Origin of the sequence: Jiangella endophytica (assembly GCF_003427025.1) — a bacterium.
GTDB lineage: Bacteria > Actinomycetota > Actinomycetes > Jiangellales > Jiangellaceae > Jiangella > Jiangella endophytica.
Window position 1 is genome coordinate 286,619 of the sequence record NZ_QVAI01000004.1, and the last position, 229,667, is coordinate 516,285.

Annotated in this window: 194 protein-coding genes and 3 pseudogenes (2 of these 197 running past the window's edge); 88 read left to right on the forward strand and 109 right to left on the reverse strand. The window is 73.0% G+C overall.

Annotated features, from left to right (window positions below; genetic code table 11):
• The 3 genes from DZA62_RS10750 to DZA62_RS10755 all read right to left on the reverse strand — a co-directional run.
• Positions 1-113, reverse strand: partial view of a M14 family zinc carboxypeptidase gene (locus DZA62_RS10750; protein WP_116948874.1) — the 5' end (the start) only. The gene continues 2,581 nt to the left of window position 1, outside the view; only the first 113 of its 2,694 coding nucleotides appear in the window; it begins with the start codon at positions 111-113; its stop codon lies beyond the left edge, outside the window.
• 131 nt (positions 114-244) lie between these two features.
• Positions 245-313, reverse strand: a complete 69-nt coding sequence (locus DZA62_RS37545; RefSeq protein ID WP_408618607.1) for a putative leader peptide — start codon at positions 311-313, stop codon at positions 245-247.
• A gap of 117 nt (positions 314-430) precedes the next feature.
• Positions 431-766, reverse strand: coding sequence for a hypothetical protein (locus DZA62_RS10755; protein ID WP_116948875.1), 336 nt, complete (start codon positions 764-766; stop codon positions 431-433).
• A 129-nt stretch (positions 767-895) separates the two neighbouring features.
• Here DZA62_RS10755 and DZA62_RS10760 point away from each other — a divergent pair, with 129 nt between their 5' ends.
• The gene (locus DZA62_RS10760) at positions 896-1,321 is read left to right on the forward strand and encodes a DUF7144 family membrane protein (RefSeq protein WP_116948876.1); all 426 of its coding nucleotides are present in this window, start codon (positions 896-898) and stop codon (positions 1,319-1,321) included.
• A gap of 254 nt (positions 1,322-1,575) precedes the next feature.
• Here DZA62_RS10760 and DZA62_RS10765 read toward each other — a convergent pair whose 3' ends face one another.
• Genes DZA62_RS10765 through DZA62_RS10780 form a run of 4 tightly spaced genes read right to left on the reverse strand, consistent with a single transcriptional unit; the run spans position 1,576 to position 7,085 of the window.
• Positions 1,576-2,499 carry a formylglycine-generating enzyme family protein gene (locus tag DZA62_RS10765; RefSeq protein WP_116948877.1) on the reverse strand — a complete coding sequence of 308 codons (924 nt, stop codon included), beginning with the start codon at positions 2,497-2,499 and terminating at the stop codon, positions 1,576-1,578.
• On the reverse strand, positions 2,483-2,974 hold the full coding sequence (locus tag DZA62_RS10770) for a DUF1269 domain-containing protein (RefSeq protein WP_116948878.1): 492 nt from the start codon (positions 2,972-2,974) through the stop codon (positions 2,483-2,485). The genes DZA62_RS10765 and DZA62_RS10770 overlap by 17 nt, the downstream gene beginning before the upstream one ends.
• A 29-nt stretch (positions 2,975-3,003) precedes the next feature.
• Positions 3,004-5,325 (reverse strand): arylsulfatase, encoded by a 2,322-nt coding sequence (locus DZA62_RS10775; RefSeq protein ID WP_116948879.1) that lies wholly within the window; start codon positions 5,323-5,325, stop codon positions 3,004-3,006.
• Positions 5,326-5,360: 35 nt separating this feature from the next.
• Positions 5,361-7,085: a SulP family inorganic anion transporter gene (locus tag DZA62_RS10780; RefSeq protein ID WP_198663629.1), complete on the reverse strand. Its 1,725-nt coding sequence runs from the start codon at positions 7,083-7,085 to the stop codon at positions 5,361-5,363.
• Between the two features lie 109 nt (positions 7,086-7,194).
• On the opposite strand from DZA62_RS10780, the gene DZA62_RS10785 reads away from it, so the two are divergent.
• Together DZA62_RS10785 and DZA62_RS10790 are read left to right on the forward strand one after the other, a co-directional pair.
• Positions 7,195-7,872 (forward strand): GAP family protein, encoded by a 678-nt coding sequence (locus tag DZA62_RS10785; protein WP_116948881.1) that lies wholly within the window; start codon positions 7,195-7,197, stop codon positions 7,870-7,872.
• A complete protein-coding gene (locus DZA62_RS10790; RefSeq protein ID WP_116948882.1) occupies positions 7,869-9,455 on the forward strand; it encodes a SulP family inorganic anion transporter in 1,587 nt (528 codons plus the stop codon). The genes DZA62_RS10785 and DZA62_RS10790 overlap by 4 nt, the downstream gene beginning before the upstream one ends.
• On the opposite strand, the gene DZA62_RS10795 is transcribed toward DZA62_RS10790, so the two are convergent.
• The 4 genes from DZA62_RS10795 to DZA62_RS10810 all read right to left on the reverse strand — a co-directional run bounded on the left by DZA62_RS10795 (position 9,413) and on the right by DZA62_RS10810 (position 14,281).
• Complete coding sequence (locus DZA62_RS10795; RefSeq protein WP_116948883.1) at positions 9,413-10,942, reverse strand: hypothetical protein; 1,530 nt, start codon at positions 10,940-10,942, stop codon at positions 9,413-9,415. The genes DZA62_RS10790 and DZA62_RS10795 overlap by 43 nt on opposite strands.
• 12 nt (positions 10,943-10,954) lie before the next feature.
• Positions 10,955-11,164: a hypothetical protein gene (locus DZA62_RS10800; protein ID WP_116948884.1), complete on the reverse strand. Its 210-nt coding sequence runs from the start codon at positions 11,162-11,164 to the stop codon at positions 10,955-10,957.
• Positions 11,161-11,574, reverse strand: coding sequence for a DUF6325 family protein (locus DZA62_RS10805; protein WP_157987593.1), 414 nt, complete (start codon positions 11,572-11,574; stop codon positions 11,161-11,163). The genes DZA62_RS10800 and DZA62_RS10805 overlap by 4 nt, the downstream gene beginning before the upstream one ends.
• Before the next feature lie 106 nt (positions 11,575-11,680).
• Positions 11,681-14,281, reverse strand: a complete 2,601-nt coding sequence (locus DZA62_RS10810; RefSeq protein WP_198663630.1) for a LuxR C-terminal-related transcriptional regulator — start codon at positions 14,279-14,281, stop codon at positions 11,681-11,683.
• 236 nt (positions 14,282-14,517) lie between these two features.
• Here DZA62_RS10810 and DZA62_RS10815 point away from each other — a divergent pair, with 236 nt between their 5' ends.
• The 7 genes from DZA62_RS10815 (at position 14,518) to DZA62_RS10845 (ending at position 18,987) form a co-directional block, all read left to right on the forward strand.
• Complete coding sequence (locus tag DZA62_RS10815) at positions 14,518-14,718, forward strand: hypothetical protein (RefSeq protein ID WP_116948887.1); 201 nt, start codon at positions 14,518-14,520, stop codon at positions 14,716-14,718.
• Positions 14,719-14,737: 19 nt separating this feature from the next.
• On the forward strand, positions 14,738-15,238 hold the full coding sequence (locus tag DZA62_RS10820; RefSeq protein ID WP_198663632.1) for a DUF6069 family protein: 501 nt from the start codon (positions 14,738-14,740) through the stop codon (positions 15,236-15,238).
• Between the two features lie 64 nt (positions 15,239-15,302).
• Positions 15,303-15,740, forward strand: a complete 438-nt coding sequence (locus DZA62_RS10825; protein ID WP_198663633.1) for a DUF6325 family protein — start codon at positions 15,303-15,305, stop codon at positions 15,738-15,740.
• Positions 15,741-15,753: 13 nt separating this feature from the next.
• Positions 15,754-16,050: an SHOCT domain-containing protein gene (locus tag DZA62_RS10830; RefSeq protein WP_116948888.1), complete on the forward strand. Its 297-nt coding sequence runs from the start codon at positions 15,754-15,756 to the stop codon at positions 16,048-16,050.
• Complete coding sequence (locus tag DZA62_RS10835) at positions 16,047-17,882, forward strand: glycoside hydrolase family 15 protein (RefSeq protein WP_116948889.1); 1,836 nt, start codon at positions 16,047-16,049, stop codon at positions 17,880-17,882. Before DZA62_RS10830 ends, DZA62_RS10835 begins: the two co-directional genes overlap by 4 nt.
• A 5-nt stretch (positions 17,883-17,887) precedes the next feature.
• Positions 17,888-18,457, forward strand: coding sequence for a hypothetical protein (locus tag DZA62_RS10840; RefSeq protein ID WP_157987594.1), 570 nt, complete (start codon positions 17,888-17,890; stop codon positions 18,455-18,457).
• Positions 18,454-18,987: a DUF1269 domain-containing protein gene (locus DZA62_RS10845; RefSeq protein ID WP_116948891.1), complete on the forward strand. Its 534-nt coding sequence runs from the start codon at positions 18,454-18,456 to the stop codon at positions 18,985-18,987. Before DZA62_RS10840 ends, DZA62_RS10845 begins: the two co-directional genes overlap by 4 nt.
• On the opposite strand, the gene DZA62_RS10850 is transcribed toward DZA62_RS10845, so the two are convergent.
• A complete protein-coding gene (locus DZA62_RS10850; RefSeq protein ID WP_116948892.1) occupies positions 18,976-19,764 on the reverse strand; it encodes an adenylate cyclase in 789 nt (262 codons plus the stop codon). The genes DZA62_RS10845 and DZA62_RS10850 overlap by 12 nt on opposite strands.
• Positions 19,765-19,881: 117 nt before the next feature.
• Between DZA62_RS10850 and DZA62_RS10855 the strand changes: the two genes are divergently transcribed.
• Entirely contained in the window at positions 19,882-20,331 is a 450-nt protein-coding gene (locus DZA62_RS10855; protein WP_116948893.1) for an SgcJ/EcaC family oxidoreductase, read from the forward strand.
• A gap of 35 nt (positions 20,332-20,366) precedes the next feature.
• On the opposite strand, the gene DZA62_RS10860 is transcribed toward DZA62_RS10855, so the two are convergent.
• The 9 genes and pseudogenes from DZA62_RS10860 to DZA62_RS10900 all read right to left on the reverse strand — a co-directional run.
• Positions 20,367-24,446 carry a S8 family serine peptidase gene (locus DZA62_RS10860; protein ID WP_116948894.1) on the reverse strand — a complete coding sequence of 1,360 codons (4,080 nt, stop codon included), beginning with the start codon at positions 24,444-24,446 and terminating at the stop codon, positions 20,367-20,369.
• 16 nt (positions 24,447-24,462) lie between these two features.
• The gene (locus DZA62_RS10865) at positions 24,463-25,287 is read right to left on the reverse strand and encodes an Ig-like domain-containing protein (RefSeq protein ID WP_116948895.1); all 825 of its coding nucleotides are present in this window, start codon (positions 25,285-25,287) and stop codon (positions 24,463-24,465) included.
• Positions 25,284-25,676, reverse strand: a complete 393-nt coding sequence (locus DZA62_RS10870) for a hypothetical protein (RefSeq protein WP_116948896.1) — start codon at positions 25,674-25,676, stop codon at positions 25,284-25,286. The genes DZA62_RS10865 and DZA62_RS10870 overlap by 4 nt, the downstream gene beginning before the upstream one ends.
• Entirely contained in the window at positions 25,673-26,470 is a 798-nt protein-coding gene (locus DZA62_RS10875) for a hypothetical protein (RefSeq protein ID WP_116948897.1), read from the reverse strand. The genes DZA62_RS10870 and DZA62_RS10875 overlap by 4 nt, the downstream gene beginning before the upstream one ends.
• Positions 26,467-26,838, reverse strand: coding sequence for a hypothetical protein (locus DZA62_RS10880; protein WP_116948898.1), 372 nt, complete (start codon positions 26,836-26,838; stop codon positions 26,467-26,469). The genes DZA62_RS10875 and DZA62_RS10880 overlap by 4 nt, the downstream gene beginning before the upstream one ends.
• A gap of 142 nt (positions 26,839-26,980) precedes the next feature.
• Positions 26,981-27,670: a LuxR C-terminal-related transcriptional regulator gene (locus tag DZA62_RS10885; protein ID WP_116948899.1), complete on the reverse strand. Its 690-nt coding sequence runs from the start codon at positions 27,668-27,670 to the stop codon at positions 26,981-26,983.
• 96 nt (positions 27,671-27,766) lie between these two features.
• Positions 27,767-28,456, reverse strand: a complete 690-nt coding sequence (locus DZA62_RS10890; RefSeq protein WP_116949097.1) for a cation diffusion facilitator family transporter — start codon at positions 28,454-28,456, stop codon at positions 27,767-27,769.
• Complete coding sequence (locus DZA62_RS10895; RefSeq protein WP_116948900.1) at positions 28,453-28,785, reverse strand: ArsR/SmtB family transcription factor; 333 nt, start codon at positions 28,783-28,785, stop codon at positions 28,453-28,455. Before DZA62_RS10895 ends, DZA62_RS10890 begins: the two co-directional genes overlap by 4 nt.
• Before the next feature lie 205 nt (positions 28,786-28,990).
• Positions 28,991-30,310: pseudogene (locus tag DZA62_RS10900) on the reverse strand (FAD-dependent oxidoreductase); the annotation flags it as partial.
• A 90-nt stretch (positions 30,311-30,400) separates the two neighbouring features.
• On the opposite strand from DZA62_RS10900, the gene DZA62_RS10905 reads away from it, so the two are divergent.
• Positions 30,401-31,237, forward strand: a complete 837-nt coding sequence (locus DZA62_RS10905) for a helix-turn-helix domain-containing GNAT family N-acetyltransferase (protein ID WP_116948902.1) — start codon at positions 30,401-30,403, stop codon at positions 31,235-31,237.
• 10 nt (positions 31,238-31,247) lie between these two features.
• On the opposite strand, the gene lepB is transcribed toward DZA62_RS10905, so the two are convergent.
• The 7 genes from lepB to DZA62_RS10940 form a co-directional block, all read right to left on the reverse strand.
• Positions 31,248-31,781, reverse strand: coding sequence for a signal peptidase I (gene lepB, locus DZA62_RS10910; RefSeq protein ID WP_116948903.1), 534 nt, complete (start codon positions 31,779-31,781; stop codon positions 31,248-31,250).
• A complete protein-coding gene (locus DZA62_RS10915; protein WP_157987595.1) occupies positions 31,778-32,503 on the reverse strand; it encodes a DUF305 domain-containing protein in 726 nt (241 codons plus the stop codon). Before DZA62_RS10915 ends, lepB begins: the two co-directional genes overlap by 4 nt.
• A gap of 67 nt (positions 32,504-32,570) precedes the next feature.
• Positions 32,571-34,028 (reverse strand): copper amine oxidase, encoded by a 1,458-nt coding sequence (locus DZA62_RS10920; RefSeq protein ID WP_116948905.1) that lies wholly within the window; start codon positions 34,026-34,028, stop codon positions 32,571-32,573.
• 20 nt (positions 34,029-34,048) lie between these two features.
• A complete protein-coding gene (locus DZA62_RS10925; protein WP_116948906.1) occupies positions 34,049-34,876 on the reverse strand; it encodes a hypothetical protein in 828 nt (275 codons plus the stop codon).
• Between the two features lie 212 nt (positions 34,877-35,088).
• A complete protein-coding gene (locus DZA62_RS10930; protein ID WP_116948907.1) occupies positions 35,089-36,063 on the reverse strand; it encodes an aldo/keto reductase in 975 nt (324 codons plus the stop codon).
• Positions 36,064-36,113: 50 nt separating this feature from the next.
• On the reverse strand, positions 36,114-36,554 hold the full coding sequence (locus DZA62_RS10935; protein WP_116948908.1) for a hypothetical protein: 441 nt from the start codon (positions 36,552-36,554) through the stop codon (positions 36,114-36,116).
• A gap of 10 nt (positions 36,555-36,564) precedes the next feature.
• Positions 36,565-36,837 carry a hypothetical protein gene (locus DZA62_RS10940; RefSeq protein WP_157987596.1) on the reverse strand — a complete coding sequence of 91 codons (273 nt, stop codon included), beginning with the start codon at positions 36,835-36,837 and terminating at the stop codon, positions 36,565-36,567.
• 186 nt (positions 36,838-37,023) lie between these two features.
• Here DZA62_RS10940 and DZA62_RS10945 point away from each other — a divergent pair, with 186 nt between their 5' ends.
• On the forward strand, positions 37,024-37,992 hold the full coding sequence (locus DZA62_RS10945) for a GlxA family transcriptional regulator (protein ID WP_232827362.1): 969 nt from the start codon (positions 37,024-37,026) through the stop codon (positions 37,990-37,992).
• A gap of 116 nt (positions 37,993-38,108) precedes the next feature.
• Here DZA62_RS10945 and DZA62_RS10950 read toward each other — a convergent pair whose 3' ends face one another.
• Both DZA62_RS10950 and DZA62_RS10955 read right to left on the reverse strand, forming a co-directional pair.
• Positions 38,109-38,903 (reverse strand): MBL fold metallo-hydrolase, encoded by a 795-nt coding sequence (locus DZA62_RS10950; RefSeq protein ID WP_116948911.1) that lies wholly within the window; start codon positions 38,901-38,903, stop codon positions 38,109-38,111.
• Positions 38,900-39,694 carry an alpha/beta hydrolase gene (locus tag DZA62_RS10955; RefSeq protein WP_116948912.1) on the reverse strand — a complete coding sequence of 265 codons (795 nt, stop codon included), beginning with the start codon at positions 39,692-39,694 and terminating at the stop codon, positions 38,900-38,902. The genes DZA62_RS10950 and DZA62_RS10955 overlap by 4 nt, the downstream gene beginning before the upstream one ends.
• A 104-nt stretch (positions 39,695-39,798) precedes the next feature.
• Between DZA62_RS10955 and DZA62_RS10960 the strand changes: the two genes are divergently transcribed.
• Positions 39,799-40,749, forward strand: a complete 951-nt coding sequence (locus DZA62_RS10960) for a GlxA family transcriptional regulator (RefSeq protein ID WP_157987597.1) — start codon at positions 39,799-39,801, stop codon at positions 40,747-40,749.
• Positions 40,750-40,753: 4 nt separating this feature from the next.
• Here the strand turns inward: DZA62_RS10960 and DZA62_RS10965 are convergent, their stop codons facing one another.
• The gene (locus tag DZA62_RS10965) at positions 40,754-41,032 is read right to left on the reverse strand and encodes a hypothetical protein (protein WP_116948914.1); all 279 of its coding nucleotides are present in this window, start codon (positions 41,030-41,032) and stop codon (positions 40,754-40,756) included.
• A gap of 103 nt (positions 41,033-41,135) precedes the next feature.
• Between DZA62_RS10965 and DZA62_RS10970 the strand changes: the two genes are divergently transcribed.
• From DZA62_RS10970 to DZA62_RS10980, 3 genes are all read left to right on the forward strand, one after another.
• On the forward strand, positions 41,136-42,155 hold the full coding sequence (locus DZA62_RS10970) for a PIN domain-containing protein (RefSeq protein WP_116948915.1): 1,020 nt from the start codon (positions 41,136-41,138) through the stop codon (positions 42,153-42,155).
• Positions 42,156-42,365: 210 nt separating this feature from the next.
• On the forward strand, positions 42,366-43,181 hold the full coding sequence (locus tag DZA62_RS10975) for a mycofactocin-coupled SDR family oxidoreductase (protein ID WP_116948916.1): 816 nt from the start codon (positions 42,366-42,368) through the stop codon (positions 43,179-43,181).
• Between the two features lie 110 nt (positions 43,182-43,291).
• The gene (locus DZA62_RS10980) at positions 43,292-44,782 is read left to right on the forward strand and encodes an MFS transporter (RefSeq protein ID WP_116948917.1); all 1,491 of its coding nucleotides are present in this window, start codon (positions 43,292-43,294) and stop codon (positions 44,780-44,782) included.
• 64 nt (positions 44,783-44,846) lie between these two features.
• Here DZA62_RS10980 and DZA62_RS10985 read toward each other — a convergent pair.
• A pseudogene (locus tag DZA62_RS10985) lies at positions 44,847-45,020 on the reverse strand (RidA family protein); the annotation flags it as partial.
• Between the two features lie 89 nt (positions 45,021-45,109).
• On the opposite strand from DZA62_RS10985, the pseudogene DZA62_RS37550 reads away from it, so the two are divergent.
• A pseudogene (locus DZA62_RS37550) lies at positions 45,110-45,335 on the forward strand (hypothetical protein); the annotation flags it as partial.
• A gap of 102 nt (positions 45,336-45,437) precedes the next feature.
• Here DZA62_RS37550 and DZA62_RS10995 read toward each other — a convergent pair.
• Positions 45,438-47,102, reverse strand: a complete 1,665-nt coding sequence (locus tag DZA62_RS10995) for an N-acyl-D-amino-acid deacylase family protein (RefSeq protein WP_116948918.1) — start codon at positions 47,100-47,102, stop codon at positions 45,438-45,440.
• A complete protein-coding gene (locus tag DZA62_RS11000; RefSeq protein ID WP_116948919.1) occupies positions 47,099-48,274 on the reverse strand; it encodes a mandelate racemase/muconate lactonizing enzyme family protein in 1,176 nt (391 codons plus the stop codon). The genes DZA62_RS10995 and DZA62_RS11000 overlap by 4 nt, the downstream gene beginning before the upstream one ends.
• Before the next feature lie 127 nt (positions 48,275-48,401).
• Between DZA62_RS11000 and DZA62_RS11005 the strand changes: the two genes are divergently transcribed.
• Positions 48,402-49,175, forward strand: a complete 774-nt coding sequence (locus DZA62_RS11005) for a FadR/GntR family transcriptional regulator (protein WP_198663635.1) — start codon at positions 48,402-48,404, stop codon at positions 49,173-49,175.
• Complete coding sequence (locus DZA62_RS11010) at positions 49,156-51,564, forward strand: outer membrane protein assembly factor BamB family protein (RefSeq protein ID WP_116948921.1); 2,409 nt, start codon at positions 49,156-49,158, stop codon at positions 51,562-51,564. Before DZA62_RS11005 ends, DZA62_RS11010 begins: the two co-directional genes overlap by 20 nt.
• 19 nt (positions 51,565-51,583) lie before the next feature.
• Here the strand turns inward: DZA62_RS11010 and DZA62_RS11015 are convergent, their stop codons facing one another.
• The gene (locus tag DZA62_RS11015; protein WP_116948922.1) at positions 51,584-52,819 is read right to left on the reverse strand and encodes an epoxide hydrolase family protein; all 1,236 of its coding nucleotides are present in this window, start codon (positions 52,817-52,819) and stop codon (positions 51,584-51,586) included.
• A 245-nt stretch (positions 52,820-53,064) separates the two neighbouring features.
• Between DZA62_RS11015 and DZA62_RS11020 the strand changes: the two genes are divergently transcribed.
• On the forward strand, positions 53,065-54,624 hold the full coding sequence (locus tag DZA62_RS11020; protein ID WP_116948923.1) for a hypothetical protein: 1,560 nt from the start codon (positions 53,065-53,067) through the stop codon (positions 54,622-54,624).
• Positions 54,625-54,652: 28 nt separating this feature from the next.
• Positions 54,653-57,442: an FG-GAP-like repeat-containing protein gene (locus DZA62_RS11025; protein ID WP_157987598.1), complete on the forward strand. Its 2,790-nt coding sequence runs from the start codon at positions 54,653-54,655 to the stop codon at positions 57,440-57,442.
• A 110-nt stretch (positions 57,443-57,552) separates the two neighbouring features.
• Here DZA62_RS11025 and DZA62_RS11030 read toward each other — a convergent pair whose 3' ends face one another.
• From DZA62_RS11030 to DZA62_RS11070, 9 genes are read right to left on the reverse strand one after another with little or no spacing between them, the layout of a single operon-like run.
• Complete coding sequence (locus DZA62_RS11030; RefSeq protein ID WP_116948925.1) at positions 57,553-58,512, reverse strand: Gfo/Idh/MocA family protein; 960 nt, start codon at positions 58,510-58,512, stop codon at positions 57,553-57,555.
• On the reverse strand, positions 58,512-59,282 hold the full coding sequence (locus DZA62_RS11035; RefSeq protein WP_116948926.1) for an amidohydrolase family protein: 771 nt from the start codon (positions 59,280-59,282) through the stop codon (positions 58,512-58,514). The genes DZA62_RS11030 and DZA62_RS11035 overlap by 1 nt, the downstream gene beginning before the upstream one ends.
• Positions 59,279-60,013: an isochorismatase family cysteine hydrolase gene (locus tag DZA62_RS11040; protein WP_116948927.1), complete on the reverse strand. Its 735-nt coding sequence runs from the start codon at positions 60,011-60,013 to the stop codon at positions 59,279-59,281. Before DZA62_RS11040 ends, DZA62_RS11035 begins: the two co-directional genes overlap by 4 nt.
• Complete coding sequence (locus DZA62_RS11045) at positions 60,010-60,912, reverse strand: NAD(P)-dependent oxidoreductase (RefSeq protein WP_116948928.1); 903 nt, start codon at positions 60,910-60,912, stop codon at positions 60,010-60,012. Before DZA62_RS11045 ends, DZA62_RS11040 begins: the two co-directional genes overlap by 4 nt.
• Entirely contained in the window at positions 60,909-61,967 is a 1,059-nt protein-coding gene (locus DZA62_RS11050) for an oligopeptide/dipeptide ABC transporter ATP-binding protein (RefSeq protein WP_116948929.1), read from the reverse strand. The genes DZA62_RS11045 and DZA62_RS11050 overlap by 4 nt, the downstream gene beginning before the upstream one ends.
• Entirely contained in the window at positions 61,964-62,968 is a 1,005-nt protein-coding gene (locus tag DZA62_RS11055; RefSeq protein WP_116948930.1) for an ABC transporter ATP-binding protein, read from the reverse strand. The genes DZA62_RS11050 and DZA62_RS11055 overlap by 4 nt, the downstream gene beginning before the upstream one ends.
• Positions 62,965-63,822, reverse strand: coding sequence for an ABC transporter permease (locus tag DZA62_RS11060; RefSeq protein WP_116948931.1), 858 nt, complete (start codon positions 63,820-63,822; stop codon positions 62,965-62,967). The genes DZA62_RS11055 and DZA62_RS11060 overlap by 4 nt, the downstream gene beginning before the upstream one ends.
• Complete coding sequence (locus DZA62_RS11065; protein WP_116948932.1) at positions 63,819-64,763, reverse strand: ABC transporter permease; 945 nt, start codon at positions 64,761-64,763, stop codon at positions 63,819-63,821. The genes DZA62_RS11060 and DZA62_RS11065 overlap by 4 nt, the downstream gene beginning before the upstream one ends.
• A gap of 31 nt (positions 64,764-64,794) precedes the next feature.
• On the reverse strand, positions 64,795-66,411 hold the full coding sequence (locus DZA62_RS11070; protein WP_116948933.1) for an ABC transporter substrate-binding protein: 1,617 nt from the start codon (positions 66,409-66,411) through the stop codon (positions 64,795-64,797).
• A 113-nt stretch (positions 66,412-66,524) separates the two neighbouring features.
• On the opposite strand from DZA62_RS11070, the gene DZA62_RS11075 reads away from it, so the two are divergent.
• A complete protein-coding gene (locus tag DZA62_RS11075) occupies positions 66,525-67,466 on the forward strand; it encodes a dihydrodipicolinate synthase family protein (protein WP_116948934.1) in 942 nt (313 codons plus the stop codon).
• On the opposite strand, the gene DZA62_RS11080 is transcribed toward DZA62_RS11075, so the two are convergent.
• Positions 67,444-68,265 (reverse strand): AAC(3) family N-acetyltransferase, encoded by an 822-nt coding sequence (locus DZA62_RS11080; RefSeq protein ID WP_116948935.1) that lies wholly within the window; start codon positions 68,263-68,265, stop codon positions 67,444-67,446. The genes DZA62_RS11075 and DZA62_RS11080 overlap by 23 nt on opposite strands.
• Positions 68,266-68,303: 38 nt before the next feature.
• Here DZA62_RS11080 and DZA62_RS11085 point away from each other — a divergent pair, with 38 nt between their 5' ends.
• Genes DZA62_RS11085 through DZA62_RS11095 form a run of 3 tightly spaced genes read left to right on the forward strand, consistent with a single transcriptional unit; the run spans position 68,304 to position 72,666 of the window.
• Positions 68,304-69,878: a N,N-dimethylformamidase beta subunit family domain-containing protein gene (locus DZA62_RS11085; RefSeq protein WP_116948936.1), complete on the forward strand. Its 1,575-nt coding sequence runs from the start codon at positions 68,304-68,306 to the stop codon at positions 69,876-69,878.
• On the forward strand, positions 69,875-71,566 hold the full coding sequence (locus DZA62_RS11090) for a hypothetical protein (RefSeq protein ID WP_116948937.1): 1,692 nt from the start codon (positions 69,875-69,877) through the stop codon (positions 71,564-71,566). Before DZA62_RS11085 ends, DZA62_RS11090 begins: the two co-directional genes overlap by 4 nt.
• On the forward strand, positions 71,563-72,666 hold the full coding sequence (locus tag DZA62_RS11095; RefSeq protein WP_116948938.1) for a mandelate racemase/muconate lactonizing enzyme family protein: 1,104 nt from the start codon (positions 71,563-71,565) through the stop codon (positions 72,664-72,666). Before DZA62_RS11090 ends, DZA62_RS11095 begins: the two co-directional genes overlap by 4 nt.
• A 5-nt stretch (positions 72,667-72,671) precedes the next feature.
• On the opposite strand, the gene DZA62_RS11100 is transcribed toward DZA62_RS11095, so the two are convergent.
• Both DZA62_RS11100 and DZA62_RS11105 read right to left on the reverse strand, forming a co-directional pair.
• Entirely contained in the window at positions 72,672-73,985 is a 1,314-nt protein-coding gene (locus DZA62_RS11100; RefSeq protein WP_116948939.1) for a YncE family protein, read from the reverse strand.
• Between the two features lie 207 nt (positions 73,986-74,192).
• Entirely contained in the window at positions 74,193-75,521 is a 1,329-nt protein-coding gene (locus DZA62_RS11105) for an aspartate aminotransferase family protein (RefSeq protein ID WP_116948940.1), read from the reverse strand.
• Between the two features lie 189 nt (positions 75,522-75,710).
• Here DZA62_RS11105 and DZA62_RS11110 point away from each other — a divergent pair, with 189 nt between their 5' ends.
• From DZA62_RS11110 to DZA62_RS11155, 10 genes are all read left to right on the forward strand, one after another.
• Positions 75,711-76,739 carry a Gfo/Idh/MocA family protein gene (locus DZA62_RS11110; protein WP_116948941.1) on the forward strand — a complete coding sequence of 343 codons (1,029 nt, stop codon included), beginning with the start codon at positions 75,711-75,713 and terminating at the stop codon, positions 76,737-76,739.
• On the forward strand, positions 76,739-78,100 hold the full coding sequence (locus DZA62_RS11115; RefSeq protein ID WP_157987599.1) for an ABC transporter substrate-binding protein: 1,362 nt from the start codon (positions 76,739-76,741) through the stop codon (positions 78,098-78,100). Before DZA62_RS11110 ends, DZA62_RS11115 begins: the two co-directional genes overlap by 1 nt.
• A gap of 26 nt (positions 78,101-78,126) precedes the next feature.
• The gene (locus tag DZA62_RS11120) at positions 78,127-79,026 is read left to right on the forward strand and encodes a carbohydrate ABC transporter permease (RefSeq protein WP_157987600.1); all 900 of its coding nucleotides are present in this window, start codon (positions 78,127-78,129) and stop codon (positions 79,024-79,026) included.
• Positions 79,026-79,931, forward strand: a complete 906-nt coding sequence (locus tag DZA62_RS11125; RefSeq protein ID WP_116948944.1) for a carbohydrate ABC transporter permease — start codon at positions 79,026-79,028, stop codon at positions 79,929-79,931. The genes DZA62_RS11120 and DZA62_RS11125 overlap by 1 nt, the downstream gene beginning before the upstream one ends.
• Position 79,932: 1 nt before the next feature.
• Positions 79,933-82,092: a hypothetical protein gene (locus DZA62_RS11130; protein WP_116948945.1), complete on the forward strand. Its 2,160-nt coding sequence runs from the start codon at positions 79,933-79,935 to the stop codon at positions 82,090-82,092.
• Positions 82,089-83,684: an amidohydrolase family protein gene (locus DZA62_RS11135; RefSeq protein WP_116948946.1), complete on the forward strand. Its 1,596-nt coding sequence runs from the start codon at positions 82,089-82,091 to the stop codon at positions 83,682-83,684. Before DZA62_RS11130 ends, DZA62_RS11135 begins: the two co-directional genes overlap by 4 nt.
• On the forward strand, positions 83,684-84,556 hold the full coding sequence (locus DZA62_RS11140) for a fumarylacetoacetate hydrolase family protein (protein ID WP_198663636.1): 873 nt from the start codon (positions 83,684-83,686) through the stop codon (positions 84,554-84,556). The genes DZA62_RS11135 and DZA62_RS11140 overlap by 1 nt, the downstream gene beginning before the upstream one ends.
• Complete coding sequence (locus DZA62_RS11145) at positions 84,556-85,362, forward strand: carbon-nitrogen hydrolase family protein (protein WP_116948947.1); 807 nt, start codon at positions 84,556-84,558, stop codon at positions 85,360-85,362. The genes DZA62_RS11140 and DZA62_RS11145 overlap by 1 nt, the downstream gene beginning before the upstream one ends.
• Positions 85,363-85,435: 73 nt before the next feature.
• Positions 85,436-87,121 carry a polysaccharide deacetylase family protein gene (locus DZA62_RS11150; protein WP_116948948.1) on the forward strand — a complete coding sequence of 562 codons (1,686 nt, stop codon included), beginning with the start codon at positions 85,436-85,438 and terminating at the stop codon, positions 87,119-87,121.
• Positions 87,118-88,359 carry a DegT/DnrJ/EryC1/StrS family aminotransferase gene (locus tag DZA62_RS11155; RefSeq protein ID WP_116948949.1) on the forward strand — a complete coding sequence of 414 codons (1,242 nt, stop codon included), beginning with the start codon at positions 87,118-87,120 and terminating at the stop codon, positions 88,357-88,359. The genes DZA62_RS11150 and DZA62_RS11155 overlap by 4 nt, the downstream gene beginning before the upstream one ends.
• Before the next feature lie 115 nt (positions 88,360-88,474).
• Here the strand turns inward: DZA62_RS11155 and DZA62_RS11160 are convergent, their stop codons facing one another.
• The 4 genes from DZA62_RS11160 to DZA62_RS11175 form a co-directional block, all read right to left on the reverse strand.
• Positions 88,475-89,800 carry a hypothetical protein gene (locus DZA62_RS11160; protein WP_116948950.1) on the reverse strand — a complete coding sequence of 442 codons (1,326 nt, stop codon included), beginning with the start codon at positions 89,798-89,800 and terminating at the stop codon, positions 88,475-88,477.
• 14 nt (positions 89,801-89,814) lie between these two features.
• Positions 89,815-92,169: an Ig-like domain repeat protein gene (locus DZA62_RS11165; protein ID WP_116948951.1), complete on the reverse strand. Its 2,355-nt coding sequence runs from the start codon at positions 92,167-92,169 to the stop codon at positions 89,815-89,817.
• A 215-nt stretch (positions 92,170-92,384) separates the two neighbouring features.
• Positions 92,385-93,275 carry an amidohydrolase family protein gene (locus DZA62_RS11170; protein WP_116948952.1) on the reverse strand — a complete coding sequence of 297 codons (891 nt, stop codon included), beginning with the start codon at positions 93,273-93,275 and terminating at the stop codon, positions 92,385-92,387.
• Positions 93,275-94,465, reverse strand: a complete 1,191-nt coding sequence (locus DZA62_RS11175; RefSeq protein WP_116948953.1) for a helix-turn-helix transcriptional regulator — start codon at positions 94,463-94,465, stop codon at positions 93,275-93,277. The genes DZA62_RS11170 and DZA62_RS11175 overlap by 1 nt, the downstream gene beginning before the upstream one ends.
• Before the next feature lie 119 nt (positions 94,466-94,584).
• Between DZA62_RS11175 and DZA62_RS11180 the strand changes: the two genes are divergently transcribed.
• The 7 genes from DZA62_RS11180 (at position 94,585) to DZA62_RS11210 (ending at position 100,912) form a co-directional block, all read left to right on the forward strand.
• On the forward strand, positions 94,585-95,502 hold the full coding sequence (locus DZA62_RS11180; protein ID WP_116948954.1) for a dihydrodipicolinate synthase family protein: 918 nt from the start codon (positions 94,585-94,587) through the stop codon (positions 95,500-95,502).
• Entirely contained in the window at positions 95,499-96,242 is a 744-nt protein-coding gene (locus tag DZA62_RS11185) for an amidohydrolase family protein (RefSeq protein WP_157987601.1), read from the forward strand. The genes DZA62_RS11180 and DZA62_RS11185 overlap by 4 nt, the downstream gene beginning before the upstream one ends.
• On the forward strand, positions 96,239-96,991 hold the full coding sequence (locus tag DZA62_RS11190; protein ID WP_116948956.1) for an amidohydrolase family protein: 753 nt from the start codon (positions 96,239-96,241) through the stop codon (positions 96,989-96,991). The genes DZA62_RS11185 and DZA62_RS11190 overlap by 4 nt, the downstream gene beginning before the upstream one ends.
• Entirely contained in the window at positions 96,988-98,022 is a 1,035-nt protein-coding gene (locus tag DZA62_RS11195; RefSeq protein WP_116948957.1) for a Gfo/Idh/MocA family protein, read from the forward strand. Before DZA62_RS11190 ends, DZA62_RS11195 begins: the two co-directional genes overlap by 4 nt.
• The gene (locus DZA62_RS11200; RefSeq protein WP_198663637.1) at positions 98,016-98,705 is read left to right on the forward strand and encodes a GntR family transcriptional regulator; all 690 of its coding nucleotides are present in this window, start codon (positions 98,016-98,018) and stop codon (positions 98,703-98,705) included. The genes DZA62_RS11195 and DZA62_RS11200 overlap by 7 nt, the downstream gene beginning before the upstream one ends.
• The gene (locus tag DZA62_RS11205) at positions 98,702-99,451 is read left to right on the forward strand and encodes a creatininase family protein (RefSeq protein ID WP_116948958.1); all 750 of its coding nucleotides are present in this window, start codon (positions 98,702-98,704) and stop codon (positions 99,449-99,451) included. Before DZA62_RS11200 ends, DZA62_RS11205 begins: the two co-directional genes overlap by 4 nt.
• A 69-nt stretch (positions 99,452-99,520) precedes the next feature.
• Entirely contained in the window at positions 99,521-100,912 is a 1,392-nt protein-coding gene (locus DZA62_RS11210; protein ID WP_116948959.1) for a transglutaminase-like domain-containing protein, read from the forward strand.
• A gap of 549 nt (positions 100,913-101,461) precedes the next feature.
• Here DZA62_RS11210 and DZA62_RS11215 read toward each other — a convergent pair.
• Positions 101,462-103,051: a helix-turn-helix domain-containing protein gene (locus DZA62_RS11215; RefSeq protein WP_116948960.1), complete on the reverse strand. Its 1,590-nt coding sequence runs from the start codon at positions 103,049-103,051 to the stop codon at positions 101,462-101,464.
• Between the two features lie 255 nt (positions 103,052-103,306).
• On the opposite strand from DZA62_RS11215, the gene DZA62_RS11220 reads away from it, so the two are divergent.
• Together DZA62_RS11220 and DZA62_RS11225 are read left to right on the forward strand one after the other, a co-directional pair.
• Entirely contained in the window at positions 103,307-104,038 is a 732-nt protein-coding gene (locus tag DZA62_RS11220; protein ID WP_116948961.1) for a GAF and ANTAR domain-containing protein, read from the forward strand.
• 37 nt (positions 104,039-104,075) lie between these two features.
• A complete protein-coding gene (locus DZA62_RS11225; RefSeq protein WP_116948962.1) occupies positions 104,076-104,825 on the forward strand; it encodes a metallophosphoesterase in 750 nt (249 codons plus the stop codon).
• On the opposite strand, the gene DZA62_RS11230 is transcribed toward DZA62_RS11225, so the two are convergent.
• Both DZA62_RS11230 and DZA62_RS11235 read right to left on the reverse strand, forming a co-directional pair.
• Positions 104,826-105,755: a PPK2 family polyphosphate kinase gene (locus DZA62_RS11230; RefSeq protein WP_198663638.1), complete on the reverse strand. Its 930-nt coding sequence runs from the start codon at positions 105,753-105,755 to the stop codon at positions 104,826-104,828.
• A gap of 5 nt (positions 105,756-105,760) precedes the next feature.
• Positions 105,761-108,502: a cation-translocating P-type ATPase gene (locus DZA62_RS11235; protein WP_116949101.1), complete on the reverse strand. Its 2,742-nt coding sequence runs from the start codon at positions 108,500-108,502 to the stop codon at positions 105,761-105,763.
• Between the two features lie 191 nt (positions 108,503-108,693).
• Here DZA62_RS11235 and DZA62_RS11240 point away from each other — a divergent pair, with 191 nt between their 5' ends.
• A complete protein-coding gene (locus DZA62_RS11240; RefSeq protein WP_116948963.1) occupies positions 108,694-111,315 on the forward strand; it encodes a helix-turn-helix transcriptional regulator in 2,622 nt (873 codons plus the stop codon).
• 3 nt (positions 111,316-111,318) lie between these two features.
• On the opposite strand, the gene DZA62_RS11245 is transcribed toward DZA62_RS11240, so the two are convergent.
• Positions 111,319-111,522 carry an SHOCT domain-containing protein gene (locus DZA62_RS11245; RefSeq protein WP_116948964.1) on the reverse strand — a complete coding sequence of 68 codons (204 nt, stop codon included), beginning with the start codon at positions 111,520-111,522 and terminating at the stop codon, positions 111,319-111,321.
• Complete coding sequence (locus DZA62_RS11250; RefSeq protein WP_116948965.1) at positions 111,519-112,001, reverse strand: DUF6325 family protein; 483 nt, start codon at positions 111,999-112,001, stop codon at positions 111,519-111,521. The genes DZA62_RS11245 and DZA62_RS11250 overlap by 4 nt, the downstream gene beginning before the upstream one ends.
• Before the next feature lie 225 nt (positions 112,002-112,226).
• Here DZA62_RS11250 and argF point away from each other — a divergent pair, with 225 nt between their 5' ends.
• Genes argF through DZA62_RS11275 form a run of 6 tightly spaced genes read left to right on the forward strand, consistent with a single transcriptional unit; the run spans position 112,227 to position 118,697 of the window.
• The gene (gene argF, locus DZA62_RS11255; RefSeq protein WP_116948966.1) at positions 112,227-113,228 is read left to right on the forward strand and encodes an ornithine carbamoyltransferase; all 1,002 of its coding nucleotides are present in this window, start codon (positions 112,227-112,229) and stop codon (positions 113,226-113,228) included.
• Positions 113,229-113,240: 12 nt separating this feature from the next.
• Positions 113,241-114,185, forward strand: a complete 945-nt coding sequence (arcC, locus tag DZA62_RS11260; RefSeq protein ID WP_116948967.1) for a carbamate kinase — start codon at positions 113,241-113,243, stop codon at positions 114,183-114,185.
• Positions 114,182-115,447: an arginine deiminase gene (locus DZA62_RS11265; RefSeq protein ID WP_116948968.1), complete on the forward strand. Its 1,266-nt coding sequence runs from the start codon at positions 114,182-114,184 to the stop codon at positions 115,445-115,447. The genes arcC and DZA62_RS11265 overlap by 4 nt, the downstream gene beginning before the upstream one ends.
• Positions 115,448-115,456: 9 nt before the next feature.
• Positions 115,457-115,603: a hypothetical protein gene (locus DZA62_RS35660; protein ID WP_157987602.1), complete on the forward strand. Its 147-nt coding sequence runs from the start codon at positions 115,457-115,459 to the stop codon at positions 115,601-115,603.
• Between the two features lie 18 nt (positions 115,604-115,621).
• A complete protein-coding gene (locus DZA62_RS11270) occupies positions 115,622-117,166 on the forward strand; it encodes a Na+/H+ antiporter NhaC family protein (RefSeq protein WP_116948969.1) in 1,545 nt (514 codons plus the stop codon).
• Positions 117,156-118,697: a YfcC family protein gene (locus DZA62_RS11275; RefSeq protein ID WP_116948970.1), complete on the forward strand. Its 1,542-nt coding sequence runs from the start codon at positions 117,156-117,158 to the stop codon at positions 118,695-118,697. The genes DZA62_RS11270 and DZA62_RS11275 overlap by 11 nt, the downstream gene beginning before the upstream one ends.
• Here DZA62_RS11275 and DZA62_RS11280 read toward each other — a convergent pair.
• Positions 118,687-119,097: a DUF7144 family membrane protein gene (locus tag DZA62_RS11280; protein ID WP_116948971.1), complete on the reverse strand. Its 411-nt coding sequence runs from the start codon at positions 119,095-119,097 to the stop codon at positions 118,687-118,689. The genes DZA62_RS11275 and DZA62_RS11280 overlap by 11 nt on opposite strands.
• A 94-nt stretch (positions 119,098-119,191) precedes the next feature.
• On the opposite strand from DZA62_RS11280, the gene DZA62_RS11285 reads away from it, so the two are divergent.
• Positions 119,192-120,277 (forward strand): DNA glycosylase AlkZ-like family protein, encoded by a 1,086-nt coding sequence (locus DZA62_RS11285; protein ID WP_198663639.1) that lies wholly within the window; start codon positions 119,192-119,194, stop codon positions 120,275-120,277.
• A gap of 205 nt (positions 120,278-120,482) precedes the next feature.
• Here the strand turns inward: DZA62_RS11285 and DZA62_RS11290 are convergent, their stop codons facing one another.
• The gene (locus DZA62_RS11290) at positions 120,483-122,525 is read right to left on the reverse strand and encodes a glycoside hydrolase family protein (protein ID WP_116948973.1); all 2,043 of its coding nucleotides are present in this window, start codon (positions 122,523-122,525) and stop codon (positions 120,483-120,485) included.
• A 191-nt stretch (positions 122,526-122,716) separates the two neighbouring features.
• On the opposite strand from DZA62_RS11290, the gene DZA62_RS11295 reads away from it, so the two are divergent.
• Positions 122,717-124,969 carry a sialidase family protein gene (locus DZA62_RS11295; protein WP_116948974.1) on the forward strand — a complete coding sequence of 751 codons (2,253 nt, stop codon included), beginning with the start codon at positions 122,717-122,719 and terminating at the stop codon, positions 124,967-124,969.
• 13 nt (positions 124,970-124,982) lie between these two features.
• Here DZA62_RS11295 and DZA62_RS11300 read toward each other — a convergent pair whose 3' ends face one another.
• The 3 genes from DZA62_RS11300 to DZA62_RS11310 are packed head-to-tail and all read right to left on the reverse strand — an operon-like array spanning position 124,983 to position 129,238.
• Positions 124,983-125,723, reverse strand: coding sequence for an SOS response-associated peptidase (locus DZA62_RS11300; protein WP_116948975.1), 741 nt, complete (start codon positions 125,721-125,723; stop codon positions 124,983-124,985).
• 4 nt (positions 125,724-125,727) lie between these two features.
• Positions 125,728-128,139: a glycoside hydrolase family 3 C-terminal domain-containing protein gene (locus tag DZA62_RS11305; RefSeq protein ID WP_116948976.1), complete on the reverse strand. Its 2,412-nt coding sequence runs from the start codon at positions 128,137-128,139 to the stop codon at positions 125,728-125,730.
• A gap of 4 nt (positions 128,140-128,143) precedes the next feature.
• Entirely contained in the window at positions 128,144-129,238 is a 1,095-nt protein-coding gene (locus tag DZA62_RS11310; RefSeq protein ID WP_198663640.1) for a LacI family DNA-binding transcriptional regulator, read from the reverse strand.
• Positions 129,239-129,382: 144 nt separating this feature from the next.
• Between DZA62_RS11310 and DZA62_RS11315 the strand changes: the two genes are divergently transcribed.
• From DZA62_RS11315 to DZA62_RS11340, 6 genes are read left to right on the forward strand one after another with little or no spacing between them, the layout of a single operon-like run.
• Positions 129,383-131,017, forward strand: coding sequence for an FAD-dependent oxidoreductase (locus DZA62_RS11315; protein WP_116948978.1), 1,635 nt, complete (start codon positions 129,383-129,385; stop codon positions 131,015-131,017).
• Between the two features lie 29 nt (positions 131,018-131,046).
• Entirely contained in the window at positions 131,047-132,633 is a 1,587-nt protein-coding gene (locus DZA62_RS11320) for a right-handed parallel beta-helix repeat-containing protein (protein ID WP_116948979.1), read from the forward strand.
• Positions 132,634-132,656: 23 nt separating this feature from the next.
• Entirely contained in the window at positions 132,657-134,084 is a 1,428-nt protein-coding gene (gene ngcE, locus DZA62_RS11325; RefSeq protein WP_116948980.1) for an N-acetylglucosamine/diacetylchitobiose ABC transporter substrate-binding protein, read from the forward strand.
• Between the two features lie 4 nt (positions 134,085-134,088).
• Positions 134,089-135,006: a carbohydrate ABC transporter permease gene (locus DZA62_RS11330; RefSeq protein WP_116948981.1), complete on the forward strand. Its 918-nt coding sequence runs from the start codon at positions 134,089-134,091 to the stop codon at positions 135,004-135,006.
• Positions 135,007-135,014: 8 nt separating this feature from the next.
• Entirely contained in the window at positions 135,015-135,929 is a 915-nt protein-coding gene (locus DZA62_RS11335) for a carbohydrate ABC transporter permease (protein WP_116948982.1), read from the forward strand.
• A gap of 28 nt (positions 135,930-135,957) precedes the next feature.
• A complete protein-coding gene (locus DZA62_RS11340) occupies positions 135,958-137,484 on the forward strand; it encodes a right-handed parallel beta-helix repeat-containing protein (protein ID WP_116948983.1) in 1,527 nt (508 codons plus the stop codon).
• A 1,856-nt stretch (positions 137,485-139,340) separates the two neighbouring features.
• Here DZA62_RS11340 and secD read toward each other — a convergent pair.
• Genes secD through DZA62_RS11375 form a run of 6 tightly spaced genes read right to left on the reverse strand, consistent with a single transcriptional unit; the run spans position 139,341 to position 147,538 of the window.
• Positions 139,341-141,785, reverse strand: a complete 2,445-nt coding sequence (secD, locus tag DZA62_RS11350) for a protein translocase subunit SecD (protein WP_116948985.1) — start codon at positions 141,783-141,785, stop codon at positions 139,341-139,343.
• Between the two features lie 11 nt (positions 141,786-141,796).
• Positions 141,797-142,756 carry an ABC transporter permease gene (locus DZA62_RS11355; protein ID WP_116948986.1) on the reverse strand — a complete coding sequence of 320 codons (960 nt, stop codon included), beginning with the start codon at positions 142,754-142,756 and terminating at the stop codon, positions 141,797-141,799.
• A gap of 10 nt (positions 142,757-142,766) precedes the next feature.
• Positions 142,767-143,708, reverse strand: coding sequence for an ABC transporter permease (locus DZA62_RS11360; protein WP_116948987.1), 942 nt, complete (start codon positions 143,706-143,708; stop codon positions 142,767-142,769).
• Positions 143,705-144,748, reverse strand: a complete 1,044-nt coding sequence (locus DZA62_RS11365) for an ABC transporter ATP-binding protein (protein ID WP_116948988.1) — start codon at positions 144,746-144,748, stop codon at positions 143,705-143,707. The genes DZA62_RS11360 and DZA62_RS11365 overlap by 4 nt, the downstream gene beginning before the upstream one ends.
• A complete protein-coding gene (locus DZA62_RS11370; RefSeq protein ID WP_116948989.1) occupies positions 144,748-145,740 on the reverse strand; it encodes an ABC transporter ATP-binding protein in 993 nt (330 codons plus the stop codon). The genes DZA62_RS11365 and DZA62_RS11370 overlap by 1 nt, the downstream gene beginning before the upstream one ends.
• 1 nt (position 145,741) lies before the next feature.
• Positions 145,742-147,538 (reverse strand): ABC transporter substrate-binding protein, encoded by a 1,797-nt coding sequence (locus tag DZA62_RS11375; RefSeq protein WP_116948990.1) that lies wholly within the window; start codon positions 147,536-147,538, stop codon positions 145,742-145,744.
• A gap of 166 nt (positions 147,539-147,704) precedes the next feature.
• Between DZA62_RS11375 and DZA62_RS11380 the strand changes: the two genes are divergently transcribed.
• Together DZA62_RS11380 and DZA62_RS11385 are read left to right on the forward strand one after the other, a co-directional pair.
• Entirely contained in the window at positions 147,705-148,388 is a 684-nt protein-coding gene (locus DZA62_RS11380) for a response regulator transcription factor (protein WP_116948991.1), read from the forward strand.
• A complete protein-coding gene (locus DZA62_RS11385; RefSeq protein ID WP_116948992.1) occupies positions 148,388-149,782 on the forward strand; it encodes a HAMP domain-containing sensor histidine kinase in 1,395 nt (464 codons plus the stop codon). The genes DZA62_RS11380 and DZA62_RS11385 overlap by 1 nt, the downstream gene beginning before the upstream one ends.
• Here the strand turns inward: DZA62_RS11385 and DZA62_RS11390 are convergent, their stop codons facing one another.
• The 7 genes from DZA62_RS11390 to DZA62_RS11420 form a co-directional block, all read right to left on the reverse strand.
• Entirely contained in the window at positions 149,783-150,709 is a 927-nt protein-coding gene (locus DZA62_RS11390; protein ID WP_198663641.1) for a type IV toxin-antitoxin system AbiEi family antitoxin domain-containing protein, read from the reverse strand.
• Positions 150,710-150,819: 110 nt separating this feature from the next.
• On the reverse strand, positions 150,820-152,334 hold the full coding sequence (arfA, locus tag DZA62_RS11395; protein ID WP_116948993.1) for an arabinosylfuranosidase ArfA: 1,515 nt from the start codon (positions 152,332-152,334) through the stop codon (positions 150,820-150,822).
• The gene (locus DZA62_RS11400; RefSeq protein WP_116948994.1) at positions 152,335-153,597 is read right to left on the reverse strand and encodes a family 1 glycosylhydrolase; all 1,263 of its coding nucleotides are present in this window, start codon (positions 153,595-153,597) and stop codon (positions 152,335-152,337) included. It lies immediately after the preceding gene.
• Complete coding sequence (locus DZA62_RS11405) at positions 153,594-154,382, reverse strand: carbohydrate ABC transporter permease (RefSeq protein WP_116949103.1); 789 nt, start codon at positions 154,380-154,382, stop codon at positions 153,594-153,596. Before DZA62_RS11405 ends, DZA62_RS11400 begins: the two co-directional genes overlap by 4 nt.
• A 35-nt stretch (positions 154,383-154,417) precedes the next feature.
• Positions 154,418-155,371, reverse strand: coding sequence for a carbohydrate ABC transporter permease (locus tag DZA62_RS11410; protein ID WP_116948995.1), 954 nt, complete (start codon positions 155,369-155,371; stop codon positions 154,418-154,420).
• A 5-nt stretch (positions 155,372-155,376) separates the two neighbouring features.
• Positions 155,377-156,645, reverse strand: coding sequence for an ABC transporter substrate-binding protein (locus DZA62_RS11415; RefSeq protein ID WP_116948996.1), 1,269 nt, complete (start codon positions 156,643-156,645; stop codon positions 155,377-155,379).
• Between the two features lie 90 nt (positions 156,646-156,735).
• Positions 156,736-157,758 (reverse strand): LacI family DNA-binding transcriptional regulator, encoded by a 1,023-nt coding sequence (locus DZA62_RS11420; RefSeq protein WP_116948997.1) that lies wholly within the window; start codon positions 157,756-157,758, stop codon positions 156,736-156,738.
• Positions 157,759-157,890: 132 nt separating this feature from the next.
• Here DZA62_RS11420 and DZA62_RS11425 point away from each other — a divergent pair, with 132 nt between their 5' ends.
• Positions 157,891-159,993, forward strand: coding sequence for an RICIN domain-containing protein (locus DZA62_RS11425; protein WP_116948998.1), 2,103 nt, complete (start codon positions 157,891-157,893; stop codon positions 159,991-159,993).
• Between the two features lie 73 nt (positions 159,994-160,066).
• Here the strand turns inward: DZA62_RS11425 and mmsB are convergent, their stop codons facing one another.
• Genes mmsB through chvE form a run of 3 tightly spaced genes read right to left on the reverse strand, consistent with a single transcriptional unit; the run spans position 160,067 to position 164,005 of the window.
• On the reverse strand, positions 160,067-161,317 hold the full coding sequence (mmsB, locus tag DZA62_RS11430) for a multiple monosaccharide ABC transporter permease (RefSeq protein WP_116948999.1): 1,251 nt from the start codon (positions 161,315-161,317) through the stop codon (positions 160,067-160,069).
• The gene (gene mmsA, locus DZA62_RS11435) at positions 161,314-162,855 is read right to left on the reverse strand and encodes a multiple monosaccharide ABC transporter ATP-binding protein (RefSeq protein WP_116949000.1); all 1,542 of its coding nucleotides are present in this window, start codon (positions 162,853-162,855) and stop codon (positions 161,314-161,316) included. The genes mmsB and mmsA overlap by 4 nt, the downstream gene beginning before the upstream one ends.
• A 10-nt stretch (positions 162,856-162,865) precedes the next feature.
• Positions 162,866-164,005 (reverse strand): multiple monosaccharide ABC transporter substrate-binding protein, encoded by a 1,140-nt coding sequence (chvE, locus tag DZA62_RS11440; protein ID WP_116949001.1) that lies wholly within the window; start codon positions 164,003-164,005, stop codon positions 162,866-162,868.
• A gap of 197 nt (positions 164,006-164,202) precedes the next feature.
• On the opposite strand from chvE, the gene DZA62_RS11445 reads away from it, so the two are divergent.
• Together DZA62_RS11445 and DZA62_RS11450 are read left to right on the forward strand one after the other, a co-directional pair.
• Positions 164,203-165,423, forward strand: a complete 1,221-nt coding sequence (locus tag DZA62_RS11445; protein ID WP_116949002.1) for an MFS transporter — start codon at positions 164,203-164,205, stop codon at positions 165,421-165,423.
• 21 nt (positions 165,424-165,444) lie between these two features.
• Entirely contained in the window at positions 165,445-166,413 is a 969-nt protein-coding gene (locus DZA62_RS11450) for a TAXI family TRAP transporter solute-binding subunit (protein WP_116949003.1), read from the forward strand.
• Positions 166,414-166,583: 170 nt separating this feature from the next.
• Here the strand turns inward: DZA62_RS11450 and DZA62_RS11455 are convergent, their stop codons facing one another.
• Both DZA62_RS11455 and DZA62_RS11460 read right to left on the reverse strand, forming a co-directional pair.
• On the reverse strand, positions 166,584-168,002 hold the full coding sequence (locus DZA62_RS11455; RefSeq protein ID WP_116949004.1) for a sensor histidine kinase: 1,419 nt from the start codon (positions 168,000-168,002) through the stop codon (positions 166,584-166,586).
• A gap of 3 nt (positions 168,003-168,005) precedes the next feature.
• Positions 168,006-168,713 (reverse strand): response regulator transcription factor, encoded by a 708-nt coding sequence (locus DZA62_RS11460; protein WP_116949005.1) that lies wholly within the window; start codon positions 168,711-168,713, stop codon positions 168,006-168,008.
• 139 nt (positions 168,714-168,852) lie between these two features.
• Between DZA62_RS11460 and DZA62_RS11465 the strand changes: the two genes are divergently transcribed.
• From DZA62_RS11465 to DZA62_RS11480, 4 genes are all read left to right on the forward strand, one after another.
• Positions 168,853-169,866 carry a tripartite tricarboxylate transporter substrate-binding protein gene (locus DZA62_RS11465; protein ID WP_116949006.1) on the forward strand — a complete coding sequence of 338 codons (1,014 nt, stop codon included), beginning with the start codon at positions 168,853-168,855 and terminating at the stop codon, positions 169,864-169,866.
• A 73-nt stretch (positions 169,867-169,939) separates the two neighbouring features.
• Positions 169,940-170,401 carry a tripartite tricarboxylate transporter TctB family protein gene (locus DZA62_RS11470; RefSeq protein WP_116949007.1) on the forward strand — a complete coding sequence of 154 codons (462 nt, stop codon included), beginning with the start codon at positions 169,940-169,942 and terminating at the stop codon, positions 170,399-170,401.
• A gap of 9 nt (positions 170,402-170,410) precedes the next feature.
• Entirely contained in the window at positions 170,411-171,916 is a 1,506-nt protein-coding gene (locus tag DZA62_RS11475) for a tripartite tricarboxylate transporter permease (RefSeq protein ID WP_116949008.1), read from the forward strand.
• Positions 171,917-171,953: 37 nt separating this feature from the next.
• Positions 171,954-174,839: an AfsR/SARP family transcriptional regulator gene (locus DZA62_RS11480; protein WP_116949009.1), complete on the forward strand. Its 2,886-nt coding sequence runs from the start codon at positions 171,954-171,956 to the stop codon at positions 174,837-174,839.
• Between the two features lie 101 nt (positions 174,840-174,940).
• On the opposite strand, the gene DZA62_RS11485 is transcribed toward DZA62_RS11480, so the two are convergent.
• A complete protein-coding gene (locus DZA62_RS11485; RefSeq protein WP_116949010.1) occupies positions 174,941-178,912 on the reverse strand; it encodes a metallophosphoesterase in 3,972 nt (1,323 codons plus the stop codon).
• A gap of 152 nt (positions 178,913-179,064) precedes the next feature.
• On the opposite strand from DZA62_RS11485, the gene DZA62_RS11490 reads away from it, so the two are divergent.
• Positions 179,065-179,355 (forward strand): hypothetical protein, encoded by a 291-nt coding sequence (locus DZA62_RS11490; protein WP_116949011.1) that lies wholly within the window; start codon positions 179,065-179,067, stop codon positions 179,353-179,355.
• A 125-nt stretch (positions 179,356-179,480) separates the two neighbouring features.
• Positions 179,481-180,215 (forward strand): DUF2470 domain-containing protein, encoded by a 735-nt coding sequence (locus tag DZA62_RS11495; RefSeq protein ID WP_157987604.1) that lies wholly within the window; start codon positions 179,481-179,483, stop codon positions 180,213-180,215.
• Here the strand turns inward: DZA62_RS11495 and DZA62_RS11500 are convergent.
• Positions 180,208-181,890: an ABC transporter ATP-binding protein gene (locus DZA62_RS11500; protein WP_116949013.1), complete on the reverse strand. Its 1,683-nt coding sequence runs from the start codon at positions 181,888-181,890 to the stop codon at positions 180,208-180,210. The two genes, DZA62_RS11495 and DZA62_RS11500, sit on opposite strands and share 8 nt — an antisense overlap.
• Positions 181,883-183,616 (reverse strand): ABC transporter ATP-binding protein, encoded by a 1,734-nt coding sequence (locus DZA62_RS11505; protein ID WP_116949014.1) that lies wholly within the window; start codon positions 183,614-183,616, stop codon positions 181,883-181,885. The genes DZA62_RS11500 and DZA62_RS11505 overlap by 8 nt, the downstream gene beginning before the upstream one ends.
• 123 nt (positions 183,617-183,739) lie before the next feature.
• Here DZA62_RS11505 and DZA62_RS11510 point away from each other — a divergent pair, with 123 nt between their 5' ends.
• Positions 183,740-184,504 carry a helix-turn-helix transcriptional regulator gene (locus tag DZA62_RS11510; protein ID WP_157987605.1) on the forward strand — a complete coding sequence of 255 codons (765 nt, stop codon included), beginning with the start codon at positions 183,740-183,742 and terminating at the stop codon, positions 184,502-184,504.
• Here the strand turns inward: DZA62_RS11510 and DZA62_RS11515 are convergent.
• The 6 genes from DZA62_RS11515 to DZA62_RS11540 form a co-directional block, all read right to left on the reverse strand.
• A complete protein-coding gene (locus DZA62_RS11515; protein ID WP_116949016.1) occupies positions 184,480-184,689 on the reverse strand; it encodes a hypothetical protein in 210 nt (69 codons plus the stop codon). The two genes, DZA62_RS11510 and DZA62_RS11515, sit on opposite strands and share 25 nt — an antisense overlap.
• Positions 184,690-184,810: 121 nt before the next feature.
• Entirely contained in the window at positions 184,811-185,710 is a 900-nt protein-coding gene (locus DZA62_RS11520; RefSeq protein ID WP_198663643.1) for a siderophore-interacting protein, read from the reverse strand.
• Between the two features lie 42 nt (positions 185,711-185,752).
• Complete coding sequence (locus tag DZA62_RS11525) at positions 185,753-187,189, reverse strand: amidase (RefSeq protein ID WP_157987606.1); 1,437 nt, start codon at positions 187,187-187,189, stop codon at positions 185,753-185,755.
• Positions 187,186-188,223: a succinylglutamate desuccinylase/aspartoacylase family protein gene (locus DZA62_RS11530; protein WP_116949018.1), complete on the reverse strand. Its 1,038-nt coding sequence runs from the start codon at positions 188,221-188,223 to the stop codon at positions 187,186-187,188. The genes DZA62_RS11525 and DZA62_RS11530 overlap by 4 nt, the downstream gene beginning before the upstream one ends.
• Positions 188,220-189,728 (reverse strand): gluzincin family metallopeptidase, encoded by a 1,509-nt coding sequence (locus DZA62_RS11535; protein WP_157987607.1) that lies wholly within the window; start codon positions 189,726-189,728, stop codon positions 188,220-188,222. Before DZA62_RS11535 ends, DZA62_RS11530 begins: the two co-directional genes overlap by 4 nt.
• A gap of 29 nt (positions 189,729-189,757) precedes the next feature.
• A complete protein-coding gene (locus DZA62_RS11540; RefSeq protein ID WP_198663644.1) occupies positions 189,758-190,465 on the reverse strand; it encodes a GntR family transcriptional regulator in 708 nt (235 codons plus the stop codon).
• Positions 190,466-190,796: 331 nt separating this feature from the next.
• Between DZA62_RS11540 and DZA62_RS11545 the strand changes: the two genes are divergently transcribed.
• The 6 genes from DZA62_RS11545 to DZA62_RS11570 are packed head-to-tail and all read left to right on the forward strand — an operon-like array spanning position 190,797 to position 196,484.
• The gene (locus tag DZA62_RS11545) at positions 190,797-191,870 is read left to right on the forward strand and encodes an ABC transporter substrate-binding protein (protein ID WP_116949021.1); all 1,074 of its coding nucleotides are present in this window, start codon (positions 190,797-190,799) and stop codon (positions 191,868-191,870) included.
• Complete coding sequence (locus DZA62_RS11550) at positions 191,867-192,733, forward strand: ABC transporter permease (RefSeq protein ID WP_116949022.1); 867 nt, start codon at positions 191,867-191,869, stop codon at positions 192,731-192,733. Before DZA62_RS11545 ends, DZA62_RS11550 begins: the two co-directional genes overlap by 4 nt.
• A gap of 8 nt (positions 192,734-192,741) precedes the next feature.
• Positions 192,742-193,563, forward strand: a complete 822-nt coding sequence (locus tag DZA62_RS11555; RefSeq protein WP_116949023.1) for an ABC transporter permease — start codon at positions 192,742-192,744, stop codon at positions 193,561-193,563.
• On the forward strand, positions 193,560-194,648 hold the full coding sequence (locus DZA62_RS11560; RefSeq protein ID WP_116949024.1) for an ABC transporter ATP-binding protein: 1,089 nt from the start codon (positions 193,560-193,562) through the stop codon (positions 194,646-194,648). Before DZA62_RS11555 ends, DZA62_RS11560 begins: the two co-directional genes overlap by 4 nt.
• 16 nt (positions 194,649-194,664) lie before the next feature.
• Positions 194,665-195,432, forward strand: a complete 768-nt coding sequence (locus DZA62_RS11565) for an amidohydrolase family protein (protein WP_116949025.1) — start codon at positions 194,665-194,667, stop codon at positions 195,430-195,432.
• Positions 195,429-196,484, forward strand: a complete 1,056-nt coding sequence (locus DZA62_RS11570) for a succinylglutamate desuccinylase/aspartoacylase family protein (RefSeq protein WP_116949026.1) — start codon at positions 195,429-195,431, stop codon at positions 196,482-196,484. Before DZA62_RS11565 ends, DZA62_RS11570 begins: the two co-directional genes overlap by 4 nt.
• Here the strand turns inward: DZA62_RS11570 and DZA62_RS11575 are convergent.
• Together DZA62_RS11575 and DZA62_RS36315 are read right to left on the reverse strand one after the other, a co-directional pair.
• Positions 196,473-196,658, reverse strand: coding sequence for a hypothetical protein (locus DZA62_RS11575; protein ID WP_116949027.1), 186 nt, complete (start codon positions 196,656-196,658; stop codon positions 196,473-196,475). The two genes, DZA62_RS11570 and DZA62_RS11575, sit on opposite strands and share 12 nt — an antisense overlap.
• 542 nt (positions 196,659-197,200) lie before the next feature.
• Positions 197,201-197,674: a hypothetical protein gene (locus DZA62_RS36315; RefSeq protein ID WP_198663645.1), complete on the reverse strand. Its 474-nt coding sequence runs from the start codon at positions 197,672-197,674 to the stop codon at positions 197,201-197,203.
• Between the two features lie 62 nt (positions 197,675-197,736).
• Between DZA62_RS36315 and DZA62_RS11585 the strand changes: the two genes are divergently transcribed.
• A complete protein-coding gene (locus DZA62_RS11585; RefSeq protein ID WP_116949028.1) occupies positions 197,737-198,507 on the forward strand; it encodes a creatininase family protein in 771 nt (256 codons plus the stop codon).
• 57 nt (positions 198,508-198,564) lie between these two features.
• Here DZA62_RS11585 and DZA62_RS11590 read toward each other — a convergent pair whose 3' ends face one another.
• Together DZA62_RS11590 and DZA62_RS11595 are read right to left on the reverse strand one after the other, a co-directional pair.
• A complete protein-coding gene (locus DZA62_RS11590; RefSeq protein ID WP_116949029.1) occupies positions 198,565-199,197 on the reverse strand; it encodes a transcriptional regulator in 633 nt (210 codons plus the stop codon).
• The gene (locus tag DZA62_RS11595; RefSeq protein ID WP_116949031.1) at positions 199,194-199,616 is read right to left on the reverse strand and encodes a DNA-binding protein; all 423 of its coding nucleotides are present in this window, start codon (positions 199,614-199,616) and stop codon (positions 199,194-199,196) included. The genes DZA62_RS11590 and DZA62_RS11595 overlap by 4 nt, the downstream gene beginning before the upstream one ends.
• Positions 199,617-199,675: 59 nt before the next feature.
• On the opposite strand from DZA62_RS11595, the gene DZA62_RS11605 reads away from it, so the two are divergent.
• Both DZA62_RS11605 and DZA62_RS11610 read left to right on the forward strand, forming a co-directional pair.
• Positions 199,676-201,046 (forward strand): PEP/pyruvate-binding domain-containing protein, encoded by a 1,371-nt coding sequence (locus tag DZA62_RS11605; RefSeq protein ID WP_198663646.1) that lies wholly within the window; start codon positions 199,676-199,678, stop codon positions 201,044-201,046.
• Between the two features lie 2 nt (positions 201,047-201,048).
• Positions 201,049-201,645 (forward strand): histidine phosphatase family protein, encoded by a 597-nt coding sequence (locus DZA62_RS11610; protein WP_116949032.1) that lies wholly within the window; start codon positions 201,049-201,051, stop codon positions 201,643-201,645.
• A gap of 255 nt (positions 201,646-201,900) precedes the next feature.
• On the opposite strand, the gene DZA62_RS11615 is transcribed toward DZA62_RS11610, so the two are convergent.
• From DZA62_RS11615 to DZA62_RS11635, 5 genes are read right to left on the reverse strand one after another with little or no spacing between them, the layout of a single operon-like run.
• The gene (locus tag DZA62_RS11615; protein WP_116949033.1) at positions 201,901-202,833 is read right to left on the reverse strand and encodes an RNA polymerase sigma-70 factor; all 933 of its coding nucleotides are present in this window, start codon (positions 202,831-202,833) and stop codon (positions 201,901-201,903) included.
• Complete coding sequence (locus DZA62_RS11620; protein ID WP_116949034.1) at positions 202,830-203,765, reverse strand: NAD-dependent epimerase/dehydratase family protein; 936 nt, start codon at positions 203,763-203,765, stop codon at positions 202,830-202,832. Before DZA62_RS11620 ends, DZA62_RS11615 begins: the two co-directional genes overlap by 4 nt.
• Positions 203,766-203,786: 21 nt before the next feature.
• Complete coding sequence (gene lnt, locus DZA62_RS11625; RefSeq protein ID WP_198663647.1) at positions 203,787-205,280, reverse strand: apolipoprotein N-acyltransferase; 1,494 nt, start codon at positions 205,278-205,280, stop codon at positions 203,787-203,789.
• Positions 205,274-206,254, reverse strand: coding sequence for a M56 family metallopeptidase (locus tag DZA62_RS11630; RefSeq protein WP_116949035.1), 981 nt, complete (start codon positions 206,252-206,254; stop codon positions 205,274-205,276). The genes lnt and DZA62_RS11630 overlap by 7 nt, the downstream gene beginning before the upstream one ends.
• Positions 206,251-206,637, reverse strand: coding sequence for a BlaI/MecI/CopY family transcriptional regulator (locus DZA62_RS11635; RefSeq protein WP_198663648.1), 387 nt, complete (start codon positions 206,635-206,637; stop codon positions 206,251-206,253). Before DZA62_RS11635 ends, DZA62_RS11630 begins: the two co-directional genes overlap by 4 nt.
• A gap of 68 nt (positions 206,638-206,705) precedes the next feature.
• Here DZA62_RS11635 and DZA62_RS11640 point away from each other — a divergent pair, with 68 nt between their 5' ends.
• Entirely contained in the window at positions 206,706-207,377 is a 672-nt protein-coding gene (locus tag DZA62_RS11640; RefSeq protein WP_116949037.1) for a DsbA family protein, read from the forward strand.
• 25 nt (positions 207,378-207,402) lie between these two features.
• Here the strand turns inward: DZA62_RS11640 and DZA62_RS11645 are convergent, their stop codons facing one another.
• The 10 genes from DZA62_RS11645 to DZA62_RS11690 all read right to left on the reverse strand — a co-directional run bounded on the left by DZA62_RS11645 (position 207,403) and on the right by DZA62_RS11690 (position 217,921).
• Positions 207,403-207,996 carry a dihydrofolate reductase family protein gene (locus DZA62_RS11645; RefSeq protein ID WP_116949039.1) on the reverse strand — a complete coding sequence of 198 codons (594 nt, stop codon included), beginning with the start codon at positions 207,994-207,996 and terminating at the stop codon, positions 207,403-207,405.
• Positions 207,997-208,063: 67 nt separating this feature from the next.
• Positions 208,064-209,050 (reverse strand): sugar-binding transcriptional regulator, encoded by a 987-nt coding sequence (locus tag DZA62_RS11650; protein WP_198663649.1) that lies wholly within the window; start codon positions 209,048-209,050, stop codon positions 208,064-208,066.
• 45 nt (positions 209,051-209,095) lie between these two features.
• A complete protein-coding gene (locus DZA62_RS11655) occupies positions 209,096-210,055 on the reverse strand; it encodes a transketolase family protein (protein ID WP_408618609.1) in 960 nt (319 codons plus the stop codon).
• A complete protein-coding gene (locus DZA62_RS11660; RefSeq protein WP_116949041.1) occupies positions 210,055-210,951 on the reverse strand; it encodes a transketolase in 897 nt (298 codons plus the stop codon). Before DZA62_RS11660 ends, DZA62_RS11655 begins: the two co-directional genes overlap by 1 nt.
• Positions 210,948-211,940, reverse strand: a complete 993-nt coding sequence (locus tag DZA62_RS11665; protein WP_116949109.1) for a sugar phosphate isomerase/epimerase family protein — start codon at positions 211,938-211,940, stop codon at positions 210,948-210,950. The genes DZA62_RS11660 and DZA62_RS11665 overlap by 4 nt, the downstream gene beginning before the upstream one ends.
• A 115-nt stretch (positions 211,941-212,055) precedes the next feature.
• Positions 212,056-213,066: a D-ribose ABC transporter substrate-binding protein gene (locus DZA62_RS11670; RefSeq protein WP_116949110.1), complete on the reverse strand. Its 1,011-nt coding sequence runs from the start codon at positions 213,064-213,066 to the stop codon at positions 212,056-212,058.
• A gap of 7 nt (positions 213,067-213,073) precedes the next feature.
• Positions 213,074-214,228 carry an ABC transporter permease gene (locus DZA62_RS11675; protein ID WP_116949043.1) on the reverse strand — a complete coding sequence of 385 codons (1,155 nt, stop codon included), beginning with the start codon at positions 214,226-214,228 and terminating at the stop codon, positions 213,074-213,076.
• Positions 214,225-215,778: a sugar ABC transporter ATP-binding protein gene (locus tag DZA62_RS11680; protein ID WP_116949044.1), complete on the reverse strand. Its 1,554-nt coding sequence runs from the start codon at positions 215,776-215,778 to the stop codon at positions 214,225-214,227. The genes DZA62_RS11675 and DZA62_RS11680 overlap by 4 nt, the downstream gene beginning before the upstream one ends.
• Complete coding sequence (locus DZA62_RS11685; RefSeq protein WP_157987608.1) at positions 215,775-216,473, reverse strand: DUF2291 family protein; 699 nt, start codon at positions 216,471-216,473, stop codon at positions 215,775-215,777. Before DZA62_RS11685 ends, DZA62_RS11680 begins: the two co-directional genes overlap by 4 nt.
• Positions 216,470-217,921, reverse strand: coding sequence for an FGGY family carbohydrate kinase (locus DZA62_RS11690; RefSeq protein ID WP_116949047.1), 1,452 nt, complete (start codon positions 217,919-217,921; stop codon positions 216,470-216,472). The genes DZA62_RS11685 and DZA62_RS11690 overlap by 4 nt, the downstream gene beginning before the upstream one ends.
• A 226-nt stretch (positions 217,922-218,147) precedes the next feature.
• Between DZA62_RS11690 and DZA62_RS11695 the strand changes: the two genes are divergently transcribed.
• From DZA62_RS11695 to DZA62_RS11710, 4 genes are read left to right on the forward strand one after another with little or no spacing between them, the layout of a single operon-like run.
• Entirely contained in the window at positions 218,148-219,626 is a 1,479-nt protein-coding gene (locus tag DZA62_RS11695) for a DUF1593 domain-containing protein (protein ID WP_116949048.1), read from the forward strand.
• 20 nt (positions 219,627-219,646) lie between these two features.
• Positions 219,647-222,073 carry a nucleoside hydrolase-like domain-containing protein gene (locus tag DZA62_RS11700; protein ID WP_198663652.1) on the forward strand — a complete coding sequence of 809 codons (2,427 nt, stop codon included), beginning with the start codon at positions 219,647-219,649 and terminating at the stop codon, positions 222,071-222,073.
• A 40-nt stretch (positions 222,074-222,113) separates the two neighbouring features.
• A complete protein-coding gene (locus DZA62_RS11705) occupies positions 222,114-223,739 on the forward strand; it encodes a nucleoside hydrolase-like domain-containing protein (protein ID WP_116949050.1) in 1,626 nt (541 codons plus the stop codon).
• Positions 223,740-223,799: 60 nt separating this feature from the next.
• Positions 223,800-225,143 carry a PHB depolymerase family esterase gene (locus DZA62_RS11710; protein ID WP_157987609.1) on the forward strand — a complete coding sequence of 448 codons (1,344 nt, stop codon included), beginning with the start codon at positions 223,800-223,802 and terminating at the stop codon, positions 225,141-225,143.
• Here the strand turns inward: DZA62_RS11710 and DZA62_RS11715 are convergent.
• Positions 225,130-227,145 carry a hypothetical protein gene (locus tag DZA62_RS11715; RefSeq protein ID WP_116949052.1) on the reverse strand — a complete coding sequence of 672 codons (2,016 nt, stop codon included), beginning with the start codon at positions 227,143-227,145 and terminating at the stop codon, positions 225,130-225,132. The genes DZA62_RS11710 and DZA62_RS11715 overlap by 14 nt on opposite strands.
• 118 nt (positions 227,146-227,263) lie before the next feature.
• On the opposite strand from DZA62_RS11715, the gene DZA62_RS11720 reads away from it, so the two are divergent.
• Positions 227,264-228,295 (forward strand): LacI family DNA-binding transcriptional regulator, encoded by a 1,032-nt coding sequence (locus tag DZA62_RS11720; RefSeq protein WP_198663653.1) that lies wholly within the window; start codon positions 227,264-227,266, stop codon positions 228,293-228,295.
• Between the two features lie 802 nt (positions 228,296-229,097).
• On the opposite strand, the gene DZA62_RS37200 is transcribed toward DZA62_RS11720, so the two are convergent.
• Entirely contained in the window at positions 229,098-229,220 is a 123-nt protein-coding gene (locus DZA62_RS37200) for a hypothetical protein (protein WP_269813867.1), read from the reverse strand.
• Positions 229,221-229,353: 133 nt separating this feature from the next.
• Between DZA62_RS37200 and DZA62_RS11725 the strand changes: the two genes are divergently transcribed.
• A protein-coding gene (locus DZA62_RS11725; protein WP_116949056.1) for a polysaccharide pyruvyl transferase family protein crosses the window boundary here: on the forward strand, positions 229,354-229,667 show its start. 982 nt of this gene lie beyond the right edge of the window; the window shows 314 of its 1,296 coding nt (coding positions 1-314); it begins with the start codon at positions 229,354-229,356; its stop codon lies beyond the right edge, outside the window.

Consider the following 229,667-nt stretch of genomic DNA (forward strand, 5'->3'; position numbering starts at 1 on the left):
ACAGCGGTGACGGGCTCGGCGGTCGCGGGAGCGGCGGACACCGCGGCCACCGGCACCGCGAGCAGCACGGCCGCCACGACCGGCGTCAGGCGCCGGGAGAGCGATCTTGGCATGTGGGCATACCTCCGGTCGGGGAAACGGGGGTGGAGCCACCCACACGGGGACGTCGTCGCGCAGGGCCGGACGCCTGCGGAGGGACTGACGCGCCGCCGGTGGGCTGGAACGCCCGGCTGCGGAGCGCGCGTCAACAGGCGGCGCTGGCGATGCGCATGAGGTCGATGTGACCCCGCTTCGTCAGCAGCACGCTTCGCATGTCGGTGATCTTCGCCGACCCGTCCGTTCGGCGTCAACCGCCCCATGACGTCCGGTCAGGTCCGGTATTTCAGCATGTGGGCGGGCTGTTGATTTCCTATCGATATAGTAGGTATTGTCATGCGGTCCAGGCGGCGATCAGCGCGATCTGGACCGCCAGTACCGCGCCGATCACGAGCCATTGCCGGCCGATCGAGTGGCGCCTGGCGACCGTCGCGACCAGTAGGACGGCCCCGCCGACGCCTGCGACGACCCCGGTGACCGCCTGGCCGGCCGAGCCGGAGAGCAGTCCCGCCACCCCGACGAGGAGCGCGAGCGTGGCCGTGCCGATGATCATCGAATCGCGCAGATAGCCCTCGGCCAGCGCGGAGAGGATGGCCGCGACGTCGTTCCTCCGCCGCCGCGGAGGGATCCGGACGGGGTCGACCTCTTCCGCGGGCTCCTCTCCGGACATATCGATCACTCTAGTGGGCTGGTCGGACCCTTCCCGGCGGGATCACCCCTGGTGGGTGATGCTCGCCCACCGCCGCGCCGCGAGGGTGAGATGCCGGGGACCTCCCCGCGTCAGCTCGCAGGAGGAGTCATGAGCGATTTCCGCACCTCGCCGACCGAGACGCCCCGGTCCGAGCCATCCGGCTGGGCGACCGGCGGGGTCATCTTCGCCGCCACGATGATGGTCCTCATCGGCATCTTCCAGGCTCTCGAGGGCCTGGCGGCCATCATCGACGACAATTTCTTCGTCGTGCTGCCCAACTACACGTTCGACCTCGACACCACGGCCTGGGGCTGGGTGCACCTGATCCTCGGCATCGTCATCGCGCTCGCCGGGTTCTTTCTGTTCACCGGCAGCGCGGTGGCGGGCGGGGTGGCGATCGGGCTCGCCGGACTGAGCGCGATCGCCAACTTCTTCTTCATCCCGTACTACCCGTTCTGGTCGCTGCTGATCATCGCGATCGACATCTTCGTGATCTGGGCGATCGCGCGGTCCGGCGTCCTCAGCTCCAGCTAGCCGAGCACTCACGCATCCAGGGTGACGATCTCCTCGTCGCGCGGCACCGTCAGCACGGCGGCCGCCTCGAGCGGGGTCAGACCCTCCCAGCTGGTCAGTTCGATGACCTCGCGGTCGGCCGGGTCGAGGCGGCGCAGCGCCGCGCGGACCAGGTCGGCCTGCGGGTCGTCGTCGCGGCGGTCTCCCTCTCTACGCGGAACGTTGACGTAGAGAGATGTCCGGTGCGGGGCGCCGCGTCCCAGCCGTGGCGGGATTCACACGTCCGCGACGCAGCGGAAGCCGATGTTGCCGGCGGAGCTGTCGGGCGTGTTGGAGCTGCGCGCGTCGACGCGGTAGCGGAAGCAGTAGCTCTCGTGACAGAGGTAGGAGCCGCCGCGCATCGCCTTGGCGCCGGCCCGCGCGGTGCTGTGCTGGTCGAACCAGTTCGCGCACCACTCCCACACGTTGCCGGTCATGTTGTGCAGGCCGTAGCCGTTGGGTGGGTACGCGTCGGCGGGCGCGGTGCCGACATAGCCGTCGGCGGCGGTGTTCTCGGCCGGGAAGCTGCCCTGCCAGACGTTCATGCGGTGCTCGCCGCCGGGCTCGCGCTCGTTGCCCCACGGGTACCGGTTCTGCACGAGGCCGCCGCGGGCGGCGTACTCCCACTCCTCCTCGGTGGGCAGCCGTTTGCCCGCCCAGCGCGCGTACGCGCGGGCGTCGCGCCAGGTCACGTGGACGACCGGGTGATCCATGCGGTCGTCGAGCTTCGATGCCGGGCCCTCCGGGTGGCGCCAGTCGGCGCCGTACACCTCACGCCACCACGGCGCCGCTGCCACACCGCGGGTCGGCGGGTGGTCGTCGGGCAGCAACCCGGCGAAGACGAACGACGTGCCGAACCGCTCCGCCAGTGTCACCCAGCCGGTGTCCTCGATGAACTCCGCGAACGCCGTGTTCGTCACCGTGGTGACATCGATGCGGAACGGCTCGACCGTCACCTCACGCACCGGGCCCTCGCCGTCGGCCGGGTAGCCGTCGCCGGCGTCGGTGCCCATGAGGAACACGCCACCGGGCAGCGTCGCCATGGCGGCGCCGGCGGATGGCGCGGCCGCCGGCGGCGCCGTCACCGACGGCACCGCCAGCAGGTGATGCGTTTCGCGGCCGGCCGCGCAACATGGGGCCGGGTCACTCGGCGAAGGCATCGCGGAGTTTCTCCTCCTGCTCCGTCGTGAGGTTGGACTGGACCAGCTCCGGCTTGAGGCCGGACTCCTCGAACGCCTGCAGGACCTTGTCCTGGATGGCGCCGCTGGTGAGGACGAACAGTGCGGACGTCCCGGGAGTGACCTTATCGCGGGTCTGCCGGATGAAGTCGTCGTCGATCCCGACGTCGCTGAGCGACCCGCCGATCGCACCCGCGGCCGCGCCGACCGCCGCGCCCAGCAGCGGCACGAAGAACAGCAGGCCGAACAGCAGCCCCCAGAACGCGCCGCCGAGCGCGCCGATTCTGGTCATGCTGGACAGCTGCCGGGTCTTCGGCTTCTTCTTGTCCGCCGGCCACGACACCGTGGCGGCGTCGTGGACCTGGATCAGCTCCTGCTTCTGCAACGACTCCAGCAGCGTGACGGCGCGGTCGGCTGCGGTGGGGTCCTCGAACTTCCAGACGGTGAACGTGGCCATGGTGCGGGTCTCCTCACTCTGTTCCGGGTCTAGTCGCGGGCCAGGGCGGCCTGCAATCGCCGCTCGAGGTCCAGGTAGCGGTCGTCGGCCACGTTGACCTCGACCTTCACGATCCGGCCGCCGGCGAACGGGAACCGCGGCGGGTACTGCCGGGTGACCGCGTCGCCGCCGTCGTAGCCGACGCACAGGCCCTCGCCGCACAGCGAGAAGTGCCCGGTCTGGGTGCGCAGCGCGCCCTCGGCCACCTCGGCCTCGTCGACGTAGAGCCGCGCGGTGCCGTGCGACTCGCCGTGCTCGCCGGTCTTCTCCTTGCTGAACTCGACGCCGACGACGTGCCGGCCGCCGGGCAGCGGGCCGGACACCAGCTCCTGCTCCGGCGCGAGGCCGAGGAAGTTGTAGACGTAGTGCAGCCGGCCGTCCTTGACGAACAGCGCGTGGCCGCCGAAGCGGGACCCGTGCGCCAGGATCACGCCCTCGGCCGACGGCGACAGCTCCACCTCGGCGAGGATCTTGTACGAGACCCCGTGCGTGTTGGCCGCCGAGCGCTCCGGCACCTCGGCCGTCCCCGGATAGTAGGTGGACGTGCCGCCGGCCGGCTCCGGCGCCTGGAACTCGTACTTGATGTAGTCGAGCACGCCGAGGTCGTTCAGCGGCAGCACGTCGTACCGGCCGGCCTCCTCGAACCAGAGGTCGACCAGCTCGCGCACCTTCTCCGGGTGCCGCGCGGCGAGGTCGTGCGCCTCGGCACGGTCGACGTCGGTGTGGAACAGCTGCCACTGGTCGTCGGCGAAGTGCCCGATGTCCGACGGCACCGGCCCGTGCACCGCGACGACCTTCCAGCCGTCGTGCCACAGGCCCCGGGTGCCGAGCATCTCGTAGTACTGGGTGCGCCGGTTCGTCGGCGCGGTGGCGTCGTCGAAGCTGTAGCGCATCGACGCCCCCGGCAGCGGCGTCTGCTCGTAGCCGAGCACGGTGCCGGGCATCTCGACCCCGCAGCAGTCGAGGATCGTCGGGACGATGTCGACGGCGTGGTGGTACTGGGCGCGCACCTCGCCGCGGGCCTCGATGCCCTTCGGCCAGGAGATCACCAGCGGGTCGCAGACGCCACCCTGGTACGAGTAGCGCTTGAACATGCGGTACGGCGTCGAGAACGCCATCGCCCAGCCGGTCGGGTAGTGGTTGTAGGTGTCCGGGCTGCCGAGCCGGTCGATCATCGGCAGGTTGTCCTCGATGGCGTCCGGCCAGCCGTTGAAGAACTTGTTCTCGTTCACCGAGCCGTTCGGGCTGCCCTCCCCCGACGCGCCGTTGTCGGCGCAGTAGAAGACCAGCGTGTTCTCCAGCTGGCCGGACTCCTCCAGGTAGTCGATCAGCCGGCCGACCTCGTGGTCGGTGTACTCGGAGAAGGCGGCGTACACCTCGGCCATGCGCGAGAACAGCCGCTTCTCGTCGTTGCTGAGCGAGTCCCACGGGCGGACCGCGTCCTGCGGGCTGGTGGTGCCCTCCGGCATCGGGTTCATCGGGGTCAGGTCGGTGTCCGCCGGCAGGATCCCGCGCTCCTTCATCCGCGGCAGCACCCACTCGCGGTAGGCCTCGTAGCCGTCGTCGAACGCGCCGCGGTACTTGTCGATCCACTCCTGCGGCGCGTGGTGCGGTGCGTGGTTGGCGCCCGGACAGAAGAACAGGTACCAGGGCTTGTCCGGCGCGGTCTGCCTGCTGTCGCGGACGAACGAGATCGCCTTGTCCGTCAGGTCCTTGGACAGGTGGTAGCCGTCCTCGGGGAGGTACGGCTGCTCGGTGTAGTGGTCGTCCTCGGCGAGGTCCGGGTACCACTGGTTCGTCTCGCCGCCGATGAAGCCGTAGAACCGGTCGAAGCCGCGGCGGATCGGCCAGTTCCGCTTCGACGCGCCCATCGCGAACTCGTCGACCGGCACGTTGTGGTTCTTGCCGACCCAGAACGTATTCCAGCCGGCGTCGCCGAGCACCTGGGCCAGGTAGGCGTTCTCCATCGGGATGTGCGTGTGGTTGCCGGGGAAGCCGGTGGCGCTCTCCGCGATGGTGGCGAACGCGTTCTGGTGGTGGTTGCGGCCGGTGAGCAGGCAGGACCGGGTCGGCCCGCACAACGCCGTCGTGTGCCACTGGCTGTACGTGAGCCCGTTGGCGGCCAGCCGGTCCAGCGTCGGCATCGAGATGCGCCCGCCGTACGGCGACCACGCCGCCTGCCCGGTGTCGTCGTACAGGATGACCAGCACGTTCGGTGCCCCCTCGGGCGCCCGGCGGGCGAGGAACGGTTCCCAGTCGGGGACGGAGTCGCGGATGTCCAGGTTGATGACGCCGTTGAACCGGTCGGGCATGAGCTCCCCCTCGTCTGCGTTCCCCCGTCGTCGCCTCATCGTCGGGCGGCACCGTCGCCGGCGGCTTCACCTTCTCCGGGTGAGGTCGCCGCGACCGCCGCCTCCACCGTCGGGTAGAGCCGGTCCAGCACCGCCCCGGCGCCGGTCCGCCGCAGCACGTCGCGCACCTGGCCGACGTCGCCGACCGCGAGCAGGCGCACGCCGCGGGCGTCGAGTTCGGCGGCGACGTCGCGGAGCATCCCGGCCGCGGTGACGTCGACGGACGGCACGGTGGCGGCGTCGAGCACCAGCGCGCGGACCCCGTCGGCGGTGGCCAGCTCCAGCAGCCGGTCCTGTACCGCGTCGGCGTTGGCGAAGTAGAGCCCGCTCTCCACCCGCACCACGACGACGCCCGAAACCGGGGAACTCCCTGGATCCCGCTCGACGTCCACCCACTGCCCCGCTCCGCCCGCCACCCGGCCCAGCACGGCGACGTGCGGGTGCGCCGTACGTGCCAGCAGCAGCACCACCGACAGGACGACGCCGATGAGCAGGCCGGGCAGGGTGTCGAAGAACAGGACGCCCAGCAGCGCGCCGAGCGCGCAGATGAAGTCCGCTCGCGCGGCGCGGCCGTAGATCGTGGTGAGCGCCGCCGTGTTGACGTCGTACAGCCGCCGGAGCCCGCCGATGTCGACCAGCTCGATCACCGCCGCGATGACGACGGCGGCCAGCGCCGGCTCCGGCAGCGACGCGAACAGCGGCGTCAGCACCAGCAGGGTCAGCACCGTCAGCGCGGCGACGGTCCAGCCCGACACCTGCGACCGCGCACCGGCGCCGGCGTTGACGGCGGTCTTCGAGAGGCTGCCGTTGACCACCATGCCGTCGAGGAGGCCGGCGCCGAGGTTGGCCGCGCCGAGCCCGGCCAGCTCCCGGTCGGCGTCGATGCGGTAGCCGTCGCGGCGGGCGTAGGTCTTCGCGGCGCCGAGGCCCTCGGCGAAGCCGACCAGCATGACGCCGGCCGCGCCCGACAGCAGCAGCGGGATGTCCGAGGCCGCGGTCAGGTCCGGCACGCCCGGCGCCGGGAGGCCCGCGTCGATGTGCCCGACGACCTCGACACCGCGGTCCTCCAGGTCGAGCACGGCCGCCAGCATGATGCCGAGCGCCACCGCCACCAGCGACCCGGGTACCAGCGGCGCCGTCCGGCGCAGGACCAGCACCAGGGCGAGGCAGCCCAGGCCCACCAGCGCCGACCAGCCGGAGACGTCGCCCAAGGACGCCACCACCGCCCAGAGTTTCTGGAAGAAGTCGCCGTCGCCACCCTCGATGCCCAGCAGCTTCGGCAACTGCCCGACGATGATCACCAGGGCCATCCCCACGATGAAGCCCTTGAGCACCGGCTCGGAGATGAAGTTCGCGAGGAACCCGAGCCGCAGCAGTCCGGCCAGCACCGCCAGCGTGCCGACGGCGAGCGCCAGGCCCGCCGTGTAAGCGGGGAAGTCCCCGGAATCGTTCGACACGATGCCGCCGACCACCCCCGCCGACAACGCCGCCGTCGCCGACATCGGCCCGACCACCAGGTGCCGGGAGCTGCCGATCACCGGGTACAGCAGCAGCGCCGGGATCGCCGCGTACAACCCGACCACGGGCGAGACACCGGCGATCGACGCGTAGGCCAGCGACTCCGGGATCAGCACCGCCCACACCGTCAGTCCGGCCACCAGGTCGCGGCGCCACCACGACCGCCGGTAGCCCCGCAGCGACCCCAACACCCACGCCGGCATGCGCCCCATCGTCGGCTGACGGCGACGGTGGGGTCCTCACCCCGTTCGGGTGACGCCGCGATCATCCGGCCGCGACCACGATGAACCGACACGACAGGCGGAGGCCGGGATGGGCGAGGCGATCGGTGCGGTCCTGCCACTCGGTGTCGGCGTCGCGCTGAGTCCGCTGCCGATCGTCGCCGTGGTGCTGATGCTGGGCAGCCGGCGCGGACGGGTCAACGGGCCGGTGTTCCTGCTCGGCTGGATCCTCGGCCTGGCCGTCGTCGGCACCGCCGTCCTCCTCCTCGCGGCGGCCGCCGGCCCGGCCGACGACGGTGAGCCGTCCGCCTGGGTCGGCTGGCTGAAGCTGGCGCTCGGCGTCCTCGTCCTGCTGCTGGCCGTCCGCTCCTGGCGCAAGCGGCCCACCGGCGACGACGAGCCGGAGCTGCCCGGCTGGATGAGCGCGTTGGACACCTGGTCCGCGCGCCGGGCGCTGGGGCTGGGCGCCGCGCTGGCCGCCGTCAACCCGAAGAACCTCATGCTCACGGTCGCCGCGGGCGCGGCGATCGCGCAGACGGACATCGACGCCGCCGAGCAGGCGGTGGCGCTGGCGGTGTTCGTGCTGATCGGCGCGCTCGGCCCGGGGCTGCCGGTGGCCCTCACGTTCGCGCTCGGCGACCGCGCCACCACGATGCTGGCCGAGCTGAAGACCTGGCTGGCCCGGCACAACGCAGCCGTGCTCACCGTCGTGCTGCTGCTGATCGGCACGAAGCTGATCGGTGACGGCATCGCCGGGCTGTCCGGGTGAACCGCTCCGACGTCGTCGCGGGCGTCGTCGCCGGTGCGGTCGTTCTCCCGCAGGCCATGGGGTACGCGGGTGTCGCCGGGCTGCCGGTGCAGGTCGGCCTGTACACGTGCATCGTGCCGATGGCGGCGTACGCGCTGCTCGGCGGCGCCCGGCGGCTGAGCATGAGCACGACGTCGACGATCGTCGCGCTGGCCGGGCTCGCGCTGGCCGCCGCGGGCACGCCGGACGACCCGGACGCGGCGATGGCCGCGGTCAGCACGCTGACGCTGCTCACCGGGCTGGCGCTGCTGCTGTTCTGGCTGCTGCGGCTCGGCTGGGTGGTCGACGCGATCTCGGACACCGTCGTCAGCGGCCTGAAGGTGGGCGTCGGCCTGACGATCATCGTCGACCAGCTGCCGCACCTGCTCGGCATCGACGCCGGGCCGGACGGGTTCCTGCGCGGTATCGAGTACACGCTGACGCACCTCGCCGACGCGAACCGCGCCACCGTCGTCGTCGCGGTGCTGACGCTGGCCGGGCTGTGGGCGCTGCGCCGGTGGGCGCCGCGGGTGCCCGGCCCGCTGCTCGCCGTCGCCGGCGGGATCGCGGCGACGGCGTGGGCGGACCTGCCCGCGCGCGGCGTCGAACTGATCCCGCCGGTGCCGAGCGGGCTGCCGGCGCCGGCCGTCCCGCCGCTGGACGGCGCGTGGACGATGCTCCCGTACGCGCTGGCCATCGCCCTGATGGCGTTCATGGAGACGATCGCCGTCGGACGCAGCACGCGCGAGCCGCTGGACCCGCCGATCGCCACCGGCCGGGAGCTGCTGGCCAACGGGACGGCCGCGGTCGCCGGGGCGTTCGTCGCGACCGCTCCGCCGGCCGGCGGGTTCTCGCAGACCATGGTCAATGTCGCCGCCGGCGCCCGGACGCAGCTCAGTTCGCTCGTCACCGCCGGCGTCGCGGTGGCGGCGGCGCTGTTCCTCGCCCCGGTGCTCAGCGACCTGCCGGAGGCGACGCTGGCCGCGGTCGTCGTGGTCGCCGTGGCCGGCCTGCTGGACGTCCGCGAGCTGCGTCGCATCGGCCGCATCGACCGGGTCGAGCTGGTGGTCGCGCTGACGACCGGCGGCATCGCCGTGCTGACGAACCTGCTGGCCGGCGTCGTCGCCGGGGTGTTCCTCACCTACTACCTCGTGCTGCGCCGGCTGAACCACCCGGTGCTGGCCGAGCACCGTCCGGCCCCGGGCCTGCTGGTCGTCCGGATCGAGGGAGCGCTGTACACGATGAACGTCCGCGCCGTGCAGGCCGAACTGGTTCGGCGCGCGACGACGGAGGACCCGCCACCGCGTGTGCTGCTGCTCGACCTCGGCGCCACGCTGGACACGTCGGTCACGGTGATGGACGCGTTCGCGGCGGCCGAGCAGCAGCTGGCCCAGCACGACGTCGCCCTCTGGGTGGCCGACCTGCCCGAGGCGGCGCTGGTCAAGGCGCGCCGGACGGCGGCCTGGCCGGCCTGGCGCGACGGCGGCCGGGTGCACCCCACGGTGCGGGCCGCCGTCGACGCCTACGAGGGCCTGGTGACCGAGGGCCCGGACGGCGCCGCCTGACCCGTCGCCAGCTCGAGTGCCGCCAGCAGGACGCCCGCGATCAGCAGGATCCCCAGCACCACACCCGCGGTCGGGTAGTTCCAGAACACGAACACCAAGATCGCCAGGACCAGCACGGCGATCTGCACGGGCCGCTTGTGCGCGCGCAGCCAGCCGACCGCCGCCGAGTCGCGCCAGCCCCACTCGGAGCCGATGCTGCCCAGCCTCCCGACGCCCCGGCGCACCGCCACCGCCTGCGACGACGGCCCGGTCAGCCACGCGACCAGCGCCACGACCAGGCCCACGGCCAGGACCGCGCGCAGGGTCGTCCGCAACAGCGACACCACCTGGTCGAACAGCGCGCCCGCCGCGGCGTCGTCCACCTCCGCCGGCAGCGCGCCCAGGTAGATCGGCCGGGCGATGGTCAGCGCCGCGCCCAGCACGAGCATCGAGAGCGCCAGCCCGATCCCGGCCCCGATGAGCGCCCGCCGCCGGCCGCGGGCCACCAGCACCCCGGCCGCGATCAGTGCCAGCGCGACGACCGGCAGCCACGTGCCGACCCGGTCGATCAGCCGGAACCCGGCCTGCGCCTTCTCCACCTGGTCGGACTGGAACAACGTCAGGGTCATGTCCACCGTCGGGATCGACGACGCGCGCTGGAACCCGGCGTCGACCAGACGCTGCTTGGCGTCCTCGATGATCGGTGACAGCTGGATGCTGACGGTGTTGCCCTTGACCTGGACGGCGCCGTTCTCGTTCTCACCGGTCAGCGCGGCCACCAGGGACTGGTGCGCGGCGCGGTTGGCCTGTGTCCAGGCGTCGGCGAACCGGTCGCTGGCGATGACGGTGCCGACCTGGTCGTGCACCCAGCCCTCGACGGCGCCGTTGATCGGCCCGGCCAGGTCGGTGAGCGTCGTCGTCACCCGCGGCCTCGCGCCCTGCGCCGCCAGCAGGTCCGAGGCCTCGTTCACCACCGACGGCACGTCGATCTCCTCCATCAGCCGGGTGGTGATCCGGTTGGTGACGGCCCGTTCGATGTCGGGATTGCGGGCCAGCGGGCCGACGGTGTCGACGTAGCGGTCGGTGTTCGTGACGACGGAGTCCAGCCACACGGCGGCGGTCGCGGGGATCGCCAGCAGGCAGCCGAGCACGATCAGCACCGATGCGAGCACCGCGCGCCAGCGCCCGCCACCGGTGCCCGACTCGGCCGGCGAGGCGGGTCCCCCCGGCGCCTCGCCGGCCGGGCTCATGGTGGTGCCGGCTGCCCGCAGCCCGGCCACCTCGGCGCGCAGCCGATCCAGCTCGGCCCGTTCGTTGTCGCCGATCCCGCCGCTCTCGCCGCCATCGCCGTCCGGGGCGGTCCCGGCGGAACCGCCGGCCTGTGGCGTGTCTCGTCCGGTCGCCTCCGCGGTCTCGTCGAGATCGGCGTCGGGCGGGCGGGCGTCGGCCGGGCCGCCGGTGGCTGGGCGGCCGGTGTCGTCCGGCGGGGTGCGTGGCTCGTCGGCCATCGTCGCCGCCGGTCAGCCCGCGCCGCTCCGCACGGCGACCAGTCGCCGGCCGGCCGGTTCCTCGCGCGCCGGTTCCTCGCGCGCCGGCTGTGCCGCCGGAACGGCCGTCCTCCGGGCGGTGGCATGCGTCACCACGTTCCTGATCACCTGCGGAGTTCCGTCCAGGACCGCGGCGCTGGTCACCGTGGCCAGCAGTCCGGGCCGGTCGAACCGTCCGGTCATGAGCTCCCCCTCAACACCTCGTCGGCGGCCTCCGACGGGATCAAGACATGCAGTGCGACCTGGCCGCCGGCGTCGCGGATGGCTTCCGAGACTCGCCGCACCCAGGTGTTCTCGTACGCGATCAGCACCGCCGAGTGCCCCGGCGGCAAGGCGTCGGCCACGACGGCGATGTCCTCGTCGTTCACCAGTTCGCCCTCGGCGATCTCCACGCCGCCGAAGCCGAACGTGTCGGCGCCGTCGGCGAACTCGACGACCCGCAGGTCGCCGTTCGACTCGCGCGCCGCGAACACGATGTCCAGCAACGTGACGTCACCCATGTCGACGACGCCGCGCAGCGCCTCGACGGCGAGCGGGTCGATCCGCTCGCCCGGAAACGTCAGGATCAGCACTTCAACCGGACGGAATCTCATGGCAGCCCCCGTCTGCGCACGGACATAGTCCACCCCGCTCCCCCAGCCCCACCCACAGCCTGCCCAGTCGTGATCGTTCTCGCCTCACCCGAGCCGGGTGAGGCGACTACAACAGCCCCAGTTCCCTCGCGCGGTCGACCGCCTGGCGCCGGCTGCCGACGTCGAACTTGCGGTAGATCGCCTTGAGGTGTGTCTTGACGGTGTTGACGCTCAGCACGTGCGCGCCGGCGATCTCCTCGAGCGACAGCAGCGACGGCAGGTCGCGCAGCAGCTCCAGCTCGCGCGCCGTCAGCGCCTCGCCGGACACCGTCGCCGTACCGCCGTCACCGTCGTCGTCGCCGAGCAGCGCGACGACCGCGCGGACGAACTCCTCGTGCCGGCCGAACCTCCCTTCTCCGTGGATCAGCAGCGAGCGCACCCGGCCGGACGCGCCGACGAACTCCCGGTACATGCGCCGCGGCTGCGCGAGGTCCAGCGCGTGCAGCAGCGCGTCGTGCGCCCGTGCCGGCTCCTCCAGCTCGGCCGCGAAGTGCGCGGACAGCAGCCAGGCGGTGATGTCCATGCTGACCAGCTGACACGGCACGGTCCCGGCCAGCACGGGCTGCAGCGCCGCCCTGGCCGCGGCCTTCCGGCCGTCGTGCGCGTGCGCCAGCGCCCGCAGCACCAGCACGTCGCCGGACCCTCCCAGCAGCCGCTCGGCCCGGGCGAGCACCTCGACGACCGCCGGCCGGTCTCCCGCGGCGAGCGCCAGCCGCAGCTCGATGAGGCAGAAGAAGCTGGCGCTCACCGGCGGCAGGGCGGTGTCGTCGTAGGGCCACGCGCGCCGCAGCAGCCGGGCCGCCTCGTGCCGGTTCGGCGTCTCCACGGCGGCGAGGCAGGCGCGCAGCAGCCGCGCGGACAGTTCGACCTCCGGCTCGACGTCGGCGTCGATCGCTGCGGCCAGCGACAGGAACCGGCGGGTCTCCGCGTGATCCAGCCGCTCGAACGCCGCGCCGGCGGCCAGCAGGTACACCGGCGTCATCCGCCCCGTCGACGACCAGCCGCGCCGCCCCGCGAACTCGATCGCCCCGGTCGTCCGCCGGTTGACCGTGTCGGCGTCGCCCCTCGCCGCGGCGCCGACCGCGAGGTACGACAGACATTCCAGCGTCAGCGCGTCGCGGCCGTCGCGGCGGGCCATCCGCAGGGCGTCGCGCAGGTCCTCCTCGGCCGCCTCGTACTCGCCGAACCAGATCCGGAGGACTCCCCGGTTCACCGCCGCGAGCAGCAGCAGGTCCGGCTCGCCCTCGACCTGCTCCTCGCTCAGCGCGATCAGTGCCAGCAGCTCGGGCCCGCGGTCGCCGCGCAATCGCGCCTCGTTCATCAACGCGGTGGTGTGGAGCAGCCGCAGCCGGGCGGACGAGTGCCGCGACGGATCGCGCCCGACGAGGTCGATGTGCCGGCGAGCCACCGCCAGCGCGCCGTCGTGCAGCGCCGCGAGCGCCGCGACCAGTGCCGTCACGGGCTCGGTGACGAGGTCGTCGGGCAGCCGCCGCACCGTCGCCGACACCCGGGCGGCGTCGCCGGACAGCAGCAGCCGCAGCCCGTACCGGTCGACCAGTTCGGCGGTGCGCGGCCAGTCGGCGCCGGCGGCCGCGTGGTCCAGGGCGAGCCCGGGCAGCCCGTGGTCGGCGAACCACCGCGACGCCTCCACATGGTGGCGCCGCTGCGCCACGACGTCGCGCCGGTTGCCCTCGGCCAGCAGGAAGCTGCGCAGCAGCCCGTGCACGCGATACGACGTCGGCGCCCGGCCCACCCGCGCCACCAGCGCGTTGTCGCGGGCCAGCCGGGCCAGGACGGCGCCGGCGTCGGCGCGGCCGGACAGCCGGCTGGCGAGATCGGCCGTGAGCGTCTCGGCCACCGCCGTCGCCAGCAGCAGGTCCACCGTCTCGTCCGACAGGGCGTCCAGCACCTCCGCGACGAGGTAGTCGGCCAGCGGCCGCTCGTCGCCGGCGAATCCGGCGATGTACTTGGTGACGTCGTCCTGCGACGCCAGCGACAGCGCCGCGAGGCTCAGCCCGGCCGCCCAGCCCTCCGTCCGCTCCAGCAGCAGGGTGAGGTCGGGCTCGTCCAGCTCGAGGCTCCGGCGGCGCAGCAGCAGATCGGCCTCGTCGCGGTCGAACGCGAGGTCGGCCGCACGCACCTCGCTGGCCTGCCCGTCCAGCACCATGCGAGCCACCGGCAGGGGCGGGTCGAACCGGCTGCCCAACGCCAGGCGCAGGCCCGCGGGGCGGTACCGGATCAGCCCGGCGAGGCAGGCCAGCCCGCGCGGCGACGAGATCACGTGCACGTCGTCGAGCAGCACCCACAGGGGCGCGTGCAGCGCGTCGACCGCCTCCGCGAAGGCCGTCAGGAACCCCCGGTTCCCCGGGTCAGCCGGTGGCGTCAGCGCGGCCAGCCGCACCTCGGCGGCGGCGTCGATGCCGCGCACGGCCCGGCCGCAGGCCCGCAACAGCCCCGACCACAGCAGATACGGGTCGTCGTCGTGCTCGTCGAGCGCCAGCCAGGCGACCGGGACGCCGGCGGCGCGCAGCCGCTGCCACCACTGGGCCAGCAGCATCGTCTTTCCCGCGCCGGCCGGCGCGGAGACCAGCGCGAGCACGCGACCCTCCGCCTCCGCGGCGCCGAGGCCGCGGAGCAGTCGGGTGCGGGGCACCACGCTGGCCGGCATCCGAGGAACCCTCAGCTTCTGTTCCAGGATCCTCGCACGCCCCGCGTGTGGGGCAGCTACGACCACGATCATCACAGTAGCGGCGAAATGTCGGACTCGACCCGGCTTCGGGGCCTTCACCTCAGGTCATCGCGGCCGCCACACCGCACCCCTCACCCGGTGCGGGTGAGCCGTTCCGGCCCGCGACCGGGCGATGGTGGAGTGTGTCCCGCTTCGAAGCTTGGGGGCGCATCGACATGCGCTACGAGTTCCTCGTCACCGGCCGTGTCTCGGACACCGTCCGGGCGGCGTTCCCCGAGTTCGACGTCGCCGACGGACCGGCCGGCGGCACGTCCATCTTCGGGCCGGTGCGCGACCGGGCGGCGCTGCGGGGCATGCTCGCCCGGCTCGACGCGCTGGGGCTGACTCTCGTGGAGATGCGCAAGCTGCCCGACTGACGCCGAGGAGACCGCGCCGATGACCACCAACCCCGCCGCCCGGTCCGGACCACCTGTCGTCGACGCCGGACGGCTGTGGGCGGGCGGCGTCGCCACGGCCGTCATCGGAGCGCTCATCGCCGTCGTCGGGATCGTGCTGGTTCGCGGGGTGTTCGACATCCCCATCCTGGCGCCGGAGGGCGAGGGCACCTGGGGCGACGCGAGCACCGGCTGGTACGCGGCGGGAGCGGCGCTCGCGGCGCTGGTGTCGACCGGGCTGGTGCACGTGCTGCTGCTGACCACCCCGCAGCCGCTGCGGTTCTTCGCCTGGGTGGTCGGGCTGGCGACGGTGATCGGCGTGGTGGCGCCGTTCACGTCCAACGCCGGCGTCGACGCCCAGGTCGCGACCGCCGGGCTCAACCTGGTGCTCGGGATCGCGATCGGGACGCTGGTCTCGTCGGTGGCGCGCAGCGCGAGCCGGCCCGGCCCGCGCCGTCGTCCGGGGCCGCCCGCCGACGGGACCTGGCCGGCCGGGCCCTGATGCGCCGGCGCCTCACCCGCGACGGGTGAGGCGGCCGGACCCCCGGCGGCGAAGGCTGGGCCGCATGGACACCGTGGACGTGGGACCGGTCGACATCCTCCTGTTGCGTTTCCCGGGCAACCAGTTCAAGGGCGAGATCGTGCCGGCGATGCGCGACCTCGTCGTGAACGGACTGGTCCGGATCGTCGACCTGATGTTCGTGTATCGCGACGCCGACGGCACCGTCGGCTCGATCGAGCTGGCCGGGCTCGGGCCCGACCTGCAGCCCGCCTTCGCCGACCTCGACGGTCAGCTGGGCGGCGGTCTGCTCGACGCCGAGGACGTCGACGAGGTCGCGGAGGGTCTGCCTCCGGGCAACTCCGTCGCCGTTCTCGTCGTGGAGAACACCTGGGCGATCCCGTTCGTCAACGCCGTACGCGCCGCCGGTGGCGAGGTCGCCGACCAGGCGCGCATCCCGGCCGAGACGGCCGACCGCGCGCTGCGCGGTCTCGACATCGGCTGAGGGGGTGGCGGCGATGGGACTGCTGCGAGGAGTGGCCCGGACGGCGGTCGTGGCCGGTACGGCCACGGCGGTGTCGAACCGCGTGTCGCGCCGCCAGTCCGCGCGCTGGCAGCAACAGGAGTACGAGCAGCAGGCGCAATACGAGCAGCAGGCACAGGCCGCCTACGCCGCGCAGCCGCCGCCCGCGCCCGCCGCGCCGGCCGAGGACTCGCTGTCGGACCAGCTGGCCCGGCTGGCCGACCTCAAGGCGCAGGGCGTGCTCACCGAGGAGGAGTTCGCCGCGGCCAAGGCACGATTGCTGGGCGGATGACCGAGTACCCGCCCATCGAGGAGCACGGGCTGATCGGCGATCTGCAGACCGCCGCGCTGGTGGCGTCCGACGGCACCGTCGACTGGTTCTGCACACCGCGGTTCGACTCCCCGAGCGTGTTCGCGTCGCTGCTGGACGCCGAGCGCGGCGGGCGGTTCCGGATCGCGCCGGCCAGCACCGGCTGGGTGAGCAAGCAGCTCTATCTGCCCGGTACCGCGATCCTCATCACGCGCTTCCTCACCGAGGAGGGCGTCGGCGAGGTGATCGACTTCATGCCGGTGCTCGACGGCCCCGCCACGGACCGGCATCGGCTGGTCCGGCTCGTGCGGGTGGTCCGCGGCCGGCTGCGCTTCGCCGTCGACCTCGAGCCGCGGTTCGACTACGGCCGCGGCAGCCACACCACGCACGTCACCGAAGCGGGCGTGCTGTTCCGCGGCTCCGACGGCACCGAGCTTGCCCTGCACCTCGCGCGCCGGCCGGACGTCCGGTCCGCGGACCGGATCCGGATCGAGCAGGACGCCGACGGCGTGCACGCCGTCCTGACCGCGTCGGCCGGCGAGATCGGCGGTGTCGTCCTGGAGACCGCGCCGGACGGGCCGCCGCGCGAGCCGTCACGCGAGGAGATCCTCGCGCTGTTCGAGGGCACCCGCGAGTTCTGGCGGACCTGGGTCGGCCGGTCGACGTACCGCGGCCGCTGGCGCGAGCGCGTGGACCGGTCGGCGATCACCCTCAAGCTGCTGACCTACCGGCCGACCGGCGCCCTCGTCGCGGCGCCCACGGCCGGGCTGCCGGAGCAGACCGGCGGCGAGCGCAACTGGGACTACCGCTACACCTGGGTCCGGGACGGCTCGTTCTCGATCCACGCGCTGCTCGGCCTGGGCTACACCGAGGAGGCCGAGGCGTTCCTGCACTGGCTGCGCGACCGCGTCCGGCCACCCGGCGAGGACGGCGACCCGCCGCCGTTGCAGATCATGTACCGGGTCGACGGTTCGTCCGACCTGGTCGAGGAGGAGCTCGGTCATCTGAAGGGCTGGCGCGGCTCGCGACCGGTGCGCATCGGCAACGGCGCCGCCGGCCAACTGCAGCTGGACATCTTCGGCGAGGCGCTGGACTCGATCCACCGCGGCGACGAAAGCGGCCTGCCGCTCACCCATGACGGCTGGCAGCGGCTGACCGGCGTGCTGGACTGGCTGTGCGACCACTGGGACCTGCCCGACGACGGCATCTGGGAGACCCGCGGCGGCCGGCAGCACTTCACGTACGGGCGGGTGATGTCGTGGGTCGCGTTCGACCGCGCGCTGCGCATGGCCTCCAAGCACGCGCGGCCGGCCGACACGACCCGCTGGCGCGCCAATCGCGACGCGATCTACCAGCAGGTGATGGACCGCGCCTGGCACCCGGATCGGCAGGCGTTCGTGCAACACTACGACACGTCGGTGCTCGACGCCGCCAACCTCTACCTGCCCCTGGTGGGGTTCGTCGACGCCCGCGACCCGATGTGGCGCTCGACGCTGCGGGCGATGGACGACGAGCTGGTCTCCGACAGCCTGGTGTACCGGTACGACCCGGCCGCCTCGCCGGACGGCCTGCGCGGCGACGAGGGCACCTTCTCGATGTGCACGTTCTGGTACGTCGACGCGCTCGCGCAGTCCGGGCGGCTGAACGAGGCCGTCCTGACCTTCGAGAAGATGCTGACCTACGCCAACCACCTCGGCCTGTACGCCGAGGAGATCGGCCGCACCGGTGAGCAGCTGGGCAACTTCCCGCAGGCGTTCAGCCACCTGGCGCTGATCACGGCGGCGACGACGCTCGACCGGCGGCTGGAGGGGTGAGCGTCGTGCGGCCGCGTCTGACCGCCCTCGCCGCCGCGACGGTGCTGCTGGTCGCTTGCAGCGATGAGGCCTCGCCGGAGACGGACTGGGCCGACGGGGTCTGCTCGGCCTGGAACGAGCTGGCCGCCGACGTCCGCGGGTTGACCGAGGGCCTGAACGTCGACTCGCTGACGCCGGAGGCGCTGGACCAGCTGAGCAGCGAGATCTCCGACCGCGTCGACGCCGTCCAGGCCAGCGCGCAGAACCTCACCGAGGCCATCGCGGACACGCCGGAGGGCGCAGACCAGGCGATCGAGAACGCCCAGAAGGAGCTGGCCGACGAGGCCGACGACGTCAGGGCCGGGCTCGACGACACCGGACAGGCGATTCAAGGGCTGGCCGACGCGACCACCGCCGAGGACGTCACCAGCGCACTCTCCGACGCGCAGGCCGGGCTCACGCAGACCGGCCAGGCGCTCAGCACGCTCGGCGACACCGTCGCCGGCTACCTGTCGTCGGCCGACGACACACTCCGGCAGGCCTTCGACGACGCGCAGTCCTGCCAGCAGACCCGCACGGGAGGAACGTCATCATGAGCGACAGCGACATCCAGGTGTTCGTGGCCGCATTCGGCACCGAGGACGAGGCCGGCGAGGCCCTGAAGGACTTCCGCGCGATGCATCGCGAGGGCTCGATCGAGCTCATCGACGCCGCCGTCGTGGTCCGCCGCGCGGACGGCAAGGTGACCTTCCAGGAGACCGCGGACCCCAGCGGCAAGACGTGGGCCAAGCGCGGCGCCGTCGCCGGCGGCATCGTCGGGCTGATCTTCCCGCCCGGCCTGCTGGTGTCGGCGGCAGTGGGGGCGGCCGGTGGCGGCATCTGGGGCAAGGTCCGCGACAAGGGCTTCAAGGACGATGACCTGCGCGCCGTCGGCGACAGCCTCGAGCCCGGCACGTCCGCCATCATCGCCGTGGCCGAGGACCGGATGATCGAACGGCTGCAGGCCGGGCTCGAGGGCTACCGGAACATCGCCCGGCACGCCGTCAGCGCGGAGGCGGCGGCCGCCGTCATCGCCGCGGAACCGGCCGCCGAACCGGCCGCGGAGCAGCCGCCGTCAGACGCCTGACGACGCGTTGTCCCTGAGCTGCCCGGAGAAGTAGGTCAGCGCCGTCCGGGTCTTCGTCTGCTGCGCGCCACCGATGTCGATGCCGTGCTCGCCGAGGAAGGCCCGCGACTCCACGGCGACGTTGAGCGCCTCGCCGGGCAGGCACTTGGTCGACAGCTCGAGGATCCGGGTGCCGTCCGGGTAGAGCCACAGCTCGGCGACCATCCGGCGGCCGTACTCGCCGGGCGAGAACTTGAGCTTCATGATCGTGATCGGCCCGAGCGCGGTCAGGTCGTCCAGGTCGGCGCCCTCGGGCGCATGCGCGGCGAACAGGTCGCGCTGCTGCTTGGTGAACAGCTTGCGGATCGGCCGCCGCCCGGCCAGCACGTCGACGACGTGGGCGTTGTCGACCGGCGCCTTCAGCCGCCCCGACGCGACGAACGAGCCGCCCGGCATGGCGTCGACCTCGACCCCGAAGTCCGGCGACTTGCGCAGCCCCGGCGGCAGCTTCCCGGGCTCCACCGGCCGCAGCTTGACGACGGCATCGCCCGGCCGGCGCTGCACCCGTCGGGCCCGGACCACCACGCCGGCCTTGTCCATCTCGAGATCCGGCGTGTCGAAGAACACCACCTGCCGGATCTGCGCGTCCAGCGGATCCATCCCCAGCGCCGCCACGGCCGACCGTTGGTCACCGTCGGCCACACTCAGCTTCAGCTCGACGGTGTCGGCCTCCTTGAACAGCGTGAGCAGCTCCCCCAGCCGCCGGCTCGACATGATCGGCAGCGCCATCTCGCTCATACGGACCACCCCCGTCTGGATCGTCGCTCCCGCCGGCCGATCCAGCGCCACCCGATCCGGGTGATGCCGGTCCCACGAGCTTGACCTCAACCGCGGTTGAGGTAGCAGGCTGGCGGCATGAGCACAGACATCGAGGCCGCGGCCGCCGAGGCCGAGCTGGATGCCATCCGCCGTGTCGTCGACACCGTCGAGCACGCCCAGAACAACGAGCTGCCCGACGAGTTCCTGGCGCTGTTCCGGCCCGACGCCATCTGGACCACCGGCGGCGGGAAGCGCCTCTACGGGCTGGACGAGATCGACGCGTTCACCCGCCAGGTCCTCCCCGGCGGCATGCGGGGCATGTCGGTGCGCTTCGAGCTGGAGCACGTCCTGTTCATCCGCCCGGACGTCGCCGCCGTGAAACTGCGCCAGGTCTACACGACACCCGACGGCCTCGACGTCGGCTCGCCGCTGTGGGTCATGGCCAAGGAGGACGGCCGCTGGCTGCTGACCGCGTGCCAGAACATCGGCGTCCCCGACGACGAGGACGTCGCGCCCGGGCGGCCGGTGTTCGGCGCCGCCTCCTGATCGCTGCCGTCCGCCATCATGCCGGTCGAGCGGCGTCAGCGGGCGTTGCGTCCGACCGCCCGCTCGAGGACCGCGATGCCGTCGTCGCGGAGATGGCGGATGAACAGGCGGTAGGCGCCGCGGATGCCGTGGATGCGCATCCCGGCCGGCCCGTCGACGGGGTCGGGCACCTGGTCGGCGAAGGTACGCAGCTCGTCGGCCAGGCGCCGGCGGATCGTGCCGTCGACGGCCTGGTGCGCGACCGGGCCGAGCTGCCCCCACCGCCACTCCATGGGCGCCCGGCTGCCGTCGGACGTGCGCAGCGCCACCGCCGTCGTGCGGGCGGTGTCCTCGCGCGGGACGAAGCCGCGCGCCGCGAACACCGGCGAGCCGAGCGCCTGCCGCACCGCGCCGGAGCGCTGCGACAGCGACACCGCGTCGGAGCCGAGCCGCACGCCGGCGCCGCGGACCCGCTCAAGGTCGCGCAGCGAGGCGGTGACGGCGACGACGGCCATCCGGCGGGTGTCGATGCCGAACCGGTTGGCACCGAGGTGACCGTCGCCGACGGCGCGCCAGTGGTGCCCGCCCGGGACGGCCCGGCCATCGGCGTCGACATCGGTGACGACATCGAGCCCGCGGTTGTCCCAGTCGTGCAGGGCCAGGCTGAGGATGTCACCGAGGGTGATGTTCGCGATCGCCTCGCCGCCGAGCGTGCGGATCCGGTCCACCATGACGCCGCGGGTCACCCAGCCGAACCACCACGCCAGCTGCGGGAGCTGCTGCCGCTCGTCCAGGCGGTCGAACAGGAATCTCGCCAGGTACTGCAGGATCCGGTCGCCGCTGTCGGGGAAGCGCTGCCGGTACCAGTCACGGATCTCCGCGCGCGGCGTGCGGACATGGCCGGCGGAGAACGAGTCGGTCAGGAAGTGCAGCCCGAACGCCTCCTTCGTCATCGCCCGCTCCCACCGGGCGGCGTCGGAGAGCCGGCCCGCGTCCAGCGCGTCGACCAGCGCCTTCGCGTGCCAGCTGGCGTAGGCCTGCCAGGCGGTGCCGCCGGCGGAGAAGTGCGAGATGTTCTGCGACGCGAGCAGCAGGTACCGGTCGGTGACGGCCTTGATGATCGCCGCGTCGGTGGTCGGGACCGCGACGCCGGCCTGGCTCAGCGAGAGGCAGTGCCAGCGCGCGTACGCCAGCTCGACCCGGCCGCGCGCCGTCGCCGACAGCTCGCGCATCTCCTCGTACGTCCCGAAATAGTCACCGGCCAGCGCCGTCACCTCGCCGAACGTCAGCCGCTTCGGCGGCTCACCGTGGCTCAGGCTCGTCAGCTCCTTGCCGGCCGCACCGTCGGCGATGTCGCGGTGCTCCCGCCCGCTGAACTCGGCCAGGTCACTGCCGCCGGTCTCCGCGTCGGCCCACTCCCCGGCGACGGTGTCCGCCTCGCCTGGCGGCGCCTCGTAGCCGTCCGCCAGAAGGGACATGGCCGCCTCGTCGGCCGCCTCCTCGTCGGCGACGGCCTCGCCGGCGCCTGAGGGCGAGCACGACATGCGCCCCGGCGTCAGCGCGTAGAGGTCGGCGATCGCCGCATGCTCGGGCAGCAGCTTCTTCTCGACGAGGAAGCGCTGGTAGCGACGGTTCCGCTCGGCGGCGTTCTTCGTCGCCTTCGTGGTCCGGGCGACCTCGTCGCGCAGCATGGCGGCGGTGTCGCGCATGCCTCGGGCGATCGCGTCGTTCTCCTTGCCCGGCCGGGCGTCGACCCAGGCGGCGGAGGCACTGTAGGCGTCGATCTCGTACCGGACCATCGTCGCGTGGTCGGCCGGCGGTCTCCCTCCGGCGGCGGCGAACTGCCGGACGTGCACCGCCTCGTGGTAGAGGACGGCGTCCATGACCGCGGGCGAGGTGCCGGCGTCCGGCGCCACATAGACGGCCGTCGGCGAGTTCGTCCAGGCGGTGAAGTCGCTCTCCGCGACCAACTGCGACGGCGCACAGCCCGCCAGGTCGCGGAGCACGACCTTCGGCAGGTCCGGGCAGAGCTTCGGCCACCGAGCCCGGGCCGACAGCACGTGCTGCGGCACCGACTCCTCGTCCTCGGCGGGCTCCGCCGCGACCAGGTCGCCGTCGAGCAGTTCGGCGTCCTCGGGCGTCCGCGGGTGCAGCAGCAGCTGCCCCGGTCCGAGCCGCCGCGGCGCGGCGTAGTGGTGCGGCAGCGTCGTCACCGCGCCGGGATCGGACGATCCGAGCGGGACGTCGACGAGCAGGTCGCCGCGGTCCGCGCGGGTGGCGACCGGCTCGCCGGGGCGGGCCAGCACGTCGAAGTGCTCGTCGACCCAGGCCGCGAGCTCACCGCCGGGCCGGTACAGCAGCTCGCGGAAGGCCAGCGACGGGGTGACGGAACGGTCGGCAGCCATGACGGCCTCCTCTGGACGGACGCGGACGGAGGACAGGGCGGCGGCGAGCCGGGCGAGGTCGAGCTGCCCGGCCCCCGCACGGCCGCCGGGCGACGCACGCGGCACGACCGCGCCGAGCACCAGCCGGCGCAGCCGCGCGGCTCCGACCCGTCCCGCGGTCGCCTGCAGGCACAGCGCCACGGCACCCGTGACGTGCGGCGCGGCCATGCTGGTACCGGACTTGCGGATCCACTCGCCGGGACTGTCGTGCGCACCGGCCGGTGCGGAGCGGGCCGACAGCACAGCCGTCCCCGGCGCCAGCAGGTCCGGTTTGCCGCGGCCGTCGCGGGTCGGGCCCGCGCTGCTGAACGGCGCGAGCGGCGCGGCCGGGTCGTGGGCGTCGTAGGCACCGACGACCAGCGGCAGCCGGCCGGTCGCGATGGTGCCGACCGTGCCGGCCGGCTCGGCGTCGGCAGGGTCGAACCGCGCCTGGCACGGCGCGCAGCGGTCGTCGCGCTCGAGCCACGCGTGGAACCGCCCGTCGGTGACGTCGACGGCCCGCAGGGTCACCGCCCAGGTCCCGGCCGGCGCCGTGGGGTCGAGGAACGCGTCGACGTGGTGGTCGTGGTTGTTGGGATCGTGGGCCCGGTGGTACAGCCGCCCGGCGCTCACCCCGTCGACCAGGACGGCGGCCTGCTCGCCCAGCCGCACCCACGAGCCGGGGCGGCGGCCCGGCGGCGTCAGCCGGACGTCGAGCCGGTCGCCGCCGCCGTACCAGATCTCCAGCTCGTTCGGGGTCGGGTCGCCGCGCCGGGTCCGGAACGTCAGCGTCCGGGACGCTCCGGGCGCGACCGTGCCGGCGGCGTGCGTCCGGGCGCGGTAGTAGTTGCCGGCGCTCTGCACGACCAGCCGGCCCGGCCCGGCGGCGAGCAGCTCGTCGAGGGCCAGCTCCACCAGCGTGCGGCCGTCGTGCGGCCCGCCGTGCCGCCCGACGCTGAGATTCACCACCCAGGGCCGGCCGGCCGCGGCGCGGCGGATGAAGTCGACCGCCTCGAGCAGCCGCACGGAGTCGCCGAGGGTCGCCGTTCCCCCGGTCCCGCGGTCGGCCAGGTGCACGAACACCAGGGTCGCCGCCGGCGCCACACCGGCACTGCCCGCGGCGATGGCCGCGACGTGCGTCCCGTGCGAGCCGCCGCCGCGGTCCGCGTCGGCCGGGTGGTAGCCCAGCGCGCGGTACGGGTCGCCGCGACGCAGCGCCGCGTCGATGGCCGCGCGGTCGTGCACGCGCCCGTAGCCGTACGGCGCCGGCCTCGGCCCGGACTTCTCGCGCTGGTCCCAGAGGGCGAGCACGCGGGTGCGTCCGGCGGCGTCGCGGAAGGCCGGGTGATCGACGTCCAGGCCCCAGTCGACCACCCCGACGACGACCCCGGCGCCGGTCAGGCCGGCGCGGTCCAGGACCGGCGGCCGCCGGACGTCCGCCGGTCCTGGACCCGGCCGGTCGTCGGCCGGCACCGCGGCCGCCGGGTCCGGGCCGTACCGCCGCGAGGCCTTGAGGCTGCGCACGGCCGGGTGCCGGCGGACCGCCGGGACCAGGCCGGCGGCCAGCCGGCAGGTGGCGATCCGGCCGAACCGGGCGACCAGCCGCACGCCCGGAACGACGGCCCGGACGTCGCGCAGCCGGACGATCGCCTCGATCTCGCGCTCCGGTGCCGCCCGTTCCGCGCGCAGCAACTGCCACAGCGCCGGGTCCATCGAACGTCCTCGCCGATCACTTCACGATGACCGGGAACCGCTTCACCGCGACACCTTCGGCCGACACGCTGAGGATCGCCGTCCCGGCCTTCCCGGTGGTGACCATGCCGCGCTCGACCTTGGCGACCTGGTCATCGGTGCTCGTCCAGGTGACGGCCCGCTCGAGCACCTTCCCCTGCGGCGTGACGATCTGCGCGCTGAGCCGCTGGGTGGTGTTGGCCGCCAGCTCCGACGGCACGTTGGCGAGGATGGACGCCTTGCCGCGCCACTCGCCGACGGCGACGATGCCGAGCACCGCCGCGCCGCCGATGACCCGCGGGTCCGCGACGAACGACTCCAGCCCGCGGCCCCGGCGCTGCGGAGCCAGCAACAGCAGCGGCGCGAACCGCAGCGCCGCTCGCGCGTAGACGTTCTCCGGCTGGGCGAAGGACTCCATCAACTGGTTGACCGCGAGGCCGGCGACCGCGGCGTACTCGGAGCGGTTCATCCTCCTCCTCTGCAGGGCCAGCTCGCGGCGCAGGCTGTCGTGCGCCAGCTGCGTGTCCAGGCCGGCGCCGCGGACCGCGGGGGCCGGCCGGGCGGGGGCCGGCGCGGTCAGCGGGCGAGGGCGCACCGCCGAGGGACGGGCCCGCAGCTGCGCCTGCCGGCGCACGGCCGCCTGTCGGCGAGCGAGGGTGAGCTGCCGGGCCTGGTAGCGGCGCCGGCGCGCGTCACGCGACTCCTCGCTCTCGCCCTCGTCGCTCTCGCCCTCGTCCCACTCCAGGTCGCCCTCGGAGTCGTACAGCTCGCCCTCGTCGTACTCCGCGTCGGAGTCGAGGTCTTCCGGCCACATCGTGCTCACGATCGCACTCCTTCCTGTGCTGCTCGGCCGTCCGGGACGACCGAGGCGTGCGCGGCCCGCCGCCGCACGGCGGGCGCGACGTACTCGGCGTAGAGCTCGCGGTCGGGGTCGCTCCAGCCCGAGCCGCCACGGCCGGCGCAGACCGGGCAGCCGGGGTCCTGGCCCCAGCACACACAGGCGCCCAGCGCCGCGGCCAGCACGGCCGGCAACTCGTCCATCCCGTCGGCCGGCGCCGGTCCCGGCTGCACCACGGTCACCGGCTGCGAGCCGGCGGGTTCCGTGGCCAGCCGGTCGAGCAGCTGCTCCAGGACGCGGTCGGCGAACCCGCGCGGGTCCGGCAGCGCCTGGAACAACAGCGTCTCCAGTTGTTGCAACTCGTTGTGGCTCATGGCCAGCTCACCGCCTCGGTCAGTTCGGCGTTGTCGGCGTCCACCAGGGCCGTGTAGAGGGCCTCGTCGCCCCCGCTCCAGCCGGTGGCTTCCTCGGCGTCGCCGTTGCCGCCCAGGTACATCAGCTCGTCGGCGTCGGCGGCGGCGCGCCCGAACACCGAGCTCAGCAGGCTCATCAGCGCCGCCACCGGCACGCCGTCGACCGTGGTCCGGCCGTGCCTGCCCAGCGCCAGCGCGAGCAGCCCCTTGGCCACGGTGGGGTGCTGGGAGAGATAGGCGGCCTGGGCCGCGGCCGGCGACCCGCCTGCCGCGGCGGGTTCCGGCGGCGGAGGCGGCGTCTCCGGCGGCGCGGCCGGCGGTACTGATGGTGGTGGTGCCGCGGCTGGTGGTGCCGCGGCTGGTGGCGCCGCGGGCCGTGCCGTGGCGGACGGCGGCGCCGTCCGGGCTCGCGGCAGTGAGCGCGCGGCGACCGAGCCCAGCTGGGTGCCGACGGCGGTGCCCAGCGGTCCGCCGATCGCGGTGCCGGCCGCCCCGGCGGCCACCGGCAGCACCTTGCCGGCGATCTGCGCGAACGCCGGATCGGCCACCAGCCGCCCGGCGCCGCTGCCCAGCTGGCGCAGTGCCTTGCCGAACCCGAACGCCTCGGCCGGGCTCAGCTCGTCCAGCACGTCGGCGACGGCCAGCTCCAGATCCTCGGGAGCTGCGGCGGCGTAATCGTCCGACAGCACCTCGGCCAGCGCCTCGCCGAGCACGTCGGCGTCCACCCAGTCGAGGTCGTGTGCGTCGATGCTCATCGATTCCCCCAGGCGGTGTTGTCCTCGACGACGCTGCGGATCGCGGCCGCGATGGCGCCGGGCGACGCCGCGGTCATCGGCTCGAGGTCCGGCCGGAGCCGGTAGACCGCGCCGCGGCCGGCTTCGACGTCGACGCAGACGACGCCGAGGCGCGGGTACTCGTCGAGCAGCCGCTCGGCGACCGCCGGGATCGCGCCGCGGTGCATCGCGACCACCACGACGTCGGCGCGGCCCGCCTCGAGCATCAGCGCGACCTCGCCGGACGTGACCGCGACCAGGATGAGGTCCGGCTGGCCGGACAGGCCCTCCTCGACCAGCCGGTGCAGCTCCGCGGGCGCCTCGCCCAGCGCGATCCGGATCCGCCGCATGGCCTCGACGCTAGAGCCGCGGCGAGCCGTCCCGACAGGACCAGCCCGGGCCCGGATTCGGCCGTGGCGGGTACTGGTCCGAGGACCCGGACACGGTGCCGGTCCGGGTACCAGGACCCGGGCCCGGTCCCTCGGACCGGCCCTAGGACCGGGCGACCTCGCCCGGCCGCGACGCCGCCGCGACCAGCGTGGACAGCCCTGGGACGCGGGCGGACCGGAGCCTCGCGGCCGCCTCGCTGCGGTGCCGGACGCGCAGCTTCTCCAGCACGTTGTGCACGTGGTTCTTCACCGTCCGCACCTCGATGCCGAGCCGCCGCCCGATCTCCTTGTTGGTCAGGCCCTGCTCGATGAGCACCAGCACCTCACGCTCGCGGGAGGTCAGCCGGCCGTCGTCGGCGGGTTCACGGGCATGGGTGGCCTCGGCGAACACGTGCCGCACGAGAGCGCCGACGACGCTCGGCGGGCACACCGTCTCGCCACGCGCGACACCTTCGACGGTCGCCTCCAGGTCGTGCAGCGTGCCGGTGCGCAGCACGATGCCGGCGACGCCGGTCTGCGCGCAGGCGAGCGCGTCGTCGCCGTCGTCGGGGACGGCGATCGCGACGACCCGGGCGTCCGGCAGGGCGGTCCGGACCGCACGCAGCACCTGCAGCCCGTCCACCGACCCCAGGTGCACGAGGACCACGCTGGAGCGCGGATCGTGCGGCAGCAGCACCGTCGCGGCGACATCGGCGGCGGTGTGGACGTCGCCGGTCCACGCCTGGCCACGCAGCTGGGCGGCCAGCGCGTCGCGGGACAGCGTGGTGTCGTCGACCAGGATCACAGACGTCATCGCACCGCCCCCGTGCCGTCCACTCTGTCCCCGGCCGCGGGCGCCGTCAAGATCGGCCGGTCCATCATCGCGGGACCGCCGGTCGCGGGATGAGCCTCAGCAGCAGTCGCAGCCGGGGCCGCAGCCGTCGGCCTCCGGATCGCGCAGCAGCGTGCCCGCCGTCGTCGCGCAGGCGTCGCCGCGCCAGGCCTCGATCCCCTCGCGGACGGCGAACCCGGCGATGACCAGCGCCGCCAGCGGGTCGGCCCACCACCAGCCGAGGGCGGAGTTCAGCACCAGCCCGGCCAGCAGCACCGCCGAGAGATAGCTGCAGATCAGCGTCTGCTTGGAGTCGGCGACGACCGCGGACGAGCCCAGCTCGCGCCCGGTCCGCCGTTCCAGGAACGACAACCCCGGCATGACCGCCAGGCTCACCGCCGCCAGCACGATGCCGACGGTACTGTGCTCCGGTTCCTCGGCACCGGCCAGCGCCCGGACCGCCTCGAACCCGACGTACGCCGCCAGCGCGAAGAACGAGAACGCGACGATGCGCAGCGCCGTGCGCTCGCGTGTCTCGTGGTCGCGGCCCGCGAACTGCCAGGCGATGGCGGCGGCCGACACCACCTCGACGACGGAGTCCAGCCCGAACCCGATCAGCGCGGCCGACGATGCCGCGGCCCCGGCCGAGATCGCGACGACCGCCTCGACCACGTTGTAGCCGATGGTGGTCGCGACGATCAGCCGGACGCGGCGGCGCAGGACGTCGCGCCGGCGCGGATCGGTCAGCGGCGTGATGGGCAAGCTCATCGGCAGGAACACCCCTCGGGTCCGCAGCAGCCGGGATCGACCACCAGCACCAGCTCGAGCAGCTCGCCCAGCGCCCGGCCGAGATGCGCGTCGGCCAGCCGGTAGCGGGTCCGCCGGCCCTCCGGCTCGGCCTGCACCAGCCCGCAGCCGCGCAGGCAGCTGAGCTGGTTCGACATCACCTGCCGGGACACCGCCAGCTCGGCGGCCAGGTCGGACGGGAACGCCGGCGCCTCGCGCAACGCGAGCAGGATCCGCGCCCTCGTGCCATCGGACAGCGCGTACCCGAGGCGGGCCAGCGCGTCGGTGTGCGACGCCGTCACCGTGGTCATGCAACGGACAGTACAGCAAATGCTGTACTCACGGAACCCTGCCCCGGCGGTCGCCGACGCCCGCGGATCCGGCATCCGCCGGACGTCCGGGCTGCCTCCGATCGTGCGCGTCGACGGCGGCGCCGGCGCCCCGGCTGGCTGTTCCCGCGCTTCCCAGTCCCCCGACGGCTACCGGGCCTGCGGCCACGGCCTTCGGAGATCGGCGTCAGGCTTCGCGGCCGGCCGCCACCGTCTGCCCCAGCTGCAGCAGCTCCGGTTCCGCCTCGACCCCGCAGCACCCGCCGCCGCCGTCGTCGTAGCCGCCCGAGCCGCCGCAGACGCCGGACTCGGGCAGCACCAGCTCGACCCGCCCGGCCGCGGCGTGGTCGCCGGCGAACGCGGCCGCGATGCTGCGGACCTGCTCGTATCCGGTGAGTGCGAGGAAGGTCGGAGCGCGCCCGTAGCTCTTCATGCCGGCCAGGTAGACGCCGGGCTCCGGGTGGGTGAGCTCGCGGACGCCGTGGGGCGGGACGCTGCCGCACGAGTGAACGTTCGGGTCGATGAGTGGCGCCAGCCGGACCGGCGCCTGCAGGGTCGGGTCCAGCTCCAGGCGCAACTCGGACAGCCAGCCGAGGTCGGGCCGGAGGCCGGTCAGCGCGATGACGTGGTCGACGGCGCCGACCGTGCGGCCGTCCTCGGCGACCAGCGTCAGCCGGCCGTCCGGCTCGGCCTGGACGGCCGCCGTGCGGAACCCCGTCACCACCCGGACCCCGCCCGCCTCGACCGCGGCCCGCGCCCGCCGCCCGAGCCGCCCGCGAGCCGGCAGCTCATCGGCGTCTCCCCCGCCGAACGTGTCACCGATGCCACCGCGCCGCAGAATCCACGTCACCGTTGTGTCACTGTTCTGCCTGGTCAGGGACACGAGGGCGGTGAGGGCGGAATGTCCGCTCCCGGCGACGACGACGTGCCGTCCGGGAGCCCCGTCGGGGATGCGGTAGCCGATCCGGCCCGCCTCGGCGGCGGCCCGCTCGCCCAGCGCGGGCAGGCCGTCGCCGCCCAGCGGGTTGGGTCGCACCCAGGTGCCGGTCGCGTCGACGAGGCCTCGGGCGCGCACCCGCTGCTCCCGGCCGTCGGCGTGGCGGACATGGACGGTGAGCGGCTCGCGGTCGCGGCCGTCGTCGACCACGCGGTCCCGGCCGCGCCTGGCGGCGCCGACGACCTCGACGCCGGTGCGGACCCGGTCGCCCAGCGCCCGCGCCAAGGGCGCGAGATAGTCGCGGACCCACGCGGCGCCGGTGGGGTACACGTCGGACGGCGGCGGGGTCCAGCCGGTCGGCTCCAGCAGGCGCCGGGCCGCCGGTGCGATCAGCTCCGGCCAGGCGGAGAACAACCGGACGTGCCCCCACTCGGCGACCGCCGCGCCCGCCGTCGCCCCACGCTCGAACACCACGACCTCGAGGCCGCGTTCGGCGAGTTCCGCCGCGGCCGCCAGCCCCACCGGGCCGCCACCGGCCACCACCACGGGATCCGTCATGAGCCACTCACTTTCATCGAAGACCGTCGATGGAACGACCCTGACTCTATCGACACGCGTCGATCATCGCAACCATCGATCCATGTCGATAGACTGCCTGGCATGACGACTCTGGCCACCCCGGCGCCGCCGCTCGCCACCGACGCCGCCGCCGACTACGCCGAGTGCTTCGCCTCCCTCGCCGACCCCACCCGGGTCAGGCTGCTGCATGCCGTCGCCACCTCGAACGGCGGCCTCACAGTCGGGGAGCTCACCGAGCTCCTCGGCATCAGCCAGTCCACCTGCTCGCACCACGTGCGCAAGCTCGCGGCCACCCGGTTCGTCCACGTGTCCAAGGTCGGCACCAGCACCCGCGTCACCGTCAACGAGGCCTGCTGCACCGGGCTGCCCCACATGGCCGACGTCGTCATGGGCGTCGCCGGTGCGGTGCGGCCGTGCTGCCCCGACGACGTCCCGGCCGACGTCACCGTCCGGGCACTGGACGACGCCGACTGGCCGGCGGTGCGGCGCATCTACCGCGAGGGCATCGACACCGGCATCGCGACCTTCGAGACGTCGGTGCCGCCGAGCACCCGGCTGGCGGCGCGCTGGCTGCCGGGTCACCGCTGGGTCGCCGAGATCGACGGCGCGGTCGCCGGCTGGACCGCCGTCGCACCCGTCTCCGACCGCGACTGCTACCGCGGCGTCGGTGAGACCTCCGTGTACGTCGCCGCCGAACACCGCGGTCGCGGCGTGGGGAAGGCCCTGCTGCGCCGCCAGGTGACGTCGGCCGACGCCGACGGGCTGTGGATGCTGCAGACGTCGGTGTTCACCGAGAACCGCGCCAGCCTGTCGCTGCACCACCAGGCCGGCTACCGGACCGTGGGCGTCCGCGAGCGCATCGCCCAGCGCGACGGCGTCTGGCACGACACCGTGCTGCTGGAGCGCCGGGCCTCATGACCGCACCCGGCTAGTACGTCCGCACGCCGCCGTCGCCCCAGGCGAGCACGACGACGCCGACCACGAGGTCCAGGCCGACGGCGCCACCGTGCTCGCCGAGCGGGTCGGACCGCGAGTCCCTCGAGTCGGCGCGGTTGTCGCCCATCACCCAGAGGGCGCCGTCGGGCACGATCACGTCGAAGGCCAGCGTGCTGGCCGGGCCGCCGGACAGGTACGGCTCCGCCAGGGGCGCGCCGTTGACCAGCAGGGCGCCGTGCGAGCAGCAGCTCACCCGGTCACCGGGCATCCCGATCACCCGCTTGACGAGGTGGCCGCCGGCCGCGCCCGACCGCACCCAGCCGCCGGGGTCGCGGAACACGACGAGGTCGCCGCGCCCGGGCCGGTCCAGCCGGTTCGCCACCACCCGGTCGCCGGGCTCCAGCGCCGGCCGCATCGACGGGCTGTCCAGCGTGAACACGTGCGCCACCCGGCCGGGCAGCAGTGCGCCCACGGCCAGCGCCAACGCGAGCACGACGAGCAGCCGGACCCGGCGCGTCCGGGTCACGGTGTCACGGCGAGTTCGGCGAGCATCGACTCCATCGCGGCCACCTCGACCGGCTGGTCCTGGACGACGTGCTTGGCGACGGAGATCGCGTAGACGTTCGAGCCGGCGGCGATCTCGTCGTACGCCATCTCCACCGCGCCCTCGTGGTGCGGGATCATCAGCCGCAGGTAGAGCAGCTGCGCGGCCGGTCCGTCCGCCACCCGCAGCGCCTCGATCGAATCGGCCGGCAGCAGCCCGGGCATCGGCCCGCTGTGGTCGCAGCCGGGCGTGGCGGCATCGGCGGCGTGCCCGGCACCGTGCGCCGCGCCGGCCGGGGCGGCGCTCCCCCACGCGTCCAGCCAGCGGCGCATGGTCTCGACCTCGCGGGACTGCGCCGCGCGGACGAACTCGGCGAACCGGCGCCCACGCTCCTCCACCCCCGGCTTGGCCAGCAGCAGGTCGCTCATCGCCACCGCCTGCTCGTGGTGCGGGATCATCATCCGGACGAAGCAGACGTCCACGGCCGTGGGCACGTCGCCGACCGGCGGCGCCTCCGCCGGAGCTCCAGCCGCCGCACCGGGCGCCGACGCATGCTCGTCGTGTCCGTCACCCGCCGTCGCCACCCACACGCCGGGCACCACCAGAGCCGCCGCGACGCAGACGGCGGACAACCAGGCGCGAGCCCGGCGGCGAGGTCGCTCGCCCGGCTCGGCGAGCGCGGGTTCTTCCAGGTCCAGCGACATGCGCACCTCCCGGTGAGTCGTGCGGTGCGGGTCCCGGCCGTACGGGACCCGCACCGGCGACGGAGGATCAGCCCCAGCCGGTCGGCCGCCCGGTGGGCCGTGGCACCGGTGTCGGCCGCGGCCGGGTCGGCGTGGACGGGCTGGCCGTCGGTGTCGGCGTCGCCGACGGAGTGGCGGTCGGCGTCGGTGTGGGTGTGGGTGTGGCGGTCGGGGTGGGCGTCGGCGTCGGCGTCGGCGTGATGTTCGGGTTCGGCACGCCGCGCATGTCGCCGTTGACCCACTTCCGGCCCTCGGGGACGTTCGGGTTCTGCGCGGTGAAGTCGCGCGGATAGAGCGTGAAGCCCTGCCAGTGGATCGGCATCGGGCTCTGGTCCTCGTCCCGCACGATGTGATGGAAGCCCACGTTCACCCAGGCGACCGGCTTGCGCAGGCGCTCCCGGTCGGCGACGTACTGCGTGACGCTCGCGTTCGGCTTCGACGGCAGCAGGTTGTACGACGCGAAGATCTCGTCGGACTTGGGCTCGGTGAACGCGAGGTCGTAGTCGGTCTCCGGGTTCAGCGCGTAGGCCTGCGCCCGATCCATGATGATCTCGTAGGAGCGTGCGTGGCCGTCGGCGTTGAGGCTGTCCGGATTCACGACGCGGTAGGCCTCGCGGTTGTCCAGGATCAGCTTCTGTTCCCGGTTCACCGTGCTGATCTCCGTCTCGATGATCGGCGTGCGCCCGGTGTCGCCGGTCGTGCCGTACTCGCCGGTGAAGTCGGAGTCGAGCTTCTCGACCTGCTGCCGCGTGGCGCTGTCGATGTCGAACGCGACCCGCCAGAACGCGCTGTGGTAATGGTTGACCGCGAAGTCCTCCTGGCCCTCCGCGATCGGCCAGCCGAAGTTGACCGCGTCGACGTAGTCGTTCGGCGAGAGGTCCCCGGTGGCGCCCAGCCGGACGGTGATCTCGCCGTCGTCGTGGAAGCGGTACTCCGTCTGGTACTCGTACCAGCCGATCCGCGACACCGTGTGCAGCACCAGGTGGGTGCCCTGCGCGGCGTACAGCGCGTCGTTGCTGATGTTCGAGCGGTACGCCAGGCCGCCCTCCTGCTCGCTGACGCACAGCACGGGCGCCAGCGGGCGGGTCTCGGTGAGATAGGAGCTGCGGATCTCGCCGGCCGGGCAGTCGATCGCCGTCTGGTCCTGCATCCGGCGACCGCCCACCTGGTAGGTGGTGACGTCGTTGTACTCCGTCATCCCCGTGTCGTAGGGGACGTTGAGCTGGGCCAGCCCGATCGAGTCGAGGACCATGAGCGGCCGGCCCTCGTCGCGCGGGGTGAACGCGACCTTGTCGACCACGAGGCCGCGGTAGCTGTCGATGCGCCAGCACATCTCCCAGCCGGATCCGGACCGGAGGGTCTCCTTCACCAGCGACGGGCCGGAGCAGGACAGCTCCGTCACGGACGCCGCGGACGCCGTCGACGTGAACCCGGCGAGCGAGGACGCCGCGAGAGCGGCGGCGAGCACGAGCTTCGGTACACGCATCTTGAGTCGTCTCCCCTGGGTCACTTGACGGACGTCACGGTCTGCGCCGACAGGTTCACGACGAGCGGTGTCGTCGTGAGGTACCGGCCGTCCGGCGCCTGGGCCATCAGCTGGACGCAGCGCTGCACGCCGCACGTCTCCGCGCCGAGATCGGCCGCGCCGGCGGTGTACGCGTGCGCGGTGAAGGTCGTCTGCGCCGGCTCGGTGAGCTCCTGACCGGTCGCGGTGCGGAACTCGTCCTTGATCCCCTGGCTGAGCGGGTCCGCGAGCAGCAGCTGGAACGCGAGCAGCGTCTCCTGGTCGGTGGGCGCCGGCTGCACGCCCGCGCCCTGCGTCACCGACTCGACCGTGCCGGCGGCGACGTCGACGACGTAGTGCAGGAGCTGGTCGGCCGCGTAGTCGTAATAGAACAGCGTGTAGCGGCGGCCGCCGTCCGCGCTCAGGCTCGGGTCGGCGAGGTCGGCGGACAGGTACTGCGCGCCGTCGTCGCCGCCGACGCTGGCCGTGCCGGCGTAGGACGGATCCTGGCTGACCAGGTAGCGCACGTAGGCGACCTCGTCGACGGTCGGCGGGTCGTAGGCCGCCGCCGTCGTCGCGGGCGCCGGGACGGGGGCCGTCGCCGGCGCCTGCTCGGGCGCGTCCTCGCCGGTCGACTCCGCCGCGATGGTCGGCACGGGTGTCTCGGGGGCGGGCGAGCCGGGCTCGGCGTGCAGGACGGACGTCTGGGTGGCGACGGCCACGACGGCGGCCACGCCGGCCACCGCGGCGATGCCGGCGGCGGCCAGTCGCCGCGAGAGACGTCGTGGGAGTCCGGTGGTGCGGTGCGGTCGATTCTCGTTCAACGGCATCAGGTCACCTTCGGCTCACGCAGGGCAGGCTGCGCGCGCCCGCGACATCGGGGGGCGAGCGCGCAGCGGCGAGGGAGGCTGGTGCGCGAGGCCGGGTCGCGACCCCGAAGTCCTGATCCGGGCCGGGGGTTTGCCGGGTTCAGGGGATGGTGAGTAGAAGATCCCGGTTCGCGGTTTCCGCCGGGTTACGCCATCCCGCGAAGATCGTTACGTCAGGCGAAGCCGGTCGGCAGCCGCAGCGTGTACGGCTCCTCCAGAGTGGCCACCTCGTCGTCGGTGAGCTCGACGTCGAGCGCCGCCGCGGCGTCGGCCAGGTGGTGCGGCTTCGTGGAGCCGACGATCGGCGCGCTCACCACCGGGTTGCGCAGCACCCACGCCAGCGCCACCTGCGCCATCGGCAGCCCACGGGTCTCGGCGACACGCTGGACGGCGTCGGCGATGGGTTTGTCGGCCGCCTCGGTGTAGCGCCGCTGCATGAGGGTGTCGACGTCGCCGCGGGTGGTCCGCTCACCCCACGGCCGGGTCAGCCGGCCCTTGCCCAGCGGGCTCCAGGGCATGCTGCCGACCCCCTGGTCGGCGAGCAGGCCGTACAGCTCGCGCTCGTCCTCGCGCTGCATGAGGCTGTACTGGTTCTGCATGGACACGAACCTGGTCCAGCCGCCGAGGTCGGCGGTGTACTGGAGCTTCGCGAACTGCCAGGCCCACATCGACGACGCGCCGAGGTAGCGGACCTTGCCCGCCTTGACGACGTCGTGCAGCGCCTCCATGGTCTCCTCGGCCGGTGTGCCGGGGTCGAGGCGGTGGATCTGGTAGAGGTCGACGTAGTCGGTGCCGAGGCGGCGCAGCGACGCGTCGATCTGTTCCAGGATCGCCTTGCGCGACAGCCCGGAGCCGCCCGGGCCGTCGTGCATGGGGAAGTACACCTTGGTCGCCAGGACGACGTCCTCGCGCCGTGTGTAGCGCCGGATCGCCCGGCCGACGATCTCCTCCGACGAGCCGTAGCCGTACACGTTGGCGGTGTCCCAGAACGTGATGCCGAGGTCCAGGGCCTGCCGGAAGATCGGCTCGGCCGCGTCGTCGTCGAGGGCCCAGTCGTCGTAGCCGCGCGAGCGGTCGCCGAAGCTCATGCAGCCGAGCGCGATGCGGCTCACCTTGAGACCCGAACCGCCCAGCCGGGTGTACTCCATGGTCCGCTCCCTGTGGCTCGAGGATGTCGCCGGCTCCATCCTCTCCCACGTCAGCGGTGACGGTGGCGGTGGTGCGGCCGCGCGTACTCGTCGTAGCGCCAGAGCATGACGCCCAGCATCGCCGGGACCATGACGGCGTGCTGGACGCCGAGCCCGGCCATGGTGCCGAACACGCCGGCCGCGACCAGCGCCGCCGCGATGGCCGTCGGGACCATCATCGCCACCGCCATCTCGGCGTTGCGCATCGCCGGGTGCCGCCGCAGCGTCATCCAGAGCACCATCGGCACCGTCATGTTCACGCCCATGAGCAGCACCCGGAACCAGCCGGGCTGGTCGCCGAGGGCGCTGCCGGCGGCGGCGAACCCGAGCGCCGCGAGCCCGCTGAAGATGCCCATGCCGGCGAACATGACGACGACCATCTCGAGGAAGTGCAGCCAGAAGCGCCTGCTGCTGCGAGGTTCGGCGACGACGGCGACCGGCTGCGATTCCATGGCCGGCGGATCAGTCCCACCAGTAGTAGAAGAAGCCGTGCTGCCGGCTGTAATAGCAGGGGCCGGTGGACGGCGCGGTGGGGATGCCGGAGAGGCGCGTGACCCTCAGCACCGCGTCGCAGTTCGCCTTGCTGGAGTAGAAGCCCGAGTGCTCCCAGCCCATCGGCGCGACGGCGCCGGACGTCGCGGCCCCGTCCGGCGACGGCGGAACCGCCTGGGCGGCGGGCACCGCGGTGACCATGGCCGCCGCGGTCACGGCGGTGAGCACGAGCCTTCTGAGCATGGGTCCTCCCGGTGTGGTCGGTTCCCGGGTGAGGCTAGGGACCGGCTCATTCACGGCTGTTTCAGGACTGCTTCGCGAGGATCGCAGCCCAGCCGGTGCGGCCGCCAGAGCGCGCGACCGCGGATGGCCGGAATCCTGGGATACCCGTCTCGCCGGACCGGGGAAGGTTCTCCTAGGCTGAGGCGCGTGACGTCGCGGCACGTGGTGGTCGCCGGGTACGACGGTGCCGAACTCGTCGACATCGCCTCGGTGACGACCGCCTTCGATCTGGCCAACCGGCTCGGCGGCGCGCCGCCCTACGACGTCGTCCTCGCGACCGTCGACGGCACGGCCATCCGCTGCGAGACCGGGCTGACACTGCAGGCGCAGGCCACGCTGGCCTCGGTCGGCGCCCTCGACACGCTGGTCGTGTCCGGCGGGCGCGGCCACACCGCGGCGGCCGGCGACGCGGAGCTGATCCGGCACGTCCGCCGGCTGGCCGCCCGCGCCCGCCGGGTCGCGTCGGTCTGCACGGGCGCGACGGTCCTCGCGGCGGCCGGCCTCCTGGACGGGCGGCGCGCGACGACGCACTGGTGGTACGCCGACGAGCTCGCGACCGCCTACCCGTCGGTCCGGGTCGACGCCGCACCCGTCTTCGTCCGCGAGGGCAACGTGTCGACGTCCGGCGGCGTGACGGCGTCGCTGGACCTGACGCTGGCGTTCATCGAGGAGGACCACGGGCCGGAGCTGGCCCGCTGGGTGGCGATGGGGATGGTCACGTACCTGCAGCGGCCCGGCAACCAGGCGCAGATGAGCATCTTCACCACTGCCCCGCGGCCGGACCACGCGACGCTGCGCGCCGTCATCGACCACATCACGGCGCATCCTGGCGACGACCTCGGCACGGCGGCGCTGGCGCTGCGAGCCGGGGTGAGTCCCCGCCAGCTCAGCCGGCTGTTCCAGGAGCATCTCGGCGAGCCGCCGGCGGCCGCGGTGCGCCGCCTGCGCCTCGAACTCGCCGCTCGCCTCGTCGCGTCGACGGACCTGCCGCTGTCGCAGGTGGCCAAGCGGTGCGGGTTCAACTCCGCCGAGGCGCTCCGGCAGGCCTTCACCTCCCGCTACGACGTCAGCCCGCGGTCCTTCCGCCGCGCGCAGTCGCGTGCCGTGACCGCCTGACGGCTGGCTACGCCGCGGACCCGCGCGGACTGCACCTCACCCGCCTCAGGACCGCATGGGCCCCGGATCGCCGCTTCATGCGGCTCTCTCGCGGGTGAGGTGCGCCCGAACCACCGTCAGCCCAGGTCGATCTCGGTCGGCGTGCCGAGCGGAAGTCGCCGGACCCGCGCCCGCACGTCATCCGGGGCGGCCGCGAGCGCCGCGTCGAGGCCGGCCGGGCCGTCGGCGAAGTGGGACCAGCCCTCGTAGTGGACGGGGACGGCGGCCCGCGGCCCGGTCAGTCCGATGAGCGAGACCGCGTCGCGTCCCGTCATCGTGTAGCGCAGCGGCCCGGTGATGCCGAACCGCACGCCGCCGACATGGACCAGCGCCACGTCCACCGCCATCGACGACGCCATCGACCGCAGCGGCCGGTACAGCACGGTGTCGCCCGTGACCCACAGCGCCACCCGGGCGGCGTCGCCCACGCGCACCGCGAAGCCGATCACGTCGCCGACGACCGGGCGCGACAGCGGCGGGCCGTGCCGGGCCGGCGTCGCCGTCACGGAGAGGGCGGCCCGGTCCGCATTGCCCGCCAACACCGTCGACGTGCCGGCGGCGAGCCCTCGGACGTCGCCGGTGCCGGCCAGCCGGCGGGCTCCGGACACCGTCGTCACCACCGCGCCGGCCGACGCCAGCAGCGCGCGTCCCGACCGGTCGAGATTGTCGGCGTGGTGGTCGTGGGTGAGCAGCACGGCGTCGATCGGTGGCAGCTCCGCCACGGGCACCGCCGGTCCGGTCAGCTTCGCCGTCGACGAACGCCAGGCGAACGCGTACCGTCCTCCGGCCGGGTCGAAGGTCGGGTCGGTGAGCAGGCGCCAGCCGTCCAGCTCGACGAGGACGGTCGGGCCGCCGATGTGGGTGAGGATCAACGGGCGTGCTCCACGGCCCAGGCGAGGACGTCGTCGGCGATCTGCTCCCAGCCCTTCTGGGCGGGCAGCAGGTGCGCGTAGCCCTCGTACTCGCGGATCTCGGTCACGGTGTCGGACTTGTAGTGCTTGAGGTTCGACCGCTGGATGGCCGGCGGCATGATGTGGTCCTCGCTGCCCGAGACGAACAGCAGCGGCGCGCGCTCGTCGTTCTCGTAGTCGACCCAGGTCTCCTGCGGGCCGGGCTGGAAGTTGGCCAGCACGCTCCCCCACAGGATCCCCCCGTTGGCCGGGATGTGGTACCGCTCGTACAGCGCCTCCGACTCCTCCTCGGTGAAGGTGTTCGTGAATGCGTACCGCCACTGCTCCGCCGTCAGCCCGACGGCCTTGTGCCGGTTCGCAGGGCTCTTCAGCACCGGGAACGTCGACTTGACCTGCGAGAACGGCACCACCTTCACGCCCTCGGTCGGTGCGGAGTTCATTGCGACGCCGGCCGCACCGAAGCCGTGGTCGAGCAGGATCTGGGTGAACGCGCCGCCGGCGGAGTGCCCGATGATGATCGGCGGGCGGTCCAGCTGGCGCAGCATCCCCTCGATCTTCTCGATGATCGCGGGGACGGTGACGTCGACGATGATCTGCGGATTCTCGCGCAGGGCCTCGACCTCGACCTCGAAGCCCGGGTAACCGGGCGCGATGACCCGGTAGCCCTTCGCCTCGTAGTGGGTGATCCAGTGTTCCCAGCTCCGGGGCGTCACCCAGAAGCCGTGCACGAGCACGATGGTGTCCGGTTCCATGTGCCGATCATCGTGGGCCACCCGCTGGCCAGGCACTACGCTAGGCGCCAGAGTTCCCACGATTCCGGCCACGGGGGGTAGGAGTGGGCCGTCACCGTGTGGCGATGATCGTCCTCGGCGGGACGTTCGTCCTCGACCTTGCCGTGGCCGTGCAGGCGTTCGGCCGCCGGCCGTCGGTGTTCGCGAAGATCCGCGACGAGCCCGAGTCGCCGTACGAGATCGGCGTCTGTGGCCTGGCCCCCACCCCGACGTCGCTCGGGTTCACCATGAGCGACCTCAAACCGGTCGACTGGATCACCGGCGCCGACACCGTCGTGGTCCCCGGGCTGGAGGCGCCCTGGGCGCCGCAGGATCCGGTCGTGCTGGACGCCGTCGCCCGGGCCGCCGACGACGGCGCGCGCCTGGTCTCGCTGTGCGCGGGCGCGTTCGTGCTCGGGCAGGCCGGGGTTCTCGGCGGTCGCCGCGTGACGACGCACTGGGCGCTGGCCGACGAGTTCCGCGCCGCGTTCCCGGAGGCCGACCTGGTCGAGCACGCCCTGTACGTCGACGACGGCCAGATCCTCTCGTCGGGCGGCATGCTCGCCTCCGCCGACCTGTGTCTCTACGTCCTCGGCCAGGACCACGGCCAGTCGTACGCGAACGACGTCTCCCGGGTGCTCGTCAGCCCGCCCCACCGCACCGGCGGACAGGCCCAGTACGCCCGCCCGGTCCCGCGCCCGTCCGGGCCGCTCACCCCCGTGCTCGACTGGCTGGACGAGCACCTCGCCGAGCCGCTCAGCCTCAACGGCGTCGCGGCCCAGGCGCACATGAGCCCCCGGACCCTCGAGCGGCGCTTCCGCGAGGAGACCGGCGACAGCATGGCCGCCTGGATCGCCCGGCGGCGCGTCGAACGGGCCCGCGCACTGCTCGAGGACTCGCGGCTGACGGTGACGCAGATCGCCCACGCCGCCGGATTCGGGTCGACGGAGTCGATGCGCCGGCGCTTCCTCACCTACGCCGGCACCACGCCACGTGCCTACCGCGAGACCTTCCGAGGCGCGGCGCCGGCTCGCTAGGCCGTCACTTCCAGTAGTGGAAGAAGTAGCCCTGAGCCGAGTGGTAGCACGGCCCGGTGCCCGGCATGGTGTACGTGCCGGCCGCTCGCGTCAGCGCCAGCGAGAAGAAGCACGCATTCGCATTCGTGAGGAAGCCGGAGTGCCGCCATGCCATCGCGGTGATGGGTCCCGGCGACGGCGCGGGCTCGGCCTGCGTGGTGGCGGCGGCGGGTCCGCCGCCGGCGAGAGCGGCGGCACCCAGCGCCCCCGCCGCGAGCAGGCTTGTGGTGATCTTCCTGAGCATCGTTCCTCCTGTGTCCTCAGTCGCGGCCGACGCTACGGAGCGACACATTCACAACGTCTTCAGATCTGCTTCTCGGCGGCCCATGCGGGCGTAGCCTGCCGGTGTGGACGACGAAGATCGCATCGCCCTCTTCCTGGACTACGAGAACCTCGCCATCGGCGCCCGCGAGGACCTCGGCGGACTGGCCTTCGACGTGCGGCCCATCGCCGACGCCCTGGCCGAGCGCGGCCGGGTGGTCGTGCGCCGGGCGTACGCCGACTGGTCGTACTTCGACGAGGACCGCCGCATGCTCACCCGCTCGCACGTCGAGCTGATCGAGATGCCGCAGCGCATGGGCGCCTCCCGCAAGAACGCCGCCGACATCAAACTGTCCGTCGACGCCGTGGAGCTGGCGTTCGTGCGCGACTACGTGTCGACGTTCGTCGTGTGCACGGGCGACAGCGACTTCACGCCGCTGGTGTACAAGCTGCGCGAGCTGAACAAGCGGGTCATCGGCGTCGGCATCCGCGCCTCGACGTCGGCGCTGCTGCCGCCCGCGTGCGACGAGTTCCTCTACTACGACGACCTCGAGGGCATCGAGCCCGCGCCGTCCACCGCGACGGCCCAGCCCGAGCCCACGCCGCAGCGGCGCGACCGCGACCTCGACGACCTCGCCGTCGTCGTCGCGCAGAGCGTGGCCGGGCTGCAGCGCACCGGTGGCCCGGTGACGGCGTCCACGCTCAAGCGGACGCTGCTGCGCAAGGACCCGACGTTCAACGAGGCCGACCACGGGTTCCGCGCGTTCGGCGAACTGCTGCGCCATCTCGCCGAGCGGCACGTCGTCGAGCTGGCGGACGGGCCCACGAAGGGCGACCCGGAGGTGCTGCTGCCGGCGCTGGACGGCCAGCAGGAGGCGTTCGACCTGCTCCGCTCCGTCGTGCAGGACCTCACGGCGAAGCACGGCCGGGCCGCGCTGTCCGGACTCAAGGACCAGCTGCGCCGAATCCGGCCGGGCTTCAGCGAGCAGGCGCTCGGGTTCCGCAGCTTCCTGCAGTTCGTCCGCGCCGCCGCCACCACCGGCACCATCGAGCTGCACTGGGACGCCGACGCCGACGACTACCTGCTCACGGTGCCCGAGAGCTGAGCCCGCGTCATCCTCAGCTGACACTCGCGACCGTCAACCTGGCGAGAGCCTGCTCGAACTCCTCGGCCAGGCCCGCGGCGTGCGCGTCCGTGCGAGCGGCCGCCCGCGCTGCTCCGACTTCGGCTCCGGCTGCTCGCGTCGCCCCGACCGGACTACTATGGCACTGGGTGCCAAAAGGTGCCCGCCGCAGTGTCGGAAGGGGAACGGACGATGACTGGACGAGTCGAGGGCAAGGTCGCCTTCGTCACCGGGGCGGCCCGCGGTCAGGGCCGCGCGCACGCGGTGGCGCTGGCCAGGGAGGGCGCGGACATCATCGCCGTCGACCTCGCCGGTGACCTGCCGGGCGTGCCGTACGACTCCCCCACGCCGGCCGATCTCGACGAGACGGTCCGGCTGGTCGAGGCCGAGGACCGCCGGATCATCGCCGAGCGCGGCGACGTTCGCGACCACGACGCCCTGAAGGCGTTCGTCGACCGCGCCGCCGGCGACCTGGGCCGGCTGGACATCGTCGTCGCGAACGCCGGCATCTGCATCCCGCACGCCTGGGACCAGATCAGCGTCGACGAGTTCCGCGCGGTCATGGACACCAACGTGCTCGGCGTGTGGAACACCGTCATGGCCGGCGCACCGCACCTGATCGCGGCCGGCGGCGGCTCGATCATCCTGACCAGCTCGTACGCGGGCGCCAAGGTGCAGCCGTTCATGGTCCACTACACCGCCAGCAAGCACGCCGTCACGGGCATGACCAGGGCGTTCGCCGCCGAGCTGGGCCGGCACCACATCCGCGTCAACAGCATCCACCCGGGCGCGGTGAACACCCCGATGGGCTCCGGCGACATGCAGGCCGAACTGCAGAGGGCCGGCGAGACCAACCCGCCGCTCAACCAGATGGGCACACCGTTCCTGCCGAAGTGGGCGGCCGAGCCGGAGGAGATCGCCGCGGCCGTCGTGTTCCTCGCGTCGGACGAGTCCGCGTTCGTCACCGCGGAGCACCTGTCCATCGACGGAGGCGCAGCTCACTTCTGAGTCACGGGCATATATGGTTGCAGCAGACAACCAATCGGGTAGGCTGACTGAGCACGTCGCCGCCGCCGTGCCAGACACCGAAGTCAACCCCCGGTACGGCAGGAGCCCGCATGACAGACGCTGTCGCCATGGTCGTCGACGATCGCCCCGGGGCTCGCCGCACCGCGACCCCGGGGCTCACCCTGCTGGCGCTGGGTGCGGCGGGCCTGGTGGTGTCGCTCCAGCAGACGCTGGTGCTGCCGCTGCTCCCCCGCCTGCAGCAGGCGTTCGACACCTCCGTCACGGCGGTCTCCTGGGTGTTCACGGCGACGCTGCTGGCCGGCGCCGTCGCGACCCCGCTGCTCTCGCGGTTCGGCGACATGTACGGCAAGAAGCGCATGATCACGGTGACCATGGGCCTGCTGGTCGCCGGTTCCGTGGTGTGCGCGCTGTCCGACTCCCTCGGCATGCTGATCGCCGGACGGGCCCTGCAGGGCGCCGCCGCGGCCGTCATCCCCCTGGCCATCGGCATCATCCGCGACACCTTCCCGCGCGAGCGGGTCATGTCGGCCATCGGCATCGTCAGCGCGACGATGGGCGTCGGCGGCAGCGCGGGCATGCTGGTCACCGGCGTCATCGCCGACCACACCCGGAGCCATCACCCCGTGTTCTGGATCTCCGCGGGCATGGCCGGACTGGCGATGGTGATGGTGGTGCGGTTCACCGTCGAGGCGGGCGAGCGCCGCGGCGGCCGGCCCGACGTCGCGGGCGCGCTGCTGCTGGCCGGCTGGCTGGTCGGACTGCTGCTCGGCATCAGCCAGGGCAACTCATGGGGCTGGACCGACGACCGCACCCTCGCATTGTTCGCCGCCGCCGTCGTGCTGTGCGTCGCCTGGGTGCTGGTCGAGCGACGCGTGCGCGAGCCGCTGGTGCACCTGCGGCTGCTGGTCGGGCCGCGGTCGCTCTCGGCCAACCTGGCGTCGGTGCTGCTGGGCTTCGCGATGTTCGCCGCGTTCACGCTGGTGTCGAACCTCATCCAGACGCCGTCCGACGTCGCGGGGTACGGCCTCACCGGCTCGGTCCTCGACGTCGGCCTGTACATGCTGCCGAGCACCGTCACCATGCTGGTCTTCTCGGTGCTGGCCGGACGGTTCGAGGCCCGGCTCGGCGCGGCGTTCACCCTGGCCGTCGGCGCCACGTTCGCCGCGCTCAGCTACGTGTGGCTGGCGACCAACCACGACACCCCGCTCGACGTCATGATCTTCAGCGGGCTGCAGGGCGTCGGCTTCGGCATCGCCTACGCGGCGCTGGGCACGCTCGCCGTCGAGCACGTCCCGATGACCCAGAGCGGCATCGCCAGCGGCATCAACTCGCTGGTCCGCACGGCGGGCGGCAGCGTCGCCAGCGCGGCGACGGCGGCCATCCTGACCGGTCAGCTGATCGAGAACACGTCGATCCCGAAGGTCGACGGTTACGTCGTCTCGTTCGTCATCGCCAGCATCGCCGCCGCCCTGACCGCCGTCATCGCCTGCGTCCACGGCATGCGGCACCGCCGTCCGGTGCCGGTCGCGCTGCCGCTCCCCGAGCCGGAGCCGACACCCGCTGGTCCGCAGGCCGGCTGACCGGCCTCCCGCCTGCTCGTGCCGGCCGAACCGGCACGAGCAGGCGGAGACGGCGACCCCGGCATCACGCGACGGCGGTCGCCTCGAGCTCGACCAGCTGGCCGACGACCACCAGCCGGGTGACCCCGACCATCGTGGTGGCCGGTGCCACCCGCGCGGCGCCCGGCCGCGACGCCAGCACGCCGTGGTGCTCCAGGAGCAGATCCACGTCGGTGGCGTAGACGTTGAGCCGGACGACCTCCATTCGCTGCATCGCGAGTCCGTACGTCGCTCAGCCCTCCGGCAGATCACGACATCCTCGGTCAGGTATTCCGATAGCGTCCTCGCATGCGTGCCGGCCGGCTGGTCTCGCTGGTGCTGCTGCTGCGTCAGCGCGGCCGGCTGACCGCCGACACGCTGGCCCGCGAGCTGGAGGTCGGCCATGTTGAAGGTGGTCGACGCGCTGCCGGCGACCTATCGCGACACCGCGAGCGACGCCGCCCGGCGACTGCTCATCGACCCGGAGACCGACCTGCTCTCGCGCCGGGTGGGCGCCGACGAGCCACCCGCCACGCCCACGCCCACTCCCATGATCATCAATGATCCACCCCTCCATAGGTGGTTGGATCATTGATGATCATGGGGCGGTGGCGGCGGGGGCGGGGGGCGGGGGCGCCTAGTCGTCGGCGAGCGCCTCCGGAGCGGTGGGCACGAGCGGTGCCGACGGCGCACGGCCGTAGGCGGGCCCGCGCAGCGCCCGGCCCGGCCGCGCACCGGTCATCGCGCCGTCGCGCAGCACCGCGGTGCCGGAGACGAACACGTCGGTGACGCCCTCGGCCAGCTGCCGGGGGCGTTCGAAGTTGGCCGGCGCCAGGCTGCGGTCCAGCGAGAACAGCACGACGTCGGCCACCGCGCCGTCGCGCAGCACGCCGCGGTCGGACAGTCCGAGCCGCTGCGCCGGGAACGACGACATCTTGCGCACCGCCTCCGGCAGCGTGAGCAACCGCTCCTCGCGGACGAAGTCGGCCAGCACCCGGGTGAAGCAGCCGTATGCGCGCGGGCTCGGCGCCAGGCCGATGAAGACCGCGTCGCTGGCGATCATGCCCAGCGGGTGGCAGACGAACTTCCACAGCGTCATCGCGTGCGGGCTGGGCCGGGTGAACGTCGCGCCGGGATTGGCGGCGACGAGCCCGCAGACGACCCGGCCCAGCGAGACGTCCAGCGTGCTGACCACCTCGGACAGGTACCAGCCCTCGAACCGGTCGTACTCGGCACTGGTGAGGTAGCCCAGCCGCAGGTCGGAGAACGGCGCGCTGGCGACGTACTGGCGGGCGGCGCCGCTGGTCTCGACCTCGGCGGCGATGCGGTCGCGGGTGGCGGCGTCGGCCAGCCGCTCGCGCAGCCGCTCCGGCCCGCCCTCCTGCGCCCAGAGCGGCAGCAGCCGGCTCAGCCGCGTGCCGCCCCACTCGTAGGTGTAGGTGTCGAACGTGACGTCCAGCCCGGCGTCGCGCTCGTCCTGCAGCAGGTCCAGCATCCGCTGCGCGCCGCCGGTGTACGTCGCCCGGGCCGACCGGGAGAAGTGCGTGACCTGCAGCGGCGCACCGGACCGGCGGGCGATGTCGACCGCCTCGCGGAACGGGTCGAGATAGGTGTCGCCGAGGCCGTAGCGGACGTGGGTGTGGTACATCCCGCCGAGCTCCGCCGCCTCGGCCGCGAGCGCGATCAGCTCGTCCGTCGTCGCGTGCGCGCCCGGCGGGTAGTCCAGGCCGGTGGACAGTCCGAACGCTCCGTCGTACATCGCGTCGCGGACCTGGCCGCGCATCCGGTCCAGCGCGGCGGCGCCCGCGACGCCGGGCTCCCAGCCCAGCGCGTTGACCCGCAGCGCGGTGTTGCCGACCATCGTCGCGACGTTCACGGCGACCCGGCGGTCGTAGGCGTCCAGCTGATCGGCGATCGACCGCCAGTCCAGCGGTTCCGCGGGCAGTCCCGCGATGCCGGCGTTCTGCTCGGCGAAGGCGTTCAGGTCGGCCGGCCGGTCGAACGGCGCGTAGGACAGCCCGTCGACGCCGATGACCTCGGTGGTGACGCCCTGACGGACCTTCATCTCCAGGTCCGGGTCGCCGAGCAGGACGAGGTCGGAGTGGCTGTGCAGGTCGATGAAGCCGGGCGCGACGATCAGCCCGGTCGCGTCGATCCGCTCGAGCGCCGCCACGTCCGCCGTCGCACCGCGCAGCAGCGTCACCCGTCCGTCGCGGATGCCGACCGCGGCCGTGAAGGCCGGGTTGCCGGTGCCGTCGACGACAGTGCCGTGCTCGATCAGCACGTCGAACGGGGCGGTCATCGGGTGCCGCCGAGGTCCAGCGCGAACCGGGGCTCGGACCGCTCCAGCTCGTCGATCCGCAGCCGCGGCCCCAGCCCCGGCGACTCGTCGACCCGCCAGACGCCGTCGGCGACGCGTGGCGGATCCTCGACGTAGCGCTCCCAGTACGGCGCCTGTTCCGGCGTGATCATCGACTCGCTGAGCAGGAAGTTCGGCAGCGTCGCGGAGAGCTGCCAGGTGGCCGCGCTCTGCAGCGGCCCGAACGGGTTGTGGAACGCGACGGAGATGCCGTGCGCCTCGGCGAGGGTGGCGATCTTCTTGGCCGCCGTCAGCCCGCCGCAGATGCCGACGTCGGGCTGTGCGACCGCGACCGCGTGCTGCTCGATGAACGGAGCGCTGGAGAGATGGTTGCCCCAGCGCTCACCTGCCGCGATCGGCGTGCTGACGCGGCTGGACACCTCGCGCAGCCAGTCCGGCCGCTCGTACGGCACCGGCTCCTCGATGAACGTCAGGTCGTACGGCGCCAGCGCCTCGGCCAGCCGGATCGCGTTCGGCACGTTGAGCCGGCCGTGGCAGTCGACCATGAGGTGGACGTCCGGCCCGGCGGCCTCGCGGGCGGCGGCGAAGTACTCGGCGATGTGGCCGAAGATCCACGGCGGCAGCAGCTCGGTCTCCGTCTGCCGCGGCGGGACCAGCTGCACGCGGTCGTGCCGGACGCTGGTCACCTTCTCGTAGAACCCCGGCAGCGTGGTCTTGATCGCGGTGAACCCGGCCGCGACCCGCGCGCGCACCGTCTCGGCCAGCGCCTCCGGCGACTCGCCGGCCCGGGCGTGCGTGTAGACCCGCACCTCGTCGCGGAACGCCCCGCCGAGCAGCCGGTGCACGGGCACGCCGAGCATCCGTGCGTTCAGGTCCCACAACGCCATGTCGACGGCGCTGATGCCGATGGTCAGCAGCGTGCCGCCGAGGAACGCGTCGCGGTACATCCGCTCGCTGAGCTGCTCGATCCGGGTCGGATCCTGACCGCGCAGCTCGTCGCCGAGCTCCTCGAGCAACGCCACGATCGACCGCGTCCGCCGCCGCATGGCGACCTCGGCCTCCCCGACCGCGCCGTCGTCGGTCTCCACCTGGACGTACACGGCGTTGTAGAAGCCGAAATCCACCGGCCACGAGCGAATTCGATCGATCTTCATGGCACCTCCTTCCTAGAACCTAGGACTTAGGTGTTTACTTAGCAAGTGCTGAACTATGCTCGTGCCCGGCCAACCCCGGAAACGGCTGAAAGGATGTGACGCCACGGTGGCGCGATCAGGCACAGAGATGGACGAGCCCGCGACCACGACGAGCGACGAGGACCGCCTCACCCGGAGACTGTCCGACCACGGACGACGCGTCCCCCTGGGCGTCCAGGTGGCCGAGCGGATCCGGGCCGACATCTCCAAGGGCGGCCTGCAACCCGGCGACGAGCTGCCCTCCGAGGCGGAGTACGGCGAGCGGTTCGACGTCAGCCAGCGCGTGGTCCGCGACGCGTTGCGCACGCTGAACAACGAGGGCATCATCTCCACGCGGCAGGGCAAGCGGGCCGTCGTCGGCAGCCTGCGCCCCACCGCGATGGGCAACTACATCCGCTTCCTCGTCGACACCGACCCGTCGGCGATCGACGAGCTGATGGACTTCCGCGCGCTGCTCGAGGGCCATGCGGCCCGGCTGGCCGCCGAGCGGGCCACCGACGACGACATCGCGCAGATGCGCACGGCGCTGGCCCGGGTGCTCGAGACCGGCGACGACCTCGACGCGCGGGTCCCCGCCGACCTGCAGCTGCACGAGCTGATCTCGCGGTCCTGCGGCAACCGGCTGGTCGACAGCATGCTCGGCGTGCTCGCCGAGACGCTGGCCGAGGAACGCCGCCGCGGCGCCCAGATCACCCGGTCGAAGGGCGTCGGGCACGACGAGACCAACCAGCAGCACGTCGCCCTGATCGAGGCGATCGCCGCGCGCGACGGCGACGCAGCAGAGCGCTGTGCCGTCGGGATCGTCCACCGGGCGCTCGGCTACTGGTCCGCTGCCGCCCGCCATGACGGCCCGGCCCGGTAGCGACGGCGCCCTGACGCCACGCGTCGTCCGGCGCTGGGCGACCGGCGCCGACGTCCGCCAGGTCGCGGAGTTCACCGGCCCGGACGGCGCGCCGTGCGTGCTGGTGCTGGCCGGCGCGACCCTGCAGGCGTGGCGGTGGGACGGCACGCGGTTGTGGTCCGACGCCACGTCGGCGGCGACCCGCGTGCTGCACGTCCGTGGCGACACCGGGCTGGTGTTGTCCGGCGAGCGGCTGGTCCGCCGCCTGGACCTGCGCACGGGCGCCGAGACCTGGCGCGACGAGACGCCCGACGGCACCAACCTGTCCGGTCCGGGCTCGTCGAAACTCGCTCTCGTCGGCGGCCGCCGGCTCTGGTTCACCGCGCCTGCCTACGCGACCGCCGTCACCTGCCGTGAGCTGCTGCCCGGCGGCGCGGTCGAGACGCGGTGGGTGCACGACTTCGGCGGCCACTACGACGCCGGGTTCGGGCCCGTGCTGGTGGTGGCGGACGTGCTCGGTCTCGGCGCGCCGCAGCTGCTGCTGTCGACGCGGACCGGCTCGGGGTACGGCACCGGCGACGACGTCAGCAGCGAGCGGCTGGTGCTGGGGCGCGAGGACGGACGGCTGCTGCAGCTCGTGCTGTCGGTGCCGACCGGCGCGACGCTGGCGGAGACCGCGTACCGGCCGGACCCCGGCGACTACCCGTGCGCGCGGCCGTACGGCCTGCTGACGACGGCTCCCGCGCCGGGCGGACGCATCGTCGTCATGGTCAGCTGCCAGGTCGAGGAGTACTACGCCGTCACCCGCGTGCGCGACGGCGCGCTGTCGCGGGCCTGGGGGCGGTTCGTCGAGAAGGACTGGCCGCACGACGAGCAGGAACTGCGCCCGCAGGTGACCTCCGTCGTGGAACGCCCGGGCGAGAACCCGTGGCTGGTCACCGGCCATCACGACGGCACGACCTGGACGACGGTGATCGACGACGCGGTCACCGGCGCGCGGGTCGCGGCGTTGCCCGGGCACTACCTCTGGGGCGTGACGGGTGCGCTGGCGGTCGTCTCCCCCGCGACGTCGCGACCGCTGACCGGACGGGAGCCGACGCTGGCCGTGCGGCTGGCCGACCTCGGCGTCGTGGCGACGCACCCGGGCCACCCGGTCGTCTGCGGCGACGACGAGCTGCCGGCCGAGGTGTCGTTCCATGCCGAGCGGCGCTCGCTCGTGTCGCTGGGTGGCGGCCTGCTGACGCGGCTGCCGTCCGGCGAGGCGGCGTGGTGGGATCCGGCGAGCGGCGCCTCGGCGTCCCTGGGCGTCTCCGACGTCGCCGGCGCGTTCCCCGGCATCGACGGCGCTGTCGTCCTGGTGGGTGGCGACGGTGCGCTGCGCCGGGTGGGGGCCGATCACGCGGTCGCCGTCGGCGCCGTGCGGCCGGCCGGGCGCCGGGCCGCCGCGTTCGCCGTCGCTCATGGGGCCGAACCGGTCGTGCTGCTGGACGGCCCACGCGAGAGCCTGGCGATCCGGGCCGACGACACCGAGCTCCCGCTTCCCGGCCGCGCCGTGGCCGCCGCCCGCGAGCCGTCCGGCGCGGTCGTCGTCGCCTGCCTGGAGGACGACGGCGTCGTGTGCTGGCGGCTCCGCTACGACAGCGGCGGCGGCGACAGCGAGCGCGCCGGCCGGGTCGTCACCCGAGGCAAGCCGACGCACGCCGTGTTCCTCGACGAGGCCGGACTGCTGCTCGTGGCCGAGCGGACCGGCGTGCACACGGCCGCCGTCGGCGTCTACCGGCTCGACGGCACGCCCCTCTGGCAGGACCTCGCCCAGGGCCCGCATCCCAACCTCCCCGCCGTCGCGCGGACGCCGGCCGGTCGCTGGCTCGCCGCATACGACGACCACGGCCAGCTCACCGTCCGCGACGCGCACAGCGGTGAGGTGCTGGCGAAGGACGACTGGACCGCCGCCTACACGACGCCCGTGCGGATCGAGGAACCGCCCGGCTGGCTGCGGGTGGGCGGCATCCACGGCGTCGACGCGGTCGACGAGCAGGGGCGGGTGCGGTGGCGGCACGGCGCGCCGCTGTGGACGTACTTCCCCGGCGAGGCCGCGCTGGCCGGGTCCGTCGTCGGGTGCATGACCCGCGGCGGCCGCCTCGACGCCTTCGACGTGGCGGACGGACGGGTGGTGTGGCGCGTGGAGCTCGGCCCGGTCGCGGCGCGCCCGCCGCTGGTCGCCCTCGGCTCCGCGACGTTCGTGGCCGGCACCGCCGCCGGCTCCCTGATCGCCGTCGACGTCGCGTCCGGCGCGGCGGGCGAGCTGCTGGCCGGCCTGGGCGCCGCCGTCGAGACCCTGCTCGCCGACGGGTCGCGGCTGCTGGCCGGCACCGCGGACGGCGTCGTGCGCGAGGTCGCGCTGGGCTGACCCCGCCGGGCGACGTCGCTCAGGGCCTGCGGCCGCGAAAGGTGCGGCGCAGGTCGCTCACCCAGGCATCGGGGTTCTCCCAGGGGATGAAGTGGCCGCCGTGGTCGTGGGCGGTGACGTTGACGTGGTTGAACCAGCCGGACTGCGGGCCGGCCTCGAAGGCCCGGACGCGCTCGTCGGCGGTGTGGATGCCGGGCGGGTTCTCGTAGGTGACGAAGCTCAGGCCGGCCGGGGCCCGCACGACCGGGGTGCGGTCGTGGGCGGGGGTCCACGGGTAGCGGTTGGCGTTGGCGTAGTAGCGCATCGACGTCGCGACGGAGTTGTTCACCCAGTAGATCGTGGCGTGGGTGAGCAGGTCGTCCTTGGTGAAGACCGACTCGACGTCGCCGCCGTTGTCGCTCCAGGCGTTCCAGCGCTCCAGCAGCCAGGCGAGCAGCCCGGCGGGTGAGTCGCTCAGCCCGTGGGCCAGGGTGGCGCCGTCGAGCATGTGCACCGCGAGGTGCGACGCCCAGCGGTGGTCCAGTTCGATGATGCGGGCACGGACGTCGGCGGGCTGGTCGTCGGTCAGGGGCCGGTTCCGGGCGAAGTCCCAGGCGCGGTCGCCGGTGAAGAAGTCGAGCGGCAGCCCGGAGCCGATGTGGATGCCGTAGAGCTCGTCGGCGTACTTGTGGCCGAGCTGGCTGGAGATGATCGCGCCGATGTCGCAGCCGCCGGCGGCGTACTTCTCGTACCCCAGGGTCTCGGTCATCAGCGTGTGCCAGAGGTCGGCGACCTTCCAGAAGTTGACGTCCGGGAACCCGGTGAGCGGCCCGGGGAAACCGAAGCCGGGCAGGGACGGCACGATGACGTCGAACGCGTCGGCGGGGTCTCCGCCGGACGCGGCCGGGTCGGCGAGCGGGTCGATCACCTTCGACCAGTGCCAGAACGTCCACGGCCAGCCATGCGTGAGGATCAGCGGGATCGGGCGCGGGCCGCGGCCGGGCTTGCGCAGGAAATGCACCGGGACACCGGCGACGCTCACCTGGTAGTGCTCGTAGGCGTTGATGGCGGCCTCGGCCTTGCGCCAGTCGTAGGCGTCACGCCAGTAGGCGACCAGCTCACGGAGATAGCCGTCCGGGACGCCGTAGGACCAGTCCTCGTTCCCCTCGTCCAGCGGCGGCCGGGTCAGTGCGAGCCGGGCGCGCAGGTCGTCGAGGACCTGGTCGGGCACCTGGATCGGGGTGGGCGCAAGGGGGAAGACGTCCGGAGCGGTCATCGGGTGGTTCCTCACTGGGTCGGGACGCGGTGTCGTCGGCGCCGGCGCGGACACTCGACGGATCCGACGATAGGACGTGTCCACCTCCGCGCCGAGGCGGGGCGCGGACCCCGAGCCGTACGACCGATTCGGGACCGATGACCGCACGTCTCCCCTCCTGAACTGGGGATGGACGGGACAATTCACTGCATGATAGGACCTAGGTCATGTCACCAAGGTCCTAGGTCTGTGGTAAGGAGCCCGCCATGCCACGTCGTCACCTGTACCGGAACCTCATCTCCGCCTTGGCCACGACCGGCATCGTCGCCGCGAGCCTCACCGTCACCGCCGCCCCCGCTCAGGCCGTCGCTCCCGAGGACGGCACCGTCATCCAACTGGCCGACGGCAGCTACCTGCCGATCATGCCCGTCGCCGGGCATCCCGGCGTCGAGGCCGTCGGCTACCGCGTCAGCGGCGGCCAGCTGCGCGCGTACGACCAGGACGGCGTCCAGCTGTGGGCGCGATCCACCACCGGCACGCAGCTGTCCGGCGGCTACGACTTCGACGCCGACGGATGGCCGGACGTCGCCGTCACCATCTCGGCGACCACCGGCAGCACCTGCGGCGTCGACCCGCTCACGACCACCACGCTGCACTTCTACCAGGGCGCGACCGGCACCCAGCACACGCCGCTCAGCCCGATGACCGACCTGTGCTGGTCGTTCCCCGGCACGACGCCCTACCCGACGCACCAGTGGTCCGAGCTGGCACCGCTCTGGGGCGACGAGACCAGCACGCTGTTCACGTCGCCGTACTACGCGACGACATCCTGGTACCTCGGCTTCGCCGGTGGCTCGTTCACCACCGCCGGCGCGCTCTACTACCCGTCGACGTCGTCGTACGACGCGACGTACACCAACGCGCAGCCGAACACGTATCCCACCGGCACCGACTACATCCAGTACTCGCACGTCGCGAACGGGCTGATCACGTCGGTCGGCGGCCAGAACCGCGCCGTCTTCTGGACCAGCGGCCGCGTCGTGCAGTACGCGATCGGCGCGCTCGGCAGCGGCCAGCTGGTCGCCGACCGGCCGTACCTGACCGGCGGGCGCACCGACATCGCCGGGCGCAACTACGGGCTGGTCGGCGTCGACCCCGGCAACCCGAGCTCGGTCGTCCTGCTCGCCGGGACCAGCAACTACTCGCTGTACCAGGACGCGATCACCGGCACCCAGAGCTACGACCAGTGGGGCGGGATCGAGCGGCACGTCTCGGTCTACAACGCCGCCGCGAACACCGTCGACGACCGGTTCTTCAGTTACGCCCACGACGCGAGCGACGGGCACAGGTACCAGAACCGGGTCAGCTACCCGGCGCACCCGTTCGTGCAGCGCTCCGGCGCCTCGCGGCTGGCCTACAACGTGTTCCGCGACGGGCGCTGGCGGTTGCACGTCAGCCAGGCCGGTTCGACGACGTCGCTGTACGAGCTGGACGACGTCTTCCTGTGGGACATCGTGGACGTCGACGGCGACGGGACGAAGGAGTGGCTGATCAGCCCGACCCGGTTCGGCAGCGACCCGCTCGGGCCGGCGTACTACTTCCCGAAGTGGCAGACCGGCGCCTACCACTGGAACGAAGCGGCGCTGACGCTGACCAGCATCGCGACCTTCACCGACGCGATCCCCCACCTGCAGAAGACGTTCACCACCGCGAACACGACGAGCAGCGACGGCTCGCTGGCCCAGGCGCACGTCGTCGCCGACACCGGCGTACGCGAGCTGCTCGTGCGCACCAGCTCCGGAACCGTGGAGCGGCGCACGCTCTGACCCCATCCCGTGACGATCGGAGACCGACATGCCCCCTGTACGTCGCCGAACGTTCCTCGCCGGTGCCGCGGCCGCCGCGGGCGTGGCCGCGTTGCCCGGCCTCGCCACCGCGGTCACCGGCGCGGCCGGCACCACTCCCGGCCAGTGGCCGCTTCCCCGCGCCGACGCCCGCAACACCGGCCACCAGCCGCTCCCCGGCGGCCTGCGCCGGCAGCCGAAGGTCGTGGCCAGCGCCTACCTGGGCGGCTCGACACCCTGGGTGATGGCGGCCGACCTCGACGGTGACGCGTCGACGTCGCTGCTGTTCCTGACCGCCGGGTCGGTCGTCGCGACGGGTACGCGGCTGCAGCCGCGCTGGTCCGCGCCCGGCCTCTCCCCCGCGGACATCGCCGGCGTCTACGACCTGGCCGGCGACGGCGGCCGCCAGGTGGTCGTCATCGGCACGACGACGGTGGCGGCGCTCGACGCCGCGACCGGCGCCGTCCTGTGGTCGCACGACTTCGGCGCCGTCGTCGCGCTCGACTGGATGAGCATCGGCCCGCTCGCCGACGGTGTCGCCGGCCAGCAGATCGTCGTCTGGCCGTACCTCAGCCCCGTCGGCATCGCGATCGCCTTCGACCGGGGCGTCGCCGCCGGCTACGAGCTGTGGCGGACGTCGCCCGACTACGTGCAGCCCGCGTACGCGCCGGAGCTGGTCATCGGCGACGCCGACGGCGACGGCCACAACGAGCTGGTGATCGCCGGCTACGGGCAGATCCTCGCCTACGACGGCCGCACCGGCGCCCTCCGCGACACCGGGTCCGGCTGGCGTGGCCGCGTCGACTGGATCACCGGGCCGGACGTCGACGGCCGCAACTACGGCCAGGTGCAGCTGATCGAACTCGACGGCGACGGCCGGCTGGAACTGGTCGAGGTCTGCGACGGCGTCACACTGCACGTCGCCGCCGTCGACAGCGACGCCACCGGGCTGTCGCTGCTGTGGGACGAGTTCGTCGAGTTCCCCGAGAGCGGCAGGTCGCTGCGTACCACCGTCAACGGCGTCGGCGACCTTGACGGCGACGGCCGGGTCGAGATCGCGGTGTCGCTGTTCAACCACACCGGCGACGGGCGCTGGCACGTCGTCGTCATCGATGCGCTGCAGGGGTTCGACGGGCCGGTCAAGGCCGACCTCGTCGACCGCTACCTGTGGGGCGTGCAGGACCTCGACGCGGGCGGCGCGAGCCAGCTACTGGTCGGCGTCGCCACGGATCAGACGCCGCCGGCGGTCGCGGACCTCGAGCTGTACGCGCTCGACGGCGCCGGCGGGTGGACGCGGGCCTGGTCGATCCCGGACGCCCAGTACGTTCTCGACCCGCACACGCCGGTCCCGGCGACGCTGAGCCCGCACTCCCGGACCGGCCGGGCCGAGATCCTGCGCGCCGGGCCGCTGGCGTCGTTCGTCGTGCGGGCCGGCGGCGAGCTGCGCGGGTTCACCTTCGCCGCCGGCGCGGTCACGCAGACGTGGACGCGCGGCGACGACGGCGGCGTGCTGCACCGCGCCGGCGACCTCGACGGCAGCGGCTCGGCGACGGTGCTGTACCAGCGGCCCTCCGGCGAGCTGGTCGCCGAGGACGCCGCGGGCGCCGTCCTCGGCAGCACCCGGCTCGGCGCGCTCGTCTGCGACCCCGTCGTCGCGGACCTCGACGGGCGCGGCCGCAGCAGCGTCGTCGTCAGCGCGTTCGACCAGGTCCGGGTGCTGGACCTTCGTGGCAGGACGTTCAAGGAGCGCTGGCGGGTGCCCGGGCGCGGCGAGTACGTGTACCTCGGCGGGCTGCAGTCGGCGACCGCGGCCGACCTGGACGGCGACGGCCGGGCCGAGGTGGTGTTCGTCGACGCCGCCGGGCCGCGGTCGCGGCTGCGGGTGCTCGACGGCGCCGGGCGCGAGGTGTGGAGCCACGTCTTCGACGACCTGCCCGCGCCGACCTTCGCCGGGCCCAACGGCGTCTACCTGTGGACGTTCGGCGACTTCACCGGCGACGGCCGGCTGGACGTCTACGTCGGCGCGAACAAGGCCGGCTACAACACCGAGGTGTCGCGGATCCTCGACGGCCGCGACGGCGCGCTGCTGGCCAGCCGCGACAACGACGGTCCGGGGCACGCGGGCGGGCAGTTCGGCCCGTGGGTCGGCCCGCCGGCGGCAGCGGACACCGACGGCGACGGCGTCGACAACGCGTTCTTCCTGGCCGCCGACCTGCTCTACGACGTCAACGGGACGGACTTCGCCGACCCCGGGATCGTCCAGGGGCACGTCGGGCTCTACCACACGCCGATCCTGGTCGACGTCGACGGCGACGGCGCGCTGGAGGTCGTGCTGGCGGCCGGGTTCGACTATCTCGACGTCGTCACGTTCGCGCCGTCGCCGTCGGGCAGCACGCTCTGGCGGGTCGACACCGTGCCGGGCGCGCACCTGGGCCGCCAGCCCGGCATCGCCGACGTCGACGGCGACGGACGGCTCGAGCTGGGGGTGCTGCTGAACGACGGCACGTTCGAGTGCCGCGACGCCGCGACCGGCGTCCTGCGCTGGACCTACGACGTCGGGGCCGCCGGCAGTGCCGTCATCACTCTCGACGCCGACCGCGACGGCCGCCCGGAGTTCGTCGTCGGCACGGCCGACGGCCGGGTCGTCTGCCTCGCCGCCGACGGCGACCGGCCGCACGTGAAGTGGACGGTCGAGCTGGGCCACAAGCTCGGCGACGTCGTGGCGGCCGACGTCGACGGCGACGGGCGCAGCGAGCTGCTCGTCACCGCCGACGACGGCTACCTCTACGTCATCGCCTGAGGGCCGCCGCCGGCGCGCGTCGTCCCGCGACCTTGTTGATCTTGGAGTTGTTCGGCCTTCGAGGGCGAATTGCCCGATAGATGGCCGAACAACTCCAAGATCAACGTGGGTCAGGGGGTCGCGGGGAGGGCGCCGGTTTCCAGAGTGGCGAGGACGCGGGCGGCCGGCAGCACGTCGGCCGCCCGCACCAGGGGCGCCGGTCCACCGGCGACGGCGTCGAGGAAGGCGCGGTCCTGGGCGGTGACGGCGTCGAACTGGACGGTGGCGACGTCGCCGCCGTCGTAGACGACCTCGCCGTTCTCGCGCAGCAGCGGGCCGTCGACCAGCAGCGTCCGCTCCGGCGCGATGACGAGGAAGTCGCTGACCGGCTGGCGCGAGTGGTACGAGATCGCCACCGACGCCAGCCGCCCGTCCGCGGTGACGAAGGCGCCGGCGACGTCCATCGGCGCGCCGCTGCCGGGCCACGCAGGCGCCGCCGTGCCGGTGACGGTCACCGGGGCGGGCGGGCGCAGGTGCCAGAGCGCGGCGTCGACGGCGTGCCCGCCGTGGTGCCACAGCGCGCTGTCGGTCCAGTCGCGCAGCTTGCCGGTCCAGCCCATGTCGGTCTGCCGCAGCATCAGCTGCCGCACCACGACCAGCGTCGGCAGTGTGCCGGTCGACTCCAGCCGGTCCTGCAGGCGGCGGTGGGGCTCCCAGTAACGCAGCGTGTGCCCGACGGCGGCCACCCGCCCGGCCGCGGCGGCGGCGTCGGCGACGGACGACGCCTCGGCGGCGGACAGCCCCACCGGGATCTCGCAGAGCACGTGCCGGCCCGCCTCGAGCACTCGCACCGACTGCGCCGCGTGCAGGTGACTGGGCGTCGCGACGACGACCGCCTCGACGGCGTCGTCGGCGAGCAGTTCGTCCAGCGAGGTGTACTGCCGCGGAATCCGGTGCGCCGTCGCGAACGCGGCCAGCTCGTCCTGCTTCGGCCCGGCGACGGCGACCGGCGTGACGCCCAGCCGGGCCAGCGCCTGGGCGTGCACGTCGCCGATGGCGCCCGGCCCCACGATCGCGACTCCGGCCGGCATCAGCGCGCTCCTTCCGTGGCGGCGGACAGGCCGAACACCCGCGCGGCGGTGCCGCCGAGCACGTCGGCCGCCTGGGCGCCGTCGAGGCCCCAGGACGAGGACGCCAGCTCGACGGCGGCGTCGTACTCCCCCGCCGCCAGCCCGGCGCGGTTCCAGTCGCCGCTCCACATCGTCCGCTCCGGCCCGAACGCGGCCAGGCAGCGGTCGAGGTACGGCCGCGCGTCCGGGTACGGGTACGGCGTGCCGGCGTTGGCGAAGAACCCCGACCACATGACGCTGACGTTCGGCAGCTCGGCGAGCGCGAGCAGCCGGTCGAACGCGTGGATGTCCGGCGAGCCGGGCTGGTAGCGGAACCAGCCGAGGTGCTCCAGCCGGACGTGCAGCCGCGGCCGCGCCGCCACCACGGAGGCGAACCCGTCGGACACGACGTCGGCGAACGGGCCGGTCACGCTGGCGACCGCGCCCGCCGCCGCGAGCACGTCGAAGACCGCGGCGCCGCTGCCGTCCGGCAGGCCGCCCGGCGCCACCCGCAGCCCGGCGAACCCGGCGGCCAGCGGCGCCTCGGCGTCGTCGGCCCGGTCGACGAGCGCGACGCCGGCGAAGCGCGCGGGGTCGGCCCGCACGGCGTCCAGCAGGTACCGGTTGTCGCTGTTGCCGAGATGCTGGACGAGCACCGCGCCGCCGATCCCGGAGGCCGCCATCGTTGCCCGGTACCGCTCGATCGGGGCGTACTTCGGTGGCCCGGCATGCACGTGGGCGTCGACGATCACGGCACCTCCACGGTGGCGCAGGCCGCCCGGAACTCCTCGGCCGTCGACGTGTAGCCGACGTTGCACTCGATGTGGCGGATCGCCATGAAGTTCGCCCAGCCGCCCTCGCGGGTCTCCGGGAACTCGAACGTCGAGACGCAGTCGCGCAGCACGACGACCCGGTAGTTGCGGTACAGCGCGTCGGTGACCGTCGTCCCGAGGCACACACGGCTGTCGAAACCGACGACGACCAGGTTGCGGACGCCGCGGTTGCGCAGCGCGCTGTCCAGCTCGGTCTCGTGGAACCCGCTGTAGTACTGCTTGCGGATCAGCACGTCGTCGTCGTCCGGCGCGATCACCTTCGAGTGCTCCAGGATCGGCGTCGGCGGCTTCCACGCGGTCAGCACGTCGACGTCGCAGACCCGCTGCGACAGGTTGCGCCACTCGTTGCCCGCGTCGATGCCGGGCGACAGGTAGTTCGTCAGGTAGACGGTGGGCAGCCCGATCGCGCGGGCGGCGTCCTTGACCGGCCGGATCCGGTTGCGGACGATGTCGCGGGTCTCGGCGTCGACCTCGTAGATGCCGTCCAGGCCCTCGGGCACGTCGTCGTCGAAGCCGGCGCCGTACACGTCGACGATCAGCAGCGCGGTGTCGTCGAGCCCGAGGTCCAGCGGCTCCTCGGCGTGACCGAGCGGCGCGTCGATGGTCGGGTACAGCCGGTAGTAGCGGCCGGGCAGCCGCAGCGAGGTCATGGTCGCTCGTCCTCCTCGACGATGGGCGGGGTTCCGGGCCGGGCCCGGACGGCGTGCCGGTACAGCGCCTGGGTGCCCAGGTCGCCGTCGCCGGACTCGGACAGCCAGCGGTACCGCTCGCGCGCCGAGCGGCCGGCCGCGAGGTCCAGCGTCTGCTCGTCGCCCGCGGCCAGCGCCAGAGTGAGGTCCTTGATCATGTGGTCGATCTTGAAGCCGGGCGCGAGGTCGCCACGGATCAGCCGCGGCCACATGAACTCCAGCAGCGGCCCGGCGCCCAGCCCACGCCCGACGACGTCGGCGACGACCTCCGCGTCCAGGCCGAGCGCGCCGGCCAGTGCCCACGCGTCGGCGATGCCGCCGGCGATCCCGCCGATCAGCAGCTGGTTCACCAGCTTGACGCTCTGCCCGGTGCCCGGGCCGCCGATCAGCACCGGTGTGCCCAGCATCTCGAACGCCGGCCGGGCCAGCGCGAACGCCGCGTCCGAGCCGCCGGCCATGATCGTCAGCGTGCCGCCGGCCGCGCCCATCGGGCCGCCGGAGACCGGCGCGTCCAGTGCGGCCACACCGCGCTCGGCCGCCGCGGCAGCCAGCCGGCGGGCCAGCTCCGGCGGGCTGGTGGACATGTCGGCGACGACGGCGGGCGGCGTGGCCGCGGCCAGCAGCCCCGACGGGCCCAGGACGGCGTCCTCGACGGTCGCCGGGTCCGGCAGGAACGTGATCGCGAGGCCCGCGGCGTCGCCGGCCGCCGCCGCGGAGTCCGCCCACGCCGCGCCGGCCGCGAGCACGGGCTCGGCGCTCTCCTTCCGCCGCGAGTGGACGACGACCTCGTGGCCCGCGTCGACCAGCCGTTGCGCCACGGGCCGGCCCATCAGGCCGATCCCGACGACTGCGATTCTCACCCGACCTCCTCCGACACCACCGACGAGACGTTCGCGCCCGGCTCCTCGCCCTCCGTCGCGAAGTGACAGGCGACCGCCGACCCTCCGGCGGCCGGCCGCAGCGCGGGCCGTTCGGCCCGGCACCGCTCCGGCGCGCCCAGCCGGGCGTACAGCGGGCAGCGCGACGCGTAGTGGCAGCCCGCGGCGGCCGCCGGCGACTCGGCGGCCACTCCGGGCGCGGGCGCCGGGCCGGGCGCCTCCGCCTGGCTCACCTCGGCGCTGTCCCGCTCACCCAGCCCGGGCACGGCCGCGATGAGCCGGCGCGAGTACGGGTGCAGCGGGTGCTCCAGCAGCCGCTCGCGCGGCGCGACCTCGACCAGCCGGCCCTGGTAGAGCACCGCGATGCGCTCGCACAGGAAGTAGACGGCACGCAGGTCGTGGCTGATGAACAGCAGCGACAACCCCAGCTCGCGGCGTAGCCGGGCGAACAGGTTGAGGACCTGCGCCTGAACGGACACGTCCAGCGCGGAGACCGGCTCGTCAGCGACGATCAGCCGCGGGCCGAGACTCAGCGCCCGGGCGATGCCGACGCGCTGGCGCTGCCCGCCGCTGAACTGGTGCGGGTAGCGGTCCAGCATCGACGCGTGCAGGCCGACCCGCTCCAGCAGCTCACCGAGCGCGGCGTCGCGGCCGTCCGGCGCGGGCAGCCCGTGGATCTCGTACGGGTCGGCCAGGATGTCGCGGATCCTGCGCCGCGGGTTGAACGCGTGCTGGGTGTTCTGGAAGATCATCTGGACGGTGCGCCGGTAGGCCAGCAGCTCGCGGCCGCTCAGCGCGCCGACGTCGCGGCCGTCGACCAGCACCCGGCCGGCCGTGGGCGTGATCAGCTTCGCGACCACCCGGCCCAGCGTCGTCTTGCCGGATCCGCTCTCGCCGACCAGCGCCACCGACTCGCCGGCGCCGATGGTCAGCGAGACGTCGTCGACGGCGAGGTGCGTACGGCGGCCCGGGAGCAGCGCGCGGCGGGCGCCGAACTCGTGCGACACCCGCTCGATGGACAGCAGCGGCTCGGTCATCGGCGCACCCCTTCCAATGGGAAGTGACAGGCGGCGCCCAGCGCCAGGCCGTCGGCGCTGCCGGGCCAGGTCGACGTGCACTCGTCCGGCTCGCCCAGCTCGGTGAACCGGCGGCACCGGGCCTGGAACCGGCAGCCGCCGGGCCAGGCCGCCGGGTCCGGCGGCATTCCGGGCACGGTCTCCAGCTGCTCCGGCGGCACGCCTCCGAGCGGCGGGATGCTCCCGAGCAGGGCCGCGGTGTACGGGTGCCGCGGGGACGTCAGCACGTCCTCGACACCGCCCTGCTCGACGACCTGGCCGGCGTACATGACGACGACGCGGTCGCAGATCTCGCGGACCGTGCTGATGTCGTGCGTGACGAAGACGATCGCGGTGCCCAGCTCGTCGCGCAGCTGCACCAGCAGCCGCAGGATCTCCGCCTGGATCGACACGTCCAGCGCGGTGGTCGGTTCGTCCGCCAGCAGCAGCCGCGGCTCGTTCTGCAGCCCCAGCGCGATCGCCGACCGCTGCTGCATGCCGCCGCTGAGCTCGTGCGGGTACGCCGCCAGCGCCTGCTCCGGCCGGGCCAGCCGAGCCCGCCGCAGCGCGTCCAGTGCCCGGCCGCGGCGCTGCTGCGCGGTGAGGTCGGGATGGTGGGTGCGCAGGCTGAGCCGCAGCTGCTTGCCGACCCGCGCCACGGGGTTCAGCGCGGCGCCCGCGTCGGACGGGATCAGCGCCACCTGCCGCCCGCGCAGCGAGCGCAGGACGGACGGGTCGGCGCCGCGCAGGTCACGGCCGCCGAACGTGATGCTGCCGTTCACCACCCGGCCGCCGGACGGCAGCAGGCCGAGCAGCGCGAGCAGTGTCAGGCTCTTGCCGCACCCGGACTCTCCCACGATGCCGACGATCTCGCGCTCGCCGACCTCGAAGCCGACGCCGTCGACAGGCCGGGACACCCGGGTGCCCCGGCCGAACTCCACCGCGAGGTCGCGCACGCTCAGCAGCGGCTGGTCACCGGTCATGTGCTGGCCCCCTGGGGGTCGAGCCGGTCGCGCAGCACGTCGGCCATGATGTTGATGCCGAGGACGACCAGCAGGATCGGGACGCCGGCGATGACGCCGATCCACGGATGGCTGAGCACGAACCCGCGCGACTGCGCGAGCAGTGAACCCCACGACGCGTCCGGCGGCTGCACGCCCAGCCCGAGGAAGCCGAGGCCGGCCTCGTCGAGCACGGCGAAGCCGAGCAGCACCGTCGTCTGGACGATGAGCAGCGGCAGCAGCGCCGGCACGATCTCCTTGCGGATGATCCGCCACCGCCCGGCGCCGATCACCCGGGCCGCGTCGGTGTAGGCGAGGTCGCGGACGCCGACGACGGCGCTGCGCACCAGCCTGGCGTAGAACGGCCAGAACGCCAGCCCGAGCGCCAGCATCGTCGTCGTGAACGACGGGCCGAAGATGCCGACGATGCCGATCGCGACCAGCAGTGTCGGGATGGCGAAGAAGAGGTCGACGACCCGCATGACGGCGAGGTCGACCCAGCCGCCGAGGTACCCGGTGAGCAGGCCGAGCGGGACCGCGATGGCCGACGCCAGCGCGACCGCGCCGAGCGCGATCAAGATCGTCATCCGGCCGCCGACCGCCATCCGGGTGAACAGGTCGCGGCCGAGGTCGTCGGTGCCGAGCCAATGCTCGGCGCTCGGCCCGGAGAACCGCGCGGTCAGGTCCGTCGCGTTCGGGTCGTATCCGGAGATCAGCGGCCCGACCAGCATGAACAGCGCCAGGATCCCGAGCAGCCCGCCGCCGACGATCGGCTTCCAGCGCCGCTTCGTCCGCGGGCCGTCGACGGTCGCCGCCACCGCCGCGACGGCGCTCACGTGAGCCTCACCCGTGGGTCCAGCAGGCCCTGCAGGACCTCGGCCACGACGTTCACCACGATGAAGATCGCGCCGTAGACCAGCATGAGCGCCTGGATCATCGGGTAGTCGCGCTCGCTGACGCCGGCCGCGACCAGCCGGCCCATGCCGGGCCAGTTGAACAGCTCCTCGACGATGATCGAACCGGCCAGCAGGAAACCGACGGTCAGCGCGATGGCCACGATCAGCGACGGCATCGAGATGCGCAGCACGACCGTGCGGGCCACCGTCCCCTCGGGCAGGCCCTGGGCCCGCGCGTAGGAGACGCTCGGCTCGCCGCCGGTCTCGACGACGGCGGTGCGGGTGAGCCGGGCGAGGTACGGCGCGATCGCCAGCCCGAGCGTGAGGCTGGGCAGCACCAGCAGCCGCAGGTTCTGCGCCGGGTCGACGCCGAACGGCACGTAGCCCTGGCTCGGCAGCCAGCCCAGCTGCAGCGCCAGCAGCAGCATGAGCAGCGTCCCCAGCCAGAACCCGGGCGTCGCCAGGCCGACCAGCGTGGCGCCGGTGATGACGTTGTCGGCTCGGCTGCCGCGCCGGAACCCGGCGTACAGCCCGGCCGGGATGGCGATCAGCAGGCCCACCACCAGCCCGCCGAGCGCCAGCTCGAGCGTCGCCGGGATCCGGTCGATCAGGATCTGCGAGACCGGCATCCGGGATCGGTACGAGATCCCGAAGTCGCCGGTCACGACGTTGCCCAGCCAGCTGAGGTACTGCTGGTACCACGGCTCGTCCAGCCCGAGCTGGTCGCGCAGCCGCGCGACCAGCTCGGGGTCGCTGTTCACGCCGAGCATCGCGGTCACCGGGTCGCCCGGGATGACCCGGACGTAGGCGAAGGCCAGGATGCTCAGCCCGAACAGCAGCGGGACGGCGAGCAAGAGGCGTCGCGCGACGTACTGGACCACGGGCACCTCCCTCCCTGGTCGGCAGTGTGCGTCACTCGCTGAGCGTCGCTTCCACCAGGGTGTACGAGTCGGCGTCGACACCGGGCTTGTAGTTCTGCACCCGCTGGGTCATGCCGACCTGCGGCCACTGGTAGCCGACGACCAGCATCGGGAGCTCGTCGGCCTGCCATTCCTCCAGCTCCTTGATGATCTGGATCGAGGTGGCCTCGTCGACCTGCTGTGCCTCGGTGACCTTCGCGTTGATCTCCGGGTCGTCGAGGTGGGTCGTCAGCGCCGTGAGCGAGCCGCCCGTGGCGAACCAGTTCGCGTAGAGGTCCATCGAGTCGGCCGCGCCGGCGCCGCCGTGGTACATGGTGAACGCTCCGGCGGAGACGTCGCCCCAGTAGGCGGCCGGGTCGTACTTGCGCGGCGTCACCTCGATGCCGGCCTCCTGCAGGTTCTGCTGCAGGATCTGCACGTGGCACTCCGCGGCGGGCCAGTTGCCCTCGTACGGCACCTCGAAGGCCAGCGGGGTGCCGTCCTCGACGCCGTCGACGCCCTCGGCCACCCGGGTGCCGCCCCCGTCGGGCTCGACCCAGCCGGCCGCGTCGAGCAGGCTCGCGGCCTCGGCGAGGGCGTCCTCGCGGCTGCCGGCCTGGTAGGTGTTGATCTCCTCGTACGCCGGGTCCCACGGCCGCAGGATGTTGCCGTAGGTGACACCGCCCGTGCCGAACCAGCAGGCCTCCTGCTTGCCCTCGCGGTCGACGGCCCAGGCGACGGCCTGGCGCACGTCCTTGTTGTCGAACGGCGCCTTGGTCCGGTCCCAGCCCCAGAACAGCGGGGCGAGCTGGTCGGACTGGACGACCTGCAGGGTGCCCTCGGTCTTGAGCCGCTCGGCGTCGGAGTAGGCGACGCCGGCGAGGTCGGCCGAGCCGGACTCCAGGGCGGCGGCGTTGGCCGTCGGGTCGTTGTTGAACGACACCTGGACGGTCTCGATGCCCGGCGGCTTGAAGTAGTGCTCGTTCGCCGTGAACGTCATCTGGCTCTTGGGCGTGTACTCCGTCAGCGACCAAGGGCCGGACGTGATGGTCGGCATGGTGAAGTAGTCGGGGTCGGCGCTGACCGCGGCCTCGGACAGGATCGCGGCGTTGGCCGGACGGCCGACCAGCGCGGGGAACGTGCTCATCGGGCCGGACAGGGTGAACCGGACGGTGCTGTCGTCGACGGCCTCGACGGACGTCAGCGTGGCCAGCTGCGCCTGCAGCGCCTCGCCGGTCTTCATCCGCTCGAACGAGAACACGACATCGGCGGCGGTGATCGGCGAGCCGTCGCTGAACGCGATGCCGTCGCGCAACGTGAACGTGTAGACCGTGCCGTCGTCGGAGATCTCCCACGACTCCGCGAGGGCGCCGACGATCTCGCCCTCGGCGTCGCGTTCGGTGAGGGTTTCGTACATCATCGCCATCGGGACGCGGGAGGCGTCGGCGAACGCGGTGGACGGGTCGAAGCCCTGGGTGGGCTCCACTCCGAGCATCCGCAAGGGCCCGGTGGGCTGGCTGCCGCCGCCGTCACCCGCGGCCGGATCACTGGTCGAGCCACCGCCGCAGCCGGCCAGCACGACTGCGGTGACCAGCCCAGCGGCCAGGACTCGGAACTGACGCTTCGACATCACGCACTCCTCAGTGGTCGATCCGCCGGAGGGGATGGACGGGACCCTAGGTTCACCGTCAAAGTGTAGTCAAGTCTCTTGACATAGGTCCTATGTAAGGATTGGGTTACGGCATGAGCGACGGCTTCTCTCTGTCCGGGGTGTTCCCCGCGAGCCTGACGATGTTCGACGAGGCCGGCCGGCTGGACGAGCCGGCCACCCGCCGCCACCTGGAGTCGCTGGTCGACGCCGGTGCGCACGGCCTCGTGGTGGCCGGGACCAGCGGCGAGTTCGTCGCGATGTCGCCCGGCGAGAAGGTACGGCTGGTGGCGACGGCGGTCGCCGCGACGGACGGCCGGGTGCCGGTCGTGGCCGGCACCGGAACCGCGTCGACCGCCGAGTCGGTGGAGCTGACCCGGGCGGCCGCCGCCGAAGGCGCGGCCGCCGTGCTGGTGATCCTCCCCTACTACATGCGCCCGCACCGCGAGGAGGTGCTCGCGCACATCCGCACGGTCGGCGCGGCCAGCCCGGTGCCGGTGCTGCTGTACAACAACCCCGCCAACAGCGGCACCACGGAGTTGGACGCCGTCGACGTCGGCCTGCTCTACCGCGAAGGCGTCATCCACGGCGTGAAGAGCACCTTCCCGACCGTCCACCAGGTGCCCGAGGTGATCGACGAGACCGGCCCGGACTTCGCCGTGTTCTACGGCGGCTTCATGGCGCCGCTGTCCGGGCTGGCCGAGGGCGCGCACGGCTGGATCAGCGGGGTCCTGAACGTGGCGCTGACGGAGGCGCTCGCGCTGTACGACGCCGTGCGGGCCGGCGACCTGGAGACGGCCCGCCGCTGGGCGGCGGCGATCCGCCAGTACCGCTACCTCTACACGCGGCGGCCGCTCGGCCAGGTCGGCGACCTGGCGCTCTACCGGTCGATGCTGGAGATCCGAGGCGAGTTCGGCGGGCACTGCCGCACGCCGCTGCTGCCGTTGACGGCCGAGCAGCGGGCCGGGCTGGAACGGCTCATGGCCGAGAATCCGGCGCTGCGAGGCGCGGCGGTCAGCGGGGCCGCGCCTCGATGAGCCGGGCGGCGCAGCGCCGGCAGTGCGGGCGGCCGCAGATCCCGGCCAGCGGGTCGCGCCGGAACACGTCCGCCCCGGCGGACAGCACCCCGGCCGCCGGATACACGCGCCACCGGCTCGCGCCGACCACGTCCCTGCGCTCCAGCGTCGCCAGGTCCGGCGCAAGCCGCTCGAACCCGCGGGAGCAGCCGCCGTGCCGGGTCGGCACGGCGCCCGGCACGCCGGCGACCCGGGCCCAGCGCACCATCGGCGCCAGCCCGGCGTCCTCCTCGGCGGCGTGCAGCAGCGTCAGCGCGTCCAGCCCGACCCCGGCCAGCAGCACCGCGCCGTCACGGACCGCCAGCTCGCGCAGCGGCGCGAACACGTCCTCCGCGCTCTGCCCGGCGACCAGGTCCCGGGCCAGCGGGCCCACCGCGGCGAACGACGAGAGCGGGTTGGCGCCGCGGAACCGGCCGGGCCGCGCCAGCACGGCCCGCGGGATCGCGCCCATCTCCCGGTCGACGATGTCGCCGGCCGGGTCGTACCCGGTGGGAGGCGCGACCGCCGGGATGGAGCCGTCGTCCTCACTGTTGTGCGGCAACGGGACGTGTCCGGCCGGCGGCGGCGCCGCGAATCCCGCGCTCGCCGTCGGCACCAGCACCGTGCCGCCGCCGGCCAGCAGGCCGTCGACGAGGGCGTCCGCTCCCCCGCGCACCCGGCCGAACGACGACAGCGACGAGTGCAGGCAGACCGCGCGACCGGCCAGCCCGAGCCGATCGGCGGCGGCCCGCACGTCCGCCGTCGTCACCTCTGCGATCATCACTCCACCTCGAACCTAGGTTCACTGTCGGAGGGCACATGTTAGTGGGGTACGTCAGCGATGAGAACGACGTCGCCATCGCGGACGCCGCCGTCGAGCTGACCGGCGGCGACGGTGTCCCGGTGGGCTGCCGGTCCAGCGCCGGCGGCCGTGTCGACGCCGAGGTGGCGCCCGGCCGGTACGACGTCGTGCTCGCGCGCGACGGCTACGGTCCGAAGCGCACCACCGCGCTCGTCGGGGCCGAGCCGGTGCGGTTCCGGCTGCTCGCCGAGCGCACCTACGGGTTCGTCTGGCCGAAGGAGTCGACGTCGGGCGGCACGGCGGAGATCCGCGTCTCGTGCCCGCGGCCGTACCGGCTGTCGCTGTGGCGCTACGGCTCCTCGCGCGAGCACGTCGCACCGCTCGGTGTCGGCGAGCACGAGCCCGGCGCCACGGCCGTCCCGCTGCCCGACGGCGACGTGGCGGGGTCCGGCGTGGACTGGTCGCCGGGCGAGTTCCCCGGCCAGCGCGTGGTCGCGCCGGAACGCGGCGGCCTGTACTTCGTGCACGTCGACGACGACGGCGGCGGATTCCACGGGCTGCCGTGGATCGTCTCGCCGTCCTCCCCCACGGCGCGGGTGGCGGTGCTGGCCAGCGACCTGACCTGGGCCGCCTACAACTCCTTCGGCGGGCGCAGCAACTACCTCAACCCGGCCGGGCTGCCGGGGGCGCCCGCGGTGTCGCGGCGCCAGGACCTCGCGTTCTACGCGACGCCGGAGCGCGGCGAGTGGGAGGACGAGCACTACCCGCCGCTGTCGCTGCGCCGCCCGGACCCGGACGCCAGCATCCCACTCGCCGAGGACGTCGACGGACCCACGACCACCCGGTCCGGCCCGCACCTGGCCGCGGCGGACTGGCGGTTGCTGGCCTGGCTCGAGCGGCAGGGCATCGGGCACGACCTGTACGCGGAGTCGCGGCTGGACCGCGGCGAGGTGCCGCTGGACGCCTATCGCGTGCTGGTGCTCGGCTGCCACCCCGAGTACTGGACGTACGGCATGTTCGAGCAGGTCCGCGACTGGGTGCACGCCGGCGGCCGGCTGCTGCACCTCGGCGGCAACGGGCTCAACTGCGAGGTCGAGCTGCTCGACGGCGACCGCATGGTCGTCCACAACGGCGACACCCGCGAGCTCGGCCCCGGCGACGGCCCGGACTGGAGCCGGTTCACCCACCGGCGCGAGCCCGAGGCGGCGCTGCTCGGCGTCGGCTACGACCAGCGCGGCCTGCTGACGGCGGCGCCGTACGAGGTGGTCGCGCCGGACCACTGGGCGTTCGCCGGGACCGGGCTGCGCGGGGGCGAGCTGTTCGGCCGGGAGTCGCTGAACGGCCGCATCCTCGGCGGGGCGTCCGGCCACGAGACGGACAAGCTCTCGCCGCACTCACCGCCAGGCACGACGCTGCTGGCCCGCGGCGTGAACGCCGGCGGCGGCGGCGCGCATCTGGTGCACGTGCCGGCACTCGGACACGGCGAGGTCGTGTCCGCCGGGTCGATCGCGTTCGTCATGTCGCTGCTGGCCGACGACGTCGTCTCGGCGGTGACCCGCAACGTGCTGGACCACTTCCTGGCGCAGCGGTGAGCCCCCGTCTGTACGCCCCGCCGGACGGCCCGGCCGCCGGGTTCCGGGCCCGGACGCTGGCCGGCATGCTGACGGACGCACGGGCCTGGGCGACGCGTCCGGTGGACGGGGACTGGATCGCGCCCGCCGACGACGACCCGGTGTACGAGAACCTCTACGACCGGTTCTGGGCGATCATGACCGACGCCGCCGTACTCGAGCACCTCGCGCTGACGTCGCTGGTCAGCAGCTCACCGGCGGTGACGGACGCTGCGGTCGCCCGGCTCGCGGGGACGGCGCGGCGGTGGCGGCCCGAGGCCCGGCTGGCCCCGGACTACGGGACCGCCTACGCCACGACGCGCGTCGTCAAGGCGCTCGCGGTCGGGTACGACTGCCTGGCCGGCGCGCTCCCGTCCGCGGTGGCCGACGACGTGGCCGGAGTGCTGGCGGACTGCCTGCGCCGGCTGGCGGCGGACTGGTTCGCGCGGCCCGCGATCCGGGGACCCGTCGGCACCGGCGCCGGCCGGCACTCCCCGCACCACTCCAGTGTCGAGTGGTCCGCGTTCGGCGTCGGCGCGCTGGCGCTGCTCGGGCGCCTGCCGGAGGCCGCGGCGTGGGTCGACGACGCCGAGCGGCAGTTCCGGGAGCACCTGCTGCCCGGCGCGCTCGCCGCCGACGGCGGCGCGCCCGAGGGCATGGAGTTCTGGGCGTCGACCGTGCTCAGCCAGTTGCAGTTCCTCGAGCCGCTGCGCCGGGTCACCGGACACGACCTGCTGACGGCGCACGCCCGGTCGCTGGACCCGGCGCCAGGCCTGGCGGTGTACCTGCCGCGGCGCACGGCGACGGCGGACGGGCAGCCGCACTACGCGCCCAGCACCGGCATCAGCGCGGTGTTGTCGCTGCTGGCCCGTGAACGCGGCGACGCCGGGCTGGCCGCCGTCGCCGCCCGGGAGGACGCCGCCGGGCGCATGGAGGTCTGGCCGGCCCGGACGCCGCGCCGCGGCGAGCAGCTGTCCTTCTCGTGGAACGCCTACGCCGCGCTCTGGCACCCGGGTGACGCCGGCGGCGCTGCCGAGCCGGCGGCGCCGACCTGGCACTCCCCCACGCTCGGCGAGGCGCACGTCCGCTCCGGCTGGGGCCCGGGCTCGGTCGCCGTCACGGTCCGCCGCGGCAAGGTCACCGTCTGGGCCGACGGCGAGTGCGCGTTCGCCGACCTCACACCGGAGACCGTCGTCGACGTCGCGGAGTCGCGGCGCACCGGCTCCGGGGTCTACCGCACCGAGCCGGCCGGCCTGGAGCCCGCCGTGCTCCGGGTGGCCGAGGTGGGCGACGTCGCGGTCGTCACGGGCGCCGACGCGACCGGCCGGCAGCTGCTGCGGCTCACCCTGGACCGGCGCCGGCGCGCGGTCACCGTCGTCCGGCTGGACGGGCGGCCACGGCGCTGGTGGTGGGCGACGGCCGCGACGCCCGCCGTCACGACCGGGACCGTCACCGACGTGACGGCTGACGGCCACCGCCCGGACCTGCGGGCCGGCTACGGCCTGCTCGATGTCGTCGAGTCCGACCCGCGCGCGTACCCCGTCGCGGCGGTGGTGCCGGACGCGGGCCGCATCGAGGTGGCGCTGCGACTGGGCAAGAACCGGCCTGGCGCATCCGGCCCGCGTCGACAGGATCGAAGCGACGCCCAGCGACAGGAGGACCCCGCATGAAGATCACCTCGGTGACGGCCGTCCCGATCCGCGCGCAGCGCCGCACCCCGATGGTGGCGACCCAGGGTTCGATCGACGTGTCGGAGTTCGGCGTCGTGCGGGTCGACACCGACGAGGGGCTGACCGGCTGGGGCGAGATCGCGATGTCGTGGGGCCGGGTCGGCCGCGGCCTGTGCCAGGACGTCGAGCTGATCCTCGGCCCCGCGGTCGCCGGACTCGACCCGCGCGACCTGCCGCGCTGCGCCGCCGCGATGGAACGGCGGCTGCCGCTGCCGATGGACGGCGGGCACGCGGCCCGGGCCGCTGTCGAGATGGCGCTGCTGGACGTGGCCGGCAAGGCGCACGGCCTGCCCGCCTACCAGCTGCTCGGCGGCCGCGCCCGCGACGCCGTCCCCGTGGCCTGGCCGATCCCGTGGGGCTCGGCCGAGGCGACCGTCGCCGCCGCGGAGGAGGCGGTCGCGGCCGGCTTCCCCACCGTGAAGCTGAAGATCGGCCGGCCCGGCCGGATCGACGACGCGGTGGTCGCGGCCGTGCGCGCCGCCGTCGGTGACGACATCGCGATCAAGGTCGACGCGAACATGGCCTACCGCAGCGCCACGCAGGCCCTGGCCGCGCTGCGTCCGCTGGAACGGCACGGGCTGCAGCTGATCGAACAGCCGCTGCCGCCGCGTGACCTCGACGAGCTGGCCCGCCTGCGGGACCGGCTGGAGACGCCGCTGCTGCTGGACGAGTCCTGCTGGGAGCTGCGCGACGTCGGCGAGATCGTCCGCCGCGGCGCCGCCGACGTGCTCAACGTCTACGTGACCGAGATGGGCGGGCCGCTGCAGGCGGTGAAGGCGTTCGCCGCCGCCGAGGCCGCCGGGCTGACCGGCCTGCTGGGCAGCCAGTGCGAGCTGGGCCTCGCGACCGCCGCGTGCGCTCATGCCGGCGTCGTCGTGGCCAACCTGGCCTACGAGTCCGACGTGGTCGGGCCGCTGCGCTACGTCCGCGACATCGTGGCCGAGCCGCCGGTCATCGCCGGCGGCGTGCTGATCCCGCCGGACCGCCCGGGCCTCGGGGTCGAGATCGACCCCGAGGCCGTCGAGGCGATGCGCTGTTGACCCGGTCAGTCCCGGTAGCGGACGAACAGCAGCGGGTGGAACGCCGCGTCGCCGGTGGTCTGCCCGGCCATCAGCATCCCGGTGGCCGGCCGCCGACCGCCGAAGCCGGGCGGGACCCGGCTGCCCTGACGGTCGCTGAGCAGGTTCGGCCACAGCGCGGCGGCGACCCCGGGGATCGTGTGGTGCGTGATCGACCAGGCCACGCCGTCGGTGCTGGTGGCGACGACGAGCGCGGCGCCCTCGCTGGAGAACACGCTGATCTCGCCGTCCGGCGCGACCAGGATCTGCGAGTGGTTGTCCATGGCGCCGACGGGTACCGCGTCGCCGTCCAGCCCGCGCTGGTAGTAGAGCGTCCCGACGCCGCCGTCACGCCGGTAGAAGACGGTGTGGATCTCACCGGTCGCGTCCACCGTCAGGTCGGAGGCGTCGACCCAGTTGCCGTCACCGTCCGGCGCCGGGTTCGACGTCAGCACTTCCTGGTGCGCGAACGTGCGGCCGCCGTCGTCGGACGAGAACAGCAGCGCCGCGTCCAGGTAGGCGGAGTTCGCGCCGCCGAGGACGTACTGGCTGAAGCTGAGCGACACCTCGCCGGGAGCCGTGCCCGGCTGCACCCGCGGGTAGAGCCAGGCGCGCCCGGCCGGCGGGCTGCCGACGTCGCTGGTGTGCACGTCCTGCCCGGTGACCGTGTCGAAGACGTTGACCCGCAGGTCCCAGCCGTCGACGGCGTACGCCGAGTACAGGTAGCGGCCGGACGCGTCGATCGCCAGGCCCTGGTAGTAGCGCTCGCTGCCGGACGCGCGGACCGTGTGGTCGGTGAAGTCGGCGAAGTCCACGGAGCCGTCCGGCCGGCGCTCGGTGAACTCCAGCCGCACCGGGTAGACGGCGCCGAGGTCGGCCCCCGGCGCCGGCTCGACGCCCGGGTAGCACTCGGCGCCGGTGTAGCAGGCCACCTGCAGGTGCAGGTCGCCCTCGCCGTCCACGAGCAGGCCGACCGGCTGGTACACGTGCCCGGGCAGCCGGACGACGGGCGTCCAGACGGTCCCGTTACGCGAGCGCCACACCTGCGCCGACCACGGGTACTGGGCGCCGTCGCCGTCCAGCGTCGCGGCGTAGTACCAGCTGCCGTCGTAGACGACCTTCGGGATCTGCGCGCCCCACGTGGGCACGACGTTGGTGACCGCGAGGTCGTCGGAGATCACCGAGGCGCGGACGACGGCGGGCGGATCCGGGTCGGCGGCCGCGGACCCGCCGGCGCCGGAGAGGACCGCGGCGACGGTGGCCGCGGCGAGCAGGATGGTGCGGGAACGACGAACAGGCATGCGGGCTCCCTGGGTCGATGGATGCCCCAGACGCTAGGGACCGAACCGCCGGCGGACAGGACGCCTGCTTGCCCTCCGGTCCCCCGAACTTGCGCAGTCCGCCCGCCCCCGTTGATCTTGGAGTTATTCGTCCATCTATCGGACATTCCGGTCCACGTTGGCCGAAGAACTCCAAGATCAACGGGGGTAAGCCGCGGCGGAGGATGGTTACCAGTCGCGGAAGATGTCCGCGACGACCTCGAGGGTGCGGTCGACGTCGTCGTCGGTGTGCGCGGCGGACAGGAACCACAGGCCGCGCGGCACGATGTTGACGCCGCGACGCAGCAACGCGGCGTGCAGCCGGGCCATGCCGGCCCGGTCGGTCGCGGCGAAGTCGCGGTAGTCGCGCACCGCGTCGGCGCTGGTCAGGTACGTCTGGAAGACCGGGCCGGGTCCGTCGACCAGCATCGGCACGCCGGCCGTGGCGGCGGCGTCGCGAAGGCCGGACATCAGCCGCTCCCCGAGCGACCGCAGCCGCGGGTACAGCTCGTCGCCGTCGCGCTGCAGCCGGCCGAGCGTCGCGACGGTCGCGGCCATGCCGATCGGGTTGCTGTTGAACGTGCCGGCGTGGCCGACGGTGCCGGCGGTGATCTGGTCCATCACCTCGGCGCGGCCGGCGATGGCGGCGACCGGCAGCCCGCCGGCGATGGCCTTGCCGTACACCGCGAGGTCCGGGACCACGCCGAACCACTCCTGCGCACCACCGCGGGCCAGCCGGAACCCGGTGATGACCTCGTCGAACACCAGCAGCGCCCCGGCCTCGGCGGTCTGATCGCGCACCGCTTCGAGGAAGCCCGGCACCGGCGCGATGCAGCCGGTGTTGCACAGCAGCGGCTCCATGACGACGGCCGCGATCTCGTCGCGGTGTGCCGACAACAGCGCGGTGAACGCGTCGAGGTCGTTCCACGGCGCGAGGACGAGGTCGCCGGCGGCGCTGGCCTGCTGTCCACCGCTGCCCGGCACCGGGACCGGGGTCCGCGCCGGACCGGCCGCGTCGACCGGCGGGTGCAGGCTCCACAGCGCGGCGTCGAGCCAGCCGTGGTAGTGGCCCTCGAACTTGAGGATCTTCTGCCGGCCGGTGAGCCCGCGCGCCAGCCGCCACGCGCCGACGACCGCCTCGGAGCCGACGGTGTTGAACCGCACCAGGTCCGCGCCCGGCACCATCGCCTGGACCAGCTCGGCCGCCTCGATCTCCAGCGGGTGCTGGCCGGCGTAGGCCTGGCCGCGAGCGACCTGGCGGGTGACCGCCTCGACCACCTCGGGCGCGCTGTGCCCGAGGATCATCGGGCCCTGGCCGAGCACGTAGTCGACGTAGTCGTTGCCGTCGACGTCGGTCAGGTGCGCACCGGCGGCGTGGTCGACGTAGACCGGCTCGGGCAGGCCGCGCCGGGCGTCGCTGGACACACCGGCGGGCAGCACGCGGCTCGCTCGGGCGGCCAGCTCGGCGCCGCGCCGCAGCGGCGTGCGGGGGCCTGCGGCGACGGTCGGGTTCGTCATCGATCCTCCTCGATCTGCTGTGGTCCGACCGTAGAGTCCCTCGTCACGGGCGTGTCAACCGCGTCGCGCCGCGCCGGCGGAACAGGACAACTACGGGCCCGGGACGACACGAACCGCGCTTGTTGGCGCCGTCGGGCGGCCTCTAGCGTGACGGCTCCGCCGCACTACCAACGGGGAGGACGACGCATCGTGGACCAGCTCGGCATGGGCATCGTCGGCACGGGCATCATGGCCCGTCAGCACGCTGCCGTGCTCGCCGCCTATCACCGCAGCCGCGTGGCCGGGTGGAGCAGCCGCGACCCCGCGGCGGCCACCGGCCTGGACGAGTTCGGCCCGGCGCCCGTGTACGGCGACCTGGCCGAGCTGCTCGCCGACGACGCCGTCGGCGCCGTCCTCGTCGCGACGCCGGACCACGCGCACGCCGCGGCGGCGCTGGCCGCCGTCGAGGCCGGCAGATCGGTGCTGATCGAGAAGCCGCTGGCCACGACGGTCGACGACGCCCGCCGCATCCGGGACGCGGCGCGATCCGCCGGGGTCACCGCGATGACGCTCTACAACCACCGCTGGGTGCCGGCCTACTGGCAGGCGCACGAGCGGTCCGCCGGCCGCGCCCTGGGCCGGCCGGTGCTCGCCTATGCCCGCAAGAACGACACCCTCTACGTGCCGACGCAGATGCTGGACTGGGCGGACCGGACGACGCCGTCGTTCTTCCTGTCCGGGCACGACCTCGACCTGATCCTCTGGTACTTCGAGGACCACGTGGTCGAGGTCTACGCGACCGCGGTGCACGGCGTGCTCCGCGACCGCGGCATCGACACCCCCGACGCCGTCCAGGCCCAGCTGCGGCTGTCCGGCGGCGCCGTCGTCACCCTCGAGGCCTGCTGGATCTACCCCGACACCTTCCCCACCATGACCGACTCGTTCCTCGAGCTCGTGTTCAGCGACGCGGTGATCCACCTGGACCGCAAGCACGAGCAGATCGAGCTCGCCACGCACGAGTCGTTCGCCTATCCGCGCAACCAGCTCGCGGGCCGGGTCGGCGGCAAGCCGTCCGGCTCCATCGCGGGTGCCGTCGAACACTTCGTCGACGCCGTGCTCGACGGCCGGCCGCCGATCGTGTCGATCGACAGCTCGGTGCACGTCACCGAGGTCCTCGCCGCCATCGACCAGTCCTGGCGCTCCGGCCGGCCGGTCGACCTGACCGTGGAGACAGACTGATGAACAGACGTTCTCTCCTCCGCGCCACCGCCGTGGCGACCGCCGTCATGCTGAGCCTGTCGGCCTGCATCACCAGTTCGGACTCCGGCGACGAGCCCGAGACCGAGAGCACCAACGGCGGCGGCGCCAGCGGCGACGCCGCCGCGGAGATCACCGGCGACCTCGAGGTCGTCAGCTTCTACCCCGAGGGCTCCCCCGACTACGAGCGGCTCACCGGTCTGGCCGAGGAGTTCGAGTCGCGGAACCCCGGCGTCGACGTCACGCTCACCTTCGGCGGCGGCCAGGACGTGCCGCAGATCGAGGCGCGCTGGCGCGCCGGCGACCCGCCGGACGTCAACTACGGCTTCCTGGACGCGTCCGCGCCCGACGGCGGCCCGTGGGTGACGGCCGGCCAGGTGCTGCCGCTTTCCGACGCCATGCAGGAGCCGCTGGAGGGCTACGACGGCACGTGGGAGGACGCCATCCTGCCCGGCGTGCGCCCGCTGCTCAGCGTCGGCGACACCATCTACAGTGCGCCGGAATCGGTGACCACGCTGCAGTTCTTCTACAACGCCGCGCTGTTCGCCGAGCACGGCATCGAGCCGCCGCAGACCTTCGAGGACCTCGTCGCCGCCGCGGACACGCTGAAGGCGGCCGGCGTGGCGCCGTTCACCGTCACCGGCACCTTCCTGCCGTACCTGCAGATGTACTGGGACTACCTGGCTCTGCGGCACATCGGGCTGGACGGCCTGCAGCAGGCCATCGCCGGCGAGGTCGAGCTGGCGTCCCTGCCCGGCGCCGCGGAGGCCGCGGCCGACCTCGAGCGGCTGGTGTCCGGCGGGTACTTCCTCGACGGCTTCCGCGGCGTCGACTTCACCTCGGCGCAGATGTCGTTCTTCCAGGGCGACGCGGCGATGATCCTCATGGGGTCGTGGCTGATCGGCGAGATGGCCGCCGCCATCCCGGAGGGCTTCGAGGTGGGCACGTTCGCCTTCCCGACCGTCGACGGCGGCAGCGGCGACCAGGACGGCCTGTTCGGCGGCACCAACGGGCAGATCGTCGCGCAGGACGGCCAGAACCCCGACGCCGCCGTGGCGTGGCTGCGGTTCGTCGCGGAGCCGGAGAACCAGACCGCCTACGTCGAGAACACCGGCGGCATCTCCGCCTACACCGGCATCGCGGCGCCGGAGGGCTTCGAGGACGTCACCGCGATGCTCGAGCAGGGCGCCGCCTTCGCACCGTCGTACATGGGCATCCTCGCGCAGAGCCAGGAGGTGCAGAACGCCTACCAGCAGCCGGTCGCGCAGCTGTTCTTCGGCGAGATCGACGGCGCCACCATGCTCGCCCAGATGTCCGACGGCCTGCAGTCGGCCGCGGGCTGACCGCCGCCCCGCGGAGAGGAGTGACGGTGCCACGCAGCCGGCCCAACCTGCTCGAACGACAACGCCGCCGCCTCGTGGTGCCGTTCCTCCTGCCCGCCCTGGTGCTGTACGCGCTGTTCATGCTCTACCCGGCGTTCACGACGTTCTACGTCGCGCTGACCAAGTGGGACGGCGTGAACGCACCGGAGTGGGCCGGCGCGGCGAACTTCACCCGGCTCACCGAGGACTCCCTGTTCGCCAGCACGATCACCAACACGATCGTGTTCACCGTGCTCGGCGCGCTGGTGCTGTTCCCCGGCGCGATGTTCTTCGGCTACGTGACGCAGCGGATGCGGCTGGGCCGGGTGTACCGGTTCCTCATCCTGGCGCCGGTCGCGCTGTCGGTGACGACGGCGGCGTTGCTGTGGAAGTTCCTGGTCGACCCGAACTTCGGCGCGGTGCAGAGCGTGCTGCGCGCGATCGGGCTGGACTCGCTCGCCTCGGTCGAGCTGCTCGGCCGGCCGTCGACGGCGATGCTCATGGTGGTGCTGGCGACGGTCTGGCACGGCATCGGGCTGTGGATGATGTTCTTCGCGGCCGCCGCGGAGCGGGTCCCGGCCGAGCTCAAGGAGGCCGCGACGCTGGACGGCGCCACGTCCTTCCAGGTGTTCCGGCACGTCGTCTGGCCGCTGATGTGGGAGGTCACCCGGACGCTGCTCATCCTCTGGATGATCCAGGGGCTGCAGACGTTCGCGTTCATCATCGCGATGACGAACGGCGGCCCGCTGCGCGCCACCGAGGTGATCGGGACGTACCTCTACAAGGTCGCGTTCGCGTCGTCCGAGTTCGGCTACGCCGCCGCCATCGCCGTCGTGCTGTTCGCGGCGATCCTCGTCCTCACGCTGATCTCCCAGCGGCTCACCCGGCGCGAAAGCGAGCAGTACTGATGACGACCCCGACCGCCGCCCCGCCCGCTCTCGCGGCCCCGCCGGTCGCTCCGGCGCCGCCGCGACGCCGGCCGCCGGTCCGGCCCGGCCGGGTCCTCACCAACCTCGCGCTCGCCTCGTACTGCCTGACCTCGGTCAGCGCGTTCGTCTGGTGCGTCATGGTGTCGCTGAAGACGAACCCGGAGTTCTTCTCCAGCAGCCCGTGGTCGCTGCCGCAGGACCCGCAGTTCGGCAACTACGCGGAGGCGTGGAACGGCGCGCAGATCAGCCGGTTCTTCCTCAACAGCCTCTACGTGACGGTCACCAGCGTCGGCGTCAGCCTGCTGTTCGCGGTGATGGCGGCGTATGTGCTGGCCAGGGTGGACTTCCCGGGCCGGTCGGTGGTGCGGCTGGTGTTCCTCAGCGGGCTGATGATGCCGGCGTTCCTGGTGATCGTGCCGCTGTACTTCCTGCTGCGCAATCTCGGCCTGCTCGGCTCGCTGCACGGGCTGGTGCTGGTGTACATCGCCACCCAGATCCCGTTCAGCATCTACCTGCTGAGCAGCTTCTTCCAGTCACTGCCGAAGGAGCTGGAGGAGGCCGCCTGCATGGACGGCGCGTCCCCGACCCGCACGTTCTTCTCCGTCGTGCTGCCGCAGGTGTCGCCGGCGATCGCCAGCGTGGCGCTGCTCAACACGCTGACGATCTGGAACGAGTTCTTCTTCGCGCTGGTGTTCCTCACCGACCCCGAGCAGCAGACGATCCCCGTGGGTCTGCTCGGCCTGTCGGTGAACGCGCAGTACAGCGCGAACTGGGTGCAGCTGTTCGCGGGCCTGGTGATCACCATGATCCCGATGCTCGTGCTCTTCGCCTTCGCGCAGGAACGCATCGCGCGGGGCGTCAGTGTCGGCGCGTTGAAGGGCTGAGATGAGCGAGGTACGGCTGAGCGTCAGCGAGGAGATCGGCGTCGCCCGCTCCGGCGAGGTGGTGGTGTGCGGCGTGCCCGTGTCCGCCGCCGGGCCGCTGGCGGTGCTGGTCGACGGCGTGCCGGTGCCGCACCAGGTGCTGTGGCGGCGGGCCGGGTGGGCGGGGCTGGCGTTCCCGGTGTCCGTCGGTGCGCGGGCGTCGGCGGAGGTGGTCGTGCGGCCGGCGGGTGAGGCTGGTCCCCCGCCGGCCGTATCGGTGTCCGCCGGTGCCTCGTCGCTGCGGCTGACGACGGGGGTCGTCACGGCCGAGCTCGGGCTGGACCCGTTCACCGTCGCCGTGCCGGGTCTGGGGCTGCCCGCCGCCCGCGTGCTGCTGGCCGGCGGCGACGGCGTCCGGCACGCCGCAGCGGTGCCGGACGGCTCCGTCACCGTCACTCAGGCCGGACCGCTGCTGGCGGAGGTCTCGCTGGCCGGGCGTTACGGAACGTCCTGGGGGTTCCGGGCCCGGCTGACGGCGCGCGCCGGAGCGTCGTCGGTGGACCTCTCGGTCGGGCTGGTCAACGACGACGACGCGCCGGAGAGCGAAGTCTCGGAGTGGGCCGTCGAGCTGGACACCGGGCCCGTCGCGACCGCCGTCTGCGGCGTCTTCGGGGCGGCCCACCGCGGCGCGCCGCCGTTCGCCGTCCAGCACCGCGGCGAGGGACACCCCCGCGGCATCTTCGCGACGTCGCGGGTCGTGGGCGGGACGGACTGGCAGGACGCCAGCGACCCGGACTACTGGTCGCGCTGGGAGTGGGCCGAACTGCACGGCCGGCAGGCGGTGAACTGGCTGGTCGCACAGCGCCCGTCCGGCGACGACGTCACCGTCGCCGTCCACCGGTTCGCCGAGAACCACCCCGGCGACCTCGCGGCGACGCCGTCCGGCCTGACCGTGCGGTTCTGGCCGGCCGACGCCGGTCCGCTGCGGCTCACCCAGGGCGCGGCGAAGACCCGGCTGCTCCGGCTGACCGGCGGCGACGACCGGCGTTCCGGGCCGGTGCTGGACTCGCCGCTGGTCCCCGCCGTCGTCTCCGTGCTGCCCGGGTACCTGCCGTACCTGCCGGAGCGGTACCCGAACCTGGAGTCGCACATCCGCGAGGAGCTGTCCGGCTGGTACCAGTCGGGGCAGTCGCTGGGCTTCCACGACTTCGGCGACAGCGTGCAGGGCATCACCACCGGCCCGCGCACCGGCTACAGCGCCAACAACGAGCACGACGCGCTGCTCGCGCTGGCGCTGCACTACCTGCGCTCCGGGGAGCGGGCGTACTACGACTCCGCGCAGGCCTACGCCGACCACCTGTGCGACGTCGACCTCATCCACCACAGCGTGCATCCGCACGAGGTCGGCGGGCTGCGGGCGCACGGGCGCGCACACGTGCACTACGTGTCCGCCCGCACCGCCGACGGTCCGGTGCGGACGTCCATCGACACCGGTCATCTGTGGACCGAGGGGCTGGTGCTGTTCGGACTGCTGTCGGGCGAGTCCCGGTACGTCGAGGCCGCGCGGCGGGTGGCCGACTGCGTCGTCGGGCTGGTCGACCTCGGCTGGACCCGGCCGGAGCCCGGGCCGCGCAACAGCGGCTGGCCGCTGATGGCGCTGTGTGCGGTGGCGTCGGCGACCGGTTCGTCCGGCTACCTGGACGCCGCCGCCCGGACGGCGAAGGCGGCGCTCGCCGCGCAGCACCCGGACGGGCGCTGGCTCATGCGGCTCGGTCTCACCGACGACTACTGCGCCTGGCAGAACGCCGTCCTGCTGATCGGGCTGGCCCGGCTGCAGGAGCTGGAGCCGACCGCGGAGGTCGCGGCCGCGTTCGAGGCCGGGGCACGAGCGCTGCTGACCCTGGGCCGCAACCGCGACGGCAGCTTCGTCTACCTGTCCCGGTTCGACTACCGGTGGGCGAACCGGTCCGCCCTGATCCGCGAGGCGCTCGCGCTGGCCTTCGACGCGACCGGCGACGACGCTTACCTGCGGGCCGGCCTGGCCGGCGGGTCGCGCTGGTACCGGCCGCACGGGGCGGCCCCGGCGCTGAGCAACGACGTCGCCGAGTGGCGCGGGCACCTGCCGTTCCTGCTCCGGGCGCACGAGGCCGGACTGCTCACCGACCTGCGGGACGCCGGATGAGCGGCCCGCGGGTCGACGCCAACGTCGCACTCGGTCCGTGGCCGTCGGAGGCGTCCGCCTCGTGGACGGCCGCCGACGTGGAACGCCACGTCGACCGGTTCGGGCTGTCGCATGCGCTGGTGCGGTCGGCGGAGGCCGTCACGTACGACGCGCCGTCGGGGAACGCCGGGCTGCTGAAGGCGATCGAGGGGCATCCGCGGCTGCTGCCGGCGTTCGTGCTGGGTCCCCTCGACGCCGGGGAGCACGGGCCGGTGGCGACCCTGCCCGCGCGGTTGACGTCGGCCGGGGTGCGAGCGGTGTGGCTGCTGCCGTCGCGGCACGGCTGGAGTCTCACGGGACCGGAGGCCGGCTCGCTGCGTGACGTGCTGCGGCGGGCCGGTCTCCCCGTGTTCGTCGACCTCGAGGAGACCGACTGGGGCGGCATCGACGCGTTGTGCGCCGCGCTGCCCGAGGTCGACGTCGTCGTGGCCGGGATCGGGTACCGGACACTGCGCCAGGCGCTGCCCGTCCTGGACCGGCGGCCGCGGCTGCACGTCGACCTGTCCTATCTCGCCGCACTGGACGGGCTGGAGCTGTTCGCGTCGCGGTACGGCGCCGGGCGGCTGCTCTTCGGCACCGGCGCGCCGGTACGCGACGACGCGGCGCCCGCGTTCCTGCTGGAGCGGTCCGCGCTGTCGCCGTCGGAACGGGCGATCGTCGCCGGCGGAACGGCGGCGCGGCTGCTCGGACTGGCCGGTGACGGCGCCTTGTCGGTGCCCAGCCCTAAGGTGGGGTCCCACCCGGACGGGCGGGGTCTACCCACGGTCGCCAACCAGCCCGACGTCGTCGACGCGCACGCCCACCTGGGCCGCTGGCCGTCGTCGTGGCTGCCGCACCCTGACGCCGACGCCCTGCTGGCCGCGTACGACCGCACCGGCACCGGGCACGCCGTCATCTCGCACCTGGCCGCGATCTGGGGCGGCGACGCGCCCGCCGGCAACGCCGCCGCGCTGGCCGCCGCGGCCGCCCACCCGGACCGCCTCTCCGTCTGGCTGGTCGCGAACCCGAACCGCCCGCAGGACGCCGAACTGCTGGCCGAGCAGCTGCGCTCGCCACTCGTGCGCGGGTTCAAGGTGCACCCGGACACCCACGACTGCCCGATCGACGACGCCCGCCTCGACTGGGTGTGGCGGCTCGCGCTGGAGGCGGCGGCGCCGGTGCTGGCGCACGGCTTCGCCGGGACGTCGCACAGCGACCCGCTGCGGTTCGGCGCCGTCGCCGCGCGGCACCCGGAGCTGACGCTGATCGTCGGCCACTCCGGCGCCACCGTCGACGGGTTCCGCCGCACCATCGAGGTCGGCCTGCGGCACCCGTCGGTGTTCGCCGAGATCTGCGGTTCCTGGATGACCGGCCGCTGGCTGCGCCGGCTGGTGTCCGAGCTGGGCGCCGACCGCGTGCTGCACGGCACCGACGCGTGCCTCATCGATCCCCGGTACGGCGTCGGGCGCGTGCTCGGCGCCGGACTCGACCCGGCCGACCTGGCCCTCGTGCTCGGCGGGAACGCCCGCCGGCTGCTCGGGCTGCCTTCTCCGTCCCCGCTTGGAGGTCACTGATGTTCCTCTGCCGTATCCGCACCGACGCCGGCGTCGTCCCCGCCGTCCGCATCGACGACGAGACACTGCTCGATCTGACGCCCGTCGCCGGCGCGGCCGGGGACGACCTGGTCGCGCTGGCCGCGATGCCCGGGCTGGCGGCCGCGGTGGCGTCGCTCGCGGCGGACGGCGCCGCCGCGCGGATCCCGGTGGCGTCGACGCGGTTCGAGGTCCCGGTCGCCCGCCCGCAGAAGATCGTCTGCGTCGCGCTCAACTACGTCGCGCACGCCGAGGAGGGCGCCCAGGCCGTCCCGTCCGAGCCGGTGATCTTCTTCAAGCCGCCGTCGTCGCTGCTCCCCCACGGCGAGACCGTCCGCTGCCCGGCGCGGTCGTCGCGGCTGGACTTCGAGGTCGAGCTGGCCGTCGTCATCGGCACGCGTGCGCGCGACGTCGCGGTCTCCGACTGGCGGGACGTCGTGCTGGGCTACACCGTCCTCAACGACATGACGGCGCGTGACCTGCAGCTGGTCGCGATCGAGAAGAACCAGCCGTGGGACCACAGCAAGGGCTTCGACACGTTCGCGCCGTGCGGCCCGTACCTGGTCACGGCGGACGAGATCGACGACCCCGGAAACCTCGACCTCTCGTTGACGGTCGACGGCGTCGTGCGGCAGTCGTCGAACACGCGGCACATGGTGTTCGGCGTGCCGGAGCTGATCTCCGTCATCTCGGCGGGGATCACGCTCGAGCCGGGCGACATCATCGCCACCGGCACGCCGTCCGGCATCGGCAAGGTCGACGACGGCGGCACCATGGTCGCGACGGTCGCCGGCGTGGGCTCGCTGGTGAACCCGGCCGCCTACGAGCGCGCCGCCGTCGGCACGCCCGCCTGATGTCGCTCACCGTCGCCTGTGCCCAGGTCGCGCCGGAGCTCGGCGCCGTCTCCGCCAACCTGGACGCGATGGCGGCGCTGGCGCGGGAGGCGGCCGGAGCCGATCTCGTGGTGTTCCCGGAGTGCGCGGTGACCGGGTACCCGTTCTCGCGCGCCTCGGCGCTCGAGGTCGCCTCGCCGGCGGACGGCCCGGTGGCCGAGGCGCTGGGATCGCTCGCGGCCTCCCTGGGCGTGCACCTCGCCGCCGGCGTCATCGAGTCCGCCGGTGCGCAGCTCTACGACGCGCTCTCGCTGTTCGGCCCCGACGGCGCACGGCTGGCGACCTACCGGAAGGCGCACCTGTTCAGCACGGAGCGCTCGGTCTACCAGCCGGGCGCCGGGCCGGTGGTGGTGCCCACCGCGCTGGGCACGCTGGGGCTGACGATCTGCTACGACCTGATCTTCCCCGAGTACGTGCGCGCGTTGGCCGACGCCGGCGCGACGCTGATCGTGAACGCGACCAACTGGATCACCGACGACTGGCAGAGCGGCATGGGCTGGGACGGGTCGATGGTGCGGTCGCTGGCGCGGGTGCGGGCGCTGGAGAACGGCGTGCCGGTGGTCATGTCGTGCCTGGCGGGTTCCGGGGGCGGGTTCACCAGCGTCGGACACTCGACGATCGCCGGCCCCTCCGGCCGCGTCCTCGCCGCCTGGGACGCCGGCGAGGGCGTCGCCGTCGCCGACCTCGACACCGACGACGCCGACGCCCGCCGCTGGTCCGAGCTGGCGACCTACCGCGCCGACCGCCGCCTCGACCTCTACGGCTAGGGCGCGTGGTGTGCAGTTCGCACGGCAAGAATGCACCCTGTGGCGAGCCCGGGCGCTACCTATCGTGGCCGCAATGATCCGGATCATCACCGACCAGAAGGCGGCCGACGCGGAGCGGAGCGAGGGCCGCGACGTGTGGTCGGCGCCCGCCGCCGTCGAGGCGCTGGCGATCCTCGGCGTCCCCGCCGTCGTCCACGACCTCGCCGACGGGCCCGGCTGGAGCCAGGCCGCCGCGCCCGTCCTCGTCGTCGACGCACCCGGCGACGCCACCGCCGCGGCCCTGCTCGCGTGGACGGCGGACGGCGGCGGCCTGGTGGTCTGCGGCCACGACCCCGGCTGGACGGGGATCGCCGCGACACCCGCGCCGGACGAGGCGGTCGTCCAGGCCGGCGCCGACCGGCTGCGGGCGTTCGGCGGCTGGGCGCTCACCGTGCCCGACGGCGGCAGCGCCGATGCCCGCTGGGCCGACGGCCGCGCCGCCGTCGTCCGGATACCGCACGGCCGCGGCACGATCACCGTCGTCGGGCCGGACCTGTGGCACACGCTGGTGCGGATCACCCAGGGGCACCCGGTCCGGGCCGACGGCGTGCCCCCGGCCGACGGCTCGGCGCCGGTCGACGACGGGCTGCTGAAGTGCGACGACGGCATCGCGCTCTCGTGGGCCGAGGACCGGACGGTCGTCGGCGACGCCCCCTACGAGCACGTCCATCCGCCCGCCCGCAGCCTGCCGTTCTTCGGCACCGCGCAGGCCGATCGGTGGCGTGAGGTGCTGCTGCGGCTGTTGCTCGACGCCGCCGGTGACACCGTCGTCCCGCTGGTCGCGCCGTGGCCGGACGGCGCGCCCGCCGCGGCACACGTCAGCCACGACTCCGACGCCAACGACGACCCCTCCGCCCGCGCCGCACTGGACGCGTTCGCCGCCACCGGCATCCCGGTGACCTGGTGCTTCCTCTACCCGGGCGGCTACTCGCAGGCGGTCTACGACGAGGTGGTCGCGGCCGGGCACGAGCCGGGACTGCACTACAACGCGATGCTCGACACGCCGGACTGCACCTGGGGCTTCGACCGGCTGCGCGACCAACTGGCGTGGGCGGCCGACCGGGTGCGCGGCGCGGCGATCGTCACGAACAAGAACCACTTCACCCGCTGGGAGGGGTGGGACGAGTTCTACCTCTGGTGCGAGCAGCTCGGCCTGCGGGTCGACCAGAGTCACGGCCCGAGCGTCCAGGGCGCCATCGGGTTCCCGTTCGGCACCTGCCACCCACACCACCCGCTGGCCGGCGTCGAGCACGGGAACCGGCGGCTGGAGGTGCTCGACCTGCCGCTGCAGACCCAGGATCTCTGGTTGACCTGCACGAGCGAGGTCCGCGACGCGTTCGTCGCCGAGGCTCTGCGCCGGCACGGCCTGGTGCACCTGCTCTTCCACGGCCAGCACCTGCAGCACCACGCCGAGGTGCGCGCCGCGCTGGCCGAGACGGCCGCCCGGCTCCGCGCCGCCGGCGCCGCCTTCCACACCAGCGTGGCGCTGGCCGACTGGACGCAGCGGCGCCGTGCGCTGCGGGTCGACGCGAGGGCGGTGCGGGACGGCGCCGTGACGATCACCGTCGACGGCGGCTCCGGCGTCGACGGCGTCGCGCTGCTGCTCCCGCCGCACCTCGTCCCGGCCGGTGGCGAGCGGCACGAGCGGGTGGAACGCTACGGCCGCACGTTCACCCAGGTGCACCTCGACGGCCCCACCCTCCTCCTGGTCGCGGCATGAGCCGGCTCGCCGTCGACGGCGGTACGCCGGTGCGCACGCGCCCGCTGCCCACCGTCCTCGACCCGGCCGGCCGGACGTTCGGCGCCGAGGAGCGCGCCGCCGTGCTCGAGGTGCTCGATGGCGCCGTCCTCAACGCGTCGTGCGGCGGGCCGTGGCTGCCCGATCTCGAGGCGACGATGGCGCGACTGCACGGCGGCGGTCACGCCGTCGCGAGCTCGTCCGGGACGGCGGCGCTGCACCTGGCCGTCGCGGCGATCGACCCGGAGCCGGGCGACGAGATCGTCACCACGCCGCTGACCGACTTCGGCACGATCGCCGCGATCCTCGCCCAGAACGCCGTCCCCGTCTTCGCCGACGTCGACCCGCTGACCGGCAACCTGGACCCCGCCTCGGTCGAGGCGTGCCTGTCGCCGCGGACCCGGGCGATCCTCGTCGTGCACCTGTTCGGCGCGGCGGCGCCGGTCGCCGAACTGCGGGCGCTGGCCGGCCGTGCCGGCGTCGCGCTGATCGAGGACTGCGCCCAGGCCTACCTCGCCCGCCCCGCCGCCGACGCGCCGCCGGTCGGCACGTACGGCGCGGTCGGCTGCTTCAGCCTGCAGCAGTACAAGCACGTCACCGCCGGCGACGGCGGGCTGTGCCTCACCGCCGACGCGGCGCTCGCGGAGCGGATGCGGCTGTTCGCCGACAAGGCCTGGCCGCGCGACCAGGGCCGCTTCCACCAGTTCCTCGCGCTGAACTACCGCATGACGAACCTCACCGCCGCGGTCGCGGCCGTCCAGCTGCGCCGGCTTCCGGACGTGGTGCAGCGACGGCGGCTGCTGGCGGCCCGGCTGCTGGCCGCGGCCGGCGACCTGCCCGGCGTCCACCTCCCGAACCGCGCCGACCTGCACGCCTGGTGGGTGCTGCCGCTCGTGGTCGGCGGCGGCAACCGGCGCTGGGCGGCGGCGCTGACGGCGGAGGGCGTGCCGGCGCACGCGGGCTGGCTCCAGTCGCCCGTCTACCGCTATCCGGCACTGGCCGAGCGGCGCACGTACGGCACGTCGGCGTTCCCGCTGACCAGCCCGCCGGCCCGGCGGGACTGGACGTACCGGCCCGGCCTCTGCCCGGTGACCGAGCGGCTGATCGACGACACCCTCGTCGTCCTGCCGTGGAACGAGAACTACACCGACGCCGACGTCGGCGACATCGCCGCCGCGCTGGTCAAGGTGGCGACCCGCCTCACCACCGGCGGAGCGTGACGCTACCCCTCCAGACGTTGATCTTGGAGTTGTTCGGCATTAGTGCCTGAAATGTCCGTTAGATGGACGAACAACTCCAAGATCAACTCGGGTGTGCTGGGCGAGAAGCCGGGTCTTACGTCGGGGTGTAGGTCAGGTAGTCGAGCCGCGTGAAGGCGGACGAGCCGGTCGGGCGGGTCGAGAGCAGCATCCGGACGCTCGTCCCCGCGTCCGGGACCCACGAGCCGGTCTCCTTGCGCTCCAGGTTCGGCGAGTACACCTGCGCCGCCCCGCTGACCGGGAAGGTCTCCGTCGACCAGCTCGACCCGGTCGTGGAGCGCAGCACGTGCAGCGAGCTGGAACCGGCGGCCGGCGTGCCGAGCACGAACCGCTCACCGGCGGCGGCGACGGCGAGCTGGGCGTGGTTCTCGTAGGTGCCGAGGTCCACCGGGCTGCCCGGCAGCGTCACCGAGCCGGCGTTGCCCTGCCAGTAGTAGAGGTGCGACGCGCCGGAGATCATCTTGTAGAACAGGACGTGTGGCCGATCGGACCCGTCGACGACGAGGTCGGCCGCGTCGCACCAGTTCGAGACGCCGTCCGGTGACGGACACGACGCCACCATGAAGCGCTGCCCGGAGGGGAACGACGCACCGCCGTCGGTCGACCGCCACAGCTGCACGCCGTGGATCGTGGCGCTGCTGCCGGTGTTGAGCACCGTCTGGTTGAACAGCAGCCACACCTCGCCGCTGGACGTCCCGGGCCGGACGCGCGGGTAGAGGTACGCCTCGTCCACCCCCGGGTTGGCCACGAGCGACGTCGTCTCGGTGTTGGTCCAGGTGTCGAACCGGCTGACGTTCAGGCTCCAGTCGGCCTTGCTGTAGGCGTGGTAGATGTAGCGGCGGTCGTTGTCGATCGCCATGCCGCCGTAGTAGCGCTCCGCGCCGGCCGAGCGCACCGACTGGTCGCTCCACGCGCTGAAGTCGAACGAGCCGTCGCCCAGCCGCGACGCGAACTGCAGCCGCACGAGGTAGACCCGCTCCATGGACCCGCCGCCGGCCGACGCGACACCCGGATAGCACTGGCCGCCGGTGTAGCAGGGAACGGTCAGCCACAGCCGGTTGCCGGAGTCCAGCAGCAGCGACGGCGGCTGGTACACCCACTGGTTCAGCGACACGGCGAGCGTCCAGTTGACGCCGTCGGGCGACTTCCAGATCCGCGACACCCACGGGTAGGACGTGCCGGAGCCGTCCAGCGTCACCGCATAGCGCCAGCCGTTCGAGTCCTGGACGATCTTGGGCAGTTGCGGGCTGTGCATCGGCGTGACGTTGGTGGCGCCGATGGTCGACGAGATGGTCGAGACGGTGGTGGACGACGCGGCGGCGGGCGCGATCGGCCCGGCGACGGCGGTGGTGACGAGGGTCGCGACGGCGAGCGCCGCGGCCAGCGGACGGGGCAGTCTCATGACGGACTCCTTCCCTAGCGACTGGGGCCCACGACGACGCGCACCGGCGCCGACGTGCTGGGGGCATGGGCGAGGCTGCCCGCGTAGGTCGCGACCAGCGTGTGGCTGCCCGGCCGGCCCACGTCGGACGCGGCGACGGTGACGGCGGCGGCGCCGTCGCGCAGTTCCCCCGTGGCGACGGCCGCGCCCGGCGACCCGTCTGCGCGGATCTGGTGCAGGGTGACGGTGCCCTGCGGCTGTCCCGGCGGACCGTCGACGCGGACGGTCACGACCCCCGGTCCGCCGGCCGACACCGGCCGCAACGGGGTCGTGGCGGTCGTCGACGACGGGGCCGCGGCCACATCGGGCAGCACCCGCAGCAGCGCCCCGCCGCTCCCCCAGTACGCACGGTCCGACCCGTCGAAGGCGAGCGTCCGGTAGTAGCCGCTGCCCGGGTTCGCGACCACCTCGACGGTGTCCGTGCCCGCCGGGATGCGCACGATCGCGCTGCCGGTGTGCCCGTACAGGTCGCCGCCCGGACCGTCGACCAGGCCGAGCAGCTGACCGCCCGGGAACGCGCCCAGGACGGTCACCACACCGGAGGCGGGGTCCATGCGGAACCAGGTCCCGTCCGCCGACCCGTACAGGGTGCCGTCGGCGGCGGTCTCCAGCGTGAGGATGCGGGTCGCGCCGGGCACCGGCACCACGGACGCGAGCACCGTCGCGTCGTCGGGGTCGACGGTGAGCACGCGGGCGTCGCCGCCGGCGTCGGTATCGTCGCCGTAGCGGGTGGTGCCGGCGTAGACGACGTCGTCACCGGCCGCGACGGCGAAGAAGTGCTGGTCGCCGGCCAGGCCGCGGAACGACTCGACCTCGTACGTGACCGGGTCGATCGCCGTCAGCGCGCCGCGCAGCGCTCCGTAGGCGGCCGACGACGCGACCCACACGCGGCCGTCCGGACCGACCTCCATGTCCCACGGCCGGTACTGGTTGTCGCCGACCGGGCCGAGGTCGCGCGGGTTGGACGCCGGCGAGCTGCCCGGGTTCCACGGCTGCGCGGGGTCGAAGACCGTGACGACGTTGTTGATGTACGAGCCGATGAAGATCTTGTCGCCGGCCGTGACCATCGACAGGATCTCGCCGGTGCGGCCGGGAGCGACGTTGCCGTAGACGGTGGTGTCGCCGGTGGCCGGGTCGTAGCCGAACAGCGCGTTGGTCTCGTACGTGCCGCCGTACACCGACCCGTCCGGACCGGACACCAGCGCGGTGATGTTCGTCGGGTTGCCGGGCAGCGACAGCTGGTGCGTCCACACCTCGCCGGTCGCCGGGTTCCACCGGCCGAGCAGCCCGTTGCTGCCGACGCTGGTGAACCACTGCTGCCCGCCGATCGTGACCGGCCACATGCGGGCCGCCGACACGAACGACGGCGGTGTGCCGGTGTCGGTGGTGGCGAGCGTGTCGCCGTCGACGGCGATGATGCTGGTGCCGCCCGCGCCGGTCCCCGTCACGTAGAAGTCGTTCGGGTCGGCGCCGCCCTGCGGGGCGAAGCCCATGCCGGTGACGCCCGGCACCTCGGCGTCGAACGTCATCGTCGCCGCGTCGAACCGGACGATCCGCGCGTCCGGCGTCACCAGCTGCACGTACACCCAGTCGCTGATGCGCACCGCGTTGTAGGCGAAGGAGTAGTGCTGGTACTGCGACGGCAGCACCTCGGTCGCCGCGCCGGTGGCGATGTCGACGACGAGCACGCTCGCGTCGGTGCCCTGCGCGACCACCAGCCGGTTCGCGTCCAGCACCGCGAGGCCCTTGGGGTAGGTGCGGGTGGACACGACCAGCCGGACGGCGCCGGTGCCGGGGTCGTACTCGTAGACGCCGGCGCCGGAGTGCACGCCGCAGTAGACCTTGCCGGTGTACGGCGACACCGTGATGCCGAAGCACATGATGCCCGTGGGCATCGTCGCGACCAGCGCGATCGTGTCGGCGACCGGGTCGTACTCCCAGATCTGCGACGCGCTGGACGAGTTCAGCGGGCCGAGGTAGACGTGTCCGTCCGGCCCGGCGGTGACGTGGTAGCCGCCCCAGGCTCCGGGCATCGGCAGCTCGGTACGGACGGCGCCGGTCTCCGGGTCGACGCCGAAGAACGTGACGCCGTCGCTGGGTGCGTTGTAGGTGCTGCCGTAGAGGGTCGGGTCACCGTTGGCGTCGTCGGCGAGGACGGTGTCGAGGACGAGGTAGGTGGAGATCGGGATGCCGAGGTTCTCGACGACGCCCGGATCGGACTCGGGCGAGGCGGGCGCGGCCGCCGCGGGCGCCAGCAGTGCGGTCGCGGCGGCCACGGCCAGCGTGGCGAGGGATCGACGTCGGGGGAATCGTGCACGCGGGAAGGGCATGAGTGCTCCTGACGGCCGGGGGACGATTCGGATGAAGCCAGGACGCTTGCCGCGAACCTAGGTGCGCGGCGGGCGGCGGCAACAGCCGGATAGTTGCCCGGCGGACCGGAGACTTGCCCCGTTCCCACCCCCGGACCAGGCGTATGCACGGGTCACCAGGCGTGCATGCCTGGTGGAGCGAACACACCCCTGCTCAACGTGATCATTTCCGGGGTTCAGGGGGCGGAGAAGAAGCGGCGCCAGTTCTCGTGCACGATCTGGTCCTGCACATCGACCGGCAGGGTCGGCAGCGGCGTCCCCGCGACCACGTCGTTCACCCGGCGCAGCCCTTCCAGCGTCTGCTCGACCGTGGCGCTCGGGAAGTCCGACGCGAACAGCAGCTTGCCGGTCACGCCGTACTCGAACGCCGTCGTCATCGCGTGCCAGAACCGGTACGGCCGGTAGTGCAGCGCGGAGATGTCAGCCCAGACGTTCGGGGCCTTGCGCATGAGCGCGACGACGTCCTCCTCCCACGGGTGCCCGAGGTGCGCGACGATCACCCGCAGCGACGGGAACCGCATGACCAGCCGCTCCAGCAGCAGCGGCTGCGCGTACTCCAGCCGCGCCGTCGTCGGGAACGTGGTGCCCTGGTGGATGATCACCGGCAGGTCGTGGCGTTCGCAGTACTCGAACACTCCCCACAGCGACGAGTCGCGCGGGTCCCAGTGCTGGTACGTCGGCCCGACCTTGAGCCCGCGCAGGCCGAGGTCCTCGACACAGCGGACCAGCTCGTCGACGGCGTCCGGCTCGCCCGGGTTGACCGATGCCCAGCCCTCCAGCCGGTCCGGATGTTCCCGGACGTAGGAGGCGATGACGTCGTTCGGGACGTCGAACCCGGTCGGCTTGGCGGCCATGCCGAACACGACGACGCGGTCGGCCTGTCGCGCCGCCGCCCAGTGCTCGTCCGGCGTGGAGTCGTAGCAGTGCAGGTCGAGGTGGGCGGCGTTGGTGAGTCCGCCGCTGCGCTCCAGCTTGACCAGCTTCGCGGCCAGCGCCTCGCCGGCCGTCTGCTCGCTGATGTGGTCCGGGTACCACATCAGGTGGGTGTGGACGTCGACGACGGCCATCAGCCGACGGCCCGCAGCACCGGCGTCGCCACCTGCCGGCGGTACTCGCTCGGTGTCACGTGGAAGGTGCGCTTGAACAGCTCCCGGAACCGCTTCGGCGCCTGGTAGCCGACCTGCTCGGCGACCAGCTCCACCGGCAGGTCGGTCTCGGCCAGCAACCGCCGCCCGTGCCGCATCCGCACCGCCGTCAGGTACTTGAGGAACGTGGTGCCGAGCTCGCGCTGGAACAGGTGGCTGATGTAGTACGGGCTGACGAACACCGCCTCGCTGACGGTCACCAGCCGCAGGTCGTCGGCGTAGTGCTCCTGGATGTAGCGCTCGACCACGGCCAGCACGTGCCGGGCCGGCGACGGCGCGGTGTGCGACGCGACGATCCGCGGCAGCAGCTGCTCCAGCCAGAGCACCAGGTAGGAACGGTCGTGGATGTCATACATCTCGACCACCTCGTTCAGCGGCAGCCGCGAACAGGCCGCGATCCAGTCGGTGGAGCCGTCCGACAGCCGCCGTTGACCGGCCACCTCCAGCGCGTACAGCACCTCCGCGGCCAGCCACTCGCGCAGCACGTCGGGCGTGACGCCGTCGACGGCGCTGACCCGCTCGATCCACGACCGCAGCGTCGCCACCGCACCGGTCGCGTCGCCGCGGCGGACGCAGCGGGCCAGCCGCTCCTCCACCCGGTCCGGCACCGGCACCGCGCCGCCGCCGGAGCGCGCGGCCCGCACTTCGGCGACGTCGTACACCGCGTCGCCGCCGCTGATCAGCTTGTGGTCCAGCGCGGCCACCGCCTCGGCCGTCGCCGCCTCGACCCGCGCCGGCCCCGTCTGCGGCCGGCTGATGCCGACCGTCACGGCCACCCCGCAGGCGGCCTGGACGCGGTCGCGCACCAGCGCGGCGAACCGCCGGCCCGTGGCCCGCAGCTCGGTCGCGTCGTCGCCGTGGAAGGTCACCATCCAGGCGTCCGGCGGTACGGCGACGACGGCGCCGTGGCGCTCCGGCGCGTAGCCGGCCGCGCAGCGTTCGACGGCGTCCGCGGCGGCCTCGAGCATCCCCGACGCCCACTCGTCGCCGAGGGACAGCCGGCTCACCTCGAAGTCGTCGACGTCGGCCAGCACCACGAGCACGTGGCCCTCGTCGCCGGCCTGGTCCGGCACGGCGATCGACTGGCCGAGGACGGTCGGGTGGTGTCGCATGGCTCCTCCAGTGATCGACTCGCCGGCGGCGTGCCCGCTGTGACCGGCGCGGATCGGGCTGTTCAGTAGCGGCTGATGTCTGATATACCAGAGCCCGTCCCTTCGTGGAAAGGCCCACAGTGGAACTGCAGACCTTCCGCGCTTCGCTGCGCGGCGTCCTCGCCTTCGCCCCGACGTCCATGCACGACGACGGCGCCCTCGACCTCGACAGCCAGCGCGAGCACGTGGCCTTCCTCGCCGGCAGCGGCGTCGGGGCGGTCGTGGTCGGCGGCGGGGTCGGCGAGTTCTACGCACTCGACGAGCCCGAGTACGCCGCGCTCGTCCGCGAGAGCGTCGACGCGGCCGGCGGCCGGGTCCCGGTGCTGGCCGGCGTCGGGCACGCGACCGCCATCGCCACCCGGCTGGCCCGGATCGCCGCCGACGCCGGCGCCGGTGGACTCATGGTCAACCCGCTGTACTTCGTCACGCCGGACGGCGACGGCATGGTCCGCCACTACCGCGAGATCGGCGCCGCGTCCGGGCTCGGACTGGTGGTGTTCAGCACCGCCGGCGCGGTCTACGACGACACCGACCTGGAGCGGCTGGCCGAGGTCGAGGCCGCCGTCGCGGTGAAGGACGAGGCCGGCGACCAGGAGCTGTTCGCCCGCTGCGTCGACCGCCTCGGCGACCGGTACGTCTGGATCAACGGCATGGCCGAGCTGCCCGCCGTCGACTACGCCCGCATGGGTGCGGTCGCGATGACCTCCGGCCTGGTCAACCTGGACCCGGCCGTGGCGCTCGACGTGTGGGCGGCCGCGCTGGACGGCGACGCCGAGCGGCACGCGACGCTGCTGCGCGAGCGGATCGGGCCGATCGCCGCGCTGCGAGCGGCCCGGCCGGGCTACCACATCACGGTCATCAAGGAGGCCATGCACCTGCTCGGACGGGGCGGTCCGGCGGTCCGGCTGCCGCTGCTGCCGCTGCGGCCGGAGGACCGCGCCGCCCTGGCCGAGCACCTGGACCGCTGCGGCTACCGCCGCCCGGAGCGCGTCCTGTGACGACCGGCGTCGTCGACGCGCACGTCGCCGCCGGCGACCTGCCCAGCCTGCCGACGCTCGGCGTCGACGACCTGCTGCACCGCCTGGACGACGGCGGCGTCGAGCGGGCCGTCGTCGGGCCGGTCGGCCGCTGGGTCGCCGTCGACAACGAGGACGGCAACCGCACGCTGGCGAGCTGGTGCGACGCGCACCCGGACCGGCTGGCGCACTGGGCCACCGTCAGTCCCTGGTACGGCGAGCGCGCGGCCACGGAGCTGCGCCGGGCGTTCGCCGCCGGGGCACGCGGGCTGAAGCTGGTGCCGTCCGTGCAGGGGTTCGGGCTGCTCTCGCCGCTGCTCGAGCCGGTGCTCGACGTCGTCGAGGAGCACGGGCGGCCGGTCTACGTCGTCACCGGCGTGCCCGTCGCGAGTGAGCCGCTGCAGCTGGCCGAGCTGGCGCTGCGCCGCCCCGGCCTCACGTTCGTCATGGGCCGGTCCGGACGGACCGACTTCTCCCTCGACCTGCTGCCGGCGCTGACCACCGGCCCGAACCTCGTGGCCGAGACGGCGTACAACGGGGCGTCGCTGATCGCCGGGCTGGTCGCCGCGCTGGGCGCCGGCCGGGTCCTGTTCAGCAGCGACGTCCCGTTCAACGACCTCGCGCTGGAGCTGGAGCGGGTCGACCGCGCGGGGCTCCCCGAGGCCGGCCGGGCCGCGGTGCTCGGCGGCACCGCGGCCGCCCTGCTGGGGGTGGCGCGGTGACCTTCGTCGATCTGCACACGCACCTGCCGGCGCAGGCATCGCCGGAGTGGGACCGGTGGCGCCGGCCCGACGTGCTGGCCGCCATGGACCGCCTCGGCATCACGCGGGCCGCCGTCATGACGCTGGACGGGCTCGGCTACGACGCGGTGGCCGGCAACGACGTGATCGCGCAGGCGTGCGCCGGGTCGGACGGGCGGCTGCTGCCGCTGGGCACCGTCGACCCGCGCCGCCCGGACGCCGCCGACGAGCTGCACCGGTGCGCCGACCGCGGCTTCCACGCGCTCAAGCTGCACCCGTGGATGCAGGGGTTCTCGCCGCTGGAGGCCTACATGGAGCCGGTCGCCGCGGCGGCGATCGAGCGCGGGCTGCCGTTCGTCGTGCACGACGGCACCCCGCCGTACGCGTCGCCGTTGCAGATCGCCCGGCTGGCCGCCCGATTCCCGGAGCTGACGGTCGTGCTGGCGCACGGCGGCCTGTTCGACCTGTGGGAGGACGCCGTCGCGGCCGCGCTGCGGTACCCGAACGTGCACATCACGATGTGCGGGACGGCGCCGCGGGCGATCTTCCGCGAGATCGTGCGCCGCGTGCCGGTGGCGAAGCTGACGCTGGGCACCGACAGCGGCTTCGGCGACCCGGACCTGTCGCGGCACCGGTTGTCCGTGCATCGTGCGATCCTTGCCGAGCTGCCCGACGGCGACGCCGCCGCGCTGGCACACCGCAACGCCGAACGACTTCTGGGGCTGACGTGACCACTGCCGACACTACTGGCGCCGGACCCCTCCGCGTGGTCCAGGTGGGCTGCGGCGACATCGCGACGACGGGGCACCTGCCCGCGCTGGACCGCTCCCCCGCCGTCACGCTGGTGGGCGTCGTCGACGTGGTCGCCGAGCACCGCGACGCCGCCGCCGCGGCGTACGGCGTCCCCGCTTGGACCGAGCTCGGCCCGGCCGTGGCCGCGGGCGCGCGGGCCGCCGTCGTGGCCGTCCCGCCGCACGTCGCGCCTTCACTGACGCTGGCCGCCATCGACGCCGGCCTGGACGTGCTGTGCGAGAAGCCGATGGCCGTCGATCTCGCGTCGGCCCGGAAGGTGCACGACGCCGCGCGAGCCGCCGGGCGGATCGTCCAGATCGGTTTCAAGAACCGGTTCTCTCCGCTGGTCCGAGCCGCGCGGCGGTGGCTGGACGACGGCCTGATCGGCTCCCCCGCCGTCTACACGCTGGGCGGCTTCGACGAGCGCTACGACGCCGCCGACACCGTGCACGTCGGCCGCATCCAGGAGTTCCTCGCGCACGGGCCGTCGTACCTGCACGAGGGCGCCCACCTGGCCGACTACCTCGCCTACCTGACCGGTGCGACGCCGGTGCGGGTGCGCGCCACCGGGGTGCGGTCACAGCCGCGGTTCCACGGCGAGAACTTCGTCTCCGCGCTGGTCGACTACGCCAACGGCGACGCCGCCCGCATGGAGGTGGGCTGGTTCTTCCCCAGCTCGCCGAAGGGCGAGTTCCGCATCCTCGGCCCGCGCGGCGTCGCGTTGATCGACCGGCCGGAGCAGGTGGCCACGCTCACCACCCGCGACGACGACGGCACGCTGCGCACCGAGGAGGTGCGGTTCGAGCGGCCGTGGAACGACGAGTGCTTCGACCGGCAGCTGGCCCACTTCGCCGAGTGCGTGCGCACGCGGGCCGAGCCCGAGACGTCGACGGCGGCCGGGCTCGCGTCGCTGCGCCTCGGGGCCGCCGTCACGGAGTCGCTGCGCGAGGGGACGGTGGTCGTGTGGTGACCGAGGACGGGCCGGTGATCCGCGAGGTCCCGCTGATCCGCGACCAGGTGTACCAGGTGCTGCTGACCAAGCTGATCAACGGCGACCTGACGCCCGGCGACAAGATCACCGAGCGGGTGACGGCGCAGGAGCTGGGCATCAGCACGACGCCGGTGAAGGAGGCGCTGCGCCGGCTCGAGAACGAGGGCTTCGTCCGCAGCATGCCGCGCCGGGGCATCGTTGTCGGCGAGAACGCGCTGACCTCGTTCGAGCAGGTCATCACCGTGCGGGCATGGCTGGAGGGACTGGCCGCCCGGTTGTGCGCCGCCCGGGTGGCGACCGGCGACGTGACCGACGTCGCCGCGCTGACCGAGCCGCTGGCGCTGATGAAGGACCCGATCCTGCGCCCGGTCGACGAGATCGTCGAGATCAACGCCAGCTTCCACGACGCCGTCCGCGAGCTGTCCGGCAACCGGGTGATCGTGCAGTTCATCGGGACGTTGCTGGGAGTCGACGCGGCGGTGCGCAAGCGCGCCCTCGCCGACCCCGACGAGCTGCAGCGCGGCAATGCCGAGCACATCGACATCGGCGACGCGATCCTCGACGGCGACCGGGACCGCGCCGAGGCGCTCATGCGCGGCCACGTGCTGCGCTCCGGCGACCACACGCTGCACGCCGGCCCGGACCACGGGACGCCGTCGTGACGGCGCTGCTGGCCGAGCTGACCCGGGCGGCCGTCGCCGAGCGGGCGCCGGACGCCGTGGCCGTCGTGCCGGTCGGGGCCTGCGAGCAGCACGGGCCGCACCTGCCGCTGGGCACCGACCTCATGGTCGCCGAGCACCTGGCCGGCGCCGCGGCGGCCCGGCTGGCCGGTGCGGTCGACGTCATCGTCACACCGGGCGTCGCCGTCGGGTACTCCCCGCACCACGTGCCGATCGGCGCCACGCTGACCGCCGACGCCGGCACGCTGCTGGCCCAGCTGCGCGACGTGTGCGCCGGGCTGGCGGCCGCCGGGTTCGGCCGGGTGTTCCTGCTCAACGGGCACGGCGGCAACGCCGAGCTGGTCGTCGTCGCCGCGCGCGAGGCCGGGCAGGCGCTGCGGGTGCGGGCCGGCGCCGGCTCCTACTGGGTCATGGCGTGGGACGAGCTGGTCGCGGCCGGCGCGCAGGACCGCGGCCGGCTGCCCGGTCACGCCGGCGCGTTCGAGACGTCGCTGGTGCTGGCGCTGCGGCCGGACCTCGTCGACGACCCGCCGCACCGGCCCGGCGCACCGTACCGGCGCAACCCGGCCGGCTATTGGGGCCGCTACCACGTCGAGCAGCCCGACGCGATGGCGCAGGGCGACGGCTTCTCCGACGACCCGTCGGCCGGCAACGCCGAGCACGGCCGCCGTTACCTCGACGCCGCGGCCGGTGCCGTCGCCGCCGCGTTGCGCGAGTTCGCCGCCTGACAGGACAAGTCTCAGCCTGTCGCGGCCGGACCGGCCTTCCGTAGCCTCGATCCGACCGGACGTCGCCCGATGGAGGACACCGTGCAGGAGCACCCCGACTACCGCACGCTGGAGGAACGGCTCGCCGAGTGGCGGACGGAGATCCTCACCCGCATGGACCGGCGCGACGAGCTGTCGGTGCTGCCGTCCTACCCGCGGGTGAACCTGGCCCGCGAGGCCGGGACGACGGTACGGGTGGGCAGCTATCTCGGCTCCGCGAACCCGTCGTCGGCCGGCGACGTCTACTACGACCCGGCCGCACCGCCGCCCGGCGCGCTGCCCTTCACGTCGGAGGATCCCGACCACCCGGTGCTGGCCGAGCTGCGCCGCCGGTTCCCGCTCGCCGAGGTGGCCGGCGAGGGCAGCGACGTCGAGAAGGCGGTCCGGCTGCGCGACTGGATCAAGTCGCTGTTCCCGCACCACATCCCGTACCGCATGCCGGAGTGGAACGCGTTGCTCATCCTCGACCGCGGCTCCCGCGGCGTCGAGCACTTCATCTGCGTCCATTACTCGGTGTCGCTGGTGCAGACCTGCCTCGCGCTGGGCATCCCGGCCCGGATGATCAACCTGCACCGGGGCATCTCCGGCCACTATCGCATCGGCGACGAGGCGGTCGCCGACCCGCCCGTCGACGAGCACGTCGTCGCCGAGATCTGGTCGTCCGAGCAGGGCGCCTGGGTGATGATGGACACCGACTTCGACGTGCACTACGAGCGCGACGGTCAGGCCCTGTCGGCCTGGGACATCCACCGTGCGTTCGCCGACGACGAGCTGGCCAAGATCGAGCCCCGGCGCGGCCCGCACTCGATGTCGTTCAACGCCTACGGCGAGCGGCTGCCCGACGAGGACGACTTCTTCGCGACGCAGCTGCCGGCCTACTACGCGCACGTCACCGTGCTGATGCGCAACGACTTCCTCAGCGACGCCGACGGCCCGGTCACCATGGCGCACCCGGTCGACGACACCGCCACACCGATCCTGTGGCACCGCGGCTCGGACAACCGGCTGCAGCCGCACCTCATGGGCCCGGTCGTCGTCGCGCAGCCGTACACCGAGGTCACACCGGTGCTCACCGACGGCAACCGGCGCACCGGCTGGGCGTCCGCGGACGCCGGCGACGCGCACGCCGTACACGTCGCGCTGGCCGGTCCGCGGCTGCTCGGCCGTGCCGTCCTGCACTGGCCCGAGTACCGGCTGCGCTACCAGAGCAGCGCCGCCTACCGGCTCGACACCCGCGACGGCGACGACGGCGCCTGGGAGCCCTGGGTCGACGTGGCCGGCGGCACGGAGACGCCCTACTCCGTGCACGACGCGCCCGCCCGCCGGGCGACGCACGTCCGGCTGGTCCAGCAGGCCGGCGGCGGGCCGGCGGACTTCCCCGGCCGGCTCTGGCTCACCCAGCTCGAGCTCTACGGGCCGTGACAGCGCGGCTCGGCCTCCCGCAGCGTCAGGGTGCCGGCATCGGGGCAGACGTGGCCGTCATGAGGCGTTCTGGTGCATCGCGAGGCATGCCATGCCTGCCGGAGCTGGAGCAGGCCTGGTGCCGCGACGACGAGGCCCGCAGATCGTCGAGTCGATCATGGAAGTGCACGTTCCCGGCGCCGGGACGCTGCGTTTCTCTCTGATCAACGGCGCCGGACAGGCCCACCGCCCGTTTCCCGCCCTGGATGAGTGAGTCCGACTGGGTTCTTCCGTGGTTCCGCGGTTCTGATCGCGCCGGTGGCGGTCGGCCGGTCCGGTGAGCGGTGTGGGATCGCCGCCCCTCAGCCCCCGGCCCACCCGGTTCGAGCCTGATCACCTGCCCCCGGGCACGGCAGTTCATGGCGCTGTCAATCGTCATCAAGGACGAAGGGCCGGGTCACATCGTCACGCCGTGGCGCCGACGCGACAGACAGCTACCCGTGCGGCGGACCCGTCCGTCCCGCCATCAGCTCCCGACCTGCCGTCCTCACCACCATTCGGACTCACGCTCTAGCCGTCGTCGTCGCCGCCGAGGACCGACCAGCCGCGCACGGCGACGTGCAGGTTGAGCCGGGTGTCCGGGTCGCCGAGGTCCAGGCCGGTGAGGTCGCGGATGCGCTGCAACCGGTACCGCAGCGTGCTGCGGTGGATGATCAGCGCGGCCGCGGTCTCGTCGTAGTTGCCGCCGCGGTCCAGGTAGGTGCGCAGGGTCCGGGTCAGTTCGCTGCCGCTCTCGGCGTCGTAGCGCAGCAGCGCGCCCAGCCACTCGTCGACGTAGCGCTCGAGGTCGCCGCTGCCGGCGCCGGTGCCGAGGATGCGGTAGAGACCGAGCTGGTCGTCGACGGTGACGCCGTCGCGCTGGCGGCCGCCGGCCCTGATGGCGTAGGCCCGCTGCGCGTCTCGCCAGGACTGCGCGATGCCGGCCGGCCCGTCGGCCGGGCGCCCCACCCCGACGGCGACCTCGACGGCGCCGAGCCGCGCCGAGATCGCCGCGTGCAGCCGCTCCCAGGTCGTGCCGGTCGCGTCGGGCCGCGGCTCGGGCGACAGCAGGACGACGTGGTCGGCGCGGCGGCTGACCAGGCCGGGCAGCCCGAGAGCGGCGACCGCGCGCTCGACCGCGGCCGCGAGCACCTCGTCGGCCGGGGCGACCGGGTAGCCGACGGCGACGGCGCGGTGCGGCGGCCCCAGGTCGTAACCGAGCGCCTCGGCGCGCGCGGCCGCGCCGGCCTCGTCGGCGCCGTCGATCAGGTCCTCGACGAGGTCGCGCCGCTGCCGCCGTTCGACCTCGGCGACCGCGCGGACGTGCGCCAGCTCGCCGGAGAGCACCAGGGCCGCGTGAGTCAGGGCGAACTGGTCCCGCTCGCCGGCCATGCGCCCCGGGTCGACCAGCGCGATCGTGCCGAGCACCTCGTGTCGCGGCTGCGCCGCGGTGACCAGCCGGTCGCCGTCGCGGACCGGGAGCGGGCCGCGCAGGTCGGGTGCGCCCGCCTCGGCGGCCGGCGCCTCGGCCAGGCCGGACCACGCGCGGGCGTACCCGAAGGAGTCCTCGATGACGACCGGGAGACCCGTGATCGCGTAGAGCGCCTCGGCGATGGCCCTGATGCGGTCCTCGGTGGGGTCGGCGGCGGCGCGCGCCAGCGTCTCCTGGATGGCGGCGTGCTGGCGCAGCTCCGCCTCGGCGCGGTCGAGGTCGCCGGCGACGGTGCGCAGCCGGCGGCGCAGCGCGTCCTGCCCCAGCGCGACACCGGTGTACCGGGCCAGGCTCGTCAGCAGGAATCGCTCGTCGGAGGTCGGCGGCTGGTCACCGGCCACGACGAGATGGCCCTGCGGCCCGTTGAACGCGCGCAGCGGGTAGGCCCACGCCCACCCGCGCCCCTCGACCGTGACCCGGCCGCCGTCGGCGCGCAGGCCGCTCACCTCGGCGGGTGCCTCGCCCGGCTCGCGCGGAACGGCCACCACCTCGCACGGGGTCCAGGACCGCACCGCGCCGCCGGCCAGCTCGATGATCTCGGCCGCCGGGCGTCCGTCGGACAGGAGTACCGACAGGGCCAGCAGCTCACGCAGCCGCGCCGAACCAGCCCGCGCCGCCGGTGGTCCCACGACTGGCGGCCGCGGCGCCCCACCCCGAGCGCTGCCGCTGTGCGACATCGTCCCAGTCTGCCCCGTACCGCGCGACATGTCAGGTGATCCGGCCGCGACACGCCCGGCAGACTGGTCCGGCCACCCACTCGACCTGGCAGGACGGGCCTGCCGAGCCCCTCTCGTCCCGTCAGGCCGAAGCCGTTCGTTCCGGTCGGTGACATCGTCGATGTCAGGATCGGCACATTCAGGTACGAGGCGACGGGGGCGGAGCCGATGACCGCGGATCAGACCATCAGCACCGGCTCGACGACGGCCTGTGCCCTGCTGTCCAGCAGCGCTACGTTGCACGACTTCCTCACCGGCCTGGCCGGCGCCGTCGCGCGCGATCTGGGCGGTGGTGTCTCCTGTTCGCTGACGGTGCGGCGGGGGCCGCGAGTGCCGGTCACGTCCGGGAGCAGCGACGCCGTCGCGGCGGCGTTGGAGGAGACGCAGTACATCACGCAGGACGGGCCGTCGCTGCGGGCCGTCCAGGCCGGCGAGCCGGTGCGCGTCGACTACCTGGCGGCCGACGTGCGCTGGCCCGAGCTGACGCTGCGCGGCACCGCCGACGGCGTCGCCGCGGTGCTGGCGGTGCCGGTGGACGGCGACCTCGCGCCCGTCGGCGCACTGACCGTCTACGCCCGGCGCGCGGACGCGCTGGACGCCGCGATGCGCGCACGGGTGGCCGAGTTGGCCGCCCAGCAAGCGGTCGCACTGCACCTCGCGCTGCGCATGTTCGAGTACGCGGCGCACGCCGAGCACCTGCGGGTGGCGCTGACCTCGCGGTACGTGATCGACCAGGCACTCGGCGTGCTCATGAGCCGGCACAGCTGCAACGCCCGCACGGCCTTCGAGATCCTGCGGCGGCGCTCACAGCGCGACAACGTCAAGCTGCGCAAGATCGCCGCCGAGATCATCGTCTCGACGACGGGTGAGCCGCCGGTCCCGCCGGGCCCGGACCGCTGATCGTCCGGGGGTCGCCGCACCGTAGGATCGGCGCGCCATGATCCTCGCCCACGCCAGCGACCCCCACGTCGGCAGCGTCCACGACGACGCGCTCGCCGTCGCGTTCGCGGCGCTGCCCGCCGCTCTCGACGCCGTCCGGCCGGGCCCGGACCTGCTGCTGCTCACCGGCGACCTCACCGACCACGGCACCGCCGGCGAGTACCGCCGGCTGTCCGCGCTGCTCGCGCCGCTGGGCGTGCGCTGCCTGGTGCTGGCCGGCAACCACGACGACCCGGCCGTGCTGCGCGACGAGCTGCCGCACCTTCTGGGCGCGCCCGCCGACGGCGCGGGGTCGCCGGCCGTGTGGACCCACACCGCGGGCGGCGTCCTGCTGATCGGACTCGACAGCTCGTCCGGCACCCTCGGCGACCAGCAGCTGGACTGGCTGGACGGCCGGCTCGCGGCGGCCGGCGCACCGGTCCTCGTGACGCTGCACCATCCGCCGTTCCCCACCGGTCTCGACCAGCTCGACGCCGAGTGGCCGCTCACCGACGCGGCGGCGTTGCGCGCGGTCGTCGCCCGGCACCCGGTCGTCGCCGGCGTCCTCTGCGGCCACGACCACCGCCACATCGCGACCCGCCTGGACGGCACGGTACCCATGGTGTCGGCGCCGGCGCTGTCCTGGCGGCCGCGGCTCGACCTGCGCGCCGGCCGGCCGCTGGGCCCGTCGCCGGAACCCGCCGGCCTGCTCGTCCACGTGCTGGACGAGCTCGGCCTGCGCACCCACCACGTCGCGCTGAGCGCCTGATCAGCCGCCCGGCGCGGGCTGCAGCCCGGCCGACTCGGCCTCCAGGACCCGGCGGGCCCGGATGTTCGCCTCCCGCGCGGCGGCGGAGACGACCGGCCACCGCAGGTCGAGCCCTTGGACCGTCTCGAGGATGGCGGCGGCGACCAGGGCCTGCGTGACGCTCTTCTGGTCGGCCGGCACGACGTACCAGGGCGCCCACGACGTCGACGTCGCGGAGAGGGCGGCCTCGTAGGCGGCCTGGTAGTCCTCCCACAGGGCTCGCTCGGCCACGTCGGCGGCGTTGAACTTCCACTGCTTGCCTGCGTTGTCGAGGCGGGCCAGGAACCGCCGGTGCTGCTCGTCCTTGGAGACGTGCAGGAAGAACTTGACGATCTTGGTGCCGTTGCGGTCGAGGTGCCGCTCGAACGCGTTGATGTCCTCGTAGCGCCCGGACCAGAAGGCCGCTCCACGCTCGCCCGGCGGCAGCTTCTGCGCGTCCAGCCAGTCCGGGTGCACCCGCAGCGCGATGACCTCCTCGTAGTGCGACCGGTTGAAGATCCCGATCCGGCCCCGCTCGGGCACCGCCTTGGCGATGCGCCACAGGAAGGTGTGGTCGAGCTCCTCGGCCGAGGGCTTGCGGAACCCGACGACGTCGACGCCCTGCGGGTTGACCCCGGACATGACGTGCTCGATCGCCGAGTCCTTGCCGGCGGCGTCCATCGCCTGGAAGACGACCAGGAGCGCGTACCGGTCGCTGGCCCACAGCAGCTCCTGCGCGTCGGACAGCTCGGCCACCCCGTCCTTCAGCAGCTCCCGCGCGGTGGCGTCGAGCTGCCGCTCCGTCAGTGCGCCCAGTTCGTCGCCGGACCAGCGGGTGCCGCGCTCGGCCAGCCCGGCCGGCGCGCCCGGCCGCACGCGGAGCGCGTCGACGATTCTGCCGCGTCGGTCCACGGCCCTCACCTCCCCGCCGGCGCCGGTGCCGCTCGCCGGCCGGCCACCAGCTTCTCGATCTCAGCGAGCACGAGGTAGCCCAGCGGCGCGAGCAGGCAGATCCCCCACTGTGTCGCCGTCAGCTCGACGGTGTCGAAGACGCGCTGCAGACCGCCGACGGCGGTGACGAGGAACGTCAGCGCCACGGCGATGAGCACGAGCCGGATGAACCGCCCGTTGGCCAGCGTGGCCCTGGTGAAGACGGTCCGCAGCGGGTCGCGCCACTCCAGTGCCGCCACGATGTGCAGGAGCGAGGTCGCCGTCAGGCCCATCGTCGTGGCGACCACCAGGTCGTACTGGTCCTCCCCGACCGCGACGACCACCAGCGCGCCGATCGCGATCAGCAGCCCGTCGAGCGCCAGCCGCACGCCCATCGCCGGGCGGATCACCGGCTCGTCCGGCGGGCGGGGCCGGCGATCCATCAGCCCGGGGGTCGGCTGGTCGAACCCGAGACCGACGGCCAGCAGGACGTCGATGGCGAAGTTGATCCACAGGATCTGCAACGGCAGCAGCGGCGTGCCGTTCGCGATGGTGAAGATCCCGGCACCGAGGAAGGTCAGGATGAACCCGGCCAGCATGATCATCTGGACGCGCACGTACTTCATCAGGTTGTCGTAGAGCCCGCGCCCGCCCTCGACGGCGGCGACGATCGTCGCGAAGTTGTCGTCGGTCAGAATCATCTCCGCCGCGTCCTTGGTCACCTCGGTGCCGGTGATCCCCATCGCGACCCCGATGTCCGCCCTGGTGAGCGCCGGGGCGTCGTTGACGCCGTCGCCGGTCATCGCGACGACGTTGCCCTGCTGCTTCAGCACGCCGACCAGCCGCACCTTGTCCTCGGGCGCGACCCGGGCGACGACGCCGATGCCGCCGACCTCGCGATCCAGCCGGTCGTCGGAGAGCGCGGCGAACTCCGTCCCGGTGAGCGCCCGCCCCTCGATGCCCAGCTGCCCGGCGATCGCCGCCGCCGTGGTCGCGTGGTCACCGGTGATCATGCGGACCCGGATGCCCGCCCGCTTGCACTCGGCGATCGCGTCCTTCGCCTCCTTGCGCGGCGGGTCGACGATGCCGACGAGCGCCAGGAACTCCAGGTCCGACACGGTGTCGAGCAGGTCCGACGTCGCGTCGAACTCGACCCGCTCGAGGTCGCGGCGCGCCACGGCCAGCACCCGCATGCCCTCGCCGGCCAGCCGGTCGTTCTCGGCCAGCACCTTCCCCGTCCCCGCCGATCCCTCCACCAGCGGCCGCGCCGTCCCGTCGGCGGCCAGGTAGTGCGTCGACCGCGCCAGCAGGACGTCCGGCGCGCCCTTCACCAGGCACCGGACGATCCGCCGCCCGTCCTCCTGCAGCTCGTGGAAGGTCGCCATCAGCTTGTACTCGGCGTCGAACGGCACCTCGGCCAGCCGCGGGACCGTGCGCCGGGTCTCCTCGACGTCGAGGCCGCCCTTCTCGGCCAGCACCACCAGCGCGCCCTCCGTGGGGTCGCCGATACAGGCGCCGTCGCGGATCACCGCGTCGTTGGCCAGCGCCATCGGCAGCAGGAACGGCTCCAGCGAGCCGTCGCCCGACCCCGCGACGCGCATGATCCGCCCCTGCGTCGAGTAGCCCTCGCCGTCGACGTCGAACCGGCGGCCGGCCACGATCAGTGCCCGTGCCGTCATCTGGTTCAGCGTCAGCGTGCCGGTCTTGTCCGAGCAGATCGCCGACGTGGACCCGAGCGTCTCGACCGACCGCAGGCGCTTGACGATCGCGCCCTTGCCGGCGAGCTGTTGCGTGCCCATCGAGAGCAGCATGGTGACGACGGCCGGCAGCCCGGTCGGGATCGCGGCGATCGCCAGGCTGATACCGACCAGGAAGAGCGAGTCGAAGTCCTCGCCGCGGGCCAGCCCGAGCAGGACGATCGCGACCAGCGCGCCGGCCGCCATGATCGTGATGAGGACCGTCAGCTGGTCCAGCTGCCTGGTCAGCGGCGTCTTCTCCTGCTCGACGCCGCTGAGCATGCCGGAGATGTGCCCGACCTCGGTGCCCATGCCGGTGGCGGTGACGACCATCTCGCCGCGCCCGCGGGTGACCTGCGAGTTCATGTACGCCATGTCGATGCGGTCGCCCAGCGGCACGTCGACTCCGTCGACGGGATCGACCGTCTTGGAGACCGGGGTGCTCTCCCCCGTCAGCCCGGCCTCCTCGATCTCCAGCGTCGCCGCCACCAGGACCCGGCCGTCGGCGGGCACCTTGTCGCCGGCCTCGAAACTAACGACGTCGCCCGGCACCAGTTCCTCCGCCGGCACCTCCGCCACCTGGCCGTCACGGCGCACGTGAGCCGTCATGATCAGCATCTTGCTCAACGCGGCGACGCTCTCCGCGGCCTTGCCCTCCTGGTGCAGCCCCATGACCGCGTTGATCACCGTGAGGGCCAGCACCACCAGCCCGGTCGAGACGTCCTGGAGGGCCACGATGCTGACGATCGCCGCACCGACCAGCACGAGCTGCATGAGGTCGCGGTACTGGCGCAGGAACGTCTTCCAGCCGGGCTCCTTCGCCGCCTGCGCCAGCCGGTTCGGCCCGTACGTCGCCCGCCGCTCGGTGACCTCGGCCGTCGTCAGCCCGGTGCGGGGGTCCACGCCGAGCCGCTGGCAGGCGTCGGCCACGGAGAGCCGGTACCACTCGGTGCGGTCCTCGGCCGGGGTGGTGGCGGTGGCGGTCGCTGTCATCGGGCTCTCCTCACCCTTGCGCATGGCGGCGTCAGAGACGCTGCCGCACTCTCTCGTGCCGACGATGCCGGGTCGCCGGGTGGGCCGGGCCCACCCGGCGCAGGGTGATCGGAACCCCTGGCTGAGGGTTCAGCCAGGCCGAAAAGGGCTACCGTGGAGGACGTCCACATCCCAGGGGGAGGGTGTGAGTCATGGCCGACGATGGCGGCTCCGCCTGGCTGCGCCCGTCGCGCCGCGCGTCGTCGTTGTTCAAGTCGAAGCTGCGGGCACCGGCGCGGCCGGACCATTACGTGCGCCGCGTCCGGCTCATCGCGCTCATGGACGACGCGGTCAGGGCGCCGCTCACGGTGGTGGTCGCGCCGGCCGGCGCCGGCAAGACATCGCTGCTGGCAGGCTGGGCGGACGAGTCGGCGCTGCCGACCGCGTGGCTCTCACTCGACGAGAGCGACCGCGACGGCGCGCAGCTGTGGACCGGCCTGGTGGCCGCGATCGAGACCCTGAGCCCGGGCTGCGGCGAACACGCCACTCCCCTGCTCCGGCGGCCCGACACGCTCGCCGAAGGCGTCCGGCGGCTGCTGGACGACCTCGATGCCGGACCGGCGGACCGCCCGCCGGCAGTGCTCGTCGTCGACGACCTGCACCTGGTGCACGACGACCGGCTCACCGCCGAGACGCTGGCGCTGTTCGTCCAGCACCTGCCGTCCTGGCTGCGCCTGGTCCTGATCTCGCGCCGTGACCCGCCGCTCCCGATGGACCGGTTGCGAGCGCGCGGCCGGCTGCGCGAGGTGCGCTTCGCCGAGCTGCGCTTCGTGCCCGACGAGGCCGAGCGGATGCTGTCGAAACTGGCGCCGGCGATGCCCGGTGATCAGGTGGCGGCCACCTCGCGGCACGCGCGCGGCTGGGCGGCCGGCCTGCACCTCGGTGCCCTCGCGGCGCGCGCCGCCCAGGCCCGCCCGGACACCGCCCCTGCGCTCGACGCCGACCTGATGATCGAGGACTACGTGCTCCGCGAGGTCCTGGGCGCGGAGAGCCCGGCCGTGACCGCGGCCCTCACGGACATCGCCGTCGTCGAACGGGTCGACCCGCGGCTCGCCGAGGCGCTGACCGAGCGGCCCGATGCCGCCGAACTGCTGCTGCAGGCCGAGGAGCGCGGGCTGTTCGTCACGCGCATCGACGCAGGTTGGTTCGAGATGCACGCGTTGGTCCGCGAGGTCCTGGTGGCCCAGCTGGCCAGGCGCTCGCCCGAGCGGCTGGCGACCCGGCACGCCCGTGCCGCCCGCTGGTTCGCCGACGCCGACGAGGTCCCGCTCGCGCTGGAGCACTGGCTGCGCGCCGGGCTGCCGCGCGAGGCGCTGCGCCTGCTCGCGGTCAAGAACCTCGAGCTGTACGACACCGGTCTCGAGGCCACGATCGTGCGCACCCTCGCCGCGATCCCGCCCGGGGTCGCGACAGCCGACCTCAGCGCGATGATCGATTACGCGTGGTGCCATCTCCTGGTCAGCCGCCGTGGCTTCCTCGATGCCGTCGACCGGCTCAGCTGGTGGGCCGCTCAGCCGGCGCACCGCGGCGCCGGCACCGCGGCACGGATCACGATGCTCCGCTCGATCGCTGCGACGATGACCGGCGACTGGTCGACCGGCCGGACGCTCGCCCGACGGACCCTGACCGACGCCGGGGCCAGCTGGTGGCGCGACCCGGTGGGCCGGGTCGGCTGGAACATGCTGGCCCGGGCGCTCGCCCTGTACGAGCAGTGGGACGACGCCAGCGACGACGTGCGCGGTGCGGACCTCGCGGTGGCCGGCGACCCAGAGCGTCAACTCGCCCTGGAGGGCACCCGCGCGTTGGGCGAGGCGCTGGCCGGCCGCCCGATCCACGCCGTCGAGGTGGTCTCCGGCGTCCGCCGATCCGCGACCATGGCCAACAGAACGGTGCTCCGCGCCGAGCTGGCCACCGCCGAGGCGCTCGCCCACCGCGAGCTCGGCGACCGGCCGCGCGCCCTGGCGGCGTCGGCTGAGATCGTCGCCACCGCGCTGGAGCCGGTGCTCTACTGCCGAGTGCTCGCCCAGCTCGACCTGGCCGAGGCACACACCGACGACGGCGACCTCGCCGCAGCCCACGACGCGTTCGACCAGGCTCGCGCCCTGGCTGAGCCGGACCTCGCCGGCCCGGGCGGCCGCACACTCCTGGCCCGGGTGGCGGCCCGGCTGCAACTCGCCGATGGCGAGACCGAACGGGCCAGGCGCTGGTCGGACCAGATCGTCGACCCGTTCTGGCGGGCGGCTTGCACGGCCCGGATCCTCTTGGCCGAGGGCCACCACTCGGCGGCCGCGGAATCGCTCGAACAGGCCCGCCCGCGCTGCGTACGCCACGACGTCGTCCGCAACCTGCTGCTCTCCCGCGCCGCAGGCAGCCATGAGGCAGCCATCAAGTACGCCGCCGCGGCGGCCGAGCGAGCTGCCGCGAACGGCATGGTGCAGACGGTCGCGTCGGAGGGCGGCGAGATCATCGAACTGATCGAACGCGCCGCGTGGCAGGTGCCGCCCGAGTGGCTCGACCGCGTCCGCCGGACGGCGGTGCCCCACCACGGCGAGGCCCAGCAGATCCGCGGTACCGGCGAGCCGCTCACGCAGCGCGAGCGCGACGTGCTGCGGTTCCTGCCCAGCCGGCTCTCGCTGCCGGAGATCGCCGACGAGCTGTACATCTCCGTCAACACGCTGAAGTTCCACGTCAAGGTCATCTATCGCAAGCTCGGCGTCCGGTCGCGGGCCGAGGCGGCCGAGGCAGCCCGGGCGATGGCCGGTCTGCGGCGGTGACGGTCAGGCCGGCAGGATCCGGCCTTTCTGCCGCTCGAACTCCTCCGGCGAGAGCAACCCGCGCGCGACGAGGTCGTCCAGGGCCTTGAGCTGCTCGACCGGGTCGACCACCAGGCCGGACGAGCGGCTCGGGCCGGGCAGGTCCGGGCAGGGCGGGCGGACCAGCAGATCGGTCTCGTGGGCGCGGGTGGTGGCGACACGTCTCATGGCACCGCTCCTCCAGAGGGTGGGTCCGCCAGTGCGGCCCGATCGGCCAGCACGTCCTCGACCCGCGACGGCGGGATCCGCTCGCCCGCGGCGATGCGGCCCCCGGCGGCACCGGCCGCCGCGGACAGCGGCAGCGCCCAGCGGTCCTCGGTGACGAGCAGCACCCCGCAGGTCCCCAGCCGCAGGGCCGCCGACGCCAGCTGGAGGTCGTGGTCGCTGAGGAAGCCGCCGACGTCGCCCTCGACGCCCCGCAGTCCGGCGAGACTCCCGACGTCCTCCACCTCGTGGACGTCGACCACGCCGTCCGCGCCGCGCTCGAGTACGACCAGGTCGAGTACCCGGACCGAGGCCGTCTCGACCAGCCGTGCCAGTGCCGGGACCAGTCCTCCCAGCGACTGAACGTCGGGTACCGACACGACCAGGTACGACACCAGGTCGGGCGAGATCGCGCTGCTGTTTAGCTGCTCGGGGCGGTCCATCTCATCTCCCACCGTTGCGCGATCCCACCATCCTCGACACGACCCGGGCCGTAGCGGCCCACACGGAGCGGGGTGGACTTGCGGATGCGCGGACCCCGGCGCCGTCCACGGCGTGCGCTCCCGCCCGGGTCGCGCCCACCCCGGGGCGGGTGGGCGCCGACCACCCACCTGACCGCCAGTCTCTCCGGTGTCCGGAGCGCTACCGACCGCGAGGAGTGGCACGCCATGCTCAACCTCCGCAACCGGAGCTTTCTCAAGGAGATCGACTTCGAGCCGGCCGAACTGCGGCATCTGCTGTGGCTGTCGGAAGCCGTCAAGATCGCCAAGTACGCCGGCAGCGAGACGAGGCGGCTCGACGGCAAGGAGATCGCGCTGATCTTCGAGAAGACGTCGACCCGCACCCGGTCGGCCTTCGAGGTGGCCGCGTTCGACCAGGGCGCTCACGTCACGTACCTCGACCCGTCCGGCTCGCAGCTGGGACACAAGGAGTCCGTCGCCGACACCGCGCGGGTCCTGGGCCGCATGTACGACGCCATCGAGTACCGAGGCTCCCGGCAGGCCGACGTCGAGACACTGGCGGCGTTCGCCGGCGTTCCGGTCTACAACGGTCTCACCGCCGAGTGGCACCCCACCCAGATGCTGGCCGACTTCCTCACCATGCACGAGTCGAGCGGGAAGCCGTACGACGCCCTCACCTACGCGTTCGTGGGCGACTGCCGGTTCAACATGGGCCGGTCGTTGCTGGTCATGGGCGCGCTGATGGGCGCCGACGTCCGCCTCGCCGGGCCCGGGTCGCTGGCCCCGCCGGACGACGTCGTCTCGACCGCTCGCGAGATCGCGGCGCGCACCGGCGCGCAGATCACCGTCACCACCGACGCCGCCGAAGCCGTCGCGGGCGTCGACTTCGTCCACACCGACGTCTGGGTGTCGATGGGTGAGCCGAAGGACGTCTGGACCGAGCGGGTGCGCTTGCTCACGCCGTACCAGGTCAACCGCGCGCTGCTGGAGAAATCCGGCAACCCGAGGGTGCGGTTCATGCACTGCCTGCCGGCGTTCCACGACCCGAACACCACGGTCGGGCGGGAGATGATGGAGCAGACCGGCATGCCCACCGGTCTCGAGGTCACCGGAGACGTCTTCGAGTCCCCCGCGAGCATCGTCTTCGACCAGGCCGAGAACCGCCTCCACACCATCAAGGCCCTGCTCGTGGCCACCCTCGGCAGCTGAGGCGGGCTCGTCATGCGCATCCTCGTGGCTCTCGGCGGCAATGCCCTGCTGCGCCGGGGCGAGCCGATGACCGCGGACGCCCAGCGCGCCAACGTCCGTACCGCGGCCCATGCCCTGGCACCCGTCGCCGCCCACCATCAACTGGTCGTCTCGCACGGCAACGGTCCACAGGTCGGTCTGCTCGCCCTGCAGGCCGCCGCCTACGCCGACGTCGAGCCGTATCCTCTGGACGTCCTCGGCGCGCAGACGGAGGGCATGATCGGCTATCTCATCGAGCAGGAGCTGGGCAACGTGCTCCCGCCGGACCAGCCGTTCGCGACCTTGCTGACGATGGTCGAGGTCGACGCGGCCGATCCGGCGTTCCAGCGGCCCACGAAGTTCGTCGGGCCGCTCTACGACGACGACCAGGCCGCCGGACTCGCCGCCGACCGGGGCTGGTCGTTCCGGCGCGACGGCGACAGACTGCGCCGCGTCGTGCCGTCGCCGGAGCCGAAGCGCATCTTCGAGATCCGGCCGATCCGCTGGCTCCTCGATCGCGGCGTTCTCGTGGTGTGCGCGGGCGGCGGCGGCATCCCGACCACCTGGCTGCCCGGCCGCCGGCAGGCCCTCGGCGGCGTCGAGGCGGTCATCGACAAGGACCTGGCCAGTGAACTGCTCGCGCGCGAGGTCGGCGCCGACCTGTTCGTCATGGCGACCGACGTACCCGGGGTGTTCCTCGACTGGGGCACGCCGGAGCAGCGGCAGCTGGATCACGTCACCCCGGAAGAGCTGCGCTCGCTGCCGTTCGCCGCCGGCTCGATGGGACCGAAGGTCGATGCAGCGGCGCGCTTCGTCGAGGCGACCGGACGGCGGGCCTCGATCGGCGCACTCGCCGACCTGGAGCGGATCGTCGCGGGCACCGCCGGGACGACGGTCGAGCCGGCCGCGGAGCGCGCGTTGGCGAAGGAGGAACGATGAACAGCTTCGGTGTGCACTCCGAGGTCGGCACGCTCCGCAAGGTGCTGGTCCACCGGCCGGATCTGAGCCTGCAACGACTCACCCCGGCCAACCACGACGATCTGCTCTTCGACGACGTGCTCTGGGTCGAGCGGGCGCAGTACGAGCACGACAGGTTCGTCACCCTGATGCGCGAACGCGGCGTGCAGGTGTACCTCCTCACCGACCTGCTCGCCGAGACCATCGCCGCCGACGACGACAACAGGACCCGGCTGATCGAGCTGGTCGCGTCGGAGTACACGGTGGGCTGGTCGCTGGTCGACGAGATCCGCGCGATGCTGAGCGAGCTCAAGTCCGAGGACCTGGCCCGCCATCTGGTCGGCGGCCTCACCGTCGCCGAGTCCGGTCTCGACCTCGGCCGGGCCGCGGGCAGCTCGCTGATCGGCGCGGCCGCGGCCGGCGACCCGAGCGTGTTCGTGCTGCCACCGCTGCCGAACACCCTGTTCACGCGGGACTCGTCGTGCTGGATCTACGGCGGGGTGTCGGTCAACCCCATGTACTGGCCGGCGCGGCGGCGCGAGGCCTACAACGTCGGCGCGATCTACCGCGGCCACCCGATGTTCCGCGACGCCGGGTTCGAGTTCTGGTACCCGCCGCAGGGCCGCGACGGGCGGCTCGAGATCGCCGACTTCGGCCGGGCGTCGTTGGAGGGCGGCGACGTCATGCCGATCGGCAACGGCGCCGTGCTCATCGGGATGAGCGAGCGCTCGCAGGGCCGGATGATCGAGCAGATCGCCAGGGCGCTGTTCACCGCCGGCGCGGCCGACCGGGTCATCGCGTGCGTGATGACGAAGGACCGCGCACACATGCACCTGGACACCGTCTTCACCCTCCTGGATCGCGACAAGGCGACCGCGTACCCGAAGGTCGTCGGGAACATCAAGGCGATCAGCCTGCGGCCGGGGCGGCGTGAGGGCGACTTCCACGTCACGACCGAACCGGACTTCGTCGCAGCGGTCGCCGACGCACTCGACGTGCCGAAGCTGCACGTCGTCGAGACCGGCGGCGACGCCTACCAGCAGGAGCGGGAGCAGTGGGACGACGGCAACAACGTCGTCGCGCTCTCCCCCGGTGTGGTCGTCGCCTACGAACGCAACACCCACACGATCGCGAAGATGCGCCGGGCCGGCGTCGAGGTGCTCGAGATCGAGGGCTTCGAGCTCGGCAAGGGCCGCGGCGGCGGGCACTGCATGACCTGCCCGCTCGAGCGTGACGCGATCTAGGCGGCCGCCGTGAGCACGGGGATGCGCTGGCTGGTCGCGATCATCGTCGCGGCCGCCATCGTGGCGCTGGTCGCCTACGCCCGCAATCCGGCCAAGGCCGGCCGGAGCCTGGACGACGCCGTGGCCGAGGGCTCGGTCGCGACGGCGGCGCCCTGATCGGCGGCGGACACCGACATGGCAGCCGACGACGCCGTACCCGAGGAGCGGACGCGACCACGCCCGCCCAGCCTGCTCGACGCCGTGGCGCCGGTCGTCGTGCTGGTGGTCCTGCTGACGCTCACCATCGTGCTGTTCGGCATCGACGCCGCCGCCGGGCCGCTGCAGGTGGCGCTGCTGGCCAGTGCGGTGTTCGCCGGCCTGGTCGCGCTGAAGAACGGGCACACCGTCGCCGCCGTCCGCGACGCGGCCATCGGCGGCGTGACGTCGGCGCTGGGCGCGGTCTTCATCCTGCTGGCCGTCGGCGCGATGATCGGCACCTGGAACATGGCCGGCGTCATCCCCACGGTGGTGTCGTACGGCCTGCTGTTCCTCGTCCCGGCCATCTTCTACGCCGCGGTGGCCGCGATCTGCGCGCTCGTCGGCGCCGTCACCGGCAGCTCCTGGACGACGGCCGCCACCCTGGGCGTCGCGTTCACCGGGATGGCGCCGATCCTCGGCATGTCGACCGCGATCACCGCGGGCGCCGTCGTGTCCGGGGCGTACATGGGCGACAAGATGTCGCCGCTGTCGGAGACCACGGTGCTGGTGCCCAGCCTGGTCGGCGGCGTCACGGTCAACCAGCACATTCGTGGCATGGCCTGGACCGCGTTCCCGGCGTTCGCGATCGCGCTCGTGGTGTTCCTCGTCATCGGGTTGTTCGCGGAGCCGGCGTCCTCGGCCGTCGGCACCGACGAGGCCCGCGACGCCCTCGCGGACGCGTTCTGGATCTCGCCGGTGAACCTCTTGCCGCTGATCCTGCTCGTGGTGCTGTCGCTGCTGCGCACGCCACCGTTCCTGGCGATCTTCTCGGTCGCGGTGTTCTCCGGCGTGTTCGCCTGGTTCACCCAGCCCGACGCCGTCGAAGCCTTCGTCGACGAGCCCGGGCAGAGCCGGCTGCTGACCGGCATCGAGGCGGTGTACGACGCCATGGCGAACGGGTTCGTCGCCGTGAGCGGCAACGCCACCATCGACGAACTGTTCTCCACCGGCGGCATGGCCGGCATGCTCACGACGGTCTGGCTGATCCTGGCGGCGCTGAGCTTCGCGGCCATCATGGAGCAGGCCGGGTTCCTCAACCGCCTCATCCAGCCGCTGGTGCAGCGCGTCCACTCCGATCGCGGCCTCATCGCGTCGGCCGGCGGCACCTCCCTCGGCCTCAACGTCGTCGCCGGCGACCAGTACGTCGCGGCGGTGCTGCCCGCCCGGGTGTTCCGTTCGGTCTTCGCCCGTCAGGGCCTGGCGCCGCGGATGTTGTCGCGCACCGTCGAGGACACCGGCACCGTCACGTCGCCGTTGGTCCCCTGGAACAGCTGCGGCGCGTACATGACCGGAGTGCTGGGCGTGCCCACGTTGGAGTATCTGCCGTTCGCCGTCTTCAACCTGCTCAACCCGCTGGTGACGCTGGCCTTCGCGGCCACGGGGTTCCGCATCGAGCACGTCGCGCCGCAGGCGGCGCAACCGGACGCGGCGCAGCCGGATGCCGTCCCGCAGCCGAACCGAGGAGACAGCCATGTCGAGTGACGCCCACGCGCCGGAGCGGCCGGCAGCCGTCGAACCACCCGGGGACGAGCCGCCGCGGCGCGGCCGCTTCAGCCTGCCGTCGGCGTACACGATCCTGTTCGCTCTCATCGTCCTCACCGCGCTCGCGACGTGGATCATCCCGGCCGGGCAGTACGCGCTCTCGCCCGAGGGCACGCCGATCCCCGGCACGTACGAGGAGGTCGAGTCCAACCCCCAGCGGATCATCGTCGACTCCCTCGAGGCGCCGATCAACGGGCTGTACGGCATCGAGGACCCGGCCACCGGCAACGTCGACGTCTTCAACACCGGCACGCTGTTCGGCGCCATCGACGTAGCATTGTTCATCCTGGTCATCGGCGGGTTCATCGGCATCACCATGCAGACCGGCGCCATCCAGGCGGGCATCGCCGTGCTGGTGCGGAAACTGCACGGACGTGAGCGCTGGCTGATCCCGATCCTCATGATGATCTTCGCCGCGGGCGGCACCACCTTCGGGATGGCCGAGGAGAGCCTGGCGTTCTACCTGCTCATCACGACCGTCATGATCGCGGCCGGATACGACGCCCTCGTCGGTGCGACGGTGATCCTGCTGGGCGCCGGCATCGGCGTGCTCGGATCGACGGTCAACCCGTTCGCCACGGGCATCGCCTCGGAGTTCGCCGACGTCCCGCTGACCGACGGCCTGTGGCTGCGACTGACCATCCTGGTCCTGTGTCTCGCGGCCGGCATCTGGTGGGTGCTGCGATACGCGACCCGGGTCCGCCGCGACCCGGACGCGTCCCTCGTCGCGGACCTGCGCGCCGCCAACCGTGAGCACTTCGCCTCAGCCGTGCCCGCGGACGGCGACGGCGACGGCGCCCGGCTGACCGGCCGCCACCAGCTCATCCTGCTGGTCTTCGGCGCCGCGTTCGCCCTGATGGTGTACGGCGTCGTGCCGTGGGACGACATCGGCATCGATCTGCCGACGCTCTGGTGGTGGTTTCCCGAGATGACCGCGTTGTTCCTGCTGTTCGCGATCCTCATCGGACTCATCGGCGGCATGGGCGAGGGCCGGTTGACGACGGTGTTCGTCGACGGCGCGCGCGATCTGCTGGGCGTCGCCCTCATCATCGGCATCGCCCGCGGCATCACCGTCGTCATGAACAACGGCCAGATCACCGACACCGTGCTGCACTGGGCCGAGAGCGCGCTCGGCGACGTCGGCGCGACCGCGTTCTCGATCGTGATGTACGCGCTGTTCCTGCCGCTGTCGTTCCTCATCCCGTCGTCGTCGGGCCTGGCCACCGTCGCGATGCCGATCATGGCGCCGCTCGCGGACTTCGCCGGCGCCGACCGCAGCCTGGTCGTGACCGCCTACCAGAGCGCGTCCGGCCTGCTCAACCTGGTGACCCCGACATCGGCCGTGGTGATGGGCGGGCTGGCGATCGCCCGGGTGCCGTACGGACGGTACCTGCGGTTCGTCTGGCCGTTGCTGGCGATCCTGGCCGCGATCACCGTCGTCATGCTGGGGATCGGCGCCGTCACCGCGTGAGGATGCCGGAGCGGACGATGGACCACATCGAGAACACGCACAGCACGATGACCACCAGCGACCAGACCGGGTAGTACGGCAGGAAGAGGAAGTTCGCGATCGCCGACAGGCCTGCCAGCGCCATGGCGACACCCGCCGCGACCCGGCTGCCGCCGAACAGCGCGAAGCCCGCGATCATGAGCAGGATCGCCATGACCAGGTGGATCCAGGCCCACGCCCCGACGCTGATGTCGTACGCGTACGCGGGCACATCGGCGTAGAAGTTCTCGTCGATGAGGGCGGTCAGGCCCTCGAGCGCCTGGAAGCCGCCGAGCAGGATCATCATCGTCCCGGCGAGGAAGACCCCGGCCTCGGCCCACGAGTCGGTCCGGGACATCTGCGTGTCGAACGTGCCGGCCATGGCCCCTCCCCGTGTCGGTCGGAGTCATGGTCGTCCCGCGCGGACGGCCGCCGCCTCACCCGGCCGGGGTGAACCGCGGTCTAGCGTGGGCACGGTGACCATCCACGAGCTGACCCGTGCGGACGCCAGGCGCATCGCCGTTCGCGCGCAGCTGCTCGACGCGCACCGGCCGGACGACCTGGCCGAGGTGGTGCGGGGGCTGACGCTGCTCGTCTACGACCCGACGGCCGCCGTGGCACCCGCGGCGGACCTCGTCGTGTGGAGCCGGCTGGGGTCGGAGTACGACCCGTCGTCGCTGGCCACGGCGCTGGCCGAGCAGAAGCTGGTCGAGCTGCGCGGTGTGATCCGCCCCATCGAGGACGTCGCTCTCCATCGCGCCGAGATGGCCGCCTGGGACGAGCCGGCGCCCGGCGAGCCGGCCTGGCGCGACCGCCTGCGCGAGTGGGTCCACGACAACGACGGGTTCCGGCTCGACCTCCTCGAGCGGTTGCGCGCCGACGGGCCACTGCGCTCGCGCGACCTCCCGGACACGTCCGTGCGGCCGTGGCGCTCGACCGGCTGGACCAACAGCCGCAACGTGCGTCAGATGCTGGAGCTCCTGGTGCAGCGCGGCGAGGTGGCCCTGCACGGCCGCGAGAACGGCGACCCGCTCTGGGACCTCGCCGCACGCGTGTACCCCGACGACGTCGTACCCGTCGCCGAGGCGGTGCGCCTCCGCGACGAGCGCCGGCTGCGCTCGCTCGGGCTGGTCCGGCCGGGGGTGCTGGAGTCCCCGGCCGGACCGGTCGGCGAGCCCGCGGTCGTCGACGGCGTCCGCGGATCCTGGCGGGTCGACCCCGCCCAGCTCGGCCGCCCGTTCGACGGACGGGCCGCGCTGCTGTCGCCGTTCGACCGCCTCGTCCACGACCGCAAGCGCATGGCCGAGCTGTTCGAGTTCGACTACCAGCTGGAGATGTTCAAGCCCGCGGCCCAGCGGCGGTGGGGCTACTTCGCGCTGCCGGTGCTCTACGGCGACCGCCTGGTCGGCAAGGTCGACGCGACGGCGGACCGCCGGGCGGGAGTGCTGCGGGTCGACGCCGTCCACGAGGACGCCGCCTTCACCCCCGCGATGGCCGAGGCGGTCGATCGTGAGATCGACGACCTCGCCACCTGGCTCCGGCTGGTCCTGGTCCGCCGCTGACGTATCGCCACCTGTACGAAGCAGTGATCACACACCGATCCTCACCCTCGGGAGGCGGACCCCGCACTGGTGATCTCGAGTGCGGCGCGGTGAGCGCGCCGGGTCGGTCCTGCTGCTCGTCCTCGTCGATCCCTGACGGTGGTGGTTGGCGGTTTGCTGGCGCCCTGGGCCCAGTAGACCGCCAACCAACGATCTCGCTCGGCCGTCACGAGACCCAGTAGGAGTACAGGTCGGCGTTGACCAGGTGGAAGCGGAACCGCACCTGCTGCCCGGCGAGTGTCGCGAGCTTCGCGCGCCCTCGCCACTTCACCGACGCGTCCAGCCGGTCGCCCATGATCGGGATCAGGTCCGCGCCCGTGAATCCGGGGATCGGCGCGCCGTCGGCCGTCAGCACCTCGACCACGAGGCTGCCCTCCTCGTGCACGGCGGCGTTGACGTGCAGGTCCGATCCGTCGAAGACGACCGGCTTCGTGGTGATCTCGCCGGCGTCGCCGAGGCCGGGCAGCGACGCGTTCGACATCGACGCGAAGCCGTCGCGGCGCCAGGTCGCCAGGCCCACCTGCCCGAAGTGCTGCTCGCGGTTCGGGTCGTCGGAGTCGGCGCCACCGTGGCCGTTCTGGAATCCGGCGTAGTACATCGAGATCGTCGAGTCGTCGACGAGGATGTTCGCGGCCGTGTAGAGGGCGCCGTCGTCCCACGCGCCACCCCGCCCGGGTTCCAGGATCGGGTCGCGCACCGGCCGTTCCCAGCGCAGCAGGTCACGCGACGTCGCCAGCTGCGGCAGCACCGGCCCGTCGGCCGCCGTCGCGTACTCGCCGGAGGTGTAGTCGGTGGTGAGGAAGACCCACGGGACGCCGATGTAGGTGCTCTCGTACGGCAGCACCGGCATGCCGTAGATCTGGCCCTCGAGTCCGCCGATCGCCTCGGCCGCGCCGTCGTCGGCGGAGTCGCCCATGACGGCCAGTTGCGGTGTCGTCCAGTTCTCCAGGTCCGGGCTGGTCGAGACGAAGGCCGCCCGCTCGTAGATGCCCGGCGTGCGTGAGGTGAACATGCGCTTCTTGATGGTGGCGATGTAGAGCCGTGACTTCGGGTCCCACGCGGTCTGCACGACGTCGCCGTCGTTGAGCAGGTGCTCCGCCCGCAGCGGCGTCCAGTCGTACCCGTTGGGCGACTTCCAGCCGTAGTAGCCGTTGCCGCCCGGCACGCCCGGCGCCGGCTGGGTCTTCATGAGGAAGTAGCGGCGGTCGGCGGGCGCGTCGGGGTTGTACACGACATGCGCGCCGCTGCCGGCCATGACGATGTTCGTCTGCGACGCCGGGATGTCGCCGTAGCCCACGCCGGACACCGTGGAGCGGCCGACCGGCTTGTCCCAGGTGACGCCGTCGGTGCTCTCGGCATAGCAGAGGTGGTAGTTCGGCGCCTGGTCGTTGTAGCACGTGTACCACATGCGGTAGAGGCCGTCGATCACGTAGACCGAGCCGTAGGTGTAGCTGCTGTCCTCCCACGGCCGGTCCGGCCGCAGCACCGGCCGCTCCCTCTTCTCGCCCGGGTGCACGACGCGCTCGACGTCGTGAGCAGACTCGATGCGGTAGTCGTCGAGGAACAGCTCGCGCTCGGTGCCCAGGTGGGGGTCGTACGACGGCGGCGCCGCGGTCAGGACGGCCTCGTCCCAGTACGAGACGCCGGCCGCGGCCTGCGAGCCGTAGATGTGCGCCGTCACGTGCGCGGTGGTCGGCGGGGCCACGCCGGTGACGGTGACCTCCTGCCACTCGGTGCTGAACACCGGCTCGACGTGGGTCTCGCCGACGCGGTTGCGGTCGAAGTCCCAGAACTCCAGGTACAGCCAGGCCGGCGAGCCGCTGCGACCCTTCAGGTTGGCGGTCAGCGTGTACTCGTCGCCGGCGGTGGCGACGATCCGCTCGCTGCGCACCGACACCGACGTGCCGGCCGCGTCGTTGATCTCCAACGACCCGAGCCCGGCCGTGCGGTAGGCGCCGAGGTTGACGATGTTCGCGCCGTCGGCGTTGCCCTCGACGCCCCAGCCGATCGGGTGGCCGCTGCGGGTGCCGGCGTCGAAGGCGCCGTTCTGCAGCAGCAGGCCGGGGGTGCCGACGACGGGCTGCGGCAGCGGCTGCGCGGCCACCAGCAGGGTGGACGACAGTGCGACGGCGGCGATGACGGCGCCGGCGGTCACGGCCGTGCGCAGGACGCGGCGGCGCAGCGTGCGGACAGGGGCCGGGTGAGGCATGACGACTCCGATGCTCCGGGGGACGGGGACGACATTCCGTGGTTCGGCAGCGAACACGGGCCGATGTTCCATGTCAAGACACACACGGTGACGACTGTGGTCTTGACCGCCGATACCGGACGGCTCTACCGTCGCCGCGCATAGGTATGGAACCGCGTTTCACTCAGTTGCCGAGTGTTGGGAGTTCCCTCATGCCCCCTCGTCCACGACCTCACCTGTCCGGCATCGTCGGAGGCCTGGTCGGCTTCGGCGCGGCCGTCGCCCTGCTCGGGGCCGGCCTGGGCGGGCCCGAGCGCGTCGACCCCGCGGCCGACACGCCCGCAGGCGCGATCAACCCGCTGCCCGCGGGCGACGGCCCGCCCGCCGACGCGTCGGTCACCGGCGTCGGCCCGGAGTGGAACGTGCTGAACTGGGGTCCGGGGCCGCGCGCCGCCGTGCCCGCCTCGTTCGGCTACGACACCGTGGTCGACGGGCGCACGAAGCAGAAGATCTTCGTGTCGTCGCAGGCCAACGACGACGTCGCGGGTGCGGACTCGATCGTCAACATGTCGCTGTCCGAGGACTCCGGGCTGTCGTTCCTCACCACCGAGCGCGACTACCCGACGACGGCGCTGAACATGACCCGCCTGCCCGACGGCTCGCTGTTCGCCGTCGACTTCATCCCGGAGTGGGCCGACAGCACCCAGACGTCGGTGAACCTGCTGTCCTGGCGGTCCACGGACGGCGGGCAGACCTGGGAACGGATCAAGGGCCGGTTCACGCCGCCCGCCGGCGAGCAGTTCGCCGGCACCAACCGCGGCCTGCGCGTCCACCGGGTCCCGCGGGTCCTCGACGACGGCGCCATCGTCGTCCCCGTCTACACCACCTACCGCTCGGCGCCGCGCCGGATCAGCGCGTTCCTCCAGTCCACCGACGGCGGCCACACCTGGACACAGCGCTCCGTCGTGCCGTCGAGCATCGGCACCAACGAGGTCGGCTGGGGGCACACGAAGGACGGCCGGCTGATCGCCGTCATGCGCACGGAGGGCGAGACGCCGGCCCGCCTGCGGGTCAGCTGGTCCAGCGACGACGGCCACACGTGGTCCCCGTCGCAGCCGCTGCTCGACCCCGGCGGCCAGCAGGTCGTCGGCATCTACCCCGACGTCGTGCTGCAGCCCAACGGCATCATGCTGATGAGCACGGGCCGGCCGGACAACCGCGTCTACATCGACTACGACGGCACCGGCGAGACCTGGGACGAGGTCCGTGACGTCTTCACCCTGTACCCGTCGGACACCGGCAACGGCCGCTACGACGGCTCCAGCGGCAACCAGTCGATGACCGGCGTCGGGGCCAGCCGGACGCTGTTCTTCGGCGACCGGTGCCACGTCTGGGGCTGCAAGGCCTACAACGAGCAGTACGGCGTGGTCGCGGTGCTGCTGAACGCCGTGACCGACGGCGTCGGCAAGATCGACGTCGCGTCGCAGCTGGCCGGGGGCGTGGCAGCGGTGACGGGCGACTTCGCGCCGGCCGATGCGCGCTTCCCCGAGCAGCGTCCCGAGGGTGCGTTCGACGGCAGCTCGCGGCCGAACTCCGCCGCCGTGCTGTCAGGCTCCGGCACCCCGGCGATGACGCTGAAGCTGGACCGGCCGTACTCGATCGACCGCATCGGCCTGATGCTCGGTGACGGCCAGCCGCTCGATGCCAACATCCAGCTCTCGCTCGACGGCCGCCGCTGGGGCAAGCCGGTGGTGCGCACGGCCGGCACCCGCGACCATTCGATGCGCTACACGGACTTCCCGGCGCAGCGAGCCCAGTACGTGCGGGTCACGACGCCGGCCGGCACCACCACGCCGATCACCGAGCTGGAGGTCTACGCCGCCGACGTGCAGACCTTCGAGAACGACCCGATCTACGGCATCCCGCGCGGCTTCGTCGACGCGAAGAACGCCACCGTCAACGACCAGGAGGTCGAGGGCTGGAACAGCAGCTCGTCGCTGCGGCTGTTCGACAAGTTCCTCGACGACAACGCGACGGCCACTAGGCCGGCGCCGCCCGTCGACCACCAGCGGGCGACGTTCGCGTGGAGCACCAACGACTTCCGCGGCCCCTTCACGTTCTCGGCCGAGGGGCGCTCCGGCGACGACGCCGTCACCCCGTGGCGGTTCCGGCTGGTGCCCGGGGCGAACGCGACGACGCCGCCGGCGGTGGAGGTCTCCGACGGTTCGACCTGGACGTCGCTGGGCTCGCTCTCCGCCGTCGTGCCGGTCAACACCTGGGTGCCGATCACCGTCGACACCACGACGTCCGAGGCGACGGTGACGATCGGCGCGCAGGAGTTCACCACGGGGGTCTCGGCGGAACCGGCCGACCAGCTCGCGGGACTGACCTTCACCACCGGCGACCCGATCGCCTACGGCATGTCGTTCTTCATCGACGACCTGAGTATCGGGGGCGTCTCGTAGGTACGGACTCCGGTCAGCCGCCCAGCGGGAGCTGGGCGGCTGCCGCCTCGTCGACCAGGCCGGCGTGGTTGTTGCGCACGTTCCCGACGTCGGGCCCGACCGGCCGCGCCGCCAGCGCGGTCCCCACCCGGCCCGCCGCCGAGCGGGCGAGGTCCAGCAGTGCGCCGGTGTCCTCGTTGCTCCGGTCCAGCCAGTCCGGGATCTCCTCCGCCGTCAGCAGCACCGGCATCCGGTCATGGATGTGCGCCAGCCCCGGCACCGGCGCCGTCGTGAGGACGCTGGCCGAGAGCACCCAGCGGTGCGGGTCGTCGGCCGGCGCCGACGGGTCCCGCCACCACTCGAACACGCCGGCCATCGCCAGCAGGCCGCCGGCCGGATGGATGAAGTAGGGGCGCTTCGTCCGTCCGGCCCCCCGCTGCCACTCGTAGTAGCCGCGGGCCGGCAGGACGCACCGGCGCCGGGCGACGGGACCGCGGAAGGCGGGTTTGTCGGCGACGGTCTCGATGCGGGCGTTGATCATCGTGGCGGCGGTGCCGGAGTTCTTGGCCCAGGACGGGATCAGGCCCCACCGCGCCGCATGCAGCTGCCGGGTCCGCTCGGGCGGCTCGTCGGTGCGTTCCAGCACGACGGGGACGCGGTCGGTGGGCGCGACGTTGTACGACGGCATCAGCTCCGCGACCGTGCCCGCGGCGATGGCGTCGAACTCGGCCGCGAGGTCGTCGATCGACGTGTCAGCGACGTAGCGTCCGCACATCCGGTCATTCTGCCGCAGGCGTCACGGCGCACCACAGCGGCAGGTCGTCGACGTGCGGGCCGACGTGCAGGGTGAACGGGCCGGGCTCGACCGCCCAGCCGCCGGCGGCCCAGTGGGCGAACGCGCGCCGTCCGATGCGCAGCCCCGCCTCGGCCGTCTCGCCGGCGTCCGCCCGCACGACGGCGAACCCGGCCAGCCAGCGCACCGGCCGCTCGACCGCGCTGCCCGGCCGCGACAGGTACGCCTGCACGACGTGTTTGCCGGGCCGCCCGCCGGTGTTGCGCACCGGCAGTACGACGTCGACCCCGCCGTCGCCGGCCGCGGCCACTCGCGGGGCGCCGAGCGACCACGTCGTGTACCCGAGACCGGACCCGAACGGGTACGCCGGCACCGCCCCGGCCCGCAGCCAGGCCCGATGACCGACGTGGATCGCCTCGTCGTAGGGCAGCCGGCCCTCGACGGGGGTGGTCGACAGCACCGGGACGTCCCGCTCCGCGGCCGGCCACGTGGTGGGCAGCCGCCCGCCTGGCTCCCGGACACCGAGCAGCACGTCGGCCAGCGCGTGTCCCAGCTCCTGGCCGCCGAACCAGGTCAGCAGCACGGCGGCGACGTCGTCGCGCCACGGCAGCAGCACCGGGGCGCCCGCCGTCACCGCGACCACCGTGCGCGGGTTCGCCGCCGCGACCGCCCGCACCAGGTCGTCCTGCCCGCCGGGCAACGCCAGCGTGGCACGGTCGAAGCTCTCGCTCTCGTCGTCGGCGCCGGTGCCGACGACGACGAGGACGGCGTCGGCCCCGCGGGCCGCGGCCACCGCGTCGGCGAGGGCGCCGGGGGTGTCCGGCCCGGCCGGGTCGGTGCCGACCACCAGCGTCCCGGCGGTGTGGTCGCCGGCGGGCAGGTCGAGCCGGGCGACCACGTCGACCGGACGGTCCGCGACCAGGTCGACCTCCACGCTCGCCACCGGCGGCGCCACCAGTCCCCCGGCGAACGCCGTGCCGTCGTGTTCGAGCACGGTGTCGAGCACCGTGGCGCCGTCGACCGTCAGCCGGACCCGCCCTCCCGCCGCCACGCCCAGCCGAGCGACGCCACCGTGGACCGGCCGGTACACCGCCGCGAGCTCCACCGACGCCGCTCCGGCCAGCCGCCGCGACCCCAGCCGGGTCAGCTCGGCTGAGCGGTACCGTTCCGAGCGCAGCACCGTGCCACCGGCGGACCGGACGACCAGCCGCACGCCCGGCTCGCCGGTCTCGGGGTCGGTGAGATCGGCGGGCGGCAGCGCGACCAGACCCCGCCGCACCCGCGCACCGAGCGACCACCGCACGTCGACACCCGGCAGTGCGGCGCGCAGGCCGTCGAGCGGCGACACCACCCGCTCGGGCTCCACGTACGCGCTGCCGCCGCCCTGGGTGCGGGCCAGCACGGCGGCCGGGCCGATGACGGCGACGGAGCGCAGCTCGGCCGCGTCCCACGGCAGCTCGCCGCCGGCGTTGCGCAGCAGCACCATGCCCTCGGCGGCCGCCTCACGCGCGAACGCCACCCCATCGACGACCGGCGATGGGCGCGCCGTGACCGCGTCCAGCGCACCCACCCGCGCCGCCAGCCGGAGCAGCCGCCGCACCTTCTCGTCGACCGCCTCCTCGGGCACCGAGCCGGCTCGCACGGCGTCCACCAACGCGTCGCCCCACGGCCCAGCTGGGCCCGGCATCACCAGGTCCAGCCGCGCGCGCCCCGCCGCGGACGTCGTGCGTGCCGCACCCCAGTCGGACACGACGACGCCGTCGAAGCCCCACTCACCGCACAACGGCTCGGCCAGCAGCGGGTTCTCCGTCATCGTCGCGCCGTTCACCGAGTTGTACGCCGCCATCACCATCCACGGCCGCTCCTCGACGACGGTGTCCTCGAACGCGGCCAGGTACAGCTCGCGCAGCGTCCGCTCCCCCACCACGACGTCGACGGTCAGCCGCTCGGTCTCGGCGTCGTTGCCTACATAGTGCTTCGGGCACGCCCCGACGCCGCCGTTCTGTACGCCGCGCACGTACGCCGCCGCCAGCCGCGACGTCAGCAGCGGGTCCTCCGAGTAGGCCTCGAAGTGCCGCCCGCCCAACGGGCTGCGATGCAGGTTCACGGTCGGCCCGAGCAGCACGTCGGCGCCGACCCGCCGGGTCTCCGCCGCCAGCACCGCACCGAACCGCTCGGCCAGCTCGACGTCCCAGCTGGCGCCGAGCGCCGTGCCGGACGGCAGGTTCAGGGCGGTGACCGCGCCGCCGCGATGCGCGGCCCGGACCCCGGCCGGGCCGTCGGTCAGCACCACGGTCCGCAGCCCGATGGCGGGCTCGGCCCGCAGGTGCCACGAGTCGGTCCCGGTGAGCAGCCGCACCTTCTGCTCGAGCGTCAACTTCGCCAGCAGGTCGTCCATCGGATCACGCGGGCGCGCCGACGGTGCGCCCGCCGGTCGGCTCGCAGGCGATGAACTCCTGCTCCGGCCCGCCCTCGGGGGCGTCGAGCAGTCGCAGCAGCATGCGCACCGCGGCCGCGCCGATCTCGCGGCTGGGGGTGCGCAACAGGGTGAGCGCGGGGTCGGGCGAGAGGACGTTCTCGCGGTCGCCGTGGTCGCCCAGTCCGACGACGCTCAGCGCGCCCGGAACGTCGACCCCCCGCGCCAGTGCGGCCTCGTACAGCCGGTGCGCGACGTAGGAGGACTCGGCGATGACGGCGGTCGCGCCGGACTCCTGCGCGGCGGCCAGCACCGCCGCTTCGTCGCCGGCCACCGGCACCCGCGGGAGGTCCGGGTTGGCCGCGCCGAAAGCGACCATGCGGGCTCGTTTCGCGCCGAGCCGGTGCCGCGCGCAGGCCGCCGCGAACCCGGTGCGCCGCTCGACCAGCGTCTCCTGCGTGCGGGTGCCGGCGACGTAGAGCAGCCGCCGGTGCCCACGCGCGTACAGGTCCTCGACGACCGAGCCGGCGCCGGCCGCGTAGTCGGCCGCCACCCACGACACCTGCGGCCCGACGTCGTCGTGCCGGCCGATCATGACGAACGGGTAGCCGTCGGCGGACAGCTTGGCCAGCTCGCCGCTGTCGACCCGGCCACCGACCAGGATCGCGCCGTCGGCCAGCCGCAGCATGTTCGCGTCGCGGTTGTAGATGGACCGCTCCCCCGAGTCGTTCTTCGCGCCGGTGAACAGCAGCAGGTGGTGCGCGACCGCCTCGGCCTCCTCCTCGATGCCGAGCAGGAACTCGTAGTAGAAGTCGCGGCTCTCCCACGGGAACAGCCGCTGGTAGGTGAACGCGCCGATGATGCGGTTGCGGCCACCGGCCAGGCTCTGCGCGGCGATGTTCGGCGTGTAGTGGAGCTCGCGGACGGCCTGCCACACCCGCTCGCGGGTCTGCTCGCTGACGCGGATGGCGTCGTTCTTGCCGTTGATGACCGTGGAGACGATGGCCGTGGAGACGTTCGCGGCGCGAGCGACGTCGCTCTGCGTCACGCGACGGTTGCCGGGCCGGCGGCGCTGCGCCACGAGTACCTGCTTCCCAGTTCCGGCGAACCTCGCCGGACCCACCCATTGACGACGGAACGGTCCGAGTCTAGCATCGGCTAACGCGCTTAATCATAGCGCTTAATCACAGCGCTTAATCAGCTTCTGACGAGCCAGGAGGCGCCGATGGACCTCGAGACCGATGTGCTCGTCGTCGGCGGCGGGCTGGGCGGTGTCGCGGCGGCGCTCGCGGCGCTGCGACTGGGCCGCCGGGTCGTCCTCACCGAGGAGTCGCCGTGGCTGGGCGGCCAGCTCACGTCGCAGGCCGTCCCCCCGGACGAGAACGCGTGGGTCGAGACGTTCGGCGCTCCCGCCAGCTACCGCCGTCTGCGCGCCGAGATCCGCGATCACTACCGCCGGCACTACCCGCTGACGGAGTCCGCGCGGGCCGCCGCCGCGCTGAACCCCGGCGACGGCCGGGTCAGCCCGCTGTGCCACGAGCCCAAGGCGGCGCTCGCGGCGATCCAGGCGACGCTGGCGCCGTACCTGGCGAACCGGAGGCTCACGGTGCTCACCGGCACCCGGCCGCGGTTCGTCGAGACCGGCGGCGACGTCGTCACCGCGGTACGGTTCGAGGCGACCGGCGGCGACGCCGGTGACGTCACCGTCCGCGCCCCCTATGTCCTCGACGCCACCGAACTGGGCGACGTCGTGGAGAAGTCCGGCACCGAGTCGGTCATCGGCGCCGAGAGCCGCGACCAGACCGGCGAACTGCACGCTCTGCCCGGCCCGCCGCAGCCGCTCGACCAGCAGTCGTTCACCTGGTGTTTCGCCCTGGACTACCGCGAGGGCGAGAACTGGACCATCGACCGCCCGGCCGGCTACGGCTTCTGGCGCGACCATGCGCCGGACTACTGGCCGGGTCCGCTGCTCTCCTGGACCGACGTGCGGCCGGACTCGCTCGCCGTCCGGACCCATCCGCTGTTCACCGACGCCGCGACGCCCACCGGCGGGCACGGCATCGACCGCTGGACGTTCCGGCGGCTCCTCAGCGTCCGTACGTTCACGCCCGGCTTCCTGGCCAGCGACGTCACCCTCGTCAACTGGCCGCAGAACGACTACGTGCTCGGCCCGCTGGTCGGCGTCGGCCCGGCGGAACGGCAGCGCCACCTCGACGCCGCCATGCAGCTGAGCCGTTCGCTGCTCTACTGGATGCAGACCGAAGCGCCGCGGCACGACGGCGGCACCGGCTACCCCGGCCTGCGCCCACGCGGCGACCTGCTCCGCGACGGCGTGCCAGACGACGCCGGACTGGCGCTGCGCCCGTACGTCCGCGAGTCGCGGCGCATCGCCGGCGAGGTCACCGTCGTCGAGGAGCACGTCGGCGTCGAGGCCCGCCGCACCGCCGGGTTGCCGCCCGGCTCGGAGGTCTTCCCCGACTCCGTCGGCATCGGCTGCTACCGCATCGACCTGCACCCCAGCACCGGCGCCGGCACCCCGCGCAGCTACGTCGACATCGCCTGCCACCCGTTCCAGGTGCCGCTCGGCGCGCTGCTGCCCGTCCGCATGGAGAACCTGATCGCCGCGGCGAAGAACATCGCCACCACGCACGTCACCAACGGCGGCTACCGGCTGCACCCGGTCGAGTGGACCATCGGCGAGGCGGCCGGCGCACTGGCCGCACACTGCCTCGAGACCGGTCTCCCGCCGCGCGCGGTGCGCGCCAAGCCCGTCGCGCTGGAGCGGTTCCAGCGCCTGCTCACCGGCGTCCTCGGCGCCGAACTGGCCTGGCCCGAGCGCGTCCGCACCAGCACCGTCTGACCCCCGCTCCCCTTCCCCCTGGAGGGACCATGCCCCCGACCACCGTCACCCGGCGCACCCTGCTCAGCATGGCCGCCGCGGTCCCGCTGTTCCACGGCGCCACGAAGCTCAGCGTCGCGGCCGCCGGCGCCGACCCCGCGGCCGGCGTCGTCAAGGCCTCCGACTTCGGCTTCGACCCCGAGGACTCCACGGCCGCGCTGACCGCCGCCCTGGACAGCGGCGCCGACGTCGTCGTCATCGATCACGTCGGCCAGGACTGGATCACCGGGCCGCTGTGGATCAACCGCGACGACCTCACCGTCATCGTCGAGGACGGCGTCACCCTCCGCGGCAAGGCGGCCGGGTTCCCGGACACCCGCGACGGCATCTGGCGCATCCACGGCCGGCGCAACGTCAAGCTCATCGGCTACGGCGCCACCTGCGCCATGACCAAGGCCGAGTACACCGGCGAGTGGCGCGCCATCGTGCGCATGGGCACCAGCGAGAACGTCACCGTCGAGGGCCTGGTGCTGCGTGGCGCCCCCGGCGACGGCATCATCACCGGCGCCGGGTCGACGAACGTCACCATCCGCAACGTCGTCTGCGACGACAACAAGCGCAACGCCATCAGCGTCATCTACGCCGACGGCCTGCTCATCGAGGGCAGCGCGTTCGTCAACACCGAGGGCACGCTGCCCGAGGCCGGCATCGACCTCGAGCCCGACACCGCGGCACAGCTGATCAAGGACGTCGTCATCCGCGACTGCGTGTTCGCCGGCAACCGCACGTACAGCTTCGAGATCAACCTGATGCGCTACCAGGCCACCAGTACACCCGCGTCGGTGCTGGTCGAGCGGTGCTACATGGGCCCGACCGGCGACGCCGTCGTGCACGTGCAACCCGGGACCAAGGGCCCGGCGAGCGGCTCGGTGATCTTCCGCGACTGCGTGTTCGATGCCGGCGACTCGCCCGGCACGGTCAACGTGTACGGCCAGCGCGGCTACGACGGCCTGCGGACGACGTTCGAGCGGGTCGCGTTCACCGCGCTGCGCGACCCGGCCCGGACCGACGCATTCGTGAAGGTCTGGTCCGGCATGGTGACGGTGCTGCCGGAGTACGGCAACATCGGGTTCACCGACTGCCTGGCCCTGGCCGACCTCGACGGCCCGTTCCTCGCCGGCATGGAGGGCGCCGGCGACCCCGTCCTCGCCAACGTGCAGGGCACCCTCTGGGCGGTCCGCCCGCAGCAGCCCGTCGTCGAGACGGCGGGCGCCACCCGCGACGTCGACCTCGACCTGCGGCCCACGACCGGCGCCGGCACCGTCGTCGTCACCAGCGACCGGCGCTGGGTACGAGCCGGCGAGACCGCCACCGTCACCGTCCGGCGGCTGGGCTCCGACCTCGCCGCACCGCTCGCGCTGCACTACGACCTGTCCGGCACCGCGCGGCACCGGGTCGACTACGACGGCCTGCCCGGCGTCGCCGTCATCGCGCCGGGACAGCGCGCCGTCACGATCCCCGTCCGGGCCCGCGACACCGGCGACACCACCCCGCGCGAGCTGCGGCTGACGCTGCGTCCGCTGCCCGGCACCACCGTCGCCGGCCGCGACGCCGTGACGCTGCGCGTCGCCGGCTGACCCGACCTCCCGAGGAGCACACCATGACCCACCCGACCCGCGCCCTCAACCGGCGCACCCTCCTGGGCCTGGGCGCCGGACTCGGCGCCCTGGCCGGCACCGGGTTCCTGTCCGCCTGCGCGACGTCGTCGTCCACCCGCGGGGGCGGCGAGTCCGCCAGCCCACGGGCCACCGGCGACCCGGACAACCCGCTCGGCGTGCCCGCGGACCTGCCGCTGGAGGCCGTCATCTTCAAGGGCGGCTACGGCGACCAGTACGCGATCGACGCCCAGGCCGTCTACCAGCAGCGTTTCCCGCAGGCGCAGATCCAGCACACCGGCGGGCAGGAGCTGGCCAAGCTGCTGCAGCCGCGCTTCGTCTCCGGCGACGTGCCCGACGTCATCTGCAACGCCGGCGCCGGCGCGCTGATGCTCGCCCCACTGGTCGAGAACGGCCAGCTGACGGACCTGACCCCGCTGCTGGACGCCCCCGCCGACGGCGGCGACGGAAGGACCGTCCGCGACACGCTGCTGCCGGGCGTCGTCGAGCAGGGCACGTTCGGCGGGGTGCCGTACGCGCTCAACTACACCTTCACGGTGCACGGCCTGTACTACAGCAGCGCCCTCTTCGACGAGCACGGCTGGACCTACCCGGGCACCTGGACCGAGATGCTGGACCTGTGCCAGGAGATCAAGGACTCCACCGGCATGGCGCCCTGGACCTACCAGGGCAAGAACCCCGGCTACATCCTGACGCCGCTGGTCATGATGGCCGTCAAGGCCGGCGGCCGGGACGTCATCGACGCACTGGACAACCTCGACCCGGACGGCTGGACCAGCGCGCCGATGATGGAGTCGGCGCGGGCGATGTACCAACTGGTCGAGCGCGACTTCATCATGCAGGGCACGTCCGGCCTCACCCACATCCAGGCGCAGACCTACTGGGCCAACGGCGAGGCCGCCTTCATCCCGTGCGGGTCGTGGCTGGAGAGCGAGCTCGGCGACGTCACGCCGGACGGCTTCGACATGGTCATCGCGTCGCCGCCCGCCCTCACCGACGACGACGCGCTGCCGCAGGCCGCCATCCGCGGCATGGGCAACGAGCCGTTCATCGTCCCGGCGCAGGCGGAGAACCCGTACGGCGGCATGGAGTTCCTGCGCATCATGCTGTCGCCGGCGTCGTCGCAGAACTTCACCCGGCAGACGCAGACGCTGACCAGCCTGGCCGAGTACGACCCGCAGTCGGCCGGCACCGGACTCACGTCGGTGCGCGACGCGCTGAGCGCGTCGGGCGACGACACGTTCTTCTGGCGCTACGGCACCTGGTACTCGGCGCTGCAGACCGAGGCGGCCAACGCCACGAGCGCGCTGATGACCGGCGAGATCGACCCGGACGAGTGGGGCCGGCGCTGCCAGGCCGCCGCCGACGCCGTCCGGGAAGACGACTCGATCGAGAAGTACGGGGACCAGTGACGTCATGCGTGCCGGCAGTCTCAGGTTCGTCGTCACGGCCCTCGCCGTCCCGATCCTCCTCTACGGCGTCCTCGTCATCTCCCCGTACGCCCAGTCGTTCTACATCTCGCTGACCGACTGGAACGGGCTGTCGCCGGAGCGGACGTTCGTGGGGCTGGACAACTACGTCCGGCTGGTCCAGGACGACGTGTTCTGGATCTCGGTGTGGCACAACGTCATCGCGGTGCTGGTGATCCCGGCCGTGACGCTGGCGCTGGGGCTGTTCTTCGCGACGATGATCCACGTCGGCCGGTACCGCGCCCGCGGCGGCGGCCGCGGCGTGCGGGGCGCCGCGGTCTACCGCATCGTCTACTTCTTCCCGCACCTGCTGTCGATCGCTGTGGTCGGCGTGCTGTTCTCCACCGTCTACGACCCGACCGACAGCGGCCTGCTCAACGGCGCGCTCGGCCTGGTCGGCATCGAGCCGGTGAACTGGCTGGGCGACCGCGGCACCGCCTACCCGGCGATGCTGGCAGTGATCATCTGGCTGTCCGTCGGCTTCTACGTGATCCTGTTCACCAGCGCGATGAGCTCGATCCCGGTGGACATCTTCGAAGCCGCCCGGCTCGACGGCGCGTCGCGGTGGCAGACGTTCTGGCGCATGACGTTGCCGCTGATCTGGGACACCGTCCAGGTTGCCGGCATCTACCTCGGCATCCATGCGCTGGACATGTTCGCGATCGTCAACGTGATGTCGGCGGCCGGCGGGTCGGGCGGGCCGGACAACGCCACCCAGGTGCTGGGCAACTACCTGTACCTCACCGCCTTCCAGAACAGCGAGTTCGGCTACGCCACCGCCATCGGCGTCGCCCTGCTGCTGCTCACCCTGGCCTTCGCCGCCGCGGCGCTGCGGCTGACCCGGCGCGAGCGCGTCGAATTCTAGGAGGATCGATGAGCCTCGATACGACGCGTGCACCCGGCCCCGCGGCGCCTCCCGCGGCGCGGCCGGCGCCGCCCGGGCCGGGTGACGGCCGCTCCGCCACCGGCAGCGTCCTCAACGTCTTCACCCACGGCTTCCTGCTCACCTGGGCGGCGCTGGTGGTGATTCCGCTGGCGTGGTGCGTGATGTCGGCGTTCAAGACCAATGACGAGCTGCTCAGCAGCCCGTGGAGCCTGCCGGGCGCGCTGCGGTGGAGCAACTTCGCCGACGCGTGGACGAACGCGGAGATCGGCCGCTACTTCGTCAACACGGTGGTCGTGGTGACGCTCGGGACGGCGTTGACGTTGGCCATGGGCGCCACCGTCTCCTACGTCGTCGCGCGCTACGCGTTCCGCGGCAACCGGCTGGTGTACTTCCTGTTCGTCATCGGCATGACGTTTCCGACGTTCCTCGCCATCGTGCCGCTGTTCTTCATCGCGCAGAGCCTGCGGCTGGCCGACTCGCTACCCGGCCTCGCCGTCGTCTACGCCGCGTACAACCTGCCGTTCGCCGTCTTCTTCCTCACCGCCTACTTCCGGACGCTGCCGACGTCGCTGTCCGAGGCCGCGTTCATCGACGGCTGCGGACACTGGGGCACGTACCTGCGGATCATGCTGCCGCTGGCCCGGCCGGGCCTGGTGAGCGTCGGCATCTTCGTGGTGCTCGGGCAGTGGAACCAGTACCTGCTGCCGCTCATCCTGCAGTCCAGCCCGGAGAACTACGTGCTCGCCCAGGGACTGGCCAACCTCGCGGTCAGCCAGGGCTACGCCGGCAACTGGAGCGCGCTGTTCGCCGGCCTCACCATCTCGATCGTCCCCGTCCTCGTCGTCTACCTCAGCTTCCAGCGGCAGATCCAGGGCGGCATGGTCACCGGCGCCCTGAAGTAACTCCCGTCCAGCCCGCAAAGGAGGAACCATGGCCGACCCCCGCCGGCTCCGCCGCCGCACCGTCCTCGCCGGTGGCGCCGCGTTAGCCGTCGCCACCCAGCTGCCCGCCGCCGCGGCGGCGTACCCGACGTTCGACATCAAGGCCGACTTCGGCGCCGCCGGCAACGGCAGCACCAACGACACCACCGCGTTCCAGCAGGCCGCGGCCGCGATCCAGGCGGCCGGCGGCGGTACCCTCACGATCCCGGCCGGCGTGTACGTCGTGGGCCGGCAGACGCACACGAGCGGCGTGACGCCGTACTACGTCATGGAGCCGATCATCGCTCTCAGCGGTGTGCAGTTCCTGCACGTCAAGGGCAGCACGGGCACCGTCCTGCGGCTCGCGGCCGGGCTGCGGTACGGCTCGTTCCACCCGACCACCGGCGCGCGGTACGACCCGCCGACGCTGCCGTTCACCACCGCGTCCTACGGCGTCGAGGCCGGCCGGATGATCGAGGTGCTCGACGGCAGCGACATCACCATCGAGAACCTCGAGCTCGACGGCGCCAACGACCAGCTCGTGCTCGGCGGCGAGTTCGGCGACACCGGCCGGCAGCTGAAGGCCACCGGCATCCGGCTGCTGGGCTGCACGAACGTGCGGATCACCGACGTCCACTCCCACCACCACGGCCTCGACGGCGTCACCGTCGGCCAGCCGGGGCACACCGCCGCCGACCCGGCGACGCCGCACACCATCACCCGGCTGCGTTCGGAGTACAACGGCCGCCAAGGCCTGTCGTGGACCGGCGGACGCGGGCTCACCTGCACCGACAGCGCGTTCAACCACACCGGACGCGCGGGCGTGCGGTCGGCGCCGTCGGCCGGCGTGGACATCGAGGCCGAGAGCAGCGTCTGCCGCGACGGACTCTTCACCGGCTGCGAGTTCGTGAACAACGCCGGCAGCGGGCTGGACGTCACGCACGGCGACTCCGGCTACACCCGGTTCGAGGGCTGCACGTTCTGGGGCACCACCACGTACAGCGCCTACACGACCACACCCGGCCTGGTGTTCAAGTGGTCGACGTTCAACGGCACGTCCAACGTCGGGTTCGGGTCCGCCGACGCCGCGCTGGCAACCGTCTACGCCGACTGCCACTTCGAGGACCGCCCCTGGACGAACGGGCAGGTCTACCGCGGCACGTACCTCGTCACCGACGCGGGCAACACCGGCCAGAACGTCCGCTACGCCGACTGCACGTTCGTCGCCCGCGAGCTGCGCAGTATCTGGACCAACGACGTCACGGTGCAGAAGCACTTCGTCCGCTGCACGATCGACCACCGCTACGCGGCGCTGGCCGACGGCGGCATCCAGTGCCACCCCTGGGGCGCCCGGCTGGTGGCCTGCACGTTCACCGAGGCCATGGGGACGACGACGAGGCGCTGGTACGTCCACCTCAACGACGTCGTGGTCGAGAACGACGTCGACGGCATACCGACCACGGTCACCGGCCCGGCCGTCCGCTGGGGCAGTCCCAGCGGACCGGTCGGCACGATCGCCGAGGGCCCCTATGGCTGAGGCCGGCGAGACGACGCCGGGGTTCCGCGACTTCCTCGACGGCATGTACGACCCGTCGCTGCAGGTGCAGCTGAACGTCCATCGCCGGACCAGCGAGTGGCTCGCGGCCGGCCGGCGCGCCAACGACCTGCTGCTGACCCCCGACGACGTGCGCCGGCGCCAGGAGGAGCTGCGCAAGCTCGCCCTCGACGCCCTGGGCGGGGACCTGCCGGACGACCGGCCGGTCCCCACGGCCCGGCCGGCCGGCACGCTGGCGGCCGACGGGTACGTGGTCGAGAAGCTGGTCCTCGACGTCGGTGACGGTGTCCTGCTGCCGACCCACCTGTACCGGCCGGACAGCGCGACGGCCAGGCGCCCGGCCGGTGCGGTGCTGTTCCTCTGCGGGCACGCCGACGCGGGCAAGGCCGCGCCCCGCTACCAGGCCATGTGCGCCCGGCTGGCCCGGGCCGGCCTGGTGGTGCTGACCTACGACTCCATCGGTCAGGGCGAGCGCAAGAGCTACCTCGACGCCGACGGCCGCGAGCTGATCCCGGCCAACGTGCCCGAGCACGTCCACGCGGGCGTGCAGTGCTGGTGGGCGGGCGACACCATCGCGCGCTACTTCGTCAGCGACGCGCGCCGGGCGCTGGACTACCTGACCGCGCGGCCCGAGGTCGACGCGGCCCGCGTCGGCGTGGCCGGCAACAGCGGCGGCGGCACCCAGGCCACCTGGCTGATGCTCGTGGAACCGCGCATCGCCGCCGCCGCGCCGAGCTGCTTCGTCACCGGGCGCGAGGAGTACCAGCGATCGGGCCAGGCGCAGGACCCGGAGCAGGTCATCCCCGGCGGCGCGCTGGCCGGCCTGGACCACGAGGACTTCCTGGTCGCGATGGCGCCGCGGCCGACGCTGGTGCTCTCGGCGAACTCGGACTTCTTCTGCGTCGAGGGGGCGGTGCGAACGGTCGAGCGGGCGCGGCGGATCGTCGACCTCACCGGCGGCTCGCTCGCCCACGTCCGCGCCGACGGCGAGCACGGGCTCGGCCCGGAGCTGGCCGCCGCCGCGACCGCGTTCCTCGCCCGGCACCTCGGCGACGCCGGCACGCCGGCGGCGGCGCCGGTCCTCGACGAGCCGCCGGTGCGGACGGCCGCGGAGCTGCGGTGCACCCGGACCGGGCAGTTGGCCACCGACCATCCGGGCGGGCCCCTCGTCTTCGACCTCAACCGCGACCGGCTGGCCCGCGAGCTGCCGGGCGAGGCCGGCGGCGTCCCCTGGCTGCACGAGCGGGTGGCGAACGGCCGGGAGCCGGCGCCGGAGTTCTACCCGCGGTGGTGGGCCGACCCGGCGTCCGGTGCCCGCAAGGTGTTCTGGTGGTCCGAGCGCGACATCGTCAACGCGGCGATCGTGCTCGACCCGGCGCCCGGCGTGCCCGCGGACGGCACCGACCTGTTGCTGCTGGACCGGGGCACCGAGGACCTCGACGCCCACCTGGACGCCTGCGACCGCGCGCGGGCGGCCGGCCGCCGGGTGGTCGTGCTGGACGTGCGCGGCACCGGCGCGCTCGCGGTGCACCGGTTCAACGAGTTCGGTCTGGAGGCCAACTACGGCACGCTCTACAAGATCGTCGCCGATCTGGTCTGCCTCTCCGACAGCCTCGGCGCGGCCCGGGTCCACGACGTCCTCCGGGCCGCGGAGTTCGTCCGCACCTGGGCCGAGGGGCCGGTCCGCCTCGTCGGCGCCGGCCAGGGCGCCTTCCTCTCCGTCCTGGCCGGCGCGCTGGACACCGGCGTCGCCGAGGTGGTCTGCCTGACGCCGCCGCTGGACCCGGTCCGCGTCGTGGGGACCCGGTTCTACGGCCCGGAGCGGGACAACCAGGTCGTCATCCCCGGCCTCGCAAGGCACTGCCCGATGGCGGAGTGGTCCGCCGCGCTGGGGCCGCGGTGGAGACGCCACGACGCCTGGTTCGAGCGGCCTCCCAGCGCACCAGCAGCGGCACCGCGATGAAGATCGACGAGTAGGTGCCGGCGAGGATGCCGACGAACAGCGCCAGCGCGAGGTCCTCCAGCGTCTGCGCCCCGACGGTGACGGCACCGGCGATCAGCATCCCGGCCACCGGGAGCAGCGCGATCAACGACGTCGACACCGACCGGAGCAGCGTCTGGTCGACCGCGCGGCCGGCCGCCTGTGCGTATGTCACTCCGCGGGCACGGCGGCGGGTGTTCTCGCGCACCTTGTCGAAGACGACGACGGTGTCGTAGAGGGAGTAGCCGAGGATCGTGAGCACGCCGACGACGGTCGCCGGGGTGACGGTCAGTCCGGCCAGCGCGTACACGCCGACGGTGATGGCGAGGTCGTGCAGCAGGGCGGCGAACGCGGCCAGCGCCATGAGCGGCGCGAACGCGACCGACAGGTAGCCGACGATCAGCACGGCGAACACGATCAGCGCCACGACGGCCTTGCGGGTGACGTCGTGGCCCCAGCTCGGCCCGATGACGTCGGTCGTGACGTCGTTCGCGGACACCCCGGCGACCTGCGCGACGGTGTCCTGCAGCTCGGCCGCGCGATCGGCGTCGGAGCGGCCGACCTCGACGACGATGCTGCCGTCGCCCAGCTGCCGCACCTGGGCGTTGTCGACGCCGTCGGCGGCGAGGGCGTCCTCGACCTGACCGACGGTGGCCGAGCCGCCGTGCGTCTGGATGATCGCGCCGCCCTCGAACTCGACGCCGAGCTGCAGGCCGCGGACGGACAGGCCGGCCACGGCGAGGACGAGCACGACGGCGCTGAGGGCGAACCAGCGACGCGACCGCCCCACGACGTCGATGCTCGCCTCGCCGCGGTGCAGCCGGGCGCCGAGCGATGCCTGGCCGCTCTCCCCCGCCGGCAGGCCGGACCAGCGGCCGCGCAGCCACCACCCGCGCACCGCGTACGCGACCATCGGCCGCGTGAACAGGAACACCACCACCAGGTCGATCAGCGTCGCCAGGCCGAGCGCGAAGGCGAAGCCGCGCACCTGATCGGCCGAGAGCAGGTACAGCACCGCCGCGGAGAGGAACGACACGGTGTCGGCGACGAGGATCGTGCGCCGCGCCCGCCGCCAGCCGTACTCGACGGCGGAGCGTGGGGTGCGGCCGTCGCGGACCTCGTCGCGGACCCGTTCGAAGAACACGACGAACGAGTCGGCGGTGATGCCGACCGCGACGATCAGCCCGGCGATCCCGGCCAGCGACAGCCGGTAGTTGAGCTGGGCGCCGAGCAGCGACACCGCCGCGTACGAACAGCCGGCCGCCAGCACCAGGCTGGCGACGGCGATGACGCCGAGGCGCCGGTAGTAGGCCAGGCAGTACAGGGCGACCAGGCCGAGCCCGATCGCACCGGCCACCAGGCCGACCTGCAGCTGGGTGGCGCCCAGGGTCGGCGAGATCGTGCTGACCTGGCTCTTCTCGAACGCCAGCGGCAGCGACCCGTAGGTCAGCACGTGCGCGAGATCGGTCGCCTCCTGCTTGGTGAACGTCCCGGTGATCTGTGCCCGGCCGCCGCTGATGACGTCGACGATCCGCGGCGACGACACCACCAGGCCGTCGAGCACGATGGCGATCTCGTTCTTCGGCGCCGGAAGGTCCACCACGGCCTTCGTCGCGTCGGCGAACTGCTTCGTGCCGGCGTGGTCGAACTTGAGGTCGACCTCCCAGCCGCCGGCTCCCCCGGCCGGCACCCCGGCCTGCGCGGCGGATAGATCGGTGCCCTCGACGACGGCCGGGCCGAGCACGTACTTGGCCGTGCCGTCGCGATCGCAGGCCGCGACGGTGTCGTCGGCGGCCGCCTTGTCCCCGCCCTGCCGGGCCGCCGGGCTGGTGCAGTCCAGCGCGTCGTACGCGGTGGCGACGGCGGCCGGCACCTCCTTGCTCGCCGCCGTCGTCCCGGCCGGCTGCACCGACGGCGGCCCGGTGGCCAGCACCGGGCGGAACCGCAGCAGCGCGGTCTGGCCGATGAGGTCGACCAGCGCGCGGTCGTTGCGGCCCGGGACGGTGACGACGATCTGGTCCGAGCCGCGGACTGCCACCTCGGCCTCGGCGACGCCGGTCGCGTTGACTCGCTGCCGGATGATCGCGACCGCCTCGTCCATCGCGGCCCGCGTCACCTTGCCGGAGTCCGTCGACGGTGACGCCGACAGCGTCACGCTCGTGCCGCCCGCGAGGTCGACGGCCAGCCGGGGGCGCAGCGCGCCGGAGACCAGCATGCCGGTGACGACCAGCACCAGCAGCGCGGCCAGCGCGATCAGTGGCCGGCCGGGCCTCGGGATACCGGGTGGGCGGGTGTCGGGCACGGGTCCTCCGATCAGTGCAGCCGCACGCGCGGGTCCAGCGCCGCGTAGGCCACGTCGACGACGATGTTGGCGATGACGACGGCCGCGGACGCGACGAGCACGATCCCGATGATCACCGGCAGGTCCTGCCGGGTGATCGCGTCGACGGCGGTGTTGCCGAGGCCGGGCAGGCTGAACACCGTCTCGGTCACGACGGCGCCGCCGACCAGCTGGCCCAGGTCGATGCCGAACTGCGTCACCACCGGCGTCAGGGCCGCGCGCAGCCCGTGCCGGTAGATGACGCGGCGCTCGGTGATCCCCTTGGACCGGGCGGTGCGGATGTAGTCCTCGCCCAGCACGTCGAGCATCGACGCGCGGGTGAGCCGGGTGTACGTCGCGGCCAGCAGCAGCGCCAGCGTGATCCACGGCAGCACCATGTGCTGGAACCAGGCGGTCGGGTCCTGGGCGAACGGGACGTAGCCGCCGGCCGGGAACCACGTCACCCCGCGCAGGGTCAGCTGGTAGTAGAAGACGTACAGCAGCAGGATGCCGAGCAGGAACGGCGGCATCGAGTAGAAGAACAGCGAGAACGCGGTCAGGCCGCGGTCCTCCAGTGAGCGCGGGTGCGTGGCCGACAGCACCCCGTTGAACACGCCCAGCACCAGCCAGATGATCGACGCGCCGATCGCCAGCGACAGCGTGATCGGCAGCGCCTGCGCGATGATGTGCGTCACCGGCACCTGGTGGTAGTAGTCGTAGCCGAGGTCGCCGTGCAACGCCCGCCACACGAAGTCGAGGTACTGCTTCCAGACCGGCTGGTCCAGGCCGAGCCGGTGCTGGATCAGCGCGATCGTCTCCGGGGTCGCCTGACGCCCGGCCAGCGTGCGGGCCACGTCGTTGGGCACCACGAAGAACAACCCGAACACCGCGACGGTGATGAGCCAGAGCACCACGATCCCCTGGAGGATCCGGCGGATCAGGAAGCGCGCCACGGCAACCCCCTCACCGGCGCAGCTGCTGCTCGAGGCGCGGGTCGAACGCGTCGCGCACGCCGTCGCCGAACAGGTTGAAGGCCAGCGTCGTGATCAGCAGCGCGGCGCCGGGGAAGACGACGAACCACCAGGCCGTCGTGTAGTAGTTCTGCGCGGAGCTGATCATGCCGCCCCAGTCGGCGGTGGGCGGCGGCAGCCCGAGGCCCAGGAACGACAGCGTCGCCTGCGTGACGATCACGACGGGGACCAGCAGCGTCGTGTAGACGATGACCGGCGCCAGCACGTTCGGCAGGACGTCGACGAACATGATCCGGACCGACCCGGCGCCGAGCGAGCGGGCCGCCTCGACGTACTCGCGCTCGCGGATCGACAGCACCTGCCCGCGCACGATACGGGCCACGGACGCCCAGCTGAAGAACCCGATGACCAGCACCGTCACCGTCATGCTCGGCCCGGTGACGGACACCAGCGCGATCGCGACCAGCAGGAACGGCACCGACAGCACGACGTCGACGACGCGGGCGAGGACGGTGTCCAGCCAGCCGCCGACGTACCCGGCGGCCAGCCCGACCAGCACGCCGACCACGACCGTCAGCCCGGTGGCGACCACGCCGACCAGCAGCGAGACCCGCGCGCCGTAGGCGATGCGGACCAGGATGTCGCGGCCGAGGTCGTCGGTGCCGAGCCAGAACGTGCTGTTCGGCGCGCGAGGCAGGCCCTCCGGCGAGAGCCCGATGTCGCGGTACTGCTCGTTCGGCGGGTGCCCGGTGACGTGGGCGACCAGCGGTGCGGCGATGGCGACGACGACGATGAGCAGGATCACGACGAGCGAGATCATCGCGACCTTGTCGCGCCGCAGCCGCGACCACGCCAGCGCCCAGGTGCCGCGGCCCTCGATCGGCTTCGCCGACGCGGCGGAGGCCGTGACCGTGGCGACCGGCTGGGCGTTCATCGCACGCCACCGGGCAGCGGCGCTGGCGCCGCGGTGAGGTCCTCGCCGGCCTGCAGCGGATGCCAGCAGGCGGCCCGGTGGTCGTCCGGGTCGCCGAGCACCGGCTCGAGCGGTGGCTCGGTCAGCGCGCAGTCCTCGCGCGCCTTCGGGCAGCGCGGATGGAACCGGCACCCGGACGGCGGCGCCACCGGCGACGGCACGTCGCCGCCGAGGATCACCCGGCGGCGGCTGTCGGCGGCGTCGGGGTCGGCTACCGGCGCCGCCGACAGCAACGCCCGCGTGTACGGATGCCGCGGGCGCTCGAACAGCACCTCCGAGGGTGCCAGTTCGACGATCTTGCCGAGGTACATGACCGCGATCCGGTCGCTGACGTGCCGCACGACGGACAGGTCGTGCGAGATGAACACGTAGGTCAGTCCGAACTCCGTCCGCAGGTCGGCGAGCAGGTTGATGATCTGGCCCTGGATGGACACGTCCAGCGCGGACACCGGCTCGTCGCAGACCAGCAGCCGCGGCCGCAGCGCCAGCGCCCGGGCGATGCCGATGCGCTGGCGCTGGCCGCCGGAGAACTCGGCCGGGAACCGGTTGTAGTGCTCCGGGTTCAGCCCGACCAGCTCCATCAGCTCCTGCACGCGGCCCTTGCGGACGGCGCGGCCGCCCAGTCCGTGGATGGCGAACGGGTCGCCGATGATCGCGCCGACACGACGACGCGGGTTCAGCGAGCCGAACGGGTCCTGGAAGATCATCTGCAGGTTCCGGCGCAGCGGCCGCATCCTGGCGCCGGACAGGTGGGTGATGTCGGCCCCGTCGAAGACGACCCGGCCGCCGGTCGGTTCCAGCAGCCGGGCCACGCAGCGGGCCAGCGTCGACTTGCCGCAGCCGGTCTCGCCCACCAGCCCCAGCGTCTCGCCGGGCGCGACGTCGAGGCTGACCCCGTCGACCGCGTGCACCACCCCGCCCGCCCGGCCCGTCAGCGCCGACGCGCCCGCGGGGAACTCCTTGACCAGCCCCTCCACGTGCAGCAGCGGCTCGGTGTCCATCAGGCGGCCTCCTCGGCGCTCTCCTGTCGCGGCCGGTCCGCCGGCAGCCAGCAGGCCGACTGGTGCCGCGGGTCGGCCAGCACCGCGGCCAGCGGCGGGGTGATCGAGCAACGCTCGAACGCGTACTGGCAGCGCGGCGCGAACGGGCAGCCCGGCGGCACCGCGATGAGGCTGGGCGGACTGCCGGGGATCGGGCGCAGCCGCCCGGACGCCTCGCCGCGCAGCGGCAGCGACGTCAGCAGCCCCTCGGTGTACGGGTGGTGGTAGCGGTAGAACAGCTCGCGTCGCGGCGCGCGCTCCATGGCCGCGCCGGCGTACATGACGACGACGTCGTCGGCCAGCTCCGCGATCACGCCGAGGTCGTGCGTCACCATGATGATCGCGGTGCCGAACTCCTCCTGCAGCCGCCGCATCACGTCCAGCACCTGCGCCTGGACGGTGACGTCGAGCGCCGTCGTCGGCTCGTCCGCGATCAGCACCTCGGGCGAGAGCGCCATCGCCATCGCGATCATCACGCGCTGGCGCATGCCGCCGGAGAACTGGTGCGGGTAGTCGTCCACCCGGGTCTCCGGGCGCGGGATGCCGACCAGCCCGAGCAGGTCCGCGGCCCGCGCCCGGGCAGCCGCCCGTCCGATGTCCTCGTGCGCGCGGATGATCTCCTCGATCTGCCAGCCGATACGGTGGTAGGGATGCAGGCTGGACAGCGGGTCCTGGAAGATCATCCCGATCCGGGCGCCGCGCACCTCGCGCAGCTCCTCCTCGTTCGCCGTCAGGAGGTCGACGCCGTCGAGCACGACCCTGCCCCCGACGTCGGCGCCGCGGGTCAGCCGGGTGATGGTCTGCACGGCCACCGACTTGCCCGACCCCGACTCCCCCACCAGGCCCAGCGTGGACCCCGCGGCCAGCGTGAACGACAGGCCCCGGACGGCGCGGACCACGCCGTCCGGGGTGTCGAACGAGACCCGGAGATCCTCGACCTCCAGTAGCGCCATGTCAGCCGCCCTGCTCGCCCTTGGTGAGCCACACGTTCGCCGGGTCGAAGTTCTGGAACGCCGGGATGTAGACGGCGTTGTTGACCTGCGACGCGTGGTAGTTCGCGTTGAGCGGATCGGTGATCGGGAAGAACACGGCGTCCTTCATGACCTGCTCGTCGGCCTGCTCCCACAGCGTGGCGGCGTCGTCCTTCGTCGCCGCCTGGGACGCCTGCTGGATCAGCGTGTTCAGGTCCGGGTTGTCGTAGAGGCCGAAGTTGCTGCCGGCCGGCGGGAACGACGGCTTGCCGGAGAACAGCGGCTTGAAGAACGACAGCGCCGCGTCGCCGTACCAGTCCGGGCCCCACCCGGCCAGCGCCAGGTCCCACGTCCCGGCCTGCGCGACCGACGGCACCTGCAGGTACTTCGTGTAGAAGTCCGCGTTCGGCGACGGCACGCCGGTGACGGTGATGCCGGCCTTCTGCAGGTCCTGCTGGACCGTCTGGAACGCCTTGCTGCTGCCCTCGGAGGCGTTGCGGTACAGGAACTTCAACGTCAGCCCGTTCGGGTAGCCGGCGTCGGCGAGCAGTTGCTTCGCCTTGTCGACGTCGTACGGGTACAGGTCGGAGTCCTTGGACCCGTTGATCTCCTTCGGCAGCACGTGCGTCAGCGGCGGCGTGACCTTCGGCCCGCCCAGCACCTGGATGATGTCGTCCCGGTTGATCGCGTACTCCAGCGCCTGCCGGACCTGCGGCTTGCTCAGCGCCGAGGCGTTGTTCGGCGAGGCGAGGTTGAACACGATGTACGGGTTGGTCGACGACGTGTCGCCCAGGTCCAGGTTGGGATCGTCGGAGCTCATCAGCCCGGCCAGCTGCGACGGCGGCACCTGCACGTCGAACTGCATGTCCGCCGACGGCGTGCCGGTCTGCAGCTGCTGCTGGATGGAGTCCTGGCTGACCGTCTCGTCCACGACGATCTTGTCGACGTACGCCTTGCGAATCGGGTCGGTGGACGAGTCCCACGTCGGGTTGCGCGTGTAGGTGATCGACTTCGTCGGCTCCCAGGACGCCACCTGGTACGGGCCGTCGGAGACCTGGTGCTGGCCCAGATCGGTGCTGCCCGGCAGGTAGGCGAGGACCTCCTCCGGCGCCGGCGAGAACGCCGGCAGCGTCAGCATGTCGACGAAGTACGTCGCCGGGTGGGTCAGCGTGAAGGTCACCGTGGTGTCGTCGGTCGCGACGACGCCGGGCAGGTCGGTGTTGTCGATGTAGCTCGCGATCGACTTCGCGTCCTGGGGCACGTTCGCGAACCCCGCGCAGAAGTCCTGGTAGCCGACGATCAGGTCGGCGAAGTCCGGCGTGCCGCCGAACGGCTGCACCGGGTTGCAGGTGCGCTTGACGCCGCGGACGACGTCGGCAGCGGTCACGGCCCGGGCCGGGCTGGTGTTCCACTGCACTCCGTCGCGCAGCGTGATGGTGTACGTCTTGCCGTCGGAGCTGACACCGCCGTTGTCCTGGGTCGGCAGGTCCGTGGCGAGGTCCGGGACGGCGGTGGTGGTCTTGCCGTCCTCCGCGGGATAGGTGAACAACTGACGGCTCCAGAGCCGCAGGTTCAGGTACCCGACCGAGTAGTAGCTGACGTTCGGGTCCATGTAGTCCACGTCCCCCGAGCCCAGCATGTTGAGCGTGCCGCCGGTGACGGCCTCGCCCGTGGAGTTGCTTCCGGCGGTGCTGCCACCGCCGCCCCCGCAGCCCGCGAGGGCCAGCAGGCCGGCCACGCCGATGACGGCGGCGGCCCATCGTGCTCTGGCGTGCCTCATGCCGCCATGAGACTCCCGATCTTGACCGCCGTCCCGGCCGCGCCGCCGGATGTCACCGGTTCGCCATCTGCGCGGGCCGGTTCGTGACGCCCGGATGACGCGCCGTCATCTTCGTCATGCGAGCGTCATCCGCGGATCGCGGGCCGCGCCGCGCCATACTGGAGGCGTGACGCGCAGTGTGCTGCTCGTCGAGGACGACCAGCGGGTGCGCCGGGCACTGCGGCTGGCGCTGGAGGACGAGGGCTACCAGGTCCGCGAGGCCGGATCGGGCCGCGACGGCCTGGCCGAGCTGAGCCGCAACCCGCCCGACGTCGTGCTGCTGGACCTCATGCTCCCCGACACCGACGGGTTCGCCGTCTGCCACCAGATCAGGCACACCAGTGCCATCCCCGTCATCATGGTGACCGCCCGCACCGACAGCCACGACGTCGTCGCCGGGCTCGAGGCGGGCGCCGACGACTACGTCACCAAGCCGCTGGTCGCGAAGGAGCTGTCGGCGCGCATCCGGGCGCTGCTGCGGCGCACCGACAACGCGCCGGGCGGCGCGCCGCGCCGGCTCGCCTCCGGCGACCTCGAGATCGGGGTGGACGAGGGCGTCGTGACCCGCGACGGCGTCGCGCTGGCCCTGACGCAGACGGAGTTCAAGCTGCTGGCCGAGCTGGCGCTGGCCGGTGGCAAGGTGCGCAGCCGCGAACAACTGCTGGAACGGGTCTGGGGGTACGGCTACTTCGGCGACAGCCGCATCGTCGACGTCCACGTCCGGCGGCTGCGGACGAAGGTGGAACGCGACCCGGCCAGCCCCGCCCACGTCGTGACGGTGCGCGGCCAGGGCTATCGTCTGGTGCCCTGATGACGTGGCCGCGGCCGGGACTGCGCAACCGGGTCGTGCTGTGGTTCGGGCTGCTGGGGTTCGGGCTGTCGCTGGTGCTCGCGGTGACGGTGTGGGTGCTGCTGAGCCGCTTCCTGGTCACCGAGCAGGAGTCGACGGCGCTCACCGAGACGTCGGCCAACGCGACCGCGATCCAGCGCGGGCTGACGGCCAGCCAGTCCGACATCGACGGCCTGCTCGCCGGGCTGCCCTCGACCGACGGCCGCACCGCGGCGATGCTGCGCTGGGACGGGACGTGGCACGTCACGCCGGCGGGGACGTCGCAGACCGACCTGCCCGCGCCGCTGCTGGCGACGGCCGAGGGCGGGCGGCCGGTGCAGGAACGGGTCGACGTCGACGGGTCGACCCAGCTGGCGGTCGTGCTGCCGCTGAGCAACCCCGGCGACGTGTACGTCGAGTTGTACTCGCTGTCGTCGCTGAACCGGGTGCTGCTGGTGCTCGCCGTCAGCCTGGTGGCCGGTGTCGTGCTGGCGACGGCGCTCGGGCTGGCGGTGGGGCGGGCGGCGGGCCGGCGGGCGCTGCGTCCGCTGGACGCCGTCAGCCGGACGGCGGCCCGGCTGGCCGGCGGCGACCTGGGAGTACGTCTGGAGCCCGGCGACGACCCCGACCTCGTCGAGCTGGCCGCCTCGTTCAACCGCACCGCCGACGCCCTGCAGCGCCGCGTCGAGTCCGACACCCGCTTCGCCGCCGACGTCAGCCACGAGCTGCGCACGCCGCTCACCACGATGCTGAACTCGATGCAGCTGCTCGAGGCCCGGCGGGCGGAACTGCCGCCGCAGCTGCGCGAGCCGCTCGACCTGCTGGCGGCCGAGCTGGACCGCTTCCGCCAGCTGGTCGTCGACCTCCTGGAGATCTCCCGCGACGACGCCGATCCCGGCGGGCCGGCTGGCCGCGAGACCGTCGTCATCGGCGACCTCGTCCGCCACGCCGCCGACTCCGCAGCCGGCCGCCCCGTCGCGTCGATCGACCCCGACGTGACGGGCGTGCTCGTGCTGGCGGACAAGCGGCGGCTCGAGCGGGTCGTCGCGAACCTGGTCGACAACGCCGAGCTGCACGGCGGCGGGTGCCTGGCCGTGCGCGTGCTGGCCCACGACGGGCGCGTGCGGTTCGAGGTCGACGACGCCGGGCCGGGGGTGCCGGAGGATCGCCGCACCCGGGTCTTCGACCGCTTCGCCCGCGACGGCGTCGGTGGCGGCCGGGGTGGGCGCGGGGTCGGGCTGGGGCTCGCGATCGTCGCCCGGCACGTGCACTGGCACGGCGGCACCGTCTCGGTGGTGGACCGCCCCGGCGGCGGCGCCCGCTTCGTCGTCGACCTGCCCGTCGTCCGCTCGTCGTCGGCCGGCTGGCACCCATGATCACGAGACGGAGCACGGGCGCCCACACCGCCGCGGGCGGCCGCTCCAGCCCCGGGCGCTCAGGACACGGACGTGTTCGGCGGCCACACCGCAGGGGTCGCCGAAGATGTCGGCGTGGCCGTAGCGCAGAGTGGCGTTGCCGTCGAGGGTGGCGTGGTTGTCGCGGTGGTGGTCGCGGAAGCGTCCTTCGCCGGTGTGGCCGATGCGTCCGTCGAGTTCGACGCGTACCCGGTACTCGGCGTAGTCGACGTCGATCCAGCTGACTCGGCTTCCCGCGATGCGGCGTTGGCGGTGTCCGGCGGGAAGGCCGTGGGCGCGTTCGACGCGACGCAGGTGGCGCAGTTCCAGCGGTGACTGGGCGCCATCGGCGAGCATGGCTTCGGTCATGGGACGCCAGCGGATCTTCTTGCGTCGGCCGAGCGCGTCGGCGAGCCGTTCTGGTGTGCTGAGGCGACGTTGGCAGGCGGCAGTGATCCAGCCCTCGGCGTCGCGCGGGTGCGGGGCGATGTCGACGAGGTCGAGGACGGTGTCGTCGAGGCGGGTGCGTGGCGGGTTCCTCGACGGGTGTCGAGTCTGGGGCAGCCGGTGCGCGTAGTGCACCCGGACACCGTCGACCTTGCCGCGCACGTGCCGATGCGCCGGTGCGGTGACGTGGATGACCGGTCCCGCGTCGTCGCACAGGCCGTCGAGGTAGGCCGCGGTACGGTGGCTGGCGACCGCGCCCCGGCCGACGCGCAGGATCGCCGCCCGCACCTGCGCCGCGAACGGCAACGGACCCGTGAACGTGGCATACACACCGAGGTGGACGCGCCGCCAGCGCCCGGACCCGACCAACCACTCGATCCGCCGGTCGGTGAGCCCGCACGCATGTGCCTGCGCACGGCTGAGCATGCTGTGCTGCCGGGCCAGCAGGTCGTCGAGATCCACGTCACCAGCCTGCGCGAACCCGTCCCGCCGCGCCAGCCCTGGTTCGTCGCCTGTGGATAGCGTTGATCATCGGCGATCGGCCACGCCATGATGTGGTCGATCGCCGATGATCACGGGGTCGACGTGAGTGAGACCGCCGTCCACGACACCGGGGGGAGCTCGACTCGCAAGGTGCCGTCCGACACCGAGGCCACGGGCGTCGGGCGGAGGCCGACCCGGCCGGGGTGGTCGAGGGTGTTGCGGGCGTGCGGATCGTCGTCCCAGAGCGACAGCGCCTCGGCGACGGACGAGGCGCCCACACCGCGGACGTCCACCGTCGCCGGCGCGTCGACCGACCGGTTCACCAGGAACACGGCCGTCGACCCCGTCGACGCGTCGTGCGTCGCCACCGCGTCGACCACGGCGACGTCGCCGAAGGCCGCGGTCGAGTACGTCGGCGCCGACACGTCGACCGACAGCGTCACGCCACGGGCCAGCCGTGACGTCGTCGCGAACGGGAAGAACGTCGTCTGCCGCCAGCTCGGGCCGCCCGGCTCGGTCATGATCGGCGCGATGACGTTGACCAGCTGCGCCAGGCTCGCCGCCGTCACCCGGTCGGCGTGGCGCAGCAGCGACATCAGCAGGCCGCCCACCACGACGGCGTCGGCCACCGTGTACGAGTCCTCCAGGATCCGCGGCGCCACCGGCCACACCTGCGGGTCGGTGACCTTGTCCTCGTCGTGGTAGCGGTCGACGTACCAGACGTTCCACTCGTCGAAGGAGATGTCGACGCGGCGACGGCCCGGCCGCAGGGCACGGACGTGGTCGATGGTCGCGACGACGGACTCGATGAAGCGGTCCATGTCGACCGGCGAGGCGAGGAAACCGGCCAGGTCGCCGGGGGTCTCCGCGTAGTACGCGTGGCAGGACAGGTAGTCGATCTCGTCGTAGGTGTGCTCGAGGACGGTGCGTTCCCACGCGCCGAACGTCGGCATCTGCCGGTTCGAGCTGCCGCACGCGACCAGCCGCACGCCGGGGTCGAGTTGCCGCATCGCCCGCGCGGTCTGGGCGGCCAGCTTGCCGTAGTCGTCGGCGCTGCGGTGGCCGAGCTGCCAGGGCCCGTCCATCTCGTTGCCGAGGCACCACAACGTGACGCCGTGCGGATCGGGCGTCCCGTTGGCCACCCGCAGATCGGAGAGCGTCGATCCGGACCGGACGTTCGCGTACTCCAGCAGGTCCAGCGCCTCCTGCACGCCGCGGGTGCCGAGGTTGACGGCCAGCATCAGCTCGGTGCCGGCCTTCGCCGACCAGCGGGCGAACTCGTCGAGCCCGATCTCGTTGGTCTCGAGCGAGTGCCAGGCCAGGTCGAGCCGGCGCGGGCGCTGCGAACGCGGGCCGACGCCGTCCTCCCACCGGTAGCCGGAGACGAAGTTGCCGCCCGGGTAGCGGACGGTCGACACGCCCAGCTCGCGGACCAGCTCGATGACGTCCTTGCGGAAGCCGTCCTCGTCGGCCGTGGCGTGGGCGGGCTCGTAGATGCCGTCGTACACCGCGCGTCCCAGGTGCTCGACGAACGAACCGAACAGGCGCCGGTCGACGGCGCCGACGACGAACGAGGGATCGACGGTCAGCGATGCGTGCGGCACTCAGCTCTCCTTGCTCTCGACGGGCACAGCGTTGCGGGGGTCGTGGGCGTGCGCGCGGAACCGGTCGACGAGGGGCGTGGCGACGCGGTGCAGCACACCGTCGCGTTCGGCCAGCTCCCAGAGGCCCATCGTCAGACGGTGCGCCTCGCGCGGGGCGGTCGAGTGCCGGTAGGTCCACTCGTACATGTCGAACACCGGCCACCACGTGTACGCGGCGACGGGGACGCCGTCGGCCCGCAGCCGGTGGACGGCGTCGACGGACGCGTCCAGCCAGGCCAGCCGTTCGGCGACGCTCGCCGTCACGCAGGTCTCGGTGAGCGCGACGGGGACGCCGTGTCGCGCGTGGGCGGCGCGCAGCAGCTCCTCCAGCCCGGTGACGCCGTCGTCGTGGGTCGGACGGGGGTCGCGGAAGCCGCCGCCGTGCGGCTTCCCCGCCGAGACCACCTCGGTGGAGTGCCGCGGGTAGTAGTTGACGCCCATGACGTCCGGCGGCGTGGGGTCGGCGGCGAACCAGCCGAGGTCGTCGTCGCGGAAACCGTGCTCGAGCAGGAACGGGGCCAGCGGGTGGGCCGCGTCGACCCGGCCGGTGACCAGGTCCTCGACGAGGTGCACCTGCTGCCGCAACCGCTCGATCAGCGGCACGTCGTCGCCGGCATAGCGCATACCGGCGTCGACGTGCACGAACACGCCCCGCTCCCCCAGCACGTCACGCATCGCCCGCTGCGCCAGCACGAACCCGCGGGCCAGTTGGCCGGCCATCGTCACCAGACCGTCCGGGCCGGCCAGGTACGGCGGCCAGTAGGCGTACTCGCCGGAGAACAGCGCGTGGATCATCGGCTCGTTCACCGGCGTGTAGTCGGTGACGCGGTCGGCGTAGCGCTCGGCGACCCGGGCGGAGTACTCCGCCACGTGCGACGGGTAGTCGGGGTGGGCGAACTGGCTGTCCAGCCAGAGCGGTGTGCCGTAGTGCAGCAGGTCGACGACCGGCCGCAGTCCCAGCTCGGCGAACCGGTCCATGACGCGGTCCAGCCAGGACCACTCCCAGGTGTCCGGCGCCGGGTTGACCCGGTACCACGGCACGCCCCAGCGCAGCAGCGTCGCGCCGGCGTCGGCGGCCAGGCCGAGATCGCCGGACCAGAACTCGTAGTGCTGGGTCAGCTCGTACTCGTCGATGGCCCGTTCGCCCGGCCGCTCCTGCGGCACGAAGGTGTCCTCGACGCCCAGCGCGAAGTGCAGCGCGCCGTCGGTGTGCCAAGACGTCATTTGATCCCCGTCGTCGCGATGCTCTCGATGAACCGCCGCTGCACCAGCAGGAACGCGATCACCAGTGGCAGGATCGCCACCAGCGCGCCGGCCATCATGACGCCGTACGGGACGATGCCGCCCGGTCCGGTCAGCAGCGTCAGCCCGGACGTGATGGTGCCCATCTCGCGCTCCGTGGTGAAGATCAGCGGCCACAGCAGGTCGTTCCAGTTGTTGACGAAGGTGAAGATCGCCAGGGTCAGCAGCGCCGGGACGGCGTTGGGCAGGACGATGCTGCGGAAGATCCGGAACTCCGACGCGCCGTCGATGCGGGCGGCGTTGTCGAGGTCGCGCGGCAGCGCCAGGAAGAACTGCCGCAGGAAGAAGATGCCGAACGCGTCGGCGGCCCGCGGCGCGATCAGCCCGGCGAACGTGTTCACCCAGCCGAGGTCGCTGACCAGCTGGTACACGGGGACGAGCGTCGCCTGGAACGGGATCATCAGCGTGGCGATGATCGCGATCAGCAGCGTCCGCCGGCCGGTGAAGTCGATGCGGGCCAGCGCGTACGCCGCCAGCGAGTCGAAGACCAGCGCGAACATCGTCACCCCGCCGGCGAACAGGAAGCTGTTCAGCACCAGCCGGGCGAAGGGCAGCTCGTCGACGATCCGGCGGAGGTTGTCCAGCGTCCAGTCCTGCGGCAGCAGGGTGGGCGGGAACGCGTTCACCTCGGACACCGGCTTGAACGCGGTGAGCACGATGATGGCCAGCGGCAGCAGCACGGCGGCCGTCACGGCCAGCATCGCCATCGTGCCGAGGACGGTGCTCGGCCGGATGCGGGCGATCACTGGGTGTCCTTCTCTCGGCGGCCGAAGAACACGAACTGGAGGACGCTCAAGAGCAGCGTCGCGATCAGCAGCACGTACGACAGCGCCGACGCGAAGCCCAGCTCCAGCTTGCGGAACCCGGACTCGTAGATCTCCATGACGATGGTCTGGGTGTTGCCGTACGGCCCGCCGCCGGTCATCACGTAGATCTGGTCGAACGCCTGCAGCGCCGCGATCATCGCGAACACCAGCACGAACGCCAGCGTGTTCGACAGCAGCGGCAGCGTCACGTTGGTGAAGCGCCGCCATGGTCCGGCGCCGTCGACCTTCGCCGCCTCGTACAGGGAGCCCGGGATGTCCTGCAGCCCGGCGAGGAAGATCACCAGGTAGAAGCCGAAGTTCTTCCAGACCGCGACCAGCGCCACCGCCGGCATCGCCAGCTGCGGATCCTCGAGCACGTTGCCCAGCTGCAGGCCGACGCCGCCCAGCCAGTGGTTGAGCAGCCCGACCTGCGGGTCGATGAGGTACGTCCACGCGTAGGCGGCGACCGCCAGCGACACCACGAACGGCACGAACAGCGCGGTGCGGAAGAACCCGCGGAACGGCAGCGCCGGGCTGTTCAGCACCAGCGCCAGGACGAGCGCCGCGATCACCGCCGTCGGGGTGAACAGCACGGTGTACCAGAGCGTGTTCCTGACGGCGTCGAACAGGTCGGGGTCGGTGAACACCTGGACGTAGTTGTCGAACCCGACCCATTCGGCCTCGCCGAAGCCGCTGGCGTCGGTGAACGAGGTGCGCAGCGCCGACAGCATCGGCCAGGCGACGAAGACGGTGAGGATCAGCAGGGCCGGGGCGAGGAAGGCCAGCGCGGTGGCGCCGCGCCGGCCGCCTCGCCGGCCCCCGGGCGCTACCCGCCGCCCGCCCAGTGGCGCGGGCGGCCGGTAGCGCCGTCGTGGTGCGGTGAGGGACACGGGGCCTACCCGACGGCCGATTCGATCTCGGCCTGGGCCTCGGACAGCAGCGTGCCGATGTCCTCGCCGGCCATCGCCCGCTGCGTCAGCTCGTCCACGGCGGTGAGCACGTCGACGCTGTTGACGACGCCGGGCAACAGCGGCCGGCCGAACTCGGCCTGCTCGGTGAGCGCCGCGACCACCGGGTTCTCGGCGACCGCGTCGGCCGCGACGTCGGTGCGCAGCGGCGGCCAGCCGGAGCCGAGCGACCACGTGACGGCGTTCTCCTGGTCGAGGAAGTAGCTGAAGAACTGCTCGGCCGCCTCGACGGCGTCGTCGCCGGCCTGCTCGGTGACGGCCATCGAGACGCCGATGGCCGACGCGGCCTGCGCCTGCGGGCCGGCCGGAACCGGCGCGATGCCGTAGTCGATGCCGTTCTCCTCCGAGATCGACGCCATCCACGGGCCGCCCAGGTACATCGCGGCCTTGCCGCTGCTGAACAGGCCGTCGCCCGCGATGCCGTCGACGCCGGTGGGCGAGATCTTGTCCACGGCGATCGCCTGGTACCAGAACTCCAGCGTCGCGCGGTTCTCCGGCGAGTCGATGACGACGTCCGTGCCGCCCTCGACGATGTCGCCGCCGCCTCCGTAGAAGAGGCTCGGCCAGACGCCGTTGGCGACGGTGGCGTGGTCCGGGATCGCCGCGCCGTACTGCTCCGGCGTGCCGTCGCCGTTCTGGTCGACGGTGAGCGCGCGGGCCGTCTCGACCCAGTCGTCCCAGGTGGCCGGCGGTTCGGTGATGCCGGCGGCGGCGAACAACGCCTTGTTGTAGAACATCGCCAGCGGAACGAACCCGGTCGGCACGCCGTAGCGGGTGCCCTCGACCGTCACCATCTCCACGGCACCCGGGTTGAGCTGCGCGGTGTTGCTGTCCGGGTCGTCGTAGAAGTCGTCGAGCTCCACGAACGCACCGCGGTCGGCGTAGACGGGCAGCCGCTCGGCCGGCATCGCGACGATGTCCGGGCCGTTCCCGGCCGACAGCGCCGGCAGCAGGGTGTCGTCGATGACGTCCCACGGGTTGATCTCGGTGCTGATCACGACCTCGTCCTGCGAGGCGTTGAAGTCGTCCACGAGCTGCTCGAGCACATCGCCGTCGGCCTCGGTGTACCCGTGCCAGAAGGTGAGCTCGACGGGGCCGCCGGCGGAGTCGCCGCTCGAGTCGTCGTCGCCGCCACAGGCCGTCAGGCCGATGGCCAAGGCGAGGGCGAGCCCCAAGGTGAGGCGGTTGCGTGTCATGGTGCATTCCTTCTCGACAGTGAGATGATCATGACCTTACAACGTTGTAAGGTTCAGGATGGGGAACGCGCCGGAAGATGTCAAGCCGGTTCAGCCCTGCGGCTGGAGCGCGCCCGTCGACTCGCGTTCGACGATGCGGTAGGCCGAACGCAGCTCGCGCCGCGGCTCCTCGGGCCCTTTCTCGATGCGATCCAGCAGCACGTCGACGGCCAGCCGGGCGATCTCGCGCCGGCCGGGGTCGACCGTGCTCAGGCTGGGCAGCGAGTACTTGCCCTCGTCGACGTCATCGAAGCCGATGATCGCGACGTCGGCCGGCACCCGGATGCCCTGCTCCTGCATGACCCGCAGCGCGCCGAGCGCCAGCTCGTCGTTGAGCGCGAAGACCGCGTCGAACTCGACGCCGCGTTCGAGCAGCGACCGCATCGCCTCGGCGCCGTTGATGCGGTGCCACGGCCCGGCGTCGACGACCAGCGCCTCGTCGTAGGCGATGCCGCGCGCGTCGAGCGCCGCGCGGTAGCCGCGCAGCCGCAGGCCGGCCGAGCCGATGACCTCGCCCTCGTGCGCGCCGATGACGGCGACGCGCCGCCGGCCGAGGTCGAGCAGGTGATCGGTGGCGGCCCGGGCGGCGTCGACGTTCTCCATGGTGACGTGGTCGACCGGGCCGTCGAAGATGCGCTCGCCGAGCAGCACCAGCGGGAAGTCGACGGCGAGCAGCCCGCCGTCGTCGTTGCTCAGGCCCAGCGGGCTGAACAGCAGGCCGTCGGTCAGCTGCCGCCGCGACCCGGACAGGACGTCCAGCTCGCGCCGGCGGTCGCCGCCGGTCTGCTCGATGACGACGACGACGTCGCGCTGCTCGGCGGCGGTGATGACCTCGTCGGCCAGCTGGGCGAAGTAGGCGAGGCTGAGCTCCGGGACGGCGAGGCCGATGGCGCCGGTGCGACCGGAGCGCAGGCTGCGCGCCTGACGGTTCGGCCGGTAGCCCAGCTCGTCGATGGCGGCCTGCACCTTGGCGCGCGTGGTGTCGGAGACGTACGGATGGTCGTTGACGACATTCGACACGGTCTTGAACGACACACCCGCGAGCCGGGCGACATCACGCAGCGTCGCTGTCATGTGCACACGGTAACCGTTGACACCAGCACTGACCCAACTCTAGGGTGCTGATCAACACCGGTGTTACAACGTTGTATGGCGCCTGGCCTTACAACGTTGCATGACTGAGCCCGCACCCATCAGAGGAGAGTCATGTCCACCGTTGTCCGCAGCCCACGCCGCCGTGCGCTGGCCGCTCTCGCCGCTGTCGCCGCGCTTGCGGCAGCCGCCCTCGCCGCAGCGCCCGATCCCACCGCCACCGCCGTCACCACCGGGAACGGCGCTCTCGTCTACTCCCCCGCCGCCGGCACCTCGTTCGACCCGGAGGGCAACCGGCCGGTCGGCACCACCTATGCCAAGGTGATCACGCTCAAGCACAACGGCTCCGCCAACGGCACCCAGCTGGTGACGTTCGACCAGCTGGTGCTCGTGGGCGGCGTGCAGGTCTACCCGATCCACCGCAGCACCGACGGCGGCACCAGCTGGAGCAAGATCGCCGACGTCGCGCCCAGTGCGACCTTCCCCACGCTCACCCGCACCGCGCAGCCGTTCCTCTACGAACTGCCGCAGCAGGTCGGCGCCTTGCCGGCCGGGACCATCCTGCTGGCCGGGATGATCATGCCGGCGGACCGGTCGAGCAGCCGCTTGGTGGTCTACAAGAGCCAGGACCGCGGCGTCACCTGGTCCTATCTCAGCACCATCGACACCGGTGGGCCGGCGGTCTACGACCCCAGCCCGACGTCGACCACCACCACCGTCTGGGAGCCGGCACTCGCCGTGGACGGCCAGGGCGGGCTGGTGGCCTACTTCTCCGACGAGCGGCAGAAGCCGAACGGCGTGCTGCAGGCGGTCTCGTACCGGCGCTCGACCGACGGCGGCCTCACCTGGGGTCCGCTGGTGAACGTGTCGGCGCCGGCCGGCACGAACGACCGGCCGGGCATGATCACCGTGACGAAGCTACCCGACGGCCGCTACCTGGCCACGTTCGAGGTGGTGAACCGGCCGAGCCTGAGCCAGAACACGGCGCCGGTCTACTACAAGACCTCCCCCGACGGCCTGAACTGGAGCCCGGAGTCCAGCATCGGGACTCCGGTCCGGCTGGCCGACGGCCGCGGTATCGGGTCGTCGCCGTACGTGAAGTGGGTGCCCGGCGGCGGGCCGAACGGCATGGTCATCGTGTCGTCGAAGTGGTCGCTGGACGCCGGCGGCAACATCAACACCGGCCAGCACTTCTACGTGAACTACAACCTCGGCGAGGGCCCTTGGGAGCGGCTGCCATACGCCGTCACCTATGACTCCACCGACACCCAGGGTGGTGCGTTCAGCGGGTTCGCACAGGGCTTCGACACCAGCGTCGACGGCCGCACGCTCGTCCACGCGACCAACGTCTTGAACACGTCGACCACCTACAACGACGTCCGCGTCGGCACCATCCCGCTGGACTCCCAGCAGTACGAGGCCGAACGGGCGGTGCGCACCGACGCGACGCTGGTCACCCATCACGATGCGTCGAACGGCCAGAAGGTCGGCAACATCAACAACGCCGGCAGCTCGCTGGCGTTCACCGTCCGGGCGCCCGCCGCGGGGTCGTACCGGCTGAACGTCCGCTACGCCAACGGGATGGGCAGCACCAGCACCCACGCCATCAGCGTCAACGGCGGCGCGGCCACCACCATCTCCTACCCGCCGACGGTCGACTGGGGCCGCTACCTCTGGGCGCAGCACACGGTGAACCTCAACGCCGGCGTCAACACGATCACCTTCACCAAGGCGACGTCCTTCGCCGAGCTGGACGTCGTGCACGTCTACCGGACGTCGGCGGCGCTGGACCCGCAGTTCCGCGTCGTCAACCGCACCAGCGGAAAGTTCCTGGAGATCCTGTCCGCGCTGACCACCGATGGCGCCGGCTCCGGCCAGTGGGGCGACACGAACCACGCCACTCAGGTGTGGGACCTGCGCTCCGTCACCGGCGGATTCCAGTTGGCCAACGTCAACAGCGGGAAGCTGCTGGAGATCCCCGGCGCCGCGACCGGTGACGGTGTCCAGGCCGCGCAGTGGGGCCCGACCGGCCACGCCACCCAGACCTGGGTGCCGACGCTGCTGAGCGGCGGCTGGTGGCGCCTGGCCAACGCCAACAGTGGCAAGAGCCTCGAGATCGCCGGCAGCTCCACCGCCGACGGCGCAGTCGCCCAGCAGTGGACGACGAACTCCTGCCAGTGCCAGCACTGGCGACTGGTCCGCGAAGGCATCCAGTAACCGGCCCCCACTCCGATGATCATCAATGATCCAACCATCCATAGGGGGTCGGATCATTGATGATCATGGATCGTTACCGAACCGCACCGCCGCGGCGCTTGTTCCAGATGTCGAACGCGACCGCCAGCATCAGCACCAGGCCCTTCACCACCGACTGCACCGACTGGTCGACGCCCATGAGCTGCATGCCGTTGCTCATCACGGCCATGATCAGTCCGCCGACCATCGCGCCGACGACGGTGCCGACGCCGCCGGTGACGGCCGCTCCCCCGATGAACGCCGCCGCGATCGCGTCCAGCTCGAACATGGTCCCCGCCGCCGGCTGCGCGCCGTTGGACCGCGACGAGTAGATGACGCCGGCGACCGCGGACAGGAAGCCCATGTTGACGAAGATCCAGAAGTTCACCGTCCGCACCCGCACGCCGGACAGCAGCGCGGCGGAGAGGTTGCCGCCGATCGCGTAGACCTGGCGGCCGAACACCGTCCGCTTGGTGACGACGGCATACACGATCACCAGCACACCGAGGATGATCAGCACGATCGGCAGGCCGCGGGCGTGCGCCAGCTGCCACGCAAAGGACATGACGACAGCGCCGACGGCCAGCACCCGGGCGACGAACAGCGGGAACGACTCCACCGGCTGGCGGTAGCGGATGCGCGCGACGCGGGTGCGGAAGCCGCTGACGGCGTAGCCGGCCACCGCGAACGCGCCGATGAACAACGTGAACGCGTCGTACCCCTGCCCACCGAACAGGCCGTTGAGGAAGCCGCTGGCGACCCGCTGGTAGTCCGCGGGGAACGGCGACAGCGAGATGTTGTCGAGCACCTGCAGCGTCAGCCCGCGGAACAGCAGCATGCCGGCGAGCGTGACGATGAACGCCGGGATGCCGACGTAGGCGATCCAGAACCCGTGCCAGGCGCCGACCGCGATCCCGACCAGCAGCGCGGCCAGGATGCCGATCCACCAGGCGTAGCCCTGCTGGATCACCAGCACCGCCGACACCGCGCCCGTCAGCGCCACCACCGACCCGACGGACAGGTCGATGTGCCCGGCGATGATGACGATCACCATGCCGATGGCCAGCACCAGGATGTAGGAGTACTGCAGCACGATGTTCGTGATGTTGCCGGGGCTGAGCAGCACGCCATCGGTCAGGATCGCGAACAGCGCGACGATCACCACGAAGGCGACGTAGATGCCGCTCTGCCGCATGTTGCGGGTCACCAGCGTGCGCAGGTTGCTGGTGCCGGTGTGCAGGGCGGCGGCCTGGGCGCTCTCCGGCTCCCCTCGGTCCTCGGCCGGCGGTCGCTGCGTGCTGGTCATGCGGCGCCCTCCTTGTCCTTCGTCATCAGGGCCATGAGGTTCTCCTGGGTCGCCGCCGCGACCGGCACCTCACCGGTCAGCCGGCCTGCCGCGAGCGTGTAGATGCGGTCGCAGACGCCGAGCAGCTCGGGCAGCTCGGACGAGATGACGACGACGCCCTTGCCGGCCGCCACCAGCCGGTTGATGATCGTGTAGATCTCGTACTTGGCGCCGACGTCGATGCCGCGGGTCGGTTCGTCCAGGATCAGCACGTCGGGGTCGGCGAACAGCCACTTGGCCAGCACGACCTTCTGCTGGTTGCCGCCGGACAGCGTGCCGACGGCGGTCATCACGCTCGGCGTGCGGATGCCGAGGTAGGACCGGCTCTCCTCGGCGACGCGGATCTCCTCGTTGTCGTCGACCCAGCCGCCCCGGCCGGCGAGCTTGCGCAGCGCCGCCGCGGACACGTTGCGGCGCACGTCCTCGATGAGGTTGAGGCCGTACCGCTTGCGGTCCTCGGTGGCGTAGGCGAGGCCGTTGTCGATCGCCTCCGAGACCGACCGCGCCCGCACCTCGCGGCCGCGCACGTACAGGCGGCCGCTGACGTCGCGGCCGTAGGACCGGCCGAACACGCTCATCGCCAGCTCGGTGCGCCCGGCGCCCATCAACCCGGCGATGCCCACCACCTCCCCAGCGCGGACGCCGAGGCTGACGCCGTCGACCACCTTGCGGTCCTGGGTGGGGTGCCAGACGGTCCAGTCCTCCAGCCGCAGCACCTCGTCGCCCGGCACGCTGACGCGATCGGGGTAGAAGCTCTCCAGATCGCGCCCGACCATGCCGCGGATGATCCGCGCTTGCGTCACCTCGCCGTCGCCGGTCCGCAGCGTCTCGACCGTGCGGCCGTCGCGCAGCACGGTGATGGCGTCGGCGATCGACGTCACCTCGCCCAGCTTGTGCGAGATGAGGATGCAGGTGATGCCGCGGTCGCGCAGCCGGCGCAGCAGGTCGAGCAGGTGCGCGGAATCGGTGTCGTTCAACGCGGCGGTCGGCTCGTCCAGGATCAGCAGCCGGACCTCCTTCGACAGCGCCTTCGCGATCTCGACCAGCTGCTGCTTGCCGACGCCGAGCTGCGCGACCGGCGTCACCGGGTTCTCGTCCAGGCCGACCGACGCGAGCAGCTCGGCCGCCTCGGCGTTGGCGCGGTTCCAGTCGATCAGCCCGCCCCGGCCGCGGCGCTCGTTGCCGAGGAATACGTTCTCCGCGACCGACAGGTACGGCACCAGCGCCAGCTCCTGGTGGATGATGACGACGCCGACGGCCTCGCTGTCGCGGATGCCGTGGAAGCGCGCCGGCACGCCGTCGAGCACGATGTCGCCGTCGTACGAACCGGCCGGGTGCACCCCGGACAGCACCTTCATCAGCGTCGACTTGCCGGCGCCGTTCTCACCGCAGATCGCGTGGATCTCGCCGCGCCGCACCGCCAGCGAGACGTCCTGCAGCGCCGTGACGCCCGGGAACGTCTTGGTGATGCCGCGCATCTCCAGGATGGTGTCGCTCATCGCCGGGTGCTCAGCCGTCGGTCTGACCGGCGGCGACCTCCTCGGCCGTGTAGTAGCCGGAGTCGACGAGAAGCGGCGCGATGTCCTCGGCGTACACGGTCTCGACCGGCAGCAGGAACGACGGGACCACCTTGACGCCGTTCTCGTAGGTCTCGGTGTCGTTGGCCTCCGGCTCGTCGCCGGCCAGGAACGCCTCCGCCGCGGCGACGGCCTGCTCGGCCAGCAGGCGGGTGTCCTTGAAGATGGTGGAGTTCTGCACGCCGTCGTCGATCAGCTTCACCGACGCGATCTCCGCGTCCTGCCCCGTCACCACCGACATCGGGCTCGCGGCGGCGCCGTAGCCGGCGTTCTGCAACGCCGTGATGATGCCCCGGGAGAGCCCGTCGTACGGCGACAGCACGCCGTCGACCCGCGAGCCGTCGTTGTAGCTCGAGGTCAGCAGGTCCTCCATGCGGCGCTGGGCGGTCTCCTGCTGCCAGCGCAGGATCGCGACCTGCTCGATGTCGGTCTGGCCGGACTTCACCACGAGCGAGCCATCGTCGATGAACGGCTGCAGGGTGTCCATCGCGCCGTCGAAGAAGAAGTGCGCGTTGTTGTCGTCCAGCGAGCCCGCGAACAGCTCGACGTTGAACGGCCCCGTCGCCTCGCCCGGCTGGCCGTCGGCCGTCCGCAGCCCCAGCCCGGTGAGCAGCGCCTCGGCCTGCGCGACGCCGACGCGGTAGTTGTCGAAGCTGACGTAGAAGTCGACGTTCTCGCTGTCGCGGATCAGCCGGTCGTAGGCGATGACCGGGATGTCCGCGTCGGCCGCCGCCTGCAGCTGGCTGCTCAGCGCCGTCCCGTCGATCGCGGCGATGATCAGGACGTCCGCGCCCTGCGTGATCATCTGGTCCACCTGCTGCGACTGCGTCGGGATGTCGTCGCCCGCGTACTGCAGGTCGACCTCGTAGCCGAGCTCCTGGAGCTGCTCGCGCACCGAGTCGCCGTCGGCGATCCACCGCTCGGAGGTCTGGGTGGGCATCGAGACCCCGATGGTGAGGTCCTCCGGCGCGGCCGATTCCTCGGTGCCGCCGCCCGCGCCCTCGCCGCCACAGGCCGCCACCGTCAGGGCCAGCAGGGCGCCGCCGACCAGCGCTTTGACTCGTGTGTTCACAAGGCCCCTCCCTCGCGGAAACGGGCCATTTGACCCGTCACTGGATCACGTCCGGAATGTGCTGGTTGTGAACGTTAACAGCAGTTTCACGACAAGGCTGTCACGATCCGATAACAGGGCTGTCGGATCGGCCGTGAGTCGCATTTCACATCCCCACGCCGGCGGCGCGGCGCCAAGCCGCCTCTAGGGTCGGCCCCATGCCGCCGCCACGGGGTCCCGTCGCGGCCGAGCCGCCGCCGGGCGGGTACCGACGCGGTTCGGCCGGCTATCGGCGGACCAGCGCGGCGGCGTTCCTCGCCGGCGCCGGCACGTTCGCGCTGCTGTACAGCGCGCAGGCGCTGCTCCCCCAGCTCTCCGCCGCGTTCGGCGTCTCGGCGGCGACGGCCAGCCTGGCGCTGTCGGCGGCGACCGGCGCGATCGCGGTGTCGTTGCTGCCGGTGAGCTCGGCGGCGGCCCGCTGGGGAACGTCGCGGGTGATGACCGCATCGCTGGCCGCCGCGACGGTGCTCGCCCTGCTGGTGCCGCTGTCGCCGTCGTTCGGCCTGCTGCTGGTCCTGCGAGCGGCGCAGGGCGTCGCGATGGCCGGCGTCCCGGCGCTGGCCATCGCCTACCTGGGCCGGACGATCCACCCGTCGGCCCTGGGCGGCGCTGTCGGCCTGTTCGTCGCCGGCAACACCATGGGCGGGCTGTCCGGGCGGCTCATCGCGGCGGCGTCCGCCGACCTGCTCGGCTGGCGGCCCGCGTTCGCCGTGACCGCCGTGTTCGCGACCGTGTGCCTGGCCGCGTTCTGGTGGCTGCTGCCGACGCGCGACGCCGGCCTCGAGCCGCGGCGCGGCGCCGGGGTGTCCGCGCCGCGGTACGTGGCCGAGCACCTGCGCGACCCGGTGCTGCTGCGGCTGTTCGGCCTCAGCTTCGTGCTGATGTCGGCGTTCGTGACGGTGTACAACTACCTGCCCTACCGGCTGCTGGCGGCGCCGTTCGCGCTGTCCGCGACCGCCGTAGGACTGGTCTTCCTGGCCTACGTGCCCGGCTCGGTGTCGGCCGGGGTCGCCGGACGCATCGGCGACCGGTTCGGCCGGCGGGCGGTGCTGTGGGCGAGCGTGCTGCTGGCGCAGCTGGCGGTGCTGCTCACCTGGCCCGACGTGCTCGCACTGGTGGCCGGCGGGCTGGTGCTGTTCACCGTCGGCTTCTTCGGCGCGCACGCGTCGGCCAGCACGGCCGTCAGCGCCCGCGCCGTCCATGGCCGGGCCCAGGCGTCGGCGCTGTACCTGACCGCCTACTACGCCGGCAGCAGCCTCGGCGGGTCACTCAGCGGGCTGGCGTTCGCGGCGTACGGCTGGACCGGCATCGTCGGCTTCGTCAGTTGCGCGATCCTGCTCGCCGCCTGGCTGGTGTCCGGCGTGCGGGCGGGCCGCTAGACTCCCGGGCCGGGAGGCCGGGTGCGGGTTCGCGAGGTGCGCCGCCGTTCCGTGCTGGCCGCCGCGGCCGGCGCGGCGCTGCTGGGTGCGTGCTCGCCGAACCGAGCCGCCCACGACGTGGAGCTGCGGCTGGCCACCGGGCCCGAGGGCGCGGTCTACCGGCGCATCGGCGGCGCGCTGGCGGAGCGGATCACCAGCGCCGTGCCCGGCGCCCGGGTCACGACGGTGCCCAGCCGAGCATCCACCGACAACATCCGGATGCTGCTGAACGACGAGGTCGACCTCGGCCTGACCAGTCTCGACGCCGTCTTCCCGGCCGGCAGCAACGAGTCGCCGGCCGGCCTCTCGGCGCTGTGCCGGCTCTACGACAGCCACCTGCACCTGGCGGTGCTCGCGGAGTCGCCGGTGACCACGCTGGCCGGCCTCGCCGGCGCGCGGGTCGGGCTGGGCGCACTGGACTCCGGGACGGAGTTCACGTCGCTGCGGCTGCTGGCGCAGAACGGCATCGAGATCGACGGGTCGTACAACGCGCAGGCCGTCTCCGCGCAGGAGCTGCTCCGGGGCGACCTCGAGGCGATGTTCTCGCTCAGCGGCGTGCCCACACCCGCCATCAGCCAGCTCGCCACCGACCACCCGATCCGGCTGATCCCGCTCGAGCGCGAGGCCGGCGAACTGGCCCGTGCCTACCCCGGGCCCTACGTGCCCGCGGCCATCCCGTCGACGGCCTACCCGGACGTCCCCGCCACCGGCACCGTCGCCGTCCCCAACATCCTCCTCGTCCGCGACGACGTGCCGGCGGAGCTGGTGTCCGCGATCACCGAGACGATCTTCACCGGCACCGAGGCGCTGGCCGCCGACGGCGGGCCGTCCGCCGGCACCGCAGAACCGGTCCCCGAGGCCTGGCAGATCAACGTCCGCACCGGCATCTCCACCGGCCCGGTGCCGCTGCACCCCGGCGCCGCCGCCTGGTTCCGCGACCAGAAGCGCTGACCCCGTCCCTCTCTCCACTCCCCACCCGCCCTAGCCCCAGCGCCAGCACCACCCCCAGCCCCAGGCCCAGCCCCAGGCCAGGCCAGGTTGATCTTGGAGTTCTTCGGCCACCGCGTCCGGAATGCCCGATAGATGGCCGAAGAACTCCAAGATCAACGCGGGTTGGGGGGTCAGGTGAGGGCGGCGTCGGCGGGCTCGACGGCGACCGGCAGCGCGACCACCGCGGCGAGCCCGTGGCCGCCGTCGCGCGGGAGGCCGTCGGCGAGCCGCAGGTCCCCGCCGGCCCGGGCCACCAGTTCGACGCAGATGGCCAGGCCGAGGCCGGTGCCGGGCACGTTCTGGTGCCGCGGCGATCGCCAGAAGCGGCGCAGCGCCTGGTCGCGGTCGGCCGGGTCGATGCCGCGGCCGTCGTCGCGCACGACGACCTCGACCATCCCCGTCGCGTCGGCGGGTCGCGCCGCCACCTCGACCACGGCCGCGCCCGACAGCCGCAGCGCGTTGCTGATCAGCTCGTCGAGGACGCTGCCCAGCCCGCCGGGCGGCTCGAGCAGTAGCAGCCCGGGCGGGACGTCGACCCGCAGCTCCTGACCCTCGACGGAGGTCAGGGCGCGCCACCGATCGATGCGGGTGGCCAGCAGGGTGTCGAGGTCGACCGGCTCGGCGGCGCGGATGCTCTCCATCCGGGCGCTGGCCAGCAGCGCGTTGAGCATGCGGTGCATCGCCCGCAGCTCGTCGACTGCGACGTCGTAGGCCTGCCGGCCCGCCTCGCCGGACAGGTGCGGACGCAGACTCTCGACGACGAGGCGCAGGCTGGTCAGCGGGTTGCGCAACTGGTGCGACGCGTCGGCGACGAAGGCCCGCTGCCGTTCGACGGCGTGCTCGACGGCGTCCATCATCGTGTTGAACGAGCCCGCCAGCCGGCGCAGCTCGACCGGCCCGCCGCCGGCGTCGACCCTGATGGAGAGGTCGCCGCGGGAGATGCCTGCGGTCGCGGTGTCCAGTTCGCGCACCGGCCGCAGGACCCAGCTCGACACCGGCCAGGCCACCGCCACCAACGCGAGCAGCGGCAGCAGCCCCAGCGCGGCCAGCTGCGCCCACCGCGTGAGGATGCGCTCACGGGTGCGTTCGAGGTCGGAGATCGTGACGACGACGCCGACGACCTCGCTGTCACGGCCGACCGGCTCGGCCACGACGAGCGGGGAGTCCTGCCACGGCCACCAGTCGCGCGACGGCTCCGACCTCGCCCCGGCCAGCGCCGCCTGCACGATCGTCGGCAGCGCGTCGTTGTCGCCACGGGCCGCCTCGAACTCGTGCTCCGAGCCGACGAGCAGGGCGCTGTCGGTGCCCAGCAGGGCGCCCGGGACACCGTACAACTCGTGGTAGCGCTCCAGCTCCTGATCCAGCGCCTCGGTGCGGCCGCCGGACAGCGCCGTCTCGGCCAGTGAGGCGAACCGGCCCGCGTCGTTGAGCCGGTCGACGTAGGTCTCCTGCAGTTCGCGCTCGGCCACCGTGATGCCCAGCGGGACGCCGAGGGCGCCGACCAGCAGCACCGCGAGCGGGACCAGGACGGCGAGCAGGCGATGGCGCACGCGCTACCCGATCAGCTCCGGCTGGTCGGCCGGCTCGTCGGCCGGGTGCTCGGCCAGCAGGCGGTAGCCGACCCCGCGGATGGTGCGGATCGGCACGTCCGCGCCGAGCTTCCCGCGCAAGGCGGCGATGTGGGTGTCGAGGGTACGGGTGGACGCCTCCCAGGACGCGCCCCAGATCTGGTCGAGGATGACGTCGCGGCTGACGACGTTGGGCGCGCGCCTCGCCAGCAGCACGAGCAGCTCGAACTCCTTGCGGGTGAGCCCGACCGGCGCGCCGTGCACCGCCACCTCGCGGGTGCCGGGGTCGATGCGCAGGCCGGCCAGCTCGATCGGCCGGTCCGGATGCGTCTGCGCCCGGGCGGCCCGGGTGCGGCGCAGGACGGCGTCGATGCGGGCCAGCAGCTCGGGCACCCCGAACGGCTTCACGATGTAGTCGTCGGCGCCGGTGCGCAGGCCGCGCACCCGCTCGTGCTCCTCGGACCGGGCGGTGACGGCGATGACGGCCGTCTCGGGTTGGTCGCGCAGCTGCCGGATGACGTCGAGGCCGTCGCCGTCGGGCAGCCCGAGGTCGACGAGCACGACGTCGGCGGGCGCGGCACGCAGCCCTTCGACCGCCGTGGCCACCCGGTGGACGTCGAACCCGGCCTGGGTCAGGACGGTGACGAGCCCTCGCGCCACGCGGTCGTCATCTTCGACGACGGTGATCCGCATACCGGCGCATTCTACGGATTTCCGCGGGCCGCACCCGGGTCCGGACTTTCTTCAGGTTTCTCTGACACAACGCCCGCGCATTCCCGCCAAGAATTGTCGCCACCCACGACCCCACGACGCTGACGAGGAGGTCAGTTCGATGACGAACCTCAGGAAGCCCGCGGTGCGGTTGTTCGCCGCCGTCGCCGCGGTGTCGCTCGTCGCCGCCTGTGCCGAGGACGGCGACACCGCCTCCGGCGGCGGCGCCGACTACCCGGACCAGAACATCACCTTCGTCGTCCCGTTCAGTGCCGGCGGCCCGACCGACACCGTCACGCGGCTGATCGCGGAGCCGATGTCGGAAGAGCTGGGCGCACAGATCGTCGTCCAGAACGTGGAGGGCGCCGGCGGCACCGTCGGTTCCGGGGAGGTCGCCGGCGCCGACCCCGACGGCTACACCGTGCTGATGCACCACATCGGCATGTCGACCGCCCCCGCCCTCTACGCGGACCTCGGGTTCGACCCGATGGCGGACTTCGAGATGATCGGCCTGGTCACCGAGGTCCCGATGACGATCGTGGCGCGCGCCGACTTCGAGCCGGAGACGCTCGAGGACCTCATCGACCACGTCTCCGAGAACGCCGACTCCGTGACGCTGGCCAACGCGGGCATCGGCGCGGCGTCGCACCTGTGCGGGCTGCTGTTCCAGGACGCCCTCGGGGTGTCGCTGCAGGAGGTCCCGTACGAGGGCACCGGCCCCGCCCTGACCGACCTCGTCGGCGGCCAGGTCGACTTCATGTGTGACCAGACGACCAACACGTCGGGCCAGATCAGCGCCGGCGAGGTGAAGGCGTACGCCGTCACGACGCCGGAGCGGGTGGAGAGCCTGCCGGAGCTGCCGACGACCGCCGAGGCCGGGCTGCCGGAGCTGGAGGTCGCCGTCTGGCACGGTCTGTACGTCCCGGCCGGCACGCCCGATGAGGTCGTCCAGCAGCTCTCCGACGCACTCGTCGTCGCGCTGGCCGACCAGGGCGTCATCGACCAGCTGGCCGACCTCGGCACCGCGCCGGTGCCCGCCGAGGACGCGACGCCGGAGGCGCACCGGGCCAAGCTCGAGGAGCAGATCGAGACCTGGGGCGAGATCATCGCCGACGCCGGCGTCGAGCAGTCCTGACCCTGTCCGCGGCGGTGGGCGGCCCTGTCCGTGAGCGGGCCGCCCACCGCTCTTCCACGATCGGAGGTGACCTGTGGAGAACCGACGTTCCCTCCCCGACGTGCTCTCCGGGGCGATCTTCGCCGGCATCGGCCTGGCGTTCGTGGTGGCCTCGCTCGGCTACGACGTGGGCACGCTGCTGCGTATGGGGCCCGCCTACTTCCCGCTGGTGATCGGCGGGCTGCTGGTCGTCCTCGGCCTGGCGATCGTCGTCAAGGGCCTGGTCGCCGGCGAGGCGATCGCGTTCGGCGCGATCCCGTGGCGCTCGGTCGTCATGGTCGTGGCGGCGCTGGTGTTCTTCGGGCTGACGGTCCGCCGGGCCGGCTTCGTGCCCGCGGTCTTCGTGACGGCGCTGCTGACCGCCCTGGCCAGCTACCGCATCAAGCCGGTGACCGCCGTCGTGGTGGCCGCCGGGCTCACGGTGCTGAGCGTGCTCGTGTTCATCGTCGGCCTGCAGCTGCGCCTGCCGCTGCTCGGCCCCTGGCTCACGTTCTAGGCGGCCCGCATGGACCTGCTGGACAACCTCGCGCTCGGGCTGGAGACCGCGTTCCAGTTCGAGAACCTCCTGTACTGCCTGCTCGGCGTCGTTCTCGGCACGGCGGTCGGTGTGCTGCCCGGCATCGGCCCGACCGCGACCATCGCGATGCTGCTGCCGATCACGTTCAGCCTCGAGCCGGTCGCCGCGCTGATCATGCTCGCCGGCATCTACTACGGCGCCCAGTACGGCGGCTCGACGACGGCGATCCTCATCAACCTGCCGGGCGAGTCGTCGGCCGCGGTCACCGCGATCGACGGTCACGAGATGGCCCGCCAGGGCCGCGCGGGACCAGCACTGGCCGCCGCGGCGCTCGGCTCGTTCGTCGCCGGCACGGTCGCGACGGTGGTGCTGGCCGTGTTCGCGCCACCGCTGGCCAGGGCCGCGCTGCAGTTCGGCCCGGCCGAGTACTTCTCGCTGGTCGTGCTCGGCCTGATCGCGTCGATCGCGCTGGCCCGCGGCTCGACGCTGAAGGCTCTGGCGATGATCGCCCTCGGCGTCCTGCTGGGCACCGTCGGGCAGGACATCTACACCGGTACGCCGCGGTTCACGTTCGGCGCGCGCGAACTGTACGGCGGCCTCGACTTCGTCTCCGTCGCCGTCGGTGTCTTCGGGGTGGCGGAGATCCTGCGCAACCTGGAGAACGAGAAGACCCGGACCGCGATGGTGCGCAGGATCGCGAACCTCTGGCCGAGCCGCGAGGACCTGCGCCGCATCGTGGCGCCGGTGCTGCGCGGCACCGGCCTCGGCTCGCTGCTCGGCGTGCTGCCCGGAGGCGGGCACGTGCTGGCCTCGTTCGCGTCGTACGCGGTGGAGAAGCGGGTGGCCAGGGAGCCCGAACGCTTCGGCCACGGCGCCATCGAGGGGGTCGCCGGCCCGGAGTCGGCCAACAACGCCGCCGCCCAGACGTCGTTCATCCCCCTGCTGACGCTCGGTCTGCCGGCGCACCCCGTCATGGCGCTGATGATCGGCGCGTTCATCGTCCAGGGCATCACACCCGGCCCGAACGTCATCAACGAGCAGCCGGCGCTGTTCTGGGGCCTGATCGCCTCCATGTGGATCGGCAACCTGCTGCTGGTGATGCTGAACCTGCCGCTGATCGGCCTCTGGGTGCGCATGCTGCAGATCCCCTACCAGTGGCTGTTCCCCGCGATCGTGGTCTTCGCCGCCATCGGCACCTTCTCGCTCGATCTCAACGCGTTCGACGTCTACGCGGTCGCGGTGTTCGGCGTGCTCGGCTACGTGCTGATCAAGTGCGGGTGCGAGCCGGCGCCGCTGCTGCTGGGTTTCGTGCTCGGGCCGCTGCTGGAGGAACACCTGCGCCGGGCGCTGATCATCTCGCGTGGCGACGCGACGGTGTTCCTCACCCGCCCGATCTCGGCCACCCTGCTCGCGCTGGCCGTGGTCGCCCTCGTGGTGGCCGTGCTCCCGACGATCCGCCGTAAGCGCGAGGAGGTCTTCGTCGAGGACGACTGATGCCTTCGCGCCCCGGCCGCGCCGGTACCCTCGACCTGTGCCCGAGCCGGTGATCCTCATCCGACTGCTGGGTCCGTTCGAGCTGCTCCGCGGCGAAGAGCCCGTCGCCCTGGCCCGGCGCCCCGCCGTGCTGCTGGCCGCGCTCGCGCTCCGGCTGGGCGCGCCGGTCTCCTACGACGCCGCCACGGAGCTGCTGTGGTCGCCGGACGAGCTGCCGGCCAGCCCGCGGCGGGCCATCCAGACGTACGCCTCGCGGGTGCGCGACGTGCTGGGGCGCGACGCCGTCGTCGCGTACGGCGACGGCCTGCGGCTGGACCTCGACCCGGACCGGATCGACCTGCACCGCTTCCGCCGCCTCGCCGGCTCCGACGCCGGGTCGGCCCGCGACGAGCTCGCCCGGCTGACCGAGGCGCTCGGCCTCTGGACCGGCGACCCGCTGTCCGGCCTGGCCGGCGAGCAGCTGGCCGAGACCGAAGGGGCCGCGCTGCTGGAGGAGCTGCTCGGGGTCGCCGAGCGGCACAACGAGCTGCGGCTGCGGCTCGCCGACGTCGACGACCTGTTCGTGGCGTCCCTGCGGCGCCTCGTCACGGACCATCCGTGGCGGGAACGCAGCTGGTGCCACCTCATGCTCGCGCTCTACCGCAGCGGCCAGCAGGGCGAGGCGCTGGCCACGTTCGCCCGCCTGGTCACCGTGCTGCGCGACGACCTCGGCATCGACCCGGGCGCCGAGGCGACGCAGCTGCACCAGCGGATGCTGGCCGGCGACCCGGGACTGCTCGAACCGGCCCGCCCGGCGCCCGATCCCGCGCCCGAGCGGCCCGCCCAGCTGCCCGCCGGTTCCCCGGCCTTCGTCGGGCGGCGGCGGGAGCTGTCCGCGCTGGCCGCACTGCTGGACCAGCCGGCCGACCGGGTCCGCGTCGCCATCGTGTCGGGGCCGGCCGGGATCGGCAAGACGACGACGATCGTCGAAGCCGCGCACCAGGCTCGGGCCCGGTTCCCCGACGGGCAGCTGTTCGCCGAGGGCACCAGCCGCGGCGCCGCGGTGCCCTCGCCCGACATACTTGGGACGTTCCTGCGCGACCTCGGAGTCGCGGCCGACGACGTCCCGCACTCGCCGACCGGCCGCGCGACGCTGTTCCGCACCATCTGCGCGCGGCGCCGGCTGCTGATCGTCATCGACGACGCCCACTCGGCCGGGCAGATCGCCGCGCTGCTTCCCGGCGCCGGCGAGTGCGCCGTCCTGGTGACCAGCCGGCGCCGGCTGGACCTTCCGTCGAACCTGTCCCTCGATCTCGACCTCATCTCGGTCACGGAGTCGCACCAGTTGCTGGCCAGGCTCGTCGGCGCCGACCGGCTGGCCGCCGAGCCCGAGGCCGCCGCCGGGATCGTCGAGGCGTGCGCAGGCTCGCCGCTGGCGTTGCTGATCGTCGGCGGCCGGCTCGCCACTCGCCCGGCGTGGCCGCTGGCGTACCTCCGCGACCGGCTCACCGGGCCCGGCCGGCTGGCAGAGCTGCGCCTCGGCGACCGGTCGGTTCGGGCCGCCCTCGACGCCACGACCAGCACGCTGGAGCCGTCCGACGCGGCCCGATTCCGCGCCCTGGGTGCGCTCCCGGCCGGCCTCGTCGACGTCGAGTCCGCCACCGCGCTGTGGGAGACCGGCCGCGCCGACGCCCGTGACGTCCTCGAGCGCCTCTGCGACGTCCGGCTGCTGGAACCGGCGGCACCCGAGTGCTACACCTGGCACGACCTCATCGGCGAGTACCTCCACGACCGGCCCGGGCCCGCGGACCACGCCGGCCGGCGGCGGATGCTGCGCCAGGCGATCGCCTCGATCACCAACGCCCGCGACCGGTTGCGGCCCCGCGACCGCCCGCACCAGCCGGTGGTCGCCGCCATCGCCGCCGAGGGCGCCGGCATCGCCTTCGCGCGGCGCGACGACGTCCACGCATGGGTGCATCCCCGCATGCCGCTGTTCGCCGGGCTGAACCGCGACGGCCTGATGTCTCCCGACGAGGACCAGGCGGTCGAGGCCGCCGCGTTGGCGCCCAACCTCGACGTCGTCCTCATCGAATGCTGCGGGGCGCGGGACGACGCCGAGGAACTGCTCCGCGCCGTCACCGCCGCGCCGCTACCGCCGGCCGCCTCGCACTTCGTCGCCGCGTCGTGGCAGAACCTCGCCACCATCCACTCCGATCAGGGCCGGTTCGCCGAGGCCCGGGCGGCCGCCGAGCGGGCGATCCTGCTCTGGCGGCGGCTCGGAGATCGCTTCGGCGAGGCGGCCATGCTGAACAACCTCGCCGTCCTGAACGACCGGATGGGCGACCACGCGACCGCCGTCGAGATGAGCCGCCGCTGCGTCGCGGCCGCCGAGGCGCAGCCGGTGGCCCTGCGGATCCGCTGCCAGCTCACCTACGCCCAGCTCCTCGCCCGGCACGGCGATCCCGACGCGGCGCGGGCGGCGCTGGCGGCGGCCCGGGAGCTGTACGTGCCGGAACCGGGCTCCTTCGACGCGCACGAGCTCCGTCTGGCCGAGACCTACGTACAGCTCGCGGACGGACGGCCGGCCGACGCCATCGAGGCGGCCGAGCAGGCGATCGCGGCGGCCCGGGAGATGCGCTCCGACCGGCTCGTCGCGCACTCCACCATCCTGCTCGCCCGGGCGCGGCGGCGGGCCGGACAGGACAGCCTCGAGACCGCCGCCGAAGCGCTCCGGCTCCTGGTCGGCCAGGGCGCGCCCGACGTCCAGGCGACCTGCGAGGCACTCGCCGAGCTGGCGCACGCGCACCGGGCCGGCGGCGAGCTGTTCAGCTCCGACGCCTGCGTCGCCGAGGCGACCCGGCTCGTCGACCTCGCCGGGCTGCGCGGCACCCTCTGGGCCGACGCGGTGCTCGCCCCGTTCGGCCCGGTCCAGTCCATCCGCTGACCCACCCACGCCAAAGTTGATCTTGGAGTTGACCGTGGGTGTCATCGGGCAGATCGCCCGCCCATTCCCCGGCTACTCCAAGATCAACTCGACGGCCCGACCTACTCCCGCGACTCGAACGGCGCGAAGTACGGGTACAGCGGCGCGTCCGGCCCCCACGCCCCCGGCCGGCCGCGGGTGTCCGCCGTCGTGAAGACGGCCGGGGTGGAGGCGGTGACGCCGCCACCCGCGCTGTGCGCGGTGACGATCCACGCGAAGGTGCTGCCCGGCGCCAGGCCCGCCCAGTCGACCGAGGCGACCGACCCCGACGGCACCGTCACCGACCCGATCGGCTCCGACGGCGAGTAGAGCGCGATCGCGTCGGTCTGGAAGGTCGTGGTGCGGGTCTGCAGGTCGACCGGCAGCACCATGTTGTCCTCGGTGCCGTTGTACCGGCCGTCCTGGTCGAACTCGGTCGCCCCGAAGTTCGCCAGCAGCGGCGAGTAGGTGTCGACGATCATCTCCGACCGCTCGACGTCGAACTGCAGCAGCCGGAAGAAGCTGGCGCCGAACTGCAGCTGGTCGTCCGGCTGGTAGCCACCGATCTCGGTGAGCCCGAGCCGGTCCGCGGACACCGTGTAGAACTGGTAGTCCGCCAGCAGCTCCACCACGCCGTGCCCGATCTCGCCCACCGGGGGCCGGACGTTCGTCCCTACGCCGTGCCGGTGGCCGGCCAGCACCAGGAACACGTTCGGGTTGGGGGCCACGACCCGGTTGTAGAGCACCGCGCCGTCGGGCGCGGCGATCGCGGCGTCGCGGCCGTCGGGCAGCGTCGAGGGCATCACGTAGTCGTGCGTGAGCAGGATGCCGTTGCGGTCCGGGAACCGCTGGAAGACCGAGTTGGCCCAGTCGACCTCCTCCTTGGTGACGCCGAACGAGAGGCCGACGACGACGAAGTCCAGGCCGCCGGCCGAGAACAGGTCGTAGTGGTTCTGGTTGTCGCCCTCGCGCCACGGGCCGCCGTACTCCGCCTGCTCCCACTGGTCGTCGGCGGCGGCGTAGCGGTCCGGGCCGAAGTACTGGTTGTACAGCGCCTCGGGTCCGGTCTCGCGGCCGCCCTGGTTGTCGTGGTTGCCGGCGACGACGCCGTTCGGGATGCCCGCGCCGTCGAGCACGCCCTGCTGCTCCGAGGAGAACTCGAACTCGCCGATGACCTGCTGGCGCATCGGCTCGTCCAGCGGCGGCCGGGTGTTGTTCTCGATGATGTCGCCGGTGTGCGCCGCGTAGGCGACCTTGCGCTCCTCGGCGTTCTCGACGACCCAGTCGACGATGCCCCGGTAGGCCGAGGCCCAGACGGCCCGCTCCTCCGCGGTCTCCTGCTCCACCGCACCCTCGGACAGGTACTGGGTGTCGGTGAAGTGGACGATGGAGAAGTCGTAGCTGTCCGGGTCGGCGAAGCCGTTCGGGTCGCCGTCCACGATGTCGTCGGCGAACGGGTCCTCGCCGGTGACGAGGACGTTGACGCGGTTGCGGTCGACGTACGTCGCCTCGATCGTCGCGGACAGCGCGGTGTTGCCCTCGGCGGCGCCCCGAGCACTGGTCAGCGCGTCCCACGCCTGCGTCTCGGCGTTCCAGGCGTGCAGCGTGACCAGCCGCTCCGGGTCGACGACGCCCTCCCAGCGCACGAACGGCGCGTCGACGTTCTTCCGTACGCGGATGTCGAAGCGCTGGTAGCTGATGTCGCGGCTGGCCGGCGCGGCGACCGTGCGGCCGTCCAGCGGGGCGAGGTCCTTCGTCTGGACCGGCCGCTCCCCCGGCACCCGCGGCGTCGTCGGCATGGTGTCCGTGCTCCCCTGCCAGGCGGTGTTCGCGGTGGCCACCTCGGCCTGCGCGAACGACGTCGTCACATCGCCGCCACCGGGCGTGGCGACCCGCGCCGACAGCGTGACGGACTCGCCGACGCCGATGCTGCCCGACGCCGGGCTCGTCTCGGCGGGGACGTCCGGGATGCCGGCGCTGGTGAAGACGATCTCGCGGACCGCCGTGTTGCCGAGCACGTCGGTGCCGGTGACGGCCAGCGTGTGCTCGCCCGGCGCCAGGCCGGGTCCGATCGGCGCGCCGAGCGCGACCGCCGTGCCGTCCAGCACGACCTCCGGGCCGGTCTGCACTCCCGAGGCGTCCTCGAGCTGGACGTCCAGCACCACCGCCGACGTGATCGTCCCGCCCTCGGCCGGCGTGCTCACCGTCACCTCGGGCGCGGTGTTGTCGGTGACGAGCTGCCGGGTGGCGACCTCGCCGGTGGTGGACGACGCGGCGATGGTGTGCGCGCCGTCCGGCAGCGCGGTGGTGTCGACGTCGGCGCGCAGGCCGCGGGCCGGCGCGTCGACGAGGAAGTGCAGGTCGACCTCGCGCAGCGGGTTCACGGTGGAGCCGCAGTCTCCGTCGCCCATCCCGTAGCTGGGCAGGGCGTGGTGCTGCGTGGCCGTGCCCTCCGCGGGCGTGAGTGTCACGTTGCTGACGGCGAAGTCGTCGCGGTTGTTGCCGCAGCCGGTGGCGAACGTGCCGGTGACGAGGTCGATGGTGTTCCAGCCCGGCTGCAGCCACTCGTTCGGGATGGTGACGTCGACGCGCTGGCTGACGTAGTCGCCGCCCAGCTCGACCTTCATGCCGTTGACCAGCAGATGGTTGCGGTAGCGCGCCTCGATCGAGTTGCTGCCCACGTCGAAGCTGACGCTGGCCAGGCCCGACCCGAGGGTCTCGCGGGCCGCCGCCGCGGGCGCGTCCACGACGTAGCGCAGCTCGACCTCGCGCAGGGCCGTCGTGCTGCTGCCGCATGTCCCGTCGCCCATCACGTACGACGGCTCGATGCCCTGACCCGCCGCGGTGCCGTCGGGGACGACCAGCTCGAGGTTCGCGACGGCGAAGTCGTCGCGGTTGACGCCGCAGGTCGACTGGACACCGCCGGTGACGAAGGTGATGACGTTCTCGCCGGGGACGAGGAACTGGTTCGGGATCGCGATGTCGACCCGCTGGCTGACGTAGTCGCCCCCCAGCTCGATCCGCTTGCCGTTGACCAGGAGGTGGTTGTGGTAGCGCGCCTCGATCGAGTTGCTGCCGACGTCGAAGCTGAACGTCGACACGCCCGTGCCCAGCGTCGGCCGGGTGACCGGCTCGGCGCCGTCGACGGTGAGCGCCGGCACCGCGCCGGACGTTCCGGCCGGGAACGACGCGAACACCGGCTGCGTGCCGGCGGTGAGGGTGCCGTCGGCCGGCGCGACGTGAGGGGCGCCGGTCGGGGCGTTGTTCACCGTGACGGCGTGCGTAGTGGCGGCGCCGGAGGTGGTCCGGGCGACGATCTCGTGCGGCCCGTTCGCCAGCGTCGTCGTGTCGACCTCGGCGGTGAGGCCGGTCGTGCGCTGCGGGTCGCCGTCGACGACGAACGTCAGCTCGGCGTTGAGTAGCAGCGACGTGTTCGAGCCGCAGTTGCCGTCGCCGAAGGCGTAGCTGAACTCGTTGGCGTCGCCGTCCGCGGCCCCGCCGATCAGGTCGAGGCTGAAGTCGGAGAGCACGAAGTCGTCGTGGTTCACGCCGCAGCTCGTGGTGATGGTGCCCGCGACCACCTCGACGGTGTTCTGCCCGGGCACGAGGTGCTCGTTCGGGATCTCCAGGCTGACCCGCTCGTTGACGGCGTCGCCGAGCTCGATCCGGTGCGTGTCGTTGACCAGGACGTAGTTGCGGTAGCGGGCCTCGGTCGAGTTGCTGCCGACCTCGAAGCTCAGCGTCGACACGCCGACCGTCGGGGTGGCCTGGACCGGGGCGCCGTCGATGGTGAGCGCGGTGACGTCGTCGTCGGCCGCGACCGGCTCGGACGCGACGGTGACGGTGCCCTCCAGGTATGCGCCGTCCTCCGGGGTCAGCGTCGGCGGCTGCGCCGCCACGTCCCGGTTCCGCTCGGCGGCCCCGGCCGCGGCGTCCGATGCGGCCGTCACCGCGTACGAGGCCGGCCAGGTGACACCGACGAGGACGGCGGCCAGCGCGGCCGCGGCCAGGCCGGCCCGTCTCTTGCGTCGTCCGGGACGTGGGGGCAGCGTCATCGGCGGGGCCTGTCTCTCGGGGGCCGGTGTGGGGCGGAGCGCCCTGAATCGTCCCGATCACCGGGAACCGCCGCCGATCCGCTCGACGACACCACGGTGACCGTTGCGTGAACCCTTTGGCCGCGGCCGGTGCATCTGGAAAGCTGTGCGCCATGGATGGGGACCCCGAGACCAAGCCCCGTCCCCGCGGCCTCGGCGGGCCGGCGCTGTTCACCGGCGTGCTCGCCCTGGTCTTCGCGTTCGTGCCGTTCGTCGGCGAGTTCGTCGCCGCGCCCGCGGCCGTCGTGGCCATCGTCCTCGGCCTGATCGGGTTCGACCGCGCCGAGAAGGGCCTGGCCGACGACGGCGCCCGCGCGCTCACCGGCGGGGTGCTCGGGCTGGTGGCCGGCCTCGTCGTGCTGTTCGTCTTCCTCGCCACCATGGGCCCGCCCGACGCTCATTGATCATGGAGAACCGCGGGTTCCGGCCGCCCGGGATCCGCACTTCCCCCTGATCAACTGGCGACGGGGCGGAGACAAAGGGTGATGAGTTAGGTTAGCCTTTCCTCATCGTCAGCCCGGAGGTGGACATGAGCTGCCCGTCGCCGGCCGAGCGGGCCCGCACGCTGCTGCGCGGCCGGCTGCCCGGCCTGCTGTTCCTCGACGACGTCGCGGTGCCGCTGCCGGTGCGGCACGGCACCGACCACGTCGGCCAGCCGCTGCTGCTGGTCCCGGCGGCCGGCGGGCTCCGGGAGGCGCTGCGCTCACGCGGCCCCGTCGGGCCCGGCGGCGTGCTCCGCGTCGACGACGTGCCGCCGACGGCCGACGCGCCCAGCCTCGGCCAGGCCCGGGCCAGCGGCCGGCTGCACCCGGTCGCCGACGACGCCGGCCTCGCGGCGGCGCTGGAGTTCGCCGAGGCCAACCCGCTGCCCAGCCTGCTCGGCGTCGGCACCGAGGCCGTCCTCTACCGGCTGCACCTGACCGGCGTCCACCTGGTCACCGAGCAGGGCGGCGGCCCGCTGAACCCGGCCGAGTACGCCGCCGCCGAGCCGGACCCGCTGCACGAGGCCGAGCGCGACCTGCTGCTCGACCTCGCCGACCACCACCGCGACGAGCTGGAACCGTGGTTCCGCGCCGCCCTGGCGTCGGCGGGCATCGACGCCGACCATCCGCGGGCGGTCCGGCTGGACCGCTACGGCTTCACCGCCGACACCGGCCGCCCGCGACGTCGCTGGGTGCGGCTGGACTTCACCCAGCCGCTCGACACCGTCGAGCAACTGGCCGAGCTGCTGCACCCGGTGCTGTTCCACCCGCACGTCAGCTGATGCCGACGACCCCGGCGTCGACCCGCACGACGGTCGAGTGCCGGGCGATCGTCTCCGGGCGGTGCGCCACCATGATCAGCGTCCGCCCGGCCCGCACCCGGTCGACGGCGGTCTCGATGCTCGCCGCGACGACGGGATCGAGGTCGGCCGTGGCCTCGTCGAGGATCAGCACCGCCGGGTCCACCAGCGCGGCCCGGACGATGCCGACCAGCTGCTGCTCCCCCGCCGACAGCGCCGCACCGTACGGCCCGACGACGGTGTCCAGCCCGGCCGGCAGCCCGGCCAGCCACGCCGTCAGCCCGAGCCGGTCGACGGCGTCGAGCAGCTCCGCACGCGTCGGTTCGTGCGGCACCAGCGCGAGGTTGTCGGCGAGCGTCCCACTGACCAGGTGCACCTGCTGCGGCACGAGGACGATGCGCCGCCGCACCTGCGCCTCGGTGGCCGTCGCGAGGTCGACGCCGCCGAACTCGACCGTGCCCGCGTCCGGCCGGTACAGCCCGCTGGCCAGCTTGACCAGCGTGCTCTTGCCCGACCCGGTCGGCCCGGCGACGGCCACGTGCGCGCCGTGCGGGAACGTCACGTCCACGCCGGCCAGCACGTCGGTCCCGGCACGGTAGGCGTAGCGCACGCCGCGGACGGTGAGGTCACCGGCCTCCGGCAGCGCGGCGCCGGCCGCGGGCGAGCGGTCCGCCGTCCGCTCGAGCAGGTCGAGCAGCCGGGCCAGGCTGACGGCGGTGGCCTGCAGCTCGCCGAACACCTGCGACAGCCGCAGCACGCCCTCGAACAGGTTCGTCATCGCCAGCACGAACACGGCGACCGTCCCGATGGTGACCCGGCCCTCCCCTGCCAGCCAGGCGCCGGCCACCAGCAGGACCGCCACCGACAGCCCCTCCAGGAAGCCGATCAGCCGCAGCCGCAGCTCGACGTCGACGGTGCGATCCTCGTCGGCGCGCAGGTCCTCGCTCTGGGCGGCGAACAGGCGCCGGCGCTGCGGCATCCCACCGGTGAGGTGCAGCGTCTCGCGACCGGCCAGCGTCTCGGTGAACGTCGCCGCGATGCCCGCACGACCGGCCGCGACCCGTCCGTAGGCGCCCGCCGCGTCGCGCCGGAACCAGCGGATCACCAGCCACGTCGCCGGCAGCGTCACGGCCAGCGTGATGAGCGTCAGCAGCGGCGAGTACGACAGCAGCACGGCCAGCGTCAGCAGCAGCGACAGTGACAGGTTGACGACGTCCGGCAGCTGCTGGCGGACGAAGTCGGTGACGGTCGCGACCTCGCCGGTGGTGCGCTGCAGCAGGTCGCCGACCCGGTGCGACTCGATGAACCGCAGCGGCGCCGTCGCGATCCGGCCGACGGCGGTGTCGCGCAGGTCGCGGACCACCCGCTCGCCGGTCCGGGTCAGCAGCACCTCGGAGGTGCGCAGCAGGAAGATCCGCGCGACGACGACCACGGCCAGCACGGCGACGGCCGTGAACAACCCGGACCGCGACCGCTGCACCAGCTCGTCGATCGCCCGCCCGATGATCGGCGCCATCGACACCAGCGCCGCGGCGCTGAACAGGCTGACCGCCAGCGCGAGCAGTGCCTCGCGCCGGTACGGCCGGGCCACGGCGGCGAAGCGCCGATACACCCCGCGGGTGGACGGTGCCTCCTCGAGGACGGGCGCGTCAGCCATCGTTACTCCCCGCCGTGACCGGGACCCGCAGGTCGATGACCCGGTCGGCTCGCTCGCTGACCTGCGCCCGGTGCGACACGGCGACGATCGCGGTGTCCGGCAGCTCGGTGCGCAGGCGGTCCAGGATCGCCCGCTCGGTGCCGACGTCGACCGCCGAGGTGACGTCGTCGAGCAGCAGCACCCGCGGCCGGCCGAGCAGCGCCCGGGCCAGCGCCAGGCGCTGCACCTGCCCGCCGGACAGCGTCGTCCCGCGCTCGCCGACGGCCGTCTCGTACCCGGCGGGGAGCGCGCGGACGTACCCGTCGGCGCCGGCGACCCGGCAGGCCCACGCGACCTCGTCGTCGCGCGCCTCCCGCCCGAGCCGGACGTTGTCCGCGACGGTGCCGGAGAGCACGAGCGGCCGCTGCGGCACGTAACCGATCCGGGCCCACCAGTCGGCGCGGTCCGCCTGCGCGACGTCGGCCCCGCCGAACCGGACGGTGCCCGCCGCGGGCTCGTCCAGCCGGGCCACCGCCCGCAGCAGCGACGACTTGCCGCTGCCGACCGGTCCCCGCACCACGACCAGCTCACCGGGCGACGCCGTCAGCCGCAGCGGCGCGGTCGGCTCACCGCCGCTGCCGGTGCGCGCGGAGAGCTCGTCCAGCACCAGCTCGCCCCGCTCCGGCAGGACGGCAGTGAGGGCCGGCCCGCTCGACGCCGGTCCAATCGGTGACGGCGAGTGTCGGTGCCCGCCCGTAGGGTGGGCCCCACCCGGGCCAGGGAGGGGCATGTCCAGCACCTCGGCGATCCTCGTCCCCGACACCTCGGCCTCGCGCCGGTTCGACACCAGCAGCACCAGGAAGCTCAGCGCGATGGTCAGCATCGTCATCCACGACGTGTAGGCGATCAGCCCGCCGATACTGAGCCCGCCGTCCAGCACCGCGAGCCCGCCGGCCGCCAGCCCGGCGGCGATCGCCAGCCGCGGCACCGACGGCGGCACCGACGCCCACCAGGCGGCCACCCGGGCGACGGCCAGCGTGTGGACCGTGACCTCGCCGCTGGCGTCGGCGTGCCGCCGCACCAGCCGGCCGGTGCCGCCCAGCCCTCGCACGGCCCCGGCGGCGGACAGCAGCTCCTCGACGGCGCCGGCTCGGCGGGCATGCGCCCCGGCCAGCCGCTCGGCCGCGGCGGCGAAGCGGGGCGGGAAGATCAGCTGTGTGACGACGACCAGCGGCGCCATGATCGCCGTCACGACCAGCAGCCGCGGATGCAGGGTCGCGACCGCCGGCACGACCACGACGATCGTGCTCAGCGCCAGCGTCCAGTAGGTGAGCTTGTCGACCCAGTCGGCGACGGCCAGCACGTCACGCTCGGCCCGCGAGGCGAGGTCGCCTCGGTCGATCCGGGCGGTCACGGCGCCGTCGGCGGCGCCGGCCCGGGCCAGCAGCCGCTCGCGCAGGTCCAGCGCGGTCGCGTTCGCGGCGTGCCGGGTCAGCCGCTCCCCCGTCGCACCACCGGCCAGCACGATCAGCGCCAGCCCGACGACGGCCAGCGCCCATCCGGCGGTCCGGCCGGGCGCGCCGGCCTCCAGGCCGTCGTCGACGGCGCGCTGCACCAGGGCGGGCGTGGCCAGGTAGCCGAGCTGGGCGGCGAGCCCGCAGAGCAGGCCGGTGACGATCACGCGCCGGCGGCGGCGGAACAGCTCCCGCAGCAGCCGGCGCCCAGGGGCGCGGGTCGGGTCCGCCATCGCGGGCATCGTCCTCTCGGGGGTCGGGCGTCACCCGACAGGTTAGGTTCGGCTAACCTGGTATCGGTCCAACCCAGCGGTCACCTCGCATCAGGCCGCGGACGTCGACGGTCGGGAGGTGTGGTGTTCGCGCGCGCGTTCGGCGGCGGGCTCGACGGCGCCGAGGAGTTCTGGCTGTCCCGCTTCGACATGCCGCGGCAGAGCGGCTTCACGACCCACGATCACGCCGAGCACCAGCTGTCCTGGGTCGCGCACGGCCAGCTGGAGGTCGAGGCCGGCGGGACGTGGCTGCTGCCGCCGTCGCAGGCGGTGTGGATCCCGGCCGGCACACCGCACGCGCTGCGGGCGACCCGTCCGACCCAGCTGTACTGCCTCTACCTGTGGCCGGCCGACTGCCCGATCGCCTGGACCAGCACCACGGTCGTCGCGGCCGACCCGATGCTGCGCCAGGTCATGCTCTATCTCGCCCGGCCGGACCTGCCCGACGACGCCGCCCAGCGGGCCCGCGCCCTGCTGGCCGACCTGCTGCGTCCCGACCCCGGCCCGGCGGCGGACATCCCGATGCCGGCCGGTGGGTCGGCCCGCGAGCTGGCCGATGCGATCGTCCGCTCCCCCGGCGACCCACGGAGCCTGCACGAGTGGGCCGCCGCCCTGCACGTCAGCGAGAAGACCCTGCGCCGCTCGTTCGTCGCCGAGACCGGCATGACGTTCACCGACTGGAGGACGCAGGTCCGGCTGAGGGCGGCACTGCCGCTGCTCGCCGACCGGCTGCCGGTCGCGGCCGTGGCGGCGCGGGTCGGCTACCGCAGCGTGAACGGGTTCATCAACGCGTTCCGCCGCCACTTCGGCCGCACGCCGGGCAGTTACGCGGCGTTGCTCGGCGCGTGATGGTCATGTGCCAGGCCCAGCCGCTGGGCTCGGCGCATCAGGCCCAGCCGCTCGTCCAGCCACCCGTCGATCGCCGTCTGGATCCGCAGCAACTCACCCGGGTCGTCGCAGCGCAGGCGGTAGTCGGCCAGCCAGCGCAGCGTCTCGTCGACATAGCGGAGCTTCGCCGCAATCGGCCACGTCATCACGGCTCCCCCTCACCGTAGGCCGTCCCCGTGCTCCCAGGTTCCCCGTTCCGGCGCGTGCACACCTCCTCCGGGCTGGGTGAGATCGCGGGGCCGATGACGCTCGGCCCGGCGCGCCGGGTCAGAGGCCGAGCGTCTCCAGCCGGGCGATGTACTCGTCCTCCTGGTCCTCCTCGTCGGCGTCGCTCTCCCACGGCGCGAGCAGCCACTGCTGGGTGGCGTCGTCGAGCGCGGCCAGGCGGCGGTTGTACTCGTCGCCGTTGTCGGTCCAGTAGCCGACCACCTTGTACGCCGACGGCGGCAGCTTCAGCTCGTGCCGCAGGTAGCGGCGGGCGTCGCGCAGGACCGCGGTCTCGCCGGCCACCCACACGTAGCCCGGGCCGTCCGGCAGCTCGGCCGTGCGCAGGGCGCCGGACAGCAGGCTCGGGCCGTGGCCGTTGCCGCCGTACAGCCAGACGACCTCCAGGCCGGCACCGCCGGGCAGGTCGACCCGGTGCCGCGGTGTGGGCACCTCGAGCACCGCGCGGGTGCGCACGCCGGCCGGGACGGCCTCCAGGATCCGGGTCGCGGCCGGCAGCCCGGCGGCGTCGGCCAGCAGCAGCTGCCAGCGCAGGTCACCGGGCGGGTCGTACATGCCGGTGGGTGTGTTGACGGCGACGACGTCGCCCGGCGCCGCCTGCTGGGCCCACGTCGCCGCCACGCCGCCGTCGTGCACGACGAAGTCGATCACCAGCTCGCCGCTGGCGCGCCGGAACTCGCGCACCGTGTAGGTGCGCATCGGCGACGCCTCGGCGCCGTCCGGGTAGCTCCAGCGGCCGTTGGCCTCGACGACGGGCAGCACCGGCTCGGCGCCCGGCGCCGGGAAGAAGATGCGCAGGTACTCGTCGCCGACCCCGGTCGACGCGAACCCGGTCAGGTCCGGCCCGCCGAACACGACCCGCACCATGTCGGCGCAGACCGGACGGGCCTCGATCACCTCCGCGCGGAAGAACCGCATGGGCAGGTCGGCACCGACGGCCATCCGTACTCCTCGGACATCACAGGCGACAGAAGTGAGGAAAGCCTAACCTGCTACCGCCTCGTACGCGACGCCGGCGCCGAGGCACACGTCCTCCCGCCAGCACGGCGCCACCAGTTGCAGGCCCGCCGGCAGGCCGGTGCCCGCGACGCGGCCGCAGGGCACCGTCAGCGCCGGGTGGCCGGAGACGTTGAACACCGACGTGTTGCGGGCCACGACGGTCGCCAGCACGCGGTCGCGGCCGCCCAGCGCTACCGCGTCGACGCCCTCCGGCGGGGCCACGATCGCCGACGTCGCGCAGGCCAGCACATCCACGTCCGCGAACAGCGCGTCGACCGCGCCGGCCAGGACCGTCCGGCAGCGCAGGGCGTGCAGGTAGTCGACAGCGGACAGCGACCGGCCGCCCGTGAGCAGCTGGGTGACGACCGGGCCGTAGCCGTCGAGGTCGTCGCCGGCGTCGTGCAGCGAGGCCGACTCCGCCGCGACCAGGATCCGTTTGATCGCGTCCGGGTCGATCTCCTCGATCACCGGCAGCTCGACCGGCACCAGCGTCGCGCCCAGCCCGGCCAGCACCTCGGTGGCGGCGTCGACGAGCCTCAGCACCTCGTCCTCGGCCACCCGGAACCAGCCGCCGAGCACACCGACGCGCAGCCCGGTCAGCGGCGCGGCGCCGGCGACCGGCCAGCGCGGCCGCGCGTCGGCCGGCGGCACCCCGGTCATCGCCGTCAGCGCGGCGCCGGCGAGGGCCGCGCTCCCGGCCAGCGGCCCGGTGTGGTCCATCGTCCAGGTCAGCGGCGGAGTGCCGGCACGCGGGACGCGACCCAGCGTCGGCTTCAACCCGACCGCTCCGCACCAGGCGGCCGGCACCCGGATCGAGCCGCCGGTGTCCGTGCCGACGGCCAGCGGCAGCAACCCGGCACCGACCGCCGAGGCCGGGCCGGACGACGACCCGCCGGAGCGACGGCCGGGATCGCACGGGTTGCGGGTCCGGCTGTTCGGCCCGGACGCGAACTCGTACGTCGCCAGTTTGGCCACGAGGACGGCGCCGGCGGCGCGCAGGTTCCGCACCACCCGCGCCGTCGTCGCAGGCCGGAAGTCCGCGTAACGGTCCGAGCCGAACCGCGTCGGCGACCCCTCGACCTGGATGACGTCCTTCACCCCGAACGGCAGGCCCTCCAGCGGGCGGGCGGCTCCGGCGGCGATCCGCCGCCGCGACTCCGCGGCGGCGGTCAGCGCCTCGTCGGCCAGCAGCACCTCCACGGCGCCCAGCTCGCGCCCGCGCCCGTCGAGGCCGGTCAGGACCCGTCGGACGGCGCCCACCGGGTCCGGATCCGGCTCGACCGGCGCCGCCGGGACCAGGCCCGGCGGCGCGGCACGGACGACGTCGCCGAACGGCACGACCGGGTCGGGGAACAGGTCGAGCCGGTGGCGCCGCAGCGCCGCGACGTCGGACCGGACGTCCGGGTGCGCGGTCGCGCTCACACCTCCAGCCGCCACTGCTCGGGCGACGGGACCCAGGTGCCGGATCCGGCGTCGGCGATGATGTACATGTAGTCGCCCGGGTTGACCCGCGAGAACCCCGGCCGTGTCTGCAGGATCGCCGACTGCTCGTACGGCGCCCTGATCTCCTGCAGCGTCTCGCCGGTGTGCGCGTCGACCACGCGGGACAGCAGCGTGCCGCCCGCCACCACCGTCGACAGCGCCTCGATCCCCACCGCCGGGTAGCACAGGCCGCCGTGGTCGGCCCGGATCAGCACCCGCTCGCGCATGAGCAGCTGCCGCTCCGGCAGCTCGGGTACCCCGTCGATCATGCCCAGCCCCTTGAGGAAGTTGTCGATGCGGGTCTGGGTGAGCGCGGCGAAGCCCTCCGGCATGACGTTGCCGCCCTGCTCGGCGACGATGGACAGCTTGCCCAGCGACTTGACGTACTGGTCGATGGTGCCGGCGAAGGGGTCGACGTCGTGGACGAAGACGAAATCGGTGCCCATCAGCCGGGTGAAGTCGAAGATCCGCTTCTGCTCCGGCGTCCGGTCGGAGTTCACCAGCGTGTAGTTGATCGAGGTGTCGCCGGCGCAGTGGTAGTCGAGCATCGCGTCGATGTGCGGGATGATCTCCTCGCTGATGACCGCCGCCATTTTCTGGGTGATCCAGCCCTGACGGGTGCCGGGGAAGACCCGGTTCATGTTGTTCATGTCGGTGTTCCAGCCCTGGCCCGTGGCCCGGGTGCCGCTCTCGAACGCGACCGGGTTGGCGACCGGGACGCCGATGACGGTGCCGGCCAGCTGCTCCGGGTCCAGCCGGGTCAGCGCCGTGTTGACCGCCTCGGCACCGAAGATCGCGTCGCCGTGCACGTTCGCGATCAGCAGCAGCGTGGGGCCGGACGAGCGGCCGCGCACGACCTGCCCGCTGATCGCCAGCTCCTCGCCGGAGCTGCGCCGCGCGACCGGGAGCCGGAACCGGGACTTCGAGCCCGGCGTGACGGCGGCGAGGTCATCGGAGTGGGTCAGCGTGGTCATCGGGTCTCCCCTTCGGAGTCGGGCGCGTAGCGCCGATGGAGATGGGACAGGTAGGCGTCGGCGCCGAGGTCGGCGCCGGTGGCGCGGGGCACCAGCTCGGCGAGGGTGTACGTGCGGCCGGGCGCATGCACGTGGCGGCGCAGCCAGCCGAGCATCGGGCCGAACGTCCCGGTGCCGGCATCGGCGTCGATGTCCACGCCGTCGCGGCGCATCGCCTCGGCCAGCTGGGCCGACACCAGATTGCCGATGACGTAGCTGGTGAACAGCCCCATCCACCGGTGGCACCAGTGCGGGTCCTGCAGGGCGCCGTCGCGGTCGGACGCGGGCGCGGCGCCGAAGTACTCGGCGCTGCGGGCGTTCCACAGCTCCGGCACGTCGGCGACGTCCAGCGTGCCGGACAGCAGTGAGGTCTCGATCTCCCAGCGCAGCAGGATGTGCAGGTTGAAGGTCAGCTCGTCGGTGGCGATGCGGATGACGCTGGTCGGCCGGGCCACCAGCGCCTCGTGCAGCGACTCGGGCGTCACCGCGTCGGGATGATCGCCCAGGTACGGCACCAGCACCCGGTGGGCGAAGCGCGCGAACTGCGGCGTCCGGCCGACGATGTTCTCCCAGAACTTCGCCTGCGACTCGTGCAGCCACGGCATGACCCCGCGCGCGGCCGAGGTGCCCCACAGCTCCGGCGCGATGCCCTGCTCGTAGAGCGCGTGCCCGATCTCGTGGACGGCGCTGGTGAGGATCTCGTCGAACGGGACGTCGTCGCGCAGGGTGAAGCGGACGTCGTTGGCGCCCGACGGGCTGGTGAACGGGTGCGGCGACACCGCGAGACCGCCGCGGTTCCAGTCGTAGCCGATCCGCTCGGTGAGGTCGCGGACGAACGCGAACGTGGTCCGGCGGTCGAGGTCGGGGAAGCGCACCGGCGCCCGGCCGGCATAGCGCGCCTGCCGCTGTGCGTTGAGCCGCAGGACCGGCTCGCGCAGACCGTTCAGCAGCCGGTCGGTCGCGGCGTAGGACAGGCCGGGCTCGTAGGTGGACAGCAGCGCGTCCATCGGGTGGTCGGTGTAGCCGATGGAGTCGGCCATCCGCAGGTTGATGTCGAGCAGCCGGCGCAGCCAAGGCGCGAAGTCGGCCCACCGGCCGGCCGCGCGAGCGTCACGCCAGGCCGGGAACGCCTCGGCGGCCACCACCTGGAAGTCGGCCAGCGCCTCGACCGGCCGCTGCCGGGCCGCCTCGTGGTCGCGGCGCGCCGTCCGCGCGATGGCCCAGGCGGCGAAGTCCTCCTCCGGGTCCGGCGCGAGCCGCTCGACGGCCGCGACCAGTGCGTCCAGTCGCGGGTCGGCGATCCGGGCCCTCAGCTGCCGCTCCATCAGCCCGATCTGGCGGGCGCGGTCGGCGGTGGCGGCGTCGGGCAGCGCGGTCTGCTGGTCGTAGCGGAGGTGGTCGAAGATCCGGCGGTAGTCCTCGGTCTCGGCGAGGTAGTCACGCAGGTCGGCGATCGGGGGTGCCACGTGCGTCCTCCTGGTTCTGCGGTCGTGGGTCAGGCGGGACGGTGCCCGGCGGCGGCCTCGTCGGTGCCGGCGACGCGCTGCCGGAAGTACTCCAGGACCTGGTCACCGGTCTGGTAGAGGAACGCGCTGACCAGACCGGCCACGGCGCCGGCGTTGCCGTTGCGCACGGCGGTGGTGGCCTGGCGGTAGAAGACGTTGTTCAGCGCGACGTGCTCGGGGTCGTCGCGCAGCCCGTGCGGGACCGACGAGATGCGGGCGCGCAGCTGGCGGACCAGGTCCAGCGCCGTGCGGTTGCCGGACGCGTCGTAGAGGATCTCCCGCCACTGCCACGCGGTCTGGAACATCAGCTCCCACTCACCGCTGGCCGAGAGCGCGAGCACCTGGTCCAGCAGGTCCTCCATCCGCGCCACCTCGGCCGGGCCGAGGCGCGGGACGGCCGCGCCGGCCATCGTCGACTCGATCAGCGCGCGCAGGGCGTACACCTCGCGAACGGTCTGCCGCGACATGCCGCTGGACACCGCGCCGACGTTCGGCACGTGCCGGACCAGCCCGCGGCCGGCCAGGATGCGCAGCGCCTCGCGGACCGGCGCCCGGCTGACCTCCAGTTCCCTGGCGATCTCCAGCTCACGGATGCGGGCGCCCTCGGGGAACCGGCCGTCGATGATGGCCCGCTCGATCCAGTCGGCCACGGTCTCGGGCAGGGTCGATGACTCCGTCACGGCGTCGGTTGCGGCCATCTCTCGTTCCTGTCTCGTGGGAATTGATTGTCGACAATAGAGCCGGGTTGTCGCCGACGCAACACCCCGCGGACCCCGACTCGGCCCCGCCCCGCCACGTCGACGTCCGGTTCGTAAAGTCTGCGTGACGTCATTGACAGCCCGCATGGCGTTTCCTAAGCTCAGCGCAATCGCACCGGCCGTCGGCCGCACTCGATCGCCGGCCGGCCCAGCGCGGCGCCGTCCCCTCCGACCGAGGGTCAGACCTCGCGTTCAGCCGCCTCTTCGCCTCGACGAGAGGCCACATTGAACCACTGTAGTGTCGACAATCTTCCTGATCTGGAGGTCAGGCATGGCACCCGAACTCAGTCGACGGTCGCTACTGACCATCGCCGGCGGACTCGGCGCCGGCTACCTGCTCGCCGGGTGCGGCAGCGACGACGAACCGTCGGCCACCGGGGCGTCCGGTGGCGGCGGCGAGCTCGTCGTCCGCACCTGGAGCGGCGTCTGGGAGGGCGCCGTCAACGCGATGGCGTCCGGGTTCGAGTCCGCGAGCGGCATCTCGCTGCTCAACGACCCGGGCAGCGACACCCTCACGCTGCTGGAGCAGCGCCCCGGCGAGCACGACGTCGCATGGCTCATCGGCACCGACTCCACCCGCGGCATGACCGACGGCGTCCTCGAGCCGATCGACACCAGCCGGATCGAGCGGTTCGCGCAGATCAACACCCGGCTCTCCGACGGCATCACGCACGAGGGCCGGCTGTCCGGCGTCCCGATCAGCTACACCGCCACCGGCATCATCTACAACCGCGACCGCCTCGGCTTCGAGATCACCAGCTGGGAGGACCTGTGGCGGGACGAGCTACGCGGCCAGCTGTGCATCCAGAACGCGCCGTCGATCGGCGGGCTCTTCCTCGTCTTCACCGGCGCCCGTGTCTTCGGTTCCGGACCGGACGACTACGAGGCCGGCTGGAAGGCGATCGAGGAGCTGGCGCCGAACGTGCAGTTCCTCTTCAACACCAGCAGCGACGGCGTCAGCAAGCTCGCCTCGGGCAGCGTGCTGGCCTGCGTCACGATCGCCGACCAGGGCGTGCCGCTGCGCGAGCAGGGCATCGAGACGGTGATCCCCGACGAGGGCACCACCTACAGCATCCAGAGCCTCACCGTCCCGGCCGCCTCGGAGAACAAGGACGCCGCCTACGAGTTCATCAACTTCATGCTCGACCCGGACAACCAGGTCGAGTGGGCCCGCAACGGCAAGGCCGCGCCGTCGACCACCGACGTCGAGCTGCCCGACGACCTCGCCTCCGAGCTGCTGGAGACGCCCGCCGTCGCGGAGAACCTCTGGCCGATCGACTGGTACGAGTTCGGCCAGCAGATCCCGGACTGGACCACGCGCTGGCAGAGGATCTTCGGCTCGTGACCCGAGCCCGCTCCCCCGAGGACGAGGCCACGCTGGGGCGGCGCGGCAGCTGGCTGCTGGGCGGCCCGATGCTGGTGTTCGTGGTGGCCCTGTTCGGCTACCCGGCGTACCTCGTCCTGCGCACCAGCGTGGCCAGTGGCGACGGGCTGGACTCCGGCGGGTTCAGCCTGACCCACTACGTCACGTTCTTCACCGACTCGCTGTACCTCGACGCGCTGCTGAACACGTTCGTCATCGCGGTGGTGTCGACGGCGGTCACCGCGGTGCTCGGGCTGCTGTACGCCTACGAGATCACCCGCCGGCCGGGGCTGCGCACCGTGCTGCTCCTGCTGCTGGTGCTGCCGCTGCTGGTGAACGGCGTGGTGCGGATCTACGGGCTGCAGCTGGGGATGATCTCGCTGGACCGGGTGCTGCTCGACCTCGGGCTGCGCGACACCCCGCTCGGGCTGCAGTACTCCTTCGCCGGGATCATCATCGCGCTGGTCATGTTCCAGTTCCCGTTCATGGCGCTGGCGGTCTACGCCGGGCTGTCGCGGCTGGACGTCTCACTGGTCGAGGCAGCTCAGACGCTCGGTGCGCCGCGACGTGAGGTGCTGGTCCGGGTGGTGCTGCCGCTCGCGGTGCCCGGTCTGGTGGCGGGCAGCGTGCTGACGTTCGCCGCCGCGGCGGGCACGTTCATCGTCCCCGCGATGATGGGCGGCGGCCGGGTCAACACGATCCCGCAGATGATCTACACGTCGGTCAGCCAGACCTCGCAGTGGGCCACGGCCTCGGCGTTCGCCGTCGTGCTGGTCGCCATCCTCGCGGTCTCCATCCTCTACAGCCTGCGGCGCGGCCTGCGCTCGACGGCGGGGACGAGGTGAGCGGGCGCATGCGCACATCGTCGACGCCCCGGGAGCGGACCCGCTACCCCGTCTTCGCGATCTGCTTCACGCTGCTGCTCCTGGTGCCGCTGGTGGTGGTCGTCGCGACCGCCGTCAACCCCGGCGCCTACCTCAAGTTCCCGCCGGACGGGTTCACCCTCGACTGGTTCACCACCGCGATCGAGACGCCGCGATTCCAGTCGTCGCTGCTGCTCAGCCTGCGGATCGCAGTCATCGCGTCGGTGGTCGGGCTGGCGCTGACGATCCCGACCGCGGTCGCGATCACCCGCGGCCGGCGGCGGCTGCGGCCGTGGGTCAGCACCGCGACCGTGCTGCCGCTGATCACGCCGGACATGCTGCTGGCCCTCGGCCTGCTGATCATGCTGGTGCAGATCGGCATGGCCAGCAGCCTGATCGGGCTGGTCCTCGGTCACGTCCTCATCGGCATGCCGCTGGCTGTCCAGGTGCTGGTGGCCGCATTGAGCGGCGTCGACGAGAACATCGAGCAGGCCGCCCAGACCCTCGGCGCCTCGCGGGCGACCGCGTTCGTCCGGGTGACGCTGCCGGCGATCCTGCCGGCCATCGGATCGGCGGCGGTGTTCCTGTTCATCTTCTCCTTCGACAACGTGTCCATCTCGCTGTTCCTGTCCGCACCGGGCCAGACGACGCTGCCGATCACGATGTTCCAGTACCTGGAGTACAACTCCGATCCGACCGTCTCGGCGATGTCGACGATCCTCATCGTCCTCTCACTGGTCGTCGCCGTGGTCCTGTCGCGGCTGGGTGGCCTCTCCCACCTCGCCGGCTCGCCCACCAGGAGATCGTCATGACGTTCACCCACCACGAGTCCGGCACCGACCGCGCCCCCGCGGACTCGCCCTCGGCGTACCTGCGGCTGCGGGCCGTGACGAAGCAGTACCCGACCGGCGGCGGCGTCGCCGGCGTCGACCTCACCGTCACCAAGGGCGACATGCTGGTGCTGCTCGGCCCCTCCGGCTGCGGCAAGACGACGCTGCTGCGCACGCTCGCCGGGCTGCTGCAGCCCGACTCGGGCGCCATCGAGCTGGACGGCGAGGACCTGGTCGCGGTCCCGACGTTCAAGCGCAACATCTCGATGGTCTTCCAGACCTGGGCGCTGTTCCCGACCATGACCGTCCGCGACAACGTCGCGTTCGGGCTGAAGATGCGCCGCGTCGGCAAGCAGGAGCGGGCCGACCGGGTGGCCCGGGCGCTCGAGCTGGTCGGGCTGACGGAGTTCGCCGGCCGGCTGCCGCGGCAGCTCTCCGGCGGCCAGCAGCAGCGGGTCGCGGTGGCCCGCGCGATCGTCGTCGAGCCGCGGCTGATCCTCATGGACGAGCCGCTCTCCAGCCTCGACCACCGGATCCGGGTGCAGCTGCGGGCCCAGCTCAAGGAGCTGCAGCGCGGCCTCGGTCTCACCGGCGTCTACGTCACGCACGACCACACCGAGGCGCTGGCGCTGGGCGACCGGATCGCCGTCATGGACTCCGGGCGCATCGTCGAACTCGGCCGGCCGGTCGACGTGTTCGCCCGGCCCACCCGCCGCTACACCGCCGAGTTCCTCGGCCTCGCCAACGTCGTCGACGTCAGCACCGGCGACGGCGGCTACCGGACGTCCGGCGGGTCGCGGATCCCGGCCGAGGTGACCGCCGGCCGGTCCGACGTCGTCGCCGTCGCACTGCGGCCCGACTGCGTGCGGCTCGGCCAGACCGACGACGGCGGCACGCCCGGCGTGGTCCGGGTGGTCGAGTACCAGCCGGGCGGCGTCCTGCACGACGTCGAGCTGCCCGGCGGCACCCGGCTGCAGGCGCTGACGCCGGTCGGGCTCAGCTACTCGATCGACACCCCGGTCTTCGTGACACCGGAATGGAGCAAGGCCGTACCTCTGGCCGACTGATGCGAAGGAGCGTTCGTTGCGGATCGACTTCCACACCCACATCTGGAACACCCAGCTCGACGAGGTGGACACGTTCGTCCAGAACATCACCGCGCTCGGGATCGACAAGGCCGTGGTGCTGCCCATCGCGCCGTACATGTCCAACCAGGCGGTCGCCGACCTCGTCACCAAGGCCGACGGCGCCATCGTCGGGTTCGCCTCCGTCGTCCCGTTCGCCGAGACCACCGGCATCCCGCGGGAGGACCCGGTCGAGACGCTGGCGCACGCTGTCACCGTCCTCGGCCTCAAGGGGCTCAAGCTGCACCCGCTGATCCAGGGGTTCAGCCTCGCCGACCCCGGCCTGGTCCCGGTGGTCTCCGCCGCCGGCGACCTCGGCATCCCGGTGATCTTCCACACCGGGCCGTCCAACGGGCGCGCCGGGCGGCTGGAGAACGGCCGGGTCGAGCTGCTGGACGACCTCGCCATCATGTGCCCGGGCACGGTGCTGGTCGCCGGGCACGCCAACCCGATGAGCGACGCGCTGTACCTCGCCCGCAAGCACCCGAACGTCTACCTCGAGACGTCGATCTCGTGGGCGCGGTGGGGCGCCCTGATCCCCGGCCTGGTGCGGCAGGTGGTCACCGAGGCAGGCCCGGACAAGATCCTCTACGGCAGCGACTTCTCCCTCGACCGCGACCAGCGGGTGATCGACACCGATGCCGTCTTCACCTCGTCCGGGCTGTCCGACGCCGACCTCGAGCTGGTCTTCGGCGGCAACGCCGCCCGGCTGCTGGGGCTGTCGTGACCGCCGCGTTGCTGACCGGGCCGGCGCAGCTGCTCGACGTCGCGCCCGGCACTCGGCGGCTCTTCCACCTCCCCGTGGCCCGCCGAGCATCGGGCGAGGACCTGCGCATCGCCGTCCACGTCGCCCGCGGTGGGGCAGGCGACGGACCGGTGCTCGGGCTGGTGGGCGCCGTGCACGGCGACGCGATCTTCGGCTCGCACATCATCCGGCTGGCGATGGAGCGGCTCGACCTCGCCGGGCTGGCCGGCACCGTCGTCGCCGTCCCCGTCGCCAACCCGGTCGCGTTCGAGTCGGGCACCCGGACCACCGGGCAGGGCTGGAACACCGACATGAACAACCTCAACCGGGTCTTCCCCGGCGCCGCCGACGGCTGGGTGACGCAGCAGCTGGCGGCCGCGCTGTCGGAGAACGTGCTCGGCCGGCTGGACGCCCTGATCGACTACCACTGCGGTGCGAACACGTCGATCAACTACACGCTGGTCAGCGGCGACTCCACGCCGGAACAGAAGCGGACGTTCGACTTCAACCGGCTGATGGGCTGCGACTTCGTCTACGTCCACGACGTCAACCCGTACTCCGGCACGATCACCGGCTACGCGGCGGAGCAGGGCGTGCTGTGCGTCGTCGCCGAGCAGGGCGGCAACGTGCTGCCCGACGGGTTCGACGAGCTGGCGCTGACCCGGATCGACAACTACCTCAAGGCGCTCGGCATGATCGACGGCGAGCCGGTGCTGCCGGACCGTCAGCTGGTCATGCGCGGCGGGCGGACGCTGCAGCGGGTGGTCCACGGCGGGCTGTTCTACCCGGCCGTCGGCGTCGAGGCGCTGTCGGCGACCGTACCGGGCGGCACCCTCCTCGGCCGCGTCGTCGACCCGCACTCGTTCGAGGTGCTGCAGACCATCACCGCGCCGTACGAGTCGTCGGCGATCTTCCAGCTGCGGCCCGCGTTCGGCCAGGTGAACCCCGGCGACTACGCCTACATCATCGGCGACGCGACCCGGGCGGCCGAGCTGCCCCGGCTGACCGACTGGCGGTTCCCGCTACCGGCGTAGCGACCGCCGCCACTCCCCGGTCAGAGTGTCCGTGTCGGGCACGTCGAACGCGCCGACGTGCTCGCCCAGCGACACCCAGTCGTCCTCGGCCGCGACCCACTGCAGCGTGACCTGCTCGCCGTCGGTGCTGAGCGTGGCGACCAGGGGCGGGCCGAACGGGTGGGCGGGGAGCACGCCCGACAGCCAAGCGCACGACCGTGAACCCGCGGTGAACGCCGAGCAGTCAGCCGGGGGTCAGTTCGCCGATCCGCCGCACGATCGCTGCCGTCGACGCGCGCCATGGTGATCACGAGACGGCTCACGACGTGCCTTCTGACGACACCCACTGCTCGTGAACACGGGTTCACACACCACATCATGAGGCGTTCTCCCGCTCCACCAGGCATGCATGCCTCGTGGAGTGGGAGAACGCCTGGTGATGTGCGCGATCGTTGATGATCATCGCCGGGTGGCGTCCCCTGGAGTGGTGGATTTCGCGGTCGCCGGGCGTCGCCGTGTCGACAGTGGCGTTGTGCGGATCGGGGCGATGGCGCACGTGGGTTGGTCGCGGTCACCGGAACTCTGGGCGACTGGCGGCGTGGATCACGGTCGCCGGGTGGACCGCGACCACGCCTGCGATGCCCGAGGCGTGCCCAGACCCGCCCCGTCCCCCTGATAGCTGCCCGTTCATGATCATCAACCTTCTGTGCTGCCATCACGACCGAGAAGGTTGATGATCATGAGCCAGGCGCGGCCCTGTTGTCCTCGATGACCGGCCCGCCCTCCTGCACTCTGATCGCCACGCGAGCGCCGGAGCGCAGCCGGATGGTGGGGGGCAGCGCCGCCGCCACCTCCGGCTCGTCCACGCCGACCTCGACCGCTGCGGCCTCGTGGTCGGCGTAGGTGAAGTACACGAGCGCCGGGTCGGTCGCCCACGCGGACCGCTCGGCGAAGATCCGCTCCGCCAGCTCGTCCAGCTCGGCCGCGGTCGGCGGCCGCCCGGGGAGCGGCGCCGGCTCGACCGGGGCGGACTGGACGGGCTCGGGCTCGGCCGGGGCCGGCTCGACCGGGGCCGGCTCGACCGGGGCCGGCTCGACCGGGGCCGGCCGGACGGGCGCCTGCAGCGGCTCGGCGGCGACCAGCACCAGGCCGGCCACCACCAGCCCACCCGCGGCGATCGCCGTGACGACGTTCCGGTGGCCGGAGTCCACACACCGGATCATCCTCCGGCCGGGCGCGCGGGCACAGTCCTCGCTCATGATTCGATAGGGCGATGAGCGCCGGAGTGACCCGACTGGCCGAGTCGTCCTGGACCCAGGTGCGAGCGGCTCTCGACGCCGGGCGGCGGACCGCCTTGTTCGCGGTGGGATCCACCGAACAGCACGGGCCACACCTGCCGCTGATGGCCGACACCCTGCTCGGTGACGCGTTGGTGACGCGGCTGGCGCCCCGGCTCGGCGACGTCGTGGTGGGGCCGACGGTGCCGTTCGGCGTCGCCACGCACCACATGGCCTTTCCCGGCACGGTGACGCTGGACACCGAGACGTTCCAGGCCGTGGTGCTGCAGTACGTCGCCAGTCTGGCCTCCCACGGCTTCGAGGCCGTGCTGGTGGTGCCCAGCCACGGCGGCAACTTCGGGCCGCTCGCGCAGCTGCTCGAGTCCACCGGCGGGGTCGTCGGCGGCGCCCGGTTCGTGCCGTACACGGGCCTGGGCGAGTTCGTCGCCGTGCTCGAGCGGGTGGGACGCGACGACGACATCCCGCCCGAGATCGGCGGGGTGCACGCGGGCGAGGCCGAGACGTCGATCATGCTGGCCGAGCGGCCGGACCTCGTCGACATGAGCGCCGCCGTCCGCGGCTTCGACGGCGCCTTCGACGACGACGTCGCCCGGCGCATCTTCACCGGCGGCACCGCCGCGCTCTCCGACAACGGGGTCCTCGGCGACGCCCGCCCGGCCGACGCCGCGCGCGGGGCCCGCTACCTCGACGCGCTGACGGACCTGCTGGTGGCGCACTTCGCGCCGGTGCTCGCGGACCATCGGTGACGGCTGGGCCGCCCGCCCGGCCCGCCCGGTGATCGTCGCGTTCCGCCTGGAGCGGGTCTACGCGGCGCCCCGGTCGAGGCGCAGCGTCGCGACCAGGTCCTCGTGCAGCTCGAACCAGACCCGGTGGCAGGAGTCGACGTCGGTGCGGTCGACCCAGCCGCCGTCACCCGCCCGGGCGCGTTCCAGGGCGGTGGCGAAGCGTGTGTCGTAGCCGCCGAACCGCGTGAGCACGGCCGTCAGGCGGCCGGCCAGCGGGCCGAGACCCGCACCGACGGCGGCCAGGCCGGCCAGCACCCGGGCGTCCCAGGCGGGATCACGGTGGTCGTTGACGGCGAGCCGGTCGCCCTCCGCCGGCCGCAGCTGCCAGTCGGTGCAGGCCCGCTGCAGGCGGGCGTTCAGCGGCAGGAACTCGCGGTGGACGGCGCGGACCTCGCCCTCGCCGCCGGCCTCGTCCAGCTCCGCGGCCAGTAGCCGCTCGTTCTCGGCCCGGCCCGACTCGGTCAGCGACCAGCCCGCGAGGCCGGCGAAGTCCGCGTGCTCGACCCACCCACGCGCGGCACCGTCGGCCAGCAGCTCGGCCGTCAGCGCGACGTCCAGCCCGAACCGCCGGGCCAGCACCAGGGTGTCGGCGAACCCGGAGATGCGGACGGCGTGCAGCGCCAGCAGGTCCGGCGCGGAGTCGCGGGTCACGAGCCGCCGCCCTGCCGCGCCGCCAGCCGGGTGAAGTGCTGCTGGCAGGCCTGCGGCGAGTTGAACCCCATGGCGTCGCCGATGTCGGCCCAGGTCAGCCCGGCACCGCGGGCGACGAACAACAGGCCGCTCTCCAGCCCGTCGACCTCGGCACGCGCGGCGGCCAGCAGGGCGAGCGCGGCCCGCAGGTCGCCGGGCTCGAGGTCGGCGGCGCGCCAGAGCGCGTACTGAGCGAGGTCCACCGCCGACGGCGGGACCGGATCGGGCCGCCACGGCCGCGCCTCCAGCTCGCCGGCGCCGAGCGCGAGCAGCCGGTCGCGGGCCTCCTGCTCGCGGCGGGCCTCGGCGTGGCGTGCCTGGGTGTGCCGGGCCTGAGTGTGCCGGGCCTGGGTGTGATCGGGGTCCTGCTTGCGGGTCATGGCATCGATCGTGTTTCATCAACAGAACGTTGTCAACAATCTGTTGAAGGAGTGGTCTGGTGCTGGTGCCGCTCAGCGAGGCGGAAGCGGACACCTGCGGCGGCAAGGCGAGTGCGCTCGGCGCCCTGCTGCGGGCCGGCCTGCCGGTCCCCGACGGCTTCGTCGTGCCGTTCGCGGGTCCCGCCGGCCCGGTCAGCGACGCGGCCGACTGTCGGTGCCCGCCCGTAGGGTGGGGTCCCACCCCATCCGGGCGGGATGTCACTCCGGCCCAACGCGGACCGACCCCGGCCGAGCACGGCCCCACCGCAGCCCAGCACCGCTCGACCCCGGCCCAACACGACCCCGCCCCTGCCCAGAACGGCCCCGCCCCTGCCCGGCAGAGCAGCGCCCCAGCCGGTCGGGCGTCACAGCTGCTCGACGAGCTGCGGCGCGGGCTGGCCCGGCTCGGCGACCCGCTGGTGGCGGTGCGGTCGTCGGCGTCGGACGAGGACACCGCGCAGGCGTCGGCGGCCGGTCAGCACGAGACCGTGCTCGCGGTACGTGGCGCCGCAGACGTGGCCGGCGCGGTCCTGGCCTGCTGGGAGTCGGCGGGCTCGGCGCGCGCCGTCGACTACCGCGACGGCGCCGCCGCCCCGGCGATGGCGGTCCTCGTGCAGCGGCTGGTGGACGCCGATGTCTCGGGGGTGCTGTTCACCCCCGCGGCGCCGGACGGCGTCACCGCGATCGAGGCGTCGTGGGGGCTCGGGCCCAGCGTCGTCGGCGGCACGGTGACACCCGACGCCTACACCGTCGCCGCCGACGGGTCGGTCGCGTGCGTCGTCGGGGACAAGCGGATCCGGCTGGACCGCGACGGCGCGCGGCTGGTCACCCGAGGAGTCCCGCTCAGCGATCGGACTCGGCCGGTCCTGGACGACGACACCGCCCGGCGACTGGCGCGGCTCGGCCACCGGGTGGCCGCGCTGCGCGGCGGGCCGCAGGACGTCGAGTGGGCGATCGCCGGCGGACGCGACTGGCTGCTGCAGGCGCGCCCGGTCACCGCCGCTCCCCCACCACGCCCGGCCGCCGCACCGGCACCACCGTCCGCCAGGGCGTCCGCGGCATCACCCGGCACGCTGACCGGCACACCCGGCAGCCACGGCACCGCGACCGGCCCGGCGAGGGTGGTCCGCGGTCCAGGCGACTTCGCCCGGATGCGCCCGGGTGACGTGCTGGTCTGCCGCTACACCGACCCGGCCTGGACGCCGCTGCTGCGCCTCGCCGCGGGCGTCGTCACCGAGATCGGCGGCGTGCTCTCCCACGCCGCGATCGTCGCCCGTGAGCGGGGCGTCCCCGCCGTCCTCGGCGTCGCCGAGGCCACCACCCGGCTCCGCGACGACACCACCGTCACCATCGACGGCGACGCCGGCACCGTCACGACCACCCGGGAGTGAGCATGGCGACGCGCCACCTCTACCTCGCCCGCCACGGCGCCGCCGACCCGTTCGGCGCGCTCACCGACGACGGACGTCGCCAGGCCGGCCTGCTGGGCGCGCGGCTGACGCGTGTCCCCGTCGACGTCGTCTGGCACTCGCCGCTGGCGCGCGCCGCGGACAGCGCGCACGAGCTGGCGCGTCACCTGCCCGGTGTCCCGGTCGCCGCGGCCGACGAGCTGGCCGACCACGTCCCCTACGTCCCCGCCCCGGCCGAGACGCCGCCGGCCTGGGCCGGCTTCTTCGACGGCTACGACGCGGCCGAGGCGGCCGTCGGCCACCGGCTCGCGCAGGCGCTGGTCACCCGGTTCGCCGCCGCGCCACCGGACGGCGACACGCACGAGGTGCTCGTCACCCACGCCTACCCGATCGCCTGGCTGGTGCGGCACGTGCTGGCGGCGCCGCCGGCCCGCTGGCTCGGTCTGGACAGCGCCAACACCGGGCTGACGCTGGTCGAGTGCCGCACCGGCCTGCCGCCGACGCTGGTGCTCTTCAACGACCTCGGGCATCTCCCGGACGAGCTGCGCTGGACCGGCTTCCGCGGCGTCGTGCGGCCGTGACGCGCGCCTCAGATGAGTGAGTCCGAATGATCTCTCGTTCAGCGCGCCGGTCGTCCAGGTGTGGAATCGGCGTGCCTTGCCTCGGCAAGGCCGGCCACGTCCTTGGCAAGGTCCACCGTCGCCCGACCGTCCGACTCGTCCCGGTTTGCGGGGCGGTGAGCCTTGCCAAGGTGACCGGTCCGAACGAGGCCTCCTGGTGAGGTACGCGATCCCGAGCGCACCGCCGCCCCACCACCGACAAACGGACTCACTCTTCTAGCGCGTGCGTCCCGAGCCGCGACGGGCCCGGCGCAGCTCGTGAGCGACGGCCCAGGCATCGGACAGCGGGCCCAGGTGCCCGAGCTTGTCCGGGTTCACCACCGAGCGGACCGCCTGGATCCGCCCGTCGAGCACGTCGAGCGTCATGGTCCCGATCAGCGCGCCGTCGCGGTCGCGCACGACGGCACCCGGCTGACCGTTCAGCGTGCGCGGCTCCAGCGTGGCGCCCACCGCGTCCAGCAGCGGCATGAAGGACGTGACCAGCCGGGCCACGTTGTCGACGCCGTACACGCCCTTGGCGAGCGCCGGCGCCTTGCCACCACCGTCGCCGACCATCTGGACGTCGGCCGCGAGCAGTTCGCGCAAGCCGTCGACGTCGCCGTCGCGGACCGCGTCGAAGAACCGGGCCGCGAGCTGCTCACGCTCCTCGCGGTCGGCCGCGAACCTGGGCCGGCCGTCGTCCATGTGCCGGCGGGCCCGGACGGCGAGCTGGCGGCAGGCCGCCTCGGACCGGTCCACCGCCGCCGCGATCTCCGGGAAGCCGAAGCCGAACACGTCGCGCAGCACGAAGACCGCCCGCTCCAGCGGGCTGAGCCGCTCGAGCAGCAGCAGCGCCGCCATCGACACCGAGTCGGCCAGTTCGGCGGACCGAGCCGGGTCCTCGTACGGGTCGGTGGCCAGCGGCTCCGGCAGCCACGGCCCGACGTACTCCTCGCGCCGCACCCGAGCCGAGCGCAGCACGTCGATCGACACCCGGGTGACGACGGCGGACAGGTACGCCTTCACCGACTTGGGCTGAGTGGTGGACGTCTGATAGCGCACCCACGTCTCCTGGACCGCGTCCTCGGCCTCGCTCACGCTACCCAGCAGCCGGTAGGCGATCGAGAACAGCAGTGGCCGCAGGTCCTCGAACTCCTCGGCCGGGGTCATGCCGCCTCCTCCTTGAAACCCGTGCGCCAGCTGGGATACCGCGGTTCCCAGCCGAGCTCCCGCCTGGCCTTCGCGTTGGCGAACGGGCGGCCCTCGGTCATGATCGCCACGCCCATCTCGCCGGCGAGCGGCCGGACCAGCCACGCGGGGATCCGCAACGGCCGTTTCGCACCGACGCACGCGGCCAGGTACGGCAGCCACTCGCTGACCGGGGCCGGATCGTCGTCGACGATGTTGAACACGCCGTTCGCCCGCTGCTCTACAGCCAGCACGGTAGCGCTCGCCGCGTCGTCGATGTGCACCCACGAGAAGTAGCCGGCGCCGCCGCCGATGACGGGCATCCTCCGCTTGCGCACGAGATCGATCTGGTTCTCGATGCCGCCGCCGGGACCGTAGAAGACGCCGTAGCGCAACGCCGCCCCGCCGGCCTTCACGACCGCGTCCTCCACGTACCGCAGTGGCCGGGCCATGAACCGCAGCTTCGCCGGCAGCTGCTCCGGCGGCAGCGCCTCGTCCTCGGTCACCGGGCCGGCGTCGCGGTGCGCGGGCCAGGTGGCGAGGCTCTGCGCGACGACGTGCGTGACTCCGGTCGCCTCGGCGGCCGCCAGGAGGTGGTCGGTCCCGGTGGTGCGCAGCCGGCTGGTGATGGCGGCGATCCGCTCCGGATGCCGGAAGTCCGGCTTGCCGATGTAGTCCGGCGACAGCGCGGTCATCTGGTGCACGATCGCGTCCGGCCGGGCATGCGCCACCGCCTGGCCGACGGATGCGGCGTCCAGCCCGTCCATCAGCGTGGCTTCGGCGCCCAGCCGGGTCAGCAGGCCCAGCCGGTCCGGGTGGGTCGTCGTCGCCGTCACCTGGTGGCCCCGCGCCACGAACTGAGGCACCAGGCGCCGCCCGACGGCCCCGGTCCCGCCCGCCACGAACACCCGCATCTCGTCACGCTCCTCGTCCGGCTATCGCTCCCGGTTCCGAGACGAGACAGCCCGCCGCGCCGTGACATGGGCGACGGCGGCAGCGGCCAGCGGCAACGCGACGAGCAGCAGCACCGGCCAGTCGCCGGTGCGGGCGTACGGGGTCAGGCCGGTCCGCAGCGGCACCCGCTGCTCCAGCAGCTCCTGCGTGCCGAGCCCGCTCAGCCGCGTCACCGACCCGTCGGGCAGCACGATCGCCGAGTACCCGGTCGGCGCGGCCTGCAGGACCGTGCGGCCGAACTCGCGGGCCCGCAGCCGCGACGCCGCCACCTCGATGGCCGGCACCTCCTCCCCCACGTAGGACGATGCGTTGGTCGGCGCCAGCACCAGCTCGCCGCCGTCGCGGACGCCGTCGGCGACCCGGTCGGCGAAGAACACCTCGTAGGAGATGACGATGGCCAGCGGCGTGCCGGCGGCCTGGACGACGGCGTCGGTGTCGCCGACGATCGCGTCGCGCGGGACGAACCGGGTGGCGTCGCTGAGCCGCTCGAACAGGCCGCGCAACGGGATGTACTCGCCGAACGGGACGCGGTGCACCTTCTCGTAGCGGTCGGTGATGTGACCGTCCGGTCCCCAGACGATCGAGGCGTTGCGGAAGCGGTCGCCCTCGCGCTCGGTGACGCCGACGACGAGCGTGGTGCGCAGCCGGCGGGCCTGCTCGGCGAACGCCTCGTCCAGGGCGGTGCCGGCGATCGGCCCGTCGACGTCGGCGACGTTCTCCGGCAGCAGCACGACGTCCGGCTGGTCCCGCACCTGCGCCAGCGCCTCGAGATGCCGGTTGGTGGCGTCCATGGGATCGGTGAAGATCGCCCGCAGCCCGCGCGGGCCGCCACCCTGCACGATCACCGCGTCCAGGCTGCCCGCGCCGTGCGTCGCGGCGGCACCGCTCAGCGCGATCGGCACGCCGACGGCGACCACCGCAGTCGCCGCGGCGATGATCCGGGTCCGGTTCGGCCCGGCCACGACCGCCGCGAGCGCCCCGCCGCCGAGCGCCGCGAGTGCCGTCACCAACAGGGCGCCACCCAGCGGCGCGACCGCCAGGAACGGGCTGTCCGCCAGACTCAGCCCGAACGCCGGCAGCGGGAACCCGCCGAACGGGAAGCGGTACTGCACGGCCTCCAGCAGCACCAGTGCCGCCGGCGCGACCAGCCACCAACCGGGCCGGCGGCCCGCCGAACGTCCCGGCGACACCACGGCGACCAGCGTCAGGAGCAGGGTCTGCAGCACCGCGACGGCGACGTAGCCGGGCGGGCTGAAGTCGGTCAGCCAGCGCAGCGCGACGACGTAGTGCACCGCGCCGCACAACGCGCCCAGCCAGAGCCGGTCGCGCAGCCCGTGCCCGGCCAGCGCCAGCACGAACCCGGCCACGCCGAGCGGGAACAGCGGCCACCAGTCGCGCGGCGGCAGCGCCAGCCACCACAGCAGCGCGACGGCCACCATCAGCGCGGCGCTGACGGCCCGCCGCCGGGTCACCACGGCTCGCTCCCGGACCGGCAGTCGAGGTCGCAGGTGGCGGCGTCGTACGCGGCCGTCGCGATCGGGGCCGCCAGCACGGCCAGCTGGATCGTCAGCATCGCGACCAGCCCGGTCACGGCGCCGACCATCGCGACCGGCGCCAGCGGACGGCGGTGCGGCACCGTCCGCTCCAGCAGCCGCTCGACCCGGGCGACCATGCCGACGGCGCCGATGCCGATGCCCGCTTCGGGGGTGGCGGCGCGGCCGAGCTTCAGCAGCGCACCGGCGACCACCAGCGGTGACGTGCTCCGCGCGGCGGCGTCGTCGGCGTGCAGCTCGGCCAGCAGCCGCAGCGATCGGTGGCTGTCGCGGGCGCCGGGCAGCCAGCCCGCCCGGGCGAACGTCGCCGCGACCCCGAGCAGCCGGGCGTGCCGCGCACGCAGGTGGGTCCGCTCGTGCGCGAGCACCGCGGTCAGCTCGGCCGCGTCGAGCGCATCGCGGGCGGCGGAGGTCAGCACGACGGCGCCGGGGCGGCCGGGCACCGCGTACGCGGCCGGCTGCGGCACGTCGACCACCAGCACGCCGGGCAGGCCGACCGGCCGGGCGACCAGCCCCAGATCGGCCAGGTAGCGCCGCCGGTCCGCGGCCGAGCGCCTGGCGCTGATGACGACCGCCAGCACCGCGCCCGTCACCACCGACGCCGCGACCCCGCCGACGACGGCGTCGAGCGGCCGGCCGCCCAGGTGCGCGTAGCTGCGCAGCAGGGCATCGGTGTGCCCGGGCAGCCAGGCGTGCAGCGCGGCCGCGATGGGCGGGAGGTGCAGCACCAGCGACAAGGCCGCCGCGATGACCGTGCCGTACGTGGCCGGGAGCACCAGCATCCAGGCCAGCATCGCGGCCCGCGGGTAGCGCAGCGGCCAGCGCGCCGCCGCGAGCAGCGCCGGCAGCGTCCACGCCGCCACCAGCCCGGTGACGGCGACGACCAGCGCGGTCACGTCGCCGGCCCTTCGCCCGCGTCCGACCGCCGCCGCTCCAGCGCCTCGGCCAGCCGCCGGACGTCGGCGTCGTCCATGCGGTCGGCGAACCGGATGAGCACGGCCGCCGGGTCGGGTGCTCCGGACAGCGCCGCGCCGACGAGATCGGCGGCGAACTCCTCGCGGGTGGCGGCCGGCCGGTAGACGTTCGCCCGGCCGGCCGGCTCGCGGGTCAGCATGCCCTTGCGGCACAGGTTGTCCATGACCGTCTGGACGGTGGTGTAGGCCACGGTCCGGCCGGCCAGCAGGGTGTCGAGCACCTGGCGGACCGTCGTCGGTCCCGGCGCCGCCCAGAGGACGTCCATCACGTCGGCCTCCAGCGAGCCGAGGCTGTTCCGCGGCACCCGCTCACCCCTTTCCGTCCGGCCGGGTCATACTACTATCTCGCATAGTAGATCTCGGAGGAGCGCCCGTGTCCAAGGACCTCAAACGCTCGCTGCTGCTCGTCGCCGGCTTCGCCGTCGCACTCGTCGTGCTACTGGCATTGAACCGGACCGGCGGCGACGACGAGCCGTCGGCCGCCGCTCCGACCGGTGGTGGCGGCGGCACGCCGGCGCCGGTGGTACGCGACGACAGCCACGTCCTCAGTCCCGCGCCCGACGGCGCGCCGGTGCTCGTCGAGTTCCTCGACTTCGAGTGCGAAGCCTGCCGCGCCGTCCACCCCGGCATCGAGCAGTTGCGCCAGGAGTACGACGGCCGCGTCGCGTTCGTCGCCCGGTACATGCCCGGTCCCGGTCACTTCAACGCCGAGAACGCCGCCGTCGCCGTCGAGGCCGCCGCCCTGCAGGGGCAGTACGAAGCCATGTACGACCGGATGTTCGAGACGCAGGCCGACTGGGGCGAGCAGCAGGTCTCGGCGGCGGACCTGTTCCGCACCTTCGCCGAGGAGCTCGGCCTCGACCTCGCCGCCTACGACGCCGCCGTCGCCGACCCGGCGACCCTCGAGCGCGTCCTGCGCGACCGCGACGACGGCCTCACCCTCGGCGTCGAGGGCACGCCGACCTTCTTCCTCGACGGCGCGAAGATCGAGCCGCAGTCCCTCGACGACCTGCGGGCGATGCTCGACGCCGCGGTCGCGGGCTGACGGCATCGCCGCTTCTTCCGCGCCGTCAGTCGTAGGTGACGCCGTAGCGCAGGTGGGTGACCTGGTGGCCCTCGACGACCTGCAGGAGCTCGAGGTGGGCGCGGTCGTTCTCGAGGTTGTCGAGGTAGCGGACGCCGTCGCGCAGCAGGATCGGGACGAGGTCGACCCGGATCTCCTCCAGCGCGCCCAGGTTGATGCACTGCTGCGCGATGTCCGGCCCGGCGACGCCGATGTCCTTGTCGCCGGCAAGCACCCGCGCCTGCGCCAGCGCCTCCTCCACGCTGGGGACGAAGGTGAACGGGGCGTCCGGGATCGGCGGCCATCCCTCCGGCGGCGGCCGGTGCGTCACCACGAACGTCGGCGAGTCGTTCGGCGGCCGGCCGCCCCAGCCGTTGGCGTGGTCGAAGATCCGGCGCCCGGCGATGAACACGCCCTCGGTCTCGTTCTGGTGCCAGTAGGCGGCGCTGGCCTCGGACATCCGGAACGTGATCGGGTAGCCCGCCGGCCGGACCTCGACCTCGCCGCTGCCGTACCAGTCGAAGAGCGCCCCCACCGAGTCGTCCGGATACGCCACGAATCCGTCGAGCGACATGGTGAAGCTGGAGAAGACGACACCCATCAGTGCCTCCCGGTGGTGACCGTTCCGGTGTGCCCGCCGAGAGTCGGACTCGACCCGGCCACGGAACTCATCGGCCGAGGAGGGCCTGCGCGACGTCGATGTCGGTGACGAGGACGTTGATCCACTGGCCGCGCAGCGCGCCGGTCAGCGCGGTCAGCTTCCGCTCGCCGCCCGCGACGCCGATGCGCCGTGGCACCGCCCGCAGCTGCGACTCCCGGATGCCGATGATCCGCTCGTCCAGCGAGGAGTCGACCGGCTTCCCGTCGGCGTCGAAGAAGCGCATGCACACGTCGCCGACGGCGCCGGCCCCGCGCAGCATGGTCTGGTCGTCGGGCGCGACGGCGTTGCCACTGCTGCGCAGCAGCGGCGACGGCTCCAGCGTGCCGATGCCGACGAGGACGGTGGTGAGCTCGTCCCACAACGCGGTGACCTTGGTCAGCGTCGGGTCGGCGGTGAGGATGTCGCGCGCGCTGGCGCTGCCGAGCAGACAGGGCGCGGCGAGGAACACCGGGTCGGCGCCGGTGGCGCTGGAGAACGCCGTCATGATGCGGGTGGCCTCGACCTGCGCGATCGGGTCGCCCATGCCGCCCATGAGCTGGACGACCTTCTCGACCACCCGGCTGTTGGCGGGCCGCATGGACTCGACGCTGGCCAGCAGGTTCGCGCTCCAGGTGGAGATGCCGACCACCTCGGAGCCCATGAGGGTGTTCTCGAGGTAGACCGCGGCGGCCGCGCCGATGGCGGGGATGACCGCCTCCTCGTCGCCGCTGACGTTCACCACGACGGCTTCCTGGAGCTGGAAGCGCTGCTCCAGCTCCTCCTCGAGCTCGGTCTGGACGCCGGGAGGCGCGGTGACCGTGGTGCGGACGATGCCCACCTCGGCGGCCCGCTTGAGCAGCCGCGACACCCGCGCCTGCGACAGGTGCAGCTCGGCGGCGATCTCGTTCTGACGCATCCCCCGCAGGTGATACATGCGGGCGATCTTGGCCATCAGCCGCAGCTGCTCGCCCGGATGACCGACCTGCCGCGTCTTCGTGGCGTCGAGTCCGGTCACGGGTCTCCCATACGGTCGTTCGAATCTTTCAGGGCTGAATGGATTCTATGCCCGGCCCAGCAATTCCCGGCAGGCTTCGAGCGCGCCGCTCGCGCTGACGCCGTAGTGGTCGAGCAGCCAGGACGCCGAGCCCGTGGGGGCGAACTCGTCGGGGACGCCGAGCGTGCGCACCGGCGCCGGCTGGTGCCGCACGACCGTCTCCGCGACGGCGCCGCCGAGGCCGCCGACGACGGTCGCCTCCTCCATCGTGACGATCCCCCGCGTCTCCCGTGCCGCGCGCACGATCGCCTCGGTGTCGAACGGCTTGATCGTCGGCACGGCCAGCAGCCGCACCGAGATGCCCTCGGCCGCCGCCAGCTCCGCCGCCTCCACCGCGCGCGAGACGACGGTGCCGGTGGCGGCGATGGTGACGTCGGTGCCGTCGCGCAGCAGGACGGCCCGGCCGGGCTCGAACTCGTAGCCGGCGGGCATGACGTCGGGGACGGGCATGCGGCTGACCCGGACGAACACCGGCCCGGTGTGGGCCGCGGCCCATCGGATCGCCTGCTCGGTCTCACGCGGGTCGGCCGGCACGACGACGGTCAGGCCGGGGATCGCGCGCAGCCAGGCGAGGTCCTCGATGGAGTGGTGCGTCGGCCCGAGCTCGCCGTAGGCCATGCCCGGGCTCTGCCCGATGAGCTTGATGTTGTACTGCGAGTACGCCGCGTCGACCTTGATCTGCTCCAACGCTCGCGCGGTGAGGAAGCAGGCCGCCGCCGACACGAACGGGATCTTGCCGCCGTTGGCGAGGCCGGCCCCGACGCCGACCATGTCCTGCTCGGCGATGCCGACGTTGATGAGACGCTCGGGGAACTCGTCCTGGAAGCCCACGAGCTTGCTGGAACCGACGGAGTCGTTGACGACGGCGACGATGCGCGGGTCGTGCCTGGCGAGGTCGACGAGCGTCGCGGCCCAGGCGTCGCGGCAGTCGTGCAGGGGCCGCTCAGCCGAGACGGGTGCGGTGATCATGAGGTTTCCAGTTCATCGAGAGCGGTCTGGACGTGTTCGGCGGTCGGCACCTTGTGGTGCCAGGACACCTGGTCGCGCATGTAGCTGACCGGATAGCCCTTGTCGGTGTGCGCGATCACGAACGTCGGCCGCCCGGACGCGGCGGGCACGGCGGCGAACGCGTCGATCAGCGCGCCGTGGTCGTGCCCGTCGACCTCGACGACGTCCCAGCCGAACGCGCGGGCCTTGTCGGCCAGCGGCTCGAGGTCGTTGGTCTGCGCGACTCGGGCGCCCTGCTGCAGCCGGTTGCGGTCGACGACGGCGACGAGGTGGTCCAGCCGGCGGTGGCCGGCGGTCATCAGCGCCTCCCAGTTCGAACCCTCCTGCAGCTCACCGTCGCCGAGGACGACGAACGTGCGGCGCGGCGACCCGTCCAGCTGGGCCGCGACCGCGGTACCGACGGCGATCGGCAGGCCGTGCCCGAGCGGCCCGGTCGAGGCCTCGACCGCGTCGATCTTCGTCCGCGCCGGGTGCCCGTTCAGCCGCGACAGCGGTTGCACGAACGAGCGCAGCTCGTCGACGCCGATGAAGCCGCGGGCGGCCAGGACGGTGTACAGCGCGGCCGCCGCGTGCCCCTTGGACAGGATCAGCCGGTCGCGCTCGGGGTCGTCCGGCCGCTCCGGGGCGACGTTGAGCACGTGCATGTACAGCGTGACCAGGATGTCGGTGACCGAGAACTCGCCGCCGATGTGGCCCTGGCCGGCCTCGTGCACCATCTGGATGTCGCGACGGCGCACGGCCCGCGCCGCCTCGGCCAGGTGGGCGAGGACGGCCTCGCGCCCGGCGTCGGCGCCGATCCGGCCGAACACCGGCAGCGCGTCCGCCGGGGCGGCCGTCGCGGCGGAACCCGTCATCGGTCACCCGCCATGGACTGCAGCAGCGCGTCCTGCACCAGCCGCTGTGCGGCCATGGCGTCCTGGCGTGCCTGCGCCTCGGCCAGCGCCGTGACGTCGAGCAGGTCCAGCGCGCGGTGGATCGCCTTGAGGAAGCGGATGGACGTGCGCGCGGCGTCGACGCTGTCCTCGCGGAACGGGAACTGGTCGAGCTGCCACACGCCGTCCCAGCCGTTGAGCCGCAGGGTGTGGAAGAACTCGAAGATCTCCGTCATGTGGACGGTGCCGACCACGAGGTCGTCGTCCCAGCCGCGCAGGTTGTCGTTGACGTCCATGCCGTAGAGCACGCCGTGGTCGATGAGCAGCTGGGCGGCGTCGGCCGGCGACTCCCCGCCGTACAGCGAGTGACCGAAGTCGAGCAGCACGCCGATGTTGTCGCGGCCGGTCTGCTGGATGCCCAGGATCGTGCGCGCGGCGGAGTCCCAGAGCATCTTGACCCGCGGCTCGCGCGGCTTGTACTCGATGGCGAACTTGAGGTCCGGATGCGCGCCCGCCAGCTCGGCGATGCCGTCGACGGCCAGCTTCCAGACGTCGTGGTGGTTGACCTGGAACGGGTAGTCCCAGCCGTCCTGGCCGGGCCAGATCTTCACGTAGTCGGCGCCCAGCTCGCGCACGACGTTCGCGGCCTCGTGCATGAGCTCCTGCGCGGCCGCCCGGGCGCCGGCGTCGGGGTTGGTGAACGCGCCCTTGGCCCAGCGGCGCAGGTAGATCTCCGGGGTGATGCCGATGGCGGACAGGCCCGCCTGCGCCAGCGCGTCCTTCACCTCGTCCAGCCCCACGCCGGGGGTGAACGGGTAGTTGAGGTCCACGACGGACAGCTCGCCCACCGAGCCGGCCAGCTCGATCGCCTCGAGCGTCGTGCGCGGCGGCGCGTAGCCGTCGACGGCATAGCGGTCCACGTAGCTGGCGAAGTGCCACAGGCCCGCACCGAACCGTGGGAGTTCCTGCATGGTCATCCAGTCCCTTCTTCCTCGGGTCCCCGGCGGCATCGGCATTGACGGCTCGCGGGTCACGACGGGTGTGGACGGGCGCGCCGGGCTGCGGCCGGCGCGCCCGTCGCGCCGGTCAGTCCGACATGGCGAACAGCGTGTAGCGGTCGACGTTCTCGGCGGTGATGAGCACGCAGTCGATGGACTGCTTCTCCTCGGCGCCGGTGTCGCCGGTGCGGATGAACAGATCGGCCTGCTCGACCGCCAGCTCGGAGATCTGCACGGCCGGCTGCAGGCCGGTGGCCAGCAGCTTGCCGTCCTTGATCGCCTGGACGGCGTCCGGGCTGCCGTCGAACCCGGCGATGACGACCTGCCCGGTGAGCCCGGCCGCGTCGACGGCGGCGACGGCACCCAGCGCCATGGTGTCGTTGCCGGCGATGATGCCCTTGACGTCGGGGTTGGTCTGCAGCAGCGTCTCGACCTTGGTGAACGCCTCCTGCTGGTCCCAATTGGCCGTCTCACGGGCCACCTGGGTCAGGCCGGCGTACTGGTCGATGACCGCGTGGAAGGCGTCGGAGCGCACCTGCGCGTTGGTGTCGGTCTCGCGGCCGACCAGCTCGATGTAGGTGCCCTCGCCCGCGAGCGCCTCGACGAACGCCTCGGCGACCAGCCCGGCGCCCTGCGAGTTGTTCGCGACGATCTGCGCCTTGGCGATGCCGGTCTCGTTGATCTCGCGGTCGATGAGGAAGACCGGGATCCCCGCGTCCTCCGCCTTCTGCACCGCGCCGATGGTGACGTCGGCGCCGGCGTTGTCGAGGACGATCGCCCTCGCGTCGTTCGCGATGGCGGCGTCGATCAGCTCGCTCTGCCGGTTCGGGTCGTCGTCGTGGGAGTCGGCCTGCGCCTCGTAGCCGAGCTCCTCCGCCTTGGCGACCGCGGCGTCCGCCTCGGCCTTGAAGAACGGGTTGGAGTGCGATGGCGTGATGACCGCGATCAGGCCGCCGGCCTCGGCCGCGGCGGTGGTCGGCGCCTCGGACGGGTCGGTGGTCTCCGACGAGGTCGAGTTGGAGCCGTTGGAGCACCCTGCGAGGACCAGCGCCGTCAAGGCGGCAACCAGGCCCGCGCCGTTGCGGAGCGTACGTCGCATCATTTCCTCACTTCTCATGGTGTCGTGGTTCGATGGGTCGCTTGGTGGGGGTGGGGCCGGCCTCGAGGTCCTTCCTGAGGCTCTGTGCGGCGGCCGCGGCCGCCCGGGCTTCCTTCAGCCGCTCCTGGCCGCGGTCGAGCATGACCGCGAGGACGATGACCAGGCCCTTGATCACCATCTGCCAGAAGCTCGAGACGCCGACCATGACCAGCCCGTCGGACAGGAAGCCGATGACGAACGCGCCGATCAGCGCGCCCTTGACCGTGCCTCGCCCGCCGGCCAGCGAGGCGCCGCCGATGACCACGGCGGCAATCGCGTTCAGCTCGAAGGTCTGGCCGGTCTGCGGCGCCGCCGACGTGAGCTCCGAGGCGATGATGAGCCCGGCCATCGCCGCGCAGACCCCGGAGATCATGTAGACGCGCATCTTGACCTTGCGGACGGGCACGCCGGCGAGGTCGGCCGCCCGCTCGTTGCCGCCGGTCGCGTAGACCCAGCGGCCGAACCGGGTCCTGGTCATCAGCAACCCGATCAGGATCGCGAACAGGACCATGATCCAGATCGCCGTCGGGATACCGAGCGGCCGTCCGGTGCCGAGGAACGAGAACCCGGTGTTGCCCAGTTCCGGGTCGCCCTGCAGCCGGGGGAAGGTGGCGCCGTCGGAGATCAGCAGCGCCGCGCCCCTCGCGATGTACATCGTGCCGAGCGTCGCGATGAACGGCGCGACGTTGAATCTGGTGATGAGAATGCCGTTGAGCGCTCCCACCGCCATCCCGACCGCCAGTGAGATCACGACGACGACCCACACCGCCGGGTACGCCGTCGTGTCGAACAACGACAGCTCCCAGCCCTGCAACAGCAGGCCGGCCACCACCCCCGACAGCCCGACGGTGGAGCCGATGGACAGGTCGATGCCGGCCGTCGTGATCACCAGCAGCATGCCCAGCGCGAGGATCGCGTTGTAGGCGACGTGCCGGGTCATCGTGACCAGGTTCGACGGGTCCAGGAAGTTGTCCGACAGCAGGCTGAACACGATGATCAGCACGATCAGCGCGACGAACGCCCGCTGGTCGAGCAGGAACTCGCCGAGCCCTCTCTTGCGCTCGGAGATCCGTGCGGACCGGTCGCTCTCGACGTCGGTCCGTTCCTTCGCCGTCGTGCTCATGCCCGGTCGCCTCCGCTCGTGGTGCGGCCGTCCAGGGACTCGCCGGAGGCGGCCATGATGTCCTCGCGTGTCGTGGTTCTGGGGTCGAACTCGCCCGCCACCCGCCCGCGCGACAGGACGACGATCCGGTCGGCGGCGTGCAGCACCTCCTCGACCTCGGAGGTGGCGAAGAGCACCCCGCGGCCCTCCTTGGCCTGCTGGGCCATGAGGGCGAAGATGTCCGCCTTCGCGCCGACGTCGATCCCGCGGGTGGGCTCGTCCAGCACGATGACCCGTGGCGAGGTCATGAGGACCTTCCCGACCACGACCTTCTGCTGGTTGCCGCCGGACAGCGAGCCGATCTCCGCGTCCGGCCCGGCGGCCTTCACCCGGACGGCGGACATCATCTGGCGCACGGCCGCCGTCTCCGACTGCCGGTTCAGCACCAGTCCCTTGAGGAAACCGCCCAGCGCCGCGAGCGACAGGTTGCGGCCGACGCTGAGCGCCTGCACGAGGCCGTCGCGCTGGCGGTCCTCCGGGACGAGGGCCAGGCCGCGCCGGATCCGCTCGGCGATGCTCAGCCCGGTCATCGACGTCCCGGCCAGCCGTATGTCGCCCGACACGACCTGGTTCCGGCCGGCCAGCGCCTCCAGCAGCTCGGTCCGGCCGGCGCCCATGAGGCCGTAGAGGCCGACGACCTCGCCCTCGTGGACGGTCAGCGAGACGCCACGCACCGCCAGCCGGCCCGCGTTCTCGGGATCGGCGACGACGACGTCGCGCAGCTCGAGCAGCGGGTCGCCCGGCGCGAACGCCATGGGCGCGTAGAGATCGCTCTGGTCGCGCCCGACCATGTTCTCGACGATCCAGGACAGGTCGACGTCGCGCATCGGCGCCGACGCCACCACCGCGCCGTCGCGCAGGACCACCGCGTCGTCGGCGATCTCCAGGCACTCGTCGAGGTGGTGCGAGATGTAGACGACCGCGACGCCGTGGGCGGTGAGGTCGCGGATCACCCGGAACAACACCTGCACCTCCGCCGCGGACAGCGCCGACGTGGGCTCGTCCATGACGAGCACCCGGGCGTCCTCGCTGAGCGCGCGGGCGATCTCGACCAGCTGCTGCTGGCCCAGCCGCAGCTCGCCGACCGGACGTCGCGGATCGATCGGCTCCTCCAGCCGCTCGAACAGCGCCCGGGCGAGCTCGCGCTGCTCGGCGTAGTCGACGATCCCGGCCCGGCCGCGCTCGCGGCCCATGAAGATGTTGTCGGCCACCGACAGGTTCGGGCAGAGGTTCAGCTCCTGGTGGATGATCGCCACGCCCTGGCTGACCGCGTCGGACGGCGACTCGAACCGCACCGGGTGCCCGTCCAGCTCCAGCCGCCCCGTGGTCGGCTGTTCGACGCCGGCGAGGATCTTCATCAGGGTCGACTTGCCGGCGCCGTTCTCACCGAGCAGGGCGATGACCCGGCCGGCGCGGACCTCGAAGTCGACGCCGCGAAGAGCGTGCGTGCCGCCGTAGACCTTGCTGACCGACTGGGCGCGCATGACGACGTCGCTCACGGCCCCGCTCATGGCGCCACCTCGATCGCCACCGGCACGATCGTCACGTGGTCGACCGCGCCGCCGGTGGCCGACGACCAGGTGAACGCGCCCGTGACGTCGACGCTCCGGCCGACCATGGTGGCGAGGTCGAGCGACTCGAACACGTGCTGGACGGCCTGCTCGTTGAGCTCGATCGCCACGTTCTGGTACTCGGTCTGGTTGACGAAGTCACCGAAGCTCACGTTCGCCCCGGCGTCGCGCAGAGCGGTCGACGAGCCCAGCGGCGGGATCGCGACCCCGGCCGTGATGCCCTCCGGCAGACCGGCGACGTCCAGTCCGACCTCGCCGAAGCCACCCTCCACGAGCGTCCCCGTGGCCTGCGTCGCGAACGAGAACGGCTTGCCCGCGTCCTCGCGGTGGCCGTACTCCTCCCCCGCGGCCTCGGGATCGGCGACGATGGCGGCGAGCAGCTCGTCCAGCGGGGTGGCCGCGTCCTCGATGGCCGGCACCACCGTGCCCTCGTAGTTCTGCTCGGCGTACTCGACCGCGGTGTCGGCGGCCTCCGCCTCGTCACCGGCCGAGACGAACCGGGTGTCGAACAGCATCAGCGCCACCAGCACGACGCCGGCCGCTCCGGCGACGACAGCGGGCCGCCGCCACCAGGGCGCGGCCGCCACCGCGCGGCCGCCGTCCGGCGGGGCCGTGGTCCGGGTGTCCGTGCTCATCGAACCGCCTCCGTCGCGCTCGAGCGCCGCACCGCGTCGCGCCAACCGGCCCGCGCCTCCGCGCGGCGACCGGCGTCCAGCCGCGGCTCGTACACCCGCGCGACCGGCGCGGGCGCCCGGCCGGTCTCGCCGTGCTCGACGGCCCAGGCCAGCTGGGCCACGCCCAGCGCCGACAGCTCCGACGTCGCCGCGACGGTCACCGGGCGGCCGAGCAGGTCCGCCTGCGTCTGCATGAGCAGCTCGCTCCGGCTGCCGCCGCCGTCGGCGCGCAGCTCGGTCAGTGGCGTGCTCTCCTGGTCGATCACCTCGACGACGTCGCAGACCTGGTGCGCGACGGCGTCGATCGCGGCCCGCGCGACCCGCGCCGGCGACGTGTCCCGGGCCAGCCCGAGCAGCAGCCCGCGGGCGCCCCGGTCCCAGTGCGGCGCGGCCAGGCCGGCGAACGCCGGCACCATGACCAGCCCGCCGGCGTCGTCCACCGTCGCGGCGAGCGCCGCGACCGCCTCGCCGTCGGCCACCCCGACCATGCCCGCCGTCGTCTCCAGCGCCGCGCCCGTGGCCAGGATGTTGCCCTCCAGCGCGGCGACCGGCTCGGCCAGCTGCCAGGCCAGCGTCGTCGAGAGGCGGTCGGAGAACCCGTCGACACCGTCGGCCGGCGCCATCACCGACGACCCGGTGCCGTAGGTGGCCTTCGCGGTGCCCGGTGTGTGGCAGCCCTGCGCGTACAGCGCGGCGTGCGAGTCGCCGAGGACGGCCCGCACCGGGACACCGTCGGGCACCGCGCCGAACCCGGCCGTGACGCCGAAACCGGCGGCCGAGCCGCGCACCTCCGGCAGCAGCTCCGGCGCGATGCCGAACAGGTCGAGCAGCTCCGGGCTCCAGGCGGCCTTGCGGATGTCCAGCAGCAGCGTCCGCGACGCGCAGCCGATCTCCGTCGCGAAGACCGCGCCGCCGGTCAACCGATGCACGAGATAGGCGTCGACGGTGCCCAGGCAGACGTCGTCGCCGGGGTCGAGAGCGTCGACCAGCCAGCGCAGCTTCGGCGCGGAGAACATCGGGTCCAGCCGCAGGCCGGTGCGGGCCCGGATGTCCTCGCCGGCGCCCTCGGCGGCCAGCCGCGCACAGAACTCCGTCGTCCGCGCGTCCTGCCAGCCGATCAGCCGCGACAGCGGCCGGCCGGTCGACCGGCTCCAGGCCAGCACCGACTCGCGCTGCGCGGAGACGGTGACGCCGGCGACGGCGACCTCCGGGGCCGCGGCCAGGCACTGCGCCGCGGCGTCCAGCACACTGGTCCAGATGACGTCGGCGTCCTGCTCGAACCAGGCCGGACGCGGCAGATCGAGCGGCACGGCACTGGACCCGTACGCGAGCACGCGGCCGTCCTCCGCCACGAGCAACGCCTTGGTGTTCGTCGTGCCTTGGTCGATCGCCAGGAGCGCGTGAGGCATCAGCCCGTCCCTGAATAGATTTTCAACACTGAATCAATCCTCGCCCATAGTGGGCGCCGCACGTTGCGGTGTCAAGCATTCGAGGCATCCCGAATCTCACTCTTGACACGTCTCCGCAACGAGCGATTAATGTCTGAGACATCTCTTTGCAGGGTTGAAATTCTATTCAGCTCCATCGCTCCACCCCGTCATCGGTCACCGAAGACCAGCGCATGAGGAGGGCACGATGAGCGACAACAAGCGCCTGCGCCGGATCGGCCTGAGCGCCGCCCTGGCCGGGCTGCTCGCCCCGCTGGGGCTCGGCAGCGCCACCGCGGACGAGCCCGCCGCCGGCCAGAACGCCACGTCGAAGCCGCGGACGATCATCACGCAGGACGGCGAGGTGGACGACATGGACTCGTTCATCCGCTTCCTGTACTACGCGAACGAGTTCGACCTCGAGGGCATCGTCTACTCCAGCTCGCGGTTCCACTGGGCCGGCGACGGCGCCGGAGTGCCGCCGTACAGGTGGACCGGAACCGCCTGGGTCGACGAGTACATCGACGCCTACGAGGAGCTCTACCCCAACCTGGTCCAGCATGCCGACGGCTACCCCACGCCCGACCAGCTGCGCGCGCTCTACACGATCGGCAACATCAGCAACGTCGGCGAGATGGAGCAGGTCACCGAGGGCTCCGAACACGTCAAGGAGGTCATCCTCGACGACGAGCCGGGGCCGCTCTACGTGCAGGTCTGGGGCGGCCTCAACACCGTCGCCCGCGCCCTGAAGTCGATCCAGGAGGAGTACGAGGGCACCGAGCGCTGGGAGGAGATCTCCGCCAAGGTCAACGAGAAGGTGGTGATCTACAACATCCTCACCCAGGACTCCACTCTCGCCGACTACATCCGGCCGAACTGGCCGGACATCAGGATCATCGACAACCAGAGCCAGTTCTGGAGCTTCGCCTACCAGTGGACCCGGCGCGTCCCGGAGCCGTACCAGCGCTACCTTCGCGGCCCCTACATGGAGCAGAACTTCCTCGAAGGCCACGGCCCGCTGCTCCCCCACTACCGCACCTACCGCGACGGCAAGCCGACCCCCGGCGACGACGAGAACAATCGGTGGCGTCCCGACCAGAATCTGAGCTACGGCGTGCACGACTTCATCTCCGAGGGCGACTCGCCGGCCTTCATGCACCTGCTCGACGTCAACGGGCTGCGCGCGCGGGAGAACCCGACGTGGGGCGGCTGGGGCGGCCGGTTCGCCGAGGTGGACTACGGCTGGCTCGACACCGCCGACCACAACCCGTTCACCGGGCAGAGCGACCGCAGCTTCCCGCAGACCCGCTGGGTCGACGCCATCCAGAACGACTTCGCGGCCCGGGCCGACTGGGGCGTGAGTGGCTTCGACGACGCGAACCACAACCCGCGCGCCCGTGTGCCGCAGGGCCTGGACCTCACCCGCAAGCCGGGCCAGCCGGTCGTGCTGACACCGCGTGTCACCGACCCGGACGGCGACGACGTCGCGCTCACCTGGTGGCAGTACCGCGAGGCCGGCACCTACCCGGGCTCCGTCGACCTGACGACCAACGCCGGCGGTGTCACCCGGTTCCGCGTCCCCGCCGACGCCCAGCCGGGTCAGACCATCCACCTGATCCTCGAGGCCACCGACGACGGCACCCCCGCGCTCACGCATTACCAGCGCGTCGTCGTCACTGTCCGCTGACCACCCGGAGGTACGACGAAGTGAAGCCACGCACCGGTCTCGCGCTGCTCGCCGCGACGGCGTTGACGTCATCGTTCGTCATCACGGTCGCCGCCAGCGGATCCGCGGACCCCGGCATCGCACCCCCGGCCACAGCCGTTCAGCCGGACCGGGACAGGCCGCGGGTCATCGCGATGACCGACGGCGAGATCGACGACTGGTCGACGATGATGCGATTCCTGCTCTACTCGTCCGACTACGACGTCGCCGGAATCGTCGAGACGAACTCGCAGTTCCAGCCGGTCGGGCATTCGGGCGAATCGTGGCTCGAGGACGAGATCGACGCCTACGAGGAGGTCTACCCGAACCTCATCGTCCACCATCCCGACTACCCGACCCCGGACTACCTCCGCAGCGTCTCGGTGGTCGGCAACGAGACCCGCACCGACCTGATCCTGGCGCCGGACCAGATGACCACCAGGGACACCGACGGTGAGCGGTTGATCATCGACCGTCTCCTGGACGACGACCCGCGCCCGATCCTCTTCGGCGCCTGGGGCGGCGCCAACACCTTGGCGCAGGCGCTGTGGACCATCAGGAACGAGCACTCGCAGGCCGACTGGGACAAGGCGGTGGCCAAGACCCGGATCTATGCGATCTGGTACCAGGACAACGGCGGGCGCTGGATCGAGGAGAACTACCCCGAGATCCAGATCTTCGAAGCCTTCCGGTGGGACATGGCCTGGAACTACCGCGTCCTGCAGGGTCCGGCTCCCGACTGGATCAAGGAGATGATGGACACCCCGTGGCTGTACGAGAACATCAAGTCGAACCACGGCCCGCTGGGCGAGTTCTATCCGCAGGAATACACCTCTGAAGGCGACACCCCGGCCTTCATCGGCGCCGTCGGCAACGGACTCGGCGACGACTTCGCCTACGCGGACTTCACCCTCGGCGGCTGGGGCGGCCGAGGAGAGCTGGACGAGCCCTATCTGCTGCCCCACCACTACACCGACCGCTACACCATCGCCGACGACGGCGACGCCCACAAGCAGTACTGGCGCTGGCTCCCGGCCATCCAGAACGACTGGGCCGCCAGGGCCGACTGGATGGTCACACCGGCGTACGAGGATGCCAATCACCAGCCGGTGGTACGTGCCAAGGGAGCCACGAGGACCGTCGCCCAGCCGGGCGACGTGTTCACCCTCGACCTGCGCAAGTCGTCCGATCCCGACGGCGACGAGCTGTCGTTCGACTTCTGGCACTACGGTGACCAGGATTCGGTGTCGGCCGACGTGCCGGTCTCGCAGGACGGCTCGGGCCGCGCCAGCATCGTGATTCCGGACGAGCCGGGCACGCAGATCCAGATCATCGGTGAGGTCACCGACGACGGCGATCCCGCTCTGACCACGTACCAGCGCTATCTCATCGATATCGGCACCGAGTACGTCAAGACCCCGGCCGAGCGTCCGGCCGACTCGATCGACTGGTCGGAGCCGGCGGCGATCTCGGGCGATGGCGACGTCAGCACCAACGGCACCCTGGTCAAGGCGGTCGACCTCACCGCGGGTGAGCCCGCCGCCTCCGTCACCGTCAACGGTGTCGAGTTCATGGGTTCTCCCTACGTGGCCGGCACGACGACCCTGGCCGGCGGGGACACCATGTACGCCACCGACTCCGCGCCGATCTCGGGTCAGCTCAACCGGGTGCTCGCGGGTGCGACGTCGTTGTTGGGCGGAACCGGCCTGCAGCCCTTCGCCGGTCTCTCGCAGGACTACCGCGAGCTGCTGCGGACCGGCTTCTACAACGACGCGGACGAATCCGTCGCCGACGTCCGCCTGGGCAACTACTCGATTCCCGAGCGTTACACGGAACGCGCCGGGTACGACCTCACACTGACGGATCTGACGCCGGGCACCGAGTACGAGATCCAGCTCTTCGTCAACGACGACAGCACCCGTCGCATCGGCACGAGCCCGAATCTCCGGCTGACGACGATCGTGCGCGACCAGGGCGGTGAGGCGTCGCTGCGCCACAACGCCGCCGGGGTCGACGGATCGCCTGGGCAGTACGTCACCGGCCGGTTCACGGCGACCGAGACCACCAAGGTGATCCAGCTCGTGGGTGGTCCCGGCAAGGGCGGCACCGACCAGCGCTCGGCGCTGCTCAACGCCTACCAGCTACGTCAGGTCGAGGACGACCCGGGCGGTGACGCCTGCCCCGACGGCCACTCGCCCTCCGGGACCGTCGTCCTCGGCGACGTCGACTCCGGCGTGGCGAACCACGAACGGCCCGACGGATGCACCCTGCTGGACCTGATCTTCGCGGCGGAGCCGTTCACCAACCACGGCGCCTTCGTCCGCCACGTCCAGCACATCACCACACAGTTCGTCGACGACGGTCTCCTGACCGTTCGCGAGCGCAGCCGGATCGTCCGCGCCGCCGGCAACTCCGACGTCGGACGCTGACGCTTCTCCATCCACGACACACCCATGGAGGTGGCCCGCAGTGCCTCAGCACACCCATCCACGCACGACCCGCTCAGCGAGACGCGCACGCCTGCCGCACGCCCTCATCGCGAGCGTCGCCGTCCTCGGCCTCGTCGCCGCGGCAGCACCCGCGACCGCCGTCACGGCCCAGCCCGCGACGTCGCCGTCCGCACCGGCAGCGCCGCCGCGCACCATCGTCACCACCGACCCGGAGCTGGACGACCTCAACTCCCTGCTGCGGATGCTGCTGTACAGCAACGAGATCGACATCGTCGGGCTGGTGTACTCGTCCAGCCAGCACCACTACCTGGGCGACCCGGCCACCGGCTTGGCGCCGCACCGCTGGCCCGAGCCCGGCGCCCGGCTGCACATCGACGAGGCCGTCGACGCCTACGAGGAGGTCTACCCGAACCTCGTCCAGCACGACTCGAGCTTCCCGACGCCCACGCACCTGCGCTCGCTGATCCGGACCGGCAACATCGTGAACGTCGGTGACATGGCCGCCGACACCGAGGGCTCGGACCTGATCAAGGAGGTCCTGCTCGACGACGAGCCGGGCCAGGTGTTCCTGCAGGCGTGGGGCGGGCCGAACACCATCGCCCGCGCCCTGAAGTCGATCCAGGACGAGTACCAGGGCACCCCGCAGTGGGAGGCGATCTACGACAAGGTCGTCGACAAGACGGTCATCACCAGCTTCGGCCAGCAGGACACCACGTTCACGAACTACATCAAGCCCAACTGGCCGGACATCCAGAACCGCGAGGTCGCCACCTCGATCTGGGGGTACGGCTCGCGTGGCGTCGCCAAGCCCGAGGACGCGTTCTACCACTCGACCGACTGGACGAAGGCGAACGTCTCCGACGTCGGCCCGATCGGCGCCGCGTACCGGGTCTGGGGCGACGGCAAGCAGATGGCCGCCGGCTTCGACGACGAGGACTACTTCGGCCTGTCCGGCTACACCGCCGACGAGCTCCGGGCGATGGGCTACCTGGTGTGGACGCCGCCGCAGCCGAAGGGGTCGTGGATCTCCGAGGGCGACTCGTCCAACTTCGCGCTGCTGATCGACAACGGGCTGCGCAACTGGGAGCAGCCGGGCTGGGGCGGCTGGGGCGGCCGGCAGATCGTCGACCCGAACGACCCGAAGCGCTGGTCGAACCGGGGCGCGCTGGACGCCGACGCGACCGGCGCCACGCCACGCGACTACCCGGCCGCACGCTGGTTCTCCGCCTTCCAGAACGACTTCGCCGCCCGCCTGCAGTGGACCGTCAAGGGCGTCGACGAGACCAACCACGCGCCGCGGGTCTGCGTCGCCCAGGGCCTGAACCTCACCCGCCGCCCCGGCCAGCCCGTCGTGCTCAACCCGCGGGCCTCCGACCGCGACGGCGACGCCGTCACCGTCGGCTGGTGGCAGTACCGCGAGGCCGGCACCTACCCGGGCACCGTCGACCTCACCACCAACCCCGGCGGCATCACCCGGTTCCGGGTGCCCGCCGACGCCCAGCCGGGACAGACGATCCACCTGATCCTGGAGGCCACCGACGACGGCTCGCCGGAGCTCACGCAGTACCAGCGCGTCGTCGTCACCGTCGCCGGCCAGCGCGACCCGATGGGCCCCGGCGGCCCGGGCGGCTGCGCGCAGAACTGATCCCCGTCCGGCCGGGCCACCGCGCGTGGCCCGGCCGGCCACCACGAGAGGGTCGGACACGTGAGGAATCGGATCATGCTCCGCGCCGGGCTGGCACTGGCGCTCGTGGCCGGTGCCGCCGCGGCGACGGGAACCGCGGCGACGGCGGCACCGGACGGCGGCCGCGAGGTCCGGGCCGTCGACGCGACCGTCATCACCGAGGTGACACCGGTCGGGTACAAGGTCATCGGTCTCGCGATCGAGTACGACGGCATCGTCCGGCTGGGCCGTACCGACATCGACGAGGGCTCCTTCGACGTCCAGGTGACGCTCACCCGGCCGGGCGCCGACCCGCGCACCGGGGCCCGCACCGTTCTCGACGCCTACACGACCAACGCACCCGCCCTCGCCGACCGGCAGCGGCCCGGCCGGTACCTGGTCCTCGAACTGGACGAGACCGACCCACTGGCGGCGGGTACCTACAACCAGACCTTCACCCGGTTCTACGACCTGGCCGGCGCCTACGAGGTGACCCAGGTCGCGGACGTCGTGGCGCCGTCGCAGACGTTGCCGGCCGATCCGCGGCCGGTCGTCAACAGCGGCGTACGCAACCCCGTGGTGGACGACTACGCGGCCGGCAGCTTCGCCACGCCCGCGGTCACGCTCCCCTACCGCCTGTTCACCCCGCAGACCCGGCCCGGCCGGCAGTACCCGCTGGTCGTGACGTTGCACGGGCACGGCGAGAGCGGCTCGGACAACGTCGCGCAGATCGCCGGCAACCAGATCTCGGTCGCGTTCGCCGATCCGGACCGCCAGGCCGGGCAACCGGCCTATGTGCTCTCGCCCCAGGCCGCCCAGGCCGCACCCGGCGCCGGCGGCTGGTGGCGGCCCGAGACGCAGGCTGCGGTCGTCGACCTGGTGCGGGCGACGATCGCGGCGAACCCCGCGATCGACCCCGACCGGGTGTACCTCACCGGGCTGTCGATGGGCTCCTACGGCTCGTGGGCGCTGCTGCCCGAGCACGAGGGCCTGTTCGCCGGCGCCCTCCTCGTCTGCGGAGCGGGCGACGATGCGGCGGCCGTCGCCACACTCGGCGACTTCCCGATCTGGGCCGTGCACTCCGCCGACGACGCGATCGTGCGCTACGACGCGCCGGGCTCGGACTTCCGGATCTTCACCGCGTTGGAGGCCGCCGGCGTCCCCGTCACCTGGAGCGAGTGGCCCGGCACCGCGCCGGACCGGGACCAGGAGGCGTACGCCGCCGACGCCCGCGCCCGGGCGGCCGCGACCGGCAGCCGGCACCTGTTCACCACCTTCCCGGCCGGCACGACGCCGTTGTTCAGCCACGGCTCCTGGATCCCCACGTACACCAACGACACGATCCTCGACTGGCTGTTCGCGCAGCGCCGGGCTAGCGGGGTCTGATCTGGAGGGAGTAGCTCAGCGTCGACGCCGAGGAGGTGATGTCGAGGTCGTGGATCACCCGCTGCTGCGCCCCGGTGAACAGCACGGTCGCCGACCTGGTGAGCGACAGCCGCAGCGGCGCTTCGAGCCGAAGCTCGAACGCGCCGCCGGGCCGCGTGACCTTGATGCCCACGGCCTGGACGCCGACGCCGTTCTCGACCGGCTGGGTGCCGCCGTCCGCCGTCAGCCACCGGACATCGTCGCCGGGGGCGACGACCAGCGGGAGCCGCTCGACGAACGACGCCTCGTTGGTCTCGACGTCGACGGCGAGCTTGTCCGGCAGGCAGTGGAACGTCTTCGCGACCGAGCCGCCGCTGGGCCGGTAGGCGTAGTAGGTGTAGTCGAACGGCAGGCTCTGGCGGACGTCACCGCGGATCTTGAACATCCGCGATTCCGAGTCGACGAAGTCGCGTGACAGCCGCGTGGACCACACGCTGTCGGTCGCCATCTGCGTCGCCACGAAGGCGCCCGTCGTGTGGTGGTAGAAGAAGGACGGCCCCTTCGGCACGGTGCTGCCCCTGGGGATGTTCCCGTGGTGGCTGCCGAAGTAGTAGCCCTGCCGGTTGACGAACAGGTAGTGCTGGTCGTAGCGGGTGTCGCTCCTGGTCTCGACGAACGGGCGGCCGAAGTACGGGAAGGACCGGATCGCCCGCATCCGCTCGTCATGGGTGGCGAAGGTCTGCGCCCGCTGCTCGGCGTACCAGATGTTCATCGGGTCGACGGGGTTGCCCATCGGCGTCAGCGGCTCGGTCGCGGCCGCCCAGTCAGACCGGAGCTCGTCGACGTGCTCGCGATGCCAGTTCAGCGCGACCGCCACCGGGCTGTCCGGCACCCACACGTTGAGCAGGTCGGGGTAGCTGCTCTCGTCGGTGGTGCGCACGGCCGGCAGGAAGCGCATGGACAGCCGGGTCGAGATGCCGTTCACCGTGAAGCCGGCGCCGTCGGGCTCCCACAGGTAGTTGAAGCGGCACCAGTCGAAGTGCTTCAACTGCAGCTGCTTGAGCCGCTCGTCGCCGTTCAGCTCGTAGAGCCGGGCGAACATCCGCGTGGTCACGTACAGCGAGTAGTGGGCATCGAACGCCGCCGCCTCGTAGAGATGGCCCGCACCCTCGCTCTGCGCGTTCTCGACGTAGTACGTCATGCGGTCCTCGTAGGACCGCCGGATGCGCGCGGGCAGCAGGTCGCGAACCATCCAGACACCCATGAGCGCCGGGATCACCTGGTTCGAGAACTCCGGGCCGACCGTCCAGACGTCCTCGTTCGCCGGGTCGAGGACGTAGTCGGCGGCGCGCACCAGCGCGGCCAGCACCTCGGAGCGGATGTCGTCGGCCCAGCCCACGCTCTCCAGCAGCAGCGCGGTCTCGCCCAGGAACACCAGGGCGTACGCGGTGACGTCGCGGTTGCGGTCGACGTAGCTCCACGCCGGGAACCAGCCGTCCGGGCCCTGCAGCGAGAGGTAGAACCGGATGCCCGCGTAGATGCGGTCGCGCAGCGCGGGGTCCAGATAGTAGGGGTTCCACTCGCGCTGCTGGGTGTAGAACCAGGACAGCGTGTAGACGCTCTGCTGGATGTTCGCGTTGTACGGCACCAGAGGCGTGCGCCAGTACCCGCCGGTGAACCAGCCGTAGGTCTCCTCGTTCTCGAGGTCCATCGTGTTGGCGAGGTCGGGCAGCGTCACCAGATAGCGCGCCAGCCGCTGCTCCTCCGCGGCGAACTGGCCGCGGACCAGGGTGGCCGGGTCGTACGGCGCGACGGGGGCGAGCGGGCCGCCGAGCGCTGCCGCGGCGCCCGGACCTGCCGGTGGGGCCGCCGCCGGGCCGGCCGCCGCCGGGTCTGCCGGTGCGGCCGCCGCGCCTGTCCGCGAGCCGAGCGCCAAGCCCGTCACGGCGGATGCGCCGAGGCCCATGAGCGTCCGCCGGGTCAGCCCTCCGGCCCGTGTCGCGGATGTGTCGTTCGAGTCCATCAATCCTCCTCGTCGATGCACTGATGGGGTCGATCGCGAGCAGTGATGTAACGCTGCATCAGCGTGGCACCCGGGCCAATCCGTGTCAAGAACGGCGGCGGCGCATAGGATGCGCGCAATGGTGACGGTCAAGGAGATCGCCGCGGCCGCCGGAGTCTCACCGTCGGTGGTGTCAGCCGTTCTGCACGGCAGCCGGCACGTGCGCATGAGCGAGGCCACGCGTGCGCTCGTCCTCGCGAAGGTCGAAGAGCTCGGCTACACCACGAACTTCGCCGCGCGCTCGCTGCGGACCGCGCGCTCCGGCGTCCTCGCGGTCGTCGCCCCGAAGCTGAGCAACCCGGTGTTCACGCCGATGCTCGACGGCATCCACGACGCCGCCGAGGAACGCGGCTACGTGATCATGCTGGCCGAGGCGATGCGGCTGGTCGACGGTTCGCGCATGCTGGAGCGGATCCTCGGCCACGGCCAGGTCGACGGCACCATCCTGCGGCCCAACGCCGACCTCGACTCCACCGGCGTCCGCTCGGTGCTGCAGCGCGAGGCACCGGTCGTCGTCCTCGACGAGGTGCCCGACCGCGCCCAGCCGTGGCTGGCCATCGACGACGCCGGCGCCGCGCGGGTCGCGACCGAGCACCTGCTCGAGCTCGGGCACACCCGCATCGGCTTCCTCGGCGGCTGGCTCGGCCCGCACGCCACGTTCCGGCCCCGCGAGGGATTCCGGCACATCAACCTGCGCCGCCTCGACGGCTACCAGGCGGCCCTGCGCGCCGCCGGCATCGAACCGCGCGACGAGGACGTCATCGAGTCCGACTACGCGGCGAGCGCCGGCCGGGCCGCCGTCGAGCGACTCGTCGCGCTACGCGACCGGCCGACGGCATTCGTCGTCAACAACGCGACGACCTCGGTCGGCGTGGTCGCCGGAGCCATCGCGGCCGGCCTGCGAGTGCCCGACGACCTCGCCGTCGTGGCGATCCACGACATCGACGTCCTGGCCGACGTCACCCCGACGATCAGTGCCGTGCGGATGCCGATGTACGAGCTCGGCCACGCCGGCGCCACGCTGCTCGCTCAGGCGATCGAGGGCGAGACCATCTCGTCGCACGTCCTGACCTCCCCGCCGCCGGAGTTGCGGCGACGCGAGACCACCTGACCCGCCGCCCCCATCCGCGGGTCGGGGGTCGGCTGGCCGGGCATGCGTGCGTCGGGTTCGTGCCGTTCGCCGTCGCCCTATTGCCCATTCTCTTGCCGCGAACGCGCGCCTCAAGCGGACCTCGGTGTGCGCCGTGGCGAGAACGGCGATCACGAGACAGCACTCGGGCACCCTGACGACACGAAACGCCCGTGAGCACCGGTTCACGCACCACTTCACCAGGCGTTCTCCCACTCCACCAGGCATGCACGCCTCGCAGAGCGGGAGAACGCCTAGTGAAGTAGGCGATCGTTGATGATCATCGCTGTCCACAAGCCACCACCGGCACCACCGGCACCAGCAGCCCCAACGGCACCGGTGGCGTCGAGGCGACGCCCGCCGATGAGCCGGTCGACGTCCGCGCACGACCGTGGCGTCGGCTGCGGAGCACGAGGTGCGCCCGCACTTCCCCCGTCCCCGTGATAGCTGCCACGTTCTGAGACCCCGCGGCCGTGGGTCAAGCGGTCCTTCGCCGGCGCGAAGCGCCCCAACGAGTCCGCTTGAGGCGCGGCTGCGCGGCTCAGACCATGGACAGCAGGGGGGACGACCAACCGTCGCCCCCGGCCAACGGCGCAGTCCCGAGCCAACGCCACGACCCCACGACGAACCGAACCGACCCTCGGCAACCGAACAACCCGCCACCGCCAGAACGCACCGACGGTCGCCACCACCGGCAACGCGCCGACCGTCGCCACCACTGCAACAGCCACCACTACCGTCATCACCACAGTCGGCAGCACCATCGCCGGCAACGCACCGGCCGTCACCACTGCGGCAGCGCCAGCACCACCGCGCCTAACGCACCGACCGGCGCCAGCACCACAGTCGGCGGCGCAGTCGGCACCACCGCCGCTTGCACCACCGCCGGCAACGCATCGGCCGTCACCACTGCAGCTGCGCCCAGGCGAGTTCGCCCCCACAGGCCGAGCCGAGGACCGTCCGATCGCCGCTGCCCTGTTGACACCGAGCCTCCGTCCCGCTTTGATGCAACGTAACATCAGCGACCTGAAGGAGCCCCGGTGACCGACCCGGCCACGTGTGGACCCACGATCCTGCTGCGATCGTCCTGGCAGACGCCGAACATCGGCGACGTCGCGCACACCCCCGGCGCGTTGCGAGCGCTGGCCCAGTACGTGCCGGACGCGCGGCTGGTGCTCTGGCCGGTGATGATCGGGGCGCGCGAGCGGGCCATGCTCGCCGCCGCGTTTCCGCGGGTGGACATCGTCGACGGCGACCTGCGGCCCGACGGCTCGGCGACGACACCGGAGCTGGCGGCGGCGCTGGACGCGGCGGACGTGCTGGTGCACGGGTCCGGCCCGAGCCTGGTCCGGGC

What these genes read in the sequence shown, in the direction of transcription:
- DZA62_RS11585 (WP_116949028.1), top strand. Translation starts at nt 197,737, where the DNA reads ATGAGCGCCGGAGTGACCCGACTGGCCGAGTCGTCCTGGACCCAGGTG.
- DZA62_RS11140 (WP_198663636.1), top strand. Translation starts at nt 83,684, where the DNA reads ATGTTCCTCTGCCGTATCCGCACCGACGCCGGCGTCGTCCCCGCCGTC.
- DZA62_RS11025 (WP_157987598.1), top strand. Translation starts at nt 54,653, where the DNA reads ATGCCCCCTGTACGTCGCCGAACGTTCCTCGCCGGTGCCGCGGCCGCC.
- DZA62_RS11295 (WP_116948974.1), top strand. Translation starts at nt 122,717, where the DNA reads ATGCCCCCTCGTCCACGACCTCACCTGTCCGGCATCGTCGGAGGCCTG.
- DZA62_RS10815 (WP_116948887.1), top strand. Translation starts at nt 14,518, where the DNA reads ATGCGCTACGAGTTCCTCGTCACCGGCCGTGTCTCGGACACCGTCCGG.
- DZA62_RS10920 (WP_116948905.1), bottom strand. Translation starts at nt 34,028, where the DNA reads ATGCGTGTACCGAAGCTCGTGCTCGCCGCCGCTCTCGCGGCGTCCTCG.
- DZA62_RS10795 (WP_116948883.1), bottom strand. Translation starts at nt 10,942, where the DNA reads ATGGCCGACGAGCCACGCACCCCGCCGGACGACACCGGCCGCCCAGCC.
- DZA62_RS11225 (WP_116948962.1), top strand. Translation starts at nt 104,076, where the DNA reads ATGATCCTCGCCCACGCCAGCGACCCCCACGTCGGCAGCGTCCACGAC.
- DZA62_RS11365 (WP_116948988.1), bottom strand. Translation starts at nt 144,748, where the DNA reads ATGGACACCGAGCCGCTGCTGCACGTGGAGGGGCTGGTCAAGGAGTTC.
- DZA62_RS11125 (WP_116948944.1), top strand. Translation starts at nt 79,026, where the DNA reads ATGACGACCCCGACCGCCGCCCCGCCCGCTCTCGCGGCCCCGCCGGTC.
- DZA62_RS11610 (WP_116949032.1), top strand. Translation starts at nt 201,049, where the DNA reads ATGGCGACGCGCCACCTCTACCTCGCCCGCCACGGCGCCGCCGACCCG.
- DZA62_RS11030 (WP_116948925.1), bottom strand. Translation starts at nt 58,512, where the DNA reads ATGCCGGCCGGAGTCGCGATCGTGGGGCCGGGCGCCATCGGCGACGTG.
- DZA62_RS11020 (WP_116948923.1), top strand. Translation starts at nt 53,065, where the DNA reads ATGCCACGTCGTCACCTGTACCGGAACCTCATCTCCGCCTTGGCCACG.
- DZA62_RS11495 (WP_157987604.1), top strand. Translation starts at nt 179,481, where the DNA reads ATGAGCTGCCCGTCGCCGGCCGAGCGGGCCCGCACGCTGCTGCGCGGC.
- DZA62_RS11415 (WP_116948996.1), bottom strand. Translation starts at nt 156,645, where the DNA reads ATGACACGCAACCGCCTCACCTTGGGGCTCGCCCTCGCCTTGGCCATC.
- DZA62_RS11290 (WP_116948973.1), bottom strand. Translation starts at nt 122,525, where the DNA reads ATGCCTCACCCGGCCCCTGTCCGCACGCTGCGCCGCCGCGTCCTGCGC.
- DZA62_RS11530 (WP_116949018.1), bottom strand. Translation starts at nt 188,223, where the DNA reads ATGACCACGCTGACCCACTCCGATGACCTCGCCGCCGTCACGCCGGGC.
- argF (WP_116948966.1), top strand. Translation starts at nt 112,227, where the DNA reads ATGCTCAACCTCCGCAACCGGAGCTTTCTCAAGGAGATCGACTTCGAG.
- DZA62_RS11005 (WP_198663635.1), top strand. Translation starts at nt 48,402, where the DNA reads ATGGACGAGCCCGCGACCACGACGAGCGACGAGGACCGCCTCACCCGG.
- DZA62_RS11000 (WP_116948919.1), bottom strand. Translation starts at nt 48,274, where the DNA reads ATGAAGATCGATCGAATTCGCTCGTGGCCGGTGGATTTCGGCTTCTAC.
- DZA62_RS10915 (WP_157987595.1), bottom strand. Translation starts at nt 32,503, where the DNA reads ATGTCGCTGGACCTGGAAGAACCCGCGCTCGCCGAGCCGGGCGAGCGA.
- DZA62_RS11085 (WP_116948936.1), top strand. Translation starts at nt 68,304, where the DNA reads ATGTTAGTGGGGTACGTCAGCGATGAGAACGACGTCGCCATCGCGGAC.
- DZA62_RS10895 (WP_116948900.1), bottom strand. Translation starts at nt 28,785, where the DNA reads ATGACCACGGTGACGGCGTCGCACACCGACGCGCTGGCCCGCCTCGGG.
- DZA62_RS11715 (WP_116949052.1), bottom strand. Translation starts at nt 227,145, where the DNA reads ATGGACTCGAACGACACATCCGCGACACGGGCCGGAGGGCTGACCCGG.
- DZA62_RS10850 (WP_116948892.1), bottom strand. Translation starts at nt 19,764, where the DNA reads ATGAGCGAGATGGCGCTGCCGATCATGTCGAGCCGGCGGCTGGGGGAG.
- DZA62_RS10830 (WP_116948888.1), top strand. Translation starts at nt 15,754, where the DNA reads ATGGGACTGCTGCGAGGAGTGGCCCGGACGGCGGTCGTGGCCGGTACG.
- DZA62_RS11405 (WP_116949103.1), bottom strand. Translation starts at nt 154,382, where the DNA reads ATGGCGATGCTGGCCGTGACGGCCGCCGTGCTGCTGCCGCTGGCCATC.
- DZA62_RS11235 (WP_116949101.1), bottom strand. Translation starts at nt 108,502, where the DNA reads ATGACAGCGACCGCCACCGCCACCACCCCGGCCGAGGACCGCACCGAG.
- DZA62_RS11315 (WP_116948978.1), top strand. Translation starts at nt 129,383, where the DNA reads ATGGACCTCGAGACCGATGTGCTCGTCGTCGGCGGCGGGCTGGGCGGT.
- DZA62_RS11685 (WP_157987608.1), bottom strand. Translation starts at nt 216,473, where the DNA reads ATGAGCACGGACACCCGGACCACGGCCCCGCCGGACGGCGGCCGCGCG.
- DZA62_RS11475 (WP_116949008.1), top strand. Translation starts at nt 170,411, where the DNA reads ATGGACCTGCTGGACAACCTCGCGCTCGGGCTGGAGACCGCGTTCCAG.
- DZA62_RS11555 (WP_116949023.1), top strand. Translation starts at nt 192,742, where the DNA reads ATGCGCACATCGTCGACGCCCCGGGAGCGGACCCGCTACCCCGTCTTC.
- DZA62_RS11485 (WP_116949010.1), bottom strand. Translation starts at nt 178,912, where the DNA reads ATGACGCTGCCCCCACGTCCCGGACGACGCAAGAGACGGGCCGGCCTG.
- DZA62_RS10785 (WP_116948881.1), top strand. Translation starts at nt 7,195, where the DNA reads ATGGGCGAGGCGATCGGTGCGGTCCTGCCACTCGGTGTCGGCGTCGCG.
- DZA62_RS11100 (WP_116948939.1), bottom strand. Translation starts at nt 73,985, where the DNA reads ATGCCTGTTCGTCGTTCCCGCACCATCCTGCTCGCCGCGGCCACCGTC.
- DZA62_RS10860 (WP_116948894.1), bottom strand. Translation starts at nt 24,446, where the DNA reads ATGGACCCGGCGCTGTGGCAGTTGCTGCGCGCGGAACGGGCGGCACCG.
- DZA62_RS11385 (WP_116948992.1), top strand. Translation starts at nt 148,388, where the DNA reads ATGACGTGGCCGCGGCCGGGACTGCGCAACCGGGTCGTGCTGTGGTTC.
- DZA62_RS11465 (WP_116949006.1), top strand. Translation starts at nt 168,853, where the DNA reads ATGACGAACCTCAGGAAGCCCGCGGTGCGGTTGTTCGCCGCCGTCGCC.
- DZA62_RS11340 (WP_116948983.1), top strand. Translation starts at nt 135,958, where the DNA reads ATGGCCGACCCCCGCCGGCTCCGCCGCCGCACCGTCCTCGCCGGTGGC.
- DZA62_RS11500 (WP_116949013.1), bottom strand. Translation starts at nt 181,890, where the DNA reads ATGGCTGACGCGCCCGTCCTCGAGGAGGCACCGTCCACCCGCGGGGTG.
- DZA62_RS11175 (WP_116948953.1), bottom strand. Translation starts at nt 94,465, where the DNA reads ATGCGACACCACCCGACCGTCCTCGGCCAGTCGATCGCCGTGCCGGAC.
- DZA62_RS11115 (WP_157987599.1), top strand. Translation starts at nt 76,739, where the DNA reads ATGAACAGACGTTCTCTCCTCCGCGCCACCGCCGTGGCGACCGCCGTC.
- DZA62_RS11520 (WP_198663643.1), bottom strand. Translation starts at nt 185,710, where the DNA reads ATGGCCGTCGGTGCCGACCTGCCCATGCGGTTCTTCCGCGCGGAGGTG.
- DZA62_RS11425 (WP_116948998.1), top strand. Translation starts at nt 157,891, where the DNA reads ATGTCCACCGTTGTCCGCAGCCCACGCCGCCGTGCGCTGGCCGCTCTC.
- DZA62_RS11460 (WP_116949005.1), bottom strand. Translation starts at nt 168,713, where the DNA reads ATGCGGATCACCGTCGTCGAAGATGACGACCGCGTGGCGCGAGGGCTC.
- DZA62_RS11145 (WP_116948947.1), top strand. Translation starts at nt 84,556, where the DNA reads ATGTCGCTCACCGTCGCCTGTGCCCAGGTCGCGCCGGAGCTCGGCGCC.
- DZA62_RS10845 (WP_116948891.1), top strand. Translation starts at nt 18,454, where the DNA reads ATGAGCGACAGCGACATCCAGGTGTTCGTGGCCGCATTCGGCACCGAG.
- DZA62_RS11075 (WP_116948934.1), top strand. Translation starts at nt 66,525, where the DNA reads ATGAGCGACGGCTTCTCTCTGTCCGGGGTGTTCCCCGCGAGCCTGACG.
- DZA62_RS10955 (WP_116948912.1), bottom strand. Translation starts at nt 39,694, where the DNA reads ATGGAACCGGACACCATCGTGCTCGTGCACGGCTTCTGGGTGACGCCC.
- DZA62_RS11420 (WP_116948997.1), bottom strand. Translation starts at nt 157,758, where the DNA reads ATGACAGCGACGCTGCGTGATGTCGCCCGGCTCGCGGGTGTGTCGTTC.
- DZA62_RS11275 (WP_116948970.1), top strand. Translation starts at nt 117,156, where the DNA reads ATGTCGAGTGACGCCCACGCGCCGGAGCGGCCGGCAGCCGTCGAACCA.
- DZA62_RS11540 (WP_198663644.1), bottom strand. Translation starts at nt 190,465, where the DNA reads ATGGCCGCAACCGACGCCGTGACGGAGTCATCGACCCTGCCCGAGACC.
- DZA62_RS10995 (WP_116948918.1), bottom strand. Translation starts at nt 47,102, where the DNA reads ATGACCGCCCCGTTCGACGTGCTGATCGAGCACGGCACTGTCGTCGAC.
- DZA62_RS11250 (WP_116948965.1), bottom strand. Translation starts at nt 112,001, where the DNA reads ATGGACCGCCCCGAGCAGCTAAACAGCAGCGCGATCTCGCCCGACCTG.
- DZA62_RS11080 (WP_116948935.1), bottom strand. Translation starts at nt 68,265, where the DNA reads ATGATCGCAGAGGTGACGACGGCGGACGTGCGGGCCGCCGCCGATCGG.
- DZA62_RS11560 (WP_116949024.1), top strand. Translation starts at nt 193,560, where the DNA reads ATGACGTTCACCCACCACGAGTCCGGCACCGACCGCGCCCCCGCGGAC.
- DZA62_RS11015 (WP_116948922.1), bottom strand. Translation starts at nt 52,819, where the DNA reads ATGACCGCTCCGGACGTCTTCCCCCTTGCGCCCACCCCGATCCAGGTG.
- DZA62_RS10765 (WP_116948877.1), bottom strand. Translation starts at nt 2,499, where the DNA reads ATGCCTTCGCCGAGTGACCCGGCCCCATGTTGCGCGGCCGGCCGCGAA.
- DZA62_RS10800 (WP_116948884.1), bottom strand. Translation starts at nt 11,164, where the DNA reads ATGACCGGACGGTTCGACCGGCCCGGACTGCTGGCCACGGTGACCAGC.
- DZA62_RS10855 (WP_116948893.1), top strand. Translation starts at nt 19,882, where the DNA reads ATGAGCACAGACATCGAGGCCGCGGCCGCCGAGGCCGAGCTGGATGCC.
- DZA62_RS11660 (WP_116949041.1), bottom strand. Translation starts at nt 210,951, where the DNA reads ATGACGGGTTCCGCCGCGACGGCCGCCCCGGCGGACGCGCTGCCGGTG.
- DZA62_RS11245 (WP_116948964.1), bottom strand. Translation starts at nt 111,522, where the DNA reads ATGAGACGTGTCGCCACCACCCGCGCCCACGAGACCGATCTGCTGGTC.
- DZA62_RS11670 (WP_116949110.1), bottom strand. Translation starts at nt 213,066, where the DNA reads ATGCGACGTACGCTCCGCAACGGCGCGGGCCTGGTTGCCGCCTTGACG.
- DZA62_RS10770 (WP_116948878.1), bottom strand. Translation starts at nt 2,974, where the DNA reads ATGGCCACGTTCACCGTCTGGAAGTTCGAGGACCCCACCGCAGCCGAC.
- DZA62_RS10780 (WP_198663629.1), bottom strand. Translation starts at nt 7,085, where the DNA reads ATGCCGGCGTGGGTGTTGGGGTCGCTGCGGGGCTACCGGCGGTCGTGG.
- DZA62_RS10810 (WP_198663630.1), bottom strand. Translation starts at nt 14,281, where the DNA reads ATGCCGGCCAGCGTGGTGCCCCGCACCCGACTGCTCCGCGGCCTCGGC.
- DZA62_RS11305 (WP_116948976.1), bottom strand. Translation starts at nt 128,139, where the DNA reads ATGGACGACCTGCTGGCGAAGTTGACGCTCGAGCAGAAGGTGCGGCTG.
- DZA62_RS11320 (WP_116948979.1), top strand. Translation starts at nt 131,047, where the DNA reads ATGCCCCCGACCACCGTCACCCGGCGCACCCTGCTCAGCATGGCCGCC.
- DZA62_RS11615 (WP_116949033.1), bottom strand. Translation starts at nt 202,833, where the DNA reads ATGACCCCGGCCGAGGAGTTCGAGGACCTGCGGCCACTGCTGTTCTCG.
- DZA62_RS11055 (WP_116948930.1), bottom strand. Translation starts at nt 62,968, where the DNA reads ATGACCGGTGACCAGCCGCTGCTGAGCGTGCGCGACCTCGCGGTGGAG.
- DZA62_RS10820 (WP_198663632.1), top strand. Translation starts at nt 14,738, where the DNA reads ATGACCACCAACCCCGCCGCCCGGTCCGGACCACCTGTCGTCGACGCC.
- DZA62_RS11130 (WP_116948945.1), top strand. Translation starts at nt 79,933, where the DNA reads ATGAGCGAGGTACGGCTGAGCGTCAGCGAGGAGATCGGCGTCGCCCGC.
- DZA62_RS11095 (WP_116948938.1), top strand. Translation starts at nt 71,563, where the DNA reads ATGAAGATCACCTCGGTGACGGCCGTCCCGATCCGCGCGCAGCGCCGC.
- DZA62_RS11675 (WP_116949043.1), bottom strand. Translation starts at nt 214,228, where the DNA reads ATGAGCACGACGGCGAAGGAACGGACCGACGTCGAGAGCGACCGGTCC.
- DZA62_RS10980 (WP_116948917.1), top strand. Translation starts at nt 43,292, where the DNA reads ATGACAGACGCTGTCGCCATGGTCGTCGACGATCGCCCCGGGGCTCGC.
- DZA62_RS10870 (WP_116948896.1), bottom strand. Translation starts at nt 25,676, where the DNA reads ATGAGCCACAACGAGTTGCAACAACTGGAGACGCTGTTGTTCCAGGCG.
- DZA62_RS11135 (WP_116948946.1), top strand. Translation starts at nt 82,089, where the DNA reads ATGAGCGGCCCGCGGGTCGACGCCAACGTCGCACTCGGTCCGTGGCCG.
- DZA62_RS11515 (WP_116949016.1), bottom strand. Translation starts at nt 184,689, where the DNA reads ATGACGTGGCCGATTGCGGCGAAGCTCCGCTATGTCGACGAGACGCTG.
- DZA62_RS10940 (WP_157987596.1), bottom strand. Translation starts at nt 36,837, where the DNA reads ATGCTCAGAAGGCTCGTGCTCACCGCCGTGACCGCGGCGGCCATGGTC.
- DZA62_RS11265 (WP_116948968.1), top strand. Translation starts at nt 114,182, where the DNA reads ATGAACAGCTTCGGTGTGCACTCCGAGGTCGGCACGCTCCGCAAGGTG.
- DZA62_RS11595 (WP_116949031.1), bottom strand. Translation starts at nt 199,616, where the DNA reads ATGACCCGCAAGCAGGACCCCGATCACACCCAGGCCCGGCACACTCAG.
- DZA62_RS11070 (WP_116948933.1), bottom strand. Translation starts at nt 66,411, where the DNA reads ATGTCGAAGCGTCAGTTCCGAGTCCTGGCCGCTGGGCTGGTCACCGCA.
- DZA62_RS10775 (WP_116948879.1), bottom strand. Translation starts at nt 5,325, where the DNA reads ATGCCCGACCGGTTCAACGGCGTCATCAACCTGGACATCCGCGACTCC.
- DZA62_RS11165 (WP_116948951.1), bottom strand. Translation starts at nt 92,169, where the DNA reads ATGCCCTTCCCGCGTGCACGATTCCCCCGACGTCGATCCCTCGCCACG.
- DZA62_RS10925 (WP_116948906.1), bottom strand. Translation starts at nt 34,876, where the DNA reads ATGCCGTTGAACGAGAATCGACCGCACCGCACCACCGGACTCCCACGA.
- DZA62_RS10975 (WP_116948916.1), top strand. Translation starts at nt 42,366, where the DNA reads ATGACTGGACGAGTCGAGGGCAAGGTCGCCTTCGTCACCGGGGCGGCC.
- DZA62_RS11620 (WP_116949034.1), bottom strand. Translation starts at nt 203,765, where the DNA reads ATGCGGGTGTTCGTGGCGGGCGGGACCGGGGCCGTCGGGCGGCGCCTG.
- ngcE (WP_116948980.1), top strand. Translation starts at nt 132,657, where the DNA reads ATGACCCACCCGACCCGCGCCCTCAACCGGCGCACCCTCCTGGGCCTG.
- DZA62_RS10905 (WP_116948902.1), top strand. Translation starts at nt 30,401, where the DNA reads ATGACGACTCTGGCCACCCCGGCGCCGCCGCTCGCCACCGACGCCGCC.
- DZA62_RS11400 (WP_116948994.1), bottom strand. Translation starts at nt 153,597, where the DNA reads ATGACGTCTTGGCACACCGACGGCGCGCTGCACTTCGCGCTGGGCGTC.
- DZA62_RS11240 (WP_116948963.1), top strand. Translation starts at nt 108,694, where the DNA reads ATGGCCGACGATGGCGGCTCCGCCTGGCTGCGCCCGTCGCGCCGCGCG.
- DZA62_RS11150 (WP_116948948.1), top strand. Translation starts at nt 85,436, where the DNA reads ATGATCCGGATCATCACCGACCAGAAGGCGGCCGACGCGGAGCGGAGC.
- DZA62_RS11360 (WP_116948987.1), bottom strand. Translation starts at nt 143,708, where the DNA reads ATGAACGCCCAGCCGGTCGCCACGGTCACGGCCTCCGCCGCGTCGGCG.
- DZA62_RS11155 (WP_116948949.1), top strand. Translation starts at nt 87,118, where the DNA reads ATGAGCCGGCTCGCCGTCGACGGCGGTACGCCGGTGCGCACGCGCCCG.
- DZA62_RS11280 (WP_116948971.1), bottom strand. Translation starts at nt 119,097, where the DNA reads ATGGCCGGCACGTTCGACACGCAGATGTCCCGGACCGACTCGTGGGCC.
- DZA62_RS11220 (WP_116948961.1), top strand. Translation starts at nt 103,307, where the DNA reads ATGACCGCGGATCAGACCATCAGCACCGGCTCGACGACGGCCTGTGCC.
- DZA62_RS10965 (WP_116948914.1), bottom strand. Translation starts at nt 41,032, where the DNA reads ATGCTCAGGAAGATCACCACAAGCCTGCTCGCGGCGGGGGCGCTGGGT.
- DZA62_RS10805 (WP_157987593.1), bottom strand. Translation starts at nt 11,574, where the DNA reads ATGAGATTCCGTCCGGTTGAAGTGCTGATCCTGACGTTTCCGGGCGAG.
- DZA62_RS11545 (WP_116949021.1), top strand. Translation starts at nt 190,797, where the DNA reads ATGGCACCCGAACTCAGTCGACGGTCGCTACTGACCATCGCCGGCGGA.
- mmsB (WP_116948999.1), bottom strand. Translation starts at nt 161,317, where the DNA reads ATGACCAGCACGCAGCGACCGCCGGCCGAGGACCGAGGGGAGCCGGAG.
- DZA62_RS11445 (WP_116949002.1), top strand. Translation starts at nt 164,203, where the DNA reads ATGCCGCCGCCACGGGGTCCCGTCGCGGCCGAGCCGCCGCCGGGCGGG.
- DZA62_RS11695 (WP_116949048.1), top strand. Translation starts at nt 218,148, where the DNA reads ATGAGCGACAACAAGCGCCTGCGCCGGATCGGCCTGAGCGCCGCCCTG.
- DZA62_RS10875 (WP_116948897.1), bottom strand. Translation starts at nt 26,470, where the DNA reads ATGAGCATCGACGCACACGACCTCGACTGGGTGGACGCCGACGTGCTC.
- DZA62_RS11300 (WP_116948975.1), bottom strand. Translation starts at nt 125,723, where the DNA reads ATGTGCGGACGCTACGTCGCTGACACGTCGATCGACGACCTCGCGGCC.
- DZA62_RS11270 (WP_116948969.1), top strand. Translation starts at nt 115,622, where the DNA reads ATGGCAGCCGACGACGCCGTACCCGAGGAGCGGACGCGACCACGCCCG.
- DZA62_RS10755 (WP_116948875.1), bottom strand. Translation starts at nt 766, where the DNA reads ATGTCCGGAGAGGAGCCCGCGGAAGAGGTCGACCCCGTCCGGATCCCT.
- DZA62_RS11210 (WP_116948959.1), top strand. Translation starts at nt 99,521, where the DNA reads ATGGAGGACACCGTGCAGGAGCACCCCGACTACCGCACGCTGGAGGAA.
- DZA62_RS10880 (WP_116948898.1), bottom strand. Translation starts at nt 26,838, where the DNA reads ATGCGGCGGATCCGGATCGCGCTGGGCGAGGCGCCCGCGGAGCTGCAC.
- arcC (WP_116948967.1), top strand. Translation starts at nt 113,241, where the DNA reads ATGCGCATCCTCGTGGCTCTCGGCGGCAATGCCCTGCTGCGCCGGGGC.
- DZA62_RS11105 (WP_116948940.1), bottom strand. Translation starts at nt 75,521, where the DNA reads ATGACGAACCCGACCGTCGCCGCAGGCCCCCGCACGCCGCTGCGGCGC.
- DZA62_RS11645 (WP_116949039.1), bottom strand. Translation starts at nt 207,996, where the DNA reads ATGGGTGTCGTCTTCTCCAGCTTCACCATGTCGCTCGACGGATTCGTG.
- DZA62_RS11050 (WP_116948929.1), bottom strand. Translation starts at nt 61,967, where the DNA reads ATGACCGAGCCGCTGCTGTCCATCGAGCGGGTGTCGCACGAGTTCGGC.
- DZA62_RS11665 (WP_116949109.1), bottom strand. Translation starts at nt 211,940, where the DNA reads ATGCAGGAACTCCCACGGTTCGGTGCGGGCCTGTGGCACTTCGCCAGC.
- DZA62_RS11505 (WP_116949014.1), bottom strand. Translation starts at nt 183,616, where the DNA reads ATGGCGGACCCGACCCGCGCCCCTGGGCGCCGGCTGCTGCGGGAGCTG.
- DZA62_RS11720 (WP_198663653.1), top strand. Translation starts at nt 227,264, where the DNA reads ATGGTGACGGTCAAGGAGATCGCCGCGGCCGCCGGAGTCTCACCGTCG.
- DZA62_RS11490 (WP_116949011.1), top strand. Translation starts at nt 179,065, where the DNA reads ATGGATGGGGACCCCGAGACCAAGCCCCGTCCCCGCGGCCTCGGCGGG.
- DZA62_RS11160 (WP_116948950.1), bottom strand. Translation starts at nt 89,800, where the DNA reads ATGAGACTGCCCCGTCCGCTGGCCGCGGCGCTCGCCGTCGCGACCCTC.
- DZA62_RS10890 (WP_116949097.1), bottom strand. Translation starts at nt 28,456, where the DNA reads ATGAGCTTGCCCATCACGCCGCTGACCGATCCGCGCCGGCGCGACGTC.
- DZA62_RS11170 (WP_116948952.1), bottom strand. Translation starts at nt 93,275, where the DNA reads ATGGCCGTCGTCGACGTCCACACCCACCTGATGTGGTACCCGGACCAC.
- DZA62_RS10835 (WP_116948889.1), top strand. Translation starts at nt 16,047, where the DNA reads ATGACCGAGTACCCGCCCATCGAGGAGCACGGGCTGATCGGCGATCTG.
- DZA62_RS11010 (WP_116948921.1), top strand. Translation starts at nt 49,156, where the DNA reads ATGACGGCCCGGCCCGGTAGCGACGGCGCCCTGACGCCACGCGTCGTC.
- DZA62_RS11680 (WP_116949044.1), bottom strand. Translation starts at nt 215,778, where the DNA reads ATGAGCGGGGCCGTGAGCGACGTCGTCATGCGCGCCCAGTCGGTCAGC.
- DZA62_RS11375 (WP_116948990.1), bottom strand. Translation starts at nt 147,538, where the DNA reads ATGAGGCACGCCAGAGCACGATGGGCCGCCGCCGTCATCGGCGTGGCC.
- mmsA (WP_116949000.1), bottom strand. Translation starts at nt 162,855, where the DNA reads ATGAGCGACACCATCCTGGAGATGCGCGGCATCACCAAGACGTTCCCG.
- DZA62_RS10935 (WP_116948908.1), bottom strand. Translation starts at nt 36,554, where the DNA reads ATGGAATCGCAGCCGGTCGCCGTCGTCGCCGAACCTCGCAGCAGCAGG.
- DZA62_RS11690 (WP_116949047.1), bottom strand. Translation starts at nt 217,921, where the DNA reads ATGCCTCACGCGCTCCTGGCGATCGACCAAGGCACGACGAACACCAAG.
- DZA62_RS11335 (WP_116948982.1), top strand. Translation starts at nt 135,015, where the DNA reads ATGAGCCTCGATACGACGCGTGCACCCGGCCCCGCGGCGCCTCCCGCG.
- DZA62_RS10960 (WP_157987597.1), top strand. Translation starts at nt 39,799, where the DNA reads ATGATCGTCCTCGGCGGGACGTTCGTCCTCGACCTTGCCGTGGCCGTG.
- DZA62_RS10885 (WP_116948899.1), bottom strand. Translation starts at nt 27,670, where the DNA reads ATGACGTCTGTGATCCTGGTCGACGACACCACGCTGTCCCGCGACGCG.
- DZA62_RS11330 (WP_116948981.1), top strand. Translation starts at nt 134,089, where the DNA reads ATGCGTGCCGGCAGTCTCAGGTTCGTCGTCACGGCCCTCGCCGTCCCG.
- DZA62_RS10760 (WP_116948876.1), top strand. Translation starts at nt 896, where the DNA reads ATGAGCGATTTCCGCACCTCGCCGACCGAGACGCCCCGGTCCGAGCCA.
- DZA62_RS11370 (WP_116948989.1), bottom strand. Translation starts at nt 145,740, where the DNA reads ATGGCGCTACTGGAGGTCGAGGATCTCCGGGTCTCGTTCGACACCCCG.
- DZA62_RS11040 (WP_116948927.1), bottom strand. Translation starts at nt 60,013, where the DNA reads ATGACCTCGCTGCGGCTGCCCGGCCGCTACTACCGGCTGTACCCGACC.
- DZA62_RS10930 (WP_116948907.1), bottom strand. Translation starts at nt 36,063, where the DNA reads ATGGAGTACACCCGGCTGGGCGGTTCGGGTCTCAAGGTGAGCCGCATC.
- DZA62_RS10825 (WP_198663633.1), top strand. Translation starts at nt 15,303, where the DNA reads ATGGACACCGTGGACGTGGGACCGGTCGACATCCTCCTGTTGCGTTTC.